232 protein-coding genes, 3 tRNA genes and 5 pseudogenes (1 of these 240 running past the window's edge) are annotated in these 222,089 nt (G+C 61.6%); 94 read left to right on the forward strand and 146 right to left on the reverse strand.

Going from position 1 to position 222,089, the window contains the following annotated elements; genetic code table 11:
* The coding region (locus LVS58_RS06065; RefSeq protein ID WP_325175973.1) for a T6SS effector BTH_I2691 family protein at positions 1-1,844 on the forward strand (1,844 nt) is incomplete at its 5' end.
* A gap of 4 nt (positions 1,845-1,848) precedes the next feature.
* The gene (locus LVS58_RS06070; protein ID WP_233690290.1) at positions 1,849-2,727 is read left to right on the forward strand and encodes a DUF6708 domain-containing protein; all 879 of its coding nucleotides are present in this window, start codon (positions 1,849-1,851) and stop codon (positions 2,725-2,727) included.
* A gap of 209 nt (positions 2,728-2,936) precedes the next feature.
* Here LVS58_RS06070 and LVS58_RS06075 read toward each other — a convergent pair whose 3' ends face one another.
* Positions 2,937-5,123 carry an OsmC domain/YcaO domain-containing protein gene (locus LVS58_RS06075; RefSeq protein WP_233690291.1) on the reverse strand — a complete coding sequence of 729 codons (2,187 nt, stop codon included), beginning with the start codon at positions 5,121-5,123 and terminating at the stop codon, positions 2,937-2,939.
* A 271-nt stretch (positions 5,124-5,394) separates the two neighbouring features.
* Between LVS58_RS06075 and LVS58_RS06080 the strand changes: the two genes are divergently transcribed.
* From LVS58_RS06080 to LVS58_RS06090, 3 genes are read left to right on the forward strand one after another with little or no spacing between them, the layout of a single operon-like run.
* Complete coding sequence (locus LVS58_RS06080) at positions 5,395-5,850, forward strand: (2Fe-2S)-binding protein (RefSeq protein ID WP_233690292.1); 456 nt, start codon at positions 5,395-5,397, stop codon at positions 5,848-5,850.
* Positions 5,850-8,105, forward strand: coding sequence for a xanthine dehydrogenase family protein molybdopterin-binding subunit (locus tag LVS58_RS06085; RefSeq protein WP_233690293.1), 2,256 nt, complete (start codon positions 5,850-5,852; stop codon positions 8,103-8,105). Before LVS58_RS06080 ends, LVS58_RS06085 begins: the two co-directional genes overlap by 1 nt.
* An 18-nt stretch (positions 8,106-8,123) precedes the next feature.
* Positions 8,124-9,467 carry a c-type cytochrome gene (locus LVS58_RS06090; RefSeq protein ID WP_233690294.1) on the forward strand — a complete coding sequence of 448 codons (1,344 nt, stop codon included), beginning with the start codon at positions 8,124-8,126 and terminating at the stop codon, positions 9,465-9,467.
* Between the two features lie 66 nt (positions 9,468-9,533).
* On the opposite strand, the gene LVS58_RS06095 is transcribed toward LVS58_RS06090, so the two are convergent.
* The 4 genes from LVS58_RS06095 to LVS58_RS06110 form a co-directional block, all read right to left on the reverse strand.
* Positions 9,534-10,322, reverse strand: coding sequence for a substrate-binding periplasmic protein (locus LVS58_RS06095; RefSeq protein ID WP_233690295.1), 789 nt, complete (start codon positions 10,320-10,322; stop codon positions 9,534-9,536).
* A 203-nt stretch (positions 10,323-10,525) separates the two neighbouring features.
* Positions 10,526-11,167 (reverse strand): LysE family translocator, encoded by a 642-nt coding sequence (locus LVS58_RS06100; RefSeq protein WP_233690296.1) that lies wholly within the window; start codon positions 11,165-11,167, stop codon positions 10,526-10,528.
* A 49-nt stretch (positions 11,168-11,216) separates the two neighbouring features.
* Complete coding sequence (locus LVS58_RS06105; protein WP_010954468.1) at positions 11,217-11,417, reverse strand: DUF1289 domain-containing protein; 201 nt, start codon at positions 11,415-11,417, stop codon at positions 11,217-11,219.
* An 8-nt stretch (positions 11,418-11,425) separates the two neighbouring features.
* Positions 11,426-11,743 carry a hypothetical protein gene (locus tag LVS58_RS06110; protein ID WP_233690297.1) on the reverse strand — a complete coding sequence of 106 codons (318 nt, stop codon included), beginning with the start codon at positions 11,741-11,743 and terminating at the stop codon, positions 11,426-11,428.
* Between the two features lie 314 nt (positions 11,744-12,057).
* Here LVS58_RS06110 and LVS58_RS06115 point away from each other — a divergent pair, with 314 nt between their 5' ends.
* On the forward strand, positions 12,058-13,803 hold the full coding sequence (locus tag LVS58_RS06115) for a BCCT family transporter (RefSeq protein WP_233690298.1): 1,746 nt from the start codon (positions 12,058-12,060) through the stop codon (positions 13,801-13,803).
* 80 nt (positions 13,804-13,883) lie between these two features.
* Here the strand turns inward: LVS58_RS06115 and LVS58_RS06120 are convergent, their stop codons facing one another.
* On the reverse strand, positions 13,884-14,363 hold the full coding sequence (locus LVS58_RS06120; RefSeq protein WP_233690299.1) for a VOC family protein: 480 nt from the start codon (positions 14,361-14,363) through the stop codon (positions 13,884-13,886).
* A 183-nt stretch (positions 14,364-14,546) separates the two neighbouring features.
* On the reverse strand, positions 14,547-15,854 hold the full coding sequence (locus tag LVS58_RS06125) for an OprD family porin (protein ID WP_442796446.1): 1,308 nt from the start codon (positions 15,852-15,854) through the stop codon (positions 14,547-14,549).
* Between the two features lie 316 nt (positions 15,855-16,170).
* Here LVS58_RS06125 and LVS58_RS06130 point away from each other — a divergent pair, with 316 nt between their 5' ends.
* Positions 16,171-16,821 (forward strand): TIGR04211 family SH3 domain-containing protein, encoded by a 651-nt coding sequence (locus LVS58_RS06130; protein WP_233690301.1) that lies wholly within the window; start codon positions 16,171-16,173, stop codon positions 16,819-16,821.
* A gap of 66 nt (positions 16,822-16,887) precedes the next feature.
* Here the strand turns inward: LVS58_RS06130 and LVS58_RS06135 are convergent, their stop codons facing one another.
* Positions 16,888-17,766: a LysR family transcriptional regulator gene (locus LVS58_RS06135; RefSeq protein WP_233690302.1), complete on the reverse strand. Its 879-nt coding sequence runs from the start codon at positions 17,764-17,766 to the stop codon at positions 16,888-16,890.
* A 156-nt stretch (positions 17,767-17,922) separates the two neighbouring features.
* Here LVS58_RS06135 and argC point away from each other — a divergent pair, with 156 nt between their 5' ends.
* Positions 17,923-18,864, forward strand: coding sequence for an N-acetyl-gamma-glutamyl-phosphate reductase (argC, locus tag LVS58_RS06140; protein WP_233690303.1), 942 nt, complete (start codon positions 17,923-17,925; stop codon positions 18,862-18,864).
* A 76-nt stretch (positions 18,865-18,940) separates the two neighbouring features.
* The gene (locus tag LVS58_RS06145) at positions 18,941-19,627 is read left to right on the forward strand and encodes a GNAT family N-acetyltransferase (RefSeq protein ID WP_233690304.1); all 687 of its coding nucleotides are present in this window, start codon (positions 18,941-18,943) and stop codon (positions 19,625-19,627) included.
* 49 nt (positions 19,628-19,676) lie between these two features.
* Here the strand turns inward: LVS58_RS06145 and LVS58_RS06150 are convergent, their stop codons facing one another.
* The 5 genes from LVS58_RS06150 to LVS58_RS06170 form a co-directional block, all read right to left on the reverse strand.
* The gene (locus LVS58_RS06150) at positions 19,677-20,432 is read right to left on the reverse strand and encodes an ABC transporter permease (RefSeq protein WP_233690305.1); all 756 of its coding nucleotides are present in this window, start codon (positions 20,430-20,432) and stop codon (positions 19,677-19,679) included.
* Entirely contained in the window at positions 20,432-21,637 is a 1,206-nt protein-coding gene (locus LVS58_RS06155; protein ID WP_233690306.1) for an ABC transporter substrate-binding protein, read from the reverse strand. Before LVS58_RS06155 ends, LVS58_RS06150 begins: the two co-directional genes overlap by 1 nt.
* Positions 21,624-22,445, reverse strand: a complete 822-nt coding sequence (locus LVS58_RS06160) for an ABC transporter ATP-binding protein (protein WP_233690307.1) — start codon at positions 22,443-22,445, stop codon at positions 21,624-21,626. Before LVS58_RS06160 ends, LVS58_RS06155 begins: the two co-directional genes overlap by 14 nt.
* A complete protein-coding gene (locus LVS58_RS06165; protein ID WP_233690308.1) occupies positions 22,442-23,506 on the reverse strand; it encodes an acyl-CoA dehydrogenase family protein in 1,065 nt (354 codons plus the stop codon). The genes LVS58_RS06160 and LVS58_RS06165 overlap by 4 nt, the downstream gene beginning before the upstream one ends.
* Positions 23,507-23,605: 99 nt before the next feature.
* Positions 23,606-24,166: a carboxymuconolactone decarboxylase family protein gene (locus LVS58_RS06170; protein ID WP_003256052.1), complete on the reverse strand. Its 561-nt coding sequence runs from the start codon at positions 24,164-24,166 to the stop codon at positions 23,606-23,608.
* 102 nt (positions 24,167-24,268) lie between these two features.
* Between LVS58_RS06170 and LVS58_RS06175 the strand changes: the two genes are divergently transcribed.
* Positions 24,269-25,201 (forward strand): AraC family transcriptional regulator, encoded by a 933-nt coding sequence (locus tag LVS58_RS06175; protein ID WP_233690309.1) that lies wholly within the window; start codon positions 24,269-24,271, stop codon positions 25,199-25,201.
* 277 nt (positions 25,202-25,478) lie between these two features.
* Positions 25,479-27,104: a methyl-accepting chemotaxis protein gene (locus LVS58_RS06180; protein WP_233690310.1), complete on the forward strand. Its 1,626-nt coding sequence runs from the start codon at positions 25,479-25,481 to the stop codon at positions 27,102-27,104.
* A gap of 52 nt (positions 27,105-27,156) precedes the next feature.
* Here the strand turns inward: LVS58_RS06180 and LVS58_RS06185 are convergent, their stop codons facing one another.
* Positions 27,157-28,563 (reverse strand): purine-cytosine permease family protein, encoded by a 1,407-nt coding sequence (locus LVS58_RS06185; protein WP_233690311.1) that lies wholly within the window; start codon positions 28,561-28,563, stop codon positions 27,157-27,159.
* A 316-nt stretch (positions 28,564-28,879) separates the two neighbouring features.
* On the opposite strand from LVS58_RS06185, the gene LVS58_RS06190 reads away from it, so the two are divergent.
* The 10 genes from LVS58_RS06190 to LVS58_RS06235 all read left to right on the forward strand — a co-directional run bounded on the left by LVS58_RS06190 (position 28,880) and on the right by LVS58_RS06235 (position 38,432).
* Positions 28,880-29,365 (forward strand): flavin reductase family protein, encoded by a 486-nt coding sequence (locus tag LVS58_RS06190; protein ID WP_233690312.1) that lies wholly within the window; start codon positions 28,880-28,882, stop codon positions 29,363-29,365.
* Between the two features lie 75 nt (positions 29,366-29,440).
* A complete protein-coding gene (locus tag LVS58_RS06195; RefSeq protein WP_233690313.1) occupies positions 29,441-30,481 on the forward strand; it encodes an LLM class flavin-dependent oxidoreductase in 1,041 nt (346 codons plus the stop codon).
* Between the two features lie 264 nt (positions 30,482-30,745).
* Positions 30,746-31,342: an amino acid synthesis family protein gene (locus LVS58_RS06200; RefSeq protein ID WP_016715710.1), complete on the forward strand. Its 597-nt coding sequence runs from the start codon at positions 30,746-30,748 to the stop codon at positions 31,340-31,342.
* A gap of 68 nt (positions 31,343-31,410) precedes the next feature.
* Positions 31,411-32,244: an alpha/beta fold hydrolase gene (locus LVS58_RS06205; protein WP_233690314.1), complete on the forward strand. Its 834-nt coding sequence runs from the start codon at positions 31,411-31,413 to the stop codon at positions 32,242-32,244.
* The gene (locus LVS58_RS06210) at positions 32,241-33,722 is read left to right on the forward strand and encodes an aldehyde dehydrogenase (protein ID WP_233690315.1); all 1,482 of its coding nucleotides are present in this window, start codon (positions 32,241-32,243) and stop codon (positions 33,720-33,722) included. Before LVS58_RS06205 ends, LVS58_RS06210 begins: the two co-directional genes overlap by 4 nt.
* A 12-nt stretch (positions 33,723-33,734) precedes the next feature.
* On the forward strand, positions 33,735-34,220 hold the full coding sequence (locus LVS58_RS06215) for a flavin reductase family protein (protein ID WP_233690316.1): 486 nt from the start codon (positions 33,735-33,737) through the stop codon (positions 34,218-34,220).
* Positions 34,221-34,355: 135 nt separating this feature from the next.
* Complete coding sequence (locus LVS58_RS06220) at positions 34,356-34,745, forward strand: carboxymuconolactone decarboxylase family protein (protein WP_233690317.1); 390 nt, start codon at positions 34,356-34,358, stop codon at positions 34,743-34,745.
* Between the two features lie 90 nt (positions 34,746-34,835).
* Entirely contained in the window at positions 34,836-35,588 is a 753-nt protein-coding gene (locus tag LVS58_RS06225; RefSeq protein ID WP_233690318.1) for a GntR family transcriptional regulator, read from the forward strand.
* A 2-nt stretch (positions 35,589-35,590) separates the two neighbouring features.
* Positions 35,591-36,154: an NUDIX hydrolase gene (locus LVS58_RS06230; protein WP_003256075.1), complete on the forward strand. Its 564-nt coding sequence runs from the start codon at positions 35,591-35,593 to the stop codon at positions 36,152-36,154.
* Positions 36,155-36,248: 94 nt separating this feature from the next.
* Entirely contained in the window at positions 36,249-38,432 is a 2,184-nt protein-coding gene (locus tag LVS58_RS06235) for a GAF domain-containing hybrid sensor histidine kinase/response regulator (protein ID WP_233690319.1), read from the forward strand.
* 22 nt (positions 38,433-38,454) lie between these two features.
* Here the strand turns inward: LVS58_RS06235 and LVS58_RS06240 are convergent, their stop codons facing one another.
* Together LVS58_RS06240 and LVS58_RS06245 are read right to left on the reverse strand one after the other, a co-directional pair.
* Positions 38,455-39,087, reverse strand: coding sequence for a LysE family translocator (locus tag LVS58_RS06240; RefSeq protein ID WP_233690320.1), 633 nt, complete (start codon positions 39,085-39,087; stop codon positions 38,455-38,457).
* Positions 39,088-39,153: 66 nt separating this feature from the next.
* Positions 39,154-39,768 (reverse strand): LysE family translocator, encoded by a 615-nt coding sequence (locus LVS58_RS06245; protein ID WP_233690321.1) that lies wholly within the window; start codon positions 39,766-39,768, stop codon positions 39,154-39,156.
* Positions 39,769-39,879: 111 nt separating this feature from the next.
* Here LVS58_RS06245 and LVS58_RS06250 point away from each other — a divergent pair, with 111 nt between their 5' ends.
* Together LVS58_RS06250 and LVS58_RS06255 are read left to right on the forward strand one after the other, a co-directional pair.
* The gene (locus LVS58_RS06250; protein ID WP_015270735.1) at positions 39,880-40,332 is read left to right on the forward strand and encodes an Lrp/AsnC family transcriptional regulator; all 453 of its coding nucleotides are present in this window, start codon (positions 39,880-39,882) and stop codon (positions 40,330-40,332) included.
* A 358-nt stretch (positions 40,333-40,690) separates the two neighbouring features.
* On the forward strand, positions 40,691-42,103 hold the full coding sequence (locus tag LVS58_RS06255; RefSeq protein ID WP_233690322.1) for a purine-cytosine permease family protein: 1,413 nt from the start codon (positions 40,691-40,693) through the stop codon (positions 42,101-42,103).
* A 102-nt stretch (positions 42,104-42,205) separates the two neighbouring features.
* Here LVS58_RS06255 and LVS58_RS06260 read toward each other — a convergent pair whose 3' ends face one another.
* Both LVS58_RS06260 and LVS58_RS06265 read right to left on the reverse strand, forming a co-directional pair.
* Positions 42,206-43,060 carry an RHS repeat-associated core domain-containing protein gene (locus tag LVS58_RS06260; RefSeq protein WP_233690323.1) on the reverse strand — a complete coding sequence of 285 codons (855 nt, stop codon included), beginning with the start codon at positions 43,058-43,060 and terminating at the stop codon, positions 42,206-42,208.
* 110 nt (positions 43,061-43,170) lie between these two features.
* A complete protein-coding gene (locus LVS58_RS06265; RefSeq protein ID WP_233690324.1) occupies positions 43,171-43,875 on the reverse strand; it encodes an NUDIX hydrolase in 705 nt (234 codons plus the stop codon).
* Between the two features lie 137 nt (positions 43,876-44,012).
* Between LVS58_RS06265 and LVS58_RS06270 the strand changes: the two genes are divergently transcribed.
* Together LVS58_RS06270 and pncB are read left to right on the forward strand one after the other, a co-directional pair.
* Entirely contained in the window at positions 44,013-44,663 is a 651-nt protein-coding gene (locus tag LVS58_RS06270; RefSeq protein ID WP_233690325.1) for a nicotinamidase, read from the forward strand.
* Complete coding sequence (pncB, locus tag LVS58_RS06275) at positions 44,660-45,859, forward strand: nicotinate phosphoribosyltransferase (RefSeq protein ID WP_233690326.1); 1,200 nt, start codon at positions 44,660-44,662, stop codon at positions 45,857-45,859. The genes LVS58_RS06270 and pncB overlap by 4 nt, the downstream gene beginning before the upstream one ends.
* Positions 45,860-45,949: 90 nt before the next feature.
* Here the strand turns inward: pncB and LVS58_RS06280 are convergent, their stop codons facing one another.
* Positions 45,950-46,834 (reverse strand): LysR family transcriptional regulator, encoded by an 885-nt coding sequence (locus tag LVS58_RS06280; RefSeq protein ID WP_233690327.1) that lies wholly within the window; start codon positions 46,832-46,834, stop codon positions 45,950-45,952.
* Positions 46,835-46,946: 112 nt separating this feature from the next.
* Here LVS58_RS06280 and LVS58_RS06285 point away from each other — a divergent pair, with 112 nt between their 5' ends.
* Both LVS58_RS06285 and ppnN read left to right on the forward strand, forming a co-directional pair.
* The gene (locus tag LVS58_RS06285; RefSeq protein WP_233690328.1) at positions 46,947-48,008 is read left to right on the forward strand and encodes a YeiH family protein; all 1,062 of its coding nucleotides are present in this window, start codon (positions 46,947-46,949) and stop codon (positions 48,006-48,008) included.
* Between the two features lie 205 nt (positions 48,009-48,213).
* On the forward strand, positions 48,214-49,587 hold the full coding sequence (gene ppnN / locus LVS58_RS06290) for a nucleotide 5'-monophosphate nucleosidase PpnN (RefSeq protein ID WP_233690329.1): 1,374 nt from the start codon (positions 48,214-48,216) through the stop codon (positions 49,585-49,587).
* Between the two features lie 119 nt (positions 49,588-49,706).
* Here ppnN and LVS58_RS06295 read toward each other — a convergent pair whose 3' ends face one another.
* Together LVS58_RS06295 and pssA are read right to left on the reverse strand one after the other, a co-directional pair.
* Positions 49,707-50,852, reverse strand: a complete 1,146-nt coding sequence (locus LVS58_RS06295; protein WP_233690330.1) for a GGDEF domain-containing protein — start codon at positions 50,850-50,852, stop codon at positions 49,707-49,709.
* A 231-nt stretch (positions 50,853-51,083) separates the two neighbouring features.
* Positions 51,084-52,412, reverse strand: coding sequence for a CDP-diacylglycerol--serine O-phosphatidyltransferase (gene pssA, locus LVS58_RS06300; RefSeq protein WP_233690331.1), 1,329 nt, complete (start codon positions 52,410-52,412; stop codon positions 51,084-51,086).
* Positions 52,413-52,593: 181 nt separating this feature from the next.
* Between pssA and LVS58_RS06305 the strand changes: the two genes are divergently transcribed.
* A complete protein-coding gene (locus tag LVS58_RS06305) occupies positions 52,594-53,601 on the forward strand; it encodes a GlxA family transcriptional regulator (protein ID WP_233690332.1) in 1,008 nt (335 codons plus the stop codon).
* Between the two features lie 129 nt (positions 53,602-53,730).
* On the opposite strand, the gene LVS58_RS06310 is transcribed toward LVS58_RS06305, so the two are convergent.
* From LVS58_RS06310 to katG, 3 genes are all read right to left on the reverse strand, one after another.
* Positions 53,731-55,065 (reverse strand): MFS transporter, encoded by a 1,335-nt coding sequence (locus LVS58_RS06310; RefSeq protein WP_233690333.1) that lies wholly within the window; start codon positions 55,063-55,065, stop codon positions 53,731-53,733.
* 162 nt (positions 55,066-55,227) lie between these two features.
* Positions 55,228-56,439: a M24 family metallopeptidase gene (locus LVS58_RS06315; RefSeq protein WP_233690334.1), complete on the reverse strand. Its 1,212-nt coding sequence runs from the start codon at positions 56,437-56,439 to the stop codon at positions 55,228-55,230.
* A 156-nt stretch (positions 56,440-56,595) separates the two neighbouring features.
* Positions 56,596-58,851, reverse strand: a complete 2,256-nt coding sequence (katG, locus tag LVS58_RS06320) for a catalase/peroxidase HPI (protein ID WP_233690335.1) — start codon at positions 58,849-58,851, stop codon at positions 56,596-56,598.
* A gap of 367 nt (positions 58,852-59,218) precedes the next feature.
* Here katG and LVS58_RS06325 point away from each other — a divergent pair, with 367 nt between their 5' ends.
* Positions 59,219-60,124 carry a LysR family transcriptional regulator gene (locus LVS58_RS06325; RefSeq protein ID WP_020192324.1) on the forward strand — a complete coding sequence of 302 codons (906 nt, stop codon included), beginning with the start codon at positions 59,219-59,221 and terminating at the stop codon, positions 60,122-60,124.
* A gap of 59 nt (positions 60,125-60,183) precedes the next feature.
* Here LVS58_RS06325 and LVS58_RS06330 read toward each other — a convergent pair whose 3' ends face one another.
* A complete protein-coding gene (locus LVS58_RS06330; protein WP_233690336.1) occupies positions 60,184-61,062 on the reverse strand; it encodes a DMT family transporter in 879 nt (292 codons plus the stop codon).
* A gap of 244 nt (positions 61,063-61,306) precedes the next feature.
* On the opposite strand from LVS58_RS06330, the gene LVS58_RS06335 reads away from it, so the two are divergent.
* Positions 61,307-62,131 carry an aldo/keto reductase gene (locus tag LVS58_RS06335; protein WP_233690337.1) on the forward strand — a complete coding sequence of 275 codons (825 nt, stop codon included), beginning with the start codon at positions 61,307-61,309 and terminating at the stop codon, positions 62,129-62,131.
* Positions 62,132-62,176: 45 nt separating this feature from the next.
* Here LVS58_RS06335 and LVS58_RS06340 read toward each other — a convergent pair whose 3' ends face one another.
* From LVS58_RS06340 to LVS58_RS06355, 4 genes are all read right to left on the reverse strand, one after another.
* Positions 62,177-62,671 carry a GNAT family N-acetyltransferase gene (locus LVS58_RS06340; RefSeq protein WP_233690338.1) on the reverse strand — a complete coding sequence of 165 codons (495 nt, stop codon included), beginning with the start codon at positions 62,669-62,671 and terminating at the stop codon, positions 62,177-62,179.
* A 117-nt stretch (positions 62,672-62,788) separates the two neighbouring features.
* Positions 62,789-63,724, reverse strand: a complete 936-nt coding sequence (gene catA / locus LVS58_RS06345) for a catechol 1,2-dioxygenase (protein WP_233690339.1) — start codon at positions 63,722-63,724, stop codon at positions 62,789-62,791.
* Positions 63,725-63,767: 43 nt separating this feature from the next.
* On the reverse strand, positions 63,768-64,058 hold the full coding sequence (gene catC / locus LVS58_RS06350; protein WP_010954550.1) for a muconolactone Delta-isomerase: 291 nt from the start codon (positions 64,056-64,058) through the stop codon (positions 63,768-63,770).
* A 17-nt stretch (positions 64,059-64,075) separates the two neighbouring features.
* A complete protein-coding gene (locus tag LVS58_RS06355) occupies positions 64,076-65,197 on the reverse strand; it encodes a muconate cycloisomerase family protein (RefSeq protein ID WP_233690340.1) in 1,122 nt (373 codons plus the stop codon).
* 135 nt (positions 65,198-65,332) lie between these two features.
* Between LVS58_RS06355 and catR the strand changes: the two genes are divergently transcribed.
* Complete coding sequence (catR, locus tag LVS58_RS06360) at positions 65,333-66,205, forward strand: HTH-type transcriptional regulator CatR (RefSeq protein ID WP_233690341.1); 873 nt, start codon at positions 65,333-65,335, stop codon at positions 66,203-66,205.
* Between the two features lie 47 nt (positions 66,206-66,252).
* Here catR and LVS58_RS06365 read toward each other — a convergent pair.
* A pseudogene (locus LVS58_RS06365) lies at positions 66,253-66,863 on the reverse strand (amino acid transporter); the annotation flags it as partial.
* Between LVS58_RS06365 and LVS58_RS06370 the strand changes: the two are divergent.
* A pseudogene (locus tag LVS58_RS06370) lies at positions 66,837-67,169 on the forward strand (Lrp/AsnC family transcriptional regulator); the annotation flags it as partial. The pseudogenes LVS58_RS06365 and LVS58_RS06370 sit on opposite strands and share 27 nt — an antisense overlap.
* Before the next feature lie 142 nt (positions 67,170-67,311).
* Here the strand turns inward: LVS58_RS06370 and LVS58_RS06375 are convergent.
* The 16 genes from LVS58_RS06375 to LVS58_RS06450 all read right to left on the reverse strand — a co-directional run bounded on the left by LVS58_RS06375 (position 67,312) and on the right by LVS58_RS06450 (position 87,714).
* Positions 67,312-68,154 (reverse strand): helix-turn-helix transcriptional regulator, encoded by an 843-nt coding sequence (locus tag LVS58_RS06375; RefSeq protein ID WP_233690342.1) that lies wholly within the window; start codon positions 68,152-68,154, stop codon positions 67,312-67,314.
* Between the two features lie 53 nt (positions 68,155-68,207).
* Positions 68,208-69,620, reverse strand: a complete 1,413-nt coding sequence (locus LVS58_RS06380) for an aminotransferase (RefSeq protein WP_233690343.1) — start codon at positions 69,618-69,620, stop codon at positions 68,208-68,210.
* 34 nt (positions 69,621-69,654) lie between these two features.
* Positions 69,655-70,758 carry a polyamine ABC transporter substrate-binding protein gene (locus LVS58_RS06385; RefSeq protein WP_233690344.1) on the reverse strand — a complete coding sequence of 368 codons (1,104 nt, stop codon included), beginning with the start codon at positions 70,756-70,758 and terminating at the stop codon, positions 69,655-69,657.
* Between the two features lie 194 nt (positions 70,759-70,952).
* Entirely contained in the window at positions 70,953-71,654 is a 702-nt protein-coding gene (locus LVS58_RS06390) for an NAD(P)H-dependent oxidoreductase (protein WP_233690345.1), read from the reverse strand.
* 43 nt (positions 71,655-71,697) lie between these two features.
* Positions 71,698-73,110, reverse strand: a complete 1,413-nt coding sequence (locus tag LVS58_RS06395) for an aldehyde dehydrogenase family protein (RefSeq protein WP_233690346.1) — start codon at positions 73,108-73,110, stop codon at positions 71,698-71,700.
* Complete coding sequence (locus tag LVS58_RS06400; protein WP_233690347.1) at positions 73,103-74,293, reverse strand: pyridoxal phosphate-dependent aminotransferase; 1,191 nt, start codon at positions 74,291-74,293, stop codon at positions 73,103-73,105. The genes LVS58_RS06395 and LVS58_RS06400 overlap by 8 nt, the downstream gene beginning before the upstream one ends.
* A 24-nt stretch (positions 74,294-74,317) precedes the next feature.
* Complete coding sequence (gene alr, locus LVS58_RS06405; RefSeq protein WP_233690348.1) at positions 74,318-75,547, reverse strand: alanine racemase; 1,230 nt, start codon at positions 75,545-75,547, stop codon at positions 74,318-74,320.
* A 34-nt stretch (positions 75,548-75,581) separates the two neighbouring features.
* Complete coding sequence (locus LVS58_RS06410; protein WP_233690349.1) at positions 75,582-77,189, reverse strand: 5-guanidino-2-oxopentanoate decarboxylase; 1,608 nt, start codon at positions 77,187-77,189, stop codon at positions 75,582-75,584.
* Positions 77,182-79,299: an acetate--CoA ligase family protein gene (locus tag LVS58_RS06415; RefSeq protein WP_233690350.1), complete on the reverse strand. Its 2,118-nt coding sequence runs from the start codon at positions 79,297-79,299 to the stop codon at positions 77,182-77,184. Before LVS58_RS06415 ends, LVS58_RS06410 begins: the two co-directional genes overlap by 8 nt.
* A 17-nt stretch (positions 79,300-79,316) precedes the next feature.
* Positions 79,317-80,477 carry an acyl-CoA dehydrogenase family protein gene (locus LVS58_RS06420; RefSeq protein WP_039613897.1) on the reverse strand — a complete coding sequence of 387 codons (1,161 nt, stop codon included), beginning with the start codon at positions 80,475-80,477 and terminating at the stop codon, positions 79,317-79,319.
* Positions 80,478-80,510: 33 nt separating this feature from the next.
* On the reverse strand, positions 80,511-81,305 hold the full coding sequence (locus tag LVS58_RS06425; RefSeq protein WP_233690351.1) for an enoyl-CoA hydratase/isomerase family protein: 795 nt from the start codon (positions 81,303-81,305) through the stop codon (positions 80,511-80,513).
* A gap of 342 nt (positions 81,306-81,647) precedes the next feature.
* Entirely contained in the window at positions 81,648-83,054 is a 1,407-nt protein-coding gene (locus LVS58_RS06430; protein WP_233690352.1) for an amino acid permease, read from the reverse strand.
* 196 nt (positions 83,055-83,250) lie between these two features.
* Positions 83,251-85,503 carry an ATP-binding protein gene (locus LVS58_RS06435; protein WP_233690353.1) on the reverse strand — a complete coding sequence of 751 codons (2,253 nt, stop codon included), beginning with the start codon at positions 85,501-85,503 and terminating at the stop codon, positions 83,251-83,253.
* Positions 85,500-86,282, reverse strand: a complete 783-nt coding sequence (locus tag LVS58_RS06440; protein WP_233690354.1) for a substrate-binding periplasmic protein — start codon at positions 86,280-86,282, stop codon at positions 85,500-85,502. Before LVS58_RS06440 ends, LVS58_RS06435 begins: the two co-directional genes overlap by 4 nt.
* A complete protein-coding gene (locus tag LVS58_RS06445) occupies positions 86,279-86,995 on the reverse strand; it encodes a response regulator (protein WP_003256139.1) in 717 nt (238 codons plus the stop codon). Before LVS58_RS06445 ends, LVS58_RS06440 begins: the two co-directional genes overlap by 4 nt.
* 74 nt (positions 86,996-87,069) lie before the next feature.
* The gene (locus LVS58_RS06450; protein ID WP_233690355.1) at positions 87,070-87,714 is read right to left on the reverse strand and encodes a TetR family transcriptional regulator C-terminal domain-containing protein; all 645 of its coding nucleotides are present in this window, start codon (positions 87,712-87,714) and stop codon (positions 87,070-87,072) included.
* Between the two features lie 116 nt (positions 87,715-87,830).
* Here LVS58_RS06450 and LVS58_RS06455 point away from each other — a divergent pair, with 116 nt between their 5' ends.
* Positions 87,831-88,577: an enoyl-CoA hydratase-related protein gene (locus LVS58_RS06455; protein ID WP_233690356.1), complete on the forward strand. Its 747-nt coding sequence runs from the start codon at positions 87,831-87,833 to the stop codon at positions 88,575-88,577.
* Positions 88,578-88,628: 51 nt separating this feature from the next.
* On the opposite strand, the gene LVS58_RS06460 is transcribed toward LVS58_RS06455, so the two are convergent.
* The 3 genes from LVS58_RS06460 to LVS58_RS06470 are packed head-to-tail and all read right to left on the reverse strand — an operon-like array spanning position 88,629 to position 92,798.
* Positions 88,629-89,684 (reverse strand): lipocalin-like domain-containing protein, encoded by a 1,056-nt coding sequence (locus LVS58_RS06460; RefSeq protein WP_233690357.1) that lies wholly within the window; start codon positions 89,682-89,684, stop codon positions 88,629-88,631.
* Positions 89,674-92,133 (reverse strand): ABC transporter permease, encoded by a 2,460-nt coding sequence (locus LVS58_RS06465; RefSeq protein WP_233690358.1) that lies wholly within the window; start codon positions 92,131-92,133, stop codon positions 89,674-89,676. Before LVS58_RS06465 ends, LVS58_RS06460 begins: the two co-directional genes overlap by 11 nt.
* Positions 92,133-92,798 (reverse strand): ABC transporter ATP-binding protein, encoded by a 666-nt coding sequence (locus LVS58_RS06470; RefSeq protein WP_233690359.1) that lies wholly within the window; start codon positions 92,796-92,798, stop codon positions 92,133-92,135. The genes LVS58_RS06465 and LVS58_RS06470 overlap by 1 nt, the downstream gene beginning before the upstream one ends.
* A gap of 275 nt (positions 92,799-93,073) precedes the next feature.
* Between LVS58_RS06470 and LVS58_RS06475 the strand changes: the two genes are divergently transcribed.
* Both LVS58_RS06475 and LVS58_RS06480 read left to right on the forward strand, forming a co-directional pair.
* Positions 93,074-94,141 carry an aromatic ring-hydroxylating oxygenase subunit alpha gene (locus LVS58_RS06475; protein ID WP_233690360.1) on the forward strand — a complete coding sequence of 356 codons (1,068 nt, stop codon included), beginning with the start codon at positions 93,074-93,076 and terminating at the stop codon, positions 94,139-94,141.
* Positions 94,142-94,153: 12 nt separating this feature from the next.
* Positions 94,154-95,104, forward strand: a complete 951-nt coding sequence (locus LVS58_RS06480) for a PDR/VanB family oxidoreductase (protein ID WP_233690361.1) — start codon at positions 94,154-94,156, stop codon at positions 95,102-95,104.
* Positions 95,105-95,110: 6 nt separating this feature from the next.
* Here LVS58_RS06480 and LVS58_RS06485 read toward each other — a convergent pair whose 3' ends face one another.
* Both LVS58_RS06485 and LVS58_RS06490 read right to left on the reverse strand, forming a co-directional pair.
* Positions 95,111-95,824 (reverse strand): GntR family transcriptional regulator, encoded by a 714-nt coding sequence (locus LVS58_RS06485; RefSeq protein ID WP_003256147.1) that lies wholly within the window; start codon positions 95,822-95,824, stop codon positions 95,111-95,113.
* 264 nt (positions 95,825-96,088) lie between these two features.
* The gene (locus LVS58_RS06490) at positions 96,089-97,432 is read right to left on the reverse strand and encodes an MFS transporter (protein WP_233690362.1); all 1,344 of its coding nucleotides are present in this window, start codon (positions 97,430-97,432) and stop codon (positions 96,089-96,091) included.
* A 560-nt stretch (positions 97,433-97,992) separates the two neighbouring features.
* On the opposite strand from LVS58_RS06490, the gene mrdA reads away from it, so the two are divergent.
* On the forward strand, positions 97,993-99,888 hold the full coding sequence (mrdA, locus tag LVS58_RS06495) for a penicillin-binding protein 2 (protein ID WP_233690363.1): 1,896 nt from the start codon (positions 97,993-97,995) through the stop codon (positions 99,886-99,888).
* A 42-nt stretch (positions 99,889-99,930) separates the two neighbouring features.
* Here mrdA and LVS58_RS06500 read toward each other — a convergent pair whose 3' ends face one another.
* On the reverse strand, positions 99,931-100,557 hold the full coding sequence (locus tag LVS58_RS06500) for a glutathione S-transferase family protein (RefSeq protein ID WP_233690364.1): 627 nt from the start codon (positions 100,555-100,557) through the stop codon (positions 99,931-99,933).
* Positions 100,558-100,776: 219 nt separating this feature from the next.
* On the opposite strand from LVS58_RS06500, the gene LVS58_RS06505 reads away from it, so the two are divergent.
* Positions 100,777-101,094, forward strand: a complete 318-nt coding sequence (locus tag LVS58_RS06505) for a DUF2388 domain-containing protein (protein WP_233690365.1) — start codon at positions 100,777-100,779, stop codon at positions 101,092-101,094.
* Between the two features lie 60 nt (positions 101,095-101,154).
* Here the strand turns inward: LVS58_RS06505 and glcC are convergent, their stop codons facing one another.
* Positions 101,155-101,919 (reverse strand): transcriptional regulator GlcC, encoded by a 765-nt coding sequence (gene glcC / locus LVS58_RS06510; RefSeq protein ID WP_233690366.1) that lies wholly within the window; start codon positions 101,917-101,919, stop codon positions 101,155-101,157.
* 193 nt (positions 101,920-102,112) lie between these two features.
* Between glcC and glcD the strand changes: the two genes are divergently transcribed.
* The 6 genes from glcD (at position 102,113) to pdxR (LVS58_RS06540) (ending at position 108,303) form a co-directional block, all read left to right on the forward strand.
* A complete protein-coding gene (gene glcD, locus LVS58_RS06515; protein WP_233690367.1) occupies positions 102,113-103,612 on the forward strand; it encodes a glycolate oxidase subunit GlcD in 1,500 nt (499 codons plus the stop codon).
* Entirely contained in the window at positions 103,612-104,664 is a 1,053-nt protein-coding gene (gene glcE / locus LVS58_RS06520) for a glycolate oxidase subunit GlcE (RefSeq protein ID WP_233690368.1), read from the forward strand. Before glcD ends, glcE begins: the two co-directional genes overlap by 1 nt.
* A 9-nt stretch (positions 104,665-104,673) precedes the next feature.
* Complete coding sequence (gene glcF, locus LVS58_RS06525) at positions 104,674-105,909, forward strand: glycolate oxidase subunit GlcF (protein ID WP_233690369.1); 1,236 nt, start codon at positions 104,674-104,676, stop codon at positions 105,907-105,909.
* Positions 105,902-106,300 carry a heme-binding protein gene (locus LVS58_RS06530; RefSeq protein ID WP_233690370.1) on the forward strand — a complete coding sequence of 133 codons (399 nt, stop codon included), beginning with the start codon at positions 105,902-105,904 and terminating at the stop codon, positions 106,298-106,300. Before glcF ends, LVS58_RS06530 begins: the two co-directional genes overlap by 8 nt.
* A gap of 140 nt (positions 106,301-106,440) precedes the next feature.
* Entirely contained in the window at positions 106,441-106,779 is a 339-nt protein-coding gene (locus LVS58_RS06535) for a hypothetical protein (RefSeq protein WP_012051955.1), read from the forward strand.
* Positions 106,780-106,869: 90 nt separating this feature from the next.
* Entirely contained in the window at positions 106,870-108,303 is a 1,434-nt protein-coding gene (gene pdxR / locus LVS58_RS06540; protein ID WP_233690371.1) for a MocR-like pyridoxine biosynthesis transcription factor PdxR, read from the forward strand.
* Here the strand turns inward: pdxR (LVS58_RS06540) and LVS58_RS06545 are convergent.
* Positions 108,296-109,492 carry a CynX/NimT family MFS transporter gene (locus tag LVS58_RS06545; protein ID WP_233690372.1) on the reverse strand — a complete coding sequence of 399 codons (1,197 nt, stop codon included), beginning with the start codon at positions 109,490-109,492 and terminating at the stop codon, positions 108,296-108,298. The two genes, pdxR (LVS58_RS06540) and LVS58_RS06545, sit on opposite strands and share 8 nt — an antisense overlap.
* A 200-nt stretch (positions 109,493-109,692) precedes the next feature.
* Between LVS58_RS06545 and LVS58_RS06550 the strand changes: the two genes are divergently transcribed.
* The gene (locus LVS58_RS06550; RefSeq protein WP_233690373.1) at positions 109,693-110,130 is read left to right on the forward strand and encodes a carboxymuconolactone decarboxylase family protein; all 438 of its coding nucleotides are present in this window, start codon (positions 109,693-109,695) and stop codon (positions 110,128-110,130) included.
* 107 nt (positions 110,131-110,237) lie between these two features.
* On the opposite strand, the gene LVS58_RS06555 is transcribed toward LVS58_RS06550, so the two are convergent.
* A complete protein-coding gene (locus LVS58_RS06555; protein ID WP_233690374.1) occupies positions 110,238-111,248 on the reverse strand; it encodes an AraC family transcriptional regulator in 1,011 nt (336 codons plus the stop codon).
* Between the two features lie 168 nt (positions 111,249-111,416).
* Between LVS58_RS06555 and LVS58_RS06560 the strand changes: the two genes are divergently transcribed.
* From LVS58_RS06560 to LVS58_RS06570, 3 genes are read left to right on the forward strand one after another with little or no spacing between them, the layout of a single operon-like run.
* Positions 111,417-112,601 carry an acetyl-CoA C-acyltransferase family protein gene (locus tag LVS58_RS06560; protein WP_233690375.1) on the forward strand — a complete coding sequence of 395 codons (1,185 nt, stop codon included), beginning with the start codon at positions 111,417-111,419 and terminating at the stop codon, positions 112,599-112,601.
* A gap of 13 nt (positions 112,602-112,614) precedes the next feature.
* Positions 112,615-113,463, forward strand: a complete 849-nt coding sequence (locus LVS58_RS06565) for a 3-hydroxybutyryl-CoA dehydrogenase (RefSeq protein WP_233690376.1) — start codon at positions 112,615-112,617, stop codon at positions 113,461-113,463.
* Positions 113,464-113,475: 12 nt separating this feature from the next.
* Positions 113,476-114,057: a TetR/AcrR family transcriptional regulator gene (locus LVS58_RS06570; protein ID WP_233690377.1), complete on the forward strand. Its 582-nt coding sequence runs from the start codon at positions 113,476-113,478 to the stop codon at positions 114,055-114,057.
* A 48-nt stretch (positions 114,058-114,105) separates the two neighbouring features.
* Here LVS58_RS06570 and LVS58_RS06575 read toward each other — a convergent pair whose 3' ends face one another.
* From LVS58_RS06575 to LVS58_RS06595, 5 genes are read right to left on the reverse strand one after another with little or no spacing between them, the layout of a single operon-like run.
* Positions 114,106-114,483, reverse strand: a complete 378-nt coding sequence (locus LVS58_RS06575; protein WP_003256176.1) for a response regulator — start codon at positions 114,481-114,483, stop codon at positions 114,106-114,108.
* A 44-nt stretch (positions 114,484-114,527) separates the two neighbouring features.
* On the reverse strand, positions 114,528-115,754 hold the full coding sequence (locus LVS58_RS06580; RefSeq protein WP_233690378.1) for a hybrid sensor histidine kinase/response regulator: 1,227 nt from the start codon (positions 115,752-115,754) through the stop codon (positions 114,528-114,530).
* Positions 115,748-116,323, reverse strand: a complete 576-nt coding sequence (locus LVS58_RS06585) for a chemotaxis protein CheB (RefSeq protein ID WP_233690379.1) — start codon at positions 116,321-116,323, stop codon at positions 115,748-115,750. The genes LVS58_RS06580 and LVS58_RS06585 overlap by 7 nt, the downstream gene beginning before the upstream one ends.
* A complete protein-coding gene (locus LVS58_RS06590) occupies positions 116,320-117,141 on the reverse strand; it encodes a CheR family methyltransferase (protein ID WP_233690380.1) in 822 nt (273 codons plus the stop codon). The genes LVS58_RS06585 and LVS58_RS06590 overlap by 4 nt, the downstream gene beginning before the upstream one ends.
* Entirely contained in the window at positions 117,138-120,605 is a 3,468-nt protein-coding gene (locus tag LVS58_RS06595) for a response regulator (protein ID WP_233690381.1), read from the reverse strand. Before LVS58_RS06595 ends, LVS58_RS06590 begins: the two co-directional genes overlap by 4 nt.
* A 249-nt stretch (positions 120,606-120,854) precedes the next feature.
* Here LVS58_RS06595 and LVS58_RS06600 point away from each other — a divergent pair, with 249 nt between their 5' ends.
* Positions 120,855-121,205 carry a response regulator gene (locus LVS58_RS06600; protein WP_233690382.1) on the forward strand — a complete coding sequence of 117 codons (351 nt, stop codon included), beginning with the start codon at positions 120,855-120,857 and terminating at the stop codon, positions 121,203-121,205.
* A 69-nt stretch (positions 121,206-121,274) separates the two neighbouring features.
* On the opposite strand, the gene cobF is transcribed toward LVS58_RS06600, so the two are convergent.
* Positions 121,275-122,024 carry a precorrin-6A synthase (deacetylating) gene (gene cobF / locus LVS58_RS06605; protein ID WP_233690383.1) on the reverse strand — a complete coding sequence of 250 codons (750 nt, stop codon included), beginning with the start codon at positions 122,022-122,024 and terminating at the stop codon, positions 121,275-121,277.
* A 67-nt stretch (positions 122,025-122,091) separates the two neighbouring features.
* On the reverse strand, positions 122,092-123,381 hold the full coding sequence (locus LVS58_RS06610) for an OprD family porin (protein ID WP_233690384.1): 1,290 nt from the start codon (positions 123,379-123,381) through the stop codon (positions 122,092-122,094).
* Positions 123,382-123,742: 361 nt separating this feature from the next.
* Here LVS58_RS06610 and LVS58_RS06615 point away from each other — a divergent pair, with 361 nt between their 5' ends.
* The 3 genes from LVS58_RS06615 to LVS58_RS06625 all read left to right on the forward strand — a co-directional run bounded on the left by LVS58_RS06615 (position 123,743) and on the right by LVS58_RS06625 (position 125,194).
* Positions 123,743-124,102 carry a histone-like nucleoid-structuring protein, MvaT/MvaU family gene (locus LVS58_RS06615; protein WP_233690385.1) on the forward strand — a complete coding sequence of 120 codons (360 nt, stop codon included), beginning with the start codon at positions 123,743-123,745 and terminating at the stop codon, positions 124,100-124,102.
* A 224-nt stretch (positions 124,103-124,326) separates the two neighbouring features.
* Positions 124,327-124,854: a lactoylglutathione lyase gene (gene gloA / locus LVS58_RS06620; RefSeq protein WP_233690386.1), complete on the forward strand. Its 528-nt coding sequence runs from the start codon at positions 124,327-124,329 to the stop codon at positions 124,852-124,854.
* A 97-nt stretch (positions 124,855-124,951) separates the two neighbouring features.
* Positions 124,952-125,194, forward strand: coding sequence for a hypothetical protein (locus tag LVS58_RS06625; protein ID WP_233690387.1), 243 nt, complete (start codon positions 124,952-124,954; stop codon positions 125,192-125,194).
* Positions 125,195-125,248: 54 nt separating this feature from the next.
* Here LVS58_RS06625 and LVS58_RS06630 read toward each other — a convergent pair whose 3' ends face one another.
* Positions 125,249-126,070 (reverse strand): shikimate 5-dehydrogenase, encoded by an 822-nt coding sequence (locus LVS58_RS06630; RefSeq protein WP_233690388.1) that lies wholly within the window; start codon positions 126,068-126,070, stop codon positions 125,249-125,251.
* Positions 126,071-126,231: 161 nt separating this feature from the next.
* Here LVS58_RS06630 and LVS58_RS06635 point away from each other — a divergent pair, with 161 nt between their 5' ends.
* On the forward strand, positions 126,232-126,585 hold the full coding sequence (locus tag LVS58_RS06635; RefSeq protein WP_233690389.1) for a hypothetical protein: 354 nt from the start codon (positions 126,232-126,234) through the stop codon (positions 126,583-126,585).
* A 94-nt stretch (positions 126,586-126,679) separates the two neighbouring features.
* Positions 126,680-126,862, forward strand: coding sequence for a hypothetical protein (locus LVS58_RS06640; RefSeq protein ID WP_233690390.1), 183 nt, complete (start codon positions 126,680-126,682; stop codon positions 126,860-126,862).
* 65 nt (positions 126,863-126,927) lie between these two features.
* Here the strand turns inward: LVS58_RS06640 and LVS58_RS06645 are convergent, their stop codons facing one another.
* Entirely contained in the window at positions 126,928-127,263 is a 336-nt protein-coding gene (locus LVS58_RS06645; RefSeq protein ID WP_233690391.1) for a chemotaxis protein, read from the reverse strand.
* A 163-nt stretch (positions 127,264-127,426) separates the two neighbouring features.
* Here LVS58_RS06645 and LVS58_RS06650 point away from each other — a divergent pair, with 163 nt between their 5' ends.
* Positions 127,427-128,251, forward strand: coding sequence for a S24 family peptidase (locus LVS58_RS06650; protein ID WP_233690392.1), 825 nt, complete (start codon positions 127,427-127,429; stop codon positions 128,249-128,251).
* A 38-nt stretch (positions 128,252-128,289) separates the two neighbouring features.
* Here the strand turns inward: LVS58_RS06650 and LVS58_RS06655 are convergent, their stop codons facing one another.
* A complete protein-coding gene (locus tag LVS58_RS06655) occupies positions 128,290-128,613 on the reverse strand; it encodes a DUF1654 domain-containing protein (protein ID WP_233690393.1) in 324 nt (107 codons plus the stop codon).
* A 233-nt stretch (positions 128,614-128,846) separates the two neighbouring features.
* On the opposite strand from LVS58_RS06655, the gene LVS58_RS06660 reads away from it, so the two are divergent.
* From LVS58_RS06660 to LVS58_RS25090, 5 genes are all read left to right on the forward strand, one after another.
* A complete protein-coding gene (locus LVS58_RS06660) occupies positions 128,847-129,521 on the forward strand; it encodes a polysaccharide lyase family 7 protein (protein ID WP_233690394.1) in 675 nt (224 codons plus the stop codon).
* Between the two features lie 276 nt (positions 129,522-129,797).
* Positions 129,798-130,724 (forward strand): D-alanyl-D-alanine endopeptidase, encoded by a 927-nt coding sequence (gene pbpG, locus LVS58_RS06665; RefSeq protein ID WP_233690395.1) that lies wholly within the window; start codon positions 129,798-129,800, stop codon positions 130,722-130,724.
* Between the two features lie 499 nt (positions 130,725-131,223).
* The gene (locus tag LVS58_RS06670) at positions 131,224-131,610 is read left to right on the forward strand and encodes a response regulator (protein ID WP_233690396.1); all 387 of its coding nucleotides are present in this window, start codon (positions 131,224-131,226) and stop codon (positions 131,608-131,610) included.
* Between the two features lie 154 nt (positions 131,611-131,764).
* Positions 131,765-132,199 (forward strand): low affinity iron permease family protein, encoded by a 435-nt coding sequence (locus tag LVS58_RS06675; RefSeq protein WP_233690397.1) that lies wholly within the window; start codon positions 131,765-131,767, stop codon positions 132,197-132,199.
* Positions 132,200-132,294: 95 nt separating this feature from the next.
* A complete protein-coding gene (locus LVS58_RS25090; RefSeq protein ID WP_442796441.1) occupies positions 132,295-132,402 on the forward strand; it encodes a hypothetical protein in 108 nt (35 codons plus the stop codon).
* A gap of 429 nt (positions 132,403-132,831) precedes the next feature.
* On the opposite strand, the gene LVS58_RS06685 is transcribed toward LVS58_RS25090, so the two are convergent.
* The 6 genes and pseudogenes from LVS58_RS06685 to LVS58_RS06710 form a co-directional block, all read right to left on the reverse strand.
* On the reverse strand, positions 132,832-133,056 hold the full coding sequence (locus tag LVS58_RS06685; protein ID WP_233690399.1) for a DUF2188 domain-containing protein: 225 nt from the start codon (positions 133,054-133,056) through the stop codon (positions 132,832-132,834).
* 17 nt (positions 133,057-133,073) lie between these two features.
* Positions 133,074-133,232 carry a hypothetical protein gene (locus LVS58_RS06690; protein WP_233690400.1) on the reverse strand — a complete coding sequence of 53 codons (159 nt, stop codon included), beginning with the start codon at positions 133,230-133,232 and terminating at the stop codon, positions 133,074-133,076.
* Between the two features lie 92 nt (positions 133,233-133,324).
* Positions 133,325-133,597, reverse strand: a complete 273-nt coding sequence (locus LVS58_RS06695; protein WP_233690401.1) for a hypothetical protein — start codon at positions 133,595-133,597, stop codon at positions 133,325-133,327.
* Between the two features lie 150 nt (positions 133,598-133,747).
* A pseudogene (locus LVS58_RS06700) lies at positions 133,748-133,990 on the reverse strand (YciE/YciF ferroxidase family protein); the annotation flags it as partial.
* The gene (locus LVS58_RS06705; protein WP_233690402.1) at positions 133,991-134,221 is read right to left on the reverse strand and encodes a hypothetical protein; all 231 of its coding nucleotides are present in this window, start codon (positions 134,219-134,221) and stop codon (positions 133,991-133,993) included.
* Between the two features lie 10 nt (positions 134,222-134,231).
* A complete protein-coding gene (locus tag LVS58_RS06710; protein WP_233690403.1) occupies positions 134,232-135,116 on the reverse strand; it encodes a manganese catalase family protein in 885 nt (294 codons plus the stop codon).
* A 244-nt stretch (positions 135,117-135,360) separates the two neighbouring features.
* On the opposite strand from LVS58_RS06710, the gene LVS58_RS06715 reads away from it, so the two are divergent.
* Complete coding sequence (locus LVS58_RS06715) at positions 135,361-135,870, forward strand: ferritin-like domain-containing protein (protein ID WP_233690404.1); 510 nt, start codon at positions 135,361-135,363, stop codon at positions 135,868-135,870.
* A 200-nt stretch (positions 135,871-136,070) separates the two neighbouring features.
* A pseudogene (locus LVS58_RS25225) lies at positions 136,071-136,221 on the forward strand (DUF421 domain-containing protein); the annotation flags it as partial.
* A 174-nt stretch (positions 136,222-136,395) separates the two neighbouring features.
* Here LVS58_RS25225 and ligD read toward each other — a convergent pair.
* Positions 136,396-136,491: pseudogene (gene ligD / locus LVS58_RS25095) on the reverse strand (non-homologous end-joining DNA ligase LigD); the annotation flags it as partial.
* 1,096 nt (positions 136,492-137,587) lie between these two features.
* On the reverse strand, positions 137,588-140,023 hold the full coding sequence (locus tag LVS58_RS06725; protein WP_233690406.1) for a TonB-dependent siderophore receptor: 2,436 nt from the start codon (positions 140,021-140,023) through the stop codon (positions 137,588-137,590).
* A gap of 186 nt (positions 140,024-140,209) precedes the next feature.
* Here LVS58_RS06725 and LVS58_RS06730 point away from each other — a divergent pair, with 186 nt between their 5' ends.
* Together LVS58_RS06730 and LVS58_RS06735 are read left to right on the forward strand one after the other, a co-directional pair.
* Complete coding sequence (locus LVS58_RS06730; protein WP_186703469.1) at positions 140,210-140,725, forward strand: sigma-70 family RNA polymerase sigma factor; 516 nt, start codon at positions 140,210-140,212, stop codon at positions 140,723-140,725.
* A complete protein-coding gene (locus LVS58_RS06735; RefSeq protein WP_189662446.1) occupies positions 140,719-141,669 on the forward strand; it encodes a FecR domain-containing protein in 951 nt (316 codons plus the stop codon). Before LVS58_RS06730 ends, LVS58_RS06735 begins: the two co-directional genes overlap by 7 nt.
* A gap of 240 nt (positions 141,670-141,909) precedes the next feature.
* Here LVS58_RS06735 and LVS58_RS06740 read toward each other — a convergent pair whose 3' ends face one another.
* From LVS58_RS06740 to LVS58_RS06750, 3 genes are all read right to left on the reverse strand, one after another.
* On the reverse strand, positions 141,910-142,359 hold the full coding sequence (locus LVS58_RS06740) for a carboxymuconolactone decarboxylase family protein (protein ID WP_179053005.1): 450 nt from the start codon (positions 142,357-142,359) through the stop codon (positions 141,910-141,912).
* Positions 142,360-142,468: 109 nt separating this feature from the next.
* Complete coding sequence (locus LVS58_RS06745; RefSeq protein WP_179053006.1) at positions 142,469-143,134, reverse strand: FMN-dependent NADH-azoreductase; 666 nt, start codon at positions 143,132-143,134, stop codon at positions 142,469-142,471.
* A 28-nt stretch (positions 143,135-143,162) separates the two neighbouring features.
* Entirely contained in the window at positions 143,163-143,645 is a 483-nt protein-coding gene (locus LVS58_RS06750) for a GNAT family N-acetyltransferase (RefSeq protein WP_179053007.1), read from the reverse strand.
* Between the two features lie 89 nt (positions 143,646-143,734).
* Here LVS58_RS06750 and pdxR (LVS58_RS06755) point away from each other — a divergent pair, with 89 nt between their 5' ends.
* Entirely contained in the window at positions 143,735-145,171 is a 1,437-nt protein-coding gene (pdxR, locus tag LVS58_RS06755) for a MocR-like pyridoxine biosynthesis transcription factor PdxR (RefSeq protein ID WP_233690407.1), read from the forward strand.
* Here pdxR (LVS58_RS06755) and LVS58_RS06760 read toward each other — a convergent pair.
* From LVS58_RS06760 to LVS58_RS06775, 4 genes are all read right to left on the reverse strand, one after another.
* Entirely contained in the window at positions 145,164-145,643 is a 480-nt protein-coding gene (locus LVS58_RS06760; protein WP_233690408.1) for a carboxymuconolactone decarboxylase family protein, read from the reverse strand. The genes pdxR (LVS58_RS06755) and LVS58_RS06760 overlap by 8 nt on opposite strands.
* A gap of 258 nt (positions 145,644-145,901) precedes the next feature.
* Positions 145,902-146,111: a hypothetical protein gene (locus LVS58_RS06765; RefSeq protein ID WP_110160054.1), complete on the reverse strand. Its 210-nt coding sequence runs from the start codon at positions 146,109-146,111 to the stop codon at positions 145,902-145,904.
* Positions 146,105-147,379: a Y-family DNA polymerase gene (locus tag LVS58_RS06770; protein ID WP_233690409.1), complete on the reverse strand. Its 1,275-nt coding sequence runs from the start codon at positions 147,377-147,379 to the stop codon at positions 146,105-146,107. Before LVS58_RS06770 ends, LVS58_RS06765 begins: the two co-directional genes overlap by 7 nt.
* Positions 147,369-147,797, reverse strand: coding sequence for a LexA family protein (locus LVS58_RS06775; RefSeq protein WP_041166989.1), 429 nt, complete (start codon positions 147,795-147,797; stop codon positions 147,369-147,371). The genes LVS58_RS06770 and LVS58_RS06775 overlap by 11 nt, the downstream gene beginning before the upstream one ends.
* Positions 147,798-147,899: 102 nt before the next feature.
* Here LVS58_RS06775 and LVS58_RS06780 point away from each other — a divergent pair, with 102 nt between their 5' ends.
* Complete coding sequence (locus LVS58_RS06780; protein ID WP_233690611.1) at positions 147,900-148,589, forward strand: SOS response-associated peptidase family protein; 690 nt, start codon at positions 147,900-147,902, stop codon at positions 148,587-148,589.
* On the opposite strand, the gene LVS58_RS06785 is transcribed toward LVS58_RS06780, so the two are convergent.
* A complete protein-coding gene (locus tag LVS58_RS06785; protein WP_233690410.1) occupies positions 148,583-148,807 on the reverse strand; it encodes a hypothetical protein in 225 nt (74 codons plus the stop codon). The genes LVS58_RS06780 and LVS58_RS06785 overlap by 7 nt on opposite strands.
* Positions 148,808-148,960: 153 nt before the next feature.
* Between LVS58_RS06785 and LVS58_RS06790 the strand changes: the two genes are divergently transcribed.
* Positions 148,961-150,670: a glycosyltransferase gene (locus LVS58_RS06790; protein ID WP_233690411.1), complete on the forward strand. Its 1,710-nt coding sequence runs from the start codon at positions 148,961-148,963 to the stop codon at positions 150,668-150,670.
* Positions 150,671-150,735: 65 nt separating this feature from the next.
* Here LVS58_RS06790 and LVS58_RS06795 read toward each other — a convergent pair whose 3' ends face one another.
* From LVS58_RS06795 to LVS58_RS06955, 32 genes are all read right to left on the reverse strand, one after another.
* Positions 150,736-151,248: a DUF2514 family protein gene (locus LVS58_RS06795; RefSeq protein WP_233690412.1), complete on the reverse strand. Its 513-nt coding sequence runs from the start codon at positions 151,246-151,248 to the stop codon at positions 150,736-150,738.
* On the reverse strand, positions 151,245-151,733 hold the full coding sequence (locus LVS58_RS06800; protein WP_233690413.1) for a glycoside hydrolase family 24 protein: 489 nt from the start codon (positions 151,731-151,733) through the stop codon (positions 151,245-151,247). Before LVS58_RS06800 ends, LVS58_RS06795 begins: the two co-directional genes overlap by 4 nt.
* Positions 151,734-151,828: 95 nt before the next feature.
* A complete protein-coding gene (locus tag LVS58_RS06805) occupies positions 151,829-152,632 on the reverse strand; it encodes a hypothetical protein (protein WP_233690414.1) in 804 nt (267 codons plus the stop codon).
* Between the two features lie 13 nt (positions 152,633-152,645).
* Complete coding sequence (locus LVS58_RS06810; RefSeq protein WP_233690415.1) at positions 152,646-154,595, reverse strand: sialate O-acetylesterase; 1,950 nt, start codon at positions 154,593-154,595, stop codon at positions 152,646-152,648.
* Between the two features lie 42 nt (positions 154,596-154,637).
* Positions 154,638-155,120, reverse strand: coding sequence for a hypothetical protein (locus LVS58_RS06815; protein ID WP_233690416.1), 483 nt, complete (start codon positions 155,118-155,120; stop codon positions 154,638-154,640).
* Positions 155,121-155,122: 2 nt separating this feature from the next.
* A complete protein-coding gene (locus LVS58_RS06820) occupies positions 155,123-158,227 on the reverse strand; it encodes a host specificity factor TipJ family phage tail protein (RefSeq protein WP_233690417.1) in 3,105 nt (1,034 codons plus the stop codon).
* Complete coding sequence (locus LVS58_RS06825) at positions 158,199-158,600, reverse strand: hypothetical protein (protein ID WP_233690418.1); 402 nt, start codon at positions 158,598-158,600, stop codon at positions 158,199-158,201. Before LVS58_RS06825 ends, LVS58_RS06820 begins: the two co-directional genes overlap by 29 nt.
* On the reverse strand, positions 158,600-159,085 hold the full coding sequence (locus tag LVS58_RS06830) for a DUF1833 family protein (RefSeq protein WP_233690419.1): 486 nt from the start codon (positions 159,083-159,085) through the stop codon (positions 158,600-158,602). The genes LVS58_RS06825 and LVS58_RS06830 overlap by 1 nt, the downstream gene beginning before the upstream one ends.
* Positions 159,082-162,474, reverse strand: coding sequence for a phage tail tape measure protein (locus LVS58_RS06835; RefSeq protein ID WP_233690420.1), 3,393 nt, complete (start codon positions 162,472-162,474; stop codon positions 159,082-159,084). Before LVS58_RS06835 ends, LVS58_RS06830 begins: the two co-directional genes overlap by 4 nt.
* 291 nt (positions 162,475-162,765) lie before the next feature.
* Positions 162,766-163,095, reverse strand: a complete 330-nt coding sequence (locus LVS58_RS06845; RefSeq protein WP_233690421.1) for a hypothetical protein — start codon at positions 163,093-163,095, stop codon at positions 162,766-162,768.
* Positions 163,096-163,135: 40 nt separating this feature from the next.
* Positions 163,136-163,639, reverse strand: a complete 504-nt coding sequence (locus LVS58_RS06850) for a phage tail protein (RefSeq protein WP_233690422.1) — start codon at positions 163,637-163,639, stop codon at positions 163,136-163,138.
* 55 nt (positions 163,640-163,694) lie between these two features.
* Positions 163,695-164,081 (reverse strand): DUF3168 domain-containing protein, encoded by a 387-nt coding sequence (locus tag LVS58_RS06855; protein WP_014591175.1) that lies wholly within the window; start codon positions 164,079-164,081, stop codon positions 163,695-163,697.
* Entirely contained in the window at positions 164,074-164,649 is a 576-nt protein-coding gene (locus LVS58_RS06860) for an HK97-gp10 family putative phage morphogenesis protein (protein ID WP_233690423.1), read from the reverse strand. Before LVS58_RS06860 ends, LVS58_RS06855 begins: the two co-directional genes overlap by 8 nt.
* A gap of 3 nt (positions 164,650-164,652) precedes the next feature.
* Complete coding sequence (locus tag LVS58_RS06865) at positions 164,653-164,823, reverse strand: hypothetical protein (protein ID WP_233690424.1); 171 nt, start codon at positions 164,821-164,823, stop codon at positions 164,653-164,655.
* Between the two features lie 8 nt (positions 164,824-164,831).
* Positions 164,832-165,158: a phage head closure protein gene (locus tag LVS58_RS06870; protein WP_233690425.1), complete on the reverse strand. Its 327-nt coding sequence runs from the start codon at positions 165,156-165,158 to the stop codon at positions 164,832-164,834.
* Entirely contained in the window at positions 165,155-165,496 is a 342-nt protein-coding gene (locus LVS58_RS06875) for a head-tail connector protein (RefSeq protein WP_233690426.1), read from the reverse strand. Before LVS58_RS06875 ends, LVS58_RS06870 begins: the two co-directional genes overlap by 4 nt.
* A gap of 4 nt (positions 165,497-165,500) precedes the next feature.
* Positions 165,501-166,025 (reverse strand): hypothetical protein, encoded by a 525-nt coding sequence (locus LVS58_RS06880; RefSeq protein ID WP_233690427.1) that lies wholly within the window; start codon positions 166,023-166,025, stop codon positions 165,501-165,503.
* Positions 166,026-166,073: 48 nt separating this feature from the next.
* Entirely contained in the window at positions 166,074-167,258 is a 1,185-nt protein-coding gene (locus LVS58_RS06885) for a phage major capsid protein (RefSeq protein WP_233690428.1), read from the reverse strand.
* A 2-nt stretch (positions 167,259-167,260) separates the two neighbouring features.
* The gene (locus tag LVS58_RS06890) at positions 167,261-168,118 is read right to left on the reverse strand and encodes a head maturation protease, ClpP-related (protein ID WP_233690429.1); all 858 of its coding nucleotides are present in this window, start codon (positions 168,116-168,118) and stop codon (positions 167,261-167,263) included.
* Between the two features lie 16 nt (positions 168,119-168,134).
* Complete coding sequence (locus tag LVS58_RS06895; RefSeq protein WP_233690430.1) at positions 168,135-169,433, reverse strand: phage portal protein; 1,299 nt, start codon at positions 169,431-169,433, stop codon at positions 168,135-168,137.
* Between the two features lie 150 nt (positions 169,434-169,583).
* Positions 169,584-171,263 (reverse strand): terminase large subunit, encoded by a 1,680-nt coding sequence (locus LVS58_RS06900; RefSeq protein WP_233690431.1) that lies wholly within the window; start codon positions 171,261-171,263, stop codon positions 169,584-169,586.
* 3 nt (positions 171,264-171,266) lie between these two features.
* Positions 171,267-171,743 (reverse strand): terminase small subunit, encoded by a 477-nt coding sequence (locus LVS58_RS06905; protein ID WP_233690432.1) that lies wholly within the window; start codon positions 171,741-171,743, stop codon positions 171,267-171,269.
* Positions 171,744-171,900: 157 nt separating this feature from the next.
* Positions 171,901-172,239, reverse strand: coding sequence for an HNH endonuclease (locus LVS58_RS06910; protein ID WP_088512195.1), 339 nt, complete (start codon positions 172,237-172,239; stop codon positions 171,901-171,903).
* The gene (locus LVS58_RS06915; protein WP_088512196.1) at positions 172,239-172,559 is read right to left on the reverse strand and encodes a phage holin family protein; all 321 of its coding nucleotides are present in this window, start codon (positions 172,557-172,559) and stop codon (positions 172,239-172,241) included. The genes LVS58_RS06910 and LVS58_RS06915 overlap by 1 nt, the downstream gene beginning before the upstream one ends.
* Before the next feature lie 79 nt (positions 172,560-172,638).
* Positions 172,639-173,547 carry a hypothetical protein gene (locus LVS58_RS06920; RefSeq protein ID WP_088512197.1) on the reverse strand — a complete coding sequence of 303 codons (909 nt, stop codon included), beginning with the start codon at positions 173,545-173,547 and terminating at the stop codon, positions 172,639-172,641.
* 177 nt (positions 173,548-173,724) lie between these two features.
* Positions 173,725-174,411: a hypothetical protein gene (locus tag LVS58_RS06925; RefSeq protein WP_088512198.1), complete on the reverse strand. Its 687-nt coding sequence runs from the start codon at positions 174,409-174,411 to the stop codon at positions 173,725-173,727.
* A 12-nt stretch (positions 174,412-174,423) separates the two neighbouring features.
* Positions 174,424-174,744 carry a hypothetical protein gene (locus tag LVS58_RS06930; protein WP_223843542.1) on the reverse strand — a complete coding sequence of 107 codons (321 nt, stop codon included), beginning with the start codon at positions 174,742-174,744 and terminating at the stop codon, positions 174,424-174,426.
* Positions 174,741-176,039, reverse strand: coding sequence for a tyrosine-type recombinase/integrase (locus LVS58_RS06935; RefSeq protein WP_233690433.1), 1,299 nt, complete (start codon positions 176,037-176,039; stop codon positions 174,741-174,743). Before LVS58_RS06935 ends, LVS58_RS06930 begins: the two co-directional genes overlap by 4 nt.
* Entirely contained in the window at positions 176,036-176,464 is a 429-nt protein-coding gene (locus LVS58_RS06940) for a VRR-NUC domain-containing protein (RefSeq protein WP_233690434.1), read from the reverse strand. Before LVS58_RS06940 ends, LVS58_RS06935 begins: the two co-directional genes overlap by 4 nt.
* Positions 176,461-176,757, reverse strand: coding sequence for a DUF1364 domain-containing protein (locus LVS58_RS06945; protein WP_233690435.1), 297 nt, complete (start codon positions 176,755-176,757; stop codon positions 176,461-176,463). The genes LVS58_RS06940 and LVS58_RS06945 overlap by 4 nt, the downstream gene beginning before the upstream one ends.
* Positions 176,758-176,759: 2 nt before the next feature.
* The gene (locus tag LVS58_RS06950; protein ID WP_233690436.1) at positions 176,760-177,572 is read right to left on the reverse strand and encodes an ATP-binding protein; all 813 of its coding nucleotides are present in this window, start codon (positions 177,570-177,572) and stop codon (positions 176,760-176,762) included.
* Positions 177,562-178,419 carry a replication protein gene (locus tag LVS58_RS06955; RefSeq protein ID WP_267954314.1) on the reverse strand — a complete coding sequence of 286 codons (858 nt, stop codon included), beginning with the start codon at positions 178,417-178,419 and terminating at the stop codon, positions 177,562-177,564. Before LVS58_RS06955 ends, LVS58_RS06950 begins: the two co-directional genes overlap by 11 nt.
* A gap of 438 nt (positions 178,420-178,857) precedes the next feature.
* Here LVS58_RS06955 and LVS58_RS06960 point away from each other — a divergent pair, with 438 nt between their 5' ends.
* Complete coding sequence (locus LVS58_RS06960; protein ID WP_233690438.1) at positions 178,858-179,679, forward strand: S24 family peptidase; 822 nt, start codon at positions 178,858-178,860, stop codon at positions 179,677-179,679.
* Between the two features lie 44 nt (positions 179,680-179,723).
* On the opposite strand, the gene LVS58_RS06965 is transcribed toward LVS58_RS06960, so the two are convergent.
* Positions 179,724-180,038 (reverse strand): DUF1654 domain-containing protein, encoded by a 315-nt coding sequence (locus LVS58_RS06965; RefSeq protein WP_233690439.1) that lies wholly within the window; start codon positions 180,036-180,038, stop codon positions 179,724-179,726.
* 428 nt (positions 180,039-180,466) lie between these two features.
* Here LVS58_RS06965 and LVS58_RS06970 point away from each other — a divergent pair, with 428 nt between their 5' ends.
* The 6 genes from LVS58_RS06970 to LVS58_RS06995 all read left to right on the forward strand — a co-directional run bounded on the left by LVS58_RS06970 (position 180,467) and on the right by LVS58_RS06995 (position 183,400).
* Positions 180,467-180,772, forward strand: coding sequence for a hypothetical protein (locus tag LVS58_RS06970; RefSeq protein WP_233690440.1), 306 nt, complete (start codon positions 180,467-180,469; stop codon positions 180,770-180,772).
* Positions 180,773-180,912: 140 nt separating this feature from the next.
* Positions 180,913-181,296 (forward strand): response regulator transcription factor, encoded by a 384-nt coding sequence (locus LVS58_RS06975; protein WP_132841336.1) that lies wholly within the window; start codon positions 180,913-180,915, stop codon positions 181,294-181,296.
* 17 nt (positions 181,297-181,313) lie between these two features.
* Positions 181,314-181,583, forward strand: coding sequence for a hypothetical protein (locus LVS58_RS06980; RefSeq protein WP_132841338.1), 270 nt, complete (start codon positions 181,314-181,316; stop codon positions 181,581-181,583).
* Positions 181,580-182,122, forward strand: coding sequence for a hypothetical protein (locus LVS58_RS06985; protein WP_132841340.1), 543 nt, complete (start codon positions 181,580-181,582; stop codon positions 182,120-182,122). The genes LVS58_RS06980 and LVS58_RS06985 overlap by 4 nt, the downstream gene beginning before the upstream one ends.
* Positions 182,123-182,210: 88 nt before the next feature.
* On the forward strand, positions 182,211-182,558 hold the full coding sequence (locus LVS58_RS06990; protein WP_014756073.1) for a hypothetical protein: 348 nt from the start codon (positions 182,211-182,213) through the stop codon (positions 182,556-182,558).
* Between the two features lie 26 nt (positions 182,559-182,584).
* The gene (locus tag LVS58_RS06995; protein WP_233690441.1) at positions 182,585-183,400 is read left to right on the forward strand and encodes a DUF2303 family protein; all 816 of its coding nucleotides are present in this window, start codon (positions 182,585-182,587) and stop codon (positions 183,398-183,400) included.
* 105 nt (positions 183,401-183,505) lie between these two features.
* Here the strand turns inward: LVS58_RS06995 and LVS58_RS25230 are convergent, their stop codons facing one another.
* Positions 183,506-183,730: an ECs_2282 family putative zinc-binding protein gene (locus LVS58_RS25230; RefSeq protein WP_442796443.1), complete on the reverse strand. Its 225-nt coding sequence runs from the start codon at positions 183,728-183,730 to the stop codon at positions 183,506-183,508.
* Between the two features lie 320 nt (positions 183,731-184,050).
* Between LVS58_RS25230 and LVS58_RS07000 the strand changes: the two genes are divergently transcribed.
* Positions 184,051-184,596, forward strand: a complete 546-nt coding sequence (locus tag LVS58_RS07000; protein ID WP_100413978.1) for a hypothetical protein — start codon at positions 184,051-184,053, stop codon at positions 184,594-184,596.
* A gap of 23 nt (positions 184,597-184,619) precedes the next feature.
* Here LVS58_RS07000 and LVS58_RS07005 read toward each other — a convergent pair whose 3' ends face one another.
* From LVS58_RS07005 to LVS58_RS07015, 3 genes are all read right to left on the reverse strand, one after another.
* Positions 184,620-184,841, reverse strand: coding sequence for a sigma-70 domain-containing protein (locus LVS58_RS07005; protein WP_028697923.1), 222 nt, complete (start codon positions 184,839-184,841; stop codon positions 184,620-184,622).
* 398 nt (positions 184,842-185,239) lie between these two features.
* Complete coding sequence (locus LVS58_RS07010) at positions 185,240-185,503, reverse strand: hypothetical protein (protein WP_233690442.1); 264 nt, start codon at positions 185,501-185,503, stop codon at positions 185,240-185,242.
* Positions 185,504-185,511: 8 nt separating this feature from the next.
* Positions 185,512-186,150: a hypothetical protein gene (locus tag LVS58_RS07015; RefSeq protein ID WP_233690443.1), complete on the reverse strand. Its 639-nt coding sequence runs from the start codon at positions 186,148-186,150 to the stop codon at positions 185,512-185,514.
* Between the two features lie 142 nt (positions 186,151-186,292).
* Here LVS58_RS07015 and LVS58_RS07020 point away from each other — a divergent pair, with 142 nt between their 5' ends.
* From LVS58_RS07020 to LVS58_RS07055, 8 genes are all read left to right on the forward strand, one after another.
* On the forward strand, positions 186,293-186,916 hold the full coding sequence (locus tag LVS58_RS07020) for a hypothetical protein (RefSeq protein ID WP_325175975.1): 624 nt from the start codon (positions 186,293-186,295) through the stop codon (positions 186,914-186,916).
* Between the two features lie 79 nt (positions 186,917-186,995).
* Positions 186,996-187,325 carry a hypothetical protein gene (locus LVS58_RS07025; protein ID WP_233690445.1) on the forward strand — a complete coding sequence of 110 codons (330 nt, stop codon included), beginning with the start codon at positions 186,996-186,998 and terminating at the stop codon, positions 187,323-187,325.
* Positions 187,322-187,531, forward strand: coding sequence for a hypothetical protein (locus LVS58_RS07030; RefSeq protein ID WP_233690446.1), 210 nt, complete (start codon positions 187,322-187,324; stop codon positions 187,529-187,531). Before LVS58_RS07025 ends, LVS58_RS07030 begins: the two co-directional genes overlap by 4 nt.
* Positions 187,528-187,953, forward strand: a complete 426-nt coding sequence (locus LVS58_RS07035; RefSeq protein ID WP_233690447.1) for a DUF2591 domain-containing protein — start codon at positions 187,528-187,530, stop codon at positions 187,951-187,953. The genes LVS58_RS07030 and LVS58_RS07035 overlap by 4 nt, the downstream gene beginning before the upstream one ends.
* Positions 187,954-187,996: 43 nt before the next feature.
* On the forward strand, positions 187,997-188,254 hold the full coding sequence (locus LVS58_RS07040) for a hypothetical protein (RefSeq protein WP_233690448.1): 258 nt from the start codon (positions 187,997-187,999) through the stop codon (positions 188,252-188,254).
* Positions 188,255-188,363: 109 nt separating this feature from the next.
* A complete protein-coding gene (locus LVS58_RS07045; RefSeq protein WP_191472320.1) occupies positions 188,364-188,915 on the forward strand; it encodes a hypothetical protein in 552 nt (183 codons plus the stop codon).
* Positions 188,916-188,952: 37 nt separating this feature from the next.
* Positions 188,953-189,165 carry a hypothetical protein gene (locus tag LVS58_RS07050; protein WP_021782767.1) on the forward strand — a complete coding sequence of 71 codons (213 nt, stop codon included), beginning with the start codon at positions 188,953-188,955 and terminating at the stop codon, positions 189,163-189,165.
* Entirely contained in the window at positions 189,165-190,271 is a 1,107-nt protein-coding gene (locus LVS58_RS07055; protein ID WP_233690449.1) for a phage integrase Arm DNA-binding domain-containing protein, read from the forward strand. The genes LVS58_RS07050 and LVS58_RS07055 overlap by 1 nt, the downstream gene beginning before the upstream one ends.
* Positions 190,272-190,360: 89 nt before the next feature.
* Here LVS58_RS07055 and LVS58_RS07060 read toward each other — a convergent pair.
* From LVS58_RS07060 to thrS, 9 genes are all read right to left on the reverse strand, one after another.
* Positions 190,361-190,437: transfer RNA gene (locus LVS58_RS07060), tRNA-Pro, on the reverse strand.
* Between the two features lie 114 nt (positions 190,438-190,551).
* Positions 190,552-190,908 (reverse strand): MerR family transcriptional regulator, encoded by a 357-nt coding sequence (locus tag LVS58_RS07065; RefSeq protein WP_003250681.1) that lies wholly within the window; start codon positions 190,906-190,908, stop codon positions 190,552-190,554.
* Complete coding sequence (ihfA, locus tag LVS58_RS07070) at positions 190,889-191,191, reverse strand: integration host factor subunit alpha (RefSeq protein WP_003250679.1); 303 nt, start codon at positions 191,189-191,191, stop codon at positions 190,889-190,891. Before ihfA ends, LVS58_RS07065 begins: the two co-directional genes overlap by 20 nt.
* Before the next feature lie 4 nt (positions 191,192-191,195).
* A complete protein-coding gene (gene pheT / locus LVS58_RS07075; protein ID WP_233690450.1) occupies positions 191,196-193,577 on the reverse strand; it encodes a phenylalanine--tRNA ligase subunit beta in 2,382 nt (793 codons plus the stop codon).
* 31 nt (positions 193,578-193,608) lie between these two features.
* Positions 193,609-194,625 (reverse strand): phenylalanine--tRNA ligase subunit alpha, encoded by a 1,017-nt coding sequence (pheS, locus tag LVS58_RS07080; protein ID WP_003250674.1) that lies wholly within the window; start codon positions 194,623-194,625, stop codon positions 193,609-193,611.
* Between the two features lie 109 nt (positions 194,626-194,734).
* Positions 194,735-195,091 carry a 50S ribosomal protein L20 gene (gene rplT, locus LVS58_RS07085; RefSeq protein ID WP_003250671.1) on the reverse strand — a complete coding sequence of 119 codons (357 nt, stop codon included), beginning with the start codon at positions 195,089-195,091 and terminating at the stop codon, positions 194,735-194,737.
* Positions 195,092-195,118: 27 nt separating this feature from the next.
* Complete coding sequence (gene rpmI / locus LVS58_RS07090; protein WP_003250667.1) at positions 195,119-195,313, reverse strand: 50S ribosomal protein L35; 195 nt, start codon at positions 195,311-195,313, stop codon at positions 195,119-195,121.
* A gap of 60 nt (positions 195,314-195,373) precedes the next feature.
* The gene (gene infC, locus LVS58_RS07095) at positions 195,374-195,925 is read right to left on the reverse strand and encodes a translation initiation factor IF-3 (RefSeq protein WP_012052879.1); all 552 of its coding nucleotides are present in this window, start codon (positions 195,923-195,925) and stop codon (positions 195,374-195,376) included.
* On the reverse strand, positions 195,925-197,847 hold the full coding sequence (thrS, locus tag LVS58_RS07100; RefSeq protein ID WP_233690451.1) for a threonine--tRNA ligase: 1,923 nt from the start codon (positions 197,845-197,847) through the stop codon (positions 195,925-195,927). The genes infC and thrS overlap by 1 nt, the downstream gene beginning before the upstream one ends.
* Before the next feature lie 338 nt (positions 197,848-198,185).
* Between thrS and LVS58_RS07105 the strand changes: the two genes are divergently transcribed.
* Together LVS58_RS07105 and LVS58_RS07110 are read left to right on the forward strand one after the other, a co-directional pair.
* Positions 198,186-198,491 (forward strand): hypothetical protein, encoded by a 306-nt coding sequence (locus tag LVS58_RS07105; protein WP_233690452.1) that lies wholly within the window; start codon positions 198,186-198,188, stop codon positions 198,489-198,491.
* Between the two features lie 162 nt (positions 198,492-198,653).
* Positions 198,654-198,866, forward strand: a complete 213-nt coding sequence (locus tag LVS58_RS07110) for a cold-shock protein (protein ID WP_012313861.1) — start codon at positions 198,654-198,656, stop codon at positions 198,864-198,866.
* 200 nt (positions 198,867-199,066) lie between these two features.
* Here LVS58_RS07110 and LVS58_RS07115 read toward each other — a convergent pair whose 3' ends face one another.
* On the reverse strand, positions 199,067-199,387 hold the full coding sequence (locus LVS58_RS07115; protein WP_233690453.1) for an I78 family peptidase inhibitor: 321 nt from the start codon (positions 199,385-199,387) through the stop codon (positions 199,067-199,069).
* 275 nt (positions 199,388-199,662) lie between these two features.
* On the opposite strand from LVS58_RS07115, the gene LVS58_RS07120 reads away from it, so the two are divergent.
* The gene (locus LVS58_RS07120) at positions 199,663-199,875 is read left to right on the forward strand and encodes a hypothetical protein (protein WP_003250649.1); all 213 of its coding nucleotides are present in this window, start codon (positions 199,663-199,665) and stop codon (positions 199,873-199,875) included.
* Here LVS58_RS07120 and LVS58_RS07125 read toward each other — a convergent pair.
* From LVS58_RS07125 to LVS58_RS07155, 7 genes are all read right to left on the reverse strand, one after another.
* Positions 199,847-200,848 (reverse strand): nucleoside hydrolase, encoded by a 1,002-nt coding sequence (locus LVS58_RS07125; RefSeq protein ID WP_233690454.1) that lies wholly within the window; start codon positions 200,846-200,848, stop codon positions 199,847-199,849. The genes LVS58_RS07120 and LVS58_RS07125 overlap by 29 nt on opposite strands.
* A 65-nt stretch (positions 200,849-200,913) precedes the next feature.
* Positions 200,914-201,312 carry a D-ribose pyranase gene (rbsD, locus tag LVS58_RS07130; RefSeq protein ID WP_233690455.1) on the reverse strand — a complete coding sequence of 133 codons (399 nt, stop codon included), beginning with the start codon at positions 201,310-201,312 and terminating at the stop codon, positions 200,914-200,916.
* Positions 201,309-202,217, reverse strand: coding sequence for a ribokinase (gene rbsK / locus LVS58_RS07135; RefSeq protein ID WP_233690456.1), 909 nt, complete (start codon positions 202,215-202,217; stop codon positions 201,309-201,311). The genes rbsD and rbsK overlap by 4 nt, the downstream gene beginning before the upstream one ends.
* A gap of 15 nt (positions 202,218-202,232) precedes the next feature.
* Positions 202,233-203,255, reverse strand: coding sequence for a LacI family DNA-binding transcriptional regulator (locus LVS58_RS07140; protein WP_233690457.1), 1,023 nt, complete (start codon positions 203,253-203,255; stop codon positions 202,233-202,235).
* Positions 203,256-203,259: 4 nt separating this feature from the next.
* Entirely contained in the window at positions 203,260-204,255 is a 996-nt protein-coding gene (locus LVS58_RS07145) for an ABC transporter permease (RefSeq protein WP_233690458.1), read from the reverse strand.
* On the reverse strand, positions 204,252-205,805 hold the full coding sequence (locus LVS58_RS07150) for a sugar ABC transporter ATP-binding protein (protein WP_233690612.1): 1,554 nt from the start codon (positions 205,803-205,805) through the stop codon (positions 204,252-204,254). The genes LVS58_RS07145 and LVS58_RS07150 overlap by 4 nt, the downstream gene beginning before the upstream one ends.
* A gap of 20 nt (positions 205,806-205,825) precedes the next feature.
* Positions 205,826-206,785 carry a sugar ABC transporter substrate-binding protein gene (locus LVS58_RS07155; protein ID WP_233690459.1) on the reverse strand — a complete coding sequence of 320 codons (960 nt, stop codon included), beginning with the start codon at positions 206,783-206,785 and terminating at the stop codon, positions 205,826-205,828.
* A 368-nt stretch (positions 206,786-207,153) separates the two neighbouring features.
* Between LVS58_RS07155 and LVS58_RS07160 the strand changes: the two genes are divergently transcribed.
* The 3 genes from LVS58_RS07160 (at position 207,154) to LVS58_RS07170 (ending at position 209,395) form a co-directional block, all read left to right on the forward strand.
* Complete coding sequence (locus LVS58_RS07160) at positions 207,154-208,242, forward strand: asparaginase (RefSeq protein ID WP_003250634.1); 1,089 nt, start codon at positions 207,154-207,156, stop codon at positions 208,240-208,242.
* A gap of 211 nt (positions 208,243-208,453) precedes the next feature.
* Positions 208,454-208,696 (forward strand): DUF1654 domain-containing protein, encoded by a 243-nt coding sequence (locus LVS58_RS07165; RefSeq protein WP_004574330.1) that lies wholly within the window; start codon positions 208,454-208,456, stop codon positions 208,694-208,696.
* Positions 208,697-208,702: 6 nt separating this feature from the next.
* A complete protein-coding gene (locus LVS58_RS07170) occupies positions 208,703-209,395 on the forward strand; it encodes an endonuclease (RefSeq protein ID WP_233690460.1) in 693 nt (230 codons plus the stop codon).
* 3 nt (positions 209,396-209,398) lie between these two features.
* Here LVS58_RS07170 and LVS58_RS07175 read toward each other — a convergent pair whose 3' ends face one another.
* From LVS58_RS07175 to LVS58_RS07190, 4 genes are all read right to left on the reverse strand, one after another.
* Positions 209,399-209,824 carry a GTP pyrophosphokinase gene (locus LVS58_RS07175; protein WP_233690461.1) on the reverse strand — a complete coding sequence of 142 codons (426 nt, stop codon included), beginning with the start codon at positions 209,822-209,824 and terminating at the stop codon, positions 209,399-209,401.
* Positions 209,825-209,918: 94 nt separating this feature from the next.
* Positions 209,919-210,488 carry an SPOR domain-containing protein gene (locus tag LVS58_RS07180; protein WP_233690462.1) on the reverse strand — a complete coding sequence of 190 codons (570 nt, stop codon included), beginning with the start codon at positions 210,486-210,488 and terminating at the stop codon, positions 209,919-209,921.
* A 131-nt stretch (positions 210,489-210,619) separates the two neighbouring features.
* Positions 210,620-210,696, reverse strand: a tRNA-Val gene (locus tag LVS58_RS07185).
* A 172-nt stretch (positions 210,697-210,868) separates the two neighbouring features.
* Positions 210,869-210,945, reverse strand: a tRNA-Val gene (locus LVS58_RS07190).
* A gap of 203 nt (positions 210,946-211,148) precedes the next feature.
* On the opposite strand from LVS58_RS07190, the gene LVS58_RS07195 reads away from it, so the two are divergent.
* On the forward strand, positions 211,149-212,432 hold the full coding sequence (locus tag LVS58_RS07195) for an NAD(P)/FAD-dependent oxidoreductase (protein WP_003250557.1): 1,284 nt from the start codon (positions 211,149-211,151) through the stop codon (positions 212,430-212,432).
* Positions 212,433-212,543: 111 nt separating this feature from the next.
* Here LVS58_RS07195 and LVS58_RS07200 read toward each other — a convergent pair whose 3' ends face one another.
* Entirely contained in the window at positions 212,544-213,278 is a 735-nt protein-coding gene (locus LVS58_RS07200; RefSeq protein WP_233690463.1) for a peptidase C39 family protein, read from the reverse strand.
* 166 nt (positions 213,279-213,444) lie between these two features.
* On the opposite strand from LVS58_RS07200, the gene LVS58_RS07205 reads away from it, so the two are divergent.
* Complete coding sequence (locus tag LVS58_RS07205) at positions 213,445-213,618, forward strand: hypothetical protein (RefSeq protein ID WP_012052896.1); 174 nt, start codon at positions 213,445-213,447, stop codon at positions 213,616-213,618.
* A 116-nt stretch (positions 213,619-213,734) separates the two neighbouring features.
* On the opposite strand, the gene LVS58_RS07210 is transcribed toward LVS58_RS07205, so the two are convergent.
* Together LVS58_RS07210 and LVS58_RS07215 are read right to left on the reverse strand one after the other, a co-directional pair.
* Positions 213,735-214,487, reverse strand: coding sequence for a TerC family protein (locus LVS58_RS07210; protein WP_003250551.1), 753 nt, complete (start codon positions 214,485-214,487; stop codon positions 213,735-213,737).
* A gap of 28 nt (positions 214,488-214,515) precedes the next feature.
* Entirely contained in the window at positions 214,516-214,755 is a 240-nt protein-coding gene (locus tag LVS58_RS07215; RefSeq protein ID WP_233690464.1) for a hypothetical protein, read from the reverse strand.
* A 132-nt stretch (positions 214,756-214,887) separates the two neighbouring features.
* Between LVS58_RS07215 and nhaR the strand changes: the two genes are divergently transcribed.
* The 3 genes from nhaR (at position 214,888) to LVS58_RS07230 (ending at position 217,826) form a co-directional block, all read left to right on the forward strand.
* Positions 214,888-215,781, forward strand: coding sequence for a transcriptional activator NhaR (gene nhaR / locus LVS58_RS07220; protein WP_233690465.1), 894 nt, complete (start codon positions 214,888-214,890; stop codon positions 215,779-215,781).
* Positions 215,782-215,878: 97 nt separating this feature from the next.
* On the forward strand, positions 215,879-217,090 hold the full coding sequence (gene sstT, locus LVS58_RS07225; RefSeq protein WP_233690466.1) for a serine/threonine transporter SstT: 1,212 nt from the start codon (positions 215,879-215,881) through the stop codon (positions 217,088-217,090).
* 88 nt (positions 217,091-217,178) lie between these two features.
* The gene (locus LVS58_RS07230) at positions 217,179-217,826 is read left to right on the forward strand and encodes a YceH family protein (protein ID WP_233690467.1); all 648 of its coding nucleotides are present in this window, start codon (positions 217,179-217,181) and stop codon (positions 217,824-217,826) included.
* 4 nt (positions 217,827-217,830) lie between these two features.
* Here the strand turns inward: LVS58_RS07230 and LVS58_RS07235 are convergent, their stop codons facing one another.
* The 3 genes from LVS58_RS07235 to ahpC form a co-directional block, all read right to left on the reverse strand.
* Entirely contained in the window at positions 217,831-218,019 is a 189-nt protein-coding gene (locus LVS58_RS07235) for a hypothetical protein (RefSeq protein WP_170030426.1), read from the reverse strand.
* A gap of 314 nt (positions 218,020-218,333) precedes the next feature.
* The gene (gene ahpF / locus LVS58_RS07240; protein WP_233690468.1) at positions 218,334-219,896 is read right to left on the reverse strand and encodes an alkyl hydroperoxide reductase subunit F; all 1,563 of its coding nucleotides are present in this window, start codon (positions 219,894-219,896) and stop codon (positions 218,334-218,336) included.
* 125 nt (positions 219,897-220,021) lie between these two features.
* Positions 220,022-220,585 (reverse strand): alkyl hydroperoxide reductase subunit C, encoded by a 564-nt coding sequence (ahpC, locus tag LVS58_RS07245; protein ID WP_004375926.1) that lies wholly within the window; start codon positions 220,583-220,585, stop codon positions 220,022-220,024.
* Positions 220,586-220,906: 321 nt separating this feature from the next.
* Here ahpC and LVS58_RS07250 point away from each other — a divergent pair, with 321 nt between their 5' ends.
* Positions 220,907-221,971, forward strand: a complete 1,065-nt coding sequence (locus tag LVS58_RS07250; protein WP_233690469.1) for a TerC family protein — start codon at positions 220,907-220,909, stop codon at positions 221,969-221,971.
* Between the two features lie 95 nt (positions 221,972-222,066).
* Here LVS58_RS07250 and LVS58_RS07255 read toward each other — a convergent pair whose 3' ends face one another.
* Positions 222,067-222,089 carry the final stretch of an acyl-CoA dehydrogenase gene (locus LVS58_RS07255; RefSeq protein WP_233690470.1) on the reverse strand. 1,207 nt of this gene lie beyond the right edge of the window, so 23 of the gene's 1,230 nt are visible here — the last part of the coding sequence; the start codon falls outside the window, past its right edge; it ends in the stop codon at positions 222,067-222,069.

The raw sequence follows: 222,089 nt of genomic DNA on the forward strand, positions 1-222,089 counted from the left end.
GGAGGATTGCCGCCCTGCGCAACCTGGCCTTGCAAGCCAGCAACGATCATGACGCCTGGCTGGCGACGGCCGAATCCCAACACATTGATAACCCCTACAGCCTGGCTGCGGCACTGGCCTGTTACGACCGCGACGAACGCACCCCCGCCCGCGGTCTGGAAATCTCACTGGCCTTGCTGATTCACCCGATGGGCCAGCCGACACCCGGCACCGAAGATCATGACCGGCGTTTCAAACGCCTGGAGCAATGGCTGGACCAGCACGACAGCCCGCTTTACACCGCCTTGGCGCCGTTCAACCCGTTCAAGGACAAAGCCGATTCGATCGGCTCCATGTTCGGCGCCAGCGACAACGTGATCGAAGGGCTGGCCGGTCGCTTCCCGGCCATGGCGGACATCACCGACCTCACCGCCCAGTCGGTCAATGCCGTGGTGCTCAAGCGCCTGCGTGGCCAGACCCGCTGGGATGCCAGCCATGGCCTGCGCCAGCAAGTGTTGCTGGCAGCGCGTGAGGCCAATGCCGAGAAAGCACTGGGGTTGTTGGCGGCGCGCTATCGCATAACCGAGCAGGCCGTCCGGGAAAACCCGTTCAGCCAGGAAGTGGAGAAGTACCTGAAGAGCGGCATGGCGCAGGTTGAAGAGATGAAAGCGTTGCGCATCTCGGGTAGCCGCACGGTGTCTATCGAGCTGACCACCACTGCGCGCGTGAAACCCAACTTCCTTGGGTTGCTCACCTCGGGCGGTGGTGGTGGTTTAAACGCGGGGATGCTGTGGTTCAACATCTTATCGCTCAAGACGGCCTACAACAGCCTGCAGAAGAGCGATGCACCGGAATACACCCTGGGGTTCGCTTCATCTGTTTTCGGGGTGATTGGTGCAGCGGCGGCGACATTGGTCAGCGTGCGGGCAACGCAAAAGGCCATGATGTTGAAGTGGATCTCAACGGCGCCAGGCATGGCCTTTGGTAACGGCATCATCAACTTTCTGACGAGTAATCTTTTCGCGCGGGCATCAGGCTACCCGGCGATAATAATGGGGTTTTCCTCAGATATTTTTAAGGCAATACGTCAATGGCAGAACGGCAATCTTATTTCAGGCTTATATACAGCGGCTGCCAGCGCGACTACTGCTTTAGGTTCGATTCTTGTTCTAGAAGGAAGCCTTGCCATCGCAGGCACGACAGTCCTCATTCCCTTTGCAGGCTGGACAGCAGCTGGAATCGCCTTGATCGGAGCAACTTTGATCGGTGGAGGTCTATTCCTCTACTCAAAAGCTCACTCCCGCCTTCACAGCCCTTTAGAATTATGGGCCAGCAGAAGCATCTTCGGGACAAGGGAAAACGATGGAGAAATACGGGATAATATAAAGTTAGACTTTGATAAAAAATTGCCACCCTTTCGCCACATCCACGAAGAAATCAAGTCATGGCAGATTGAATTTTTCTCACCGAAAGCATTGTTGGCACCGTACTCTGAGCAGCTCGGCTTAGGCGCCCTAACGACACATTTGGATATAAATAACAAATGGCCAACACCTGACTGGGCAACAATTATCCATACTCAGGTCACTGAACAAAACGCAACACTCGAGCTAACTATACTTTTACCAGAATTCGTAGTAGGTCAAAGCGAATGGTCAGGGAGTTTAGTGAGCCAGAATCTCGACAGGCAGACAACCCCACTCCAAATAAACCCTGACTGCCATATCACCCAAGCAGGTTTATTACTTCATTACAAAACTGATGCTAGACAAATCAGGTCTGCCACGCTAACGATTAATTACTATGCCAACCAAGGACTGGATGACGACACTCCTTCTACTACCACTATTCATCTGGAACGCTAAACCTATGGCGACTATCTGGCTTTTTAATCAAGCCCACACTTCAGGATTCAAGCCAAAAATTTCCGGACAACTTATTCAAACAACCAGTTCACACTTATGCCTGCGCAACCCTTGGGTGTCCGACTCTGTATTCATGGGAAAAATCTACACTGCCATGTTTCTATTTACCTGGATATTATCATGTTACAATCTCATTAATGAAAATATAGACTACTCAATCAACGGCGGCGACATTTTCGTTGCCATCCTGATCTCACTTCCCTTTATTTTTACCCCATTCTTAGCCTACAGAATACTTTTCATAAAAAACTTATCGAACATATATTTAAATCGACACACAAAGAAAATCTACTATAAGCGATTCAAAAAGCTCATAATATTTGACTGGAGCCAAGTCGCAGGCGGTCTTTTCAGTCGCACAGAGTTCAGTGGTTCCTCCTTCACTACCAGCTATGCCCTCGCCTTCGCCCCCCGCCGCGAAGACGGCAGCCTGCATCAAAAAGACTGTCTCTGGGTCGACAGCAACGAACCCACCGAACCCGGCGTCAAGCATGTCGCCGAAGTGTGGGAATACCTCCGCCACTTCATGGACCACGGCCCGGAAAAACTCCCCCCGCCCGGTGACCCCAACTGGTGGCACAAGCCACTGCACGCCATCTGCCTCACCCCGGCAGAAGCCTGGCGCCACTACGCCCCCTGGCGAACCGGCGAGCCCGGTGAAATGCAGGGCAAAAAGAACTGGCAATTGCCGTTCTGGGCCGTGCTGTTTCCCTACAACCTGACCGTCGCTCTCTGTTGGTACTGTGTCTGCAAGCTTTTCAATGTCCGTGTAGCGCCACCACCGGCGGAGGCTTTCGAAGGTGGGCCCGCTAAGCCCGAATAGTCACCACCTGAAGTGGATAGGAAGAGAACGCTATGCGCCTGGATGGCAACGCGGCAAGACAGAATGGGGATGGCGCCCAGATCAAAGGGCTGTAGGACGGCTCCTGACTTATCGCAGGCAAGCCAGCGTCCACAGGTTCGGCACAAATCTCAAGAGCGGTGCAATACCTGTGGCGCTGGCTTGCCGACGATGATTGGGCGCAGCGCCTGTCAGGCGAACTTGGCCCGGGCCGCGTGCAGCTTCTTGTAGCTGTCGATCAGGCGCAGGTGGCGATCAAGGCCTTCGAGCTTCATGCTGGTCGGGGTCAGGCCATGGAAGCGGACACTGCCGTCCACCGAGCCCAATACCGCGTCCATGCGTGCATTGCCGAACATACGGCGGAAGTTGGCTTCGTAGTCATCCATCTCCAGTTCGTCATCCAACTGCACTTCCAGCACCACGTTCAGCGCCTGGTAGAACAGGCCGCGGTCTACGGTGTTGTCGTTGTACTGCAAGAATGCCTCGACCAGTTCCTTGGCATCCTCGAAACGCTGCACCGCGAGACAGATCAGCAGCTTCAGTTCGAGAATGGTCAGTTGGCCCCACACTGTGTTTTCGTCGAACTCCACACCGATCAGCGTGGTGATGGTGGTGTAGTCATCCACATCGCAGTTGTCTAGGCGCTTGAGCAGCAGCTTCAGCGAGCGGCTGTCGAGGCTGTGCAGGTTGAGGATGTCGGCACGGAACGACAAGGCGCGGTTGGTGTTGTCCCAGATCAGGTCCTCCACCGGGTAGATTTCCGAATAGCCCGGTACAAGGATGCGGCACGCGGTGGCGCCAAGGTTGTCGTACACCGCCATGTACACTTCCTTGCCCAGGTCTTCGAGGATGCCGAACAGGGTCGCGGCTTCCTGCTGGTTGGAGTCCTCGCCGTGCCCGGAGAAGTCCCACTCGACGAATTCGAAGTCAGCCTTGGCACTGAAGAAGCGCCACGACACCACGCCGCTAGAGTCGATGAAATGCTCGACGAAGTTGTTCGGCTCGGTCAGCGCGTGGCTTTCGAAGGTGGGTTGCGGCAGGTCGTTCAGGCCTTCGAAGCTGCGGCCCTGCAGCAGTTCGGTGAGGCTGCGCTCCAGCGCCACTTCCAGGCTCGGATGGGCACCGAACGAGGCGAACACGCCACCCGTGCGCGGGTTCATCAAGGTCACGCACATGACCGGGAACTCGCCCCCCAGCGACGCATCCTTGACCAGCACCGGGAAGCCCTGCTCTTCCAGGCCCTGGATGCCGGCGACGATCGCCGGGTATTTGGCCAGCACCTCTTGCGGTACGTCCGGCAGGCACAACTCGCCTTCGAGGATTTCGCGCTTCACCGCGCGCTCGAAGATTTCCGACAGGCACTGCACCTGCGCCTCGGCCAAGGTATTGCCTGCGCTCATGCCATTGCTGAGGAACAGGTTTTCGATCAGGTTGGACGGGAAGTACACCACCTGCTGGTCGGACTGACGCACGAACGGCAGCGAACAGATGCCCCGCGCAGTGTTACCCGAGTTGGTGTCATACAGGTGCGAACCACGCAGCTCCCCGTCAGGGTTGTAGATGGCCAGGCAGTGCTCATCGAGAATCTCGGCCGGCAACGCGTCGCGCGGGCCCGGCTTGAACCACTGCTCGTTCGGGTAGTGCACGAACGGCGCATTGGCCAGGTCTTCGCCCCAGAACTGGTCGTTGTAGAAGAAGTTGCAGTTGAGTCGCTCGATGAACTCGCCCAGCGCCGAGGCCAGCGCAGCCTCCTTGGTGGCCCCTTTACCGTTGGTAAAGCACATCGGCGACTGCGCATCGCGTACGTGCAGCGACCAGACATTGGGCACAATGTTGCGCCACGAGGCGATCTCGATCTTCATCCCCAACCCGGCGAGGATGCCCGACATGTTGGCAATGGTCTGCTCCAGCGGCAGGTCCTTGCCGGGGATGTAGGTGCTCGTGTCCGACACCGGCATCAGCAGCCCTTGGGCATCGGCATCGAGGTTGTCGACCACTTCGATCACAAACTCAGGGCCGGTTTGCACCACCTTTTTAACCGTGCAGCGGTCGATGGAGCGCAGAATGCCCTGGCGGTCCTTGTCGGAGATGTCCTCGGGCAGTTCGACCTGGATCTTGAAGATCTGGTTGTAGCGGTTTTCCGGGTCGACGATGTTGTTCTGCGACAGGCGGATGTTTTCGGTGGGAATAGCGCGGGTCTGGCAGTACAGCTTGACGAAGTAAGCCGCGCACAAGGCCGAAGACGCCAGGAAATAGTCGAACGGGCCGGGGGCCGAACCATCGCCTTTGTAGCGGATAGGTTGGTCGGCGATCACCGTGAAGTCATCGAATTTGGCTTCGAGACGGAGATTGTCGAGAAAATTGACCTTGATTTCCATGCGGGATTACCGTGATTTAAGCGTGCAAAACGAAATTGGCCGGCATTATCCGGGTTTTCGTTGCGCACGTCCTGTTCAACGCCGACTGCAGCCTTGATTTTTCGCAGCTGGCTTGCGTATTCCACCGGATTACTTGCCTGATCCTCTGAAGCTACCCCCGCCACCAGACCAGCGGTCATCCTCCTGTGCTAGCGTTTCTGCACCGGGGGACAACGTATTCCCCATGCAAAAAAAACACAGCGACAACAACCGGTGACGGGCAGGTGAAACCATGGAACTACGCATCAACCAGAAGACCTATCAGGTCGAGGCGGACGCCGACACACCCCTGCTGTGGGTAATCCGCGATGACCTGGGGCTGACCGGCACCAAGTATGGCTGCGGCTTGGCCCAATGCGGCGCGTGTTCGGTGCTGGTGGACGGCAACGTGGTGCGCGCCTGCGTCACCCCGGTGGCTGGTGTGGTGGGGCGTGAGGTCACCACTATCGAGGCGATCGAGGCCGACCCCATCGGCAAACGGGTGGTCGCCGCCTGGGTCGAGCATCAGGTGGCTCAATGCGGCTATTGCCAGTCTGGCCAGGTAATGGCAGCCACGGCGCTGCTCAAGCACACACCTAAACCCAGCGATGCGCAGATCGATGCAGCCATGGTCAACCTTTGCCGCTGCGGCACCTACAACGCCATCCATGCCGCTGTGCATGACCTGGCCCAAGGGGAGCAGGCCTGATGAACACGCCAGTCGATACACCCGCCGAATTGCTCAGGCTGCAACAGGGCGAAACGGTCAACCTGTCGCGTCGGCGCTTTCTTGCCGGCACCGCAGTCGGTGCCCTGGTGCTAGGTTTTGGCCTGCCCATGGGCTCGGCCCGCGTGCAGGCAGCAACGGCCGCTGCGGCAACGGCGCAACGCGGCACCCAGGTGCCTGCATTTCTGGAGATTCGCCCGGACGGCACGGTGCGCCTGCTGAGCCCCTTCATGGAGGGCGGGCAAGGCCCTTTCACTGCCATGGCGCAGATCGTGGGTGAAGAGTTGGATGTCGACCCGGCCCATTTCGTGGTCGATAGCGCACCACCGGGCGAAGCCTACGTGGTGATGGAGAACGGCATGCGCATCACCGGTGGCAGCATGTCGGTGCGCATGAGCTACCCCACCATGCGCCGCCTGGGCGCGCTCGCCCGGGGCATGCTGCTGCAGGCGGGCGGCGAACACCTGGGTGTACCGGTCGATGAGCTTTCCACCACGCCGGGTAACGTAGTACATACCACGAGCGGACGTTCCGTCCCCTACGGTGAGCTGGCCGGTCGCGCCATGGACCTGCCGGTGCCCGACCCGGCCAGCGTCAAGCTGCGCGACCCCAGCCAGTTTCGCTGGATTGGAAAGCCCGTACGCCGCCTGGACGCCTACGACAAGTCCACCGGCAAGGCCCAGTACTGCATCGACATCAAAGTCGACGGCATGCTTCACGCTGCCGTGCAGCATGCACCGCGCTTGGGCATGACGGTTGGCAGCCTGCGCAACGAAGACCAGGTCAAGGCCATGAAAGGCGTACATTCGGTGCATCAGCTGCCAGGCGCCGTGGCCGTGGTCGCCGAGCGCTGGTGGCACGCCAAGCGTGCAGTGGAGGCGATACAGGTGGACTGGAAAGAACCGGCCGCCGACAGCAACGTGCGCCCGATGCCGGCCGATTTTTCCAGCGACGCCTGGCGCGAACACCTTGCGACGGTGCAAGGGCCGTCCCGTGATGAAGAGAGCGAAGGGGATATTGCCGGTGCCTTGGCCAATGCCAGAACCAAGGTCGAGGCCAGCTACCACAACCAGTACCTGAATCATGCCCAGCTCGAACCACCGTCCGCCCTCGCCCGCTTCAACCCGGACGGCAGCCTCGACGTCTGGCTACCCAACCAGGCCCCGGACATGTTCCGTGACGACATTGCCAAACGCACCGGCCTGGACCCTGCACAAATCAACCTGCACTCGCCACTGCTGGGCGGCTTCTTTGGCCGCCATTTCCTGTACGACTCTGCCAACCCCTACCCGCAGGCCATTGCCCTGGCCAAAGCCGTTGGCCGGCCGGTGAAGCTTATCTGGAGCCGCGAGGAGGAGTTTTTGCGCGATGTACTGCGCCCCGTCGCAGTGGTGAAGTTCCGCGCCGGGCTGGACGCAGACGGTCTGCCAGTGGCGCTCGAAGCGGTAAGCGCTACCGAGGGCCCAACCGAGGCCCTTGCTGGAAAACAAGGGGAGAAGATCGACCCGACCGCGCTTGAGGGGCTGTCAGGCAAGTCCTACGCCATCGCCAACAAGCGCATCGCCCAGATCTATGTCAAAGGCCCGGCCATGCTCGGTTACTGGCGCTCGGTAGGTAACTCGCTCAACGATTTCTTCTACGAATCATTCCTGGACGAGCTGGCTGACAAAGGTGGCAAGGACCCGTTTGAACTGCGCCTGCACCTGCTGCGCGACAACCCGAGACTGACCAACCTGCTGAACGCGGTGGCCGACTTGTCCGGCGGCTGGAAGCGCGGACCGTTCACCGCCGAGGACGGCAGCAAGCGCGCACGCGGCGTGGCCATGGCGTCACCGTTCGGCTCGGAGGCAGCGGTCATTGCCGAGGTTTCGATCGACAACGGCCAGGTCAGGGTGCACGACATCTGGCAAGCCATCGACCCAGGCAGCATCGTCAACCCGGCGATCATCGAGCATCAGGTCAACGGCGCCGTCGCCCTGGGCCTGTCGCAGACGCTGGTGGAAGAAGCGGTGTACGTGGACGGCAAGCCGCGCGCACGCAATTATGACCTTTACCCGATCCTGCCGCCTTCGCGCATGGCCCGGGTGCATGTGCGCATCATCGAAAGCGGGGCGAAGATGGGCGGCATCGGCGAACCACCGCTGCCTGCGGTGGCCCCGGCGGTGGCCAATGCGGTCGCGCAGCTCACTGGCCAGCGCGTGCGCAGTTTGCCCTTGAGCCGCCACACCTTCAGCTGATCGCACAAGGGACGCCTCATGACCCATCGTTTCGCAAGAACCGCTGGCTGGCTTGCGCTGCCGTGCCTGGTCGCGGCGGGCCTGCTGGCCTGGTATGTCACTCGTGAACCCGCGCCGCCGTTTGCCGACGCGCAGGCCACCGCTGCCGACCCGACGCTGGTCAGCCGCGGCGAATACGTGGCACGGCTCAGTGACTGCGTGGCCTGCCATAGCCTACCGGATGGCAAACCGTTCGCTGGCGGGCTGGAAATGGCCACCCCGCTGGGGGCAATCCACGCCACCAACATCACCCCCGACCGCGACACAGGCATCGGTAACTACACCCTGGCCGACTTCGACCGCGCCGTGCGCCAGGGTGTCGCGCCTGATGGCCGGCGGCTGTACCCGGCTATGCCTTACCCGTCCTACGCCAAGCTCAGCGATGATGATGTCAAGGCGCTGTATGCGTTCTTCATGCACGGCGTACAACCGGCGCGGCAGGCCAACCTGGCCAGCGACATCCCCTGGCCGCTGAACCTGCGCTGGCCGATCGCCTTGTGGAACGGCCTGTTCGCCGCCACCACGCCTTACACCGACAAAACCGGGCAGGATGCTCAGTGGAACCGTGGCGCCTATCTCGTCCAGGGCCCCGGACACTGCGGCAGTTGTCATACGCCACGCGGCCTGGCCTTCAATGAAAAGGCGCTGGATGACAGCGGCAAGCCGTTTCTGTCCGGCGCACTGCTCGACGGCTGGTATGCACCTAGCCTGCGCGCCGACCACAACACCGGGCTGGGGCGCTGGAGCGAGGCAGAGATCGCGCAGTTCCTGAAGACCGGGCGCAACCGGCATGCGGTGGTATACGGATCGATGACCGAGGCATTCAACAACTCCACGCAGTTCATGCATGACGACGACCTGGCTGCCATCGCCCACTACCTGAAGTCGCTGCCCGGTGACCCTCAACGTGACGGCGCACCCTGGCAGTACCAGGCCGAATCGCTAGCTACACGGCTGGACAGCCCCGGCGCGCGCACCTACGTGACACGCTGTGCGTCATGCCACGGCCTGGACGGCAAGGGCCAGGCCGAATGGATGCCGCCCTTGGCCGGGGCAACCTCGGCACTGGCCAAGGAGAGCGCCTCGGCAATCAACATCACACTCAATGGTTCGCAGCGGGTGGTGGCTGCAGGTGTGCCGGACGCCTATCGCATGCCGGCTTTCCGTCAACAGTTGGGTGATCAGGATATTGCCGACGTGCTCAGCTTTGTGCGTACGGCCTGGGGCAATCAGGGGGGTACGGTGGATGCGCAGGCGGTAGGCAAGCTGCGTGGGCATACCGACCCGGCCAGCAGCAGCCCCATCATCTTGCATATGCGTTGAATTGGCGTGGCAGATAGATGTACCGACGCCAGGCTGCCCCTACCAAGACCGCGCAGCACCACTCGGTCACTGCCACCGCTCCAGACTCTGTTTCAACCACTGCTCGGGCAAGGCCCCGCCAACGATCTTCGCCATCTCCCGCGCCAGCGCCTCACGCAGCGGTGGCCGGTTGCAGGGCGACGCATGTGAAATTGCCAGGAACAACCCTTCGCTGGAAACCGGTGGTTGCAACACCTGCACAGTGGCTGCGATGCCCAATGTGCGCGCCAGCGCCATGCCAGGATACTGCTCGTACACCACGTAATCGCTGCGCTTGTGCATCAGCTTCTCGAACGCCTGCCTGGCACTGGGCACCGCTTCGAGGGTGAGATTGGCCTGGGCGTACTCGTCGAACTGTTGGCCGTGGCTGTTGTTGACCAGTGTGCCACCCTTGCGGCCTTTGAGGTCGGCCCATTGCTGGTAGGCAAAAGCATTGTCCTGGCGCACCCAGATGACGCTGGGGGTGCGCAAAAATGGCGGGGCGATGAAGTCAACATGCTGCCGGCGCGCTTCGGTCAGGAAATACCCGGCCATCAAGTCGATCCGCCCAGTGCGCACGGCTTCCTGAGCGCGCGACCACGGCCCGGCGTAAACCACCTCTATGTCCAGCCCCAACTGCTTGCCCACGTATTTGAGCAGGTCGGCATTGGCACCGATCAATCGTTGAGGGTTTAGCGGGTCGCGCCACAGGTAGGGGGGGTATTCCGGGTTACCTGTGGCGGTCAGCCGTAAGCATGCATCATCCGCTACCGCAGCCAGGGGCAGCAGTGACAGCCACACCAGAAGCAAGGCGTGGCGAAAGCAACGCTCGATCATCTACGACCCTCGGCACATGAAACACCCGGCGACCCGGCGTAGTGGCCTAAGGCTGCCACTCACGGTGGTCGCCTGCAGCAATCATCTGCGCGCTGAAGACAGTCTGGACCATCAGCAACCCGCAGACGAGCCTTTCATCGTCCAGTAAAATTGCCGAAGAACAGACAATGAGAGCCTGCACAGCCGGCGACAACGTGGGCTCTTCAGGCACCCTGCCGGCGCATCGCCAGGATCGCAGCGCCAAAACCGATAAAGGTGGTGCCCACTACACGGTTCACCCAGCGCGACAGCGACGGCCGGGTCAGCACCCCCTTGGCCCGCGCAGCCAGGGCGGCATATGCGCTCAGTGAAGTAAGCGACAAGGCCACGAAAATACCGGTCAAGGTCAGGAACTGCGGCAACAGCGCAGCCCCCTGGTCGATGAACTGCGGGAACAGCGCAGTAAAGAACATCGTCGCCTTGGGGTTGGTTACTGCAGTGAGGAAGGCCGATTTGAACAGTTTCAGCGGCGTGGGTCGCACCTTGGTCGCACGCTCTGCGGCACCCTGCTCCAGCATCGGGCTCTTCTTCAGCAGTTGCCGCGCGCCCAGGTAGAACAGGTAGCCAGCGCCCAGGATCTTCACGGCATTGAACAGTACTTCAGAACTGGCCAGCAGTGCGCCTAGCCCAAGCATTGCCGCAGACGACAAACAGAACAGGCCCGTGCCATTGCCCAGCGACGACCAGATCGCACTGCGCTGGCCATGGGCAAGGCTGTTGTTGATAGCCATCAAGGTGGCAGGGCCGGGGCTGGCGATCGCAATGGCGGCGACCAGGGTGAACGCGAACAGCGAGTGAGAATCCATTTCAGGCTCGTCAGACAGTCAGGAAAGGCTGCGTCAATTGCACGCAGGTTCAGCCGGCATTCTGCCGCTTGGCCGCCTTTTTGGCGATAGCCTTCATTCGCGTCGCCGCCCGCTGCACAGTGGCCATTTTCTCGGGCCGCTTCATGCCCCGCCACTTGCGGATTTCGTCACGGGTACGGCCGCAGCTCACGCACAGTTCGCTGTTGAGCTGGCATAACGAGACGCAGGGGTTGTCGATGTCTTTGGCCATGCCACTGCTCAGCCAGGCAGCTCTGCCCGCGCACGATCGCCAGCGCTGTGGAACACCTGGCGCACTTCCTCGGCCTTGACCTTGGTTACCGACCTGGCTACCAGCAACTCTTCGACCACGCGCAAGCCCTGTTCCAGGGCTGTGGCCAGTTGCTCGGCGTCGGAAGCGTCAGCGATATCACCCAGATAGGGAGCGATGAGATACACATAACGGTCCTGCAGCTTGAGCGCTTCCAGTGCGTCGAGGGCTTTCTGGAACCGATCGGCAGCGGCAGGGCTCATGCTCAATTTATCGAAATGAATCAGGCTCACACGGTCAGTGGCCATTATGACGAATCTCCGTTTCCTGGTGCGGCCAGGCCCGCAAGCAGCAGCGCTTCTACGATGCTCGTATGTGCGGGCCCGGGTTATGCCCATCAGGGTACCAGAAGCCGAGGCAGAAAGGGCCACTGCCCCCAGAACTAAAAGTATTTGCCAAGTCGCGTAATGGACGCCCCAGGACGTTATGGGGACATGAGCCGCCATTTGCTGCGCAGGATAATCCCGCCAGCAATCCACCCCGCCGAGGCCGTCATCGCGCTCGGTAGCCCACACAACAAGCCTGCGCGTTCAGGCAATACACAAATGGGGCCTCATCATACATGGCAAAGGAACACATCCCCGAAACACTCGATCTTGGCGTCACGGACCCCTCGAAAACCGCAGAAGCCCGCCAGGACCGGCATTTCGAGGGCAAGCTTGACTGGATCGTCTTTGGTTTCACCAGCCTCCTGGCCATCGCTTTCGTGCTCTGGGGCTTCCTCAACCAGGCCAGCCTGGCCAGCAGCGCCTCCAGTGCGCAATCCTGGGTCATTCTCAATTTTGGCTGGTTCTTCGTGCTCACCTCCTCCCTGTTCGTGGTGTTCGTGCTGTGGCTGGCCGCCAGCCGTTACGGGCGAGTACCACTGGGCCGCGATGGCGAACAGCCAGAATTTCGCACGGTGTCCTGGGTAGCAATGATGTTCAGCGCCGGTATGGGCATCGGCCTGATGTTCTTCGGCGTGGCCGAGCCGCTGTCGCACTACATATCGCCGCCGCCCGGCTCGGCCAGCGGGCAGACCAGCGAAGCGATGCAGGTGGCAATGGCCACCACCTTGTTCCACTGGACCCTGCACCCTTGGGCCATGTACGCCATCGTCGGCCTGGTGATCGCCTACGGCACCTTCCGCCGAGGCCGCTCGCAGCTGATTTCCGCCGCCTTCCGGCCACTGATCGGCAAGCACGCAAACGGCCCTCTCGGCCGCCTGATCGACATGATGGCGATCTTCGCCACGCTGTTTGGCTCGGCCGCCTCGCTGGGCCTTGGGGCGCTGCAGATTGCCGGCGGCCTGGAATACAACGGCTGGATCGAAAGCCCCGGTAAACTGTTCTACATCTCGATCATCACCCTGCTGACCATTGCCTTCGTGACCTCGGCGGTGTCGGGCATCGGCAAGGGTATCCAGTGGCTGTCCAACACCAACATGGTGCTGGCACTGGTGCTGGCGGTGTTCGTGTTCATGGTCGGGCCGACGCTGCTGATGCTCAATCTGCTGCCGACCTCGCTCGGCATCTACATCAAGATGCTGCCGGAAATGATGGCCCGCACCAACGCCAGCGGCGGCGAGCAGATGAACAGCTGGCTGGCCGGCTGGACCGTGTTCTACTGGGCCTGGTGGATCTCCTGGACGCCTTTCGTGGGCATGTTCATCGCCCGTATCAGCCGCGGTCGCACCATTCGTCAGTTCGTTACCGGGGTGCTGCTGGTGCCAAGCCTGGTCAGCCTGGTGTGGTTCACCATCTTCGGCGGGGCCGCCATCGAGGCCGTACGCGAGGGCGCCTTCCAGCTGGCCAACGGGGCGGTCAACAGCAACCACGCGCTGTACCAGTTGCTGGACAGCTACCCGCTGGCCTCGGCAACCTCGATATTGGTGATGATTCTGGTGGGGATCTTTTTCGTTTCGGGTGCCGACGCCGCCTCGCTGGTGATGGGCACGCTGTCGGAACACGGCACCACTGCACCCTCGCGGCGCACAGTGATTTTCTGGGGCACGCTGACCGGTACGGTGGCGGCGATCATGCTGGCGATCGGCGACCCACGCAACCCCGGCGAGGCGCTGACCGGGCTGCAGAACCTGACCATCGTCGTGGCCTTGCCATTCGTGGTGGTGATGGTACTGCTATGCCTGGCCCTGTACCGCGACCTGCGCAAGGACCCAATGATGCTGCGCCACCTGCGTGGCAACGAGCTGATCGAGAAGGCCGTACTGTATGGGGCGGTAAAGCATGGGGAGGAGTTCTACATCGTGGTGCAGGAGAAGAAGGCATCGGCCAAGACAGCGGCAGAGGCCGAAGTAACCAGCAACTGACGGCGTCAACCCGAAAACCACGGGCTGCTACGCAGCCCGATCGCAACACGCGGCGGCGCCTGCTGACACACAGGCCCGCTTCAACCTTTCAACGCCGCCTCTATCGTGGCCACATCGATCTTGCCCATCTGCATCATGGCCTCGAACGCACGCTTGGCCGCCGCACGGTCGGGGTGGCCGATGGCGTCGATGAGGATGCCTGGGGTGATCTGCCACGAAATCCCCCATTTGTCCTTGCACCAGCCGCAAACGCTGGCCTCGCCGTCGTTGCCGACAATGGCATCCCACAAGCGGTCGGTCTCTGCCTGGTCCACGGTACTGACCTGGAACGAAAAGGCCTCACAATGCTTGAAGGCCGAACCACCGTTGAGCCCCACGCAAGGGATGCCCATTACCGTGAATTCCACGGTGATTACATCGCCCTGCTTGCCTGAAGGGTAATCGGCGGGCGCCTGGTGCACAGCGAGCACCCGGCTATCGGGGAACGTTCGGGCATAGAAGTTCGCCGCCTCTTCGGCATCGTGGTCATACCACAGGCAGATGGTGTTCTTGGCAGTCATGGTCTTGCTCCAAGATCGAAGGTGAGCCTTGAGTCTAGCCCCAGAACCCCGGCGCACCGGGAGCACCTGATCACCTGATGCAAATGCAGCTTTGATAGGCGATCAGGCCGAAAAAAAGCGCCCCAAGCGGAGCGCCAGAAAATCCACCCAAACCAAAGGAGCAACAAGGTTGCCAAGGTGGAATCACAGAATCGACAAGGGGTACTCCACGATCAGTCGCACTTCGTCCAGGTCCGACTCGAACGCCGTGGCCCGGGTGGTGGCCTGGCGAACCCGCAACGACAGGTCCTTGGCTGCGCCAGTCTGCACCACATACCTGACCTCGATGTCACGCTCCCAGCGTTTCTGGTCGGTCAGCGGGTTGCCCGCAACGTCGCGGCGCATGTAGATGGCGTTGGCATTGGAGTAGTCGGCATCGGTACCCTTGCCGTAGCGTGTCATGAACGACAACCCGGGTATGCCGTAAGCGACCATGTTCAGGTCATAACGCAGCATCCACGAACGCTCCTTGGGCGCGTTGAAGTCGCTGTACTGAATGGAGTTGTCGAGGAAGATCGAGTCGGACTGGCGCAGGTAGTCGAAGTCGTCGTCGCCGTTGTTGCGCTGGTGGGTCAGGGCCAGGGTGTGGGCACCAAAGCGCACACCCAGCTTGGCGCTCCAGATGTCGTTGTCAAAGGCGCCCAGGCGTTGCTGCCCTTCATCCACCACCTTGTAATAGTTGAAACCGCCAATCAGGGCCAGCGTCTCGCTCAGCGGCCAGCTCAGGCTGGTGCCGGCGTAGTACTGGTTCCACACGTCCTTGAGCCGGCTACTGAACAGGCTGACACTGACATGCTCACTGAGCGTGTAATCCCCTCCGCCATAGGCGATCCACGGCGAATCGACCGGGCCGCCATAAAAGGTCACGAAGTTCTCCCGCAGGTCGCTGGACATCGGCTGGCTCATGGCATGCAGGCGCCCGGCCTGCAGGGTAAGGTCCTTGATACTGGTGTTCTCCAGGGTCACGCCACGGAAGCTTTCCGGCAGCAGCCGCGAGTCGCCAGCCGCCACCACCGGGTTGGCCGGGAACACATCCCCCACCTTCAGTACCGAGTCGAACAGTCGTACCTTGGCCGCGCCCCCCACCTTGGTGTATTCGTCACGTGCCTGGCCGTCGCGGTCAACCGGCAAAACGTCGAAAGAACTGCGCCCGCCGTTGCGGCCGCCGCCAGTGTCGAGCTTAAGGCCAAGCATGGCAAACGCATCCAGGCCAACACCTACGGTGCCGTGGGTGAAGCCCGACTCGAATCGGGTAATCACGGCGTGCCCCCAGGCTTCGGAATAGCCGTTGTCAGGTTGTTTGCTCGGGTTGTGTGTGGGGGCCGCAGAATCGCGATTATCGCGGTTGAAGTAAACGTTGCGGTTAAGCACGCTGAGGGTGCTGCCCTCCATGAAGCCGTCCGCAGTTTCTTCTGCGGCCACCACCTGGCTGCCAACGCCGGCCAGCGCCATGCAAGCAGCCAGTGTCAGGGGTGATCTGCAAGTCATCCGATGCTCCTTGAACGTCGCATTTGTTGTTATGTCAGCGGGCCGAGATTGACGGCCGGCAGATAACGCCAAGGTGATCGACACATTACAATTGCGTCATCGGCAACGCAGCGCTGTGGGGCGGTACTGCAACATTCTGCAGACATTTCCGACACCAGGCAGTGAACCTGCTTACAAAAAAACGGTCTTTCGGCTGACGGTCAACTCACCGACCGGTTCATCGGCCCAGTCACCGGGCCTACTTTTTGTCCTGTTTCAGCGAATTCAGCGAAGACCCAACATGCCCGATTCCCGCCCAAATGCTTCCGCCCTCCCCGCCCTGCGCATCGGCCTGATTGCCGCCCTGGTGGGCCTTGCCGCCCCCGTGCACGCCGAAGAGCCTGCCAGCGACGCACGCTGGGTCAGTGACAGCCTGAGCACCTACGTGCGCAGCGGCCCGACCGACGGGCACCGCATTGTCGGCACGCTCAAGTCCGGGCAGAAGCTGACCCTGCTCGGCAGCCAGGGCAATTACAGCCAGGTGCGTGGGCAGAACGGCGATGTGGTGTGGATCCTTAGCAACGACCTGCAGACAGTGCCTGGGCAGAACGAGCGCCTGCCATTGCTCGATGCCCAGGTCGCCGAACTGACCGGGCAGTTGAAGACCATCGACGACAGCTGGAAGAACCGCGTACAGGGCATGCAGGAAACGCTTGATTCGCGCAAGCAGCTGATTGACGAGCTGCAGGCGCGCAACAAAGCCCTGAACGAGCAGCTCGATGAGAGCCAGTCGGACCTGCGCGATACCCAGGCCCGCCTGGGGGATGAGAACAAGCAGGTGATGATGCGCTACATGGTGTATGGCGGCAGCATTGCCGGTGCAGGCTTGCTGGCGGGGCTGATCCTGCCGGCACTGACCCGTGGGCGCAAGAAGAACGATCGCTGGTTCTGAGCCTGGCAAGGCGTCGGGGCTGGAGCGTGCGTGCTTGCCACAAAGCTTGCAGCAGCGCAATCGCCCCTACAACAACCGCTCCAGCGCCTCCAGCACATACCCCGTGGCCCGCTCCACCTGCCCTTCCCGACAAGCAATACCCAACTGCCGCCACAACCCCGGCCGCAGCGGTCGGCGGGCAATGCGCCGGTCCAGTTCAGTCGCTTCCCCTTCCTGCGGCAACAAGGTCGCCCCATACCCGGCGCCGACCAGGCTCTTGATCGCATCGTTGTAGTTCAGCTCGATCCGCGGCTCGGGGTACAACCCCGCCGCTGCAAACCACTCGCCGGTAACCCGCGACAGCTGGGTGGTGCTGTCGTTGAGAATCAACGCCCGTTGCGCCAGCCAGGCCGGGGTGACCCTGGCCGGTGGCTGCCAGTCGGCTGGCACATAGGCCAGGATCGGGTCGCGCCGCCAGGGGGTGACCGTCAGCCCCTTGCCGGCCACTTGCGGCAAGGCCACCAGGCCGATATCCAGTGTGCCCTCACGCAAGCGCGTGAGCGACGCCTGGGAGGTCAGCACCTGGACCTGCACATCGATCCCCGGGTGCTCCACACGCAGGCGCGCCAGCGCCTGCGGCAGCAAATGGGCGATGGCACCGGTGGAAGCGCCCAGCCGCACACGCCCGGTCAACCCTTCGACCTGCCGGCGCACTTCGTCCAGCGCCAGGTCAGCGTCCGCCAGCAGGCGGCGGGCACGCCCCAGCAGTGTTTCACCGATGACGGTAGGCCGCACCTGGCCGCGGGTGCGGGTGAGCAACGGGGCGCCGATACGCGCCTCCAGCTCGGCCACGTGCAAGCTGATGGTGGGCGGTGCCAGGTTAAGCTGGCGGGCGGCCTCGGCAAAGGAGCCCAGGTCGGTAATGACCACCAATGTGCGGAGGCGGTCGAGGCTGATTTCGCGCATTGTCAGAGCCGGCCCTTTTGCGGGCAAAACCCACAGGTTCACCACGCGTTTCAAAACTCATTCAGAAAACCTGAATATATCGATCATCATATTCAAATTTTCATTACCAACGCTACGGGCGAGCATAGGCCATCTTTCCCCAACCGGACCCCGAGCATGCACACCCCTGTTGTTTTCATCGACGGCGACCAAGGCACCACAGGCCTGCAGATCCATGCCCGCCTGCAGGGCCGCGGCGATCTTTGCCTGTTGACCCTGCCCGAGGCCGAGCGCAAGGACCCGCGACGCCGCTGCGAAGCGATCAACAGCGCCGACATCGCCCTGCTGTGCCTGCCCGACGACGCCGCCCGCGAGGCTGTGGCCGCAATCCATAACCCACAGGTGCGGGTGATCGACGCCAGCTCAGCGCACCGCACCACCCCAGGCTGGGTGTATGGCCTGCCGGAGCTTGACGAACAGCAAGCCGAGCGCATCGCGCAAAGCAAGCGTGTCAGCAATCCCGGCTGCTATCCCACCGGCGCCATCGCGCTACTGCACCCCCTGGTCAAGGCCGGCTTGCTGCCTGCGGACTACCCACTGAACATCCACGCCGTCTCTGGCTACTCCGGCGGCGGCCGCGCGGCGGTCGAACGGCATGAACAGCCCGGCGCCGCCAAAGCCCCGGCGCTACAGCTGTATGGCCTGGAGCTGGCGCACAAGCACGTACCGGAGATCCAGCAGCACGCGGGGTTGTCGACGCGGCCGATGTTCATACCCGGCTATGGCGCCTACCGCCAAGGCATCGTGCTGAGCATTGCGCTGCAGCTTCGCCTGTTGCCGGGGCACGTCAGCGCCGAGCGGCTGCAAGCCTGCCTGGAACAGCATTACCAGGGTGCCCGCCACGTTCAGGTGATGCCCCTGCATCAGTACGGTCCTGCGGCAAACCTCGACCCCGAGGCATTGAACGACAGCAATGACCTGCGCCTGGCGCTGTACGCCAACCCCGAGCATGGCCAGGTACTGCTCACCGCGGTGTTCGACAACCTGGGCAAAGGTGCCTCTGGTGCTGCCGTGCAAAACCTCGACCTGATGCTCGGCGCCTTACAGGCACACGGCTGATACGGCAAAACCGGTTAGACTGTACAACCCGCGCCAACCTAGCGCGGGTCGTATTCTTATCCGCCGGAGCCCCCAGATGTTCATCCTGAGCCGCCTCGACAGCGTGCCGCCCGAATCTTTCCAGAACCAGATCCGCGAGCTGGTCATTCACAATGTCGGCGAATTGAGCAGTGTCGCCATCGCCGTCGACAACCCGCTATACCCGCTGTACCAGTACGGCGTCGGCATGGAAGTCCACCAGTATCTGCAAGCGCTGGACGGCGCCCGCGGGCTGGCCGTGGCGCTCACCGTGGCGCTGGATGCCGAAGCACCGGACCAGTTGCTGGGCTTTGCGCTGTCGCTGCCCGCCCAGGACGATGGGCAGGCCTGTGCATTGGCCTTCCTGGCCGTGTGTGCCAGCCATCGCCGCCAGGGCATCGCCCGTGCTCTGCTGGGCGACCTGCGCTCGCGCCATGCCTGTGTGGAACTGAACGCCTTTGCCAACCAGGTGCCGTGGTTCGAGGCGATGGGCATGCAAGTGGTGGCCGCCAATGGACCGCAGGTGCTAATGACCAGCACCGGCCAGCCCAGTGGTGCGCTGATCGGGCGCCTGGACATCGCGCCGATTTATCAGACGCCAGAAGTGCTGCAGATTCACACCTATCTGCTTAACCAGCAGGGTGAGGATGCAATGATCGAAGCGGAGCAGATGCGCGATGAGCGGCTGGATGAGCTGACCGCTCAGGCCCGGGAATGTGTGCGCCAGCGCAAGACCGTGCATTGATCCAAGGGCCTGTTCGCGGGGATACTCACGAACGGGCCTCACTGGCCTTTCAGCCATGCACCCAACGCCGATGCAGCCCACGCGCCAGGGCATCCAGCACAAACCCCAGCACGCCAATCAGCAGCACCATCGCCATCAGTTCGGAATACGCCAGCCGGTCGCGGGTATCAAGAATGAAATACCCAAGCCCCGCACTCACCCCAAGCATTTCGCATGGCACCAGCACGATCCATAGAATACCGATGGCCAGGCGCACACCCGTCAGCACGTGACCGATCACCCCCGGCACAATCACCTTGCACAAGGTTTCCCAGCGCGTTGCACTCAAGCTGCGGCTAAGTTGCAGCCAGCGTGGGTCCAGTTGACGCACCCCTGCCGCCGTATTCAGCAAGATCGGCCACAATGCGGCAAACGCCAGCAGGAAGTAGATCGGCTGGTCACCCACCCCCATCAGCATCACCACCACAGGCATCCACGACAATGGCGATATCATGCGCAGAAACTGGAATGCCGGCGTGGTCGCCGCCTCCAGGTGCCGGTAGCTGCCCACCAGCAAGCCCAGCGGCACGCCAATCAGCAGCGCCAGCAACAGCCCGATCAGGATGCGCTTGAGGCTGACCCAGATATGCCCATAGACCTCGCCCTGCCCCAGCAACTCGACCAGGCTGGCCAGGGTTGCCGCTGGCGAAAAACGCGCCGACAGGCCGTCGGCCTGGCCGAACACTGCAACACCGGCCCACCATAACAGCAACAAGGCCAGCAACCCGACCAGCCCAAGGCCGGCATGTACGACATGCGTGCGCATCAGACCGCAAACTCCTCGCTACGCTCGAAGTTGTCGGCAATGCCGAACACCGACGGCCCCCCCACTGTCGCGATGGCATTGCGCACGAAGCGATCGTCGACCAGGTCGCGGGCGGCATACGCCGGATCCAGCCCGGCAAGGAAAGCATTGTCGCCTTCGATCAGGGTGGTTTTCAGGCGCTTGACCAGCGCTTCGGTGTAACTCGGGAACGGGTATGGCTGGAAGTCGATGCGCTTCTCGTCCCATTGCTGATGGCGAATGGCACCACTGGCAATGTAGCCAGCACGGTCTTCGGCGGCTGGCGCCAGGACCTTGGTAAGCACCGCAGGCTCGTGCGGGGTGTACTTGTTGGGGCCCGCCCTGGACAGCAGTGCGGCGGCTTCGGCGCGATGGTCACGGGTCCATTGCTGGGCCTTGACGATGGCGTTGACCACTTTCTGCGACCACTCTGGGCGGTTATTCAGATCATGCTCATGCATGAACACCACGCAGCACGCATGGTTGCGCCATACATCGCCGGTAAAGCGCTGCACGCGGCCTACCTTGAGGTTCTCGGCCAGTGCGTTGAACGGCTCGGCAACGATGTAGCCGGCAATGCGCTTGCTGGCCAGGGCGGGTGGCATGTCGGACGGTGGCAGCACCAACAGGTTGACTTCGTTGACGGCCAGTTGCGCATTGGCCGGTTTCGACACTGGCGTCAGGCCGTTGTCGTTGAGCATCTGTTGCAGTACCACATTGTGGATCGAGTACCAAAACGGAATGGCCACAGTTTTGCCACCGAGCTGTTTCAGGTCGGATATATCCGGCGCTACCGTCAGCCCCGAACCGCCCACGTGGTTCCAGGCCACCACCTTGGCTGGCACCTTGCTTCCATAGCGCGCCCATACCGTCATCGGCGAAAGCAGGTGGATGACGTTGACCTGGCCGGAGATGAATGCCTCGATCACCTGCGCCCAGCTGCGCAGTAGCACCGGGCGCTCAGCCTTGATGCCTTCGGCCTCGAACAGGCCATTGTTATGTGCCACCAGCAGCGGCGTGGCATCGGTGATCGGCAGGTAGCCGATGCGCACCGGCGCATCCGGCTCGGCAGCGGCACGCGCCTGCAAGCTCGACAGCAACGGCAATGCACCAGCAGCAGTGAGCATGGCGCCTAGCTTGAGAAAGTCACGACGCGAAGAAGAAGAACAGCAGTCATCCATGCACATGGACAGCCTCCGAGGGCAATGAGGTTGGGGTAGGTTCGACTGTGCGGCTTGCCCGCCGAAGGGTTTTGAGGATGTCTATGCGCAAGGCCCCCAGCTCTTCGACCCTCTGCGTGCGCGGTTGCGGCAGGTCGATGTGCCACTGGCCAAGGATGTGCGCTGGGTGGTTGCCCAGTAGCAGAACCCGGTCTGACAGCAGCAGGGCTTCGTCGATATCGTGGGTGATCAGCACGGCCGCGGTCTTGTGCGTGGCGATCAGTTGCAGCAGCAGCTGCTGCATGTCGGCACGGGTTACCTCATCCAGCGCACCGAAGGGTTCATCCAGCAGCAAGACTTCGGGCTGGCGGGCCAGGCAGCGGGCCAGCGCGGTGCGCTGGGCCATACCGCCAGACAACTGCGCCGGGTACTGGCCACGGGCGTGGGCCAGGCCCACAGCGGCTATTGCATGGTCGATGCGTGCCCGTCGTTCGGCATCAGCCAGCTTGGGCTGACGGGCGAAATCCAGGCCGAAGGCGACGTTTTTCTCCAGGCTCAGCCATGGCAGCAGGCTTGGGTCCTGAAAGGCCACCGCCAGACGCGGGTGCGGCCCCAGCAGCGGCTGGCCGTGCAAGCTCACGCTACCGCCGCCAGGCTGCTGCAGGCCTGCCAGCACCCGCAGCAGGCTTGACTTGCCCACACCGCTGGGGCCAAGGATGCTCACGACTTCACCTGGCGCCAGTTGCAGGTCGAACTGCGCCAGTACCTGCTGCCACCCCCCCTCGCGCGGGTAGCCCAGGCGGATGTCACGGGCCTCCAGCAACACTGCGCTCATGCAACGCCCGCCTGGCGTTGCAGTTCGGCGCGCAATTGCACCAGGCTGGGCGTGACGATGGGCACGAAGGCCGACTCCCGCCAGCGGCGGGCAAACCCTTCGCCGTATTCGCTGAGGTAAGCCTTGCCGCCACTGGCCTGCAATTCCAGTTGTACCGCATCGGCGGCACTTTCAGCCAGGATGATGCGCAGCTTGAACAAGGCTGCCGGCTGCTGCTGGAAGCGACCTTCGTACAAGCCCTGCTTGAGTTCGCTGACGGTGTTTTCCAGGCGTTCGCCAAGCACCTGACGGGCTTCGTCGAGGAACGAGTCTCGGCCACCCAGGTGCGCGTTAACCTCTTCCAGTGCCCGTCGCGCCAGGCCGATGGCCATGCCACACTGCAGCGCCAGGAATGCCGGGCGTACCCGTGGCAGGAATTCGCGTGCATTTTCATGCAGCAGCCAGTCGCGTGCCAGCGATACCTGGTGAAAAGCCAGTGCTGCCGTGTTGCTCGACTGCAGGCCCATCAGTTGTAGATCATCAGAGCGCTCAAGGCCTTGAGCGTCGGAAGGAATGGCCAGCACAAACGGCGCGCCCCCGGCTTCATCCTCGATGGCCGCCGCCACCACGAAGCCGCTTTTACGCAAGTTGGTCACCCAGTGCAGTCGCCCTTCCAGGTGCCAGCCATCGGCTGCCGGGCGGCCACGCACCTGCAGCGCTTCGATACCGGACAGGAACTTCATGGCGTTGGACAGCCCGGTGGCACCGGCCAATTCACCGGTCAAAAGGCGCGGCAGCAGGCGCTCACGCAGGGGCTGGTTGGGACTGTGCAGCAGGTATTCGATGAAGGCACGCTGGCCCCAGCAGACGAAAGCCGCAGCCAATGAGCGGCTGGCAATGGCGGCGATGGCCTCGACCGCGTCGGTCACCTGCCCGCCCGTACCGCCCAGCGCTGGGTCGACCCCCGTGCGCAGCAGCTGCGATTCCGCGATCTGCGCCAGCACCTGCTGCGGTTCGCACAGGCCCCGGTCGATGGCCTCGGCATTGGCATCCAGCCAGTGTCGAAATGCACAATCTTGCATGGTCTTGCTCCTTTGATAACGCCGGGGCCGCTGTGCGGCCCGTTCGCGGCACAAGGCCGCTCCTTCAACGGCCTGGTTAGGGCCATTATCACCGGTGGGCTATGCAGAAGGCTGCCAGCGGTATTTGCCAAGCTCTTCGTTGAGTGGCGTCTGGGCGAAAACATTAGCAAAGTTGCACAAGGTTGCGAGACTTACGCCCAGAATCACCTCCAAGGCGTTGCCTTCACTGAAGCCGGCCTCACGGAAGGCCTGGTAGGTGGCTTCACTGACATTGCCACGGGTGGCGATCACTTCGCGGGCAAAGGCGGCCAGGGTTTCGTAGCGGGCGTTCGGGAGTTCGCCACGGGCACGCAGAGCATCGACCACCTCCTGCGGCAGCTTGGCCTTGTTCAGCGCGACGGCCGTATGGCCGGCCACGCAAAAGTCGCAGCCATGCTGGGTGGCAGCGATCAGTTGCACCACTTCACGCTCGGCCAGGCCAAGCTCAGACTTGCCATTGAGGGCCGAAACGGTCACGTAGGTTTCCAGCGCCGCCGGGGCGTTGGCCAGCACGCCGAGCAGGTTGGGGATGAAGCCGGAATTTTTTTGGGCGTTCTCAAGGAACGGCCGTGCCGCTTCCGGGGCGCTCTGCAGCGTGTGTAAAGTAATGCGCGAGGACATGCAGTGATCTCCGTTGATGAGTGTCACTACAGTCTGTTGGTTATAAGAATTACCCTCCATATTCGTCAGTCGCCTTTCCTTGCTCCTGAGTCTTTGCATTAGATGATTTCGTCCAGCCCGCTTGTCGATTGGTTATTAGAAGGCCTGGAGCTCGATGCCAGCCTGTTTCATGTAGGCCGTTATTGCGGCGGCTGGCATGCCAGTACCCAGGGCATGGGCCGGGCCAGCTTCCACCTGGTGGTGCAAGGCCATTGCTGGCTGCACATTGACGGCCAGCCCCAGGCCGTGCGCCTGGAGAAAGGTGATGGCGTGTTCCTGCTGCGCGACCTGGCCTATCGCCTGTCCAGCGATCAGGACCCGGTCGACGCGTGCGCGCAACCGCGTCAGGCCATGCAGGCACTGGACAATACGGCTGGCGACGGGGTCGGACTGGTCTGTGGGTTCTTTCATTTCCACTCGGGCCTGTCGACGCTGATCGTCGAGGGCCTGGCCGAATGGATCCTGCTGCGTGCCGAAGACCCTACCGGCAGCGCAGCGCGGGCGCTGTTCGGGTTGATCCTGGAGGAGTGCCGGCGTGCCCCTGGGCCGTCGCAGGCGCTGCTCGAGCGGCTGACGCATTTGCTGTTTCTGTATGTGCTGCGCCAGCAGCACGCCGGCCAATCGCTGGGTGGCATGGTCGCCCTCGCACGCCAGCCGGCGTTTGCCGGGCTGCTGGAACAACTGATCGAACATCCGGGGCAGGCATGGACACTGGAGAGCATGGCAGCGTGCGCCGGGTTGTCACGGTCAGCTTTTTTCAAGCGTTTCAGCGAACTGGCCGGGCAATCGCCGGGGCAAGTTCTGCTGGCGCTGCGCATGCGCCAGGCCTGCCAGTTGCTGCAGGCCGGGCAAACCGTGGAGCACGTGGGGGCGCAGGTGGGGTATCAGTCGGTGGCGGCATTTACCCGGGCGTTTGCCAAGGCAGTGGGGGTTCAACCGGGGGCGTATCGCCGGCAGCATGGCGGGCGCGGTAATCAAGTCGTCGAACGTTGCTGACCCGGGTCCGAGCCTTGGCCGCCGCCGACCCGAAGATTGCAATTGTTCGGCACAAACCTCTGGCAAAACCCCAGACAGCGGCAGCTTCGTCAATTGCATTGTTACATTGAATGACTGTTCAATAATGATGGCCATATGGCATCATTCAAACAAAAAACATGCACGAGGGTGAGGCAAATCTACTAATCCGCAGCGCATCAAGAGCCTGGCGCCACCTCGGCGGCCCGGCTTTCCAGCCAGCTCCTGACGCCTGCACGCCACCGGCAAGGAGCTTTCCATGCAATTACGGAATTTGAAAATCGGCATTCGCGCTGCCAGCGTATTCGCCCTGTTGGGCATCCTGGTCCTGGTCATGGGCCTTATCGCACTTTACGAAACCCGCCAGATGGACAAGGCCACTGACGAGATCCGGCTCACCTGGATGCCCTCCGTGGTAGCGCTGGGCGAGATCAGCAGCAACCTCGGGCGCGCCCGTGCCATCACCCTGCGCGTGGCGCTGGACGATAACCCCACCGAACGCACACGCAACCTGAAGATGCTCGAGGGCATCAACGCCGAACTCCAGGGTGGCCTGAAAGACTACGCTGACACCCTCATCGCTGCCGACGACCGTGCTCTGTTCAACACATTCAATGACGCGCACCAGCAGTACCTCGAACTACAGGTGAAAGTGCTGCAGAACATTGCCGCAGGCCGTATGGACGAAGTCAAGCAGCAGATCAGCGGCCCGCTCACCCAGCGTGCCGACAGCATGATGAAGGCGTTGGTGGCGCTGATCGACTACAACAGCAAAAGTGCTGAAAATGCCTCACAACGCAGCAGCGACGTAGCGGATGAAGCGTTCACCGCCATCACCTCTTCATTGCTTGTGATCATGTTTGCTCTGGCCGCTATTGCCATCGTGCTTACACGCAGCATCGTGGTGCCTCTGGCCGATGCCGTGGCCGTCGCGGAACGGGTTGCGCTCGGCGACCTCACCGAGGAGATCCGGATTGTCGGCCGCGACGAGCCAGCCCAGTTGCTACGCGCTCTGAGCCGCATGCAAAGCAGCCTGCGCGACACCATTCGCAAGATCGCTGCTTCGTCCGACCAGCTGGCCTCAGCCTCGGAAGAACTGCACTCCGTCACCGAAGACACCAGCCGCGGCTTACACCAGCAAAGCGCGGAAATCGACCAGGCGGCCACGGCCGTCAACCAGATGACCGCAGCGGTCGAGGAAGTGGCAAACAATGCGGTCAGCACCGCCGACGCCTCCAAAGGCGCCGACCAGACCACTCGCGATGGCCGCGACCGGGTCAACCAGGCACTGGCATCCATCCAGCACCTGGTGGCTGACGTGAGCGACACCTCGGGCGAAATAGAACAACTGGCCAGCAGTGCCAACGAGATCAGCCGGGTTCTGGACGTGATTGGCGCGATTGCCGGGCAAACCAACCTGCTGGCACTGAACGCCGCTATCGAGGCTGCCCGCGCTGGAGAAGCGGGCCGTGGATTTGCCGTGGTGGCCGACGAGGTCCGCGCCCTCGCCCACCGTACACAGCAATCGACGGCGGAGATCGAGCAAATGATTGTCGGTATTCAGAACGGTACCGAGCGTGCGGTGACGGCAATGCACAGCAGCCAGGGGCGTGCCAGCGGTACGCTGGAAGTGGCACAAGGTGCGGGGCTGGCGTTGGAGGTGATTGCCGAGGCGATCGCCTCGATCAACCAGCGTAACCTGGTAATTGCCAGTGCTTCTGAAGAGCAGGCACAGGTGGCACGAGAGGTGGACCGTAATCTGGTCAACATTCGTGATCTGGCTATGCAGACTTCGGCGGGTGCCAATCAGACCAGTGCGGCTGCGCAAGACTTGTCGCGGCTGGCAGTGGACTTGAACGGGATGGTGGCGAAGTTCAAGGTCTGATCGGAAATGACAGGGGCTGCAAAGCAGCCCCGGTTACAGCAACGACTATCTATCAGTCGTTGACATTCACAACCCGCCCCGCCGTCTCGACAGCCTTGCCGCGCGTCGCCAGGCAGTAGTAAAGCGGCACGGTCACCAGCAAGCCGAACAGCCACGACAGGTCAGCCCCTTCGACAATGTTCGAGTACGGCCCCACATACAGCGAAGTATTGGCAAACGGCAGTTGCACCAGGATGCCGCAGGCATAGGCAATGATTGCGTGGTGGTTGAAACGGCCATAGATGCCGCCGTCTGCACTGAAGATCGAGGCGATGTCGTATTGGCCCTTCTTGATCAGGTAGAAATCGATCAGGTTGATCGAAGCCCACGGCACCAGCACCAGCAGCAGCGCCAGGATCAGGCCGATGAACTGGCCGATGAAGTCCGCGGAGGCATTCAGTGCAACCATCCCGCAGCCCACCAGAATGACCGAGGCCAGAATCACCCGCACCCTGACGCTCGGCGTCCATTCGGCCATGAAGGTCTGGATTGCGGTCACGATCGACAGCACCGCGCCATACAGGTTGAGGGCGTTGTGGCTGATGATGTTAAGCAGGAACAGCACCATCAGGATCGGGCCCAACCAGCCGGTAGCCTGCTTCACTGCGTCCATTGCGTCAGTGCCTTGCGGGACGCACAACACCGCCACTGCACCAAAACTGAAGCACAGGATGGTGCCCAGGGTGGCGCCCAGGTAGGTCGCCCAGAATGGTTTGGCAATGCCCACTTCACGCGGCAGATAGCGCGAATAGTCTGACGTGTACGGCGAGAAGCTGATCTGCCAGATGGTGCCCAGCGACACGGTGGCGATAAAGCCCGACAGGTTGAACGCGCCGCGGCTGAAGAAGTCTGCCGGCAGGTCCTGGATGAACATCATGATGAAACCGGCCAGCAGAGCCGAACCCATCACCCAGGTACCGATGCGGTTGAGAATGTGGATGAAACGGTAGCCGATCACGCCGATGGCAGTAGCGCTCAGGGCGCCGATCACGATCGCGCCGGGCATCGGCACGCTCGGGGCGATGCCGTGGATGGTCTTGCCTGCCAGGACAATGTTGGAAATAAAGAAGCCGACATAGATCAGCGCGGTGAAGAACACGATCAGCAAGGCACCGTAGCGGCCAAACTGGCCACGGCTTTGCACCATTTGTGGAATGCCCAGCTGCGGCCCCTGCGCAGAGGCCAGGGCGATGACCACACCCCCGACCAGATGGCCCAGGACGATGGCTATCAACCCCCACAACAGGTTCAGGTGGAAAACCTGGACCACCATGGCACCGGTGACGATGGGCAGTGGCGCAATGTTGGTACTGAACCAGAGGGTGAACAGGTCGCGCGCCTTCCCGTGGCGCTCGGCAGGTGGAACGTAATCGACCGTGTGATTCTCGACAAACTGGTGTTGCGACGACGGTTGGGACATGGTTTTCAGCTCGAAAGGTCGTTTTTATCTTTGTAAGGAAACCGCATCTAGGCGGCCTCTCAGCTGCGGACCATATTATGGTATTCCAAACATTTGACAACACTGATCCGCATGAAAAACCGGCCACTGATCTGCTTGCCAAACCCCTGCGACAAACCGCCATGCCGCTCAAGGCCTCGGTTTACGTGGCCTGTAGCCGTTCATCGTGAAAAACTGGGCTTGAAAATTCCGCTTGCAAAATAGGTATTACGGTATACCATCAGACACATCAACGATAAAAACCGCGGACCACCGCAGCCTTTTAGAGGTACACGAGATGATCGACGCAACCGTCTACAAGAACGTCCTGGGCTCCTTCCCGTCCGGCGTTACCGTCATCACCACGCTGGACGACGACGGCTCGGTCGTCGGCCTGACCGCCAGCGCTTTCTCCTCCCTGTCGATGGACCCGCCGCTGGTGCTGTTCTGCCCCAACTACACCTCCGACTCCTACCCGGTACTGATCAAGCAGAAGCGCTTTGCCATTCATCTGCTCTCCGGTGAACAGCAGGTCGAGGCCTATGCGTTCGCCAAGAAGGGCAAGGACAAGGCCAGCGGTATCGAGTGGAGCCTGAGCGAACTGGGCAACCCGATCCTGGCCGGTGCCACCGCCGTCATCGAATGCGAACTGTGGCGCGAATATGAAGGTGGCGACCACGCCATCATGGTCGGCAAGGTACATAACCTGATCGTCCCTGCAGAAGCGCCACGGCCGATGGTGTACTGCCGCGGGAAGATGGCCAGCCTGCCAGCCTTTGCCTGAAGCCTATTCTGAATCGAGACAACTGGCGCCCCCCCTGCCCGGCGCCAGCCACTTTCAAGCGTTGAGGAAAGCCCCATGAAATTTTCGTTGTTCGTGCACATGGAACGTTGGGATGAACAGGTCAGCCACCGCCAGCTGTTCGAAGACCTGACCGAACTGACCCTGATGGCCGAGAACGGCGGTTTCAGCACCGTGTGGATCGGCGAACACCACGCCATGGAATACACCATTTCGCCAAGCCCGATGCCGCTGCTGGCCTACCTGGCCGCACGCACCGAGAAGATCCGCCTGGGCGCCGGCACCATCATCGCGCCGTTCTGGAACCCGATCCGCGTAGCTGGCGAATGCGCCCTGCTCGACGTGATCAGCAACGGCCGCATGGAGGTGGGCCTGGCCCGTGGCGCCTACCAGTTCGAGTTCGACCGCATGGCAGGTGGCATGCCGGCCACCGACGGCGGCAAGGCGTTGCGCGAGATGGTGCCGGTGGTGCGCAAGCTATGGGAAGGCGACTACGCCCACGACGGTGAAGTCTACAAATTCCCGACCTCCACCAGCGTTCCGAAGCCGTTCAACGCCACGCCGCCCATGTGGATCGCCGCCCGCGACCCGGACTCGCACAACTTCGCCGTGGCCAATGGTTGCAATGTCATGGTCACCCCGCTGATGAAGGGGGACGAAGAAGTGCTGGACCTGAAGAACAAGTTCCAGGCTGCCCTGGACAACAACCCAGGCGTGCCGCGCCCGCAACTGATGGTACTGCGCCACACCCATGTGCACAGCCCGGCTGAACCGGAAGGCTGGAAGGTCGGCGCCCAGGCCATATCGCGCTTCTACCGCACGTTCGATGCCTGGTTCGGCAACAAGACCACCCCGGTGAATGGCTTCCTGGAGCCGAGCCCGGAATCGAAGTTTGCCGAAGTGCCGGCATTCCAGCTGGAGAACATCCGCAAGAACACCATGATCGGCACCCCGGAAGAAATTATCGCGCGCATCAAGTACTACCAGGAGCTCGGCGTCGACGAGTTCAGCTTCTGGTGCGACAACAGCCTGCCCCACGCCGAAAAGAAGAAGTCGCTGGAGCTGTTCATCAAGGAAGTGGTGCCGGCGTTCGCCTGAATTCCCATTGCCTGAATCATTGCGGGACGCGCCCGCTCCCGTGGGCCTCTTCGGCCTGCGTGAGCGGGCTTTTTTTTGAAACCTGTGCAGTCCCTGTGGGAGCGGGCAAGCCCGCGAAGAGGCCAGTACAGACAACAGAGAAATCAAGGCATCAGGCCACCTTTCGTCCCCCGACAAGAGAAATTTCCTGACACCTCTTGCACAACAAATATTATGGTATACCATCAGACAACAAGAGCTGATAACCCTCACCAGGAGCCACCCATGAGTTTCGAAATCCGCAAGATCGTCACCTACTCCGAAGAGACCCGCATCGAAGGCGGCAAGGCCACCGACAAGCCGGTGACAATGGTCGGCCTGGCCGTCGTGATCAAGAATCCATGGGCCGGTCGCGGTTTCGTTGAAGATCTGAAGCCGGAAATTCGCGCCAACTGCTCGGACCTGGGTGCCCTGATGGTCGAGCGCCTGACTGCTGCCATTGGCGGTGCCGACAAGATCGAGGCCTACGGCAAGGCCGCCGTCGTCGGCGCCGATGGCGAAATCGAGCACGCCTCGGCCGTCATCCATACCCTGCGCTTCGGCAATCACTACCGCGAGGCGGTACAGGCCAAGAGCTACCTGAGCTTCACCAACAAGCGCGGCGGCCCAGGCACTTCGATCCAGATCCCGATGATGCAGAAGGACGATGAAGGCCTGCGTTCGCACTACATCACCCTGGAAATGCAGATCGAAGACGCCCCGCGTGCCGATGAAATCGTCGTGGTCCTGGGCGCAGCCGATGGCGGCCGCCTGCACCCGCGCATCGGCAACCGCTACATCGACCTGGAAGAACTGGCTGCCGAAAAAGCCAACGCTCAATAACAACAACCAAGACGGGCCGGGGCGTGGCGTGTTTACCCGCCGCGCCCGACCTTCAAGGAGCGCCCTCCATGATTCAGCCTGTCGCTGAACGCACACCTGCCGGCACCAGCTATCTGGATGTCGGCCAGGGCCAACCCGTGGTACTGATCCACGGCGTGGGCCTGAACAAGGAAATGTGGGGCGGTCAGTTCGTTGGCCTGGCCAACGACTACCGCGTCATCGCCTACGACATGCTCGGCCACGGTCAAAGCCGCGTACCGGCCGCCGACACACCGCTGGAAGGCTATGCCGACCAGCTCGCCGAACTGCTTGACCACCTGCAAATTGCACAAGCCACCGTGATCGGCTTCTCCATGGGTGGCCTGGTTGCCCGCGCGTTCGCCCTCAATTACCCGCAACGCCTGGCTGCACTGGTCGTGCTCAACAGCGTGTTCAACCGCACCCCCGAGCAGAGTGCCGGGGTGATCGCCCGCGCTGCCCAGGCAGCGGAGCTGGGCCCGGACGCCAACGTCGATGCTGCCCTCGACCGCTGGTTCAGCCGTGAATACAAGGCTGCCAACCCGGCGCAGGTCGCCGCCATTCGCCAGGTGCTGGCGAGCAACGACCCTCAGGGCTACCACACCACTTATTCGCTGTTCGCCACCCAGGACATGTACCGTGCCGACGACCTGGGCAGTATCCAGGTGCCGACGCTGATCGCCACCGGCGAACTCGACTCGGGCTCTACCCCGGCCATGACCCGCCAGCTCGCCGCCAGCATTCCTGGTGCACACAGTGTGGTCCTCGCCGAGCAACGGCATATGATGCCGGTGGAAGCACCGCGTGAAGTCAACAAGATGCTGCTGGACTTCCTTTCCCAAGCCCGCACCCTCACCGAATCCGCCAAGGGGATTGTTGCATGACCCTCGTTCGTTTCCAGATGTGCATCGACGGCCAATGGCGCGATGCCCAGAGCGGCAAGACCTTCGACAGCCTCAACCCGGCCACCGCCCAGGCCTGGGCGCAACTGCCCGACGCCGATGAAGCCGATGTGGAGCTGGCCGTTCAGGCCGCCCAGCGTGCCTTCGACAGCAAGGCGTGGCGCAGCATCACCGCCACCGCGCGGGGCAAGCTGTTGCGTCGTCTGGGTGACCTGATTGCCGAGAACAAGGAGCACCTGGCCCAGCTGGAAAGCCGTGACAACGGCAAGCTGATCCGCGAAACCCGCGGCCAGGTCGGCTATCTGCCAGAATTCTTCCACTACACTGCGGGCCTGGCCGACAAGCTCGAAGGCGGCACCCTGCCGCTGGACAAACCCGACCTGTTCGCCTACACCGTGCACGAGCCAATCGGCGTGGTTGCCGGGATCATCCCGTGGAACAGCCCGCTGTACCTCACCGCGATCAAGCTGGCCCCTGCCCTGGCTGCCGGCAACACCATCGTGCTCAAACCGTCCGAGCACGCCTCGGCGACCATCCTCGAGCTGGCCCGACTGGCCCTTGAGGCCGGCTTCCCGGCCGGCGTGGTCAACGTGGTCACCGGTTACGGCCCCAGCACCGGCGCGGCGCTGACCCGTCACCCACTGGTGCGCAAGATCGCCTTCACCGGCGGCGCTGCCACCGCCCGCCACGTGGTGCGCAGCAGTGCCGAAAACTTCGCCAAGCTGTCGCTGGAACTGGGCGGCAAGTCGCCGAACATCATTTTCGCCGACGCCGACCTGGACAGCGCCATCAATGGCGCCGTGGCCGGCATCTATGCCGCGTCCGGGCAAAGCTGCGTGGCCGGTTCGCGCCTGCTGGTGCAGGATGAAATCTTCGACGTGTTCGTCGAGCGCCTGATTGCCCGCGCCAAGCGCATCCGCATCGGCAACCCGCAGGACGACGCCAGCGAAATGGGCCCGATGGCCACCGCGCAACAGCTGGCCGTCGTCGAAAGTCTGGTAGCAGCAGCCAAGGCCGAAGGCGCAAAACTGCACATGGGCGGAAAGCGTGCCGACGTTGAAGGTGACGGCTGGTTCTACGAGCCGACCCTGTTCGAGTGCGACAGCAACGCGATGACCATCATGCAGGAAGAAGTGTTTGGCCCAGTCGCCGCAGTGATCCGCTTCAAGACCGAAGAAGAAGCCCTGGCCATCGCCAACGACTCGCAATTCGGCCTGGCTGCCGGCATCTGGACGCGCGATCTGGGCCGTGCCCACCGCCTGGCCCGTGACGTGCGTTCGGGGATCATCTGGGTCAACACCTACCGCGCCGTGTCGGCCATGGCACCGATAGGTGGTTTCAAGAACAGCGGCTACGGCCGTGAGAGCGGCATCGATTCGGTGCTGGCCTATACCGAGCTGAAGACCGTGTGGATCAACTTGTCCACCGCGCCGATGCCCGACCCGTTCGTGATGCGCTAGGAGGAACACGAGATGATCGAACCCGGCATCTACAAAGACGTGATGGGCTCCTTTCCATCCGGCGTCACGGTAGTGACCACCCTGGACGCCGACGGCGGCATCGTCGGCATCACCGCCAGTGCGTTCAGCGCGCTGTCGATCGACCCGGCGCTGGTGCTGTTCTGCCCCAACTACGCCTCCGACACTTACCCGGTCCTGCGTGACAGCAAGCAGTTCGCCATCCACCTGCTGTCCGCCGACCAAACCGCCGAGGCCTATGCCTTCGCAGGCAAGGGCAAGGACAAGGCCAAGGCCATCGAGTGGCACCTGAGCGAGCTGGGCAACCCCCTGCTGGCCAAGGCCACGGCGATCATCGAGTGCGAACTGTGGCGCGAGTACGACGGCGGTGACCACGCGATCATCGTTGGCGCGGTGAAAAACCTGGTGCTGCCGGCCGAACCGGTGACCCCGATGGTCTACCACAAGGGCAAGCTGGGCGCCCTGCCGCCCCTCGGCTGATATACCTTGAAGTCGGTATCGGCCTCTTCGCGGGCTCGCCCGCGAAGAGGCCAACACCGATGCCCCTGTTTTCAGGGGTCGCGCTAATCGTCTCACCCTCGGTTGCGGCCCCTGTTTTATGCCGGAGTACTGCACATGAGCAATGAAAAGTACGAAAAGGGTCTGAAAATCCGCACCCAGGTGCTGGGCGAGGACTACGTCAACCGTTCGATCCAGAACGCGGATGCGTTCACCAAACCGTTGCAGGAGCTGGTCACCGAGTATTGCTGGGGTCACGTCTGGGGCCGTGAAGGCTTGTCGCTGAAAGAGCGCAGCATGATAAACTTGGCCATGATTTCCGCGCTCAACAGGCCCCACGAGCTCAAATTGCACATTCGCGGTGCCCTGCGCAATGGCCTGAGCCGTGAACAGATTCGCGAAATCCTGCTCCAGGTTGGCATTTATTGCGGCGTACCAGCGGCGGTGGACAGTTTCCGCCTGGCCCGCGAAGCGTTCGCTGAAGCCGATGCGGAGTCAACCCGTTAACACCGGGCTGTTCGAACCCACGCAAGGAGCACCCAAGGTTCGTGGTGCTGTTGCGGTTGCGGCCGGGCAGCCTCTTTAAGAGCGCACTTGATGAAACGCCAGCCACTCGACGACAGTTTCAAGGTCAACCGCAACCCCGTTACCCTGCGCGAAATCGTGCTCGACAAGCTGCGCACCGCGATCATGAACTTTCACTTGCTGCCCGGCGACCGCCTGGTCGAACGCGACCTGTGCGACCGCCTCGGTGTCAGCCGCACTTCGGTACGTGAAGCGCTGCGTCATCTGGAGTCCGAAGGCCTGGTGGAATTCGCCGACGCCAAGGGGCCGCGCGTGGCCATCATCACCCTGGAAGACGCCCGCGACATCTACGAGCTGCGCTGCGTGCTCGAAGGCCTGATCGTGCAGCTGTTCACCCTCAACGCCAAGGCCAAGGACATTCGTGCTCTGGAACGCGCGCTGGAGGTGAACCGCGAGGCACTGGAAGAAGGCGAGCTGCAACAGGTGCTGGACTCGGTACAAGGTTTCTACGATGTGCTGCTCGAAGGCTCTGGCAACCAGGTGGCAGCCCAGCAATTGCGCCAGTTGCAGGCACGCATCAGTTATCTGCGCGCCACTTCGGTCTCGCAGGAAAACCGCCGCGGCGCCAGTAACCGCGAAATGGAAAAGATCGTCGAGGCAATCAAGAGCGGTGACCCACTGGTGGCCCACCAGGCCTCGGTCGACCACGTCCGCGCCGCCGCCAAGGTGGCCTTGGACTACCTGCGCCAAAAGCAGGATGACAACGCCAAGGTGCGCGACATTGTCGAACCCCTGGCCCTGAAGGAACCCCGCATAGGTCGCTGATCATGCCCAATGCCCCGCGCTACTGCCCGCACTGCACCACGGAACTGGCCCGGGGCGTTCCCACAGGCGATACCCACGAACGCCTGCATTGCGCCGGCTGCGGCTACATTCATTACATCAACCCCAAGATCATCGCCGGCTGCATCATCGAGCGCGATGGAAAGTACCTGCTGTGCCAGCGCGCCATCCCGCCACGCCCGGGCACCTGGACCCTGCCCGCAGGGTTCATGGAGGCTGGCGAAACCACCGAGCAGGCGGCGCTGCGCGAGGTATGGGAAGAAAGCGGCGTACGTGCAGATATTGTCTCGCCGTATTCGATCTTCAGCGTGCCCAAGATCAGCGAGGTGTACATCATCTTCCGTGCCATCGTCACCGAAGAAACCGGGCAGTACGGGCCTGAGACGCTGGCGTACAAGTTCTTCGAACCGGATGAAATTCCCTGGGATGAGATCTACTACCCGGCCATCCGGCAAATCCTTGAGCGCTACATCCTCGAGCGGCAGGCCGGGGTGTATGGCATTTATATGGGCAATGATGACACCGGCAAGGTGCACTTCATGCGCTAGGCTCGTGCAGTGGCACAGTCCCTCACAAAACCCTCGCCAACGGTCTATTCTCGGTGCACCCTAAGGGCCTTGAGAACGAGGACCGGCAAAGCACATGGCTAGATGGCTAGACGGCGGCGGGCTAATGGCCGAACGCATCCGCCACCACGACTGGGCCACCACCCCGCTGGGGCCGCTGGAACATTGGCCCGACGCCCTGAAAACCACAATGGCGCTGTGCCTGGCCTCGCGCTTTCCGCAGGCCGTGCTCTGGGGCCCGGACTTGATCACCCTGTACAACGATGCCTTCACCCCGATTCTCGGTCGCAAGCCCCTGACCTTAGGCATCCCCTTCCGCGACGTGTGGCACGAAGCCTGGGATGAAATCAGCAGCATGGCGGACCGTGCGTTGGCCGGTGAAGCGGTGTACATCGAAGACTTCCCGCTGATGATCGACCGCAACGGCGGCCTGGAGCGGGCCTATTTTACCTTCTGCTACAGCCCGATTCGCGGCCATGATGGCAAGATACTGGGCATGCTCGACACGGTCACCGAAACCACCGCCAGCGTGGTTACCAACCAGCGTCTGCACTTTCTCGATACCCTCGGGCGAGCGGTGACCGAGGCGACCGACCCGGACCAGATCATGGCCATCACCACCCGCATGCTGGTCGAGCATCTTGGCCTGTCCAGCTGCGCCTATGCGGTGATGGACCCCGACGAGGACGGTTTCACCATCTGCGGCGATGCGGTGGCACCCGGCTCGCCGCGTCTGGTGGGCCAGTATCACCTGCATGACTTCGGCCGCCTCGCAGTCAGCCGCCTGCGCAGTGGCCTGGCCCTGGTGATCAACGACAACCTCCGCGAACTGGCCCCCGACGAGGCGGCGACTTTTCAGGCCATCGGCATTACGGCCACCATCTGCATCCCACTGATCAAGGGTGGCAGGCTGACCGCGCTGATGGCTATTCACGACCGCCTACCCCGGGCATGGACCGACTACGAGCAAACACTGATCAGCGAAGTGACCGAGCGATGCTGGGCGCACATACAGCGGGCCCAGGCCCATGCAGAGGTGCGCGAAGCGATGGCGGCCCTGGAAGCGCTTAACACGACCTTGGAACATCGCGTAGAGGAACGTACGACTCAGTTGCTGCACACCGAGGCCGTGCTGCGCCAGGCCCAGAAGCTGGAAGCCATTGGCCAGCTGACCGGCGGGGTAGCCCACGACTTCAATAACCTGCTGACCATAATCCGCTCGTCGCTGCACTTCCTGCAGCGCCCCAACCTGGCCGAGGAGCGCCGCGAACGCTACCTCAAGACCATGTCCGACACCGTCGACCGTGGTGCCAGACTGACCAGCCAGCTACTGGCCTTCGCCCGCCGCCAAGCCCTCAGCCCACAGGTGTTCGAAGCCGGGCCACGGCTGGAAGCCATGGCCGACATGCTCGACACCGTCACTGGCGCGCGCATCCGGGTCGAGCTGCAGTTACCGCAAGCGCCCTGCCACATCCGCGCCGACCTCAGCCAGTTGGAAACCGCGGTGATCAACCTGATGCTCAACGGCCGCGATGCCATGGCTGGCGAAGGTGCCTTGCAGCTACGTCTGCAGGCCAACCAGTGCCTGCCGGCCTTGCGCGGTCAGCCTTCACTGCCAGGCCCGTTCGCGGCGATATCGGTGAGCGACAACGGCGTCGGTATTGCCGCCGAGTTGCTTGAACGCATCTTCGATCCGTTCTTCACCACCAAGGCCCCAGGCGAAGGTACCGGGCTCGGGTTGTCGCAGGTGTTCGGTTTCGCCAAACAATCCGGGGGCGATGTACAGGTGAACAGCATCCCCGGCCAGGGCACCACCTTTACCTTGTACCTACCGCAGGAGGCTGCACCTGCGGCCTCGCCCGAAGTCGCCTCGGCAGGCAGCCAGCCGCCGTTTCAGGGCGCGCGACGACGAATACTGGTGGTAGAAGACAACCCCGACCTGGGCAGCTTCACAGCTCAGCTCCTCGAGGACCACGGCTACCAAATCAGCTATGCGCGTTCGGCAGAAGAAGCGCTGGCGCAGTTGAATGGCCCGGCCGGTGATTTTGATGCGGTGTTTTCCGATGTGGTCATGCCCGGCATGGGTGGCTTGGCACTGGCCCGCGAGCTTCGCCGCCAGCGCCCACAATTGCCGGTGATCCTCACTTCGGGCTACAGCGAGGCGATTGCCGAAGGCGGGCACCAAGGGTTCACCTTCCTGGCCAAACCCTACTCGGCGGAACAGGTGTGCCAGATGCTCGGAAAAGTACTCGGCCACTGATACCTTGCATCGCGATGGGCAATCAGCGGCGCCCTTCTGACAGCATGCGCACCGCCAGCCCCGCCAGCACCGTGCCCATCAGCCAACGCTGAACCTGTTGCCACAGCGGCCTACCCGCCAGGAACACGGCGATGGAACCGGCCATGATCACAATCAGCGCGTTGACCGTAACGCTGATGGCGATCTGCGTCGAACCCAGTACCAGCGACTGCACCAGCACGCTGCCGTGGCCCGGTTCGATGAACTGCGGCATAAGCGACAGGTACATGACGGCAATCTTCGGGTTGAGCAAGCTGGTGGCGAACCCCATGGAGAACAACCGCCGCGGGCTGTCGGCCGGCAGTTCACGGAGCTGGAACGGCGAACGACCACCCGGCCGCAGCGCCTGCCAGGCCAGGTACAACAGGTACAGCGCACCACCGATACGCAGCGCATCGTAGGCAAAGGGTACAGCCATCACCAGCGCCGTGATGCCCATCGCCGCGCAGAACATGTAGATGACAAAGCCCAGAGCCACCCCGCCAAGAGAAATCAACCCGGCTTTGCGGCCCTGGCAGATCGAGCGGGAAATCAGGTAGATCATGTTCGGCCCTGGGGTCAGGACCATGCCAAGGCAAATCAAGGCGAACGTGAGCAGTTGGCCGGTTTCGGGCATGGGGCACATCCTGGTTGTGCATGAGGTTGCAGCGAGTTTATCTGAAGTCATTCTGAACCGGTGAATTCAGGTCATTTGCCCGGCTATCAAGCCCAAGGCCACTGTAATCATCGCCATCCCCGACACCCGCCCGACCAGCTTTGCCGCACCCGGCCGAGTGCTCAGCACAGCTTTGGCGCCATAGCCGACCAGCGTGTAGATCACCAGCGAACTGCACAGGTGGACCAGCCCCAGCAACAAGATCTGCAACGGCACGGGCCAGCTCGACTGCGGGTCGGTGAACTGCGGCAACAGGGCCAGGAACAGCAGGAACACCTTGGGGTTCAGGCCGCTGACGCAAAACCCCTTCAACGCCCAGCGTGAGCCCGACTCCCCCACTCCGCCCTGCCCGGCCGCCGGCAATGCCGGGCTAAGCAACAGATTGCCGCCCAGCCACAGCAAGTAGCTGCACCCCGCCAGGGTCAGCAAGGTCAGCGCCAATGGGTGACCTGCCAGCAAACTGCCGACCCCGGCCGCCACCACCAGCGTGGCCAGGAAGTGCCCCGACAACATCCCCGCCACCGCTGGCATCACCCAGCGCCCGCGCATGCCGGCCGAGATCGCATAGGCCCAGTCTGCACCGGGGGTAATCACGAACAGCATCGACACAGCCCAGAACGCCGTCAGCATACTGATAGCCACTTGAATCTTCCTTATCTACTGCTTTGGGATGAGGAAAGATTACGGATTCCGCTTGGGGATTTTCTTTCGTATATTTCCCGCCAGCATTCATTTACTGGAAGATTCTTGCCAATGGACAGAACTGACCGAAAAATCCTTGCCGAGCTGCAAAAAGACGGTCGGCTGTCGGTGACCGAGCTGGCAGACCGCGTGGGGCTCAGCCTGTCCCCCTGCCATCGGCGCCTGAAGGCACTGGAGGAGTCCGGGGCGATTCTGGGCTACCACGCTCGCCTGGCACCAAGCGCCCTGGGGCTGAACTTTGCCGCGCTGGTGTTCGTCACCCTGCGCGAAGTGACCCGTCAGCCAGTGGCCGACTTTGAAGCGGCGTTGGCTGAGATCCCGCAGATTGTCGAGGCGCAGCGGTTGTTCGGTGACCCGGACTACCTGCTGCATGTGGTGGCCAAGGACCTGCCGGCGTTTCAGAAGCTGTACGACGAGCAACTGACCAGCATTCCCAATGTGAAACGCTTGAGCTCGACCTTGGTGATGAAGGAAGTGATTCAGGATCGGTTGCTACCCATGTAGCTGTTTCCCCTTGTGCCGTTGTGCCGGCCCTTTCGCGGGTAAACCCGCGAAGAGGCCGGCACAGGCAACCTTTTATCTGCCCTGAAAACGCGCACATCGCACCAACTCAGCCCACCGTGATCCGGTTGCCAACCCGCCGCCCCTCTACCCCAAGGCCTTCAGCCAGCTGGCACTCTCCTTGCTACCGTCACCCGCTTAAGCTTTTGTCAGCCTTAGTTTTTTTAACGCTTATGGGTACATATTTACTAATTTCTCGTTCCCCCCGCGCCCCTCATCATCGCTCCAACAAGAACGCGTCGCCCACCGCCGGCACGCCCCCGGGCAGTTCCCAATGCCCAACCTTGCCTTGGAGTCAGTCATGACCAGTGCAGCCAATTCGGCACCCCTGATAGAAAAACACACGATCGGCTACGTGCCCCCGCAAGACCGCCATGGAAAGGTAAGGGATCTGTTCACACTCTGGTTCGGCGGCAACATCGCGCCGTTGCCCATTGTCACCGGCGCGCTGGGTGTGCAGCTGTTCCACCTGAACCTGGTATGGGGCATCGTCGCGATCCTCGTCGGCCACCTGGTCGGCGGGGTGCTGATGGCCCTTCACTCAGCCCAGGGCCCGCAAATGGGCATCCCGCAAATGATCCAGAGCCGCGCCCAGTTCGGCACCCTGGGTGCGCTGCTGGTGGTGGTGATCGCCGGGGTCATGTACATCGGCTTCTTCGCCTCCAACATCGTCCTTGCCGGCAAGTCGCTGCATGGCGTGGTCGACAGCGTACCCGTCCCGGTCGGCATCGTCATCGGTGCGCTGGGTTCGGGCATCATCGGCATCATCGGCTACCGCTTCATCCACGTACTCAACCGCATCGGCACCTGGGTGCTGGGCATCGGTATCGTGGTCGGTTTCGGCTATATCTTTACCCATGTGCAAAGCGACGACTTCCTCACCCGCGGCGGCTTCAACCTGGCCGGCTGGCTGGCCACCGTATCGCTGGCGGCGCTTTGGCAGATCGCCTTTGCACCCTATGTGTCGGACTACTCGCGCTACCTGCCGGCAGATGTAAAAGTCAGCTCGACCTTCTGGACCACCTACCTGGGCTCGGCCCTGGGTTCAAGCCTGTCGTTCATCTTCGGCGCCGTGGCAGTGCTGGCAATCCCGGCCGGCATGGACACCATGGACGCGGTCAAGCTGGCCACCGGCACCCTCGGCCCGATCATGCTGGTGCTGTTCCTGCTCAGTGTGATCAGCCATAACGCACTCAACCTGTATGGCGCGGTGCTGTCGATCATCACCTTGGTGCAAACGTTCGCCTACCGCTGGATCCCCACCGCCAAAAGCCGTGCCGTGCTGTCGCTGATCGTGCTGTCGGCCTGCTGCGTGGTGGCGGTGTTCGCTTCGGCAGACTTCATCGGCCACTTCGTTGACATGGTGCTGGTACTGCTGGTGGTGCTGGTGCCGTGGACGGCGATCAACCTGATCGATTTCTACGCCATTCACAAAGGTGATTACGACATCCAGTCGATCTTCCAGGTCGATGGTGGTATCTACGGGCGTTACAACCCGCAGGCCCTGATCGCCTACGCTGTGGGTATCGTGGTGCAGATACCGTTCATGAACACCCCGCTGTACGTCGGGCCGATTTCCGAGCACATCAACGGGGCTGACCTGTCGTGGCTGGTAGGGTTGGCGATCACCTCGCCGCTGTACTGGTGGCTGGCGAGCCGAGACAGTGCCTACCGTCGTCGGCAGACCAATGCCAAGCAGGCAGCGGTGGCTTAATCGATACTGGCCTTTCGCAGCAAAGATGAAACGGCTGGGCAGGAGTCCGAACGCCTGGCCGAGATCTTTGCAGCTCGAATACGAGAAGGCTCACGTTTAGAGTTAACGTCGCCTAGGGGGTGGAGAAGGGGGAGTTGCTGGTGAAGCGCCTTTGAGCATCTTATCAAACCGGTCAATCTCCCTTTGGAAACGCACATTCCACATTGCTTCAGTAACTTCAGGCCACGCTGACTGTGCAAGTTGCGCTCTATCGTGCTGAACAGCGGGTAGATCAATGTGCGCTATATCTGCAATACCTACTTCATAAGATCGATAACCCTTGCCTCCCCACGCAGGCTGATAATTCTGAGCACCCAATATATAGACATTCCCACTTACCGCGTACTTACCCGCCGGCAAAGAAAAAATAGGATTCCCAAACACATAATCCGCAGTAAAGCCATCATTAGCAAACGAGTATTTTAGATCCCATCGATTGTACGAATAGTGCGGGTCATAACGCTTATACAAATGCGCAACCACCACGCTTGAGGCGTTTCCTTCGTGCATTTTCCTGGCTGCCTGCCTGAAGTGCTCAAGCTGAGGGCGTATGCGCTTCGATAATTTTGCGGCGCTCAAAGCGAGGCCATCCATGTCGTGTCGATTTTTACGTGCTTGCGCCAAAGGGCCGTACCGATTCTGCCCAGACGGATCAGCATAATTCACGGGATCGCCAGAGCAATACGCGTACGCATTAATCCCTCCGCGACCAAACGGGCTTAAACCATCAGGACTGATAAAGCGGCTAATTGATGGACTGTACATACGCCGACCATTTCCTAACGGATACAAACCACTCACAGCCTCAAGCCACTGTCCGGCGAATCCGACAATGGATGCATGTTGTGAGATGCTGGCGAAACCGTAGGCCGTATAGGCCAGGTCGCGGTTAGGACGACGCTGCAGGCGACAACCCATCGTAGAACCACTCCACGTATCAGATACCTCCACCCTAGATAAATACTCGCGGTCCCAAAACTGGCATTTTTATCAGGTCACTGCTTGAATCAGCAATCGTGCTGGCGCTATCAGCTCCCCTCCGGCAACAGACTGCGATCAAACATGAATGCCCGTTCGCCCTGCGGCGTGTACTGATACAACTGCTGCGGCCGGCCCAGTTTGGGCTGGTTTTTCTCCCCGGTGTCACTCACCCACCCCAGCTCGCGCAAGCGCTCCAGGCGTTTGCGCAGCGAGGTGCCGTTCACTGCCTGCCCCAGGCACGCCTGCACCGCCCCCAACGCATCGAGCACGGTGAATTTCTCCGCCAGCAGGTACAGCGGCAGGCTGCTATACACGGTTTTCGCCGCCAGCCGCTCGCGAGCACGCTCTACCAGCAGGTTGTGATCGAACGGCAACAGCACCTTGCGCGCCAACACGCGTTCCAAGTCAAAAAATGCCAATTGCTCGCCTTCGACCACCTGCCCGGGGTCTAGCAAGGCCAGGTAATAAGTACTGAGCGACCAACCCCGCGGATCGCGAAAAGCGTTGCCCTCGGTGCCCACCTGTTCCATGTAGCAAGGCGCAACCTGGGTTTTCTCATGTAGCGCTCGCTCGGCAGCCGCTTCCAGGCTGATATCGGGGGTGCGGCCATTGACGATCACCCCGGGCAAAGCCCACTGGCCGGCGTGAGGCTCACGTTCACGGCGGTGCAACAACACTTGCAGATGCTGCGCATTCGGCGCCAGGCGCAGGGCGACGATATCGACACTGGCCAGAACTTCGACTGTACTCACCGGAAACTCCTTCTTCAGTCACGCAATAATCCACCAGAGCAACTAAGTAAAGCAACCATAAAATCAGAAATAAAAGTGACTTGACACAGATATTTCACCAGGTGAATTATATAAACATTCCAGCAAGGAGACCCGCCATGAAGATCGCCAGTTTCGATGTCGACGCGCAGAACGGTTTCACCCGCAACGCGGTGCAGGAGCTGCCCGTGCCCGAAGGCGATGAAATTGCCCCTGACCTGAACGCCATGGCCCTGCGTGCCGACCTGCGCTTGGGCAGCAAGGACGCCCACCCGGCCAACGCTGCCTGGGTGGTCGCCGACCCCGCACATATGCTGCAGCCCTTGCAACTGGCCAACGCCGACCTCACCTGGGTCAGCCACTGCGTCCCAGGCACCCCGGGCTTCGAGCTGCTACCCGGCCTGCCCGCCCCGATCGATTACGACTATTTCGTGTGGAAGGGTGTCGAACCCGACCTGCACCCCTACGGCGCCTGCTACCACGACCTGGCCGAGCGCCGGTCTACCGGTGTGATCGAGTACCTCAAGATGCAGCAGGTAGGCGCGGTGATCGTCGGTGGCCTGGCCCTGGACTACTGCGTCAAGACCACCGCCCGCCAGCTGCGCCAGGCGGGCTTCCAGGTGCTGCTGTACCTGCCGGCCTGCCGCGCACTCACCCAGGCAGGTGCAATCGAGGCGTGTGGCGCCTTGGCCGCCGAGGGTGTGATCCTTTGCGGTGATGAAGCGGCGCTCGACCACCAGCTTGCCCTGATCAAGGAAGTACGCCCATGAGCGAGAGTGTTTTCGGACCACGCATCATCCAGAACCTGCTGGACACCGACTTCTACAAGATCACCATGATGCAGGCGGTGCTGCACAACTACCCCAATGCCGAAGTGGAATGGGAGTTCCGTTGCCGCGACGGTGAGGACCTGTCTCCTTACCTGGCAGAGATCCGCTACCAGATAGAGCAACTGGCCGAGGTCACGGTCACGCACGATCAATTGGCCTATCTGGAGAAGATCCCCTTTCTGAAACCCGACTTCATCCGCTTTCTCAGCCTGTTCCGTTTCAACCTGCGCTATGTCCAGGTTGGCCTGGACGGCGCCGGGCAACTGGCTATCCGGGTGCGTGGGCCGTGGCTGCACGTGATCCTTTATGAAATCCCGCTGCTGGCGATCATCAGCGAGGTGCGCAACCGCTACCGATATCGCGAGGTGGTGATCGAACAGGTCGGCGAGCGCCTTTATCAGAAACTCGACTGGCTGAAGGCCGAGGCCAGTGCCGATGAGCTGGCCGGCTTCCAACTGGCAGACTTCGGTACCCGGCGGCGCTTCTCCTACCGTGTGCAGGAAGAGGTGGTGCACATCCTCAAGCATGATTTTCCCGGCCGCTTCGTCGGTACCAGCAATGTGCACCTGGCCCGCGAATTCGAGCTCAAACCGCTTGGGACCATGGCCCACGAATGGTTCATGGCGCACCAGCAGCTCGGCCCACGCCTGGTCGACAGCCAGGCCGCCGCGCTGGAATGCTGGGTGCGGGAGTATCGGGGGTTGCTGGGTATCGCCCTGACAGACTGCATCACCATGGACGCCTTCCTGGCTGATTTCGACTTGTACTTCGCCAAGCTGTTCGATGGCCTGCGGCATGATTCGGGCGACCCGCTGGCCTGGGCGGAAAAAGCTATTGCCCACTACCAGCGGCTTGGGATCGACCCGAAAAGCAAGACACTGATTTTTTCCGATGGGCTGGACTTTGCCAAGGCGCTGGGGCTTTATCGCGCGTTGCATGAGCGAGTCAATGTGAGCTTTGGTATCGGTACCCGGCTGACCTGCGATATCCCGGGGGTGGAGCCGATGAACATCGTGATCAAGATGACCGACTGCAATGGGGCGCCGGTGGCGAAAATTTCCGACAGCCCGGGCAAGACCCAGTGCCGGGATGAGAATTTTGTGGCTTATATGAAGCATGTGTTCAGGCTGGTTTGAGGGCGCCTGTGCTGGCTATTCGCGGGTGAACCCGCGCCTACGGGGCCCGATCCGCCCTTGGAGGGTGTCCCTGGGAATAGGCCGGCACAGTCACCCCACCTCTTGCATACCCACACACAACTCAAGAAACCGAGCCGCCGCCCGCGACGGCGTGGCCGCATGCGGCATCAATATGGAAAACCGCCGCACCAACCTCGGCCCTAACTGCAGCCGGTGCAGCGCCCCGTCTTCATGACGAATGGACATCGCCGACACAAAGCCAACCCCCATCCCGGCCCGGACCGCCTCTTTTACCCCTTCAACGCCAGCGATCTCCAGCGCCACACGCATCGCCACACCATCACGGGCAAACGCCCGCTCGACGATCTGCCGCACACCCGAGCCGCTCTCCCGCAGTACCAAGGGGTAGGCGCCAAGCGCCGCCAGTGTCTGCTGGTCACTGCCTGCCAGGGGATGCCCACGGGGCACGATCGCCACGATCTCGTCCTCGCGCCACGGCGTCACTTGCGTACCCAACGGCAACTCCTGCCCGGGCGGCCCTTCGATCAGGGCGATATCAACACTGTCCAGGTCGGCAACGATCTCCGCCGTGTTGCCATGCGAGGTGCTGACCAGCACATCCGGATAACGCCCGTGAAAATCGGCGATCAGGTAAGGCAGCAGGTAACTGGCGGGGGTGGTACTGGCGCCGATACGCAAGGTGCCGCGCTCCAGCCCGCGCATGGCCTCGCGCAGTGCCTGTGCCTGGCGGAAGGTTTCGCGCAGGCGCTCGGCATGCGCCAGCAACTGCTCACCGGCCGCTGTCAGCCGCACGCCGCGGCCGGCACGTTGGTAAAGGGGTTCGCCAAACGCCTCTTGCAAAAGCTTGAGCTGGCCGGACACCGCCGGCTGCGACAGGTGCAGAGCTTGTGCCGCATGGCTGATGTTGCCGTGTTCGGCAACCGTGGCGAACGTTATCAGCTGTTCTGGGGTCATTTCTAAAAAATATCAGCTTTGCGGATATTTGCCATCCTAAATTACGATTTTTTATAAGTTTATAACCAGATTAACGTAGGCCTTGTCGAAACACCTTTTCCGGAGGACTCACATGGCCACGGTTCCGTCCAACCCTGCCTTTGCCCCTACCCTCTCCACCCGAGGGCGACTCAATGGCATCCTTTTCGTCGCGCTGTTCGCGGTCGCAGTCACTCAACTGGCGGCCATGCCCGCTATCGCCAACCTGGGCATCAGCCCGCTGATCGTGGGTATCGTGGCAGGTGCCTTGTATGGCAACGCGCTGCGGGACGGCGTACCGGCAAGCTGGGCAGCGGGCATCAATTTTTCCGCTCGCGGCCTGTTACGCATTGCCGTGGCATTTTTTGGCCTGCGGGTAAGCCTGCAGGAAATTGCCGAAGTCGGCTGGTCGGGGCTTATCGTCTCGGTGCTGGTGGTCACCAGTACCCTGCTGATCGGCCTGTGGTGTGGCATGAAAGTGTTCAAGCTCGACCGCGATACCGCCTTGCTGACCGCCGCCGGCAGCGCCATCTGCGGCGCCGCTGCCGTGCTGGCATTCGAATCGGCGCTGCGCAGCGCCCCCCATAAAAGCGCCATGGCCGTCGGAAGCGTGGTGCTGTTCGGTACCTTGTCGATGTTCCTTTACCCACTGGCGATCAATGCCGGCTGGCTGCATCTGGATACCATGGGCGCCGGGCTGTTGCTGGGCGGCACTGTCCACGAAGTGGCGCAGGTGGTAGGCGCGGCCAGTAATGTCAGCCCCGAGGCCACGCATGTCGCCACCATCGTCAAGATGACCCGGGTCATGCTGCTGGTGCCGGTGCTGCTGGTGGTGGGCCTGTGGATCAGCCGTTCGCGCCAGGCTGGGCAGGCACAAGGCAACGGGCGGATTACCATGCCCTGGTTCGCTTTCGGCTTCCTGGCACTGGTACTGGTGAATTCGCTGCACGTGCTGCCTGGCAGCGTGACCCAGGCAGTGAACAGCCTGGACACCTTTGCCTTGACCATGGCCATGACTGCGTTGGGCATGGAGACCCGCTTCAGCCAGATTCGCCAGGCCGGGCCACGGGCGCTGGCTACCGGGGCGATTCTGAACCTGTGGCTGGTTGGCGGGGGGTTGGCGATTACCCTGGGGGTGCAGAAGCTGCTGGGCTGATTGGAGACCGATTCGGCTGCTTCGCGGGTAAACCCGCTCCTACACACCGCACCGCCATCAAGCCCTGTACCTGTACAGGAGCGGGTTTACCCGCGAAGCAGGCCGCTCGGTCTCAAGGTTTTTCACAGCCCCCCTCGTTGCCGTCCACATTTCTCGGTATGGTGGTGTCAAAGAAGGATGTTTTACCCGCACAGGAAAGACTTAGATGCCTCAACGCCATGTCATCAATGCATCCGTCAGCCCCAAAGGCAGCCTGGAGACGCTGTCACAACGTGAAGTGCAGCAACTGAGTGAAGTCGGTACCGGTAGTCTTTACACACTGTTCCGCCAGTGCGCCCTGGCAATCCTCAACACTGGCGCCCATGTCGACAATGCCAAGACCATCCTTGAGGCCTACAAAGACTTCGAGGTGCGTATCCACCAACAGGACCGCGGCGTACGCCTGGAGCTGCTGAACGCCCCGGCCGACGCCTTCGTCGATGGCGAAATGATCGCCAGCACCCGTGAAATGCTGTTCAGCGCCTTGCGCGACATCGTCTACACCGAAAGCGAGCTGGCCAGCCAGCGCATCGACCTGGAAAGCTCCCAGGGCATCACCGATTACGTTTTCCACCTGCTGCGCAACGCGCGTACCTTGCGCCCGGGCGTGGAGCCGAAGATGGTGGTGTGTTGGGGCGGCCACTCGATCAGCACCGAGGAATACCAGTACACCAAGAAGGTCGGCCACGAACTGGGCCTGCGCAAGCTGGATGTCTGCACCGGCTGCGGCCCGGGGGTGATGAAAGGCCCGATGAAAGGCGCCACCATCGCCCACGCCAAGCAACGCATGCATGGCAGCCGCTACCTGGGCCTGACCGAGCCCGGCATCATCGCCGCCGAGGCGCCCAACCCGATCGTCAACGAGCTGGTGATCCTGCCAGACATCGAGAAGCGCCTGGAGGCCTTCGTGCGTGTCGGCCACGGCATCATCATTTTCCCGGGCGGTGCCGGCACGGCAGAGGAGTTCCTGTACCTGCTGGGCATCCTCATGCACCCGGACAACCACGACTTGCCGTTCCCGGTGGTGCTCACCGGCCCGCGCAGCGCCGAGCCATATCTGCAACAGTTGCACGCTTTCGTCGGCGCCACGCTGGGTGAAGCGGCCCATCGCCTGTACCAAATCATCATTGATGACCCGGCGGAAGTCGCCCGGCACATGGTCGAAGGCCTCAAAGCGGTCAAGCAGTTCCGCCGCGAGCGCAACGATGCCTTCCACTTCAACTGGCTGCTGAAGATCGAGGAGAGCTTCCAGCGACCGTTCGACCCGACCCACCAGGCCATGGCCGACCTGGACTTGCGTCGCGAGCTGCCGCCCCACGAACTGGCGGCCAACCTGCGCCGTGCGTTTTCCGGGATTGTCGCAGGCAACGTCAAGGACAAAGGCATCCGCCTGATCGAGGAACATGGGCCGTATCAGATCCACGGTGACAGCGCCGTACTGGACCCGCTGGGCCGGCTGCTGCAGGCATTCGTCGACCAGCACCGGATGAAGCTGCCCGGCGGCGCGGAGTACGTGCCGTGCTATCAGGTGGCAACCTGACCACGCTGTTTCGCTGATGACGGGCATGGATGCCCGTCAAACGCGGGGCCGGGTGACGGGGTGTCTGTACGGATCACCCACATGGGTTACATGAAAGCGCACCCACCTGGCTGACTCGCTCACTGCCGGAGTTCAACCATCGCCCGCTCGAAAAACCGAATGCTGTCGCGCCCCCCACGTTTGGACTGGTACAACGCCACGTCCCCCTGCTCGATCAACGCCGCCAGGCTCGCCGGCGGCTGATCGAACACGTTGGCACCAATGCTCAGGGTAACCGCCTGGGGCGTCGGCACGGTCTTGACGGCGTACTGCTGGAACTGCTCACGCAGCCCACTACCCAGTTCCATGACCCGTTCACTGCTCGCGCCACTGAGCAGGATGACGAATTCATCCCCGCCCAATCGCGCCGCCAGCGAGCGCTCGGGCAGCGCCGTACGAATCATCTCGCTCAAGGCAATCAGCAAGCGGTCGCCGGCGATATGCCCGTGCAGGTCATTGACCAGCTTGAAGTTGTCGATGTCGATCAGTAGCAATGCCCCAGGTTGCGCCGGGCTCACGTCCTTGAAGAATTGCCCCGCCCGCACCTCCAGTGCACGCCGGTTGTACAGCGCAGTCAGCGGGTCACGGGCTGCCAGCCGGGCAATCCGCTCTTCACGCCGGTAACGTACGGTGCCGGTCATCGACAACGCAATCAACATGATCGCCATCGCACCTTCCACCAGCGAAACCTGAATGATCAGCCCGCCAAAGGTCGCCAGGTCAATTAGCGTGCCTGGCGTGATCGCGATGGCCGCCTTGGCCACATAGAACAGCCCATGGATCAGCAACACATAGCGCAGCTGCACGGCCCCGACACTCAGCGATTTGCCATGTGGCCGCAGCAGGAAGCTGGCCTTGAGCGTCAGCGAGGCCACCAACAACGAGTTGACCATCAGCATCACCTTCGACCACTGCGGGCCCACGGGGAGCAGCAGCAAGGCGAACCAGACCACCACCATCATCAGCCAGGCACGTGACAAGCGCTCCTGGGTGAAGCGCAGCACGCCGATCAGGAAAAATACGTGGGCCACCACCAGCAAGCCATTGGCGAACCAGATACCGATGAACAGCAAGCCGATCCCGCGCAACAATGCCAGGATGCAACCAACCGTAATAGTGGCGAAACCCGCACTCCAGTAAAGCAACGAGGGTTCGCGCACACTGCGCCATTCAATCGCCAGGTACAAGGCGGCCGCAGCGGCCAACGCGACTGAAATAGTCAGCATCGTGGGTGGATCTAACGCCATAGACACATTGGCCTGTCTGGTTAACGGGAAAAGGCCCGACTGTATGCGATCGTGATCACGTTTCAGAAGGGCCTTGCACGGTTGCTGCACATTGTAATCCAGCCCCTGACAGAGGGCAGCCGGCGGCAATATCATAATGCCATCAATATGCAGAGTGCACCACTCTGCCCAGTCGCTGGCTTGCCGGCGACAGGACCATTACAGGCGATGTCAGAGCACCCGTTTGATCAACGGTTCCAACCGGCTATAGCGCAACCGACGGAGAAACTTGCGCACTTGCTTGGGATGTTCGGCCTTCGCCCCCAGCGCCTCTGCCGAGGCGATTCTCGGCGCAAGCCGCCGCAGTTCGCTCAACTCCGCTTCCCGTGGCACCAGCCATTGACCCTGCGGGTCGTCGATCAGCAGGCCGTTCTCCAGGTCCAGGTTGAACCCGCGCGGGTTCAGGTTGTTGCCGGTCAGCAGCGAATAACGCTGGTCGATCCACACGCCCTTGGCATGGAAGGTATGCCCGGGATCGTTCCAGATGCGTACTTGCAGCTGACCACTGGCAATCGCGGCGTGGCGGCGGCGGGCGAAGGCGCGCAGGTTGTCCTCATACAGATAGGGCAATGCACCACTGGCACTGAACGGTTCGCCAGGGGCGATGTAGAAGTCGTTGGCGGTGCGGTCGCCGACAATCAGTTCCACCCCAACCCCCCGCGCAAGGGCATGGTCAAGTTCGCGCATCACGACCTGCGGCGGGTTGAAATACGGCGTACTGATGATGATCTGCGTGCGCGCCACTGCCAGCAAGGCGCACAGCGCTCGGTTCAGTGGATTGCCACGGCCCACACCTAGCAGCGGGATCACCTGCAAGCCCTGCCCTGTCACGCCGGCCGGTACCTCGTAGGCCATGCGCCGCAACCGTGCGCGCAAACGCCGAATGTCGCCGCGCAAGCTGCGGGTGGAAGGTGGCGCCGGCAGGTCGAGGCGCGGTGTGGCGGTGTGGTGCAGCAGACGCTGCACAAGGCCGACCATGGCATCAGCCAGTGCCGGTGACTGGAACAGGTGGTAGCGATCCAGCCGATAGCGGTCGAAACGATGCAGGTAGACGTTGTTCAGACTGGCGCCGGTGTAGAGCACGCAGTCGTCGATGATGCTGCCTTTGAGGTGCAACACCCCGAACAGTTCGCGAGTCTGCACTGGCACACCATGGATGACGATATCCAGCCCGCGCAATTGGCGCTGGGCCTGGTACCAGGCAGCATTGCCCGGCTGACGCCCGGCCCCCAGCAGCCCGCGCCTGGCGCGGAACCAGTCGACCACGATGGTGATCTCCAGGCCAGGCCGCGCGGCCTTGGCCTGGTACAAGGCATCCAGGACTTCCTGGCCAGCCTCGTCCTCCTGCAGGTACAGCGCAACGATAACAATGCGCCGCGTCGCCGTACGGATGCGCTCGAACAGGCAGGCGCGGTACGCCTTGGCATCGGGCAGCACCTGGATCGCGTCGGGGGCCATGGCGTAGCCTGGCAAGCTCGCCAGCAGGGATTCGGGGTTCACTGACTCTCACCTTCTCTGTGCAATCACTGTCGGCCCTGCCAGCCGGCGGGGCCATTCCTGGCCGCTGCATCCGGGGTGTATGATCGACCCGGCAACGACCCATAACAACAAGAACCACGCGAGGCTCTGCTTTCTCACTGCCCCTGCCCAACCAGGCCTCAGCTTGCACAGGAACAGCGCAATGGTCCACCCTGCTTCTGCAAACCTATCGCCGTCTAGTGTAAAGAATTGTTCGGCAAAGACCTTTGGCTTCCTGATTTTGCCCAATTTCACCACCATCGGCCTTGCGTCGGCGGTGGAGACCCTGCGCATGGCCAACCTGGCCGCGCGCAAGCCGCTGTATCGCAGTGTGCTGATCGCCGCAGATGACGCGCCGGTGGTGGCCAGCAACGGCATGCGCGTACTGCCCGACTACACCATCACCAACGCCCCCACGCTGGATACCTTGCTGGTGGTCGGCGCCAACCCGATCGACCGAAGCCGCAGCAACCGCCCATTGATCGACTGGTTGCGCCAACTGGCCCGCCAGCGCTTGCCGCTAGGCGGTATCTGCACCGGTAGCTACCTGCTGGCCAAGGCCGAATTGCTCAAGGGTTACCGCTGCACCATCCACTGGGAAGACCTGCCGACGTTGCAGGCGCACTTCCCCGGTATCGTGATCTCCAGCCAGCTATTCGAACTGGACCGCGACCGTTACACCTGCTCAGGCGGCGTGGCAGCCATGGACATGATGTTGCAACTGGTGGCCAGGGACACGGGCGGCCAGGACATCGCGGCCAAGGCCGCCGAGCTGTTGCTGTGCGACCGCGTACGCGGTGAGCGTGAGCGCCAGCGTGTGCCGCTGCGCACCCTGCTCGGCAGCGCCCAGCCCAAACTGAGCCAGGTGGTGGCGATCATGGAGGCCAATCTGGAGGAACCGCTGGGGCTGGAGGAACTGGCCAGCCTCAACCAAGTGACTGTGCGCCAATTGGAGCGGCTGTTCCACAAGTACCTGCAGCGCACGCCCAGCCAGTATTACCTGGAGCTGCGGTTGTCGCGGGCGCGGGAGTTACTGCTGCGCAGCGACGTGCAAGTGCGTGAGGTAGCGCTGGCCTGTGGCTTCAGCTCGCCTGCGCACTTTTCCAAGAGTTACAGCCGGTTTTTCGGGCTGTCGCCTTTAGGGGAGCGGCGGCAGGCCTCTCTTCATTGAATGGGGTCATGTATTGGCTTGACTGGCCTCTTCGCGGGCAAGCCCGCTCCTACAATAGACGCACATCGGTGGTCCGGCACAGGCCGTTGTAGGCGCGGGCTTGCCCGCGAAGAGGCCAGTGCAGGTCAACTAATCTTCAAGGGCCGCGTGCGCCGTCTCCCGACACATCAGCATGGCCACCAGCGCCACCAGTGCTGCCGCCAGCAGGTATCCTGCCGGGGCCAGCTTGCTGCCCGTCACCTGAATCAGCCAGGTGGCAATGAACGGCGCAGTTCCGCCAAACAGCGCATTGGCCACATTGAAGCTCAGGGCAAACCCGCTGAAGCGCACCCGGGTCGGAAAGATTTCGGCCAGCAGGCACGGCAAGGTCCCGTCGTTCATCGCCAGCATCGCACCGAAAAGGATCTGGATGGCCAGAACCACCAGCAGCGGCTGACCGTCCAGCAGGCGAAACAACGGCACGGTCAACCCCAGGAACAACAGGGAGGCCACCACCAGCATGGTCTTGCGACCAAACTGGTCGGACAGCCGCCCCATCAGGAAGATCAAGCCGATATAGGTGGCCAGCGACACCGTCGAGGCGATGAACGAGTCCCGCTCGCTCATGCCCATTTCACTGGACAGGTAGGTCGGCATGTAACTGAGCAACAGGTAGAACGCAACCGCATTCAGGCAGGTGACCCCCATGCCGATCGCCAGACTGCGCCGGTGCTGGCCCAGCAGTTCACGCAGCGGCGTCGTGGCCATGCCGGCCTTGGTTTCCAGGCGCTGCTCCATTTCCAGGAACTTGGGCGTGTCCTGCAGGCTCATGCGGATATAGCGCCCTACCAGGCCGAACGGCGCCGCCAGCAGGAACGGCAGGCGCCAGCCCCATTCATGCAGGGCTTCACTGCTGAGCAGCTCATGCAGCACCGCGACGAACGCCGCACCGAACAACAACCCCGCCGCCGTGCTGGCCGGCACAATGCTGGTGTACAAGCCACGCCGCCCAGGCGGCGCGTACTCGGCCAGGAACGCAGCGGCGCCGGCATACTCACCCGAGGCGGAGAACCCCTGTACCAGGCGGATCAGCAACAACAAGGCCGGTGCCCACAGCCCGATCTGCGCATAGCCTGGCAACAAGCCGATGCAGAAGGTGGATATCGACATGATCAGGATCGACCACGACAGCGCGTTGCGCCGACCGTGTCGGTCGCCGAAATGGCCCCAGACAATGCCACCCAGCGGGCGCACCAGGAACGACAGCGCGAATACCGCGAAGGTGGCCAGCAGGCCGGTGGTCTTGTCAGTTTGCGGGAAGAAAGTGGCCGCGATGATGGTGGCCAGATAGCCATAGGCGGCGTAGTCGAACCACTCGACAAAGTTGCCCATGAAGCTGGCCCGGGCGGCCTTGCGCAGCGCCTGGCGTTCGGCGTTGTGCGCGGGGCCGGCGATGGCGGATGGGTCTAGGGTGGTGCTGGACATGACGGGTACCCTCTGGTTCTTTTAATTGGAGGCAGGGTCTGGTGGTCATACGGGGATCTTGTTGTTGTCCGGGCTGGCCTTTTCGCGGGTGAACCCGCGCCTACGGCAACGGTGAAATCTTCGTAGGAGCGGGTTCACCCGCGAAGCAGCCGACGCCGATGCTTATTTACGAATGATGTTGTGCTCCGGCCCATACGGGAACCGGGTGATGTTCTCGGCGCCATTGTCGTTGACGATCAGGATGTCATGCTCGCGATAACCGCCCGCCCCCGGTCGCCCTTCAGGCAGCATGATCATCGGCTCGATCGACACCACCATGCCCGGCTCCAGCACGGTATCGATGTCCTCGCGCAGCTCCAGCCCCGCCTCGCGGCCGTAGTAATGGCTGAGCGTGCCGAACGAATGGCCATACCCGAAGGTGCGGTACTGCAGCAGGTCGTGGCGCATGAAGATCTCGTTCAGTTCGCGGGCGATATCGCTGCAGCGCATGCCCGGGCGCACCAGTTGCAGCCCGGCTTCGTGCACTTCGACGTTGGCCTGCCACAGGCGCAGGTACTCGTCCGGGCAATGGTCAAGGAACAGGGTGCGCTCCAACGCGGTGTAATAGCCTGCGATCATGGGGAAACAGTTGAGGCTGAGAATCTCGCCCTTGCCCACGCGGCGGCTGGTGACCGGGTTGTGTGCGCCATCGGTGTTGAGCCCGGACTGGAACCAGGTCCAGGTGTCCATCAGCTCGGCGTCCGGGAAGCGTTTGGCAATTTCGCGCACCATCGCCTGGGTAGCATGCAGTGCCACCTCGTACTCGGGCACCTGCTCACGCAGGGCCTCGACCACAGCCGCCCCGCCGATGTCGGCCACCTGCGCACCGTGTCGGATAAGCGCCTGCTCCTCGGCCGACTTGATCATGCGCATACGCATGCACGGCGCAGCGATGTCCACCAGCTCGGCCTTGGGGTAGCAGGCGGCGAATTTGCCGTGGTTCTGCAGGTTCAGGTGGTCGTACTCCACGCCGATGCGCGAGGCCAGCGGCAACGCCTGCTGGATGGCGACAAAATAGTTGTCGCGCTGCCAGTCGGTATAGACGATGTTGTCAGTGCCGACCGTGCGCCGCCAGGGTTGCCCGCCGTCGATGTTGGCACTGATCGAGACCACCTTGTCCTGGGTGATCACCAGCGCATAGGGGCGGCCGAATGAGCAGTAGAGGAAATCGCTGTAATAGTTGACGTTGTGGTACGAGGTGAAAATTGCCGCCTCGATGTCCTTCTCGGCCATATAGGCCCGCAGCCGGGCGTGGCGAGCAGCGTATTCCTGAGCGGAGAAGGTTGGCTGCACCTTGTCGCCATTGCGGATTTTCAGGGTCTTGGGCATTTGCATGGTCGGGGTTCCTTGTCGTTGTGAGCACGCTGTTCAGGCCGGCCGCCTGAGAAGCATTGCAACAGAACCGACGAGGAGACTTTTGTATCTATCCGACCTGGAATTGGCGGGATGCCCCATGGCCAAGGGGGCGCTGAGCCCCCCTGCCAGGCAACGCTATTTCAAATCAAAGCGGTCCAGCTCCATGACCTTCTGCCAGGCGGCCACAAAGTCGCGAACAAACTTGTCACCCCCATCACTGCTGGCATACACCTCGCTCAGCGCCCGCAACTGGGCATGCGAACCAAACACCAGATCGACCCGGCTACCGCTCCACTTCACCTGCCCGGTCTTGCGGTCGCGGCCTTCGAAGGTTTCGTTGTCCGCCGAAGTCGGTTTCCACTCCACGCTCATATCCAGCAAGTTGCGGAAGAAGTCGTTGCTCAGCGTTCCCGGCTTGTCGGTGAACACGCCAAGTTTGCTGCCTCCATGGTTGGCACCGAGCACCCGCAGGCCACCGATCAGCACAGTCAGCTCCGGCGCGGTCAGGGTCAGCAACTGCGCCTTGTCCAGCAACAGTTTCTCGGCCTTGACGCTGTAGCGGGCCTTGGTGAAGTTGCGGAAGCCATCGGCCAGCGGCTCCAGCACGGCGAACGACTCAACGTCGGTCTGCTCCTGGGACGCATCGACTCGGCCCGGGCGGAACCCTACGCTGGCGCTGTAACCGGCATCCTTGGCAGCCTTTTCAACTGCAGCGGTACCGGCCAGCACGATCAGGTCAGCCAGGGAAACCTTCTTGCCGCTGTTGTTGAACTCGCCCTGGATCTTCTCCAATGCCGCCAGCACCTTGTCCACGCCCTGGTTTGCAGCCCAGTCCTTCTGTGGTGCCAAGCGCAAACGGGCGCCGTTGGCACCACCGCGCTTGTCGGAGCCGCGGAAGGTCGACGCGGATGCCCAGGCGGTGGAGACCAGTTCGCCCACGCTCAAGCCCGAGGCCAGAACCTTGGATTTGAGGGCCTCGATGTCTTGCTCGCTGATCGTGGATGGCTCGGCTTTGGGTAACGGGTCTTGCCACAGCAGCTCTTCATTGGGCATTTCCGGGCCCAGATAGCGCGCCAGCGGGCCCATGTCGCGGTGAATCAGCTTGTACCATGCACGGGCGAAAGCATCCGCCAACTGCTCAGGGTTGTCTTTGAAACGGCGGGCGATCGGCTCGTAGATGGGGTCGAAGCGCAATGCCAGGTCGGAGGTCAACATCGACGGTGCATGCTTTTTACCGGGATCGTGTGCATCTGGCACCGTTCCTGCGCCTTTGCCCTCTTTTGGCCGCCACTGGTGCGCGCCGGCCGGGCTTTTGGTCAGCTCCCACTCAAAGTTGAACAGGTTGTTCAGGTACTCGTTGCTCCACTGGGTCGGGGTGGAGGTCCAGGTCACTTCCAGGCCGCTGGTGATGGTATCCCCGCCTTTGCCGGAGCCAAACGTGTTGGCCCAGCCCAGGCCCTGCATCTCAAGGCCTGCCGCTTCCGGCTCGGGGCCGACGTTGTCGGCGGGGCCGGCACCATGGGTCTTGCCGAACGCGTGACCACCGGCGATCAACGCCACGGTTTCTTCATCGTTCATGGCCATGCGGCCAAAGGTTTCACGGATGTCCTTGCCCGAGGCCACCGGGTCGGGGCTGCCTTCCGGGCCTTCCGGGTTCACGTAGATCAGGCCCATCTGCACGGCGGCCAGCGGGTTTTCCAGGTTACGCTCGGCCGACAGGTCGCGATTCTGCTCTTCACCATGTTTGGCCGGCTCGGCCACCAGGTCACCCTGCCCCGGCGGTTGCGCCTTGACCTGATCCTTGCCGTAACGGGTATCGCCGCCCAGCCAGACCTTTTCCGACCCCCAGTAAACGTCTTCGTCCGGCTCCCACACATCGGCGCGCCCGCCGGAGAAGCCGAAGGTCTTGAAGCCCATGGATTCGAGGGCAACATTACCGGTGAGTACGATCAGGTCGGCCCAGGAAATCTTGTTGCCGTACTTCTGCTTGATCGGCCACAGCAGGCGCCGGGCCTTGTCCAGGCTGACGTTGTCCGGCCAGCTGTTGAGCGGGGCGAAACGTTGCTGGCCAGAGCCCGCGCCGCCGCGGCCATCGCCAATGCGGTAGGTGCCCGCGCTATGCCAGGCCATGCGGATGAACAGCGGGCCGTAGTGGCCAAAGTCGGCCGGCCACCAATCCTGCGAGTCGGTCATCAGGGCAGTCAGGTCTTTCTTCAGGGCCTGGAAGTCGAGGCTCCTGAACGCCTTGGCATAGTCGAAGTCCGGGTCGGGGCTGGACTTGGAGGAATGCTGGTGAAGAATTCTCAGGTTGAGCTGGTCAGGCCACCAGTCACGGTTGGTGGTGCCGCCACCTGCGGTTTGATGGAACGGGCATTTCGATTCGTTCGACATCTGCGGGTACCTTTGGGTCGGTTATCCAGATTTCCGGTCTATGCCAGTGTTCTTTCAGCCGAGCGGGTGGGCTCGTACTACCCCTGATCAGGTGTACACGGGGGCTTGCGAAGCTGTCACGGCGGTGGGGGGCACGGTCTTGCACGCAGGTGCTGACGCGCTGCCTTGTCGCGGAATTCGCGGGGCCACGGAAAAGACTAGCCGAGCTTGGGCAGAGTTCTAATAGAGTGGCTGTTGCAGGCTGATAGGCTGGCTCTGTCAGGTTCTAACCTGCCCGCGAAGAGGGCGGCACATCCATACAAGGCACAAGGCCCTGCGCCATGCTTCAATACACAGCCATACACTTTGCCCAGGACGCCGAGCCCTCATGAACCGCAACGACTTGCGCCGCGTCGACATGAACCTGCTGGTGCTGTTCGAAGCCCTGATGATCGAACGCAACCTGACCCGCGTGGGTGAAAAGCTGTTCATCACCCAATCCACCGTCAGCGCCGCCCTGGCCCGCCTGCGCGAGCTGTTCGACGACCCGCTGCTGATCCGCAGCGGCCGGGCCATGGAACCCACGCCCCGGGCCATGCAGATCTTTGCTGAACTTGGCCCTGCCATGGACGTGATTTCCGCCGCCATCAGCCGCGCCCGCGAGTTCGACCCGGCCAACAGCTGCAACGTGTTCCGCCTGGGCCTTTCTGACGACGCCGAGTTCGGCCTGTTTCCGGCCCTGCTGCAAGCCCTGCGTGAAGAAGCCCCCGCCATCAGCGTGGTCGTGCGCCGGGCCAATTTCCTGCTGATGCCTGGCCTGCTGGCCAGCGGCGAGATCTCGGTAGGTGTGAGCTATACCACCGACCTGCCGGCCACCGCCAAACGCCGCAAGCTGCGCGACATCGGTGTACGGGTGCTGCGCGCCGACGACCGCCCGGGGCCACTGACCCTCGACGAATACTGCGCCCGCCCGCATGTGATGGTGTCGTTCTCCGGTGACATGAGCGGCAACATCGACCTCGACCTGGCACGCATCGGTCGTTGCCGCAAGGTGGTGCTGGCGGTGCCGCAGTTCGGTAGCCTGCGCGCACTGCTGCGCAACACCGAGCTGATCGCTACGGTGCCGGACTATGCCGCTTGTGCCCTCGCCGACGACGGCAGCCTGCGCGCCGACCCGGCGCCGTTCGACATCACCGAGGCCGAGCTGTCGATGGTCTGGAGCGGCGCCCAGGACAACGACCCCGCCGAGCGCTGGCTGCGCGACCGCATCCTGCAGTTCATGGCCACACAGTGATGCCCATTTGGCTGCACAACGCTGTTCCTGCCGGCCGTAAGGCCTGAAGCACGCAGCTGCTATTTGCTGCGCTGCATCCACGCGGCGCCAAGGCCACTGAGGCAGATCACCAAAATCCCCACCAGGCTCAGGGTATCCGGCACCTGGCTGTACACCACGAAGCCAAGCAACCCGGCAAACACGATCTGGCAATAGCTGAACGGCGCCAGCAGCGCCGGCGCTGCATGGCGGAAGGCCTGGGTCAACAGCAGGTGCGCAGTCATGCCAAAGCCCCCGAGTGCCAGCATCAACAGGGCATGGTCCCAGCGCGGCACTTCCCAGAAGAACGGCACCAGCGCACTCATTGCCAAGGTGTTGCACAGCCCCGCATAGAAGTTGCTGGTGGTCGGGCTGTCATGCGCCGCAAGAATGCGCGTCAGCAACTGATAGAAGCAGAAGCCCAAGGCCGAGCCGAACGGATACAAAATGGCCGGGGTAAACATCGCCCCACCCGGGTGCACCACCACCAGCACACCGATAAAGCCCATGACCACCGCCACCCACTGCCCCACTGTCACGCGTTCTTTCAGCAGTGGCGCCGACAGCGCGGTGACCAGCACTGGGGCAAGGAAGTTGACGGCCGTGGCCTCGGCCAGTGGCAGGTGTTGCAAGCCGGTGGTGAACAGCAGGCTGGTGCTCAGCAGGCTCAGGGCCCGCAAGGTCTGCAATACCGGCCGGCGTGTGCGCAATACGTTGAGCCCGGACTTGGGCAGGAAGATACCGGCCATCAGCAAGGTGTGCACCACATAACGCGCCCACACCACCATGACTATCGGGTACAGGCCACCCAGGAATTTGGACAAGGCATCGTGGCTGGCGAACAGGAACGTCGCCACCACCACCAAAGCGATGCCGCGCAGGGGTTGGTTGACGCCGGACAGCGGTGTGCTGGAACTCATGGCTCTCTCGATGACGGCGCGGCAGCATGCCCCGCCCAAGGAAGGCCGCGCAGGCATTGCCTGGCGGATGTAACAGCTGGGATTCTAGAAGAGATGCCGCAGAATAAGGAAGTTCAATTGCCGCTTGCCCCGGTCAAGTGCAATTTCTGTTCGCTGATCGACCACTTTCCACCTTGTCTGCATGGCCCGTGTACGGCCGATCGCCGACCATCGACCGACCCTGCACACCTTATAAGGAATTGACATGCAAAGGCTCAGCACCCGCACCGGCCTAGACCTGCCCGCCATCGGCCTGGGCACCTGGCCAATGACCGGCAGTGAATGCACCCAGGCCGTGCGCCAGGCACTGGACGTGGGTTACCGGCACATCGACACCGCCACCGCCTACGAAAACGAAGCGGCCGTTGGCCAGGCGCTGCGCGACAGCGACGTGCCACGCGAGCAGATCCACCTGACCACCAAGGTCTGGTGGGACCGCCTGGAGCCCAACGCGATGCGTCAGTCGCTGGAAAACAGCCTGCGCGCACTGGGTACCGAACAGGTCGACTTGTTTCACATTCACTGGCCAGGCAAAGACTGGGACCTGGCCCGCAGCATCGACGCCCTGGTAGCTCTGCGTGACGAAGGCAAGGCGCGCCATATTGGGGTGGCCAACTTCCCATTGGGGCTACTGCGCCAGGTGGTGGAAACCCTGGGCGCGCCGTTGTCGGCGATCCAGGTGGAGTACCATGTTCTGCTCAGCCAGCAACCGCTACTCGACTTCGCTCGCAGCCATGACCTGTTGCTCACCGCCTACACCCCGCTGGCACGTGGCCAGGCGGCGGCGCAGCCGGTGATCCAGGCGATTGCCCGCAAGCATGGCGTGCTGCCCAGCCAGGTGGCGCTGAAATGGCTGGTGGACCAGGACGGCGTGGCGGCCATCCCCAAAGCCAGCAGCCGCGAAAACCAACTGGCCAACCTGGCCGCGTTGACCGTGCAGCTGGATGACGAAGACCGCACAGCCATTGCCGGGCTGCCGAAAGACCAGCGCGTGGTCAGCCCGCCGTTTGCGCCGGACTGGAATAGCTGAGGCCGCGCCTGTCAGGGACCGCCCAGGGGGCGGGGGCTGGCAACCTCAATGGCGGGTGCCGGTCACCAGGAAATTGAGCAAGTCCGGCTCATCCCCCAGGGCGATGGCCTGCGCCGGCCGCGGCAAGCTCGCCAGCACAGCGTTGCAGAAAGCCACGGCGGGCAGATCCTGTGCGTAGCAACGCAGCAGCCAGTCACCCTCGCCCCCCAGCAACTGCAACGCCACCGCCTGGCCGATGCCCTGGCGACGATACTTCTTGAGGATGAAGAGGTCGGCAAGCTCCAGCGCATCGATGCCAGGCAGTTCGCTGCGCTCGACCAGCGCGAAGCCGGCGATGAAACCGTCCACCAACACCAGATACGCGCCCCAGCCGTCGTCCTGCCAATAACGTTGCAGGTGCTCCTCGTGGATGTAGAAACGGCCGTCCGCCTCGACGTCTTCCTGCTCCCAGTCGGAGGACTCGTAGCAATAGAACTGGTAGAGATTGCGGATCAGCGAAGCCTGGTCGAGGGTGGTTGGCAGCAGCGCGATGGGGAGCATGGTGTGGGGGGCCTGAACAAAAAGACGATTCTAGATCACCCGCCCCTGGCAACAAAAAGCCCGGGACCTCCCCGCACGGAAAGCCCCAGGCAAAATCACAGCGACAAACCCTCGGAATTAGCCCTCCTGCAACGCCCGCGGCCGATGGCTTCGCGCCTCGGCGTCAGGCGACTTGGCACCCTGCAAGCGGAAATCGAATGACAGCTCGGCAAAGCGCTCGCCTTGCACGCCGCGGTCACGCGCCGCCGCCGCATCCTCGACAAAACGCAGTTCGCCGATCAGCCCGTCGCGGGTGGCATAGGCAAAGTCGTCCCACAGGTACTTGTCGCCCGCAAAGTTGATCTGCGTGGTGAGGTGGCGGTGCCCCGGCGCCGAGATGAAGAAGTGCACGTGCGCCGGGCGCTGGCCATGGCGACCGAGCAGGTCCAGGCATTCCTGGGTTGGCCCCTGAGGGTCGCAGCCATACCCCGACGGCACGATCGAGCGCGCGCGGTAACGGCCTTCGGCATCGGTAACGATACGCCGGCGCAAGTTGAACTCGGACTGGCTCGAATCGAAGTACGAGTAGGTGCCCTGGGTGTTGGCGTGCCACAGGTCGACGGTGGCACCCGCCAACGGCTTGCCGTCGGCATCGAACACCTGGCCCTGAAGGAACATCACCACGCCTGGGTCAGTGCCGTCGTCCATGCGCACTTCGCCCTGTGCCAGCGGCGCCCCGGCAACGTACAACGGGCCTTCGATGGTGCGCGGGGTGCCGCCGCCGAGGCCGGCTTCGGCATCCTTGGCATCCTGCAGCAGGTCGAGGAAGTGCTCGATGCCCAGGCCAGCAGCCAGCAGGCCTGCCTCGTTACGGCTGCCCAGGCGGTTGAGGTAGTCGACAGCGTGCCAGAACTCGTCCTCGGTGATTTCCAGGTCTTCGACCAGGCGAGCGGTGTCTTGCAGCACACGCAGAATGATCTGCTTGAAGCGCGGGTTTCCTTCGGCATGGTCCAGGCCAGCTACCCGGTTGAAGAAGGCTTGAATGTCGGCAGTGTGGGAAATTTTCACGGTCATCGTGCTTACCTCGTATTGTTCTTGTCAGGCATACAAATGCGAATCAGCGATCGTCGCTGTGAATAGACGAGGGATGCCGACACAGGCCGTCGACCTCGATGTCCATGTACGGGAACAGCGGCAGCTGCATCAGCGTGTCATGCAACGCCTCGACGCTGGGCACATCGAACACGCTGTAGTTGGCGTAATGCCCGGCAATGCGCCACAGGTGGCGCCAGATGCCTTCGCGCTGCAGGCGCTGGGCCAGTTCCTTTTCATCGGCCTTGAGCTGGGCGGCCTTGGCCGGGTCCATGTCGACCGGCAGCTTCACGGTCATCTTCACGTGGAACAACATGGTTATCTCCTTGCTTGTCAGCGGCGGGCGAAGCGCGCCAGGCGCTGTTCGTCCAACGTCAGGCCCAGGCCTGGGGTATGGGGGATGTGCAGGTGGAAGTCGCGGTATTGCGGCGGCTCGTTGACGATCTCCTCGGTCAGCAGCAGCGGCCCGAACAGCTCTGTACCCCAGGTGAGCTGGCGCAGGGTGAGAAATGCATGGGCCGAAGCCAGGGTGCCGATCGAACCTTCGAGCATGGTGCCGCCATACAAGGCGATGCCAGCGGCCTCGGCGATCTGTGCAGTGCGCAGCACCGCACGCGGGCCACCATTCTTGGCGATTTTCAGGGCGAAGACGCTGGCGGCGCCGTCGGCGGCCAGGCTGAAGGCGTCCTCGACGCTTTCGATCGACTCATCGGCCATGATCGGTGCCGGGCTGCGCTGGTTCAGGCGCACCTGGCCACCGCGGTTGATGCGCGAAATCGGCTGCTCGATCAGGTCGATGCCATTGTCGCCCAATACCTGGCAGGCGCGGAGGGCCTGGGACTCGTCCCAATACTGGTTGACGTCGACCCGCACGCTGGCGCTGTCACCCAGCTCGCGCTTGATCGCGACCACGTGCTTGAGGTCCTGCGCCACCGGGTTGGCGCCGATTTTCAGCTTGAACACCCGGTGCCGGCGAATGTTCAGCATGTGCTGAGCTTCGGCGATGTCGCGGGCGGTGTCGCCGCTGGCCAGGGTCCAGGCCACCTCCAGGCTGTCACGTACGCGGCCACCCAGCAGTTCGCTGACCGGCAGGCCCAGGCGTTTGCCCTGGGCGTCGAGCAAGGCGCTTTCGATGCCGGACTTGGCGAAGGTGTTGCCCTTGGCCAGCTTGTCCAGCTTGAGCATGGCGGCATTGATGTTGTCTGCCGGCAGGCCGATCAGCGCCGGGGCGAGGTGCGCGTCGATATTGGCCTTGATGCCTTCAGGGCTTTCGTAGCCATAAGCCAGGCCACCGATGGTGGTGGCTTCCCCGATGCCTTCCACGCCATCGCTGCAGCGCAGTCGCAATACCACCAGGGTCTGCTGCTGCATGGTGTGCATCGCCAGCTTGTGCGGGCGAATGGTCGGCAGGTCGACGATAATTGCATCGATGTGTTCAATCAGCGCGCTTGTCATTGTTGCCAGGTCCCGTCAGGTCGGGCTTTCAGTTGCAGGCCCGAGCGGTGCATTTACTTGATTGTTTAAGGATTGCGCGAGACCCTGACGACCGTCCAATATCAAATGAATCTCCCACCATACCCTGGAGGTCTGATGGAGCTGCGCCACCTGCGTTACTTCAAGGTCTTGGCCGAGACCCTGAACTTCACCCGCGCCGCCGAGCTGCTGCACATCGCCCAGCCACCCCTGAGCCGGCAGATCAGCCAGCTGGAGGACCAGCTCGGCACCCTGCTGGTGGTGCGCGAACGTCCGCTGCGGCTGACCGAAGCCGGGCGTTTCTTCTACGAGCAGACGTGCACCGTGCTGCAGCAGTTGCAGAACATCAGCGACAACACCCGCCGCATCGGCCAAGGCCAACGCCAGTGGCTGGGCATCGGCTTTGCGCCCTCGACCCTGTACACCGTGCTGCCAGAGCTGATCCGCGAACTGCGCCAGGACAGCGAGCTGGAACTGGGCCTGAACGAGATGACCACACTGCAACAGGTGGAGGCGCTGAAAAGCGGGCGTATCGACATTGGCTTCGGCCGCATTCGCATCGACGACCCGGTGATTCACCAGCAGGTGCTGTGCGAGGACCCTCTGGTCGCCGTGCTGCCCAAGGGCCACCCCCTGGCGGGCAGCCCGCTCAGCCTGGCCCAACTGGCTGGTGAAGCGTTCATCCTCTACCCGGCCAATCCCCGGCCCAGCTACGCCGACCACGTGTTGGCGCTGTTCGCCCACCACGGCCTGAGCATTCGTGTCAGCCAGTGGGCCAACGAACTGCAGACCGCCATCGGCCTGGTAGCGGTTGGCGTCGGGGTGACCCTGGTGCCAGCATCGGTACAGCAGCAGCACCGTACCGATATCGAGTATGTCGGCCTGCTTGATAGCGGCGCCGTCAGCCCGATCATCCTCAGCCGGCGCCAGGGTGATGTCAGCCCGATCGTGCAGCGGTGCCTGGGGATAATCGCCCAGCAGACCGCGTGAGCAAAACCAGAAGTCACGTGGGACCTGTGGGAGCTTTAGTCATCCGCTCAGGGGTGTGCTGCGCGGCGGCGGTAGGCCAACAGCAGGAACACGAACCACAACGGCATCACGCACAGCGCTAACCGGGTATCCGGCTGAAGCGCCAGCAGCACCAGCACAAAGCCGAGAAAACCCAGGGTGGTTAAGGCCATCGGCACCCCGCCCGGCAACTTGAACGCCGAGGCATCGTGGGCAGACGGGTTGCGTTTGCGATAGGCAAGGTACGCCGCGAGAACCATCGACCAGGTAAAGATCACCAGGATTGCGTGAACATCGTCATCACCTCCGGGATGATGAACAGCAGGCTCAACCCGATCAGCATGCACACGCCGGAAAACACCAGGCTGTACACCGGCACGCTCAACGCCGAAAGCCTGGCGAACAGGGCCGGCGCGTTACGCCGCTCGGCCAGCCCGAACAGCATCCGGCAGCCCGAGTAGACACCGCTGTTGGCCGAAGAGGCTGCCGAGGTCAGCACCACGAAGTTGATCATGCCGGCCGCCGCGGGGAAGCCGGCCAGCAGGAACAGCTCGACGAAGGGGCTGCGGTTGGCCGGCACCTCGGCCCACGACACCACGCTGATGATGCAAAGGAGGAGCTGGGCATCATCAAGGATTACCAGGCCAACCTCGACCGCAGGAAGCTGGGTTACGACGTGATGGCGTTTGCCCAGGTGCGCTTTGGCAACCATTCGGCCAACGCACCGGATGAGTTCGAGCAGGTGATCCTGAAGCTGCCGCAGGTGCTGTCCTGCCACAAAGTGACCGGCGAGGCTGACTATGTGCTCACGGTGTTGGCAAATGACCTGGAGAGTTATGGGCGATTCGTGGAAGAGGTGTTGCGCCGTCAGCCAGGCATTGCCTCGATCCAATCGAGCCTGGCGCTGCGTGAAGTGAAGGCGGTGTCGCGGATACCCGTGCCCTGAAAACCCTGCACGGTCTGCTTTGTGTAGGAGCGGCCTTGTGTCGCGATGGGCCGCGTAGCGGCCCCACATTTTTCAGCTGCGCCGCCAAGTTCGCTGGGGCTGCTTTGCCGCCCTTTCGCGACACAAGGCCGCACCTACAGGTTTACTGCACATCTGGAACAAAGTGATCGCCGCGCAGCCAGTCGATAAACCGTGCAAACAACTCGGATTGCGAGTTGATCTCCAGTTTCAGGTACAGGTTCTTGCGGTGCATGCGCACTGTCTCCGGTGAGATGCCCAGCTCCAGCGCGGTCGACTTCACCGAGTGCCCGCGCAGGATCATGTGTGCCACCTCCCGCTCTCGGTCGGTCAGCACCTTGCAACCAAAGCTGTCGAACGCCGCCTGCAGGCTACCGTGTTCGGCCGAGGCTGCGCCGGGCTCCAGGTTATGCCGGGCGTAACGCCCCAACAGTTCCCGCACCATGGGCTCCAGCGCCCGCAGCAGGTCGACCTGCCCGGCACTCAGAGGCGTTCCGCTGTAACCCTGGAACAGGCTCAGCGACAACTTGCGGCCTGCGCTGAGGTCGACGATGTAATAGCTGTCTTCACTGCAACCTGTACCCAGGTAATAGGCCTTGTAGTAGTCGCTGTCGAAGAAGTTGTCGGGGGCGATTTCCTGCAGGTGGTAGAAGCCTTCGGCGAGGCCGCTTTGCACGGCAAGGCAGAAAGGGTCCAGCAGGTAGCCGGCGCTGAAATAGCGCTCCAGCACGGCGGCCCGGTGCAGTTCAGGAATGCCTTGCTGGTACAGCAACTGCGGTGCCCGCCCCTGGCACTCAAGGCTGATCATCATCGACTCCACCTGCACCAACTGGCCGATGGCAGCAGCCACATACTCCAACGCCTCGGGAGTTTCGCCATGGGCCAGGGCGCGCTGCAACGCCACGTGCCACTGCTGCAGCGCGCCCATCGTGAGGGTAAGCGGGGTATCGGGGGAGGCCTGGGTCATGCCCGGCAGTCTAGCCTGCCAGGCACGCCCGCGCACAGCCCTTTGCGCCAGGCTCATCGGCCTTGGTACAGGCCAAGCGCGGTGAGTTCACGCGCGGTTTCGAGGATGCACTGGCGCAGGGTTTCGACGATTTCATCCACCTGCGCATGGGTGATGATCAACGGTGGCGACATCACGTTCAGGTGCATGATCGGGCGCACCAGCAACCCTTTTTCCTGCGCCTTGCTGTGGATGCGCTCGCCGATGTTCACCTCATCGGCGAACAGTGCCTTGCTGGCCTTGTTGGCGACGAACTCGACACAGGCCATCAGCCTCATGCAGCGCACATCCCCCACCAGCGGCAGATCGCGCAGGCTCTGCAAGCGTTGCTCAAGGTAACCCCCTACGTCCTTGACATGATCGAGCAATTGCTCGCGCTCGATGATCTCGATGTTCTTCAGCGCCGCCGTGCAGCACACCGGGTGGCCGCTGTAGGTAAAACCGTGGGTGAAGCAACGCCCCTTGCCTGGCTCGGCAATCACTTGCCAGATGCGCTCGGAAAAAATACACGCGCCCAGCGGCAGGTATGCCGAAGTCAGGCCTTTGGCGGTGGTGATGATGTCCGGGATGACGCCAAACAGTTCCTCGCTGGCGAAGAAGGTGCCCAGGCGCCCGAACGAGGTCACCACTTCGTCGGCGACGAACAGGATGTCGTAGGTCTGGCACAGCTGCCACATGCACTGGAAGTATCCCTTGGGCGGAATGATCACCCCGCCCGAGCCCATGATTGGCTCGGCAAAGAACGCCGCCACGTTGTCGGCGCCCAGCGAGAGGATCTTGTCCTCGAACTCGGCCACCAGGAATTCGAGGAACTGCGCCTCGTCCATGTCGTCCGGCGCGCGGTAGGGGTTGGGGTTGGACACGTGGTGGATCAGGTCGTGGTGGTAATCGAACTCCGGCACCCGGTCGGCGGCCTTGTTGCCAATCGACATGGTCAGGGTGGTGGAGCCGTGGTAGGCGTTGTAGCGGGCGATGATGTGCTTCTTGTGCGGCTTGCCTCGGCAGTTCTGGTAGTACTGGATCAGCCGGTAAGCCGTATCGACCGCGGTCGAACCGCCCGTGGTGAGGAACACATGGTTCAGGTCACCCGGCGCCAGCTGCGCGAGCTTCTGGCACAGTTCGATGGCGACGTCGTTGGCCATGTCGGAGAACGGGTTGGAATAGGCCAGCTGGCGCACCTGGTCAGCGATGGCCACGGCCATTTCCTCACGGCCCAGGCCAATGTTGGTGCACCACATGCCGCCGACGGCATCGAGGAAACGGTTGCCATGGGCGTCGCGAATGTAGGCGCCCTCACCTGCGACGATGTTCAACGCACCTTGCTCGCGGTGCTCGTCGAACACATGGTAGCCGTGCATGTAGTGGGCTTTGTCGGCTTCCACCAACGGGTCGTGGGCAATGGCGAATGCTTTGCTTGGGGTGGCCATGGGCAGCTCCTGGGCGGGAATCGTTGGGCAATGTTCAAAAACCGGTCTTGACCGTGCTCCAGACCCGAGTGATGGCGCGCATGTCCTTCGGGCTCTGGGTTTTCTGCGCGAACAGGCGTTCGCGGGTGGCTGCATCGGGGTAGATGGCCGGGTCCTGGCGAATGTCATCACGCACCAGCGCGGTAGCAGCAGCGTTGCTGTTGGCGTAGTGGATGTAGTCAGTGACCTTGGCCATGGTCTGCGGCTGCAACAAGAACTCGATGAAGCGGTGCGCGTTGGCCACGTGCGGCGCATCCTTGGGGATGTACAGGTTGTCGAACCAGATCAGCGAACCTTCCTGGGGGATGAAGAACGACAGCTTGATGTCTTTCTTCGCTTCCACCGCACGTGCCTGGGCGGTGGCATAGTCACCAGACCAGGTCAGTGCCAGGCACACATCGCCGTTGGGCAGGCTGGTGAGGTAGTTGACCGAGTCGAACTTGCGAATGTAGGGGCGGATGCCCAGCAGCAGTTGTTCGGCTGCCTTTAGGTCGGCGGGCGATGCGCTGCGCGGGTCCTTGCCCAGGTACTGCAGGGCCAGCGGGATGACCTCGGTGGGCGCGTCCATCAGGGTGACGCCACAGTCGGCAAAGCGCGAGACGATCTTGGGGTCGAACAGCATGGCCAGCGAACCGATGGGGGCGTCGGGCATGCGTGCGGTGATCTTGTCGACGTTGTAGGTTACCCCCGAGCTGCCCCAGGTGTAGGGCGCCGAGTACTTCAGGTTAGGGTCGTAGCCCTGCAGGTCGTTTACCACCTGCTGGTCGAGGTTGTGCCAACTGGGCAGTTGCTGCTTGTCCAGTGCCTGGAACACACCGGCGCTGATCAGCGGAGGTACCAGCGAGGCGTTGAGCATGACCAGATCGTAGCCGGAACGGCCGGTGAGCAGTTTGGTCTGCACGGTTTCGTAGCCATCGAAGGTGTCGTAGATGACCTTGATGCCGGTGGCCTTCTCGAAGTCGGCCAGGGTGGTTTCACCGATGTAGTCGGTCCAGTTGTACAACCGTAACGTGTTACCGCTGTCCACCTCTGCCGCCTGGGCAAGGCTTGCGCCAGACGCCAGCAGCAGACCACCAATCACCTTCAGTACCTTGCGCATGGCAACTCCATCGTGTGAGTGCTCCGAGATCGAGCCGATGGGTTCACTATCGAGGGATTTGCCGAGGGGCGACATACCCCGAATGTGTGGGTGGTCGTTTTTTGGCAGGTGGCGCTGGAAGGTTTGCAGAATATCGTATGCCGACAAAATGTTGGGGCCGCGTTGCGGCCCCAGTGTTCAGGACAGGAGAAAGGTCACTTCAGCGGGTACAGCGCTTCATCGAACTGCGCCAGGCGCGGGAACACCAGTGGCTGGTCGTCCGAGAGCTGCTCCAGACGCTGCCGGTATTGCTGCAGAAAGTCCTGCCGCGCATCGGCACTGATGTAAGGCACGTGCCACGCCACGAACGGCGGCAGCACCTCGAACCCGACATAGGCCAGCGTGCCTCGCAGTATCGGCCGCAGCATGTCCTCCAGCGGCCCGTGAATCGCCCCTTCACCGAACATGTGCTCGCGCCCGCCCAGGGTCACGGTCACCAGCGCCTTCTTGCCGGCCAACCCACCCTGGTCGTAGAAACGCTTGCCGCCATAGCACACCCCCGACACCAGCACCCGGTCGATCCAGCCCTTGAGCATGGCCGGGGCCGAGAACCAGAAGATCGGGAAGTTCAGCACCAGCAAGTCGGCCCACAACAGCTTGTCCAGCTCCTGTTGGATATCTGCGGCAATGGCGCCGCGCTTGACGCCTTGACGCTGCTCCAGCGCATACACGAGGTAGTCGGGGTTCTCACGCTGGGTGAAATCATCGGCACTGGCCACCGGGTTCCAGCCCATGGCGTACAGGTCGCTGACCTGCACCTGGTGGCCCTGGGCGCGGAAGGTTTCCACGGCCTGGTCCCGCAGGGCAGCGGTGAACGATTGCGGCTCGGGGTGAGCGTGGACGATCAGTACATTCACAAACATTCTCCTCACACAAAACAGGTTGTCTTCCAGCGGTGGCTCAGCACTGTACGGCTTTCACCTCGACGAACTCCGCCAGGCCCTCTTCGCCCCACTCGCGACCGTTGCCCGACTGCTTGTAGCCACCGAACGGCGCCCGGTAGTTGAACCCGCCCCCGTTGATGAAGCACTGCCCGGCCCGTATCTGCCGCGCCAGCGCCAGGCCATGCTCGCGGCTGCCCGCCCACACCGCGCTGGACAGGCCGAACGGCGAGTCATTGGCCAGCGCCAGCGCCTGGGCCTCATCGGCGTAGGGGATCAAACACAGCACCGGGCCGAAGATTTCTTCCCGGGCGATGCGCATGCGGTTGTCGACGTCGGCGAACAACGTGGGTGCCACGTAGAACCCGCGCTCGAAGCCGCCGCTGTCACCACCACACAACAAGCGCGCGCCCTCGTCCTGCCCCAGGCGAATGTAGTCGAGCACCGTACGCCGCTGGCCTGCCGAACACATCGGCCCGAGGAAGCTGGCCGGGTCACGCGGATCGCCCATGACCAGTGCACGGGTTTCGGCCTCGGCGATTTCCAGCGCCTCGGCGTAGCGGCTGGCCGGCAGCAGCATGCGGGTCAGTGCCGTGCAGGTCTGCCCCGAGTTGATCATCACGTCCTGCACGCCATGGCGCACCGCAGCGTGCAGGTCGGCGTCTGCGGTAATCAGCAACGGCGATTTGCCACCCAGTTCCAGGCACACCCGCTTCACCGTCGGCGCGGCCGCTTGTGCCACCCGCACCCCGGCACCGGTTGAACCGGTGAACGACACCATGTCCACCTGCGGGTGGCGGGCCAGGGCTTCACCCACCTTGGCACCCGGGCCGCTAACCAGGTTGAACACCCCCGCCGGCAGGCCGATGGCGTCGATCATTTCGGCCAGCACAAAGGCGTGCAGCGGCGTTTCCTGGCTGGGCTTGACCACCACCGTGCACCCGGCAGCCAAGGCGGGCGCCAGCTTGCCGATCATCTGGTGCAGCGGGTAGTTCCACGGGTTGATGAATGCACACACACCAACAGCCTCGCGGTACACCAGCGAGTTGCCGACTTCGCGCACCTCGTCCATCAGCCCGGCCAGTTCGGCGTATTGCTCCAACCCGGTCATCGGGCCTTCGACCTGCACCGCCTGGCACCACTGCACCGGCATGCCCAGCTCGTCGGTGATGACCGCAGCCATTTGGGCCGCACGGTTTTTCAGCTGCGCGGCCAATGCCCGGATATACCCTGCGCGTACGCTGGACGGTGCGCGCGACCAGCCATGGAAGGCCCGCCGCGCCGCCGTCACCGCGCGTTCGACATCGGCCTCGTCACCCAGCGGCACACGGCCGATGGCCTGCTCGCTGGCGGGGTCGATCACCTCGGCCATGCCCTGCCCGTTCGGCACCTGCCAGGCCCCGTCGATGTACAGCCGTGCATACTCACGCATCGGTCTGCCCCTGCATCAGCTCGCCGGCGCAGCGGGCAATGCGCTGGCAGGCATCGGCCAGCGCCTCATTGCCCAGCACCAGGCCCAGACGGATATGCCCGGCAGCACTAGGGCCGAACGCCTCGCCGGCGAGCACCGACACGCCCTGGCTGTCCAACAGGTAGTCGGCGAAGGCCTGGGCGCTAACGCCGGTTTCGCGGATGTCGACCATCACGAACATGCCACCATCAGGCTTCAACGCCTTGAGGCCCGGGCAGCCAGCCAGTTGCTCGCACACCAGGTCGCGCCGCTGGCGGTAGGCTTCGCGCATGGCGTCCAGCTCGGGCAACGGGTGCTCAAGCGCCACCACGGCGGCATCCTGGATGAAGTCCGGCAAACCGTAGAGCAGGCACAGGGCGAGGTTTTCCAGATGCGTGGCCAGTATTGTCGAGCCGACCACCCACCCCATGCGCCAGCCGGTCATGGCATGCGATTTGGACAGGCTGTTCAGCGTTGCGGTGCGTTCGGCCATGCCCGGCAGGCTGCCGGGGCTGACGTGCTCGCCTTCATACAGCAGCTCGCTGTAGACCTCGTCAGAGATCAGCCACAGATCATGGGCAATGCACAGCTCGGCCAGCGCCTCCCAGGTGGCGCGCGGCAGGCTTGCCCCTGAAGGGTTGTGCGGGCTGTTCAGGGCCAGGGCGCGGGTGCGCGGGGTTATACGCTCTGCGACGTCACGCGGGCACACGCGAAAGCCATTCTCCGGCTTGACCGGCACCGGCACTACCTTGGCACCACAGGCACCGAACACGGCCTCGTAGGTGACATACATCGGTTCGGCAACGATCACCTCATCGCCCGGGTCGAGTATGCATTGGGCCACGCAGAACAGCGCGCACTGGGCACCTGCCAGCACGGTCACCTGGTCGGCGCTCACCGCCTGGCCGCTGCGCTGCCGGTGACGGTTGGCGATGGCCTGGCGCAGCGCCAGCTTGCCGCGGACATCGGCGTAATGGGTATGGCCAGCCCGCAGGCTGTCGATGGCCGCCTCGACGATAGGCGCGGGGGTGACGAAGTCCGGGTCGCCCACCGACAGCAACAGAATGTCCTTACCCTCGGCCTGCAACGCAAGGGCGCGGTAGTGGATGTCCCAGGCCGCGGCCCCGTCGCCGGCGATGCGTTGGGTGAGCTTGGCATAGCGCATGGCAATCTCCTTTCAATGGCGGTTTCAGTCGACGAGGATCTTCGGGTTGGAACTGCCCCACACGGTGTACAGGTCGGCCAGCAACGCGCCGTTGATTTCTTCCATCTCGGCCTGGGTGATTTCGCCCCCGGCCTGCTTGCCGAACAGCACCACTTCGTTGCCACCCTTCACGTCCGGGAAGTCTGTGACATCGACCATCAGCGTGTTCATCGACACCTTGCCCACCACCGGCACGCGGTGGCCGTTGATCAGCACATGGCCCTTGTTGGTGAACACCCGGCGATAGCCATCGGAATAGCCGACGGTGATGTTGGCCAGGCGCGAATCACGGGCCAGGGTGAAGGTGCGGTCGTAGCCGACGGTGTTGCCAGCCGGGTAGCTGTGCACCGCCGCCACGTGCGACTTGAACTGCATCGCACGTTTGTACTCGGTGCGCCCCGGCACGGTGTCGCCGAACAGCGCGCCCCCCGTTCGCACCATGTCCAGGCGCGCCTCCGGCACCTCCAGCGTAGCGAACGAGTTGGCGGCGTGCAGGGTGAGCTTGCTGCGGTCGAGCTTGGCGTGCTTGATCAACCAGTCGGTCTGCTCGTTGAAGGCCGCCAGGCCCTTGCGGACATCGTCCTTGTCTTCCACGGCGAAGTGGGTCATCAGCGCGACCAGCTTAAGGTGCTTCTGGTCGGTGATCTGCAGCGCTTCGCCACGGCCGGACCAGGTGGCCATCTCCACCCCGTTGCGGCTCATGCCGCTGGAGTTGAGCGCCATGTGAATGCGCAAAGTCTTGCCGTGGCGCGCGGCGATGGCATCGACCTGGCGGGCGAATTCCGCGCTGCCCACCAGCTCTTCCATGTCGTACTGCAACGCATCTTCCAGTTCGCTGAGGCTGGCCAGGCGTACCCGCACCAGTTGCCCGGTGAAGCCACTGGCGCGGACCACGCGGGCCTCCTCGTTGCTGGCCACCGCCACGCAGGGCACGCCCTGAGCGATGATCGATGGCATTACCAGGCCGATACCGTGGCCATAGGCATCGGCCTTGAGTACAGCGCACAGCTTGGATTTGCCCGCCAGTTCGGCCTGCAGGGTGCGGATGTTGTGTTGCAGGGCGCTGGCACTGATTTCGACCCAGGCGTTGCTGTTTTGCACGGTCAGTGTGTTGGTGCCGTTGTCCATCGACAACGGGGGTGCCGCATACAGGGGAGCCTGTCCGGTGATCAGCAGTGCCAGGGATGCAGCCAGAAGGGTACGGCGAAAGGGCATGGTGGTTTCTCGTGTTCTTGTCGTTGTGTGCGCCTTAACAGACGCAGGTGTGTTTGAGTTCAATAAAGGTCACGCCGGGGGTGGCGAAGCCGCTGGCCAGGTCGGCCTGCAGCGCGTCCAGGTCGCGCGGCTGGTGCACGGTGCAACCAAAGGCGCGGGCCAGGCCGATGAAATCCGGGTTGCGCGGCAGCACGCCGACCGGCTCGATATCCAGGCCCAGCATATCGTCGCGGATCTGGCCGAGGGCGTCATTGTTCCAAAGCAACACCACCAGCGGCCGGTGCAGTTCCTCGACGGCAGTGGCCAGTTCCTGCGCGGTGTACAGGAAGCCGCCGTCACCCACCAGCACCAGGCCGGGGCGGTGGTCGGTGGCGAACATGCCACCAATGCCGGCCGGCAGGCCGTAGCCGAGGGTGCCGTAACCGGTGGGGTGCAGCCAGCTACGTGGCGCTCGGCTGGCGAAGGCGTAGTTGCCGGTATACGCCAGCTGGGTCATGTCGCTGCTGATGAAGGCATCGTCGGGCAACACTGCGGCGATACGGTCCAGAATGGCCTGGTGCGTGGCCTGCAACGGGGCATGCCCATTGCGGATGGCCTGGCGCAGGGCGGCCACCGCTTCGCTGGCCTGGGCCGGGTCACGCTGAAGTGCTGGCAGGTGCTCGAGCAAACCGTCCACGGTTTGCCGGGCATCGCCCTGCAGGGCAATGGCACAGGGGTAGAAATCGTTGAACTTGCGCGGGTCGATGTCGACGCGCAGCAGCTCGCCACGGATCGGCAGGCGCTCGCGCCAGAAGTCGGTGTCGGCCATTTCGGTGCCCACGGCAAGCACCACATCCGCCTGGCTGATCAGTTGCCAGCCGGGTTCGACGCACAGGCTGGCGCCGGCATTGAGTGGCGCATCTGGCGGCAGCAAGCCCTTGCCGGCCACGCTGGTGAACAGAGGCGCGGCCAGCCGTGTACTGAGTTGCTGCAACTGCTCAGCCGCGTGCAACGCGCCTCCCCCGGCAATGATCATCGGCCGCTGGGCGGCGGCGAGCTTCAGGGCAGCCTGCTCGAGGGTTTCGCGGCACGGCTGGCCACGCCCGGGACGGCGTACCACCTCATCGCTCCAGTCCCGGCTGACGGGTGCGGCCAGCACATCCAGCGGCACCGAAATGTGCACCGGGCGCGGTCGTTCGCTGTCGAATACTGCCCAGGCCCGAGCGATCAGCTCGGGCAAGTCGTCGCCCTGCAGGGCCACCGCAGAAAACGCCGTGATGGGCGCGGTCATGGCGCGCTGGTCCTGGGTTTCATGCAGGCAGCCCCAGCCCTTGCCCAGGCTGGCGGTGTGGTTGACGCTGGAAATCACCAGCATCGGCACCGAGTCGGCATAGGCCTGGCCGATGGGGGTGGCGACGTTGGTTACGCCCGGGCCGGTAATGACGAAGCACACCCCAGGCTTGCCACTGACCCGCGCATAGCCGTCGGCCATGAAGCCGGCGCCCTGCTCGTGGCGGGTCAGTACATGGCGAATGCCACTGCCGGGCAGGCCACGGTAAAGCTCCAGGGTGTGTACCCCGGGGATGCCGAACACGGTTTCCACGCCGTAGTTGGCCAACAACCGCACCAGCGCCTGGCCGGCAGTCAGGGTAAGGTCATTCATGTCGTTCTCCTTGCGCCTGGCCGAGGCGGATCAGCGCGTCGACCGCGGTGGTGCCGTCGGCCCCCACCATCAATGGGTTCACATCCAGCTCCAGCAATTGCCCGGCGTTTTCGCAGGCGTAATCGGCGACTGCGCGGATGGCCGAGACCAAGGCATCGAGGTTGGCGGCCGGACGGCCACGGAAGCCTTGCAGCAGGCTGGCACTGCGCAGGCTCAGCAGCGCCGCCCGGATGGCGCTGTCGGTCGTGGGCAGCAACAGGCTGACACTGTCCTTGAGCAGTTCGACCAGCACGCCGCCGGCACCGATGACCAGGGCCAGGGCAAAGTCGTGTTCACGTTTGATGCCCACTATCAGCTCGGCCAGCGGCGGCTCGGCCATGGGTTCGAGCAGTACCTGGTCGAACGCGACGTGCGGGGCGTAGGCAGCGATGCGCTGGCGCATCTGCACCAGTGCGGCTTCCAGGGCAGCAGCATCGCGCAGGTTCAGCGCCACCGCACCGGCTTCGGTCTTGTGCGGCAACTGCGCGCTGACCGCCTTCAGTACCAAGGGGTAACCCACGTGGGCGGCGTCTGCCACGGCGCGTTCGGGTGTACTCAGCACGCCCGCAGGCACGGGCAGACCGAAGGCGCGCAGGGCCTGCTTGGATTGCCATTCGTCCAACAATCGGCTTTCGCCTGTGAGGGCCTGCGGGCACAGCGGTACCCGCGCAGCTTCGCCCTGGTCCAGCAACCGCTGGCGACTCCTTTGGTAAGCGACGATGCGCCCCCAGGCCGCCAGGCCGTCTTCCACGCCCTGCAGGGCAGCGATGCCCCGCGCATGCAGGCGCTCACGCGCACTGGCAGGCAACAGTTCCGGGAACGCCGAGGTGACGAAGCCGATCTTGCCGTGGCGTTCAATGGCATCACAGTACAGCTCCAGCAGCAGGTCGCATTCCTTGCGCTCGCCGGTGAACGCCGCCGGGTAGTCCAACACTAGCATTGCCGCACCAGCAGCACCGCTCAGGGTACTGTCGAGCATGCGTTGCAGGGCGGCCTCATCGCCCCAGATGGCCGTGGTGAAGTCCAGTGGGTTGACCAGGTTGGCATAGGCCGGCAACACCTCGGCCAGTGCCTTCACCTGCCCTTGCTCAAGCTTCGGCAACTGCAGATGGTTGCGTTCGGCATAGTCGGCAATTAGGCCGGCATCGCCGCCTGAGCAGGCCAGCGCAATCAGTTCGCCATCTGCAGGCAAGCGTCCGCAGGCTGCGGCCTTGAGCGTTTCGACAAAGCTCACCGGGCCGCTGACGCGGATCACGCCCAGGCGCTGGAACAGGCTGTCGTACAACGCATCGGAGCCGGACAACGAACTGGTGTGGCTCAGCGCCAGCTCAGCGCCGATCTGCGAAACGCCCGTCTTCAATGCAATGATCGGCGTGCCCTGCTGCAGCGCCTTGCAAGCGGCGCGGGCAAAGCCCGGCACGTTCTTCAAGCCTTCCAGGTGCAGGCCGATGGCGGTGACCCGTGGGTCGTCAAGCAGCACGTCCATCAGCTCGGCCACACCCAGTTGCGCCTGGTTGCCGACCGAGGCCATGTAGGCCACCGGCAGGGAGCGGTCGCTCATGGACAGGTTGTAGGCGAAGTTGCCACTTTGCGTAAGGATCGCCACCCCCTTGTCCACTGGCTGGCCACCATGTGCCACTGGCCACAGGGCGGCACCGTGCAGGTAGTCGAGCAAGCCATAGCAGTTGGGGCCGAGCAAGGCCATGTTGCCGGCGACGTCGAGCAGGCGTTGCTGCAACCGGCAGCCCTCCTCACCGCTTTCGGCAAAGCCCGAGGCGTAGCAGATGGCGCCACCGGCGCCACGCGCTGCCAGCTCGGCAACACACTGCAAGGTCAGCTCCCGGTTGGTGGCAATGAACACCGCGTCCGGGGCGTAGGGCAAGTCGGCCACCCGTGCCACACAGGGGATGCCTTCGAGGCTTTCATGTTGCGGGTTGACCAGCCACAGCTCACCGGCAAAGCCACCTTCGGCGCATCGCCTGAGCGCCCGCGCCATGCTGCGCCCGCCGACGAAGGCCAAGTGTCGGGGCGCCAGCAGGCGCTTGAGGTTGTCACGAATCGATTGCGACATGGGGGTTCTCCTTGCGCTCAGCGCAGCAGCGGGCGCAGCAGTTCGCGGGCGATGATATGCCGCTGGATTTCCGAAGTGCCTTCCCAGATGCGCTCGATACGCGCGTTGCGCCAAATGCGCTCAACCGGCCCTTCATCCATCAGGCCCATGCCACCAAATATCTGCACGGCTTCGTCGGCGACCTTGCCCAGCACTTCGCTGGCAAACAGCTTGGCCATACCGGCCTCACCGTCGGTCATGCTGCCCTGGTCCATCTTCCAGGCGGTGTGCAGGGTGAGCATCTCTGCGGCGCGGATCTGCGTGGCCATGTCGGCCAGCTTGAACGACACCCCCTGGTAGCTGCCGATGGCCTGGCCGAACTGCTTGCGGTCGGCGGCCCATTGCAGTGACAGGTCGAGGGCGCGCTGGGCCTGGCCCACGCAGTTGGCGGCGACCATCACCCGGCCGGCGGTAAGCCAGGCGTTGGCCACTTCCCAGCCCTTGCCGACTTCGCCCAGCACCTTGCTGGCCGGCACCCGGCAATCGTCGAAGAACAGCTCGTAGGTGTGATAACCACGGTTGCTCACGCACTTGGGACCACGGCGGATGGTCATGCCCGGCGTACCCCGGTCGACCAGCAAGGCGGTGACCGCATTGCGCTTGCGCCCGTTGTGCTCGTAGGTGTCGGTGACCGCGAAGACGATGGCGAAATCGGCGTGGCCCGCGTGGCTGATGAAGTGCTTGCTACCGTTGATGACAAAGTCATCGCCCTGGCGCACGGCGCGGGTCTTGATGGCATTGGCATCAGAGCCGGCGCCTGGTTCGGTGAGGGCGAAGCAGTCAATTTTCTCGCCCTGCACGCACGGCAACAGGTAGTCGTTGATTTGCTCGTCCTTGCAGGCCATGAGGATTTTCGACGGCCGTGCAACGAAGACATGCAGCGCCCAGGACACCTTGGACAGCTCACGTTCGATCAGCGCCTGGGACAGGTAGTCCAGACCGCCCCCTCCCACTTCCTCGGGCATGTTGAAGGCATAGAACCCGGCAGCGATGGCCTTGCCACGGATCTGCGCGGCCAGCTCGGGTGACACCGCGTCGGCGCGGTCCACCGCTTCCTCATGGGGCAGCAGCTCTTTGGCAACAAAGCTGCGTACCGCTTCCACCAACATTTCTTGTTCTTGGGTCAGTTGGAAATTCATCTGCGAAGGTCCTGATGAGGTTCGGGTATCGGATTACTGGCCGGTAAAGCGGGGGGCGCGACGTTCCACCGAGGCTTGCAGGGCCTCGGCGCCGTCCTGGCTGCGGCCACACAACAGGCCGGCGTGGCGCTCGGCTTCCAGCTGGTCAGCCAGCGTGCGCCGGGCACCGTCGCGCATCAGCCGCTTGGTCTGCGCATAGGCGAAGGTCGGGCCGTTGGCCAGGCGCGCGGCCAGTTCGGCGGCAACGGCAGGCAACTGCTCGTCGGCGCAGACTTCGCTGACCAACCCAGCGGCCAGGGCGCGATCAGCGCCCCACAGCTCGTCGAGGAACAGCAAGCGCTTGGCCTGCTCGCTGCCGATCAGCCGTGGCAGGTGCCAGCTGGCGCCGGCATCGGGGCTGTAGCCCATGCTGGTGTAGCCGGCCTTGAAGCGCGCCGAGGCGGCGGCGATGCGCAGGTCGCAGCACAGGCTGAGGTCCATGCCACCGCCCACGGCGGTGCCGTTGATGGCGGCGATGGTGGGTTTGTCGAAGCTGTGCAGGCGCAACATCAGGGCATGGGCAGTTTCGGTCCAGCCGTAGCTTTCCAGGGTGCCCGCAGCTTCGGCGGCAGCCCATTCGACCAGGTCGGCGCCAGCGCAGAAGCTGCGGCCGCTGCCGGTCAGCACCACCACGCGCACGGCGGGGTCGTCGGCATGGCTGTCGAGCAAGGCGTGCAGTTGCTTGAGGGTGGGAATATCCAGCGCGTTGCGCTGCTCGGGGCGGTTGAGAGTGATCCAGGCAACGCCAGCTTCGACCTTGCTCAACAGTGACGACGACGGGATGGTCATGGGGGCCTCGGTGTTGTTGTGATGGTGTTGGAGGGCTTGATGAGGGAGATACTAAACGAGTGTTCAACAAGGCGGCAATTGTCGGAAAAATGGCCTGTAACATCACTCAAAAACAACCTAACCTATTGTTTTAATAGTGATTTTTTTAAACTTTAGAGGGTTAAATCCGAGGTGGTTGTTACAACTTTGTACAACTGTGGGATTGCCGGGGGGCGCTTTGCGCCCCTTTCGCGACACAAGGCCGCTCCCACAGGGTCTGTCACAGCGTTCAAGTCTGCGTAGTACCTGTGGGAGCGGCCTTGTGTCGCGAAAGGGCCGCAAAGCGGCCCCGGCAATCGTGAATCAAACGCCAGGTGCGCTGGGTGCAAAGGTGCCCTGTCGGCGGCGGTTGACGAAGAAGTAAGCCGCATAGCACAGGGCAATGAAGCCAAAGCCCCAGTACAGCGACGGCCGTTGGGTTTCATCCAGCGCCAGGAACACGAACAGCGAGCTGCACAGGGTGATGCACAGCAGCGGCACCAGTGGGTACAGCGGCGCCTTGTACTTCAGGTCCTGCAATTGCCCGCCGTCACGCAACCAGGCCTTGCGGAAGCGGTACTGCGCCAGGGCGATGACGATCCAGGTTACGGTGCCGGACATGCCACTCACCGCCATCAGCACCATGAACAGCGTGTCAGCCGCGATGAAGCTGGTCATCAGCGAAACCAGCGCAAAGCACAGGGTGATGCTCAGCGCCCGCAGCGGCACGCCACGCTTGCTCAGCGGCGACAGGCTTTTCGGTGCCATGCCCGTCTTGGACATGGCCCAGAGGATGCGCGTGGAGGCATACAACCCGGAGTTACCCACCGAGAGGATGGCCGTGAGGATGACGAAATTCATCAAGTCGGCGGCGTAAGGGATGCCGACCATGTCGAACACCTGTACGAACGGGCTCTCCATCAGCCCGGCCTGCTCGTACGGCACAATGGCCGACAGCACGGCAATCGCCAGCACATAGAAGATCAGCACGCGGAACACCACGTTGCGCACCGCCCGCGGGATGCTCTTTTCCGGGTGTTCGGTCTCGCCCGCCGCCACCCCCATGATTTCGCAGCCCTGGAAGGCATAGACCACGGTCATCATCACCGCGAACACTGCCGACAGTCCGTGGGGGAACAGCGACTCGCCCACCAGGTTGTTCAGCATCGGTGCGGGTGCCCCGCTGCTCAGGGGGATGGCACCGAAGATCACCAGCAGGCCGATGACGATGAAGCCGAGGATGGTGGCCACCTTGATGCCTGAGAACCAATACTCGGCCTCGCCAAAGGCACGCGTGGCCAGGGCGTTGAGACCGAACAGCACCACCACGAACAGCGCCGACCAGTACCAGATCGGCACCTCCGGGAACCAGCGGGTCATCAACATGCCGGCAGCGGTGAACTCCAGGCCTACGGTGGTGGCCCAGCTCATCCAGTACACCCAGCCGATCATGAAGCCGGTGGCCGGGCCGATGTACTTGGTGGCGTGGGCCTGGAACGAACCGGACACCGGCATCTGCACCGACAGCTCGCCCAGGCAGACCATCACCAGGTACATCAGCAAGCCCGCGACCAGGTAAGCCAGAATCGCGCCCACCGGCCCGCCCTGATTGATGGTTACGCCCGAGCCCATGAACAGGCCGGTTCCAATGACCCCACCCAGCGACAGCATGAAGATGTGCCGGCTTTTCAGCGCGCGGGTGAGCTGGATCTTTTCAACGTTGTCAGTCATGGCACACCTCGCCTTTGCGGCCGGTGCGTGGGAGGGTTCGAATGAGGGGCTGAGCGCTACGGCATGTCATTATTCTTGTCTCCAATAAGCCTCATGGACCGTGTGCAACACGGTTGCCATGGATTATTGGAAACGGATGTAAGGCGCCGTTGTACGAACGGATCGAAGATGTAAAAAGTCGTAAGCTTTTTGTACGTCAGCGCTGAATCAGCTGTTCCAGCGTGGTACTGGCCTGATCTAGCTGGGTGGTCAGCGGCTCGCCGAGGGCTTGCATGGCCTGTACGTCATGCTGCCGGGCCGCCTCCTCCAGACCACGCAACACCGTAGCCAACCCGGTAAACCCCAGGGAATCGCAACTGCCAGCCAGGCGGTGGGCCAGGTGCAGCACTTCGGTGAAGTCCTGGGCGGGCAGCGCCTCGGCCAGCGCCGTGGCGTGCTGCTGCAGTGACTGGCGCAGGACCTCCAGCAGGCCTTGCAACTTCTGCTCCCCCAGCAGTGAACGGTGGGTGTCGAGCAATGACCAGTCCATGTCTGCGCCCGCGCTGGCCACTTCACCGGGCGCTACGTCGGCCAACGCCTTGCGCAGATTGTCCAGCCGCAAAGGCTTGGCCAGTACGCCCTGCATGCCAGCGTCCAGGTAACCCGCTACCTGGCCCGGTTGCACGCCGGCCGTCAGCGCCAGGATTCGACTGTGGCGGTTCGGCCCAGGCGAGTTACGCAGCTGTCGGCACAACTCCACCCCGCTCATGCCCGGCAAGTGCACGTCCAGCAGAACCAGGTCGAAGCGCCGCTGCGCGCATGCCTGCAGCGCTTGGCCGGCGTCTTCGGCAAAGCTCACCCGATGACCATCGCGCATCAGCAGGCCGCCGGCAACCTCGCGGTTCAGCGCAACGTCTTCGACCACCAGGATGTCCAGGCTGGGTAAGGGCGAAGCGGCTGGTGAACCCGCTGAGACAGGCTGCCCGCGAGCCATGTCGAGCTCGAACCAAAAGCAGCTGCCCTGCCCTTGAACGCTCTCAAGACCGATACTACCGCCCAGCTTTTCCACCAGGTGCTTGCAGATCGCCAGGCCCAGGCCAGTGCCGCCATAGCGCCGGGTCACAGCTTCGCTGGCCTGGACGAAACGGTCGAAAATCTTCGCCTGAACAGCGGGCTCGATACCGATACCGTTGTCACTGACCGACAGCCGCAAGCGCTGCGAGCACTCGTTACTGGCAAGCACCTGCACCGTAAGCCGTACCTGGCCGTGCTCAGTGAACTTGATGGCATTGGCCAGCAGATTGCTCAGCACCTGTCGCAGGTACTGCTCTGCGCCGTACTGGTACGCGGCCAGTTGCTCATCGACCTGCAGTTGCAGGGTGTCGGCATTGTCCATGGCCATGGGTTCGAGCAGCGCCAGCACTTCCTGGCACAACTGACGCAAGGAAAACCCCACCCGTTCGGCGCGGCTCTCGCCTTCTTCGAGCCGGGCGAAATACAGCACTTCATTGAGAATCGCCAACAGCCCTTCGCCTGCCTTGTACAAGGCCTCGACACGCTGGCGGTCGGCCACCTCCAGGCGCCCGCCGCGCAGCAGTTCGGCCATGCCCAGAATACCGTTGAGCGGCGTGCGCAATTCATGGCTCATGGTCGCCAAAAAGCGCGACTTGGCCAGGTTGGCTGCCTCGGCCTCGTCCTTGGCACGCGCCAGGCTGGCTGTACGCCGCTCGACCATGGCCTGCAATTCGTCGCGTTTGCCCTGCAGTTCCAGGCGGTCGCGCTCCCGGCGCTCGATATCGCTGAGGATGGCGCGACGCATATCGTCCAGGGCATTGGCCACCGTGTCGATTTCGTCAGGGCGCGATGAACGGCGGCGGTCCAGGCGCAACGGCTGGTGCCACTGGCCGGCGCCAATGCGGCGGGCGAATTCGGCCATCACTTGCAGGTGGCGGGTGACCAGGCGGTAGAACAGCCCGGACAGCGCCACTGCCAGGCCGCACAGAAATACGCCCATCCACAGCAGGCTGGCAAGGCCCGTGGCGTAAAGCCGGCGGTGTACCGCGCCAAGGTCGATGCTGACTTCCAGCTCGCCCAGATGCCTCACCGGCCCCGAGGGCGGCTGATAGTCGAGGGGGAAGCGCTCGATGCGCAGCGGCCCTTGGGGGTCGGCCTGACCGCGTAACAACGGGAAATCATCACTGACCAGACGCACCCGCGCCACATCGGAAAAGTCCACCAGGCCGCGCAACTGAACGTCCAGCTGCGCCTCGTCGAGGTCCCACAGGCTGCGCTCCAGGCTGGCCAGGTAGCCGGCGCGGATCAGCGCCATGCGTGCATCAATATCGCGCATTTCGCGACGGTACTCGAAGTACAGCTGCACGCCGCTGGCCAACACAGTGAAGCACAAACTGAACAGCAGGATGAACAGCAGCAGGCGGCGCAGCAGGCCATCGGTGCGCAGGCGGATCATCGTGCATCCGCCGGCAGGTTGATCATGTCGCGGTAAGTGACTTCACTTTGCTCCAGCCACCGCGCAATCTCGCCCGCCTGGTTCATCTGCTGCAACTGCGCGTCGATTTCACCCATGTGCTGGCTCAAGGGTGACTGTCGCGAAACCGCCACTCGCAGGTAGTCCACGCTCAGTGCCGTGGGCAAGGCGCGAATATCCTGCGCTCCGGGCAGGTGTTCGATGAACAGCAGCCCGGTGCGCCGCTCCTGAATCACATAGTCGATGCGCCCGCGGATCAGCTTGCCGAAGTTCTGCTGGCTGGACGATACCCGCTCAATGTTCTGGTGGCGGGCGACGAAACGGTCGAATTCGGCGCCATAGCTTTCACCGTACAGAAGGCCGCCGCGGTAGCCCGCCAGGTCCTCCAGCTGCTGGAACTGCACCGGTCGCTTGCGGTTGTAGAACACGGCCACTTCCTCGCGCACCACCGGCACCGTGGAAAAACGCATGCGCTGGTCACGCTGGTCGCTGTTGTAGGCCAGGACCACGTCCACGCGCCCGGCGGCGGCGTCCATCAGGCAGCGCTTCCAGTTGCCCAGCACCACGGTTTGCACCTCGTAGCCCATGCGCGCGAACAGTTCGCGCACCACGGTTGGGGCCAGGCCACGCACCTGGTGGCCGTCGCTCCAGGAAATGGGCGGGTACACCGGGTAGTCACAGTAACGCACCGGCTCACTGGCACTGGCGTGCAGGGTGGGCAACGTCAAGGCCAGCGCCAACCGCCAGGCGCGATGAATCATGCTGCCACGCTGGCGGTGAACAGGTAGCCGGTGCCGTGAATGGTGATGATCAACTGCGGTTCGGCCGGGTCGTCATGCAGCTTGCGCCGCAGGCGGCCGACCAGCACGTCGATGGAGCGGTCGTTCGGCACCCACTCGCGGTTGCGAATCTGATCCATCAACTGGTCGCGGCTGAGGGTGTGGCCGCTGTTGCGCAGGAACACGCTGAGCAACTGGAACTCGCCGTGGGTCAGCAGGGTTTGCCCGCCACGGGCGTCGATCAGGCGCCGGCGGTCGGTGTCCAGTGCCCAGTCAGCGAACTGCTTCAGCGATTGCGCGCAGGCCGGGGCGGGGTGCGCTTCGCGGGCATGGCGCACGCGGCGGATCAGGTTTTTCGCCCGGGACACCAGCTCGCGGGGGTTGAGCGGTTTGATCACGTAGTCATCTGCGCCGCATTCCAGGCCAACGATGCGGTCTATATCGTCATTGCGCCCAGTGACGAGGATGATGCCCACCTCCGAGCGCACCCGCAGTTCGCGGGTCAGGGTGAGGCCGTCCTTGCCGGGCAGGCGAATGTCCAGCAGCACCAGGTCGACATCCTGGCTGGCAAGTAGGGCTTCAGCCCTTTCCGCTGTGTCGGCGCAGTGTACGTCATAGCCTTCCTGGGACAGGTAGGCCTGCAGCAAGTCACGAATAAGCGGATCGTCATCGACGATCAATACCCGAGGCGTCATTGCGTGTTGTCTCTTTATTATTGGTGTTGTTCTACACACTCGCGACAGCAGCGTACTCGTTACTGAACAGGTGATCAACAGCCCTCGGGCAGGCTGAAGCGCTTCCGGCCACCGGCCTGCAAGCCGTCGACCCAGGCCTCGCAGATAATCACACCCTGCTCGGGGCTGAAGGTGCCGGGGTTCAGGCCCGACTCCAGCCACAGGCCGTCGAGCAAGGCGCTGAGGCTGATGGCCGCCAGGTCGGCATCGAAGCCCTGCCAGCCCTCCTCTTCGGCCAGGCTTGCCAGTAGTTGGCCAAGTTCGTTGCGGTACTCGCCGTAGGAGTGGTCGTGCACCTGGTTGATCGCATCGGCAGTCTTTACCGCGCCCCAGAAGGCCAGCCAGGCATCGAGCAATTGCGGGTCGAGCAGCTCGGCGCAGAACGAGGCACGGAAGAATGCCGACAACCGCTCGCGGGCATTGGGCGCAGCTTGGGCCATGGCCTCGCGCAACAGGCCCATCACCCGACCGGTGACGGCCATGTAAGCCTCCGCCACCAGTTCATCCTTGCCGGCGTAATGATGGCTGATCAGCCCGACCGAGACCCCGGCCTCGGCCGAAATCTTGCGGATCGAAGCACCCTGGAAACCATGGCGTTTGAGGCACACAAGGGTCGCCTCGACCAGGTTGGCTTTGCGCAGTTCCGGCAGCATGCGGTGGTAGCGGGCGTCCTGAGTCATCAGTGGGTCTCTGGTTAGGGGCTGGACTGAACGACTGTACAACAAGCCAGACTGCGTGATAAACCCTAAACGCCAATGCCCGGCCGGGCCCCCTCACAACAATAAAAGCGGCTGCCATGAACGACCTGATCACACGCGAACTGGACCAAGGCCTGCTGACCCTGGCCTTCAACCGCCCCGACAAGCTCAATGCCCTGAACACTGCCATGTACCAGCTGCTGGGCGACCTCTTGCTGGCGGCAGGTGAAGACCCCGCTGTCGATGCCATCATCATCACCGGTGGGCCGCACTGCTTCAGCGCCGGCAACGACCTTCGCGACTTCCTCGACAACCCGCCCAGCGACCTGGACAGCCCGGTGTTCCGCCTGATGCGGGTGGTCATGGGCCTGGACAAGCCGCTGATCGCAGCGGTCAGTGGTGCGGCGATCGGCATCGGAGCCACCCTGTTGCTGCATTGCGACCAGGTGCTGGTCAGCCGCTCGACCAAGCTGCGCATGCCTTTCGCGCCATTGGGTGTGTGCCCGGAGTTTGGTTCCAGCCTGCTGCTGCCGCGTGTGCTTGGCCAGGCCCGGGCGGCGCGCTTGCTGCTGACCAATGCATTGCTCGATGGCGAACAAATGGTGGCCTGGGGGCTGGCCAATGAGCTGCATGAAAACGGCGAACAGTGCCTGGACGCTGCCCGCACGCTGGCGCGGCAGCTGCAAGGCTACCCCCAGGCGGCGCTGCGGATCAGCAAGCGGCTGCTCAAGGACAGCCAGCGGGCGGAGCTGGAGGCCACGGTGGCGCGGGAAAGCCAGTTGTTCATCGAGTGCTTGCGTACTGAAGAAGCGCGGGCAGTGCTGCGAGGGCTTATCAAGGATTAAATGGTCGGGCGCGGTCTTTATGGGCGCAACTGTCTTGCTCAAGCGTTGTTGCTAGTACCCGGTCATCTCCAGATACCCGCGCCCGCCCGCACTCCCGTTCAAGCGTACCGGCCCTTCCCAATAGGGGAACCGTGTCTGCATCCATGCCTGCGACTCCACGGCATCGACCTGCACATCCACCCCATGCTCCGGCACTTGCACCCGCCAGCGCGTGGGCACCTGCTTGCCGTTTTTCTGCGCAGACCAGGCCAGCGCCTGCAGCTGGATCTGTGCGGCGTCCAGCGCCACCACCTCCCCTTGTGGTCCGACCCAGGTCCCGGCGCGGTATGGTTCCCCGTGGGCCTCCCGCACCTGGAACAGCATCAGCTTGGCGCCACTGTCCAGGTGCAGGGAAAACCAGTCCCAGCCGGTCTGCCCGGGCGCCAGCGGCTGGCTGCTCCATTCCCGGTCCAGCCAGGCCTGCCCGGTCACCGCGATGCACAGGCTGCCACGCTGGACGTGCCCCTGGACGTGGTAGAACGGCTGGCTGTAATAGTACGAAGCCTGGCCCTTGCCTGATTTTTCGCTGTAGCCCTGCTCACCATGCAGCACCAAGGGGAGATCGCTGTGCAACCGCAAGTCATAGCGAAACCCGTCGCCACTGGCGACCATCTGCAGGTGTTCAGTACCGCCCGGGCCCTGTAACACCCAATCATTGATCCATGCGCGAAACGGCTGGGCCTGCACGCCGGCCTGGCCGATCCCACCCCGCGCCAGGGTTTCAGCAGCCTGATGGCCACCTGGCCCGGTCAGTGCTGCATGGCCCATCCACAGGTTCGGGCTGTTCCAGCCGGTGGTCTCCGGGCCGGGGCGCAGGGCCGAGCGGAACAGTGTCCACTGGGCGCCCCAGTCACGGCCCTGGGTGTCCTTGAGGTTGGCGGTGACATACCACCACTCGATACGAAAGCCGTCGTGAGGGCCGTGATCCTGCGGGAATACCAGACGATGATCGCGGGTCACCTGGCTGAAGTCGCCAGCCTGCTGCCCGAGCCCGGCATAGCTTTGCGGTGCTGGCTGATCACAGCCGCACAACAACCCGCTCAGCAACAGCCACGCATTAAGCTTCATCGGCCAACGGCCTCAACAGTTCGCGCGGCTGGCGGCGCGCCAGCTGCCACAGCGGCCAGGCACAGGCCATCAGGCTGGTGAGCATGCCCAACACGGTCAACTGCAGCAGTTGCACGGGGAACACATAGAGCGGCAAACGCCAGCCGAATGCCTGCACGTTCACCACCGCGACCAGGCACCAGGCCAGCAGCAACCCAAGCGGGATTGCCAGCAGCACGGTGAGGCTGCTTAGCATGAGTGTCTGCCCCAGGCTCAGCCAGACCAGTTGCATGCGTCGCACCCCCAGCGCCCATAGCGGTGCCAACTGGCCCAGCCGGGCCTGGCCCAGGGTCAGCAGGTTGATGAACAACGCCACACCGGCCACGCCAAGGGTAAGGCTGTTGAGGGCTGCGGTAGCGGCAAACGTGCGGTTGAACACGTCGGTCGACCAGCGTTTCAGGCGCGCCTGCTCGACCACCCGGCTGTCATCCAGGGCAAAGTGCTGTTGCAGCGCGGCCTTGAGCACCGGCACCCGTTCAGCGCTCAGGTCGACACTCAAGCCGGCCAGGGTTGCCTGTGGCCAGTGGGCGCGCAACCAGCCGGCATTGACCAGTACATGCCCCTTGGGGTTGCCGTAATCGGCATAGATCCCCACCACGGGCAAGGCTGGCGTGTCTGCAAGCAACTGCAGGCTGTCGCCCAGTTGCAGGTTCAGTCGCCTGGCCAACTGTTCACTGAGCATCACGGCTTGTCCGCTGCCCAGTTGCTGCCAGGCGCGCGATTGCTGCTCCAGCAATGGCCAGCGCGTTCGATAGGCGGGGTGATCGACAATGCCCTGCACTTGCACCGGCCAACCTTGCAGCTGCATGTCTGCGCGCCAACCGGGCAGAACCACGCTGGCCACAGGCTGCTGCTTGAGCCACTCGACTATCTGCAAGCCTTGGGCCGTATCCCGTGGGGTGACATACAGGTCGGCGGAAAGGCGCAGGTCAAGCCAGCCGACAAACGTCTTGCGAAAACCCTCGGTCATGCTGCCCACGCCAACACTGGCAGCCAGCGCCAGTAAAAGCGCGACCAACGCCAGGCTCAGGGCTGGCAGCTGCTGGCGGCTGTCGGCAACGAACCATTGCGCCAACGGCCGCTGGCACCGACGCGCCAGCCAGGCCAGTACCCGATCGAGCAAGGCCGGCAACAGCAGCGCCGCCGCCAGTAGCAACCCTGCCAGCAGGCCGAACGCGCTGAGCAGGCCAGCCCCGAATACACCACAGCCCAAGGCCAGCAACAGCAGCAGGCTCGCCAGCAAAGCCTGCCGTTGCAACCACGGCCCCTGCGCCAGTCGCCAGGCCTGGGGTTGCGCCAATGCCAGCAAAGGCAATCGGGCAGCACGCATTACACTCTCCAGGCCTGCCAGCAATGCCCCGAGCACACTCACCAGCACACCCAGCAGCCACCACCCCGCCGGCAGGCTCAACGTGCCGGCGACCTGGGCGCCATACAGGCCACGCAGGCTGGCAGCCACGTCGGGCAGCAGCCACGCGGCCAATGCGTAACCACTGGCCACCCCGGCCAGCCCTCCCAGTACCGCGAACAGGCCCAGTTCCAGCACCAGGGCACCCAGCAGGGTCTTCAGGCTGACGCCGCACGCGCGCAGGTTGCGGATCAGCCCACGGCGCTGTTCCAGCGCCAGCCCGATCGCGGCGTGGGCGATGAACAAGCCGACGACGAACGCCAGCAGGCCGAGCGCGGTCAGGTTGAGGTGGAAGCTGTCCGTGAGGCGCTGCAAACCGCCATCGTCCTGCCGCGGTTGCAGTTCAAGATAGGCGGCGATATCCGCAGGCAACGGCCCAGGCGTACCAGCCAGCAGCAGACGCGACAACTGCCCGGGTGCGTTCAGCAACGTCTGCGCGTGGCCGATGTCCACCACGATGACCCCAGGTGCCAACGCAGGCTGCAAAACCAATGGCGGCAGCAACTGCCCATCACTGTCGCGGGTCGGCTGCCCGGGGCTTGTGTTCAGTTGACGCAAGGTATCTGGCCCAACCCAGGCTTGCCCGGGCGTGCCGATGAACGCTTGCAGGTCGAATGCCTGCACCTGCACCCCGGCAATGCTGCTGGCAGGCGGCAGGCTCAACGGCTCGATGCCGAGCAGTCGCACACTGCGTGCGGGCTCGCCCGGCAAGCGCAAGCGCCCTTCCAGCAGCGGCGAAACAGCCCAGCCCAGCCTGCGCAGTTGCACGTACAACGCCTGATCGAAGCGCTCGCCATTGCGCGCTATCAGTTGCGCCTGCAGCGGCCCGGTCAATACCGCGCTGGCCCGGGCATAGTCGCTGCGTGCCTGGCTGTTCAATGCCTGCACACCGGTCCACAACGCCGTGGCCAGCCACAGGCCCGTGAAGATGCTGAAGCATTGCACACGGTGGCGCCGCCAATGGCTGAGCAGCGCCAACAGGGCCAGCGACAAAAGCTTCATCAGCCCTGCTCGGGCCGCACACGGCCAGCCCGCAGGTAGCAACGGTGCTGCAAACGCGCCGCCAGCCGCGGGCTGTGGGTCACCATCAGTACCCCGCTGCCGGCTTCGGCGACCAACTGCAGTAACAAACTCAGCACCTCGTCGCTGCTGGCCTCATCAAGGCTGCCGGTCGGTTCGTCAGCCAACAGCCAGGCTGGGCGCCCGGCAAGCGCACGGCCGATGGCGACCCGCTGCTGTTGGCCGCCAGACAGTTGTTCCGGGTAACGCTCAAGCAGGTCCGCCAGGCCCAGGCGCTGCGCCAGGTAAGCCGCCCAATGCGGATCATGCCGGCCGGCGAGGCGGGCCTGGAAAGTAAGGTTCAGGCCCACGTCCAGGCTGCTGATCAGGTTGTACTGCTGAAACACCAGGCCAATTCCCTCCCGCCGCCACTGCGCCAGCGAAGCTTCCGAGCGGCCGTCAAGCGGAACATCGTCGATCAGAATACGGCCGCTGTCCGCGCGGTCCAGGCCAGCCACCAGGTGCAGCAAAGTGCTCTTGCCGCTGCCCGACTCGCCCATCAGCGCCAGACTGCTGCCACGCGACAGGCGCACGTCGACCCCCTGCAAGATGGGGAGCGGGCCTTGGGGGGTGGGGAATGATTTGTAGAGATTTTCGATGGCTAGCATCGAGTGGCCTTGATGGGTGGGATGTCCCTTTAGGCATAGCAGGTTCGGCCAGGCCTGCCCTGCACCGGCCGCATTGATCGATTTCGCCGCTGCCTTCCTGTTCAGACGACGTGCTGCTGCAGCCGGTCCTCTCATCGCAGGAAGGCTTAACAATGGATCCACTAAAAACCGATAATCGCACAGAATCCACCTTTCACGAGCAAAATACATTGACCACGCAAGGCGGTCGCAGCCTTAATGGATCCATTAAATAAAAACAAAACCCCGGAGAGCCCATGTACCCCAAAAACACCTGGTACGTCGCCTGCACCCCTGACGAGATCGCCACCAAACCCCTGGGCCGGCAGATCTGCGGGGAAAAAATCGTGTTCTACCGCGCCCGAGAGAACCAAGTGGCCGCCGTCGAGGACTTCTGCCCGCACCGCGGCGCACCGTTGTCGTTGGGCTATGTCGAGGACGGCAACCTGGTGTGCGGCTACCACGGTCTGGTCATGGGTTGCGACGGCAAGACCGTGTCGATGCCGGGCCAACGGGTGCGTGGCTTCCCCTGCAACAAGACCTTTGCGGCCGTCGAGCGCTATGGCTTCATCTGGGTCTGGCCCGGCGACCAGGCGCAGGCCGACCCGGCGCTGATTCCGCATCTGGAATGGGCGGTGAATGATGAGTGGGCCTACGGCGGCGGGCTGTTCCACATCGGTTGCGACTACCGCCTGATGATCGACAACCTCATGGACCTCACCCATGAAACCTATGTGCACGCGTCCAGCATCGGCCAGAAGGAGATCGACGAGGCACCGCCGGTCACCACCGTCACAGGCGACGAAGTGGTCACCGCCCGGCACATGGAGAACATCATGGCCCCGCCCTTCTGGCGCATGGCCTTGCGTGGCAACGGCCTGGCCGACGATGTACCGGTGGACCGCTGGCAGATCTGCCGTTTCACCCCACCCAGCCATGTGCTGATCGAAGTGGGTGTAGCGCATGCCGGCAAGGGCGGCTACCACGCCGAGGCGCAGCACAAGGCGTCGAGCATCGTGGTCGACTTCATCACCCCGGAAAGCGATACCTCGATCTGGTACTTCTGGGGCATGGCGCGCAACTTCGCTGCGCACGACCAGACCCTGACCGACAACATTCGGGAAGGCCAGGGCAAGATTTTCAGCGAAGACCTGGAAATGCTCGAACGCCAGCAACAGAACCTGCTGGCCTACCCCGAGCGCAACTTGCTGAAGCTGAACATCGATGCCGGCGGCGTGCAGTCACGCAAGGTACTGGAGCGGATCATCGCCAAAGAGCGGGCGCCGCAGCCGCAACTGATCGCCACCAGCGTCACCCCTGCCTGAGGAACAGCCGACATGATCGATGCCGTAGTGGTCTCCCGTAACGATGAAGCGCAGGGTATCTGCAGCTTCGAGCTGGCAGCGGCAGATGGCAGCCTGCTGCCGGCGTTCAGCGCCGGCGCCCATATCGACGTGCACCTGCCCGACGGGCTGGTGCGCCAGTATTCGCTGTGCAACCACCCCGAAGAACGCCATCGCTACCTGATTGGCGTGCTCAACGACCCGGCGTCACGGGGCGGCTCACGTAGCCTGCACGAGCAGGTGCAGGCCGGTGCCCGGCTGCGTATCAGCGCGCCGCGCAACCTGTTCCCGCTGGCTGAGGGTGCGCAGCGCAGCTTGCTGTTTGCTGGCGGCATCGGCATTACCCCGATCCTGTGCATGGCCGAGCAGCTGTCCCACAGCGGCCAGGCCTTCGAGCTGCACTACTGTGCCCGCTCCAGCGAGCGGGCGGCGTTTGTTGAGCGGATCCGCAGCGCGCCGTTCGCTGATCGGCTGTTCGTGCATTTTGACGAGCAGCCGGAAACGGCGCTGGACATCGCCCAGGTGCTGGGCAACCCGCAAGACGATGTGCACCTGTATGTATGCGGGCCGGGCGGGTTCATGCAGCATGTACTGGACAGCGCGAAGGGGCTGGGCTGGCAGGAGGCCAACCTGCATCGCGAGTACTTCACCGCCGCGCCGGTAGATGCCAGCAACGACGGCAGTTTCTCGGTGCAGGTGGGCAGCACGGGGCAGGTGTTCGAGGTGCCGGCCGACCGGACCGTGGCGCAGGTGCTGGAAGAAAACGGAATCGAGATCGCCCTGTCGTGCGAGCAAGGTATTTGCGGCACCTGCCTGACACGCGTGCTGCAGGGTACACCGGACCATCGCGACCTGTTTCTCACCGAAGACGAACAGGCCTTGAACGATCAGTTCACGCCCTGCTGCTCGCGCTCGAAGACGCCGCTGCTGGTGCTGGACATCTAACCCGGCTTACGACGAGGGCAGGATGACTTTCATGCCCGCGTCCGCCGCTGCCCCGCCAAAGGTTTCGGCATAGCGCAAGGTGGCATTGGCGTGCTCGCGCATGATCGCTTCGGCGCGGGCACCCTGGCGGTTGACCAGGGCGTCGAACACGGCGTGATGTTGCATATGGGCGAAGTTGAAGCGCCGGTACTCGCGAGCCAGATCATGGCGGTCCACCGCCAGTGCGGTGACCGAGGCGAATGGCAGGTGATCGTTGCGCGCCAGGGCAACGGCAATGGCCGGGTTGTGGCTGGCGTCGATGATCACCTGATGAAAGCGCATGTTCAGGTCGTGATAGACCTGCAAGTCGTCTTCGCTCACAAAGCCCTTGTCGAACAGCTGATCGCCGTCGACCAGGCATTGTTGCAGCGCAGCGCGTGCTTGCACCGACAAGCCACGTTCTGCAGCCTGACGCGCAGCCAACCCCTCCAGCACACCGCGCACCTCGACCGCACCCGCGATGTCATCGGCGCTGACCGAACGCACCTGAAACCCCCGGCCGCCAAAGCGCACCAGCAGGCCTTCCTGTTCGAGGGTGCGAAATGCCATGCGCACCGGCATGCGTGAAACGCCGAACAGTTCGGCGGTTGGGACTTCCATCAAGCGCTCGCCGGCCGCCAGCTCGCCCGAAGCGATCATCTTGCGCAACGCAACCAGCACCATTTGACCGGGTTTGCTCATCCAGGCAACTTCCAGAGACATGAGCGGGCATCTTAGCGCAAGCCGTGGGGTAGTTGCTGGCTGTGTAGGAGCGGGTTTACCCGCGAAGCAAGCAACGCGGAACATGGCACCGGCTGCGCCGGTGTTCGCGGGTAAACCCGCTCCTACGGGGGCCGCGCCAAGAAACCAACCCGGCGCAAGACATACGCCGTAGACGTAGGAGCGGGTTTACCCGCGAAGCAGGCAACGCGGAACATGGCACCGGCTACGCCGGTGTTTCGCCCACTACTGCCATACACCGGCATCAGCAGGCAAGGCGGACGCAGGCTTGGTCACCGGGCGCAACAGCAGCAGGCAACCCGCGGCAAGCACGAACACGCTGGCAAACACGCCATACAGATGCAGGGGTTGCCAGCCACCATCGAGCAGCACGCCAGCCACGGTCGGCGACAGGATTGCGCCCATGCGGCCGATGCCGATACCCCAACCCACGCCGGTGGCGCGTACCGACGCGTCATAGACCACCGGCGACAAGGCATACAGCCCAGCCACGCAGCCGTTGGAAAACAGCCCGATCAGCAGCCCCAATGCCAGCGCCGCAGTGACCGAGGCACCATTGGCCACGAACAGCACCAGCAGCGCGGCGGTAATGAGCATGAACAACGCCAGCACGCGCGTCAGTGGCCAGCGCGAAGCCAGGCCGCCGATCAGCGCCGCACCAAGGATGCCGCCCACGCTCAACAGCACCCCGCCGGTGATGCCTTGCTGGGCTGACAAGCCGGCGGCCACCAACAGTTTCGGCGTCCAGCTCATGACGAAGTAGAAGCCGAACATGACCAGGAAGAACAGCAACCAGATCACTAGCGTGGTGCGGCGCATGGCCGGCGCCAGCAGCTGCTTGAAACCGCTGCTGGCACCTTCTGCCCTCGCGGCAACAGCCGGCAGTTGCGCCAATGCCGGCTGACCGAGGCGCACGGCCAGACGGTTGATCCGGGCCAGAGCATTGGCTGGCCGGCGTGCCAGCAGAAAGTCCAGCGACTCTGGCAACCACAGCAGTACCAGCGGGATCACCAGTACGGTGACGATGCCGCCAAACAGAAATACTGAACGCCAGCCCCAATGCCCCAGCAGCCATACCGCCAGCAAACCGCCCAGGGTCGCACCCAGCGCATAGCCAGTGGACTGCAGGCTCACCGCCAAGCCGCGCCAGCGTTTGCTGGCATATTCACTGGCAATCACATTGCTGCTGGCCAGGATGCCACCGATGCCCAGCCCGGTCAGGCCACGCAGCAGTGCCAGTTGCAGTGGGCTCTGGCTCAGTGCCGAGAGCAGCATGCCGATACCGGACAGCGCCAGGCACAGCAGGATCAGCGGGCGTCGGCCAAAGCGGTCAGCCCACGGCGCAATGAACAATGACCCGGCCGCCATACCAAACAAGCCAGCACTCAGCAGAAGCCCTACCTGCGCCCCATTCAGGCCCCACTCGGCAGACACCGAGGCGGCGGTGAAGGCCATGACCAGCACGTCGAAGCCATCGATCATGTTGAGGACGATGCAAATACCAATGGCCAGGCACTGAAAGCGACCCATCGGGTCGTTGTCCAGACGTTGCTTGAGATCGGTATTCATGGCGACACCTGCCGGCCAGGCTTGGCCACAGGCGAGAGGAACAATGCGCACGCGCAGGCGCTACGGGAGGAACCCTGACAGTTCAGTGCCGCTGGATAGCCATTCATGACTGGACCCTTTTTGTAATTGTTATCGCATACGGCAGGAGGGCTCCGGCCGTTGTCAGGCGCTAATCAATCAGATAATGGATCCATAAACAACGTGAAGAAAGCACGCCTATTAGACTTACGGGGACCAACTTCACATCACCCCTAGCAAAAATAGAAATTTATCTAATCAATTCATCATCTTATAGATTTTTAACCCTGAAGACGAAATGTTCGGTAATCGCACAACATCTAGCTATGGATCCATGAAGTCATCTAAAACCATCCGCGACTCACTCACATGAGTACGCAATGAACAAATCTTCATGTTCCCCCTCAGCGCCCTGATCATGGGGCCCACAGCCGATGCCAGCCAGCCCGCAGCCGGGGCTCGCCTTGAGGGTGCAGTAAGGGTTGCGTAGCATCCGCGGCCCGATCGCGCGCGTATTGCCACCCCTCAGGATCGATTCATAGATGCCGCAACCCATCCCGCTAAAGGACCACGAAAAGGAAAAACACCTCGTCAACCGTCGGCTTCTGGCCTGCGCTGCCATGGTGTTCAGCCTGTGTACCGTCCTGGTGGGCCGGCTCTATGTGCTGCAAGTGCTGCAGCACGACCAACAAACGGCCGTGTCGGAAAACAACCGCGTGCACGTGCTGCCCATCGCCCCCGAACGCGGGCTGATCTACGACCGCAACGGCGTGGTACTGGCTGACAACAAGCCCAGCTTCGACCTGACCATGACCCGCGAGCGGGCAGGCGGCGACTCGGCCAAGGTGCTCGACACCCTGACGCAGGTGCTGGGCCTGACCGAAGACGACCGTAAACAGTTCGACAAGGACCTGCGCCGTGGCCGCAAACCGTTCGAGCCCGTGACCCTTATGGTGGGCCTGAGCGAGGAGCAGATCGCCCGGGTAGCTGTGAACCAGTTCCGCCTGCCGGGCCTGGAGGTGGAGCCGCAGTTCATCCGCGAGTACCCACTGGCCGGGCATTTCGCGCATTCAGTGGGTTATGTAGGGCGCATCAACGAGAAAGAAGCCAAGGCGCTCGACAGCACCGAGTACCGCGGCACCCAGTCAATTGGCAAGACCGGCATCGAGCGCTTCTACGAAAGCCAGCTGCATGGCCACGTGGGCTATGAAGAGGTCGAGACCAACGCTCAGGGGCGGGTGATGCGCGTACTCAATCACAAGGACCCGACTCCAGGGCAGGATATCGTCCTCACCCTGGACGCCCATTTGCAGATAGCCGCCGAAAAAGCGCTGGGTGACCGCCGTGGCTCGGTGGTGGTATTGGACCCGGCCAATGGTGACGTACTGGCGATGGTCAGCAACCCGAGCTTCGACCCCAACCTGTTCGTCAAGGGCATCAGCTTCAAACAGTATGCGGCGCTGCGCGACTCCATCGACCGCCCATTGTTCAACCGCGTGCTGCGCGGCCTGTATGCGCCCGGCTCGACCGTGAAGCCTGAAGTGGCCATCGCGGGTCTTGACAGCGGGGTGATCACCCCTGGCAGCCGGGTGTTCGACCCGGGCTACTACGAACTGCCCAACTATGACCACAAGTACCGCAACTGGAACCGCAGCGGCGACGGCTGGGTGGACATGTACACCGCCATCATGCGCTCCAACGACACCTACTTCTACGACCTGGCGCACAAGCTGGGCATCGACCGCCTGCACGACTACATGGCCGAGTTCGGCCTGGGCCAGAAGGTGTCGTTGGACATGTTCGAGGAGGCCTCCGGGCTGATGCCCTCAGCCGAGTGGAAGCGCGCCACGCGGCGCCAGGCCTGGTTCCCGGGCGAGACGCTGATCCTTGGCATTGGCCAGGGTTACATGCAGGTCACCCCCCTGCAACTCGCCCAGGCCACCAGCCTGCTGGCAAGCAAAGGCGTGTGGCACCGCCCGCACCTGGCCATGACCGTAGGCGGCGACAGGCCGATCGACCCCAACCCCATGCCCGACATCGTTCTGCACGACAAGCATGCCTGGGACCAGGTCAGCCAGGGCATGCAGATGGTCATGCACGACCCGCGCGGCATTGCCCGGGCCGCAGCAGCAGGCGCGCAGTATCGGATCGCCGGCAAGAGTGGTACCGCGCAGGTGGTGGCGATCAAGCAAGGTGAGCGCTACAACCGCAACAAGACCCTGGAGCGCCACCGCGACAACGCCCTGTTTGTCGGCTTTGCTCCGGCTGAGCATCCCAGTGTGGTGGTGGCGGTAATGATCGAGAACGGTGAGGCTGGAGGCCGGGTCGCAGGGCCCGTAGTGCGGGAGGTGATGGATGCTTATCTGCTGGATGAGCAAGGGCACCTGAAGCCGGAGTATGCGGGCGGCGCACCCACGCGGGGTGTGCCACACACATGATTTTGCGTGGCCGCTGTGCAGGCGGCTTTAGCCGCGAATGAGTCAGGATGCCGTGCGCGGCATCAGCTCATACGGGTGTTTCCACCCCGGCAGCGCCTGGATCCGGGCTTTCCACGCCTCGATGTGCGTGAACGCTGCCAACGGGATACCGGTGTCTTCTGGCATGAACACGTACCCCGCCAACGACAGGTCGGCGATGGTCAACCGGCCACCGACCATGAATGGCGTCTTCGCCAGGTGCGCATCGACAATACCGTAAGCCGCCGTGGCACGCTCGCGCAGGAACCTCGTGACATCGGTTTCGCCGGTGTTCTTCAGGCAGAACAGAAAGCGCAGTGCAGCGTAATAGCTGGTGAACTTGTGGTTGTCGAACAGCATCCAGCGCCAGATCTCACGCTTTTCATCTTCATCGCGGGGCCCGAACTGGCCGGTCTGTTCGGCAAGGTATTCCAGGATCAGCGCAGATTGGGTGAAGCGCTTGCCAGCATGTTCCATCACCGGCACCTCGCCCTGCTCGTTCACCTCATCGCGCCAGGTTTGCTCACGCGTCTGGCCATGGAAGAAGTCGACGAACACCGGCTGCCAGTCCTGGCCGGTGAGTTCAAGCATGAGCGCAGCCTTGTAGGCGTTGCCGGATTCGGCGAAGCAATGCAGCTTGTAGTCGGACATGGGCGAACCTTCAGTTTCCTTTGAATGATCGGCAGGGCCCTCTGCGGGGTTGCTCGCGAAGCCCATCCACCCAAGCAAATCACGCGCGCCACGACGCGGTCAATCCATGTTCAGGCCCGACACTCTCCAGCCAGAGAAAGGGAACTACCCGCACTCCCCACCCGTCTTACTCACTGAGTGGTTTATTTCCCTGTGCTTCACGCTTCTGGAGAACACGACATGCGCCACCTACTGCTCGCCCCTGCGCTGCTGCTTCTGTTGCCTGCCGGAGCTGCCCTCGCCCGCGTCGATGCGGGCGACGTCGCTACCTCGGCCGGTGTTTCCGCTTCGCTGTATTCGACCTTCAAGGATGACAAACGCATCATCCCGGCCCGTGACGAACTTTCAGCGTTCGTCGCCAGCGGCGGTGCCATCCGCGGCGCCTATGTGGAGTCGGCGCTTGAACAGGCCCGCAAGGACCATCCAGGGCTACAGGCCAATGATGAAGAACTGGCCCGGGCTATCCTGTCGCAAGATGACCCTGTGGCTGACCATTGAGTAAACCTGTACCGGCCCTTGCGCGGCGGTTCGACACGAGAGGGCCGGTACAGGGCCGCTTCACCCCCAGCCATCCATACGCATGGTCGCCCTGACCAGGCGCTGCTCCTCCTGCTCGATCTCCCGCAAACTGTCGCGTATGCCGTTGATGTGCTCACGCGCCGCGCGCTGCGCCCGCTCGGGCAGTTGCTCCATGACCGCGTGATACAACCGCGCATGCTGCCGATCAATCTGGCGCTTTTGCGCTGGCCGACAATACAAGTTGTTGACCGATGCAAACACGGTGCTCAACGTCAGGTCACTGAGCGATTGCAGGGTATGCACCAGCACCGGGTTATGCGAGGCCTCACTGATCGCCCGGTGAAAGGCATGGTCACGGCGGGCGTGCTCACGGGCATCGAGCGCCTGCGCAGCCTCGTGCGCAGCCAGCATTTCTTCGTAGCGTCGGCGGATCAGCAGGCGGTCGACGTCAGTCGCGCGCAACGCCGCCAACCGCGCCGACTCAGCCTCCAGCAACGCCCTGACCTCCAGCAGGTCAAACAGTGTGCGCGGTTGCGAACTGAACAGATGCATCAAAGGCGTAGCACCCGCCTGCCCGGTAAGATCGGCGACGAACGATCCCCGCCCCTGTTCGGTGTCGATGATGCCGCGTCCCCGTAAAACGCGCAGGCCCTCGCGCAAGGCCGAACGTGAACAGCCAAGCTTTTCCACCAGCCGTCGCTCCGACGGCAGCGCCTGGCCCACCTTGAGCACGCCTTCGACGATAAGCCGCTCGACCCGCTCGGCCACCTGGTCGGCGACCTTGGTCTTGCCTTCCGTACCCACTCGCACACTCCTGCTGGTAGGACCACTTTGACTTATAGCGCCAATCTAGCCAGACAGAACCGCGAATAAAAAGTACTGCCCGAAGAAACTGGTAGGACCAGTCAAGATCTCACTCGACCCCGACCGCTGGCACGCGCACGCTGCCTCGGTGACCGCTTCGCCAACAACAACAAAAACCGTTGCGAGTGAGCCAATGAATATCCTGTACGACGAACGCGTCGATGGCGCGCTGCCCGACGTGGACCTGGCCGCCCTGTTGCAGGCGCTGCGCGATGCCCTGCCGGACCTCGAAATCCTGCACCGCGATGAAGACCTCAAACCCTATGAATGCGACGGCCTGTCGGCCTACCGCACCGTGCCACTGCTGGTGGCGCTGCCCGAGCGCCTGGAGCAGGTGCAGACGCTGCTGAAGCTTTGCCACCAGCGCGGCGTACCGGTGGTTGCGCGTGGCGCCGGTACCGGCCTGTCCGGTGGTGCCCTGCCGCTGGCCAAGGGCATCCTGCTGGTGATGGCGCGCTTCAATCGCATCCTCGAGGTCAACCCGCAGGGGCGCTACGCCCGCGTGCAACCGGGCGTACGCAACCTGGCCATCTCCCAGGCCGCCGCACCTCATGGCATGTACTACGCACCAGACCCTTCCTCGCAAATTGCCTGCTCAATCGGTGGCAACGTCGCCGAAAACGCCGGTGGCGTGCACTGCCTCAAGTACGGCCTGACCGTACACAATGTGCTCAAGGTGGAAATCCTTACGGTCGAGGGCGAACGCCTGAGCCTCGGCAGCGATGCCTTGGACAGCCCCGGCTTCGACCTGCTGGCATTGTTTACCGGCTCCGAAGGCATGCTTGGTATCGTCACCGAAGTCACCGTCAAGCTGCTGCCCAAGCCCCAGGTGGCGCGGGTGCTACTGGCCAGTTTCGAAAGCGTCGAGGACGCTGGCCGGGCAGTCGCCGACATTATCGCTGCGGGCATCATTCCTGGCGGCCTGGAAATGATGGACAACCTGGCGATCCGCGCCGCTGAAGACTTCATCCATGCCGGCTACCCGGTGGACGCGGCGGCGATCCTGCTGTGCGAACTGGATGGCGTGGAAGCCGATGTTCACGACGACTGCGAGCGCGTCGCCGCCGTGCTGACGCAAGCCGGGGCCCGCGAGGTGCGCCTGGCCTGCGACGAAGCCGAACGCGTTCGCTTCTGGGCAGGGCGCAAGAACGCCTTCCCGGCCGTGGGGCGCATCTCCCCGGACTACTACTGCATGGACGGCACCATCCCGCGCCGCGAGTTACCACGAGTGCTCAAGGGCATCAGCGACCTCTCAGCGGAGTACGGCCTGCGGGTGGCCAATGTGTTCCATGCCGGCGACGGCAACATGCACCCTTTGATCCTGTTCGATGCCAACCTGCCCGGCGAGCTTGAGCGTGCCGAAGCGATCGGCGGCAAGATTCTGGAGCTGTGTGTGAAGGTGGGCGGCAGCATCACCGGTGAACACGGCGTGGGACGCGAGAAGATCAACCAGATGTGCGCGCAGTTCAACAGCGACGAAATTACCCTCTTCCACGCGGTGAAGGCCGCCTTCGACCCCCAGGGCCTGCTTAACCCCGGCAAGAACATCCCCACCCTGCACCGCTGCGCCGAATTCGGCGCCTTGCACGTGCACCAGGGGCAACTGCCCTTCCCCGAGCTGGAGCGCTTCTGATGAGCATGGACCGCGACATGAGCCAGACGCTGTTGGAGCAGGTCAACCAGGCGCTGAACGAAGGTACGCCGCTGCGCATCCAGGGCAGCAACAGCAAAGCGATGCTCGGCAACCCGGTGGCTGGTGAAGTACTCGACACCCGCAACCACCGCGGCATCGTCAGCTACGACCCCACCGAGCTGGTACTCACGGCCCGCGCCGGTACCCCCCTGCGCGAGATCGAGGCCGCCCTGCGCGAGGCCGGCCAGATGCTGCCCTGCGAACCACCCCACCTGGGCGCCGAGGCCACCTTGGGCGGCATGGTCGCGGCCGGGTTGTCTGGCCCGCGGCGGCCGTGGGCCGGGTCGGTGCGCGACTATGTACTGGGTACGCGGGTGATTACCGGCCACGGCAAGCTGCTGCGCTTTGGTGGCGAGGTGATGAAGAACGTCGCCGGCTACGATGTGTCACGCCTGATGGCGGGCAGCTTCGGATGCCTGGGGCTGCTGACCGAGGTTTCGCTGAAAGTGCTGCCACGACCGCGCCTGTGCCTGAGCCTGCGCCTGCCGATGGGCCGCAATGAAGCGCTGGCCGAGCTGGCCGAATGGGGCCAGCAACCGCTGCCGATCAGCGCCGCCTGCCATGACGGCGAAACGCTGTACCTGCGCCTGGAAGGCGGCGAAGGGTCGGTGCAATCGGCACGCCAGCGGCTGGGGGGCGAAACGCTCGATAACCGCTTCTGGACCGACCTGCGCGAACAGCGCCTGGCGTTCTTTGCCGACGTCGCCCCCCTGTGGCGCCTGTCCGTACCCATCGTTACCGGCGAACTGGACCTGCCTGGCCAGCAACTGCTCGACTGGGGGGGTGCCCAGCGCTGGCTCAAGACCTGCGCGCCGGCGCAGGCCATTCGTGACCAGGTGGCCAGGGTGGGCGGTCACGCCACCTGCTACGCCCCCGGCGCAGCCGGCAGCCCGCCACTGCCGGTTGCACTGATGCGCTACCACCGCGCCCTCAAGCAGCAACTCGATCCCCAGGGGGTGTTCAACCCTGGTCGCCTGTACCCGGACCTGTGAGGCCAGACCATGCAAACCAACCTTAGCGAAACATCGCGGCGCCTGGCCCGCGCCGACGAAGCCGAGCGCATCCTGCGTACCTGCGTACATTGCGGCTTCTGCACTGCCACCTGCCCCACTTACCAGTTGCTGGGCGACGAACTGGACGGCCCGCGCGGGCGCATCTACCTGATCAAGCAAATGCTCGAAGGCGCGCCGGTCACCGCCAGCACCCAGTTGCACCTGGACCGCTGCCTGACCTGCCGCAACTGCGAAACCACCTGCCCATCGGGGGTGAAGTACCACGATCTGCTGGACATCGGCCGCGCAGTGGTCGAGCAGCAGGTGCCACGCCCGCTCGGCCAGCGTATGTTGCGCCTGGGCCTGCGTGCGGTGGTGCCGCGCCCGGCATTGTTCAAGGCCCTGACCCGCAGCGGCCAAGCCCTGCGACCGCTGCTACCGGCCTCACTCAAACGCAAGTTGCCGGCACAGGTAACCGCCCCCGGCCAGCGTCCGGCAGTGCGCCATGCGCGCCGGGTACTGATGCTGGAAGGCTGCGTACAGCCGGCCCTGTCACCCAACACCAATGCCGCTGCTGCACGGCTGCTCGACCGCCTGGGCATCAGTGTGCAACCGATCCTGCAGGCCGGATGCTGTGGCGCGGTGGACTATCACCTGAATGCTCAGGAGCAAGGCCTGCAGCGGGCACGGCGCAATATCGACGCCTGGTGGCCCGCCATCGAAGCGGGTGTCGAGGCTATCGTGCAGACCGCCAGCGGCTGCGGCGCGTTTGTCCGCGAATATGGCCACCTGCTGGAAAAAGACCCGCATTACGCTGCCAAGGCGGCACGGGTCAGTGCACTTTCCCGCGATCTGGTGGAAGTCCTGCGCGATGAGCCGATCGAACAACTGGCCCTGTGCGCCGAACAGCGCCTGGCCTTCCACTGCCCATGCACCCTGCAGCACGCACTGAAGCTGGGCGGTGCGGTAGAGGCGTTGCTGACACGGCTTGGCTTTACCCTGACCGCGGTGCCCGATGGCCACCTGTGCTGCGGCTCGGCAGGCACCTATTCGCTGACCCAACCTGAACTGTCACTGCAACTTCGCGACAATCGTCTGAATGCGCTGGAAAGCGGCAAACCGCACGTCATTGCCACGGCCAACATAGGCTGCCAGGCCCACCTCGATGGGGCTGGACGCACCCCCGTGCGACACTGGATCGAAATCGTCGAAGCAGCCTTGAACCCGGAGCCCGCCCATGCTTAGCAAGTTCGTTATCGGCCAGACCGAAATCGCCCGCGTACTGACCGCCGCCCGCCAGGAAGCCCAGGCCCGACAATGGAACGTAACCATCGCTGTGGTCGACGACGGCGGCCACCCGCTGGCCCTGGAGCGCCTGGACGGCTGCGCACCGGCCAGTGCCTACATCGCGCTGGAAAAGGCCCGCACCGCCGCACTGGGGCGCAAAGAGACGCGGGATTATGAAGAGATGGTCAATGGCGGCCGCACTGCATTCGTGACCGCTCCCCTGCTGACCAGTCTTGAAGGTGGCGTGCCGCTGCGGGTGCAAGGCCAGGTGGTGGGCGCCATTGGTGTATCCGGCGTCAAATCCGAACAGGATGCCCAAGTGGCCAAGGCGGGGGCTGCGGCCTTGTAGATCCGGCGATTCGACCACGGCTTCAGCATCTAGAGACATTTCCTACGCTGCCCTCAGAAGCGACCTACTTGCTGCCCTTGCCCACAGAAAACATGATCGGCACTGGAGGACGCAAGGTCGCGATCCAGAGGAGGCTCCGCATGCACCCGTACGCCCGCCCCATCGCCGAACTGCGCAGCAGCCTGCGCGAAATGCTGGCCCATGACATGACCAACCCCGACAACGACCCGCACTTGTCGGGGGTCATGTTCTTCTGCGCCACCGATGAGCATTCCCGTCAATTGATCGAACGCATCGAGTTGCTGGCCAGCGAGGTGTTTTTCGACGCGAACGGGCGGGCCATTTCAGAGCATATGAAGGCGTCGACGGTTGAAGGCGTGCGCATCAAGCGCAACCGCAACGCGCCGGAAGACGAAACCGTGATACGCATTGCCCTGGCAGAAAAAGGCTATATCACTGTCAGTACCGCCCGGCTCTGAGCGTTGGCTCGTCAACTTCATAGCCTGTGACAAACACCGCAGCCGAAACCAATCCGCTATCCTGAGCCATCCTCCGCTCCGGACCCGCCCATGGAACTGCACATTCGCCTGGAGGGCCGCAAAGGCCTGGCCGATCAGCTTTACCAGCAACTGCGCGACGGTATCGACAGCGGCCACCTGGCCGCCGGCACCCAGTTACCGCCTACCCGTCTGCTGGCTGAACAACTGGGCGTATCGCGTAAGACAGTGGCCGAGGCCTATTCGCGGCTGACCTACGATAACCTGCTCAGCGGGGTTGTCGGTCGGGGCACATTCGTCACCCCGCGCCATCCGCTACGCAGAAACGAATCAGCCACCATCCCCCTGGCCGGCGCCGCATCCCTCGAGCGCTGGCAGCAACGCGCCACCGTGCTCAGCCAACGCCAGTTGCAGGCGCCATCGCGCTATGACTTCGTCGGTGGTGCTTCGAGCAAGGCACAGTTCCCGTTCGACCAGTGGCGCAGTTGCCTGAACTACGCCCTGCGCCGTAGCCAGCGCCACCCCGAACGCCAATTCCCGGCCCAGGGCTTGCCGGAACTGCGCGAAGCCATTGCCCACCACATTGCCTACTCGCGCGGGGTGCACTGCAGCGCAGCCGACCTGCTGGTGTGCAACGGCGCCCAGCAGGCGCTGGACCTGATCGCCCGGGTGCTGGTCGAACCGGGCTGCCAGGTGGCCATGGAAGACCCTGGCTACCCGCCGGCGCGGCAATTGTTCCTGGCCCTGGGGGCACGCCTGCAATCGGTGCCGGTGGATGATGAGGGCCTGTGCGTGGAGCAGATCGCCGACGGCACCCGGCTGATCTACGTCACACCCTCGCACCAGTTCCCGCTGGGCATGCCGATGAGCGAGCCACGCCGGCATGCCCTGCTTGCGCGGGCCGCCGAGCTGGGTGCACTGATCATCGAAGACGACTACGACTGTGAGTTCCGCTACCACGGGCCAGCCTCGGACGCGTTGCAGCGTCTGGACCGGCAAGGGCTGGTAGCCTATGTCGGGACCTTCTCCAAGACGTTGCTGCCCGAGCTGCGCCTGGGCTATGCCATATTGCCGCCTGCCGTACTGCAGGCCGCTTGCGTGGCCAAGCACCTCAGCGATTGGCACAGCCCAACCCTGCTGCAGTGGGCGCTGGCGCGCTTCCTTGGCGAAGGCCACCTGAACAAGCACATCCGCCGCTGCCACGAGGTCTACAGTGCACGCCGCGAGCGCATCCTGGCGCGCCTGGGCGGCGATCTGGCACCGTGGTTGCGCGCCATCCCCGCCAGCGCAGGCTTCCACCTCAGTGCCTTGGCGTCTCCCGAAGTGGACGTGGAACTGTTGGCCAACCTCGCGCGCAAGGTAGAGGTCGGCCTGTATTCACTGGCACCCTTCTTCAGCGAGGCACCGGTACGCCCGGGGCTATTGATGGGCTTCGGCGCCATCGAACTGCTGGATATCGACCCGGCGCTGGACCGGGTACGCGATACCCTGCAGCGCCTCAGTTGACCGGTGCAGCCTTGCCTGTAGCGGTCGGCCGGGCGATAGCCGCCGCATAGCCGCGCGGGTTGAAGCACGCGGTCACCAACAGCATTGCCAGCACGGTCACGGTCAACAGCGTCCACGAAGCCTGGAAGTCGCCACTGACATCCCGCAGCCAGCCCGTGATATACGGCACGATGCCGGTAATGATAAAGCCGATACCCTGTACGAACGCCGCCAGGCTGCCGGCCTCGGCAGGCGTTTTCAGGTGCTCCAGGGTCAACGTCAGGCACTGGCTGAAGCAGGCACCCAAGCCAAAGCCGATCATGGCGACCCAAAGCCCGGAAGCCGCCGCAGGTACCAGCAAAAGTCCCAGGAAGCCCGCCAGCTGGATCGCCAACGCCAGCCACAAACCCGGGCGTCTGTCTGCCCAGCGTCGCAGCAGCAGCGGCAGGCCGAGCGCACCGAGCACCTGGAAAACGGTCATCAGGCCCACCAGGTCGGCACCGCCCTGAGCGCTGCCGCCGTGCTCGATGTGGTAAGCCGGCAACCAGGCCACCATGCTGGTGTAGCCGCCATTGATCAGGCCGAAGTACAGGGCCAGCAACCACGCCCGGCGGCTGCCGAACCAGTGCCCGCCTGCCACACCAGTCAGCTTTGGCGCCTCCTGCCTTGGCCGCAGCACGGCCCAGGCCAGCAGCGCCAGTACGGCCGGGATCGCCCATACGCCCAGGCCCGCCTGCCAGTAACCGAAATGGCCGCTGATGTGTGGGCCGAGTACTGCAGCCAAGCCGCCGCCGCTCATCAGCGCCGCCGAGTACAGCCCCATCGCCCCGGCCAGACGCCCGGGGAACCAGCGGTTGACCAGGCCCGGCATCATGCCCTGCACCATTGCCACGCCCAGGCCGGCGACCAGCGCACTGGCGATCAGCGCCCAGGCACTGTCCAGTTGCAACCGCCACAGGCAAGCCAAGGCTATCGCGGCCAGGCCCCCAAGCATGCCGCCGTGCTCGCTGACCCAGCGTCGCAGCCATGGTTGCAACAGGGGCACCAGGCCCATGCACAGCACCGGTAGCGCCGTCAGCAAGGCGGCCTGCTGGTAACCCAGGCCGGTGCTGGCGCGCATGGGTTCGAGTAACGGGCCGATACTGGTCAGGATCGGCCGCAGGTTCAACGCCAGCAGGATCACCAGCAACAGGTTCAGTACAGCGCTCATTGTGAGTCGGTTCTCTTGAAGCAGGAACTGGCCATTATCCCGGCTCGGCTGGCTTGGCAGAAATGAAGAGATTGGATGCAGGTCAGTGGCCACCTGAATGGACGATTGGCCTCCCGCTTATGCGCAAAATTGGCTATCGGGGTGGCCAATGAGCGGCGCTACAGTAGCGCCATACCCGCCCCACCCTCTTGGAGATTGCCATGCACAACCGTATCGAATGGGCCAAACACGCGCCGCACGCCTACAAAGCCATGGTCGGCCTGGAGCAGGCGCTGGCGAACAGCGGCCTTGAAAACTCGCTGCTGGAGCTGATACGCCTGCGCGCTTCGCAGATCAACGGCTGCGCCTACTGCGTCAACCTGCACGCCAACGATGCGCGCAAGGCCGGTGAGACCGAAGCACGCCTGCAGACCTTGTGCGTGTGGCAGGAAACCCGCTACTTCACGCCGCGTGAACGTGCTGCGCTGGCGTGGGTCGAGAGCCTGACCCGCTTGCCTGAACAGGGTGCGCCGCAGGGGCAATATGAAGCCCTGCAGGAACACTTCGAGCCGGCCGAGGTGGCCAACCTGACCTTGGCAATTGCCACCATCAATGCCTGGAACCGGTTCGGCGTCGGCTTTGCCATGGTACCGGCCTGATCTTTTCGGGTGGCCTGTGCTGGCCTATTCACGGGCAAGCCCGCTCGTACAATTCTCTGCCCTGTAGGAGCGGGTGTACCCGCGAAAGGGCCGGCACAGACAACACATCAACGCCCGGCCAGCCGTGCCCGGTAGCTGCCTGGGCTCTGCCCGGTCCACTTCTTGAACGCCCGGTGGAAGGCACTCGGTTCCTGAAACCCCGCCTGCTCGGCAATTTCGGCAATGCTCAACGCGCCTTCGCGCAGCCGCTCGAAGGCCATGGCCCGGCGCACTTCATCCTTGATCTGCTGGTACGATCGCCCCTCCCGCTCCAACTGCCGGCGAAAGGTACTGGCACTGACCCCCTGCTGCTGCGCCAGCGCGGCCAATGTCGGCCACTGTCCATAGTGCAATGCCCTCAAGTGCCGATACACCTCAGCCACCAGCCCGTTCTGATTGCGAAAGCGGATCACCAGGCCCTGTGGCGCACTGCGCAGGAAGGTCTTCAAAGCCGCCCGGTCCTGCACCACCGGCAGGCGCAGGTAAGCGCTGTCGAACTCTACTTCGGTGCGTCCGCTGCCCAGGCGCAGGTCCGGCCCCCACAGCAACAAGTCGTCCTCCTGGGCCGGGCGCGACACCGCAAGCTCCGTACGGTCGATGGCAATCCGCCGCCCGGCCAGCCAGCACAGCATGCCGATCATCAGCACCAGGTAGGTTTCCTCGGCATAGACCCGGGTCAACGGGTCGGCAATGTTCGACTGCACGCTGATCAGCGCCCGCCCGCCACGTACCGTCAGGCTGCCACGCAGGTCACGCAGGAACAGGCCGAAGCCCCCCATGCACTGGCGCAAGGCCTTTTCCAGGTTCGGCTCGAGGATCAAACCCCGGCAGATCAGGGCAAAGCTGCCCGGCGGCATGCCGTGGCTGTCGAGGCCAAAGAACTCATCGTCCAGGCGCTGGATCAACGCCAGCCACAGCTGGGCGAACGCCTTGGCCGGCACCCGCGCCTGAGGCTGATCGAGCAGCTGCGGAGCGATGCCCACCGCAAGCAGCTGGGCGTCACGCTCGGCGGGGGTGTCGCGCAGGGCGTGGAGCATGGCGTTGAGGAAGTACACGGCGACTGAATCGCTTTCGCGCATGGCGGTTTTCGCTGTCTATGCTGAGTGGCAAAAAGTGCCAGGTTGTTTGAACAGATCCGGCATAGGCTGCAACAGAGCCTTTGCCTAGACTCGATCCCACTTCGGGGCCGCCAACCATTCTCGCAGAGCCTGGCCCGGTCCCGCCACGCCTTCGCAATCGGAGCCCTTATGAGCAGCGCAGAAATCTACGTCGTCAGTGCCGTCCGTTCAGCCATTGGTGGCTTCGGCGGTTCCCTCAAGGACCTGCCACTGGCCGACCTGGCCAGCGCCGTGACCCGCGCCGCCATCGAGCGTTCGGGCCTGGCCGCCGAGCAAGTCGGCCACCTGGTAATGGGCACGGTAATCCCCACCGAACCGCGTGACGCCTACCTGGCACGGGTAGCGGCAATGAACGCTGGCATCCCCAAGGAAACGCCGGCATTCAACGTCAACCGGCTGTGCGGGTCTGGCCTGCAGGCTATTGTCTCTGCGGCCCAGGGCCTGTTGCTGGGCGATACCGATGTGGCCGTCGCAGCCGGCGCCGAATCCATGAGCCGTGGACCTTACCTGCTGCCACAGGCGCGCTGGGGAGCACGCATGGGTGACCTGCAAGGCATCGACTATACCGTTGGCGTGCTGCAGGACCCGTTCCAGCACTTCCACATGGGCATCACCGCCGAGAACGTTTCGGCCAAGCACGGCATTACCCGCGAAATGCAGGACGAACTGGCCCTGACCAGCCAGCGTCGTGCCGCTCGTGCCATTGCCGAGGGCCGCTTCGCCAGCCAGATCGTTGCGCTGGAGCTGAAAACCCGCAAGGGCAGCGTGCAGTTCAGTGTCGACGAGCATGTACGTGCTGACGTGACCGCCGAACAACTGGCCGGTATGAAGCCGGTATTCAAGAAAGACGGCACCGTCACCGCCGGCAACGCCAGCGGTATCAACGATGGCGCTGCCGGCCTGGTGTTGGCCACAGGTGACGCGGTGCGCCGCCTGGGCCTGAAGCCACTGGCCCGCCTGGTGGGCTACGCCCACGCCGGGGTGGAGCCCGAACTGATGGGCCTGGGGCCGATCCCGGCCACCCGCAAAGTGCTGGAAAAAACCGGCCTGAACATACAAGACCTGGATGTGATCGAGTCCAACGAAGCCTTCGCCGCCCAGGCCTGCGCCGTGGCCCGCGAGCTGGGCTTCGACCCGGAAAAGGTCAACCCCAACGGTTCGGGTATTTCCCTGGGCCACCCGGTGGGTGCCACCGGTGCGATCATCGCCACCAAGGCCATCCATGAGCTGCAGCGCATCCAGGGCCGCTACGCCCTGGCCACGATGTGTATCGGCGGTGGCCAAGGCATCGCCGTCGTGTTCGAACGCGTCTGAGGAAGACTGACACATGAGCATTGAACAGATCGCCGTGATCGGCGCTGGCACCATGGGCAACGGCATCGCCCAGGTGTGCGCAAGTGCCGGCTACCAGGTGCTACTGGTGGATGTTTCCGACGCTGCGCTTGAGCGCGGCGTGGCCACCTTGAGCAAGAACCTCGAGCGCCAGGTCAGCAAAGGCACCCTCGACGCCGACAAAGCCGCAGCCGCCAAAGCACGCATTCGCACCAGCACCGACTACACCCAGCTCAGCGCTGCACAGCTGGTGATCGAAGCGGCTACCGAGAACCTGCAGCTCAAGCAGCGCATCCTGCAGCAGGTGGCAGCCAACGTCGCCGCCGACTGCCTGATCGCCACCAATACCTCGTCGCTGTCGGTGACTCAACTGGCCGCCAGCATCGAGCACCCCGAGCGCTTCATTGGTGTGCACTTCTTCAACCCGGTGCCGATGATGGCGCTGGTAGAAATCATTCGTGGCCTGCAGACCAGCGACACCACCTACGCCCAGGCGCTGGTGGTGACCGAAAAAGTCGGCAAGACCCCGATCACCGCCGGCAACCGCCCGGGCTTCGTGGTCAACCGCATCCTGGTACCAATGATCAACGAGGCGATCTTCGTGCGCCAGGAAGGCCTGGCCAGTGCCGAGGACATCGACACCGGCATGCGCCTGGGCTGCAACCAGCCGATCGGCCCGCTGGCCTTGGCCGACCTGATCGGCCTGGACACCCTGCTGGCGATCATGGAGGCCTTCCATGAAGGCTTCAACGACAGCAAATACCGCCCTGCTCCACTGCTCAAGGAAATGGTCGCGGCCGGCTGGCTGGGGCGCAAGAGCGGTCGCGGTTTCTTCACCTACTGAGGAGCAAGTGCCATGCCCCCGGTCAATGCCGCAATGCGCTGTGCCAACTTTGAGGAGCGACGTGACCAGGCCATGGCATTGTTTGCCGAAAAGGGCTTTGGCCAGGTCAGCATGCGCGAACTGGCGGCCCATGTGGGGCTGACCGCCGGCTCGCTGTACCATCACTTTCCCAGCAAGCAGGACCTGCTGTACGACTTGATCGAAGAGTTGTACGAAGAGCTGCAGGCCACACTGGACCAGGCCCGACGGGCGATGGCCCGTGGGGCATCGGCGTTGAGCTGCCTGATTGCTGCGCACTGGCAGTTGCATGCCGAGCGGCCGCTGCAGTTTCGGCTGGCCGAGCGGGATTTGTGTTGCTTGAGTGAGGCGCAACAGGCGCACCTGGCATCGTTGCGCAAGCGCTATGAGGCGGGTTTGCTGCGCTTGATCGCACCGCAAGCGAAATTGCCGGGTCAAGCGTTGGACGCGACAGCGCACGTTCTGGCGACGTTTCTCAACCAGCTGCCGGGGTTGCTCAAGGCATTGCCTGAAGCGCAAGGGTTGGAGCTGATGGAAAACTTGCTGGTCGGCGGTATTGAGCGGACGCTGCGATAGCCTGAGAGGGCCTCTTCGCGGGCTTGCCCCGCGCAGAGGCCGGATGCCTCAGCGCAACAGCGACTGGATCTGCTCGTGCAAGGTATCCAGGTCAAACGGCTTGGCCAGGATAGGTGCCTTGCGCGTGATCGGGCTGCCAGATTCGAGAATCTCTGCCGGGTAGCCGCTGATGAAAATCACCTTCAGGTCGGGCCGCAACTTCACTGCGGGCTCGGCAATGTCCACACCCGAGATCCCCCCCGGCAAACGGAAGTCTGTCACCATCAGGTCCAGGTGTGGTTTGCTCGCCAGGATGGCAAACGCCTGCTCGCCATCTTCGGCCACCAGGACGTGGTACCCCTCGCCCGCCAGGTAGTCGCGCAAAATCATGCGAATCGCGGGTTCATCCTCGACGACCAGAACCACATCTTGTGCATCTTCACTCATGTTAACGCCTTGAAATACTTAAAGTTGGCCATCAGACCCCAGGCTTACACAGAGGTTGCCCGTGCCTGGTCCTTTTGTTCTTTGGGTATTGCCAACGGCAATTGCAGGGTGAATGTGGCACCCTTGCCCTCCTCGCTTTCAACCTGTATCCGGCCACCGTGCGCCTGGACAATCTGCTCGGAGATGTACAACCCCAGGCCCAACCCTCCGCTGGCCTGCTGGGCAGAGACCCGCTCGAACTGCTGGAAGATCCGCTGCTGGTTGGCGACGCTGATACCGATGCCGTGGTCCTGCACCTGCACCCAGGCCATGCCGCCCTGCTCGAACACCCGTACCTGCACCGGATTGCCCTCGCCGTAACGCAATGCATTGGACAACAGGTTGGCCACTACTTGTTCAATCCGGAATTCGTCCCACTCACCCTTCAGCGCGTCGCAACGCTGCAATTCGATGTGTATTTCCAGGGCCAGGGCCTGCGCCGTGAAGTTTTCCACCAGCCCACGCACCAGTTGGCCCAGGTCAAACAGTTTAGGCCGCAGCGACAGTTTACCGGTACGAATGCGCGAAACATCGAGCATGTCCTCGACCAACCGGATCAGGCTGTTGATCTGCCGTTCGTCGCGCTCGACCATGGCCTGCAGCTTGTCGACACTGAAGGCGTCCAGATTGCCCCGTGCGAGGTGCATCTTGCGCAACTGGGTTTCCAGGATCAGGCCATTGAGCGGCGTACGCACCTCGTGGGAGACGATCGACATGAAGTCGTCACGCATGCGCACGGCGCGCTCCAGCTCACAGCGTGCCACCTGCAGCTGGCTGAGCAGCAGCTCCTGTTCCTGGCGGCTCTGCTCCAGGGCTTCCAGCTGCCGGCCAAGCACCTTGCGCTGGCGGAACAGGTCGACGAATACCGAGACCTTGCTTTTCACCGCCAGGGTGTCGAGCGGCTTGTGGAGAAAGTCCACCGCCCCGCTCTCGTAGCCTTTGAAGGCATAATTCATCTCGCGGCCCGCCGCGCTGACAAAGACGATCGGGATGTGCTTGGTCTTGTCCGTACCGCGCATCAGCTCGGCCAGTTCGAAACCGTTCATGCCCGGCATCTGCACATCGAGAATGGCCAGTGCGAACTCGTGCTCGAGCAGCAACGACAACGCAGCCTCGGCAGACTGTGCCTTGTGCACCTCGCGGTCCTCGCCCTGGATCAGGGCATCGAGCGCCAGCAGGTTTTCCGGCAAGTCGTCGACAATCAGCAGTTTGGCGATGGTGTGGCTTAGCATGCGCTGTATTCCAGGGTGGCGAGCAACTGCCCGATACCGCTCAGAGTAAGAATATGGTCGGGCTGGTGCAGGGCCAGGGCGGCCTCCGGCATCAGGGCGACCTGTGCGTCACGAGGGTCCTGGACAATCGTGCGCCCCCCATTGTTCTTGATGTAGGCAAGGCCCCTGGCGCCGTCTTCGTTGGCGCCGGTAAGCAGCACGCCCAGCAGGCTGTCGCCATAGGTATCGGCCGCCGAGATGAACAGGAAATCGATCGCTGGGCGCGAGAAATGCACCGGTTCTTCCTGGCTCAGCGACAGCGTCAGGTCGCGCTCCACCGACAAGTGGTAACCCGGCCCCGCCACATAGATCTGGCCGCTGCTGATCCTCTCCTTGTCACGTGCCTCGCACACCGGCCGATGCAGCCGCCGCTGCAGCACGCCGGCCAGCTGGCTGTGGCGATCGTCCGGCAGGTGCAGCACGCAGAGCACCGGTATGGCAAACGCCGATGGCAGCGCGCCGAGCACCTGGAACAATGCCGCCACGCCACCTGCCGAGGCGCCGATCACCACTGCACGTACGCCACTCATGATTTACGGAAGATCCGTTGGGGCTTGACCAGCGGCTCGAAACGTTCGCTGTAGGCCGAAAAGTCCACCGACTCCTTGCTACCCAGCACCAGGAAACCGCGGTGGCAGAGTGACTCATGGAACAGACCAAGCGCCCGATCCTGCAGGTCCTTGTTGAAGTAGATCAGCACATTGCGGCATGACACCAGTTGGGTCTCGGAGAACACGCTGTCGGTGGCCAGGCTGTGGTCGGCGAAGGTGACGTTGTCGCGCAGGCTGCTGTCCATGATGGCGTTGCCATAGGCGGCGGTGTAGTACTCGGCGAAGTCTCGCCGGCCACCGGCCAGGCGGTAGTTCTCCTCGTACTCGCGCATGCTCTGCATCGAGTAGATACCCTGCTTGGCCCTGTCCAGCGAATGCGGGTTGATGTCGGTGGCGTAGATGATGGTGCGCTCAAGCAGCCCTTCCTCACGTAACAGGATGGCCATGGAATACACCTCTTCCCCCGTGCTGCAGCCGGCGATCCAGACCTTGATCGAGGGCCAGGTACGCAGCAGCGGCACCACTTCGTTGCGCACGGCAAGGAAGTGGTCAGGGTCACGGAACATCTCGCTGACCGGGATCGTCAGGTACTGCAGCAACTGCATGAACATGCCCGGGTCGTACAGCACACGCTCCTGCAGGGCAGACACCGTCATGCAATCGAACTGACGCAGCGCATGGAGGATCCGGCGCTTGATCGAAGCGCCGGAATAGTTGCGGAAATCGTAGCTGTACTTGAGGTAGATCGCCTCGATCAGCAGCCGGATCTCGATGTCGGTGTTGCGTTCGCTAGTCAAATTCGCTCCAGTTGCGGCAGCCAGACACGGATCAACGAGAACAGGCGGTCCAGGTCGATCGGCTTGGCCAGGTAATCATTGGCACCGGCTTGCAGGCAACGCTGCTGGTCATCCTTCATGGCCTTGGCGGTCACGGCGATGATCGGCAGTTTGCGCCAGCGCGGTTGCTGGCGGATCAGCCGGGTGGCCTCGAAGCCGTCCATCTCCGGCATCATCACGTCCATCAGCACCAGGTCGATGTCGTCGTGCTGCTCCAGGCGCTCGATCGCTTCGCGCCCGTTGCGGCCGATTTCGACAATGGCGCCCTTGTGCTCCAGGGCACTGGTCAGGGCGAAAATATTACGCACATCGTCGTCCACCAGCAGCACCTTGCGGCCCTCGAACACCTTGTCGCGGCTACGCGCGGTCTTGAGCATGCGCTGACGCTCGTTGGACAGCTGCGATTCGACCTTGTGCAGGAACAGCGTCACTTCGTCGAGCAGGCGCTCCGGCGAACGTGCACCCTTGATGATGATCGAACGTGAGTACTTGAGCAGGTCTGCTTCTTCCTCGCGGGTGAGATTGCGGCCGGTATACACGATCACCGGCGGGAAGGCGCGGATATCCTCGGCGGTCATGCGCTTGAGCAGCTCGTTGCCGAGCATGTCTGGCAGCTTGAGGTCGATGATCATGCAGTCGTAGATGTTCTGGCGCAACAGTTCAAGGGCATCCTGGGCCATGGCCACGGCCGTGATCTCGACATCGTCGTCGCCGATCAGCCGGGCGATGCTCTCACGCTGCAGGTCGTCGTCTTCCACCAACAGGATATGCTTGAGCTTTTGCGTAAGCTTGGCTTCCAGGCGAGCGAATACTTCCTTGAGCTCTTCGCGGCTGGTGGGTTTGACCGCATACCCCACCGCCCCCATGTGCATGGCCGCCTCGACACGGTCTTCCACCGAAATGATGTGCACCGGGATATGGCGGGTGCTGGCCTGCTCCTTGAGGCGCTGCAGAACAGTCAGGCCCGAGTGGTCGGGCAGGCGCATGTCCAGCAGGATCGCATCCGGAATGTACTGGGCCGCCAGCTCGAAGCCTTCGTCGGCGCCATGGGCCACCAGGCAGCTATAACCCAGTTCATGGGCCAGGTCGAAGAGGATGCGGGCAAAGTTGGGCTCGTCTTCGATCACCAGAATGCAACGGTTATCGAAAGGGGCCCGCTCGCGGTCGTCGGCAAAGGCCGGCGTCGGGCGCATGACAGCGGCGGCCACCGGCGCCTGCGGTGCTGGCGGCAACGCGTCGACGGCCGGGCGCAGGCTTTGCGGGTCGACGTCTTCGGCCTCGGCGGCATAGCGCTCCGGCAGAATCAGGCTGAACACGCTGCCTTGCCCAAGGCTGCTGTCGACATTGATCTGGCCACCGAGCAAATGCGCCAGGTCACGGGAGATCGACAGCCCCAGGCCAGTGCCACCATAACGGCGATTGCTGGTGCCATCGACCTGGTGGAAGGCGCCGAAGATCGCCTGCTGCTGATCGGCCGCAATGCCGATGCCGGTGTCACGGACTGCGAACACGATACCGCTGTCAGCCTGGAAGCTGACGTTCATACTGACCTGGCCACGCTCGGTGAACTTGATGGCGTTGGACAGCAGGTTCTTGAGGATCTGCTCCAGGCGCTGACGGTCGGTGAACAGCGTGGCCGGCACCTGCGGCTCGACCTTGACCTCGAAGACCAGCCCCTTGTGACCGGCAAGCGGCTGGAACATGCCGCGCAAGCCTTCGACCAGGCGCTCGACCTGGGTGGTTTCGGGCCGTACTTCGAGCTTGCCGGCCTCGACCTTGGCGATATCGAGAATGTCGTTGATCAGGTTGAGCAGATCGTTGCCGGCCGAATAGATGGATTCGGCGAACTTGACCTGCTCCTCACTGAGGTTGCCTTCACCGTTCTCAGCCAACAACTTGGCCAGGATCAGCGAGCTGTTGAGCGGCGTGCGCAGCTCATGAGACATGTTGGCGAGGAATTCGGACTTGTACTTGCTCGATCGCTGCAGGTCGTCGGCACGGGCCTGCAGTTCCAGCTGCGCCTGGCTCAGTTCATCGTTCTTGCGGTCCAGCGCTTCGGTGCGTTCCGACAACTGTTCGTTGGTCTGCTCGAGTTCGGCCTGTTGGGTTTCCAGATGGGCCTGAGACTCCTTGAGTACCCGTGACTGCTCTTCGAGCTCTTCGTTAGCAGTCTTGAGTTCCTCCTGCTGCACCTGCAACTCTTCATTGAGTTGCTGGGTTTCGGCCAGCACCTCCTGCAGGCGCTGACGATAACGGGCACTCTCGATCGACATGCCCAGGTTACCGCCGACCCGCTCCAGCAGCTCTTCATCCCGTTCTTGCAAGGGGCGCAGGAAACCCAGCTCGATCACCCCGTTGATCTGCCCGTCTTCGGTCGCCGGCATCAGCATTGCACTGCGCGGCAAGCCGCTGCCCAGGCCGGAACTGAGGCGATAGAAGTCTTCGGGCAGATCGTCCAGGCGCAGCAGGCGGCCTTCGCGGACCGCCTGGGCCAACAGGCCATGATGGTCCGACTCGACCTGCTCGCGAGCCTGCTCTTCGGCACTCAGGCCGTAACAGGCAACGCGCACCAGCCGGCCATGCTCGTCGCGCACGTACACGGCGCCGACCACGCTGCCCAGATAAGAGGCAAAAAAGCGCAGAATATTCTCCCCAAGCATGGGCAAGGACAGTTGCCCAAGCACCTGCTGCGCCAGCTGGGTCTGGCCGTTGCGTAGCCAGGCTTGGTGCTCCAGGCGCTGCGCCGAGCGCTGCTGGGCCTGCAGGTTTTCAGCGTAGCTCGCCGAAAGTGCCAGCAGGTCACGACGGCCCAGGTAGGCCAGCAATGCACTGAGGCCGACAATGAACAGCACGAAAGCAGAAATCACCGTCACGGTGACCGCACTGACTTTTTCGTTACGGGCCATGCGCAGTTGTTGTTCGGTAATGATCAGGTCATCGAATTGCTTGCGGATTTCATCGGTGATGCGCTTGCCCCGGCCATTGCCGATCGCGGCCTGGTAATCGCCCTGGCTGCGGCGCAGGCTGATCATCTCGTTGCCGAAGTCGTTCCAGGCCTGCTGCAAGGCCATCAGCCGGTCAATACGGTCAACCTGCTGCGGGTTGTCCTCGACCATGCTGCGCAGGCTTTGCAGGCTGCCGATAATGCGTGGCTTGGCCACCTCGTAAGGGTCAAGGAAGCGCTCGTCGCCCGTGATCAGGAAGCCGCGCATGCCCGTTTCCATGTCGATCGACAGCTTGACCGTTTCGCTGGCATTGCCGATCACACGGTCGGTGTGCTCGACCCACTGCATGGCCGAAAGCAGGTAGTTGATCACCGCGACGAAGGCCACGGCCCCCAGCAGGCCAACCCCCAGGGGGAGGCCGATGTTACGGCTCAACAGCTTGCGAAAGCTTCGCGGGTCCATCGAGGCTGCTTGAATCATGAGAAAACGCCCGAGCTAGAAAAAGTCCATTGAAAAGAGTGGCCGATCAGTCGTTATTGTTATCTGCCACTGCACTGTCCTGATAAGCGAGTCTAACCAGCTTTGACAGGTCTGGCAGGGCGTTTAGCCAGTATTTGAAGGTTGCGTTCGGCGATCGTTCCATCTATTTGCATGCAGCGGTATCCTCGGGAACTTCTGATGCCGCGCGGTGCACAGATTAAAGACACTCATTTGTACAGGATTTGAACCATGCACCTTCTGGTAGTCGAAGACGACGACATCGTACGCATGCTGATGGTCGAAGTGCTCGACGAGCTGGGCTATACGGTCATCGAGGCAGAAGACGCCGCAGCCGCCCTGCGTGTACTTGAAGACCCAAGCCAGGCGCTGGCGCTGATGATGACCGATGTGGGGCTGCCCGACATGCGAGGTGAGGTATTGGCGGGTAAAGCGCGCGAACTGCGGCCGCTATTACCGGTGCTGTTCGCCAGCGGCTACGCCGACAGCCTCAATGTACCGGCGGGCATGCACCTGATCGGCAAGCCGTTCAGCATCGACCAGTTGCGGGACACGGTGGTAGGTATTCTGGGGAACCCTTGAGCACGGCGTTGCCTGTGTCGCTCGCCGAAACGGGCCTACCCGCGAAGCGGCCTGCGCAGGCAACCCACCTCACAACTCTCTGCGCAGCAGATAGGTATCCATGATCCACCCTTTGCGCGCCCGCTCCCGCTCGCGCACTTCCAGTATGCGTGCCTTCACCGCCTGCAACGGCCCGGCAATCAGCACTTCATCCTCGGTCCCCAGATACGCGCCCCAGTAGATGGTCAGCGCCGGGTCATCGAGCCTGGCAAAGACGCACTGCCCGTCGAGCATCACCACCACATTGTCGATAGTCCCCTGCCCGGCCAGGCGTCGCCCCGGTAGCACGGTCAGGGGCTCGCCGATGCGGTTGAGCGGCACCTGGTGCCGCGCCGCCAGCGCCTGCACACTGCTGATGCCAGGGATGACCTGCAAGCGCAACGTCACGCCGTGTTCGCGGACCAGGTCGAGTATACGCAGGGTGCTGTCGTACAGGGTCGGCTCGCCCCACAGCAGGAAGGCTCCCGCTTCCCCGTCGCCAATTTCCTGCTCGATCAGTCGCGCATACAGCGCAGCACGCTGCCGGTGCCAACTCTGCACTGCGCCGAGGTAGTCATCCGCGTGCACATCGCGCAAAGGGTCGACCACCGGCACCAGGCGGTAGCCACCTTCGGGGCGGTAGCGCTGCAGAATGGCCTTGCGCAGGCGTACCAGTTCATCTTTGTCGTCGCCCTTGTCGAGCACGAAGAACACGCTGGCGCTACGCAACGCATCGACTGCTTCATAGGTGACCTGGCGCGGGTCACCCGCGCCAATGCCGATCAAAAACAGGTCTTTCATTGCCCTGCCCTTTGCGGGAGCCCGCCACCATTGTCAGGCGGCTGCCGGTATTTGGCAAAGCAGCCGCTTAGAAGATCGAGAAGTTGTAGCTGACAATGACCCGCGTCTCATCCATGTCACGCGCCCACCGTTCATAGTTGCTGCGGTAAGTGGAATTACGCAGGCGTACGCTGACATCCTTGAAAGAGCCACTTTGTACCTGGTACTTGAACTCGGTGTCGCGTTCCCACTCCTTGCCTTCGGCACCGCTGCCCGGCACCTTGATATTGTCGCCGTTGATGTAACGGGTGAAGAAGGTCAGGCCGGGTACACCCAGTGCCTTGAAGTCGTAGTCATAGCGCACTTGCCAGGAGCGCTCCTGTGCAGCGGCGAAATCGTTGACCTGGGCATAGTTGACCAGGTACGGGTTGCTACCATCCAGGTAGGGCATGGCGCTGTTGCCATACATGCGCTGCCAGCCGGCGCTGAGCTTGTGGCCACCGAGGCTGTAGCCAAGCATGCCGCTGAAGGCGCGGTGGTCGATTTCACCCGCACGGGCATTGCCGATGTCATCACTCTTGATCAGACGCACATCAGCCGACAGGCTACCCACCGGCAGCGGCTGACTGGCCACCAGGCCGAGGAAGTGCTGACGGTAGATATTCTCCAGTTTGGCCACTTGATACTGGGCGCTGAAACGCTCGTTGAAACGGTAGTCGACACCGGCCAGGTCGAAGTGGTCGGCTTCGGTATCGCACGCATAACGCTTGTTCTTGCAGTGCACGCGGATGTCCTGGCGATCGGTGGAATCCCGAGCGGTGTAGTTGTCCAGGCGAGCCAGGGTGAACTTCAGGTCGTGCAGTTCTTCAGAGGTGAGCATGGCACCCTGGAACAGGGTAGGCAGCAAACGACCATCGTTGTACTTGAGCAACGGCACATCCGGCATCATTGAACCGTACTTGAACACGGTATTGGAGACCTTGACCTTGGCCGCCAGGCCCATCTTCGCATACTGGTCGGCCGAGTGCCGGGGGGCGTGGCCAGACGAGGGCAGCAATCCACTGTTACTGTCGGCCGGGCTGGAATCCAGTTTGAAGCCGAACATGCCCAGCGCATCCACACCAACGCCTACCGGGCCTTGCGTATAACCCGATTGCACATTGAGGATGAAACCTTGTGCCCACTCTTCGCGCTTGGATGCGCCCTGGCTGGAACTGCTGTAACCGTCCCGGAAGTCCCGGTTGAAATAGACATTGCGTGCTTCGATCTTGGCACTGCCGTCTTCAAGAAACCCAGCAGCCTGGGCGTTGACACCGGCACACAATAGAAACAGGCCGGTAACACGGCGCCCGGGGGCGAGGGGGAAAGGGGAAAACATGCGAGGTAACATCCAGAATGAAGACGAGTTAACAACCTGTGGCACGGGTTGGCCACGGCACTGCGGCAGGCCAGAATATGAGTCGACCATCATCTGAAATGATCGCGCAAAGGCTCTGGCGCGGGCCATTGGACCATGGTCTAGGCCCCCTGCCGTGCAACCGCAAAAAAAACGCAAAATACTGCACGCAAAACTAGGAAAGTTCCCGACTTACTTGCAAAAAGTTAGCAGTTTACCCGGTAGCCATGAATGACTACACTCGATATCAGCGAACAGTGGAACCCACCTGCGTGGCCGGCGTTTTTACTCTTCTTCAATGTTCGTCACGCCCTGCCACGACCGACGTACAGGAGTGATTACAGTGTCCAGACTTGCAGAGTTTCGTGCTGCCGAAAAAGCGCTCCAGGAACAGATGGCGCAACTGGAAGCGTTGAAAAAGGATGCCGGCCTCAAACGCGAAATCGAATTCGAGCAGAAACTAGTCGGCCTGATGAAAAGCTATGACAAGAGCCTGCGCGATATCATCGCCATCCTCGACCCGAAGGCTGTGGCCCGTGCGTCCAGCACACCCCCCAAGCAACAACGCCGCCCACGGGTGGTCAAGGTCTATCACAACCCGCACACCGGCGAGCGAATCGAGACCAAAGGCGGCAACCACCGCGGCCTCAAGGCCTGGAAAGAACAATATGGGGCCGCCACGGTAGAAAGCTGGGTACGCTGATGAAATGCCCACAAAGGCTTCACGCTTTTTTCACAAGCAGTGGCTCAGTATCGAAACAGCTAAAGGATTAGCGACCCCATCACGCGCCCGCACATGCGGGCCTCTAATTTCAGCGCCCTGCCTTTGCAGGGCGCTTTCATTTGCGCAATCGGCGCACTGCCGTATCATGGCCAGCCTGTCTGTTTTGCCGGCGCCCTGCGCCCGGCCCCGTCTCAGGAGTTCCCATGAGCCTGCACGATCTGCAAACCCTGCCTGGCGTCACCGCACAACCTGACGCCGCCACCGCCCAGTTCGTCTTCAACCACACCATGTTGCGGGTCAAGGACATCAAGAAGTCGCTGGACTTCTACACCCGTGTGCTGGGCTTCCGCCTGGTGGACAAGCGTGACTTCCCTGAAGCCGCTTTCAGCCTGTACTTCCTGGCCCTTGTCGACCCGGCACAGATCCCCGCTGATGACACCGCCCGCCACCAGTGGATGAAGTCGATCCCTGGTGTGCTGGAGCTGACCCACAACCATGGCACCGAAAACGATGCCGAGTTCGCTTACCACAATGGCAACACCGAACCGCGCGGCTTTGGTCATATCTGCATTTCGGTACCCGACGTACGCGCCGCTTGCGCGCGCTTCGAGGCACTGGAAGTGCCGTTCCAGAAACGCCTGCAGGACGGGCGCATGAACCACCTGGCCTTCGTCAAGGACCCGGACGGTTATTGGGTCGAAGTGATCCAGCCAACCGAGCTCGAAGGCTGAGCGTTGATCGTGGCGCGCTCGTCGGGCCGGGAACTCCCGGCCTCTTGCTGTGGTATATGAAGGTAACTGCTTCACATGCCACAGCGAGGTAAGGACGATGCAATCTCTTCACTGTGAATACCGCGAGCACACCATCACTGCCAGCGTGATGCCACATCCCGACTCCCCCCTGCCCTATGCCGCCGGCTGCCTGATCACGGCACCTGATGGGCACACCAGCAAGCGCATGTCGATGCCCATGCAGTTCTTCTCTGACCTTGAGAATGCACAACATGTATCGCTGGCCCATGGCCGGGCACTGGTCGACAAACAGCTGGATAACGGGCACGAAGTGTTCTGATCCGGTTCTGCCTGCCCCCCTTCGCGGCTGATACCGCGAAGGGGGTAGGTGTAACTAGGTAGCCCGCGCGTATGCCACCGCCGCATCCACCTGCTCCTGCGACGGCCTTACCCCGGTGTACAGCACGAACTGCTCCAGCGCTTGCAGCGCAATGACCTCCAGCCCAGTGATCACCGGCTTGCCCAACGCCTGAGCCCGGCGAATCAGCGGCGTCTGCGCCGGCATCGCCACCACATCGAACACCCGCTCCGCCGCCGCGATGGCGTGCTCGGGAAACGCCAGCTCTTCTGCCTCTTGCCCGCCTGCCATACCGACCGGCGTCACGTTCACCAGCATCGGCGGGCAGAGGTCGCCGAGCTCAGGCTCCCAGCGATAACCACAGACATCCGCCAACTGACGCCCGGCCTGCTCGTTGCGTGCAACGATGATGCCTTCGGCAAACCCGGCATCGCGCAAGGCGCTGGCCACGGCCTTGGCCATGCCACCGCTGCCTCGCAGGGCAAAGGCAGTGCCCGGATCGACCTGATGCTGCACCAGCAATTGGCGCACGGCCAGGTAATCGGTGTTGTAAGCCTTCAGGTGACCATTGCAATTGACAAGGGTATTGACCGACTCGATGGCCGCCGCCGAGGGGTCGATTTCGTCGACCAAGGCCATGCAGGCTTCCTTGTACGGCATCGACACCCCGCAGCCGCGAATACCCAAGGCGCGGATCCCTGCCACCGCCGCTGGCAGGTCATCGGTGCGCATGGCCTTATAGTAGAAATCCAGGCCCAACTGCTGGTAGAGGTGGTTGTGAAAGCGCACGCCGAAGGTGCCGGGGCGACCGGCCAGCGAGATGCAAAGCACGGTGTCCCGGCTTGGAGTTGTCGGCATAACAGGCTCCTTGGTCATGACTGAAACGTTTATTCAGCTTACCAGGGTGAACCACTGGTCGCCCCTTACACAACCTTTACCGTTCCCCTGTGCGCAGCTGACAGAGACCGGAGTCATAGTAACAGGGCCCCGGACGTGGGGTTTTCCTGCGAGGTTGTTTTATGAACCGTCTCATTCCCGGAATCGTCCTGCTGGTCGGTGCCTTGGCCGTCAGCGGGCCTGCAGCAGCTCACGGCGGCTATGGCGGCCATGGGCACGGTGGTTGGTATGGGCCGGGCCCACTGCTGGGTGCGGCAGTGGTCGGCGCCGTGGTAGGGGCGACGGTTTATGGCGGCCATGACCGTACAGTGTATGTCGAACGCCAGCCGGTCTATTACGCGCCGCCGCCGGTGTACGTACAACCGCCACCCCAGCCGGTGTACTACCAGCCCTACTACGCACCACCCCCTCCGCCGCCGGGCTACCGCACCTACTATGGGCCGCCACCGGTGTACTACGGGCCACCGCGCTGGTAACGGTTGATAGGAGCAATGATCACTATCGAGGAAGTTGATTTCAAACAACCCCGGCTGCTGCGTATGGTAGGGCCATGTTTCACAGGAGGTCCCCATGGCCACTATTCAGATCATGTCCGTTGTCGGCAGCGCCGTTCCCACCCCACTGCGTGAGCAGGGCCTTCTGGCGTGCTGGTACCTGGTTCGCAACGGCGAAGCCGTGAGCGGCCCGATGCCGACGCTCGCCTCAGCCCGGGCACTGGCCGAACAGTTGCAACCAGGTACGCTGGTTGCCTGAACCGAATTTGTTGTGCGTTGCTCCCTACGCCCTTGTTGCCCGCCATTATGGCGGGCTTTTTTTCTTCACGGATTGCCCGGGCTGCCATTTCCTGTTTGGCCGCTACTGCCCAACTTGGTCAGCACCATGACCTTGCCTTGCAGCCGCCCTACTGTCATCACCAGCTCGTTTCGTTCCTTGGCGAGCAGTTCAGCTTTTGCCTGCGCCTCCCTTCGGGCATCCCGTTCGATGTCCAGCAGCGTTGTAAGGTGGTGGATGACGGCTATTTCTGCATTGTCCATCGCGCGGTCGACTGCATCCCTCGACAACCATTTACGTAGCCATAGAAACGCACCCAGCAGTAAAGTCCCCGTACCGCCCAGCCAAGTGACGGTGCCCGGGCCGAGGTCGGTCGGATCCATGTGAACCTCATTACAAATGATGATGTGATCAGCCCTGGAGAAAATGTCTCGTCAGCTTTCCTTGTTCGTGCGCTTAATTTAGCCTACAGCTAACTACACCACAAGAGCAGATTTAGCCATGCGCACATTTAGCAGCGAGCTAAACACTGGCATGCTTCTCCCCATGGACATCTACCAAATTCGCAAACACAACCTGGTGAAACTGATCGGCAGCCAGAGAAAGGGGACCTGCGCAGAGCGCTGGGGGATGGCGCCTGCGCACCTGAGCCAGATCCTTTCCGACAAGACCGTGAAAAACCTGGGCGATGACGTGGCCCGCCGCATCGAGGGTATCGAAGGCTTGCCACGGGGTTGGTTCGACGCTCTATCGCCAGGCGAACACGCGCAAGCGGCTGTCGAGCCAGGTGACAACAAGCTCTCCGCAGCTGACCTGGTCCAACAGATGCTTGCCCGAAGCGGCAAAGGTATCTCTGAAGAAACCCGGCAAAGGCTGCTGGCCGCTGCGCAAGAGCCTGCAGATGCCACGCTGCTGAAAGCCGAGCCGCTTCGCCCCGGCTTGGTCGGTGACGAAGTGTGGATTGCACACTATGACGTGCGGGCAGCCATGGGCGGCGGCCAGATCCCCCATGACTACCCCGAGATGTTCAAGGACGTTCGCGTCAGCCCCAGCCATCTGCGTGAGCTGGGCGTGGAGTTCAGCGAGCACCATCACCTGAAGATGGTGACCGGCTGGGGCCAGTCGATGGAGCCGACCATCAGGCACCGCGACCCGCTGATCGTCGACGTCAGCATCCGCGAATTCGTCGGCGATGGCATCTACTTCTTTTCCTGGGGCGACCACATCTACATCAAGCGGCTACAGATCGCGGACGAGGACCACTTCGAGATGATCTCCGACAACTCGCGGCACAAAGACCGCATGATTCGTCGCGAAGAGACCTACATACAGGCCAGGGTCCTGCTGGTGTGGAATGCCCACCTGGTATAAACCGAAGCCCGCCCTGACCGGCGGGCTTTTGCTGACACTCAAAAAGGTGCCGCCTCCTCGATCTGCTGTTCGCAGTCGCGCTCGACGATAAAATCATCACGCTCTTCCACGCTACTGCGCGCCCATCGCACCGTTACGCTAGCGTCATCATTGAACGTCAGCTGCAACTCGGGCGTTTCCAGCAGTTGGCCCATCACCTCCTCCCATTCCGCTTCACCGTCGGTATCCAGACGATGCACCACCACCCAGCGCTGCGTCTGTGCGAGCGGGTGGTTGATCATTGACGATACCCGCAGGCTAAGCCGCTCTATTCCGGTCATTTCCTGGCGCAGTTGGAGTTCCGACTTTATGTGGCTAGCCATATTTTCATCCTGATAGCTGTATGCTTGTACAGTACTCAGCAAAAGCTTATCCCACTGCCAAATCCTGCGTAAAGCCCTCAATAGGGAAAATTTCGCCAGCAGGTAATTTCCCGTAAAGCGAAATCAATTTAGCCGTAAGCTATTGACGTTGATTTAGCTAGTGGCTAATTTTGTATTCAGCCGACACTTGCACGGCTGCTCTGTCACTCAAACCTTTTTGTCGGGAGTTCCCCATGGCCGTAGATATCAGCCACCTCACCATTGCCACGCCGGTACCCGTCTCCTCAACCAACCCCGTTGCTCTGGAGCTAATCGGTGCTGAGGCGATTGCACGCTTTCCCAGCATCGTGACGGTGCTTGGCGATGGCTCGATCCAGTTCTCAGCCCCAACCAAAGGTGCTTCGAGCAAAAGCACCCACAGGACACGCTGCGAATGGACTGAAACGCAAGACTGGACGCTGGCCAGCGCCCAGGATCACTGGAATCACCAGACAATGACGCTGACCAAGGTCAACGCGGCGCAGAAGGTGGTCATCGCCCAGATGCACGTACGCGGGGATGACGGCCCGCCGGTAAAGGTGTTCTGGAACAAGGGCAACATCACCCTTGGGTTTCGGCGCACCTTCAACCAGACCGACCCGGTGAATTCCACAGTCCTGAAGGGGGTGCCACTGGGTGCGACATTCCACATCAGCATTCACACCACGTCTGAAGGCGTGGTAACCGTGTCGGTCGAATGCAATGGGGTATCCGCCTCGTCGGGCGATTTGCAGCTCGACAGCACCTGGGCTTCGCACCTGTTCGAGTTCCACGGCGGGGTTTACAACCAGGTCGACTACACCGACGCCACGCCTGCCGAGGATGGCTCGGTCTGCATCATCAGCGAGCTCTCGCTCATCCATCGCTGAACGACGATGCCCAGCCCTGCTATCACAAGCCTTGATTCTGTCGCATGAAAGCAAAAAACACAGCGCGGGGCTGGGCTTCTATCAGGTGGGGCTGAACAGCGCCTTTTTGCCAGCCGTGAGGGATGAAGAACGGGCAAAGGATTAAATTTCGTTCACCTTGCGCCCTTTAGGCATAAGGCATTCGACAGCAATTCAGCCATACTCCAGAATGCATCGGTTTTTAGGGGGAAAACCCTTGCACAGCCAACGACATACCAACTTTTAGTGAGCCTCAACGTGAAAACATCCCTGTCCATCCTCAGCCTGCTGCTGTTGCTCACAGGTACTGCGACCCTTCCGTCGACCGCTGCTGCACAACCCCCGGCTCAGGTTCAACGTGACCCATCCAAACTGCACCTGGCTTCGGGCAGTGCTCTGCTGATCGACCTGAACAGCAACCAGGAGCTGTATTCAAGCCATGCCGACCGCGTAGTGCCAATCGCTTCGGTGACCAAACTGATGACGGCGATGGTGGTGCTGGATGCCAAGCTGCCCATGGATGAAATGCTCACCATGACCATTGCCAACAACCCGGAAATGAAAGGCGTGTACTCGCGCGTGCGTCTGGGCAGCCAGCTGGACCGCCGCGAAACCCTGCTGATTACCCTGATGTCCTCGGAAAACCGTGCGGCCAATAGCCTGGCCAACGCCTACCCCGGCGGCTATCCGGCGTTCATCAAGGCCATGAATGCCAAAGCCCGCAGCCTGGGAATGGCCCACACCCGCTATGTTGAGCCGACCGGCCTGTCGACGCAGAACGTATCCACTGCCCGCGACCTGGCCAAGCTGCTGATAGCCTCGCGCAAGTACCCCATGCTGAGCGAACTGTCGACTACCCGCGAAAAGACCGTCGCCTTCCGCAAGCCCAACTACACCCTGGGCTTCCGTAACACCGACCACCTGGTGAACAAAAGCAACTGGGATATCAAGCTGACCAAGACCGGCTTCACCAACGAGGCCGGGCACTGCCTGGTACTGCTGACCCGCATGGATAACCGCCCGGTGGCCATGGTCATTCTCGATGCCTTCGGCAAGTACACCCACTTCGCCGATGCCAGCCGCATGCGTCAATGGCTGGAAACCGGTGCCGCCAAGCCGGCACCGGCAGTGGCCATGCAGTACAAGGCCGACCGGCAGAACAAGGGGCGATTGGCGGCCGAATGACCGCCATTTCCTGGAACGTGCGGGCTTATCCGCGAAACAGACAACGCGGTGGATACCTCGGGCTTCGCCCGGTCACCCATGTGTGCCTCCCGATCAGGTAGGAATGGGTTTACCCGCGAATACGATAGCGGCGGCAACGGTGAACGGCGGGTGGATATTGGCCAGCTGGGCCGGCCCTTTCGCGGGTGAACCCGCTCCTGCGACGGGCTGTGTCCAACCCGCGATGTGTGTCCACACAGGGGTAGGTTAAACACGTCCGCTCGCCAGCCCTCCCGCTAAGCGTAACTCGCCATTCCGAACCAGTGCCCTCCATCCCTAGCAGCCGATCCTCGCTCCTTTGCAACCATTGTGGCTACGAATGACCTAAAGCGAAGACAGCGGCGTCGGAATATCGGCTCAATCTAGTTTGAGTGTCTGCGGGTGGTTACCTTCTGTCAGACGCAAGCAACGCTGTGCTCGAAGGATCCACTAACAAGTACTACGACGAGGATTGGGTTCGATGTTACAGAGGGTTCTGCTGGTTGAAGACGATGAAATCCTGCGCTGGCTGATGGCCGAAGCTGTGGCGCACTTCGGCTATCAGGTCGTCGAGTGCAGCAATGCCGACGATGCCCTTCGTGAGTTCAACGCCGAGTCGTTTGTTCTGGTCATCACTGACGTGAGCATGCCGGGCTCGATTGATGGGCTCGGGCTAGCCAAAACGATCTGGTCAACCAATCGCCGCTTGCCGGTAATAATCGTCTCTGGGCACACCGTTTTACCACCTGGCTCTCTTCCTGGGAATGCCAGGTTCATCACCAAGCCGTGCACCCTGGATGTGCTCAGTCATACCATCAGTGAATTGCTTGCGCATGATCAGCCTGGTGACCGCCCGGGGCATCCGTAGCGCTTGAAAAAGTCGCTGCACGCTTGGAGACAGAGGAGAGACTCGTGATCCCCCCCTCAGCGGCCGAGTGTCAAATTAAGCAGATGTAAAAAAAGATTTCTGAGCAGCTCCGGGGTCAACTGGTTAGTACAACGCATCCCAGAGGAAAAGCATCATGAAATTCGCGCGTTTCTGCCAGTGGCTGTCCAACCATGCCGGCAGGCCGAGTACCTTTCTCATCGCCATCGTACTCATCGCGATGTGGGGGGCCTCGGGGCCCTGGTTTCACTACAACGATACGTGGCAGCTCATCATCAACACTTCTACAACCATCATTACCTTCCTGATGGTTTTCTTGATTCAGAACACTCAGAACCGGGACAACGACATCATCCACGTCAAGCTGGACGAGCTCATCCGCGCAACGAAATCCGCCGAGCGATCCGTCCTCGACCTTGAGGCGCTGGACAGCGAGCAGTTGCATACGCTGCGTAAGGAATATCGAGCGATGGGCGAACAGTGTGATGAGAAAGCGCCCTTCCCGAGCGGCAATGTCGATGCCGATGTCCCCACTTGCAGCGCGAGCGAAGATGCCAATAAGGTGAAGTGAAACCTCTTTCAGCCACAGAGCTGAATTTTCAAAGCAAAGCGATAGTCCCAGGGCTTGGCGCCCGAGGGTGAGCATGAAACGGTACAGGATTGGGTTTGGGGCTGTTTATCGCGGCACAAATTGTCGCAAGCGATGGTGGGCAACTTAATGTCAGGTCCTCGGAGGATGCTGGGACACGCTTCTGGGTGGCGATTCCCGTGTAGTGGGCATGTCGAGCGACGCGGCCGCTTCGCGCATAAAGATCTCAACTGTTTTCGGGCCAATCCCCTCGAAGCTCAAAAGCCATCTCTGGAGCGCCGGATAATCCATCTGTCCCGCCCTCAAGGTATTCAGTTGAGCATTCAGCTCCCGAGACAGACGTGCGCCCAGTGTATGCAGTCGTCTCGCTGTCGACTCGTCGTACCGTGCGTAGCCTGCCTGACCCAGGAAGCTGACGAGATCCCGATGGCAACACCCGGCCAACCTTTCCGGTGTATCCAGCCCGTGGCGTTCTACCAGATTGCGGTAGGCCTCGACGGCGACCGTTGAGCGAATTCTCTTCCCGATGAGAAAGCTCGCAAGCAGCCACTTGAACCAGCCGTGGCTGCTCGAGTCGGTGACTTCAATGCCAAGGTCAGCCGCAGTAATCGGAATCACCCCTTCGAACGCCTCGGATCAGCAGTGCGCGGATAGGTGCGCTCTTCCTCGATGGAGCCATCTGCCTTGTGGATTTTCACCGATCCGGTTTTACCGTTAAAGAAATCAGCCAGTGAGCTGACCAGCTCCTGCTTCGTGGCGGCACGCTTAGAAGCGCGTTCGGCACCGACCTTTTTCAGTTCCCACCCCTCATCCGTTGGGCTCAGATGGTAGTTGTCCATTGCGTTGCTCCTCGGGTCTAGATGGAATCTGCGTCATCCTGGGTGTCTTTCTCGGCCTCGGCAGCATCTGTTGCGTCGGCATCATTCAGAGGTGGTGAGGTGGGCTTTTCCGGATCGTTGATGAACGGGACACCGCTGGGGCCTTGCTCTTCCAAGCCTTCAGTTGTCGGTTGCATGGTGGATCCTCCAGGTGATGGTCATTGGATAGCCGGCCTCGCCAAGTGGGTATAGACGGCGTCTTCTCGCGAGACCACGAACCCCTAATGCCCTATGTCGATCTCCTCAGAAAATCGGAGGCATAATCGTCCCCTGTCACCGCTCTGAGGTAAGCAGCGTCTGCCTCCAGACGTAGATCACGCCACTCCTGCCAAGAAATGATCCCTTGACGATCCATCTCATCGGCCTGGCGAAGCAGCTCCTCGTGATAGTCGTCCGGCGACGCCATCCGCAATGCTCTGTCCTCCAGCGTCCGAAACCACCCGGCCAGGCAATCAAGCTTGAGCAGTTGAGCTGTAGAGAGGTCTTTCTCAAAGGTTCGCATCAGGATGCCTCACACATCGATGCTCGGTTGAGTCGCCAATGCCTCAGAGGTTCAGCAGAATAGCGCCAATGGCATGGGTCTGGGACGTAGGTCGTGGTGAAATGACAAATTCGTAGAAGGCCCAGCACGTCCTTGGCTGGGCACTACTCGTTACTTCTCGAGGGCGGCGGCCTGGTTGCCGCCCTCTTCGGCAACCGCTGACAGCTTTTCGTCAGCGGCTTTTTCTTCGGCGAGCATGTCTGCCAATAGCGAGGCCGCCTCTTCCATGCCGAAGCGCTTGGCCATCGCAATCAGGGTGCCGTAGCTGGCAATCTCGTAACGCTCGACTTTCTGGCATGCCCCGATGAGCGCCGCATCAAGCACTGCACCCTTCTCGATTTCATCCAGCAGCTCTCACTGCAGGGTGTGGCTGACCACACTCTCCTCGAAGGGCTCAATGGGAAGCTTCGGGGGCAGATCGTTGGGCAGCAGGGAGCCAACGCCGAACATGCCTATAGCCATCTTTACTCGCATCGCTCGGCAAGCCAGGCGCGAGTCGGCCTCAAACTCTGCCACCGCCGCGCTCATCAAATGCTCAAAGCCGATGTCCACCTGAACCCTATCCCTTTTTCTCAAAGTGCTCATAGAGCCTCCTTCAGTCGTCACCTTTACCGTTGACCAAGCCCGAGCCGAGATCCGCGCCGGTGACCGGGTTGCTGGCTGGATCGGACATCGTCCGCAGTTTCATGGTTTCCAATAACGCCAGATCAGGGCCGGCCAGTTCCACTGAAGCGGTACCATCTCCGCCATCAACAGCTGCCGAGGGATTCTCGACGTATTCCCACTCCTCGCCTTCATTCCAAGGGCCACGCACATTCGGCTCACCCGACATGTTGAAATACTTGTTGGTAAACTCCGGCATGCCTGGAAGCTTGCCTTGAGGGAAGTTGGGCTGAATGGCGTGTAGCGCTTTTTCAAAAGAAAGCTGGTGCGCAATCTCCCGAGTCATCAGGAAGCCGAGGGCCTCTTTCACGCCTGGATCGTCCGTCACGTTCATCAGGCGCTCGTACACGATCTTCGCCCGCGCTTCGGCTGCGATGTTGGAGCGGAAATCAGCCGTAGGTTCGCCGATGGTGTCCACATAGGCCGCGCTCCAAGGCACCCCTGCGGAGTTGGTAAGGGGAGCGCCGGCACCGTAGAGGATGCTGGTGATGTGGGAGTCGTTACCGGCCCCGTTGATGGCTCGGTACAGCTCTCCCTCCTCTTCGACCCCCTCAGCAAGGCGGCCCTTGGCTCCCTTGTTAAGCATCACGATGATCGAGCCGACAACCTCCAAGTGGCTCAGCTCCTCAGTGGCGATGTCCATGAGCAGGTCTTTGCGGCCTGGATCATCCTCGGCGAGGGCCTGGGTGAAATATCGACTGGCCGCCGCCAGCTCACCCTGAGCGCCGCCGAACTGCTCCAAAAGCAAGTTGGCAAGGCCTGGATTGGGCTGAGCGACGTGCACGGTATATTGAAGACGCTTGTTATGGATAAACATATTAAGTCTCCCAACGGTTGAACCAGCACGCAAATACGTCCTGGGTCCTTTGTGGGAGTTGAGAAGAGCTCAATGGTGCAAACCGCCAAAGAACCAACAAGACGAGTGGACGCGACCTGAAAGTTCAATAAAGTTTGCCAAATAACTGCAGGCAAATAGTTTGCGCATCCTACCGTCCATCAACCCGACCGAACGACGTGAATTGAATTCAGCTCTGAATAACTTCACTACATGGAGAGCACATATGACTAAGCCTGCGGAAAATTTATTGGATTGGCTGCGCGATGCTCACGCGATGGAGCAGCAAGCCGAGAAAATGCTTAAAGCGCAAGCGGAACGGTTAGAGCATTATCCCGATCTTCGTGAGCGAATCACTCAGCACATCACAGAGACGGAAGGGCAACAACGCAAATTGGTTGAATGCATAGAGCGCTTAGGAGGGAGCACTTCGACATTGAAAGACTTAGCGGGCAAGCTCATGGCGTTCGGCCAAGCAGTGGGGGGTATGGCTATGAGCGATGAAGTGGTTAAAGGAGCGATGTCTGGATATGTGTTCGAAAATCTTGAGATCGCTTCCTACATGGTAATTATTGAAGCAGCGACTTTCGCAGGGGATGAACTCACTGCCGAGGCCTGCCGGTCGATTTTGAAAGAAGAGGTCGCCATGGCCGATTGGCTAAAAGATCACCTTCCCGAAATAACTCGGGCGTTCTTGAGCCGGTCGGCTACCCCCGGTGAAGAAGCAAAACGGTGATCAGTTATGTGAGCCGTATGTCACAACGTGCGGCTCGCAACTATCCGAGTTAAGGCACAACAATGAAAAGCACATCTGACATACGCGGCTGTCCAGGAAACCCTGGTCAGCCAGTGATGGTTGAACTTGAAGGCTCGCTACTGCGTGAATCCAGTATCGAGAATACAGCCCGCCCCCCAGGTGTCGATGTCTCATAGCCCGGCGCTGCCGCGCATCAGCGAATGCGCCAACCCCGGTTAACCGAGGATGACATTCTCGAAACAGCACGAGATAGCCAGGGGAATCAGTGGAGCAAATCAAATTGCGATTGTGGAGCGAAACGGAAAAATCCCGCTAAATTCAAAGGATTGAGTAAGCCGGCGGTTGCTACAATAGGGTTGGTGAGGCCCAACGGCGCGAACCTAAGGGATGACGAAATGTGCCAAGCTCGTTCCTCTTCTCCCATCGCAACAGCGGGCTACTTCATTCCGATCCGCGCTTTCATCTCCTGGGTGATCAATTGCTGGATGGTCGGCATACCGTCCCAATCGGCACCGATACCGGCAGTCCTTCCCTGACCCGCGCCGAAAAGACGTTGCCGGTGGTCGCACCTTTGCCGTTGCGCAGGTAGTCGATGAAGAGCGTGAGCAGCTACGCGCTTCGAGCGCATTGGGAATTTCTCCGCTCCCGATGGTTCTGGTGAGGCATTGAAGTCGCGCATCCGATTGTATTTTTCCAACCCTGGGACGCTCGGATCACCCTCCCCCGGGTCGTCCCCGCCGATCAGCTTCTGAACAAGCTCAGGGAGCGAGACGCCTTGCATGTCGGCTTCAACCGTGAGGGTCTGGACAACCATGGTGTCACGCAGCGCCGACAGCGGCTCGCCGGCCTCCAGCGCTTCCGCTTCGCTCAAGATTTTGACTTGGGCAAGCACGTCCGGGTGATTTGCCGCGAAGATCATGAAGGCCAGGGTCGTGTCGTCCATTCCAAAACCTCTCTGAGACCGTGTCTAAATTCGAGGAGGCGAAAAGGACTTCAGTTCAGCGCGAGAGCCGAATGGGCAAGGCCTGGAGCTGTTCTACTGGGATAATTCGGTGGGGTAAAAAGTGAGGTAAAAACGCGCCCGTGGAAAAATCGTCGACCAAAAAAATCCAGCCACCGCTAAGTGACTGGATTTTTTGGAGTTATTTGGTCGGGACGGAGTGATTCGAACACTCGACCCCTTGCACCCCATGCAGCGGACGAGACTAACATAACTGTATGATTTTGTTATATTTATACCATAATAACGCAGACCAAAATCCTTACTTTTCGAGCGTTTTGCAAACGAAAACACGCGGCCTCCAGCCTGGGTTTTGCGCAGCCTGAGGGTGTTACCTCTGTGGCATAAAGCGCTGAATGCATGAATGGGCGACCAGTCAGCCTTCAACCGAATGCGAGGCGCATTGGGGCCAGGCTAGGGCTGGCATCAAGAACGCTTGATCTCTAGCGCCAACATCACCATGCAGTATTTTAGGGGTGCTTGGTCGTGACAAGGGGTTAATTTCTTTGGGTCAAACGCCCCTCCGCCCCCCCTCAATTCCTCATCAGTGGTATCAAAATTGGTATCACTAGGTGGCTGTCGCTGACTGTCCGGTTTCGACCCATAGCAGCCACTCGCATAGGGTGGTAGGTCCATGTTCAGTGCATATTTGTAATCTCGCCGCAAACCACATTGCTGCGGCGAGACCAGATCTTTTCAGTTTTCGTACCGCAGCGTCACGGCGAAGTTGCGTGGTTCGCCGTAGTAATTGCCCAGGTTCGAGTTATAGATGGCGGAGTAATAATGCTTGTCGAACACGTTGTTCAGGTTCAGCTGCGCGCTCAGGTTTTTGTTGATCTGGTAATTAGCGTTCAGATCAACGAGGTTGTACGCTCCCTGCTCCACATTACCTAGATAGACCTTGCTCTGATGATAGAGGCTACCACCTACACGCCAATCGCCCAGCTCGCCGGGCAAACGATAATTGGTCGCAAGTTTAACCAACCGGCGCGGGGAGGTTTCGGTGGCGTAGTCGGTACCTTTACGGGTTCCGCCAATATATTCAGGGTGGCTGTAGGTGTATCCGAGCACGGCGTTCCAACCGGGGAGAACTTCTCCAGAAGCCTCTACCTCAAATCCTCGGTTGCGGACCTTGCCGCCCTCCTCGTAACACGTTGAGCTACGTCCTGGCCCGCAGATACGTGGTGCGCCAACAACCGCTTGGGGTAAGTGGCTTTGGTCAACCTGGAATACCGCCACAGACGTATTGAGCAGCCCGTCGTAGAACTCGTTCTTGAGGCCGATTTCGTAGTTGCTGCCGGTGATGGGGTTGAGCAGTTTGTTGTTGATGTCGTAGTTGCTTTGAACCTGATAAATCTCGGTGTAGCTGGCGTAAACCGAGGCATCGTCAGTGAGGTCATAGACGACGCCAGCATAGGGTATGACTTTTCCATTTTCCTTGAAACGGTCTTCATAGTCAGAAGACGTGTAGTCAACCCAGCTGAAACGGCTGCCCAAGATCACATGCAGATCATCGCTGGGGTTCAGTCGGGTGGCGGCATAAAGCCCTTTGTCCTTGCGTACGTTGCGGTACTGGATACGCTCGTAGCTGTAGGTGGGCGAAGCCACTTGTGAAGGGGAAAAATCAAGAATATCGACCACGCTTGGGTTGTTGTTGTAGCGCGACTCGTTGATGAACCGGTCTTTGCGCGCGTTAGCGCCGAACACCAGTTCGTGGCGCTGACCGAGCAGGTAGAATGCACCGTTCAGCGCGGCATCAAGGCTGATTTGTTCGTCGTCGTATTTTGTATCGTTGGTGGCCAGCCGGAACTGGTCGTTACCAATGTTGTTGCCGTAGAGCCCGAGAAAATCGGCATTCGACCACATGAAGTTAGTATTGACGGTCAGTTTCCAGTCATCATTGAACGCATGCTTGATGTCAGCAAATACCGTGCGATTGATTTTGTTCAGATGTGCCCAGCTTGGCGCAAAAGAAGCCGAACGCGACAGTGGATAGAAGCGGCCATTGAGTTGAGTAGGCAAGCCGCCCCAGTCATAACCGCCGTGATAATCCTTCTGCAACACGGTCCCAAGGCTTACCGTCGTATCTTCGCTCAAGTCGGCTTCGCCAATGGCGTAGAACAACTGGTTTTCTTTGTCGGCACGGTCTACAAAACTATTGCCGGCATCGTATAGCAGTACGGTCCTGCCCCGCAGCGTGCCCTGTTCGTTCAAAGGCCCACTCACGTCGATCTGGCTGTGGTAATGATCCCAGGAGCCGCCGCCGATTTCTGCTTTGAGCTTATAGGTATCCGTTGGCCGCTTACGCACCAAGTTGATGGCCGCCGAAGGGTTTCCCGCACCCTGCATCAGGCCGTTGGCGCCGCGCACAAACTCTACCCGGTCGTAGATGGCCATGTTGTTAACAGAGGTCACGTCCATCGAGTAGCTTTCGGAAATGCTAGTCGGTACGCCGTCGTATTGCAGGTCGTTGACCTGGAAACCCCGGGAGAAATAGCGTGATCGTTCGGTACCGAAATCCTTGGTTGTATTGATACCCGTGGCAGCCCTGGCAACGTCTTCGAGGGACTGCATGTTTTGATCATCCATTTGCTGACGCGTGACGACACTGACTGACTGCGGTGTTTCTCGCAGCGAGAGGCTCATCTTCGTTGCTGTGTTGGTGCTACCGGTCGTATAGGATCTCGACCCTTCGGTGATGGCGCCCAGCCCCGAGCTTGTTACGTTGGTCACGCCCAATTGCATTGAGCCCGACGGAGTGGCCGGCAATACCACGTAGCTGTTACCCCCACCAGCGACCGCCTGCAATCCAGAACCGCTCAGCAAGACTGAAAAGCCCTGATCGATGCTGTAACGGCCGTTGATGCCCCGGCTTTGCTTACCTTCGGTAAGCCCGTTGTCAAACGACAAGACAACGCCTGCTTCGGTCGCAAAGCGGTTCAATACGGTAGCCAGCGATCCGGCCTCGATAGCAAACTCCTGCTGATGCTGCGCACGAGCTGTTTCTTGGCTTTCGGCAGCACGGGTAAGCGCTGGAGTGGCCATCAACACCGATACACCAAACATGACAAGGTACAGCGCGCTTTGGGTGTTCAATTTGGCGGTGAACATGCCAGGAAGGGGATGCTGCATGCTTTCTCCTAATGCGGTTGTCGGCGTTTTATGAGGTATCTGCAAAAGGAGTCGCGCTGCCGGGGGCAAAGTGACAACGCGTTTTGAAAATTTTTTGGCTCCGTTGTTTTGGCCCGAAAGTCGATTGCCCTAAGGCCACCATTTTACTATATTGCGATTAATTCTTATTCTCTGCTTGGCACCGACATGTCGTCTGGCAACCCTATCGCGACGCTCTACAACGACCATCAACCCTGGCTGATAAGCTGGCTGCGCAAGCGCACCGGGTGTTCGCAAGCGGCGGCCGACTTTGCCCAAGACACCTTTGTACGCGTGTTACTCGCCGAGCGCCGTGAACCCCTGGCGGCCACGCTCAATGAGCCACGTCATTTCCTGGTAACCATCGCCAAGCGGGTAATGATCGACAGTTTTCGCCGCCAGTCAGTAGAGCGTGCCTATCTCGAAGTGCTCGCAGCACAACCTGAGTCGTTCGAAGTCTCGGCCGAGGAACGACTTGCCCTGCTTCAGACACTTCTGGAGCTGGATCGCATGCTTGACGGACTGGGCGTGAAGGCGAAAACGGCGTTTCTGATGTCGCAGGTGCAAGGGCTTACTTACCCTCAAATTGCGGAACAACTACAGGTGTCCGCCAGCTCAGTCACCAAATACATGGCCCGAGCCACCGAACGTTGCCTCTTGTATTTCGTGCACAATCCATGGTGACCAACGACGCCCAGCGCCAAGCGCTTCGCCATGCTGCGCAGTGGTTCGCGCAACTGTCCGCGAGCCCTGATGACCCGGCACTGCGCGCACAGTGGCAACGTTGGCACTGCCGAAGTGCGGAGCATGAGTGGGCATGGCAGCAGTTGACCGAATTGCAGGCACGCCTTGGCCGCATGCCGCAGCAATTGACTTGGGACGTCATGGAAAAGTCCACCCTGCGCGAAAGCGGCCCAAATCGCCGCACCCTTCTCAAAGGGCTGCTGCTGGGTGCCGGGGCGAGTTCATTGGCATGGCAGGGATATGGCATTGTGCCAAAATGGATGGCCGACGTTAAAACCCGCATCGGTGAACAGCGCCAAGAGGTACTTGCTGACGGAACCTTGCTGGTGCTCGATACCGATACTGCGCTGGATGTTGTCTTCGACGCCAGCACCCGCCTGCTGATTCTTCGGGCCGGGGAAATTCATGTCACTACAGGCAAAGACTCCCGCCCGTTCCTGGTACGCAGTGCCCAAGGTGAGCTGCGCGCTTTGGGCACTCGTTTCGCCGTGCGCCAGCTCGACGGGCTGACGCGTCTTAGCGTCTACGAGCATGCCGTGGCGGTACGTCCTGAGCAGGCTGACGATGTGGTCGTGATCGAGCAAGGACAATCAGTGACTTTTGATCGTCAGAGACTGAGGGGCTCGCAGGCGTTGAAAAGAGGCGAAGAGGCCTGGGCCCAGGGGCGGCTGGAAGTGGAAGGCTGGAGGCTGGACATACTGATCGATGAGTTGCAGCGCTATTGCCCCGGCTATCTTGGCTGCGCGCCCGAGGTCAGCCATTTGCGGGTGTCGGGTTCGTATTCGCTTGGTAATATTGAGCTGACATTGAACACTATCGCCCGTTCGTTGCCAATCCGAATCCAGCAACTTACCCGTTACTGGACGCGCATCCTGCCGGCTTGATGATTCGCGACTTTGAAAGGTCGTGCCTCATACGATCATCGGTTCTCATGGTTCGCTCTTGGCCCCAACTCTTTTCCATGAATGACTGCAATGGGTCGAGAGCTGCCGGTCGCAAGTGACCGCTATCGTCCCATAGCGGTCGTTCGGAAAGGGCCGCAATTGGCCTGAAGCAGACGGTACGCGATACAAGCGATGTGCCGTCTCCGAAGTACTACCTCTCCAGGCCTAATCACTAGGTCATCAAGCCCTAGCCGCAGGTTTGAGTCGGAAGCTGACGCCCATACGGTTGAACGCATTCATTGCGGCAATGGCCGCTGTCAGGTCAACAAGTTCCTTTTCTGCAAACACCGCCGATGCGGCTGCATAAGCTTCGTCGGATACCTGAGTCTCGCTTACCCTGGTGACTTCTTCCGCCCAAGCCAGTGCTGAGCGCTCCTGATCCGAGAACAAATATTGCGCTTCATGCCATACCGGCACTAACAGCACCTTGTCCACTGACATACCTGCTTTGATCAGATCGCGTGAGTGAAGATCAATGCAATGAGCGCAGCCGTTGATTTGAGACACCCTGAGAAACACGAGGTGGATCAACGAGGCTGGCAAATTTGTCGCGGTGGTCACGAAATGATGCAGGCCGCCGAGGGCCTTAGCTGCACCAGGCGAAGCTTCAAACCAATTGAGACGATTCATGATTTTTTCCTTTGTATGAGCGATGAAGAGCGTGGCCGCTTGTTGGCATACGGCCCAGTTGAGATACAAACCTATGCGCTTGGAGTAGATGTCGGCCTTGAAGCGGACTTTAGACTTGACCTACTCGACGGCTATGCCTACCAAAAAACGCCTGCACATCACCGTACCCTGTTGCCCTTCCAGTACTCAGTGACTCCCCCCCCTTGGCGGTACCCTCAACGGTGAAATAATGCACCTGAGTGAGACCAATGGTGGCGAGGACGGCCGACAGGTAGGGGCGCAGAAAGTCTGGTTGACGGGGCTGTGGACCGCTGATGTGGCCCCCGCTAGCGATTGCGACGTAGACCGGACGATCCGTCAGCTTTCCGACTTTACCTTTGGCGGTGCCAACAAAGGTTTTACCCACGCGTACCACCTGGTCGATCCACATCTTGAGTGGGGCGGGCACGCTGTAGTTGTGCATCGGCGTGGCAATCAGCAATACGTCGCATGCTTGCAATTGGTCGATCAATTCGTTGGAACGGCTCAACGTACTGTCCCGCCCGCTTACCGTGACTATGCGCTGATTGGCTAATGCCTGGGCGTAAGGCGCATCGACGGGTGCCAAGGCGTTGAGATCTAGATCGGTCAACTGGATACCCCTTCTGCCGGCCTCGGTGGCCAAGGCAAACAGGATCTGCTGGGACAGCTTCAGACTTTCCGAATGGTTTGCGTTGGGGCTGGCGACCAGGCGAAGAACGCGCAAAGGAGCAAGTGGCGGTCGGGACGATGTCATGATGTTTGCCTCCTTGGATGTGTGCGGGTTATGGCGTATCGAACTGTTTTTGAAAGCGCATTGCACCCGTCAGCAGGCCTTCACGGAAGTAGAAACGTTGCGCTCCGGCGTTGGCCAAACCTGTGTCGAGCACCAGGCGCGCACAGCCGCTGGCGCGGGCCAGTCGCTCCAAGGCTTGCAACAGGCGCGCCCCCCACTGGCCACCCCGATGAGCCTCGGCGGTGACAAGGTCATCGACATACAGGAATGCGCCGTAGACCAGGTTTTCCTGTAGACGGTAGCCAGCCAATGCCACAAGGACGCCTGAGTCATACGCGCCAATGAGGTGATAGCCTTCAACACGCATACGCTCGATGCGGCTGGTGAAGTCGGCTTCGCTGGTCAGATGAGGGCGCAATTGCTGCATTACCGGGAATGCGCTGCACAGGTCATGGATGTTGTCCAGGGGACGCAGGGCCGTGTCGGCCAGGTCGAGCACGCTGGGTATGAAGTTGGTCAACGTAGATGTCATGGGATTGGCCTCATGCGTAAGTGATGGCGCTATATTGGACTACCATTGACCTACTTGATTGAGCCAAGAAATGGGATACGAACTAGTCCATGATGACTTCGCTAAAACCGCCTTTCGCCCCCTTGGAAGAGCAGTCCGCTCTGCCTCTGTATCGCCAACTCTACGACCGCGTGCTGGCCGCCATTGCCGCCGGCACGTTGTCCGCCGGTGACCGCTTGCCGTCGGCGCGCGCCATGGCCAAGGAGCTGGGTGTGGCCCGTGGTACCGTCGAACTGGCCTATTCACTGCTAGCCAGCGAGGGCTACCTCCTTGCGCTCGGGCAGAAAGGCACCGTGATCAATCCTGAACTGCAGAAGCCCGGGTTGGCGGCCAGCACATCACCCGTCAGCAGCCGGGTGATCGAAGATTCCCCTGATTCGCTCTGGCGTCCACCGCAGCTGTTGCCATTCCAGATGGGGGTGCCGGCGCTGGATGCTTTTCCGCGCAAGATATGGGCGCGTCTGGGTGCCCGGTATCTACGCGGGATGCGTCTGGGAGATCTGGACTATCCGGCACCCCACGGCCTGCCAGCGTTGCGCAGCGCCATCGCCTCGTATCTTCAGGTATCCCGAGGCATCGATTGCGGTGCCCACCAGGTGTTTATCACCAGCGGTTGGCGCAATAGCCTGACGTTGATCGCGCATACCTTGTTGCAGCCAGGGGCGCGAGCCTGGGTGGAAGACCCGGGCTATCCCCCCACGCGCCAAGTGCTTCGCCAATTCGGCCTGGAGCTGGAAGCGGTGCCGGTTGATGCCGATGGCATGAACGTAGAGCATGCCATCGCGGGTGGCGGGGCTACGCAGGTCGCTATGGTGACACCGGGGCATCAGAGCCCGCTGTCGATGGCACTGTCGTTGCCACGCCGACAACTGCTATTGGATTGGGCTGCCCGCACCGGGGGGTGGATTGTCGAGGACGACTACGACGGCGAGTATCGCTACGTCAGCCGTCCACTCCCAGCACTGGCCAGCTTGGATCGCCATGGGCGCGTGCTGTATGCCGGGACCTTCAGTAAGGTGCTGTTTCCCAGCCTTCGCCTGGCTTATCTGGTGGTGCCGCAGGCGCAGGTGGCAGCGTTCGAGCGCGTCGGCCGGGCCTTGTTCGCTGCCGGGTCACCGTCAATTACCCAGGCCATGGTGGCGGAGTTCGTTGCCGAAGGACACTTTGCCCGGCATATCCAACGCATGCGCCGCATCTACAACGAGCGACGGGCATTGACCATCGAAGCACTGGAGCGAAGTTTGCCGCAGGGTATGCAGGTGGAGCGCTCGCCGGGCGGTATGCACCTGGTACTACGTTTGCCGAAGGACGTAAACGACACCGCCCTGGCCGAGCAGTTGCTGGGCAGGGGCATGTCGGTACAGGCGTTGTCGCGCTGGGCTGCCTCGTCGCAGCGTCAGTCGGGTCTGCTCCTGAGCTTTACCAACTGCGCCACGGCTGCTCCTGGCGAGCAGCTTGGCGCAGTGATCAGTACGTTACTCAGTTGAGGTTGGCCCTGCTCAGGCCGAACAGTTCATCGGATGAGCCCGGAATGGCCTGGAAAGCTACGTTGAGGCGGTTCCAGCCGTTGATGGCGACGATCAGGAACGACAGATCCGACAGCTCCTGCTCGGAAAACTGCTCGCGCACACGCGCATAGAGGCTGTCGGAGATACCATGAGGCGATAACTGGGTCAGGGCTTCGGTCCACTCCAGCGCCGCTCGCTCTGCGGGCGTAAACAGCTGCGACTCACGCCAGACGGCGACGTGGTGAAGACGCAGCTCGCGCTCGCCATGGATCTTCGCCTCTTTCACATGCATATCCACGCAGAATGCACAGCCGTTGAGCTGCGAAGCCCGCAACATGATCAGGTGGGCAAGATCGACCATCAACGGCTTCTTGCTCAGTTGCAGGGTCAACTCCACCAGTTTGTTGGACGCTTGGGGAGACAGCTTGAAGTAATCGAGGCGGTTGTTCATGGGCAGGTACTCGCAGGGGGTTAGTGTCCGTTGGAGCCCACTCTAGCCACGCTTGGACTAGCCACACAGAGCCAAGATGGTGATTTCGAACTAGACCATGCCTGTAGCGAAGTGCGCCATGATGATCCCGTCGAGCAGTAGAGTCGGAGAGGCGCTACAGGCCTCTTGCTGCTCTTTCGCGGACGGTAGCTTTGGGTCGATAGCTGTCACTGGCTACCCTGTGCTTTCCTCTCATAGCCGTCGTTCACACAAGCCGGCTCAAGCGACCTCCTCATGCTCGATCAGTGCCCACAGCCTCGCCGCCTCGGTGAACTCCAACATGTCAGCCAACTGGTCTTCGTCAACGTCGCTGCGTCGGTGCGCGGAAATCGCGAGCTCGGCAAGCACCGCGGCCCTGCCATCAGGATCGGTCAACAAGGCAGGCTGGTCATTCAGCTCGGCCAGCCAGGCGGACGGCAGGCTTAACATTTGACCGTCCACAGTTGATCTATCCGTGTCGTATAGGATTGACTCATCATCTCCCTCCTCATCCCCCAGTCCGGTGTCGCCGGCACGCTGGCGGCCCGCACTGTCCCCCTCCCCCAGCGCTCGTTGATGCCATCCATAACCTGCATCAGCCTGTCACATGCCACCGACTGTTTGAGCGCGAACAAATCCTCTGAAAATTCGCCCGGCTGCCGCAGATCCATCAACAGCACCTCTGCCTTGCTGTATCGAAACCCTGGCCTGAAGATCCGGCCAACCGCGTCGGTCGCCAGCCTGGTCATCAGCAGCGTGTCGCAGGTGGGGTATGGCAGTTCTACCAATGCCCCTTGGGCGTGGTGCGCCTCATCCGGGTTGAACATCCCGGTGCGGATGCTGACGCGCATGCGCTTGCACACTGAACCTTGGGCCCGAAGTTTTTCCGCTGCTCGGCCAACGTACATGGCCACTGCCTGCTTGATCGGCGCTAGCTCAGTCAGCCGCTTGCCGAACATCCGGCTGCAGCAGATCTCCTGCTTCGGCGGCTCGGCCTCATCCATCTCTAGGCACGGCGTACCCGCCAGTTCCCGAGCGGTCTTCTCCACCACGACACTAAATTTCTGACGCAACGTCCAGGCATCCGCCTTGGCCAGATCCATCGCCGTGTGAATGCCCATCGCTTCAAGGTGGGCAGCCATCCGCCGGCCAACTCCCCACACCTCTTTCACCTCGGTATTGCGCAGCACCCAATCTCGCTTGAAAGGATCGGTGATGTCGACCACGCCGCCGGTCTGGGCCTGCAGGCGCTTGGCCGTGTGATTGGCCAGCTTGGCCAGGGTCTTTGTGCCGGCGATCCCAACCCCCACTGGTATGCCGGTGCACTGGAAGATCCTGGACCTCAGCTTTCGCCCGAACTGGGTCAAGTTTTCCTGAATACCGGACAGATCAGCAAAGCACTCGTCGATGCTGTAGATCTCGGTGGCAGGCACCATCGACTCAATCAGCGACATGACGCGCTCGCTCATGTCGCCGTAAAGCGCGTAATTACTGCTGAAGGCCATGATGCCGTGCCGACGTAGCTTGTCCTTCGCCTGGAAGTACGGCTCGCCCATCTTCACGAATGGCTTGGCGTCGTATGACCTGGCAATCACGCACCCATCGTTGTTGCTCAGCACAACGATAGGCGTCTTGGCCAGGTCGGGCCGGAATACGCGCTCGCAGCTCGCGTAAAACGAGTTGCAATCGATGAGCGCGAACACCTGATCACTGCGCATGGTCGCGAACGCTGTAACGCACAACGCCCCATACGACGAGATCATCGCCCTCCATGATGTACCGCGGCGGATACGCCGGATTCTCCGACTTGAGGATCACCACACCATCGCGTCGGTGCAAACGCTTGCACACAGGTTCGCTGTTAACGGCAGCAATCACGATGTCGCCGTGCTCAGCCTCGCGGCCTCGGTCTACGATAACGAGGTCACCCGAGTAGATGCCTGCGCCTTGCATGCTGTCGCCTTCAACTTTCACTAGATACACATGGGGCGCGCGGAGGTCGAATAGCTCATCCAGGGAAATATGGCCCTCCAAGTGGTCCGCTGCAGGCGAAGGGAACCCGGCCGGGACGTGGAATGAGTACAGCGGCAGCGGTTCGGTACCACCGGTAGGCGTACCCAAGAATGTGATGGTCATGACGGAAGGTCCAATGCAAACTGTATGCATATACAGTAAATCTGGCATCGGGTGCCAGGTCAATCCTGGGCGGTGAAATTTCTGACGGGCGAGAGGTGGAAGATGTGCGGACGGTACTCGATCTACGAGTCGATGGATCACTATCTGCGCCAGCTATCGTTGGACCTAGTGGTCATCAACGGCTACGACCATGAGTCGATCAACCGATACAACGTAGCGCCGTCCACTCGGGTGGAAATCATTCGCCAGGCTGGGGATGGGTTGAGTGTGGATCGGGTCAAATGGGGATGGTCGCCTTTCTGGGCGAAGGGGAAGCGTCCGGATCCGATCAATGCTCGGGCCGAGACGGTAGTGACGGGGAAGTTCTTCAAGGGTCTATGGCCAAACGGCAGAGCCTTGGCGCCTGCAAATGGCTGGTTTGAATGGCTCCCTGATCCAGCGGACCCAAAGCGAAAGCAGCCCTACTACATCACCAGCGTCGACGGCGGCCCTCTGTACTTCGCGGCACTTGCTGAAGTGCACCGCAACCTCGAGCCGGATGAGCGCGATGGATTCGTGATCATAACCGCGGCGGCCGACCAAGGGCTGGTCGATATCCACGACAGAAAGCCTCTGGTGCTACCCCCTGATACTGCCAGGGAATGGATGGACCCTGCCACAACTCCTGAGCGGGCGGCGCAGATCGTCGAAAATGGATGCCGGCCTGCGCAAGATTTTCGCTGGTTCCCAGTAGGCAAGGCCGTCGGAAACGTGCGCAACCAAGGACCAGATTTGGTTGAGCCAATTCAGTGAAGCGGCGGAAGATCCTTCCCGCGCGCCTTGGCAATGACACGAAGCTGGTAGTCGGACACGACCTGGAACAGCGACTCGGCCAGAAGGCGTAGGCGCTCAACTTCATCCGGCGGTGCGCCTAGCTCCTGAGCCTGGTGATACTCGCGCATAGCGTCGATAGCCTGCTGAATCAGCGGCTCTCCTGCCTCTACCATTCCGATAAATGTGCGCTTCTGCATTGTCACTTCATGCCAAGGCCGACCATTCATTACCGAAGCATGGTACCTGGACGGCAAATTTCCAAGCTGTTCGATTCATAGTTTTGAAATGCTGCAGATGGCCCGGGTTGCTGGCATAATGCCGGGTTTGTAACGGATCAGGAAAGCGTACGGATGCTGGGCGAATTTTTTGGAAGAAAGCGGACTGCACCACCGACTGTCACTCAGGTGGTTTCTGTCCTAAACCGATTGTCTGCATCTGCCGGCGGGGTGACGCGGGTGTCGCTCAACCGATCTGCCATTCTGGCGAATAACGGCTTCAGGTCGTGCATCGTGTCAATCGACTGGGACCTTGGACTGCAAAGCTCTGTCCAGTCCCTACGCATCAGTGGTCAGTTGGCAAAGTCAGTCCTGGCACTGAACTTCTTCTTCTATTACTGCCAATCCTCCGTTATGCGCCGCTCAGGAACCAAGGTCACGGACCTTGAGCAGCTGTCTGTCAAGGTGTCATCCAACCTTCCAAAGCGGAGGTCCCGATTCATCGGCCTGACCGAATTCCAGAGCCGCGAATACATGAACAGCTTCGGCGATGTATTTGCCCGCGAGATCCTGGATGCTGAAGGAAACTCAGTATCTTTCGAACTGGTAATTGATAGCGAAAGATCTAAACAATACAAAACCCGTGACGAAGCATGCTCGGCGTGGCTTGAAGAGCTTGCCGGCTACGGCGCACATACGGTCATTATCTCCGACGCATCTTCAACAAGCGACGTTGTGACCAATGTCCTCGGCGGCAAGATCTCCAAGGTTCTGACACTCCATGGGAACCACTTCATGGAGCCGTTCACCTTCGGCAGCCAGATCAAGCCTCGCAGCCAGCTGATCATTGATAACTCCAATAGCTGCGATGCGCTTGTACTGCTCACTGAAAGCCAGAAAAGAGATATCGAGCAGCAGTTCGGGGACGCGTCTAACGCTGTCGTCATTCCAAACTCGGTTACTGAGTTTGCTATAAAGCAAGACGTTGTTAGAGATCCGAACGTATTCGCAATTGTGTCGCGACTCGAGGGTGGCAAGCGCCTCGATCGCGCCATTCGGGCCTTCAAGATCGTAGTAGAGCGCAATCCCAAGCTACAGCTGGAGATTTGGGGTCGCGGTGCCTTGGCTGATGAGCTTTCTGAGCTAATTTCTGAGCTAGACCTTGAGGACAATGTTTCTCTTAATGGCTACACCAGAGCTCCACACGCCGCCTACTCACGGGCTCGCTGCACCTTATCTACCTCGCTGTCTGAAGGTTTCGGCCTGAGCATCATCGAGTCGATGTCGATGGGAACGCCAGTGATTTCGTTCAACACCAATTACGGCCCGATCGAAATCATTGATGACTACACCAACGGCTACTTGGTGGAGTCCGAGAAAGAGCTAGCCGAGCGCATTCTTGAGATTGCGGAAGACGATGTGGCATTCGAAGCCCTGTCGAAAGGCGCCCTGGCAACTGCAGCCAGGTATTCCTCCGAGCGAATCGGTAAACAGTGGATTGATCTGGTAAACGGACTGGTGCATGCCGGCGCCACTCCGAAGCATGGCTCGAAGAGCAGGTCCATCGAAAATTCCCACTCCAGCAGCTCTGGCACCCTGTTCATCTCGGCTGATGACATCACCGAAGAGATCTCCCAGTCTGCCCGGCATGTCGAGATCATCAAGATCGACAGATCGAAGCAGTTCAACGACAAGATTTCAAAGCTGGAACCAGGTGTCTATCGGATCAAGAGCCTGAAACTTGATGAAGAGTCGTCCCGTTACGCCATCAAATTTGCCCAGGGCCCAAAGACCCATAAGGGCACCATTCCACACAAGTCGTTCACGCTCCGGTTGATCGGTTAAGTCCACCCGGCTATGGCCCCGGCATTTGCAGGGGCCATTTCTGCATCAGTCCCGTAGCCACCCTTTCATTTCTTTCGAATTTCGTCGCTTATGGCCTCGCAAGCCTGCCCGGCTATTCGGCTTCGCTCAAGCGCTGCTGCGCAGCTGCCCGCCATTCGGTCAGACTCTTCAAGCAATCCCCCGAGCACCACGACGGCAGAGGTTCTTGCCTGGCGCTGCTGGGTAGCGATGGTATTGCAGGTGGCTCGGTGGCCGGCGCGCAGTCGGTCGATTTCGCCGCGCAGGCCGTCAGCCCGAGACTCAGCAGCAACAGCCCTGCCTTCAAGATCGGTGTATTTCTCATCTGCTTTCCTTCCGGCTTCGTCCGCCACTGCCTGGCGGCGCTGTTCTTCAGTTCTGGCCTGGGCGGCAGCTCGGCGGTCGCGCTCGGCAACCTCCAGTCGGTAGCTGGATAGCTCAGACCTCGCGGCCAATGTCTCCGACTTCCCCGCTCCTACGCGAATTTCCTGGCCTCCAGCAACCAGCATTAGGGTGATCAGCCACCAGCACCAGGCCGGTACCGCGCTCAGCCAGTTCACGCGAGTACCCCGCCAAGCTCGACCCAGCGCCCTAGCAGCTTGTCCAGTCGGTGCGGGTTCTGCCCATAGTCATTGCCAGGGAAGCTGGCCCAGATGTTCGAGCACTTGGCGATGGACTGCTGGATTCGTCCGGCCTTTATGTCGTCCAGCGCCCGACGCTCGCGGATCTGCTGCAGAGCTATGCGATCCTGGTTCTCCGGAGTGAACCCGCCAGCCAGTCGTAGGCTAACCCGGTAGGCATTCCAGTACCGCTCGAGCAGCTGGTACCGGCCGGCGGCGGTGCTGGTAACCGGCTTGCCGTTGATGCGGAATGTCAGCTTGCGCCGGGGGTGATCTGCATAGCCCTGGAATAGGCCGCCGCCGTACAGCACGTTGTATCCGTCATCGCTGCCTTTGACGGTCGAGGTCCCCTCTGAGAAGGCGATGAGATCCAGAAACCGGAGCACGTTCGCGCCTCCGGCTTGGGCTTCTGTGAGTCTAGCCATGGTTTCTCCAGGCGAAGATAAGCCCGCACATGGCGGGCTGCACGAACTTCAGGCACAAAAAACCGCTCAAGGCGGTCAGATGCATATTGTGCAGATCAGGCGATGCCGTACTCGGTCTTTAGGGCAGCGACCAACTGCGCCAATTGAGCTAGGTTGGTTGGGCTGGTGCGGAGCGATCGGTTAAATACAAAAGTGTCCCCGACTTTCGCCAGGCGCAGGCTGTTGCCGCTGCCGTGATAACCGATCTCCAGATAGCTGTCTGCCGCAGCAGCGCTTGCTGTCGATTTGGTGTTCTCGACGAAAGTGTCCACCTGATTCACCGCGATAGACACTTTCTTCGTCGCGTCGTCGTAGTCCACTACAACGATTGCCCATGTCCCGGCCGGTCGTGGTGTCTCGGCATATGGGGCGCTGTTGGTGCTTCCGTAGGCAATCAGTCGTTTGACTTCAGGGGAGGCTGTGGTGGTGTCATACCGCAGGACTGTCGCAATCGCGGTCTCCCCGGTATATCCCATCATGAAGTTCAGTCGGTTCGTTGGCTCGGTAATCGATACCAGCATGACTACCGTATACGACGTCGGCATGCTGCCAGGCTGGAAAGCCAGCGACCCAAGGCTGTCATCGGCGGAGAACCCAAGCGCAGGCTTTCCGCCAACAATGCTCAGGCGCAGCACCGATGGCGACGAGCCCTTCTGAAGCAGCTTCTCACCGGTAACCCGGCAATACCCGGAGACACCGCCCTCCGGAAGTGCGACGAGGCTTTTGGGTGCCATGGCCCGGTGAATGTAGGGCATAGAGGATGCAATGCGGTCGGCAGCCGAAACATTGAGCTTCACTGCGCCAGGTGCTGCAGGTGCCTGGATGCCAGGCAGGACAATCAGTTGACCTCGCAAAGCCATGAGGTGCACTCCATCAGTTGGTGACTTGAATTCTTTGGTGGCAGGCCCAGTTGTAGACCGGGGTGCCGGTTGCATCGAGGTCAGGAGCGCTATCGCGGATGCAGGTGCGAGCGCCCGTGGTAGGCCCTGCCCGACTGCCAGCAACACCGATGTCGGCAATCCCCACCATTTGCCCGGCACCGGTTGGTTCGGCGTCCAGGGTCAGGCGAAGGGTGTCGTAGCCGAACCGCTCAACCTTAACGACCGACGCACTGGAGGCGCTATCGATCCAGCGCAAACCATACATGCCAGGATCAGTGACGTTGACAGTGTCGATAACCAGCGGGCCGGTGGGCACGTGGAATCGAAGATCAACCTGTAGCCCATTGCGCGTTGCGGACACACAATGCAGCGGCAACCACTTCTGTTTGGCGATGATCGCCCGAGCCGCACGGGCCACCATGACGCCGTCGCGAGCGTACGAGGCGGCAGGCAGGTGGATTCCATCATTGTTGCTCGGCAGCCAGTACTGCGGCCCGGCCATCACAAACTTTTCGGGGTTTTCCAGCGCTGCTTGCAGTTGCTCGTGCGGGATATTGCTGAAGGATCGGTTGTAGGCCGACGCATGCCAGTTGCTCATCTGGGTCAGCAGCATCGGGATGGTGTTCAGCTGCCCGGACACTCCCCGCAGGTCGGCGTCATAGTCAGTTTGCAGCTGCAGCAGGTGGCCGATGTACACCCCGGCAGCCATACCACCGTCATGCTGCCCCTGGTTCCAGCCAACAAAGGGAATCTCGTAGCCATAGCCAAGCCGATCGGCCTCGGCCTTCGCCGCTGTCGCGGCGGTGATGCTGTTGTTGTAAGGGATGGTTCCCTTGTTCAGAGAGGTGATGCCCTGGGCGCCGCGGGAGTGGTCGCTGGTGATCAAGCCCACATCAGCAGGCAGGCCACGCAGCCGATTGATGTTTGCTGCCGCCTGCAGCGCTGGTGACTCCAGGGACTTGGCGGTTAGCGGCTTGAAGGGGGCAACCATTGCTGCAGTTAGGGTTCCGGTTTCATCGCTCAATTGCACGCCGTCATTGAGAGTGAAAAGCCGATTTGCAGCCGGGGGCTGTACCGTAATGGGGCTTCCCGAGCCGATACCACGCATCAGCGACTGGCCGTTGAAAAGGATGTGCAAGAACTTCTTCACGTACGGAGCCACCGCCCCAGAAGCGGGAAGATCGAGCGATTGAGCGCTCACGGTGTTGAAGCGCCGCAGGAAGCTGACAGTACCAGACAGCAGCTCGGGGTCGGTGTTGTCCCCATTGGAAGTGAGCTGGTAGGGAATCCCGCTCACCAGCACCCAAACATCGCGCTGCCCTGGCGGCCCTTCCACCCACGCCATAGACGTAGCGGCGCTGGCCGGCGGCTGATAGAACACCACCTCCCCGTTCCACTTGATACCCAAAATAACGGTGTCGTTCTGGTCACAAAGCGCCCAGGCGAAGTCACCAACAAGCGAAAGGCCTGGCAGCCGGTCGAGGATCGCATCGACGACGCCGTCTGTCCTTACCCCTAGGATTACCCGAAGCAGCTCATCGGTAAGGGCCCATGGGTGAGTTTCCGACATGTTGCGGGGTGGTGCAGTCTCTACGGCGAACTGGGCGCTGTCCTGCACCTGCTTCACCTTCTTGGCATTCGGGTAAGTATCAACGAACACCGCAGCGCCTGCTGTGTTGCGGTACACGTTCACATACTCGTCGTCAGCGCTCGAAAGAACGCTGAAGTTCGTGCCGTCCGAGGTGCCTGCCAGCCCCAGCGCCACAGATGCATAGGGCATGGCTCCCCCGAGCAAGGTCGCCAGGTTGATCATCACCAGCGCGTTCGTCGGGCGCATTTCTCCGCCACCAACATCCATCATCTTGGGAACTGGCGACAAAAGCAGTTCGTTGGTCTTGTCGATCGTTTGGGTCAAGCGCGCGAGATCTTCGGCTCCGCTCATGTTTACTCCAGGCGAAAAAAAGCCCACCGAAGTGGGCAGGAATTAGGTAGCCGTGGCGCCTGGCCAAGACTTCGTGTACCAGCGCTGCAGCAGGGCGCGCAGCTGGGCGGTCATCACCGTGATCGGCATACCCGCAAGCAGTGAGGTGAACTCGGCCTCGTCAACGATTGGCAGTTCGAAAAGTTCGAGCGTGGCCGTATAGCGCCACAGGTCATTGCTTACAAACTCGGGACCGGTGTAGATGTCGGTGAACCTGGCTCGATGCGGCTTCAGCCCCAGAGGCGTTCGAAGCGGGCAAAGAAACCAGTCGGCCCACCCTATCCCCCACTTGCACCACCCTTCGAACAGCTTTGCCTCAGCCGTCGAGAGCAACCAGCTGACAGGCAGCAGCGTGGGAACGCTGCCGAACCGCCGCCGTTGCATGGCCCGACCGCTGGACATCGTTGTCCTGATGATCGGGCTCACGGGCCTGAAGCCGTATCCATCCCCCACTGGCAGCGGGAGATCATCCGGAAAGGTCAGCATCCTCAAGCATCCTCGGGTGCAAAGTTGTCGTCATCCGCGTAGACACGCGCGTCGTAGTTCACTGCCTCCATATCCGCCGAATAGTCGCCAGGCTCGATGGACGTGACCAAGACCGGGTAGCACCACCTGGTCGAAACACCGAACAGCAAATGCGGCGGCTCGATCTCCAAGGAAAGATCCGGCACAAAGTCAATCGTCGGGATGACTACTCGGTAGTCGTCCAAGCGCGCAGCTGCCCATGGCCCGCTGACAGACCCGTCAGGCCTGCGAACTGCAAGCACATGGGCCTTTCCGGGCTCCCAGGTGAACGGCTCGCTGCTTTCCACAACAACCGGCCCTTCCCCGGCGGAACAATCAACCATCACCGCCGACTGGGCGTAGCCTGGAATGTCATCAGCTACGGCGTCGTAACTGAGGTACCCGCTGTTGAGCGCGGAAAGCTCGGTGCTCCAGCTGTAGCTCTTGGTCTGGTAAACCTGAGCCCGACGCTGCCGCATGCCATACCGCCAGGCGCGATCACGGTCAGTGACGCCATCGAGCGTGATTTCCTCGACCCTCAGGAATGCGTCGCCGTCCAGCTTGCACTTCACCGTTTCTTCCGCCCAGGTCTTACCGTCTCGGTACTTGATGAGCACCCCGTCGTAGTCATCCGGCGGCGGCAGCGTGAACGCGCGCTTCAAGGAACTGGTCATGTTCTGCGGCGTGTACATAAAGCCGATCTGGGCGCGCAACTCATCGCGCACAGGGGTGATCCGCCCTCGCTCGAGCGTGAACTTAGCAAACCCGGCCTTCAGCGCATCATTCAGGGCATCCTTGACCGTGCCGGCTTCCTCGACCGAGAAGTCGAAATAGTCCCCGCGACTCTGCCAAGTGGCGCCGTAGCGCACGAACTCTTCAATATCCAGGTCGTCATCGGTCGCGCCTGCATCCTCCGCAACGTAATGAATCCAAGGCTCGATGTTCCGGGTGGCCGTAGGCGCAGACCAAGACCCATCGACCAGCACCGGAAGCTTGCGCGTGCCGATCACCGACACCTGATTTTCGGACTGCGCCGACAGCTTGGTACCACCCCGGGCATATACGGCGAGCACCGTCACACCCTGATAGCGCAGCGGCGCCTTGTCGATGCGGGCGCGCATGCCGTACCACTGCACCCTGTCCTGCTTAGTGTTGGCAGTAGACTCTTCGCCGATTCGGCGAACCCGAATTTCGCCGCGCATGTAGGCCGGGAAAGTGACTGATCGGGTGAACGCGATTTGGTCTCGCCGGGTAGCAGTGAAGGTCCAGAAGACGGAGGTCCAGTCCCCTGCCGTGCTGACATCGCGATACTGCGCCTCAACCTTCACACTGACCTGCCGCTGGCTGCCGTTCTTCTCGGTGTAGCGGATCAGGCCGCTCGGGAAGAAGAAGTCCAGCTCCACCCGGCGTACGGTCTCGCCTTCCGGGCAGACCACGAATGCCCCCGCCCAGTCGCCTTCAGTGGTTGAGCCGTCCAGCACGGCACTTACGCCATTGCTCTGGATCGCATCGAAGCCATCCCATTCATCGTCAACTGCACCGGTGTCGGTCAGACGAACAACTGTGATGGCTGAGGGGCCGTGGCTCTCGTCCTCTGGGGTCTCATCGTCATCTTCTGCGGAGTCATCCGAAACTTCCGTGATCCGGTAGCGCATGTCGCGATACCCGATTGAGGAAAACAACTCACCGGTTTGCAGGCCAACGGCCGGAGCGCCACCGTCATATGACATGGTCATCCAGGCATACTGCCCATCCGTTGCCGCCTCAGACTTAACGCCCGTCGCAAACACAGGGCTTGACCCCAGAATGTCGACGGCCGCGCCCGTGATGGTCAGCCCGGTACCGGTGAACGGTGCGGCCTGCTCAGCAATCCTCAGGTAACCGCCCGACGCGCTGGCGACCAGCGGAGTGCCGGCCAGAGCAGCGTTTACCGCAGACACCAGGCCGGCCAAGTTGCTGGTGGCAGTAGTAAGGGCTATCGGGAAATCGCTTGCCCCACGGGAAACCGTGAAGCTCAGCGGCGTCACATCGAAGTTGAAGCGTGTCGGTGCGGCGCTGCCGGTAACCATCGAGGCGCTACCAGGCACAGCCGGCGTGCCAGGAACCTCTGGTGTATAGCTGGCCACCACGTACTCGCCGGCATTGGCGCCCGATATCTCAATACGCATGCCAACAAATGGCTGCAGCATAGGCAGATGCGGGCCGCTAACCACCGTGGCGCTGCCGTCAACCGGTGCGGTGAACGTGAACGGGTACGGCACGTCGATCCGAGCGATCATCCCGCTGTCCCAGCCGAGGGGGAACCAGCCAGCCCCCTCCGGAACGGTCAGCACATGGTCGGCAACCAGCACCGATTCGCCCGTAAACTGCTGGGCAACAGTGGTGGTGGTGGTGAGCGTGAGCCCCGCCCCGCCGGTGCTGGTTGAACCAACCTCGGTGGAGTTGTGCCACCAGAGCCTCGCCGGCTCATCTGCCAGCGACTCGCCTGGGCCATAGATTCGGTATCGGGCGGTGCTACCAAGCGAAGCGATCGGGGTGTCGCCGATCTTCACGTCGGTGGGGTTGATCTCAAACTCACCAACGCCAACGCACAGCAGCATCTCCACCCACTGCTCCGTCTCGTTGACGAAGTAGTGCCGAGGCGGCACCAGGTAGTCTGGGAAGATCCGCGTGCGGCCGGCGACCTCTCGGATTATGTCCCCCACCTTCACCTGGTTGCCGGTGGTCTTCGCCAGATTAAGGCTCTGCCCCTTTTGCGACTTGTTCGTCGGGGTGGCCAGCGGCTTCTGCGTGAGCATGATGACGCCGACCGCCACCACGGCGGCCACTACGGCCCACACAGCCACCTCAAGACCTGTGCCCTTGGGCTCTGGGTAAATGCGGACGGTGTCCATGGGAGCGAATTCGACCTTGCCCCAATGGGCAGGTGCTATGAAAACCCCATTCACCTCAATGCTGATGGGCGGCGACGAGCGCGGCCCATACCCTGGCACATTGCGCTGCAGCCACCCCTCGATCGTCATCACCTTGTCGGTTCTGTGGCGCTCCAGGGGAGAGCCCTCAAGCTTGCTCGGGTAGAATTCGATCACGGTGATAACTCACTTTCAGATACTGATCTTGAAATCGCCGAAGCGGCTTGATGGTCGCCCCGCTGGGCTTCATCTCCAGGCCATGCAGCCGGCCTTCGGCCTCAACGATCAGCGCAACGTGGATGCAGATATCGCCCCGCCAAACGCAGGCGATAGCGCCCAACTCCGGCTCACAGCGTTCCATGCCGGCGGCTTCGTGGTTGACTGCCCGGGTGAACTCCATCGGCATGGTGTTTCGGACATAACCCCAGCTCGGCAGTAGCCGCAGGCCATACACCTCATGGCGTACAGCCCTGGCCATCCCCCAGCAATCGAAGCGCGCAGGGCCGCGCCCGCCGTCCTCGTAGGTGGCGGCCAAGTAGCTGTCGAACATCACACGTACCTAAGGCAGGGGGCGAAGCTCAAGTTGTACTTGCGCCTTGGCCAAGCCAAATTAATGTAGTCGGTGTAACCAGCCTGCAACTGCACGCTGGCCCCTTCCATGAACCCGCTGAGCACAGTCATTCGGTACGGTTTCTCCGCAGGCGCGGACAAGTCGGACGATAGGAAAATCCGGAAAACCAGAGTGATCTTCTGCCGGGCCTCCAGCGCTTGGTCGATCAGCTGCTGCGCTACACCAGTGACGTTGTCGATGGCAAAGGTCAGCGTCTGGCTACCACTGTCGTCGCGCTTGGGCAGCGCCGCGTCGAAGGCAGACGCGGTGAACTTCACCTTGGCGCCTGTTTCTAGCGCGGCCACAACATCATCGAAGCCAGCGCAGAGGTAAATCGGCGCCGGCCAGGCTGGGCAGCGAAGCTCAAGGGTCGGAATGATCCACGCCTTGCCGCCAGAGGCGTACAGCGTTGCAATCGCGGTCATCGCCCCACCCTTTTTGCCCCGTAGATTTGTTCATAGGCCTTGGCCAGCACACCGCCTTGGCGGATGTTTGCCACGCAGATATCAAGGATCTGACGTCCATCAGGGCCCGTTGACATCTGAACTTGCCCTGCGCGACTGGCATCCTCATACAGGTTGACCTGGGGAGCGGGCTGAGCCGGTGCCGGCCCGCCCGAGGCCACTGAATCAGCAGTGGGCGCCGAAGAACTGCCGGGACCGCCAACGAAGGCAGCACGGCCGTCGCTGATGGCCTCCAGCGTTCCGACCCCGATACGCGCAGTTGCCTCGGCATCGAACACGTACTCTCCGCGGTGCACCGGGCCGGCGACCTCATCCTTGCGGCCGTGGCCCGTATAGCCGCCATCCATGAAGCCCACGCCTGACATCGCGGTCATGCCCACGGCCGAGGCCAGCGGGTTGGCGATGGTGAGCGCGGTGGCCATTGCACCTGGTGCCAGGGCCGGGCCTACGATCGGAATGGCCGCAGTGGAAGCGAAAGCAGCCAAGCCAGCCTGCAACGCGGTCGCCTGGGCGTTCGCCGCCATCATTCCTGCGGCGCTTGCCTGGGTTGTCTTGCCGACAAGGAGCTGGACGCCTTGATAGATGAGCCACTGCGCGGCCATATCTACCAACGCGCTGAGCACCGACTCGGCAAAGCCGCCAATCATGTTGGCCAGCGCATCACCAGCACTTTCAGTATCGGTGGCGACATCGGTCATGAAGGTGTTCAGCTCGCTACGAGCGCTGCCCAAGATGCTTGTGGTTGCATCAGCTGCCTGGGCCGAGTAGTTCCTTGCCTCATCGGCATAGTTCGCCCAGGCCTCACGCACCCCGTTCATCCAGTTGGACTGCTGCTCGTCCACGGCTGCGTAGTAGTTCTGCTGGTTCTCGAGCTGCTTGTCTAACTCCTGCTTCAGGATCTCGGTTTCGCCGGCGTACAACTCTGGACTGATCTGCCCAGTGTTACGCTGCTCGTTCAGCGCTTTGAGATCCGCGACATACTTCTGCCGCAGAGCAAGCTCAGAGCGCATGCGGTCACGTGCCTTGTCCCCCATGCCTATGCCAGCAAGCTCTTGTTCGAAGCCGTCCGCTTGGGTCTGGGTGCCACTCTGCTGCGCGGACCTGAAGGCGCGGAGCTTCAGGTCATCTTCATTGGCCTTCTTGATCTTGTTCAGCACGTCCAGCTCAGCAGCAAGCTCAAGCAGGCGTTTCTGCTGCGCTTTGGACAGGTTGCCGAGCTTCCCCTCCTGGAGCTCAAAGGAAAGCTTGGCGACCTCGGTCGCATCCTTGTGCTTGTCGCCAGTGGTGTTGATCAGCTCGATCTGGCGTTTGTAGCCTTCCTCGGCCGCGTCGAAGTCTTTCAGCTGCTTTTTAGCAGCCTGTTCTGACTTGGACTCCCCCTCGCGCTTGGCCTTATTGGCCTTGTCGTTGGCTTTCTTCTGCGCCTCGATGGCGTTGGCTGCCGACAGAATCGCCTGCCGATCGGTCTCGGTGAGGTCTGCATTCTCGGCGATGTAGCGGTTTGCGATCTTGATCGCGTCGTTGTTGTCTTGCAGGCCGCCGAGCTGCTTCTGCAGGGTTTCCAGGTAGGTCTGGCCAGCGCTGCTCATGCCGGTCTTCGCAGCATTGTTCGCTTCGGTCGCGACCGTGTTTTCCTTGGTGACCCCGGTCAAGACGCGCAAGGTTTCGGCAATCAGGCCTGAACGCTGGTCAGCATCACTGACGGCGCCCGCCTGGGTGATCCACCCCTGCAACGTAGCCGCTGGCAGCTGCAAGCGTGCCCCCACCTCCTTGAGGATAGGGGCCAGGTCTGTACCCGATGCCCGAGCTTCATTCAGCCGGTCGATGATTCCTTGGTAATCGGCCAACTGCTTGTTGTACTGACCACCCGAATCCCGAACAGGTGCAGTTACAGTCGCAGAGCGTATGGACTGGGCAAGGTCGCCATAGGCATCCTTGACCTTGTCCGTGGCGTTGATCTGCTCCTGCTGCCATTTCACCAGAGCAGCTTCGCGCTGGTCCCGGTTGAGCTTCTGGAACTCCTCCCGTAGCTGGGACACGGGCTTTCGCATGTCCTCCAGGCTGACCCCAGCCTTATCCGCATTGTCGCGAAGCAGGAGGAAACTTGCCGCCGCGGTGCCGGCGAGAATCGCCAATCCCATGGGTCCGCCCAAGCCGGCAAGGAGGCCGGCCGAAGCGGCCTTCAATCCAGACTGAGCTGTTGCTACTGCGGCAGTTGCAGCGGCCTCCTTTGTCCGCGCCGTTGCGAGCTGAAGGGACATTTGGGTCTGAACTGCGGTACCGCGCGCCGCAATCGCCTCCCGCTCAGCAAGGATGGTGGCAGTCTGAGCCTTTCGCTGATCCGCTATCGCCGCCTGCAGTGTTGCCTCAGCCTGGGCAATGCGCGCAGCACGGTCAGCCCGCGCCGCTTGCACGGCCAGTCCAGTTTTCGCAACGTAGTTGGTCAGCGCAGCAGCGCCAACGCCGCCCATGGCCACGGCCACCAGGTCCACGTTGTCAGCCAGCGCAATCAGCACGCTCGCAAAGCCAGCGACTATTCCGGTTTGCTCTTCCATGCCACCCAGGAATGCCTGAATGGCGTTGCTGATGTTCACCATCGCGTCCTGCACGCTTGTGGACATGCCGGCCGCCGCCTTGCGGTTGACCTCCACGGTGTTCAGCAGGCCGGTGTTGATGTCATCGAGCGATAGCTTGCCCTGAACACCGAGCTTCCTGATCTCCTCGGCGCTCTTACCAGTAGCGGTGGCAATCGCAGTGACTATGGTCGGCATGGCGTCCTGAATGGAAACCCAACCATCCGCCTCTACCTTGCCGGTCTGCAGCGCTTTCGAGTACGCATCCAGCGCTGAGCCGGCTTTGTCAGCAGCTGCAGCGTTGGTCACCAGCAGAAAGCTGAAGCTGTCGGTGATGTCCAAAGTCTGCTGGGTGTTGAAGCCCAGGCTGCGCATAACGTCTGCAGTGCGGATGTACAGCTCTTGGGCTTCTGCCAGAGGCCGGTAAGTTTCCTGAGCAGTTTGCAGCAGGTGATCTTGGACCAGCTGGTACTCGCTTGCGCTACCGGCTGCGGCCTTCATCCTGTCAGCCATCTGCCCGTAGGCGTCGACTTGCTGAATGATCCCGCCGATCAAGCCGGCCCCAGCCACCGCCGCGAAAGCACCACGAACGAGAGTGCCGGCTTGTTGCGCTGCGGCGCCTGCCCGATCAAAAGCGGAGTCGACCTTCGCCAAACTCTGATCAATCGCCTGGGATGACCGAGCGACCAGCTGATCAGCATTGGCCAACTCTCGACGCAGCTGAGCCGTGGTCGCCTCAATCTGGACCAGCATCCCCTGGACCTGTTGGTCGGCCATGTAATTCTCCAGAACGAAAAAACCCGCCGGAGCGGGTGTTGAGCTATGCGTTTCGGCCCGTCAGCGCCTGGCGCAGTTTGTCGGCCACAGCCGAGGCGCTGGGTTTCGGCTTGGCCCCTTGTGCCTTTCCTTTACCGAAGGGGTTGGTCATCTGCGACCACTCGAGCCTGGCATCCAGTGCCATGAACAACTCGGGTAGTGGCGTTCGCCAAGCTACATCGGGTTGCCAGCCAAGCCAGCCAGTTGCGATCGAGTAAAGCCGGTCGACGTAACTACCGTCTTCGATGACGCTTACGCCGTCCCGGCTTGTTCGTTTCCCGAATCTTTGCCGCGCGGGTTGTACAGCGCGACTAGGTAGGCGTTCAGCTGTGTCGACGCATCGAGAACGCCGTGCTGCCAGACTTGCTCTGGCACTGCCTTGGCGGCCTTCTCGTCGAGGCCGGCACCGGCCACCAAAATGGCGGCGCAACCGTCGATGCTGAGTGCGTTGATCGCCTGGGAAGCACCGCGCAGGCCGCCAAAACGGCTCTCGATCGCCCGCACAGCCTTCAGGGTTGGGGTAAGGGTGAACTCTTCATCACCCAACTTGACGGTAACGGTACCGTGCAGCGTGTTGTTCATGGTTCGGGTCCTGTGAGACCGGGGCCGAAGCCCCGGCCGCTTATGGGGTGACTGGGGCCGGAAGCAGCTCGAGGATTTCCGAGTTGATGCCAAAGGTGACATTGCGGCGTACCACGTTGTCAGCCGCGCCTGGGGCAACTGTGTTGTTCATCACCTTCGCGCGATAATAGAACGTGGTCGGACTGATCGCCGGTGAGGCATCAGGGTCGCCGTCGTTCAGGGTGACCTTGATATTGTAATCACCCTTGCTGCGATCCTTGTGGGCGGTCTTGACGGCGTTCTGGCCAGCGTCACCGTTGTCCAGGCCCACAGTAAAGGTCATGTCACCGGCGTCAGCCGTGCCCTTGTACTTGCGCACGCGGCCATCCTCCAGCGAGACAAAGGTCACGCTGCTGAAGGTGTCGCCGAATTCGCCGAGGTCTTCGATTTCACCAACACGCACGTAGGTGTCGGACTCGTACTCGGCTTTGGTGGTTGCGCCGGTTTTGCCGCCAATGAAGAGGCGGCAGCCAGCGGCTGTATTGAGGTTGTCTTCTGCGGGCATGGGTGATCCTCCAAAGCCACGTTGGATAGAAGCCGCAGCGCGGCCAGTGGGTGATTCAGTGGGTGGTGATCACGCGGACGGTGATCGAGCCCTGGTAAGTGATGCCATCCGCATCGCGCTGAGCATCGGCCTGCTCGACCCGGACGGATACCGCGCGGCCCACTTCCAGCGGGAGGCGGCGCTCGTCCAAAGCGGCGATGACTTCGCCGTTGATCCGCTTGACCTCGGCCTGGCCAACGGCATCGGACCAGACTGACAGGTACAGCAACCGCGTTTCGCGCTTACGGCCCGAGATCGGGCTGCTGTTGACCGAGACCTCGCGGTCGATTGATACGTACGGCATGTCAGCGTTCAGCGGTGCGCCGTCGTAGATCGGGCAGCTGACCTCAGCCTGGAGTCTGGCGAAGATGGCCTCCTGCAGGGCCAGTGATGGATCAGCCATTGCCTACCCCCTGGCTTGCCTTACGCAGCGTGCGCCGGACGGCTTCCTCAAGATCCGCCATGACGAACTCGCGGTTGACGTCCAGAGACGGGCGCAGCCACGGGTGTGCGGGCCTGGCGGGTATGTCAGGATATTTGCCGAAGAAGTGCTGCCCGTCGGACTTGTTCTTCGTGTCGCGCTGGCGGAACGAGTTGCGTCGCCCTTTCAATTGCGACTTGTCGCGGTTGTTAGTGTGAACGCCCCCGACCGCGTCTCGGTCTGCTCTCCGGTACATGCTGCCGGAATAGCCCTTGGTGCCGTACTCGAGGAACCGCAGGTAGAAGAATCGTCGGTTGTCCCGCTTTCCCCTGATACCAACCTGGGCATCCAGCCCGCTGGGTGAGACGTAGACCTTCAAGGCCGCCGAGGCAGCACCGGTGTCTTTCGGGATCAGTTGCTGCTGGGTGGCCAGCACCCGAGCGGCGGACTTGGCCATGGCCGGTTGCAGCTCGTTGTCCATGGTCTTGTGGATGTTGCGCAGCGTCCGGCGCAGCCGGATGTCGCCACGAATGCTGGACCGACGCGCCATGGCCTACTCCTTGGCCTGGACAGCCTTCGCTGGCTTCTCGGCCTTTTCGACGACCTCTTCGGCATAGCCTCGGGCGATGAGGCCATCACCATAGGGCTTTTCAACCTCGAATACCTCGCCCTTTTCACGCTCACCACATGCGCCCGTAAGCGGGCCCAGTGCTCGAATCTTCATAGTTCACCTTATGGGTTGGGTACCGATGAGCAAAGCAGCCTCATCAACGTGTTCTCGTTGTCCGGTAAAACAGCCTCGACCTGGTAGGTGACCCCGCGCCTCGTGAGTCGTGACCCCGCCACAATGTCGGCTCGCGGCCTACCGATGATTTCAGCGGTGACTACAGCACTAAGCTTTTCAGCAACTGCCGTTACGCGCCCAGTAGGGGTGCGGACTTCGCCCCACATTTCAGGGCGAACTGCAGGCAGCCACGTCACTGTGGCCCCTCCGGACTTATTGCGCTCCTCATGTCGGTGGGTCACCTCGAACCTGTGACGTAGCGGCCCGGCCCTCATACGCCCCACCCGACACGGTGCGGGGTCAGAAGCGCCTTCGAACCTTGCGGCAGTTCGGTGGCGATGGTCCCGATCACTACGTCCTCACGGTTTGCGTAAAGGTGTCCGAGGATAAGCAGGCAGGCAGCCTTGATCTGCTTGTTGCAGACAATGGGGGAGTCACCGGCATCCCCGGCGGCGACTGCGTCATCCAGCGCCTGCTGGTCGACGTAAAAGCGACGGTTCAGGTAGTCCATCGCCTGCCCTTCAGCAGCCTCGATCAGGAGCTCCAGGTACTCGTCATCATCGTCAGGGTCTCTCAGGTGATGACGGGCTGTGGTCAAACTGATCACCGGCATGTCTTCACTCCTTCAGCGGTTCGAGCGATGCCAACTTACGCTGCACAAGCTCCTCTGCGTGCCGGCGTGGCACCACATAGGCTGGACCGCCCCGGCGGCGCAGCTCGCCCTCATCCATGTAGGACCGCATCGGGTAGATCTGAAGAGTCACTGGATTTGGGTTAGCAGCAACCAGACCTGCAGCTGGCTGGTCGGTATCGTCGCCAGCCTCGATCACCGTCGGCCCGCTCTGGCCTTCACCTACCGATGCCCCCGCTTCCGTAGCGGGAGCTCCGGCACTGGCGCCCAGGTCGCCTACGGCGCCGCCCGATCCGCCCCCCGATTCTACTGGTGCTTCCGGCGGTGTCTGCTCTGCGCCCGATCCTGAATCAGTTGCGGGAGCGCCCGCCTCTCCAGGATTTGGCGAGGCGGCTTCACCAAGCGAAAGGGACAACGCTCCATCTTGAGGCTGGCTGCCGCTCGATTCAGTGGTCGAGGAAGGATCCTTCGGCTCAAACGCAGACTCTGGTTTTTCCTGTTTACGTGCCATGGGAATACTCCTGTAGGGCGCCATTGCTGACGCCACATTACGGAAGAGTTAAGGCGTGCCGGTCAGCTGGCCGGTCACGAAGGCCTCTTCGCGGTAAATGGCGAAGGCCAGACGCTCTTCAGCACGGATTGTCGCCATGTTCTTCTCGAAGTCGTCGCTGTTCTCGGTCGAGATCAATACTTCGATTTCCATCCGGTCGAAGATCTGCGCGCCGAGCTTGAATGCGCCGACGAGGAAGTCGTCTTGGGTCATGGCCTGGGTAGAAACCACAGGACGATTCCAGAGTTTCGGGTTGGTGCCTTCCTGAGGCTGGCCGATGATGTAGCGGCCTTCCCCGTCCTTGGTCAGCTCAATAGCGGCCCAATCGATCGGGTTGAGCACGATGCCGTCAGATGGGAATTCGGCCAGTTCGGCCTGCAGCAGCGCCAGGCGCAAGCGGTCAATGCGCTGCTCGCCCACTACGGCTACGCCAGCCGGGGCTGCGTACAGTTGAGCAACGGTCATAAGGCCTTGCAGGTTCACGCCGGTGCCATTGCCATAAAGCAGTTGAGCTTCTTCCGCCATGTTGAGGCCATAGCGTGCACGACCGTCGATATAGCTCTGGAGTGCCTTGGCATCATCCAGCATCTGGCGGCTGGCTTTGAACAAGTGGGCGATGGTCCGCACGTTCGCAGTGGCCAGACCGAACGTCAGGTCGGAATACGGCTTGGCCGTGGTCTCCGCCACAGTACGGGCGTTGTTGGTGAAGCCGGTTTCACGCACGTACTCGATGGAGTTCGATTCGGTGGTGCCCGGTGCAACCAGGTCGCGTACAGTCAGTCGGCGTTGAGGCGGGGCAATGATCCCTGGCAGCCGCTGAGTCTGCACCAGGTCACCACCGGTTGCTGTGGTGATGGCCGCGCGCGGCACGGAAACACGACGAGAGCCGCGGAAGGACGAGTTCATGTCCTTCATTTCTTCGCTTTCGATCACGAGGGCGCCTACCGATTTCTGCGGCTCCTCCTGATGATTGCGATCCCGACTTGCGTTCACGAGCTTTTGCTCGGCCTCGCCGAGTCGCGCCTGAAGCTCGCCCTGCTTGGTCAGCAGTTCATCGACCTTGGCGCGGGTTTCGGCATTCATTTCACCGGAAGCCTTAATTTGCTTCTCGGTCGCCTCGGCCTGGCTTTTGATCTGATCGCCAATGCCCTTGAGGCTGGCATTCAGTTCCTTGACTTGGGCTTCAAAGTCCATGGTCACTTTCCTTTCAGAGAATTGAGGAGATTGGTTGCCGCGCTCAGAGAGGCGGAGAGGTCTGGCGCGACAGCGCGGGGCTTATCGGGTGGGGCAGCGTTATGCGTACCCCCGCCGACAGCGCGAGGCATGCCGGACTTGAAATTGGCGAACAGTTCGCGGCGCTCCGATCGAGTCATCCCCCCCTTGGCCAGGGCGACATCCATGGCCTTGAGCGCATTGTTCTGGGCGGCGTCTTCGGTTTCGCGTTCGGTGACTTCGCTGGAAGACAACAACCCAGTGGCCAGGCCAAGTTCCACGGCGCGCTTGCCACGGATATAGGTTTCGTCGTCCATCAGCTCGGCCATGTCCTCCGCCGACTGCCCACTCGTCTCGGCATAGAGGTCGGCCATCGCCGCATCGAACTCCTCCATGTCATTGGCTATGTCGCGGAGGTAGTTGCGATTGCCTGCGAGCCAAGTCCAGCAGTTGTGGATCATGAGGAAGGCGCTGGTGGCCACCTCTCGCTTCTTCCCAGCGAGGAAAACGATCGAAGCAGCGCTGGCGGCCATGCCGAGCACCTTGGTGGTGACCTGATGGCTGTGCTCTTGCAGGCGGTTGTAAATGGCAATGCCTTCGAACATGTCGCCGCCTGGCGAGTTGATATAGACGGTCACATCTCGCTCACCGATGGCGCGCAGCGCGGCATCGATCCGCTTCAGCGTCACGCCCTCCCCGTACCAGTCTTCGCCAATCACGCCGTACACGGTGATGGTGTCAGAGGTATTCTCAACGGCCGCCTGGATCGCGGGATTCCATTTATCGAGCGCACGCGGGCTCATCTCGCTGCGCAGGCCGCGAGACTGGATCTTGTGTTTCATGGATTACTCCCGAGATTTACTTTTCCGGCTGTTGTAGCCAGTTCATCAGTGCGGCCCTTGCGGCCTGCCCATCGTCTTGCTTGCCCAGTTGGTCCAGCGGGACCAGGTTCGATTGCACGGTCAGTACATCGCCACCTGGCATGCTTGGAAGGTTCTCTTTCCGCCGCCCCTCGTTTCGAGTCAGGTAGCCGTTCTGCCCCATCGTGCTGAGGTAGGCCGCACGGCCCGCGCTATCCGCACGCAGGAATGCTTCAAGCGAGTACTCGGCATAGAACTTGATCCGGTCAACGGCCGTCATGCACCACTTGTTCACGCATTGCTCGATTGGCGCCGTGAAGGACATGATGCAGTACGTGAGAAACGCAATCTGCTGCTGCTCCAGGCCGGTGCCCCAGTTGCTGCCCTTGTCGGTCTTCATCACCATCCAAGGTGGGACGCCGAACCAGCGGCAGATTTCCTCGATGCTGTGCCCTCTCGACTCCAGCAGCTGCGCATCAGCAGGGTTGATGCCGATCATTTCAGGCTTCACACCTTGCTCAAGCACAGGGCTCTTGCCGGCATTCAACGCCCCGGAGATCGTCTTCACGTACTCGCGAAACTCGACGCGCTGAGCCGGGTTGAGCGTCTTGTCTACCGAGAACGCGACCGTCGGCATCATGCCGTTGCGGAAGGTGCTGTTCGCAGCATCGTCTGCAGACATCGCTGAACCGAACACATCCGCGCCGTACCGAATAGCAGAAAGGCCGACTCGGCCATCTAGGGTGAAGGCTGGGATGTGCAGCATGTCCTGCCGCTGGATCTCTCGGCGGGCTCCCTTTCGGGGCCTGAAGAAATACCTGAGCCGTCCATCGTCGTCGAACTCAGGGTCAACTCTCGACGGCATCAGGAAGTCCAGGGCGATGACGCGCCCAGCAGAGCGATGGATCTCGCAGTAGGCGTTGCCCCACAGCAGCATCGAGGCGACGACTGCCTGCCAGAAATGGAAGGCAGCCATGTCTTCGTTGGGGCTGTTGTGCACAACGTCATACAGCGGGAAGTCGCGGGCACTCTCTCGGCTACCATCGGGCATCCGCCGGTAAATACTCAACGGCAAGCCGGCTACCGAAGTCGAGATGATGCGGACGCATGCCCACACGGTGGACAGGCGCATGGCCTTGTCGACGCTGACTGACTTACCACTACTGGACTGGGCTCCGTTAAAGGCACTCCAGAAACCTCCATCCGACAGCTTGATAGTCTTGCCCAGCCACTCACTCATACTGGCTGAAGGCTTGGCAGCAGCAGCGCCCAATGCCTGGGATAGGGTTTTAATCACTGATAAGCCCTCTGCGGATGAAGCCAGCGATGCAGAAGAAGCTCAGCGATCCGGCCAGCAAAGCCCAGCCGGTACCAGCTAGCATCCAGACCCCGCTGCATGCCAAGCAGAAAGCGACCACTGCGCAGGCGATGAAAATATGAAATGCGTTCATGCGATCAGTGGGTCCCGAATGCCAGCCATGAAATTGTCCATTCCGCCCTTGCCCTCTGGATTCAGGCTCAGCAGCGAAACGGCGTTGAATGTAGCCATCAGCGGGTCAATCTTTGCGGTGCCCGATGCTTGCTTGGTGATCAAGAAGGCGTTGGCTGAAGGCACGCCCTTGGCATTTCCGCAGGACCAGGCCATGAGCGGCTGACCACAATGGAGCAGCGTGCCCTCGGCAAGCTTGCGTTCCGTCGTTTTGATTGCGCCGGTGAGTTTCCAGCCTTGAGAGATACCCACTATTTTGTCTTCCTCAACGCCAGCATCCGCAAGCGCGTCGAGTACTGCGCCGATGCCGGCGGGATCGAGGCCAACCTTATCGAGTAGCCCGGTGCCATTAACACGGGCCACGATGGCCGCAAATTGCTCAACGTCATCACCGATGCGCTCCACAATGGTGATATCGCCAGCCTTCTCCAGGTCTCTCAAGCGTGGTGCTTCTGACTTGCGGCGTTCCAGAACCGAAGGATGCGCCCAGGCGTGAGCCCAGTGGAACCACCTGCGGCTTCCCGTCTCCCGCCCCATAACAGCAAGACCGAGCAGGTCATCAAGACCGCCGCCATCCCCGCCGACATCAATGACCTCGCATCGAGTGAGGATTTCGTCGAGGCTCAGCCACGCTGAAGCCTGCGCCTCCCAAAACTCAGCCCCGACCCAAGCGTCGGACATCAGCGCAAGGCCAATCTCGATGTTGAGGTGCTTGGCTAGAAAGCCGCGCAACTCAGCCTCGCCGTCCAGCTCGGCCTGCATAAACAGGCGCTCAAGCGTAGGTCGGTCGACTGAGTAGTCGATGTTCGGATTGACCAGGTGGAAGTTCTCAGGCTTCCTCGCCTCGCCGCTCTTGATCATCTCTTGAGAGAACTCATAGATGATCGGCAGGAACCGGTTGTCATCGATCCGGCCATCACGCACGCCGCGCGCATAGTTGAGCTTGGAACGGAACACGCCAGCCGGCGGCTCGTTCGACTGGGTCGTCAACCAGATAATGAAGCCTTCGGGTCGCGACAGCAGACCGCCAGTGGCCTCGCGGATCATGTCAGCGGCTTTGGGGTTCTTGCCGAACAGCCAGGCCTCATCGATGAGGACGCCGACCGCCTTCTTGCCGCCAACCACGTCGCTATCCGCAGCCACCACCTTCAAGGTGGCGCCGGTCTCGCGATGAGTGATCAGCCGCAGGTGCGGCTGGACATGCAGCAGCGCTTTCAGCTCATCGTCATTGTTGACCATGTCCTTGGCCGGGATGAACGAGTTATCGGCAATCTCCTTGGTCGGCGCCAAGATGATGAATTCAGCCGAAAGACGCCAGTTGCGGATCAGCGCCGTCAGCATGATCCCTGCAGCGATCGTAGATTTACTGTTTTTCTTGGGAATGCACAGCATCACTTCCCGGATGAGGCGCTCGCCGGTCTCGCTGTTGTAGCTGCCGAAGATGGCCCCGGCGAACGCCAAGACCCAAGGTGCGCAGGCGGCCTCAATGGTGGGGCTGCCCGGGGCATCGACGATCTTCAGCCCCTTGAACACATCGAGGCCGGCTTCAGCTTCGTCTGGAAACAGCGGCTCAGGGATGATTGATTCGCCCGCAGCCAGGCACCTCCACCAATCCGGGCAGGCCGTTGTCCATTGCATAAGTCAATTCTTCACTACGGAGAGGGGTGGCTTGCCTTGGGAGTACTTGCCTTTACCGACCTGTTTGGCGGCCTCGGCCTTCTGCTCTTTCTTGCCCTGGTCGGCGACCTTGCCGTGTACATAAGGCATTAGCGTCTTGGCCGCTTCCAGTCGCATACGCATGTCGGCGCCTTCGGCGTTCATCAGCTCAGTAAGGAAGGCTCGCGGGTCGTCGGTCTCTGTGAGAGATACCTCGCCGGGCTGCTCGAATTCCGGCTGTTCAGCTTTAACTTTTCGCGCAGGTTTAACTTCGGTGCTGTTTGCCTGCTTTTGCTTCAGGCGTCGCCCGACCTCTGCGAGCACGTCGGGATCCTTGGCTAGCTTGGAGCCCGCTTGCGACGCGGTCTTCTCGGAATATCTGGCAGCAATCGCCGCCTCACGATTTGTGGCCCCCGACAGCAAAGCGTCAACAAACCGCCGCTTCTTGTCGGTTAAAGCCATGGTTAACTTTTCCTGAAACGGGAAAAAATGTGTACGTGGGGTCGGTGGCGGTCTAGCTAAATGAGAATCCCAAGCTTTTGCCCCCCTACCCCTTTCGCGGCACGTCACTGGCGTGCCTCTTGATCACCGCATTGAGTTTCGGCGATCCACTGACGTGTCAGCCACCCAGGCCAGCCGCCTCCTCGGCCTGCTTGACGGAGTCGTGGCAAGGCTTGCAGAGGCTCTGCCAGTTGGTCTGATCCCAGAAGAGAACCATGTCTCCACGGTGAGCAACGATGTGGTCGACAACCCTGGCCGCAGTTGTGCGGCCGTTCCGCTCGCAGTAGACGCATAGCGGGTTGTCATTGAGGTACTGCTCCCGCGCCTTCTGCCACTTGTAGTCGTAACCACGCTGGGAGCTGGTCATTCCGCTACGCCAGCTGCCGGGCGTCACCGCCTTGATCCTTGAGCCTGTGCTCTCCTTGATGCGAGAACCGAGTGTCTTGAGCCTGGCCATCAGCCGTCGACCTTCCGTTCCGCCCAGCGCCTGCCAAGCTGGCGAGCCTGCTCAACGCCAAGCACGCCGACAAAGCCAGCGGTGGCGAACGACCAAGCGATGCTGAGGCCGAATTCCTTCACGGTCAGACCGACCACCATCACGATCAACGCGCCAAGAGTGGCCTCAATCAGCTGCCGGACTGGGCGAGTTTCTTGGCCATCGTATTGAATACGCAACCAGGTCAGGGCGAATGTCAGGCCCATCGCCAGGCCGTTCTCTCTTAGGGCTGTTAGTACAAGCACCCAGAAGGATGGGTCTTTCTCTGGCATATGGGCCATCTCGGTTCCTCCCGTTGCGGGGAGCACAAATGAAAAAGCCCTGACAATTGCCAGGGCTTGTTGGTGAAACTAGGTACCGCTAGTAAATTTTCTGAATCTCGACGCCCTTCGGCACTAAAGTCCCTTGGCTGAAGTCTTGGCTGTAGGTGACCAGCACGTCAGCTACGATCTCGGACTCAGTTTTAGCTTTAGCGGTATCGGCATCATCAGCAAAAGTCATCCGGAGCCTTTTCTCAGCAGATATGGTCGGTAGCACGACCCACCAGCCGGTGTCTTCCTTATCGCGATCAAGCGCCCTGATTGAGACGGGAACCCGCTCGTAAGCCAGCACCTGGTCCTTAACTTTGAAATCCGGAGCCTGCGGAGTGTCACGCGCCATTTCGACGGAAACGTTCAACTCCGCGCCCTTGTCACCCGCGTATAGGGTTCCGCCGTTCTCAGTACCGGCTGGGGCAATGAAGTTCATGGCAGCAGCAACTGCTTTTTTCTTGTCTTTGGACAAAGCCGCGTCGATCGCTTTCTTCAGCTGGTCTTCCGAGACAGAAAGGGCGTCGGCGCCGATGTTAATGATCGTATTGTTGTTGGCTTGGATCGATGGAGTATTACCACCAGTGAAGCTGTCGTAGGCCGCAACCGCTCCTACAGCCACCATGGTCAAGGCGGCCGCTACCACACCAGCACAAGCCACATACCGCAGCCCCGTCCCCATCTTCGTCCCCTGAAGCCATACCTTGAATTTTTCCTTCTCTGCCTCTGTCAGGAACATCAAGAGGCATTCGAAGTTTTCTTTGAGGCTACCTGTCTCAATCCGCTCGACCTTAAGCTCGACACCGTCGATTTTCGCGCCGCTGAGCTCAGTGAAGAATCTTGGTAACGATTTCGCCAGCTTATCTAGGCCATCAAGGGACTTGATGATTTCAGGGATAGGTACAGGCGTCTTGGTATCAAAGTAGAACGCGAGCGGTAAAGAGACAACGATATCGTTCACAGCAGACTCCTTTCTCAGTGCGAAAGGACTCTACATTTCCAGACATCATTTTGCTATCAGCTTGACCACGAAAAAGCCCAGCACTATGGCTGGGCTTCTTGGGTCAGTCCTCAACGTGCGCAGGAATGACAGGATGGAGATAATTTCGCTCAGTCGCTCACTGATGTCAACAGGCAATCATGCAGCCTCTTTATTCAGCAGACCTTCGGCCTCCAATATCACCCGCACCTCTGCCAGCGCGTCGTCGATCATCCCGTCGAGCTTCTCGTTAATCTCAAGCCTCCAGCGACGGCGCGTCGACTCCGGCGTGGCATCGAGATCCCAGGTATTCATGTCATAGAAGCTGTCCGGCAGGATGATCACATCCTCTTCGAGCGCTTCGACACGCTTCTTGGCTGCCTTGCCGGCAGCCACGGCAGCAACCACAGTGACTGCAACACGCCAAGCCGATGCGTCCAGCGGGATCTCGACCGAGACAGGCTGCGGCGCTTTCCGGCGTGTGCCCTTGAGCTTTGGGATGGCCCAGGCTGTCACTGCCTTGTAGATGAACAGTGCCGGTGCCGGGCTCGCGATCAGTGGTCGGATCAGCGTGATCGCCTGCACCTTTTTCGCCTTATTGGTGCTGTATTTTGCTACCAGGGCATCCCAGTGCCGCCCCTTGAGCATGTGATGCAAGCGCGCCGACAGCCAGTAATCGACCTGGGTGCGATCGATGCCGTCCGACCGCCCACCCAGTGAGGCCAAGCACCCACCCTCCTCTTCAGCCGATTTGTACAGCTTCTGCCAAGCCTGGGCCTTCGCCGAACCCTTCTCGCCCGCCGCCAGAGCGGCAACGACTGCACCCGAAACGCTGCTGTAAACCATGGTCTTTCCCCCTCAATCCCCGGTGTAGTTGGTGCCGCCGGCGCCGCGCCGGTTGCTTCCCTGATATGTAGCCTCAGGCCCGGATGCCTGAGGGTTCTTCAACTGCTCGATCTGCCGAAGCGCTGCCCGTAGCCTCATGCTGAGCTGGGTCACCAGTTCATCTAGGGGCAGGGCTTCTCCGGTTGCTGCCGCTACAAAGCCCGAGGCGTTGCAGTGGTCGCATGGCAGTTCGTGAAACACACCCTGAGTTACCGCTCTCCCACGGCACAAAGGGCACTGAGCCAACCTGATCACAGCCTTCTTGAAGGCAGGGCCATGGCTCTTCCCTGTCACTTTGAATCCTCGCTAATTACAAATGCGGTAAGGTCGCTGGACGCCTTGTGTTCCGCTGGCTGGGCCGAATTCTGTGAAATTTCGGATAAGGCCTTGGTAAGGCCGTGAATGGCACCAAAGCCAATGCCGTCTAACCAGGCGTGCCACTTCTCCAGGGCTGCCCGGCGTTGCTGCATAGCCTGGGTATGGATGTAGGTGCTGGCGATCTTGCCCAGCGTGTGGTTCAGCAGCATCTCGCCGATGTGGCCGTCGATACCGAGGTCGGTCCAGGTGGTGCGGGACACCTTGCGCAGGTCGTGGCTGGTCCACTCGCCCTGCCCCAGGCGGGTGAACACCATGCTCGCCTGGGTTTCGCTCAGCGGCAGCCCGCGGCGGTTCGGGAACAGGTACACGCCCTCATAGCCCCGGGCCTGCTGGATTGTCCGGTACCGGGTCAGCAGCGACGCCACCTGGGCGGTCAGTGGCAGTCGGTGCTCGGTGCGGGTCTTGGTGTTCGCCGCCGGGATGAACCATTCGGCAGCGGCCAGGGAGATCTCGCTCCAGCGCGCCATGCGGGTCTCGCCGATCCGGGTGCCATGGGCCAGCATCATCAGGGCCAGCATGGCGTCGCCGGGCTCCTGCTCGAAGGCCTGGGCCAACTGCCGCATCAGCTCGGGCAACTGCACGCCACGCAGTCGTGCTGCCTTGGGCAGGATGCGGGCCTTGGTGAAGTCGTTGAAGCGCATGCCAGCCATGGGGTTGCGGTCGATCAGCCCAAGCTGCAGGGCCTGGCGGAAGGCGGTCAGCAGCAGCGCGAACATCTGCCGCAGATACGACAGCGACACTTCGGCCTGGCACGGCCACATCAGGAGCTTGTCGAGCGTGTCGGCGTTCACATCGACGATGGCCAGGTCATCCAGGCGCGGCTTCAGGTGCTGGGCAATGGCAGACCGAGCGCCGGCCTTGCGCTTTGCCGACAGCGAGCGGTCGCGGGCCATGCGGTCGCCGTACCAGTCCAGCAGTTGGCCCACGGTGACCATGCCCGACACCACCGGCGCGGTAGCCGGGTCGCGCAGCATGCGCTGACGCAGCGCTGGCAGTTCGGCAATCACCGCCGCCACGCTCAGCTCGGGCCACCGGGCGACCGGCACCCACTTCTTGCCGCGCACCAGGTGCCAGGTTCCCCTCTCGCGGTTGCTCCAGAAGCGCAGGTACAGGCCAGGGTGCCGTGGGTCGCGCAGGTCGCGCACCGACTTGTCGGCGGCCTGCCGGCGCACCTCCGCTTCGCTCAGTTTCACTTCCCGGGTCGCGCTCATGCAGCCACCGTGGCAGGCTGCAGCAGGTAGGATCGGATGGCTTCGACCGCGTCGATGTTGCCCCGGCACACGATGGCCAGGTAGCCCTGGGCGGCGAGCGCTTGCAGGTAGGCATCCTGGCTGGGCGACACCGGCGCATCGAACGGCGGCATGGCCTTGAACTCGATGTACAGGCCGAAGTAGCCGCCCCGCGCCATCGGCAGCACCAGGTCAGGCACGCCAGCCTTCACCCCCTGCCCCTTCAGCTTGGCGGCCACGGCCTTGACCCGGTGCCCGCCGTTTGGCACGTGGTAGATCAGTTTGTACGCCTGCGGGTAGCGCAGTTGCAGCTCCTGCATCAGCGCAGCCTGCTCCTGCCCTTCCCGGTCGATGGGCTTGGCGCGGGCCGGCTTGGCCTTGAACGGGCGAAGGGCAGGAGCATTCATGCGATCAGCACCCCCTCGTTCAGCAGCAGCGCCTGGGTGCGCATGACGCCCTCGGCGTGGTACTGGCGGGCGGTATCGCGGTCGACGGCCTTGCTGCGCCCGTCGCAAGCGTCATGGCAGGCGCTGCAGCACCACGCGCCCTGCAGGTCGTGCGGCTTCTTGCCGACTCCGCAGGTGCCGGCCAGCCGGTAGTGTGCCAGGACGGTGGTCTCGGGGTTGCCGTTGCACACGCCCGGAATGCGCACCTGGCAATCCCTGCCGCGCGCGGCCTTGGTCAGCTTGGTTTGCCGCATGGTCAGAACTCCTCCTTGCCACGGTGAGATTCCCACTCGAAAGGCACCACCACCCCGCCACCCTCACGCAGGCGGTCATAGCAACGCTCGCCCATGGCATGGCGAAGCTGGGCTGGCTCCAGGTTGGAAATCACCACCGTGGGGCGCATCTGCTCGTAGCGCCCGTTGATGATCGAAAACAGGGTGGTCAGCTCGAATTCGCTCGGCTGCTCCTTGCTGACCCCGACCTCGTCCAGCACCAGCAGCGAAGGTTCGATCAGGCTGGACAGGATGTCGGCTTCGGACTGTTCGCTGTGGCGGTCGTACGTGGCTCGTATGGATTGCAGGACGGCGCCCACCGTCCGGTACACGGCCGTTGCCGAGGTGTTGCGCATCAGCTCGTTGGCCATCCCGGCGCCCAGGTGCGTCTTGCCGGTACCGACCTTGCCAAGCAGCATCAGGCAGCGGCCGGTGCGCTCGATTTCCTCGAACGCCGCCACGTAGCGAGTGCAGTAGGCCAAGGCCTTGCGCTGCCCTTCGTGCTCAACGCGGTAGTTCGCCAGGGTGCGGTCGGCAAAGCGTTTGGGGATCAGCGCCGAACCCAGCTTGCGGGTCATGGCCTCACGCTTCAGGCGGGTGTCCTCCGCCAGCTGCTTGGCTTCGCGCTCGGCAACGGCCACTTTCTCGCACACAGGGCATCGCCCGACGATTTCTCGGCCCATCAGCATGGTTACACGCTGCTCGAAGTCGCCGTGATGCTCGCAGTGCGCGGGCTGGACGCGGAAGCCCGCGGCGTTTCGGACCTCGGACATGGTGATCACCGATTCAGATCGCATAGGTGCCGTCCTCTCGCGCGGCCAGGCCGGCGGTGTAGTCGCGGTCGTCGAAGCCGTGGTGACGGCTGTGAGGTTTTGCCTGTGGCGGCAGCTGGGCGCTGATGCGCTTGGTGACCCACTCCACCTCGAAGCCGCGCCATCCATTCTCGACGGCGACTTCCAGGGCTTGGGCTGGCTGGATGCCGAAGGCCTTGCACTGCTCCAGTTTGACGTTCAGCCCCGCCCAAATCCGGGCGGTCACTGGGGCCTTGGCAGCCTTGCGGACAGTCAGGTAGTCAGCGATCAGCGATTCATCCAGGCCGTGAGGGTTGTCAGCCAGCATGGCGGCCTTCCCGAACGGTGCTTTGCGATCAGCTTTGGCCGGAGCCGGCTGCTCATCGCTGGGGGGGCATGTATTTTCTTCCGAAGGAAGAAATACATAGGGGGTTAGATTCTTAAAATAAAGAAGGCAGTCGGCGGTTTTGGTCTGTTTCGACTCGTCGCCGATTCGGACCACTTCAGCCGAGTCGGCTGTTTTGGTCTGTTTCGGCTCAGCCACATAGACCCAGTCTTTCGGGTCATTCACGCCGATGTCACCCCGTGCACCGCCCTCGCGGAACAGAACCCGACGACGCAGCAGACTAGAAACCGCCTTGGATACGGTGTCAGGGTGGGCATTGATGGCTTTCGCGATGTCGGTCGCCGGGATGCGCTGAGCGCCCGCGCCGTAGTTGATGGTGGCCTTGGCCACATACAGCACAATCTTCATCTCCCGGGCCGGGAGATCGATAGCCAGCAGGCCATCCATGAGCTGGTTGTCCATCCGGGTAAACCCCCTGGACTTGTCAAGTGGGACGATGTTTGTCATGCTTTAACCCGTTCTAATGCTGTAGAGAAAGCCGCCCCGCCAGGCGGTTTTTTTTCGTCTGCGATCCCGGTACTGGATGGATTCGCAGGTGTTTCAGTCATCTACTGGCGCAATGCCAGGTTTCGCATAATTCCTACCGTCAAACGGCGCTTTTCAGAGAGTCGACGCGTGGAACGTCTTGTCGTCTAGCGACCAGCTTCCCGCCTGACTCCTTCTCCAAAACGCATTGCATTGGGTAGGAGAAACCACCAGCCGCCCGGCACTGGGACACACGGCTACTGGAAACGCCGAGAGCTTCACCAATGGCGCGGCCGGTTCGGAAATGGTTCAGGGCTTCGTCAAAGGTCATTGATGTCTCTCCGATGTCTTCGACGAGTTTAGAGTTCTTAACACAACAAGACAAGTTATCTAAACTTCTAAAGGTTTAGAATCCTAAATATGGAATTCAAAGACCGCGTTATCGCGCGCATGAAGGAGCTGAACCTCAGTTCCACCGACCTCAGCAAACTGTCTGGCGTGTCCAAGGCAACCGTGAGTTTCTGGATCAACGGAACGAACGGCGCCAAGGGCAAAAACCTGCTCGCCTTGGCAAAAGCGCTAGAGTGCTCAGCACAATGGCTGTCGGACGGTACTGGCCAGGCTACTGACCAGTCATCATTTGCCAGCTCTTCATTGACTACTGCAGAACTGGTTGCGCAGATGCTGGCCTCCAAGGCCGGGAAGAACCTTTCCGAAAAGGCACGCGAGGTGATGATGGCAGCCGCGGCTGAGGCTGATAGCCCGGATCAGGGCCAGGAGTACCTGCCTGCTGCCTACTCGAGCCTCAAACCCACCCAGGAAGAGATCCTCATCCCTCAGTACGACGTTCGGGCAGCCATGGGCCACGGCCAGGTGCCGGCCGACTACAACGAGGCCGTTCGTAACCTGGTAGTGCGCGAGGAGGTACTGCGCGAGAAAGGCGTCACCTACACCGCTCCCTCGGCACTGGCGATGATTACCGGCTGGGGCCAGAGCATGGAAGGCACGATCAACGACAAGGACCTGGTCATTGTCGATCGCGGGATCAACGAGTTCATCGGTGAAGGTATCTACGTGATCACCTGGCACCAAGAGCTGTATATCAAGCGCCTGATGCGCCTCGATGAGGACCACTTCCGCCTGATATCGGACAACAAGCACTACGAGAACCAGACCGCGCGGATCGATGACGTTACGGTGCACGCGAAGGTTTTGCTGATATGGAACGCCAAGAAGGCGTGACCTATCCCAGGAAGCCCGCATAGCGCGGGCTTTTTGTTGCGCGCTTAGAACGGCGCCGGCTCCTCGATCGCGACGAACTCATCCTGGTTCTGCGCTCGAGGGTCATCATCCGAGAATGCCTCCCAACGCAGCGTAACCGAGGCATCCTCCTCGTTGAATTCCATTTCTATCCCGTCAGTTTCCTTGAGAACCCCCATCACCTCTTCCCACTCCCGGTCACCGTCGGTGTCCAGGCGGTGAATCACGACCCATCGCTGCTGCTGCGCGATCGGGTGATTGATCATCGATGACACCCGAAGACCCAGGCGCTCCACATCCGACATAACCGCTCTTTCCTGCTGCTTCTGGGGCCTTGCCATCTGACACTCCACTAACTGTATATTCATACAGGGACCACGCAAGATTAGCCGATCTCCTACAGAGTCGGAAGTCTTGACATTGCGCGGTCTGCAGAGGCGTCCACTCGCCTTGCCTGTTTAGTTTTCTAAATTAAATCTTGACGCGATCCGTTTAGTTTTCTAAATTCACCTCAAGCAGTCACTCACGAGGGACTGCAGAGGCCCGCACCGGCCGCCGCTCTTTACACAACTCGACTCCCGTCACCCTCAGCGGCACATGAGGGCAGCAGCTGCCTCATGCAGTGAGCTGGGTTCAGGTAACCAAGTGGCGCGCATGCCAATGCGGGGAAGCGCGCAGCCCAGAGAGCGATGGGCGCCTGGATCACTTCGATTTCACTGGCTGGCCTTGGCGACAGGGCCAGACGGGAAATCAACCCGAGGGCATCACCGTGAACAAAGAAGAAATCTACGACGAGCAAATCAGCCCGCTGATGCAGAAGATCATTGGCATTTGCCGTGAGCACGGCATTGCAATGATCGCCAGCTTCAACATCGCCCACGACGGCGAAGGCCCGAACGGCGAAGACTGCTCCCGCCTGACCTGCACCTCTCATTTGCCTGATGGTGGAGGCGCTTTCGACGAGCGCTTCACCAAGGCCGCCGTAGCGATTCAGCGAAGCGCCCCGCATCACATCAGCATGCACATCGCTACACAGCACGCCGATGGCACCCGCACTCTGGCGGCAGTCATTTGATTCTCTGAAAGCCCGAAAGACGGCCCGATCACCTGGTTCCCCATCACCAGGCTGCATCGGTCGTGGCGTTCGCCCTCCCCTGGTCCGGGAGGTAGACGGCAGCGAGCGTCACGACCAATGCAGCCCACCGAGGACTCTTCATGGAAACGATCACTTGCGGCTCATGGATTGGCCAGCTCGGCAAGGCGCTGGCTCCCCGTGAGCTCGAAGCACTGTTGTGGGTGGCCCAAGGCCTCACCACCAAAGAAATCGCCCGCCAGATGGCGGTCAGCCCGGGCACGGTGGCCAACCGCATCGAGGCCGCGCTGTTCAAGCTGGAAGCCGGCCGCCGCATCGAGGCGGTCACCAAGGCCATGCGCCAGCAGATCATCAGCCCGCTTTGCATCGCCCTCGCCGGCCTCATCGCCATGCATGCGGTGATCGACGACAGCGACCCCATGCGCCGCGATCGACGCGCCCCGGAGCGCCGCACCGCCCAAGTTCGAATCGTTCGCAAGGCCGAAGCCTTGGAACTCCACGCCTGACCACCCGAGGATCAACCATGCAGACAGCAATGCACCCTGCTTTCGAGCAGAAGCTTGCCGTGCTCGCGGCCCTGCTCGAGCGCAGCAAGTCAGTCAGGGCCGAGGCCCATGCCAAGGTCAGCCAAACAGCGCCGCGCTATCAGGCATGCGGCAAGGGCTCAACGTGGGATGTGGTGGAGATCGCCACCGGCGCCGTCCAAGGCTTCGCCTTCAGCTACCGAACGGCCATGCGTTTTGTGGATGTGATGGAGGCAGGCGCAGCGAGCAAAAGAGATGGCCTGCAATGATCGGACAATCGAACAGCCGCGACCAGATTCTGGCTCAGCTCAATGCCAGCATCGACAACTTCTTCGGCAGCGGTGGCTCCGTTGAAACCCTGCCCGGGTTCGAGTACGTGCCACACCGGCCTCATCGCGACCTTGAGCCAAAGCGTGCATCGGTAGCCGCCCCACCCAACAAACGGGTGACTGCGCGCCTGAAAAAGCTCGATGAACTCCGCGAGCTGGCAAAGACCATGACTTACAAGGAGGCCATGGCTCACACCGGCCTCGTCCAGGCGACTCTCGTTCGCGCCGCTTCACAAGGCAACTTCAAATTCCAGCGCGACCCCAACTACGGGAAAAGCAACCTGGGCAAAAAGCTCAGCGACCCCGTTGAAGACAGGTCGAAGGCAGAAAAGATCGTCGCCTACCGCAATGTCGGAATGTCCAGGGCAGACGTTGTGCGTGAGCTGAACATTTCCTTCAAGCAGCTCGGCCGACTGATCCGAGAGTTTGAAATCGACTTCCCGACTACTGCCGAGAAGCGAGCGAAGAGAAACGCATGAACCGCATCACCGCGCGCGTCCGGCACGGCCGGCGCCAGCAACACATCAATCTGCCGCCAAGCGGCATCGTTCACCAGGAGACGCAGCAATGTCCAAGCCCACTGACACCACCGAGTTCCTGCAGGAGCTCAATGGCGGCGCCTTTGCCAGCCAGATTGGCCACGCCCTCTCCGAGGTAGCCGCGGGCGTTGTCGATCACGGCAAAGCCGGAAAGATCACCATCACCTTGGACTTCAGCCAGATCGGCGACTCCCACCAGGTGAAGATCAAGCACAAGCTCGACTACAAGGTGCCTACCAAGCGCGGCACGCGCAGCGAGAACACCAGCCTCGACACGCCGATGTACGTCGGTACCGGCGGCAACATCTCTCTGTTCCCCGAAAAACACGACCAGCTCTTCACCCGTGACGAAGCACCTGTACACCCACGCTCGTAACTCACTGCACATACAAGGAAAAGCGCATGTCCCTCAGCAAAGAAGCTCTCGAACTGATCCAAGAAAACGCCGTCGCTGCAGCTGGCATCAAGCTGCCGGCTCTCGGCGAGGTTGCCGTTGTCCCGCAGAACTTCAACGTGGTTGACCTGGAACGTTACCAGGCCGGCCGCAACCGCTTCCGTGGTACCTACTCCACCCACTCGCTGGCCGATTACAGCGCCTATGTTGTCGAGCGCGCCGCGCCAGCCGCCCGCGGCTTCATCGACCAGGACAACATGAGCTGCATAGTGCTATTCAACATCGGTACCGCAGACGATCCGGGCCACGCTGATGATCGCGCCGTGCTGCGTCTAAAGGCTTCCGCTGCGTTCGCCGCCGTTCAGGCAGTGTGCGGCCAGAGCTTGGTGCAGAAGGCCATGAGCGACTGGATCGAAGACTGGAACCAGCACCTGTCGGCCACCGATGAGAATGGTCAGACCATGAGCATCGCCAAAGCGATCGCCGCAGTTCGCACCATCACCGTGAAGGCATCGTCCGAGAGCGACCACGCCGTAGGTGAAACCCGCGCCAGCCGCAGCACCATGGACCAGATCGAGGCCAGCAGTAAAGAAACCCTACCGGCCTGGCTGGACTTCAAGGTCATTCCGTTCGAGGGCCTGGGCGAGCAAGTGATCCGCCTGCGCGTGTCGGTCATCACCGGCGGCGCGCAACCGGTGCTGAAACTGCGCTGGATCGGTGAAGAAGCACAGCGCGAGGCCATTGCGCAGGAATTCAAGGCAGTACTCGACGCCAAGGTCGGCACAGCCGCGAAACTGTCCTTAGGCACCTTCGACGCTAAGTGACTATATTCAGCGCCACAGCATGCAAATTTTCACCTGTGGCGCTGATTTTCAACCGGAAGAGCATGCTGATGATTCAGCAAGATCCAGGGGATGAGCTGATCGCCCCTATGGGCGCTCGTGATTGCCAAGTCGGTCTTCCCGAAGAGTGTCCGCGGCAGACTTCAAGGCAGTCCGAATATCATCTCCTGTGAATTCGTGATCACACCCTCGACATCTACACCCCACAAGGTCTCCAAAGGTCGTAGCGCTCGAATCGGAGAGGTCAAATGGCGATTTTCCGCATCGCGGGCAACTAATCGAAAAACTGTCAAGCCGGTCGGTCCTGCTCATGGTCTGCCGCCCTGTTTAACTTCGATGCTTGAAGAATGCTAGCAGCTCACAAGAATCCGGCCCCTCACCCTTCCGCATCTAGCCCGGTTCTGGGTGTGCAATGGCCCAAAGGCGGGCTCAGCTAATAGATTCAAGAAACACCCATGCCCCCACAATCGTAAGCACCACCACAGCTACTACCACGAAGACCATGTAGCGAAAGTCGCCCTGGGTCATTACGGCATTCCCCCAAATTCTTAGTGTTTGAGGGGTAGAGCAACTCTCATACCAACACCATGCCGCATCCGGCCACGGAGGGCGGCGCATGCATGGACAGAGCCATGAACATCGAGACATCGACCGTCACCAAGCTGCTGATCACCGGGGCCGAAGGCCTGGACCCAATCAGCGTCTACCTCGAAGACTTCGAGCCTTGCAAGGGCAAGATCACCGTCAGCTGCTACGACAAGACCTGGCACGCCTACTGGGGCGGTATGTGGGATGGCCTGACCATCGGCCAGTTCTTCTGCAAGCTGCACGACGCCTACATCATCGGCTACTTCGACCGGTCGCTGAGTTCTCGCCGGTTCAGCGCTGAAGCGCTGGCCGACAAAGCGCGGAAGGTGATCGTGCAAATGCGGCGTGACCGGGATCTGGACGCAGAAGATGCCCGAAGCCTGCTCGACGAGGCTGAGGATGTTCGACACACCAGCTCGCTCGATGAGTGCGGCGGCGCCCACCGCGAGTTCCTGCACCGCGTATTCGGTGACGACTGGTGGAACCTGCCGGCCGACGCCATGGAGCGCAACCCTGACTGGGACTACCTCTGCCGCATCATCGCAGCAGTTCAGCAGGCCCTTGCCAAACAGTTCCCGATAGCCTCCTGACTGTCCTTCGCTGCCAGCCAGCCTCAGTCGACTGCGCGCCCGTCAACACAAGATTCAACGCACGCAACAATCGCCGTAAAGCTACCGGTGAAGCTGTGCCGAAGCTCTCTCGGCATGTCGTAGGAAAAGTGGACAAGCCAAGATCCGTCGCCCAGCAGCACAGCCTCCTGGCGGTACTTATCAACCTGATCCTCATCAATGCCGAGAGCTGCTGCGATTTCCTGGTTTGTTGGCTCGCGGTCCATCGGGTATTCATCTCGTTGACTGGTATTACAATGAATAACCCAAATGCCATTAAATTGCCACTATCAGGTACAACACCGGCCAAGCCGGTGCATGCATGGAGAAAACCATGAGCGATAACCAGACCCCAATGGGCTGCATGGACCACGGAAAGACAGAGTGCGGACGCATCGTTATGAGCAGATGGGATCAGCCTGAGCGCTCGGACAACCAGGCTGATCGCCAGAGATTCATCAGGGATGTGCATCGAAGCGGATTCATCCACTCCACGCAGGTGCGATATAAAGGCGACCGAATGCCTGACTGGGTTGGCCAAAGCCACTGCTCGAACCTCAACTGCAGGTGCCAGGAATTCCTGAATCGAGCCTGACCCTCCTGCGCTGCCCGCCAGCGCCCTCCCCTATTCAATGACAGGGTTGGCGCCCAGGCCTTTCCGGTAGCGCGCAATCGCAATGATCTGCCGCAGGCAGATGACCATGTCCTTCTTGAGGTGGTCATCCGGCAACCCGATCTTTTTCAGCATCGCTTCTGCCTCTTCCTCTATCGAGGCAAGGGCCTCGGTATCGCTTTTCAGTGTCATGGCGACCTCCATCAGGTCGAGTCGACCATGAATTGATAGCTCAGCAGAACAATGCGCGCCAACTGCGGCGCCTTCACCTTTCAAAAAGGTGATTACCTTAATTTGAACGAGGCAGCACTTTTTCTTAATTCCAGAATTGCTTCATTAATATCTGCTAGCGCCCCCTGGAGCTTTACGCTCATCTCGCCAAGTCGCAGCCCGACCTCGGCAGACCCTGGGGGATTGCTATCAACAACATTCAGAAAGCCAACATTCTCTATCAAATAAATCCTCATTATATCCTCAAGAGAGTCGAGCCGCTCGGCCTCTTGGCGACCGGACAAGTATATACGAACAGTTTTCAACGCCTGGGAATAGCGAGCATAGGCTTCATGCCATTGACTACCTGACTCAAGGAATTTGCCCTCATGCTCTGCAAGCAACCCCCTATCATCTTTACCAAACTTTGACCTGTAATAATTATACATATCAGACAGATGACTTTTGATAACCTTAAGCTCATCTGCAGCAACTGCAAGCTCATCCAAGGCGGCCGAGACCTTTGCTTGCCGAAATTGCGGCTTCCACGCTCTCAATGCAGCAAATGCAACTATTGCCGTTGCAACATTAGCGATAGAGCCGATTGCGTTAAAGAAAGCACTGGAGTCACCTTTAATCAGAACAGGCGAGATCAGCACACCGACAGCAAATAACAGGGTGCAACCCACACCATATACAAAGTCCAATTTCACTCTAGTTTGCCTCAGATTAACGAGTTTCAACTATAGCCGCGAGACGTACTCAATGCCCACAGAAACTACAATCGATTGTCCCGCACTCCACAAGCGCAGCAGCAGCTACCCTTTCGGCGATCGAGTGCCGCGCACGGTCCGGATGTTGAAGACCGTCAACGCCGACCCAATGCCTGGCATCGGGCTCTCCTACATCAAGGGCGATGCGCCAGTGGCTAAGTCAGGTCAAACCTATCCCGTGTGGACGAATAGCCACGGCGCCGTCACAGCGGTAATGGAGGACGGCACCCGCCTTGGCCTGCGACCAGCAGAGTTCGAGATCGAGAGCTGGCACCACCTTGCAGCTGCGCCAGCCCCGCAGCCCCACCCCGAGCCAATAGCCTGGATGGTTGGTACTGCCTTCTGGTGGACCAAAGAAGAGGCAGAGAGGGATGCGGCGGCTAGCGGCAAGACCATCACGCCGTTCGGGCCGATGTTCGATACCGTCGAGGTTGAGCGGCTGCGCGCTGAGGTCAAACGTGCAAATCAGGATAAAACGGCGGCGGTGATGATGCAGAGAATGGCTGAGCAAAAGCTGGCCGAGCGGAATGCGCTGCTGCGTAAAATCGCCAGCATTCCTGGAGACAGCATCAACTACCACGCAACGCACATGAGCCGCATAGCCCGTGCGGCCCTATCCGCCAGCGTAGAGCCGAGCCCGCCAGCCCACGACCCGAAGTTAATCGGCGTCGTGCACACGCCCCCGGCTGAGTACGACGAACCCTGAAGGAGTACTTCCGTACTCTTTTCGCTGTAACCCCTCTCCCCTCTATTCACTGCCGCGATATGGCGGCCAAGGAATCTTCATGCCTGAAGAAATCAAGCTGATCCAGCCGCAGCCGGTTGAGCGCGATGAGTACGGAATGTTCCAGCATCCCGACCTGCCCGACTTCGACGAGGGCGACGGCGAGAAGTGCAAGGCCTGGGTCGCTCAGCAGGGCCTGCAGCTCGTCATGTTCCACCTGGAGACCGACGCACCGGAGGAGATCGCTGATCGGTACTTCGCATCCGATGAGCCGCATTGCGGCTACTGGGAACCCAGCAAGCCAGATGGCGATGGCTGGTTCTGCCTGGCCATTCACGACACCGACGACGGCCCTGTGTGCTGGTGGGCTCGCCGCGAGTCGAAGCCATGAAGCGCCATCTGGTCGTCATGGGCGCCATCGTCGGCGCCTTCACCTTGGTGCAGGTTTTCTGCGTGGGCATGTTCGTCGGTCGCGAGACCAAGGTCTGCCAGGTCCAGGCCGGCAACGAGCGCCAGCTCTCCCCGCACGAAACACAACCCGAACCTACACCCGCTCTGGCGCCTGGGCGCTGGATTGATGAGAGGTATCACCTTTGAGCCAACTAGTGAACGCTTTTTATCACCATCTTGAAGAAGTGAAGACGGCAGACCTCTCCAGCGAGGCGCTGGGGTGGGCTGTCGGCAAGGCGGAGGGTCTGGACGTGTTCCTGGCCCCACCAGAGTACGGCAACCCATGGCGGGTGTTCGCTCGCTACAGCTACACGGTGACCGAGCACACCAAGCGCTACAACCCCTGGGAAGACTGGGCGCTGGGTGGGCCGATTATTGACCGGCTCCGCGTAGACCTGTCGCCGCCGCCGGTCATAGACACAAACAACGAGATTGGATGGCAGGCTCGACCTGATGACGGAAGGCCGTTCTGGCATTCAGGCGGCACAGCCCTAATTGCCGCCTGCCGGGCCGTCGTCGCCGCAAACCTCGGCGATACCGTCCAGGTGCCGAAGGAGCTGATGCCATGATCGCCCTCGCCTACATGGCCCACCTGATCTACAGGGGGCCGCGATGAGCGCAGAAGTCTTCAGGTTTCCGCTGAAGCGCCGGGCCCAAAACAACCAGGTGATGGCCAACCAAGCCGAGCGCAAACGGCTGGCCGACTGGTTCCGCGAAATCGCCCAGCACATCGAGGGCAACGAGGTAGAGCGCGAGCCGCTGGCAGCCATGATCGTACTCAGCAGTGCAGCAGGTGACGAAGTCCTGCATGCCGGCTACTCAACCGACGCCACCTCACTCGTCCAGGCAGGGAACGCAGCCCGCCAATGAGCTCACCTGACCTTCCAGCGCAAGGCCGGCAACTTCTTCGACCGCCAACGCTAACCCTTCCCCAACTACTCAAGCCCGCCGACATGCGCGGGCATGGAGAGCTATTGCCATGATCATTGACGATGTGATGACAGACAAGATCACGCTCCACGGCCTGGGATTCGTCCAGGTGCAGCTGCAGGGCGAGCAGCGCCTGCACGTTTGGCACCCAGAGCTGCCCCGCCGTAGCTGCTTCGAGCACTCGGCAATCCACGATCACCGCTTCAGTTTCGTCTCGCGGGTGCTTACCGGCGAACAGATCAACCACCGCTATGAGCCTCTGCGTCATGCCGAAGGCGAGTTCGTGATGTACCTGCATGAGGGCAAGCGCCAGCAGGGCGGCGGCCGACCTTGGACGCCAGATGGCCGGGCCGACATGGTTCACCAAGGCACCGACCTGATTTACGCGGGCGGCGAGTACCGGACAGGCGCATATGACTATCACCGCACCGAGCCAGGCGGCGACGGCCGAGTCGCCACCATCATGCAGAAGCGCGACGAATACCCGCGCGGAGCCCACTCCACCTGCCGCTACGGCGTCCAGCCGGACACCGACTTCGACCGTTACCAATGGCCCGCAGCCCGACTCTGGGAAGTCGTGCGCGACGTTCTGCTGGCCTAACCACCAACCTGCCGCCACCGGCGGCGTGGAGACCACAATGAAGAAAGAACTGATCAAGATCAGCGAATTTCAGCGTCGGAAATGGGGTGAGAACGGCACGCCGCTATGCTCACAGGCAATTCGCAATCACATCCGGAACCGCAAGATCCCAGGCGAGCGGATAGGCAACATTTGGTACGTTGACTGGGCCGCCTACCAACGAACCACCGGCAACAACCTGGTTGATATGGTGCTTAAAGGAGTCGCGTGATGGTTCCTCGACCAAGGAACAAGGCCAATAAAGGCCTGCCCATGAACCTCTACTTCGACGCTCGGCGGGGCACCTATCGATATCGGCGCCCCACCGATGGGAAGTGGTTTCAGTTCGGCTCAGACCGCGGTCGAGCCATAGATGCAGCCGCGCAGCTCAACACCGCATTCCTACGCGGGGGAGACTTGGTGGCAGAAGTTCTTGGCGAGAGCACCGTGACCTTGGGCGAATTCCTAATCACTTATGAGCGCGATGTGCTCCCCCCTCGGGAGCTCGCAAAGGCAACGCTAGATCTGTATGCGGTCAGGTTTAAGCAGATTAGGGTCACGTTCAGCGAACGGCCTATAGACCAGATCACCATCAGAATGATTGCCGAGTTTCTTGAGCCGCTAACCCCGAGGGCAAGCAACCAAGCTCGCGCAATCCTGATCGATCTGTTCAACCATGCCGCCGCAAAAGGCCTGTGCCCGGATAACCCTGCGGCCAACACGATTCCAAAAATTGAGAAGAAGCAGCGCAAGCGGCACACTGTAGAAGGCCTTAAAGCAATTCGCGATAAGTCCCCGCGCTGGCTGCAAAACGCCATCGATCTTGCGTTAATTACCGCGCAACGGCGCGGCGACATCCTCGACATGAAGTTCGAAGATGTGCGCGATGGCTATCTGTATGTCGTGCAGAACAAGACGGAGAAAGCTTCGGATGCTGGCTGGCTGAAGATAAAAGTCACCGACCAACTGAGCGAGGTGCTCACTCGCTGTCGGGACGACATCCTGTCTCCTTACCTGGTCCACCGCCGCCCGGAGCGGAAGAAGAAACGCGAAGGGAAGGATCATTGGACGAAGGTTGACGAGAGATTTCTCACTCGGGCCTTCAAGGATGCGAGGGATACCGCCGGCTGCTATAGCGATCTCAAAGAAGAGGAGATGCCGGGGTTTCATGAAGTGCGCGCCCTTTCCCTTTATCTCTACAAGCGAGCTGGCAAGGACAGTCAGAAGATCGCAGGTCATACCACGGAAGGGATGACCAGAAACTATCAGAAAGGCCACGAAGATGTGGTTTGGTCCGAGGTCGAAGCAGACCTGGATATTGGCGAATTCGCCAGGTAGTTTTGCGCCTATTTTGCGCATGTTTTGCGCGCGCACAAAAAAGCCGGTTGAGCTAACCGGCTTAAGTGTCTGATTTTACTCAGGAATAATGGTCGGGACGGAGTGATTCGAACACTCGACCCCTTGCACCCCATGCAAGTGCGCTACCGGGCTGCGCTACGCCCCGACTGGGCTTTGAAGCATGTTCTCAATATTGCCGAGAACGTTGAAGAATGTACCCTAACCCTCTGATAAATGGAAGCTTTTTCTCAAAAAATTTTCCACTCAACAGAAACCCGGTTTACTTCTTCAAAACCACCAGCACATCCTCCAACTCAACAATCATCTGCCGAATCAACTGCTTGTACTGGCTGGATTCATCTTTAGCCTCATCACTGGAGAGCCTCAACCGCGCCCCGCCAATGGTGAACCCCTGATCATACAGCAACGCACGAATCTGGCGGATCATCAGCACATCCTGGCGCTGGTAATACCGCCGGTTCCCCCGTCGCTTCACAGGGTTCAGCTGGTCGAACTCCTGCTCCCAATACCGCAGCACATGTGGCTTTACGGCACACAACTCGCTCACTTCACCAATGGTGAAGTAGCGTTTGCCCGGTATGGGGGGCAGTTCGTCGTTATGGCTTGGTTCCAGCATAGGCCTCAACCCGGGCCTTCAACTTCTGCCCTGGACGAAAGGTGACGACGCGCCGTGCGGTGATCGGGATCTCTTCCCCAGTCTTGGGGTTGCGGCCCGGCCGCTGGCGTTTGTCGCGAAGGTCGAAGTTGCCGAAACCGGACAGCTTGACCTGCTCGTTCTCTTCAAGTGCGTGCCGAATTTCTTCGAAAAACAGCTCGACCAGCTCCTTGGCCTCACGCTTGTTAAGCCCCAGCTCCTCGTACAGCCTTTCGGCCATCTCAGCTTTCGTCAGAGCACCCATGCCGTTATTTCCTTAACGTGGTGTTCAACCTTTGTTCGAGCGAGGTGAGGATGTTTTGCAGGGTAGTGTTCACCTCATCGTCGTTAAGAGTGCGCGATGGATGCTGCCAGGTCAAGCCAACGGCAAGGCTTTTTCTATCAGGATCAATGCCTTTACCTTGGTACACATCAAACAGCCTGAGGTCTGTGAGCCATTCGCCTGCATTGTCACGAATTAATTCAAGCACCGCGCTAGAAGCAACATCACGTCCTGCGATCAAAGCCAGGTCACGACGGGTTTCCGGGAACTTGGAGAGCTCGCTGAATTTTGGCAGGCGGCCTTCGACCACGTCGCCCAGCACCAGCTCGAACAGGAACACCGGGCGGTCCAGGCCCAGGGCTTTGCCAAGCTCCGGATGGATAGCGCCGAGGTAGCCGACCAGCTTGCTGTCGCGCTCGATGACGGCGGTCTGGCCCGGGTGCAAGGCTGGATGTTTGCCGGCGCTGAAGGTGAAGTCGCTCAGGGCGCCGGAGTAGCCCAGCAGGGCTTCGACGTCGGCCTTGACGTCGAAGAAGTCGACGCCGTCGCGGCCGTTGGCCCATCCTTCTGGCAGGCGGCTGCCGGTGATGACGCCGGCAATCATTGGCTGTTGCTGCAGGTCACCCAATTGGCCGACGAAGCGCAGGCCGCTTTCGAACAGGCGCACGCGGTCTTGCTGGCGGTTCAGGTTGTGCTGCAGTGCCTTGACCAGGCCTGGCCACAGGGACGCGCGCATGGCGGCCATGTCGCTGGAGATGGGGTTGGCCAGCAGCAGCGGCTCTACGCCCGGGCTGAACAGTTCGAATAGTTTCGGGTCGATGAAGCTGTAGGTGATGGCTTCCTGGTAGCCGCGGGCAACCAGCAGGCGGCGCAGGGTCGGCAGGTCACCGCGGGTTTCCGGCTTGCCTTGCGGGGCCAGGCGGGCTTGCGGGTAACGAACCGGCAGGTTGTTGTAGCCGTACAGGCGGGCCAGCTCTTCGATCAGGTCCACTTCCAGGCTGATGTCGAAACGGTGGCTTGGCACGCTGACGGTCCACTGCCCTTCCCCGCTCTTGGTCGTGGTCAGCTCCAGGGCGTTGAGCAGCTGCTCGACCTGAGCCGGGTCCATTTCCATACCAAGCATCTGGGTGATGCGTTCGGCGCGCAGGGTGACCGGGGCGACTTGTGGCAGGTGCTGTTCGCTAACCGCTTCGACCACAGGGCCGGCTTCGCCGCCGACGATGTCTAGCAGCAGCTGGGTGGCGCGCTCCATGGCTTCGCGGGCCAGTTGCGAGTCGACGCCACGCTCGTAGCGGTGCGAGGCATCGGTGTGCAGGCCGTAGGAACGGGCTTTACCGGCGACGGAAATCGGCTCGAAGAAGGCGCTTTCCAGGAACAGGTCACGAGTTTTTTCGGTGTTAACACCGCTGTGCTCGCCACCCATGACGCCGGCGATGGCCAAGGCGCGGGTGTGGTCGGCGATGACCAGGGTGTCGGCACGCAGGGCAACTTCCTGGCCGTCGAGCAGGACGAGCTTTTCGCCTTCTTCGGCCATGCGCACGCGGATGCCGCCGTTGATTTCTGCCAGGTCGAAGGCGTGCATCGGCTGGCCGAGTTCGAGCATCACGTAGTTGGTGATGTCGACGGCGGCGTCGATGCTGCGTACGTCGCTGCGGCGCAGGCGTTCGACCATCCACAGTGGGGTTGGCTTGCTCAGGTCGACGTTACGGATAACGCGGCCCAGGTAGCGAGGGCAGGCAGCCGGGGCGCTGACTTCAACCGGGCGCACTTCGTCATGGGCGGCCGCTACGGCTGGCACCACCGGGCGGGTGACCGGGGTGTCGTACAGGGCGCTGACGTCGCGGGCCAGGCCGGCGATGGACAGGCAGTCGCCGCGGTTCGGGGTCAGGCCGATTTCGATGCTGGCATCATCCAGGCTCAGGTACTTGCGAATGTCTTCGCCAACCGGGGCGTCGGCAGCCAGTTCCAGCAGGCCGTCGTTTTCTTCGCTGATCTGCAGTTCGGCAGCCGAGCACAACATGCCGAAGGACTCGACACCGCGCAGCTTGGCCTTCTTGATCTTGAAGTCGCCTGGCAGTTCGGCACCGATCATGGCGAACGGGATCTTGATGCCTGGGCGGGCGTTAGGGGCGCCGCACACCACCTGGAAGGTTTCCTGGCCGCTGCTTACCTGGCACACGCGCAGCTTGTCGGCGTCCGGGTGTTGCTCGGTGGCGAGTATTTCGCCCACGACGATGCCGCTGAACTGGCCGGCAGCAGGGGTAACGCTGTCAACTTCGAGGCCGGCCATGGACAGGCGGGCGACCAGTTCGTCACGGGAGACTTGCGGGTTGACCCAACCGCGCAGCCACTGTTCACTGAATTTCATGCTGTTCTCCTGAAAGTTGCGTCGATTGGGCCTAGCGGAACTGGGCTAGGAACCGCAGGTCGTTGTCGAAGAACAGACGCAAATCGTTCACGCCATAGCGCAGCATGGCCAGGCGCTCGGCCCCCATGCCGAAGGCAAAGCCCTGGAACTCTTCTGGGTCGATGCCGGACATGCGCAACACGTTCGGGTGCACCATGCCGCAGCCCATCACTTCCAGCCAGCCGGTTTGCTTGCACACGCGGCAGCCGTTGCCGGAACACATCACGCACTGGATGTCGACTTCTGCAGACGGCTCGGTGAAGGGGAAGAACGATGGGCGGAAACGGACCGCCAGTTCTTTCTCGAAGAATACGCGCAGGAATTCTTCGATGGTGCCCTTGAGGTCGGCGAAGTTGATATCGCGATCGATCAGCAGGCCTTCGACCTGGTGGAACATCGGCGAATGGGTGATATCCGAGTCGCAGCGGTATACGCGGCCCGGGCACACAATGCGGATGGGCGGCTGGGTGGACTCCATGGTCCGCACCTGTACCGGCGAGGTGTGGGTACGCAGCAGCATGTTGGCATTGAAATAGAAGGTGTCGTGCATCGCCCGCGCCGGGTGGTGGCCAGGGATGTTGAGCGCTTCGAAGTTGTGGTAGTCGTCTTCCACCTCTGGGCCTTCGGCAATGCCGTAGCCAATGTGGGTGAAGAACTGCTCGATGCGCTCGAGTGTACGGGTGATCGGGTGCAGGCCACCGGTGGCCTGGCCGCGGCCTGGCAGGGTGACGTCAATGCATTCGGCAGCCAGGCGAGCGCTGAGCTCGGCTTCTTCAAAGGCAGCCTTGCGGGCATTGAGCACAACGGTGACGCGCTCTTTGGCGTCGTTGATCAGCGCGCCGACTTTTGGCCGCTCTTCGGCTGGCAGGTTGCCCAGGGTCTTCATCACCTGGGTCAGCTCGCCCTTCTTGCCGAGATAATTAACCCGGATCTGTTCCAGGGCGTTGATGTCTTCAGCGCGTTCCACGGCCTCTAGGGCTTGGGAGACCAGCGCATCCAGGTTTTCCATGTACAGACTCCAGATACGAAAATAGGGGAAGAGCTTTGAAGGCTCTTCCCCTATCGATGACGTTCAATGCCCGGCAGCGCTAGCACCGCCGGGTGATTGTCGCGGGTACTTAAGCCAGAACGGCTTTAGCTTTCTCGACAATCGCAGCAAACGCCGCTTTTTCGTTCACTGCCAGATCAGCCAGAACCTTACGGTCGATTTCGATCGAAGCCTTTTTCAGGCCAGCAATCAGACGGCTGTAGGACAGACCGTTGGTGCGGGCACCGGCGTTGATACGAGCGATCCACAGTGCGCGGAACTGACGCTTCTTCTGGCGACGGTCGCGGTAGGCGTATTGGCCTGCCTTGATGACCGCTTGCTTGGCTACACGGAATACGCGCGAACGTGCACCGTAGTAACCTTTAGCCAGTTTCAGAATTTTTTTGTGACGCTTACGAGCGATAACGCCGCGCTTAACACGAGCCATGAGTAACTTCCTCTATCTTAACCAGAATTAACGAACGCGCAGCATGCGCTCGACTTTTGCGACGTCGGACGGGTGCAGCAAGCTGGCACCGCGCAGTTGACGCTTACGCTTGGTCGACATTTTGGTCAGGATGTGGCTCTTGAAAGCGTGCTTGTGCTTGAAGCCCGAAGCTGTCTTCAGGAAGCGCTTCGCAGCACCGCTCTTGGTTTTCATTTTTGGCATGTTGGAACTCCGCATTCGATAAAATTACACATAATCATCAGGCCTGCCGTGCCCGGGAGATTACTTCTTTTTCTTGGGGGCGATGACCATCATAAGCTGGCGTCCTTCCATCTTAGGATGCTGCTCAACGGTGCCGTATTCGGCGAGGTCGGCTTCGACCCGCTTCAACAGCTCCATGCCCAGCTCCTGGTGGGCCATCTCACGACCACGGAATCTCAGAGAGATCTTGGCCTTGTCCCCATCGGTAAGGAAACGTACCAGGTTGCGTAGTTTTACCTGGTAATCCCCATCCTCCGTCCCTGGACGAAACTTGATTTCTTTGATCTGGATCTGCTTCTGGTTTTTCTTGGCTTCGTTAGCCTGCTTCTTCTTCTCGAAGAGGTGCTTGCCGTAGTCCATGACCTTGCAGACGGGCGGTACCGCGTCTGCAGAGATTTCTACCAGGTCCAGCTTCGCTTCATCAGCGATACGCAGCGCTTCATCAATCGAGACGATGCCAACCTGCTCGCCGTCTGCGCCAATTAACCGAACCTCGCGGGCCGAGATATTCTCGTTGATCGGGGCCTTCGGTACAGCACGCTTATCGTTTCTCATTTCACGCTTAATAGTCATTACTCCGATTCTTGGCGACCACGCCGGGAAACCGCTTGTGTCAGCAGCTCAACGAATTGGGCGACGGGCATGGAGCCCAGGTCTGCGCCTTCGCGAGTACGCACAGCGACGGTTTGCGTTTCGACTTCGCGGTCCCCTATAACCAAAAGGAACGGGACCTTGAGCAAAGTATGCTCGCGGATTTTAAAGCCGATCTTCTCATTTCTCAAGTCCGACTTGGCACGGAAACCGCTTCCGTTCAGAGATTTCTCAACCTCGAGGGCGAAATCGGCCTGCTTGTCGGTGATATTCATGATCACCGCCTGTGTCGGGGCCAGCCACGCCGGGAACACGCCAGCGTAGTGCTCGATCAGCATGCCGATGAAGCGCTCGAACGAACCGAGGATGGCGCGGTGCAGCATGACCGGACGAACTCGGCTGTTATCTTCGGCGATATAGCTGGCATCCAGACGCTCTGGCAGGTTCGGGTCGTACTGCAGGGTACCGCACTGCCAGTTACGGCCGAGGCAGTCGCGCAGGGTAAACTCGATTTTCGGGCCGTAGAAGGCGCCCTCGCCCGGCTGGTATTCCCACTCAAGGCCGGACTCGTTCAGGGCGTCGGCCAGCGCTGTTTCGGCACGGTCCCACAACTCTTCGGAACCGACACGCTTGGCCGGACGGGTGGACAGTTTCATGGCGATGTCGCTGAAACCGAAGTCCTTGTACACGTCCAGGGTCAGCTTGATGAAGTCGGCGGCTTCTTTCTTCACCTGATCTTCAGTGCAGAAAATGTGCGCATCGTCCTGTACGAAGCCACGCACGCGCATGATGCCATGCAGTGCGCCGGACGGCTCGTTACGGTGGCAGGCACCGAACTCGGCCAGACGCAGCGGCAGGTCGCGGTAGCTTTTAAGGCCCTGGTTGAACACCTGCACGTGGCACGGGCAGTTCATCGGCTTTACCGCGTAGTCACGGCTTTCCGACGAAGTGGTGAACATGTTTTCGGCATAGTTGGACCAGTGGCCGGAACGCTCCCACAGGATGCGGTCGACAACTTGCGGGGTCTTGATTTCCTGGTAGCCGTTTTCGCGCTGCACGCCACGCATGTACTGCTCGAGTACCTGGTAGACGGTCCAGCCGTTGGCGTGCCAGAACACCATGCCCGGGGCTTCTTCCTGCAGGTGGAACAGGTCGAGCTGCTTGCCGATCTTGCGGTGGTCGCGTTTTTCGGCTTCTTCGATGCGCTGGATGTACGCAGCCAGCTGCTTCTTGTCAGCCCAGGCCGTGCCGTACACGCGCTGCAGCTGCTCGTTCTTGGCATCGCCGCGCCAGTAGGCGCCGGACAGCTTGGTCAGCTTGAATGCCTTGAGGAAGCGGGTGTTCGGCACGTGCGGGCCACGGCACATGTCGACGTATTCTTCGTGGTAGTACAGGCCCATGGCCTGTTCATCCGGCATATCTTCGACCAGACGCAGCTTGTAGTCTTCGCCACGGGCCTTGAACACCTCGATGACTTCGGCGCGCGGGGTCATTTTCTTGACCACGTCGTAGTCTTTTTCGATCAGCTCCATCATGCGCTTTTCGATGGCGGCCATGTCTTCTGGGGTGAAGGGGCGCTCGTAGGCGATGTCGTAATAGAAGCCTTCGTCAATGACCGGGCCGATCACCATCTTGGCGGTCGGGTACAACTGCTTCACGGCGTGGCCAACCAAGTGGGCGCACGAGTGACGGATGATCTCCAGTCCCTCTTCATCTTTAGGGGTGATGATCTGCAGGGTGGCGTCGTTGCTGATCAGGTCGCACGCATCGACCAGCTTGCCGTCGACCTTGCCGGCTACGGTGGCCTTGGCCAGGCCAGCGCCGATGGAAGCGGCCACTTCGGCTACGGATACGGCGTGATCGAACGAACGTTGACTGCCATCGGGAAGAGTAATAACGGGCATGGCGCCTCCTCTCCTAGTGGTGACCCCTACCAAAGGTCACGTGGGTTGGGATGAGCCAGTACAAGATCCGACCTGCCTTCCGGGAAAAGGAAGCCTGCCCCACAGTGGCAGAAGCCTTTCGGCTTGTCAGGGACGAACCAGAGTGACTGGAAAGAAAAAAGATAGCTGCAGCCGGCAACAGCGCGACCGCAAGCCGAGCATGCTAGCACGCGGGTTGCACCCCAGGCAGAAATATTTGGAAATTGCACCACAGCGGTGAACTAACGCGGAAAAATACCGCTCAGATTTTGGGAAGCAACCTACTCTTGATGAGACCTTAACCCAAGGAGTAACTGGTGATGCGAGTTCCGTCTCTTCTGGCCCTGGCAGCCGCTGGCGCCCTGCTGCTGCCCGTGGCTGCGAATGCCGGCAACTTTCCCCCTGGGAAGGAGGCCGGCTACATGACCCAGTGCACGCAAGTGGCCAGCGGCCAGGGCGTTAACGCTGCCGCCGCGAAAAAACACTGCGACTGCGGCGCGCAAGCCATCAAAAAGAATTTCACCGACGCCGAGATTGCCGACCTCGACAGCAAGGACGGCGTTGACGCCAAGCTGATGCAGAAGGCGCAGTCGGTGGTGAAACAAGCCTGTGCACCGAAGAGCTGAAACCTTAAAGCCGGTGATGACCAGCCATTCTTTGAGCTGGATCAATATCCTGCGAAGGTAAAAGGCGCTAGATGCGCAGAATTAGACTATGATGTATCCCGTGCTCCGTAGCCTCGGCCGCATTGCACCACTGAAAAAACTAAATGTTCTGGAGATTCACCCATGTCCAATCGCCAACAAGGCACCGTCAAATGGTTCAATGATGAGAAAGGCTACGGCTTCATCACCCCAGCAGGCGGCGGCGACGACCTGTTCGTACACTTCAAGGCCATCGAATCCGACGGCTTCAAGAGCCTGAAAGAAGGCCAGACTGTTTCCTTCGTAGCCGAAAAAGGCCAGAAGGGCATGCAGGCTGCACAGGTTCGTCCGGAGTAATTCGGATAGCTGTAAAAAAACCCGCCCTTGTGGCGGGTTTTTTTATGGGCGACTGCATGATCTGAGTGGGGCGCAATTGCCTGCGAAACAGACTTTAGGGTGAATGGCACGGGCTTCGCCTGTGTTCGCGGTGGACCCGCTCCTACAAGGCGACTGCGCAGGCTTTTCACATTTTGCGCAAGGCAGTTGCCCCGCGTGCATCAACCGCAGTTGACGCGGGTTACCTTGCCCTGCTCGTCCACATTCAGGTTCAGGCGCTCGGAGCGGTACTCCAGGGTGACCACATCGTGCGGCTTGAGAATGCGCGCCATCTGCGAGCCGCTGGCCTTGCGTGCCTGCTCCAGCAATTCGGCGCTGGCCTGCTTGCCCATGGCAAAGTCGGCCCCACTGGCTTCGCAGCGACCATCGTTGCCCGCTGGCGCGGCCGGGGCAGCACCACCATCAGCATTGCCACCAGTGCTGCAACCCGCCAGGACAGCAGCCACAGCCAGAGTTGCCAGGTAAGCACGGGTACGGAACATGAAGCCTCCTAAATCGGTCCGGGAACTGCCTGATCCGACAGCTCCGCTCATCATTTGTTGCAAAACCGGTCAAGTCTGCCTGAACTGCAGCGGCGAGGCGAAAAGCAATTCGTGACCGGATTTTGCATAACACGCTGCGTTTGCCATATGCTTAGCTCGCACGGTCACCGGCGCAAAGCCATGATTTGCTGCAAGAAGTGGAGCGCATCCCGCCTCCATCGAACACCAGGGTCAGGTGTTCCCCCTTCGTTCCGGGCCCCCAGCGAGAGCTTTTCATGAGCACCCACAGCATCGATGCCGATATCAAGGTCAAATGGGCCGAGGGCCAGAGCGCGTACAGCCCTGGCACACCGGAAGAATTGCTGTTGATCGCCATCGACCTGTTGGTGCGCGACAACGGTGCCGAGGCAGCACGCAGCTTCATCGATCAGGTATTCGAGCGCTACGCGCCGCACGCGGCTATTCCAATCGCGCCAGACGGGCACTGAGCAGGTCGAACAGCCCCTGGGCATCACCCTGCTCTAGCCACAGCACATTCGCCGGCTGTTTGAGCACACCGTACCAGTCCGCTATTGTCTGGCCGAAAGTGGGCCCTTCGCGGCTGTCGATGCTCATGTGGATGCGCCGGCCACTGAACAGCTCGGGCTTTAACAGGTAGGCGATGACACTGGCGTCGTGCACAGGGCCGCCAGGCATGCCATACACGTCCATATCGTGGGTGATGTAGGCATTGAGGATATCCACCACACGCTTGCTGGCCTGGTTGTTCACGGCTGCCAGCTGTTTCAGGCGGGCGTCACTGGTCAACAGTTTGTGCGTGACGTCCAGCGGCAGGTAGGTCAGCTGCACGCCGCTGGCCAGCACCACTTCGGCGGCGTGCGGGTCGGCGTAGAGGTTGAACTCCGCCGCCGGGGTGATATTACCGCCGTTGAAATGGGCACCGCCCATGACCACGACCTCCTTGATGCCTTTGGCAATATCCGGGCGCTGGATCAGCGCCAGGGCCAGGTTGGTCTGCGGGCCGAGCATGGCGACGGTGATGCTGTGCGGTTTGGCTGTGCCGAGGGTATCGACCAGGTATTGCACGGCATTGCCCTGGGCCAAGGGCGCTTTCGGCTCGTGTACCTGTACGCCGGTAAGACCTTCTTCGCCATGAACGTCGGCGGCGTAGATCGGCGTGCGCACCAACGGGCGGCCGGCACCGGCATAAACCGGAATGTCTTCGCGCCCCGCCCATTCGCGGGCCAGGCGGGCATTGCGCGAGGTTTTATCCAGGCGCACGTTGCCGGCCACGGTGGTGATGGCGCGAATATTGAGTTCGTCGGGCGAAGCCATGGCCAGGAACAGCGCAACCACGTCGTCGGCGCCGGGGTCGGTGTCGATGATCAGGTCGATGGGTGCGGCCTGGAGGGTGGAGGCTGTGGCCATGAAGGCGATTCCTTGTAGCAGGGACTTGAGCATGGGTGGCACTCCTGTTGCCTATGAATCAACCGCGCGTACGCCGCGGCGTGCATGTGCGCGAGCAGCTAGAAGGTAACGCCGGAGATGAGGGCGATGTTGCTGTAAGGCTGGCACTCGCCTGTACGCACCACCGCACGGGCAGTGCGCGACAGCACCTTGAAATCCTCATGGGTCAGCCATTCGCGCTTGCCCAGCTTGCCCTTCAGCCGCTCGATTTCGACCAGCGCGGGTGGCACCACTTTCTGCATCTCCTCGGCCAGCACGTGCCGCTCAACCTGCAATTCGCTCAGCACTACCCGCAGCACGCTGGCGAAATCCGGCAGGCCAGGCGTAATGGCCAGGTCGATAAGTTCCACACCCGGCGGAACCGGCAGCCCGGCATCGCCGATCACCAGGATATCGCCATGCCCCATGCCGGCAATGACCCGCGACAGGGCAACGTTCAACAACGGGGTTTTCTTCATGGCGTCAGCTCCGCCAGATAGGGAATCGACGGCTGGGCACCGGCACGGGTAACCGACAATGCTGCCGCACGCTGGCCAAAGGCAATCGCCTCCCCCTCCTCCAGCCCACGCACCAGGCCGGCAGCAAAGCCACCAATGAAGGTATCGCCGGCAGCGGTGGTGTCCAGCGGTTGCACGCGCGGCGCCGGATAGTGCTGGTGCCCTTGGGCAGTAACCAGCAAGGCACCTTGCGCACCCAAGGTGATGATCACTTTGCCTGCCCCCAGTTGCAGCAAGCGCTCGCCTGCGCGCCGGGCACTGTCCTGGTCGGTCACCGCCACACCGGTCAAGGCTTCGGCCTCGCTTTCGTTAGGGGTAAGGTAATCGATATGCGCAAACCAGTCCGCAGGCAAGGGGCCGGTAGCAGGCGCCGGGTTCAGGATGACCTGCTTGCCCAGTTCACGCGCCCTGGCCAGTGTGCAACCCACAGTGTCAGTGGGCACTTCCAGCTGGCAGATGACCACCTCGGCAGCCTGCAGCAGCGCGTCAAAGCGCAACACCGACTGCGGCGTCAGCAGGCCGTTGGCGCCGGGAATGATGACAATACAGTTCTGGCTGGCAGCATCCACCGTGATCAGCGCCACACCGCTTGACGTGCCCGGGCAGGTGCTGACCCCCTGGCAGTCGATGCCCTCGACATACAAGGCCCGGTGCAGTTGCCGACCGTAATCATCATCCCCGACATTGCCAATCATCGCCACGCTGCCCCCCAGCCGCGCCACCGCCACCGCCTGGTTGGCACCCTTGCCGCCCGGAACCGTGAAAAAGCTATCGCCGGGGAGTGTTTCGCCGGCCCGTGGCAGGCGCTGGGCGCGGACCACCAGGTCCATGTTGAGGCTGCCGACCACCACAACCTTGGCATTCATGACGTTTCCTTAGCGTTAGCGGTAATCATTGAACAGGTCCGGGCGCGGCCCGGTGGACTCACGCAAGACGATACGCGGAGCGACAATGCGCTGCTCCGCCGCGCCTTGCCGGGGCGTAGCGATACGCGTCAGCAGCATCGAAGCAGCGCTTTCGCCCAGCTCGCGGATCGACTGGCCCACCGTGGTCAGTGGTGGGTACACGTAGCGGCTCAGTTCGATGTCGTCGAAGCCGATCACCGACAGCTCGCCGGGTATGCTGATATTGCGTTCGGCTGCAGCGCGCAGCACACCAAAACCGATCATGTCGTTGCCGGCAAAAATCGCCGAGGGCCGCTTGCCTTCCAGCACCTGCGCCGCCGCTGCATGGCCACCCAGGCTGGTGAAGTCGCAGTGCAGAACGCGGCTGCCCAGCACAGGTGCACCGGCTTCGGCCATGGCACGGCGGAAGCCGCTCAAGCGTAGCTGGGTAACCCCGGTTTCGGCGGGGCCGCCGATATAGGCGACGTCGCGATGGCCAAGCTCCAACAGATGCCGGGTGGCCAGGTACGCCCCCTGCTCGTGATCAATGCGCACCAGGTCGGCATCGACGCCTTCCAGTTCACGGTCGACGATGACCATGGGCGTGCGCACACTGGCCAGGCTTTGCAGCAGGTCGTCGTCCTGGCCCACCGAGGCCACAACCAGGCCGTCAATACGTTTTTCCAGCAGCACGCGCAGGTAGCTGCGCTGCTTCTGCGGGTTGTCATCGGAGTTGCACAGGATCACGCAATAGCCGTTGCGCTCGCAGGCGTCTTCGATACCCCGCGCCAGCTCGGCGAAGTACGGGTTGACGCTGTTGGGCACCAACAGACCGATGGTGGCCGTACTGCGCGCCTTCAGCGAGCGCGCCACCGCACTGGGCACGTAATCCAACTCGATAATGGCGGCTTCCACCTTCAGCCGCACCTGTTCGCTGACCGGACGGGTCTTGTTGAGTACATGGGACACGGTGGTGTAGGAAATACCCGCCAGTGCCGCGACGTCTTTGATGGTTGCCATAGTGTCAGTTCCGCCGGCCTGCGCGCCGGCTACGGTAAGTGTCGAGCACAACGGCGATGACGATCACCGCCCCGGTGATGATGCGTTTGGTCGGCTCGCTGGCGCCGATCTGCGCCAGCCCGGCGGCCAATACGGAAATGATCAGTACGCCAAAGAAGGTGCTGATGACCGAGCCACGCCCGCCCATCAGGCTGGTGCCGCCGATCACGACAGCGGCAATGACCTGCAGCTCCAGGCCAGACCCGGCGTTGGGGTCGGCGGCTTCCAGCCGCGAGATCTGGAACAGCGCGGCCAGGCCGGCGAGCAGCCCCATCAGGGCGAAGACCAGCACTTTGTAGGGGCGCGGATCGATTCCGGCCAGGCGCACGGCCTCTTCGTTGGTACCGATACCGATCAGGTAACGACCGAACACCGTACGCGTCAGCACCAACTGGGCGAGCACGATCACCAGCAAGGCGATGATGAACGCTGGTGAAACACCAAAGGCGACCGGGTTGGAGAACCAGGCATAGGCGTCGCCGATATAGGCGGTGCGCGAATCGGTGAACTGGTAGGCCAGGCCACGGGCCATCTCCAGCACACCAAGCGAAACGATGAACGACGGGATGCGCCAGGCCACGGTAACGCCACCGGTGATGCTGCCGGCCAGGGCGGCCACAGCCATGCCCAGCAGCGCCGCGGGCAGCACGCCCCAGCCCCAGCCAAGTATCGCCACGCTAACCGTCGAGGCGGCCAGCGCCAGCACCGAGCCCACCGACAGGTCGATGCCGCCGATGATCAGCACAAAGGTCATGCCCACCGCCAGCACCATCAGGTCTGGGATCTGGTTGGCCAGCGTGCTGAAGGTGCCGTACGACCAGAAGTGACTGCTGAGGAACGAGAACAGCACAATCATCGCCAGCAAGGCGCCAGCCAGGCCCAGGTAGGTGCCCAGGCCAAAGTACGTACCGCTGCGGCGCACGGGGGCGGCTTCCTGGTTGTTGAGGGGGGTGGTTTTCATGCATCCATCCTGGGGGCTGCATCATGCAGCAGCGCGTCACGTTTCTGATAACCGGCGAAGGCGGCGGCAAGCAACTGGTCCTGGCTCCAATGATCACGCGCGAAGGTGTCGATCAGACGGCCGGCGGACAGCACGGCGATGCGGTCGCAAATCAGCATCAGTTCGCGCAGGTCACTGGACACCACCACCAAGGCCTTGCCCCGGCGCGCCAGCTCGGCCAGCAGGCCATAAATGTCGAACTTGGCGCCAACATCGATGCCACGCGTGGGTTCGTCGAACAGCAGCACCTGGCAATCGCGCTCCAGCCAGCGGCCGATCACCACCTTCTGCTGGTTACCGCCAGACAGCTCGCCCACCACCTGCTGCGCGCCAGCACTGCGAATGCGCATGGCCTGGATCTGGCGTTCGGCCAAGGCCTTTTCCGCTTCGGCATCGAGCACGCCGGCGCGTGATACCGCGCCCAGATTGCCCAACGCAATGTTGGCGCTGATCGACTGCGTCAACAGCAGGCCCTCGCCTTTTCGGTCTTCGGTTATCAGCGCGATACCGGCACGCACTGCAGCCTTGGGCGAGTCGATGCTGACCGCCTGCGGCGGTTGACCGAGCGCGATACCGCCGCTGTCGGCGCGATCGGCACCGTAGATAAGGCGCAGCAGCTCGGTACGGCCGGCGCCGATCAGACCGGAGATGCCAAAGATCTCCCCTGCCCTGACCTCGAATGACACCTCGCGCACCTTGTCGCCGCGGCACAGTTTGTCGACCTTGAGCAGCGGTGCGCCAATCTGCCGCCGGCCCAGGTCGATATGCTCGCCCAGCTCGCGACCGACCATCAGGTTGACCAGTTCGGCGCTGCTGTAGCGCTGGATCGGTTCGTCGCACACCAGCCTGCCATCGCGCAGTACAACGATGCGCTGGGCGACGCGCTGCAACTCTTCCAGGCGATGCGAGATATAAACGATAGCCACGCCACGCGCGCGCAGGCGCTCGATCTGGGTGAACAGCAACTCCACCTCGCGCGCAGTGAGCATGGCAGTGGGCTCGTCCAGGATCAGCACATGGCAGTCACCGATCAGGTTGCGGGCAATCTCGACCATCTGCTGATGGCCAATGCCCAGTTCGCCGACCGGTGTGTCCGGGTCGATGGCGTCGAGCCCGACCCGAGCCATGGCGGCCGTGGCCAACTGGCGCAAGCGCTTGTGGCTGATCCAGCCGAAGCGGCTGGGCAGGCTGTCCAGAAACAGGTTTTCCGCCACGGTCAGTGTCGGCAGCAGGTTAAGCTCCTGCATGACCATGCGCACACCAAGGCGTTCGGCCTCGCTGCGGCTGCCGGGCGCGTAGGCTTGGCCGCGGTAGGTCATGTGCCCGGTGGTGGGCACCTCAAGACCGCTGATGAGCTTGGACAACGTACTCTTGCCCGCGCCGTTCTCGCCGGTCAGGGCCAGCACTTCGCCGGCGCGCAGGTTCAGGCCGACCTCGCCGAGTACGGGCTGGGCGTAGGTCTTGCCCAGGCCGCTGGCGGCGAGCACCACTTCACTGGCCGGTGCAGGCATGGCCGATTCTCCTGGCAGCATCAGGGCTTCTTGGTAATGAGTTCGACCGGCGTCTGGATGACGTTGTCGGCATCCACATCAGGCTTTTCACCCTTGACCATTTTCAGCGCCGCCTGAATGCCGTACACCGCCTGCTGGCTGGCCGCCTGGTCGAGCGTGGCAAGCACGCGACCGTCTTCAAGCATTGGCTTGATGGCATTGATGTTGTCGTAGCCCACCACCTGCACCTGGCCGGCCTTGCCAGCGGCACGCACGGCGGACACAGCGCCCAGGGCCATGCTGTCGTTGCCAGCCAGCAAGGCCTTCAGGTCGGGGTATTCGTTGAGCATGGAGGCGGCGACGGCGTTGCCTTTGTCGATCTCCCAATTGCCGCTTTGTACCGAGACGATTTTCATCTGCGCGGCGTCCATGGCGTCCTTGAAGCCGGCGGTGCGCTGCTGGGCATTGGTGGTGGTCGGCACGCCTTCGATAATGCCTACCTGGTCGCCGGCCTTGAGCTTCTGGCTGGCCAGGTAATCGCCAACAAGGCGCGCGCCCTTGCGGTTGTCGGGGCCAACGAAGGGAACGCTGATGCCTTTGCTCTTGAGCAGGTCAGGGTCCAGACGGTTGTCGATGTTGATCACCACCACGCCCTGGTCCATGGCCTTCTTCACCGCCGACACAAGTGCTTTCGAGTCAGCCGGTGCAATCACCAGTGCCTTTGCGCCGGCATTGACCATCTGCTCGACAATGCGGATCTGTTCGCCCGTGTCGGTTTCGTTCTTGATGCCGTTGGCGATCAGCTCGAACTCGTCGGCGTGGGTTTTCTGGTAGTCCTTGGCGCCGTCTTCCATGGTGCGGAAGAACTCGTTGGCCAACGACTTCATGACAAGGGCGACCTTGGGTTTGTCTTCAGCGTGGGCGGCAGACAATGGCAAGGCGAGGCTAAACGAGGAAATGACAGCGAGGGCCAGCAGACGACCGGGAAACGGCAGCTTCATAAACGATGACTCCGAATCTTGTGTTTTTTATCGGATCGCAAACGTTTGCGTTGACCAACTATGGTAACAGGGCCGTTGTTTGTCAAATCCGTTTGGCTGTCGGAGGCCAATGCGCTGCAGGGGCCGATTATGCAGCCTTTTCCGAAAAACCGAACACCTTTTCCTTTTTTTGTTCGGAATTACGAATGCAATGCCGCCTTTTGCAGGCACGGTTCGCTGAACCAACCACACATTGCCTGGGCTGCTACGCGGCCCCTTGCAACGCAAGGCCGCTCCAACCCAGGCAGCGCGTGGTGCGTTGGTACGAAAAATGCCTATAGCCCTGCGCGACTCAATAACTATCTCACTAGGAAGCGAGAACAATAACGATGAATGCCGCACTCAAAACCTTCGCCCCCAGCGCACTCGCCCTGCTGCTGATCCTGCCCTCCAGCGCCTCTGCCAAAGAAGCCGAAACCCAACAGAAGTTGGCCAACGTGGTCATTCTCGCCACCGGCGGCACCATTGCCGGCGCCGGTGCCAGCGCAGCCAACAGCGCCACTTACCAGGCTGCCAAGCTGGGCGTCGACAAGCTCATCGCCGGCGTGCCGGAACTGGCCGACATCGCCAACGTACGCGGCGAGCAAGTGATGCAGATCGCCTCCGAGAGCATCAGCAATGACGACCTGCTGAAGCTGGGCAAGCGCGTCGCCGAGCTGGCCGAAAGCAAGGACGTCGACGGTATCGTCATCACCCACGGCACCGATACCCTCGAAGAAACCGCCTACTTCCTCAACCTGGTAGAGAAGACCGACAAGCCGATCGTGGTGGTCGGCTCGATGCGCCCGGGCACCGCCATGTCCGCCGACGGCATGCTCAACCTGTACAACGCCGTGGCGGTAGCCAGCGACAAGCAGTCGCGTGGCAAGGGCGTGCTGGTGACCATGAACGACGAGATCCAGTCCGGCCGCGATGTGAGCAAGGCAGTCAACATCAAGACCGAAGCCTTCAAGAGCGCCTGGGGCCCGATGGGTATGGTGGTGGAAGGCAAATCGTACTGGTTCCGCCTGCCGGCCAAGCGCCATACGGTCAATTCCGAGTTCGATATCAAGCAGATCAGCAGCCTGCCGCAGGTGGACATTGCCTATGGCTATGGCAACGTCACCGACACCGCCTACAAGGCGCTGGCACAGAACGGCGCCAAGGCGCTGATCCATGCCGGTACCGGCAACGGTTCGGTATCGTCGCGGGTAGTCCCGGCGCTGCAAGAACTGCGCAAGAACGGCGTGCAGATCATCCGCTCGTCGCATGTGAACCAGGGTGGTTTCGTACTGCGCAACGCCGAACAGCCGGATGACAAGAACGACTGGGTCGTGGCTCATGACCTGAACCCGCAGAAAGCGCGGATCCTGGCGATGGTAGCAATGACCAAGACCCAAGACAGCAAAGAGCTGCAGCGGATCTTCTGGGAGTACTGAGTGCTCCCCCTCAGGGCCGGCGTGCCGGCTCTGAGGGCTTCACTGCCCTCTCCCCAACTACACAGACACTGAGGGTGCAAACCGGCAACATCTTGACCTTTCTGACCGACCTCATGGCTCACAGGCCTACGCTGGATTTACCTGACAAGCTGTTGCGCATTCACTTACAGTGAAATACTGTACGCACATACAGCAAAACAAGGAAACGCCTGTGTCCAGCACCGCCTCCGCCACCCCGAGCAGCTATGAACAGCTGGGTGTCCGCATCCAGAAGATCATCAACAGCCCCACCGCCCAGCGCAGCCGTGCGGCGCTGATCTTCCGTCTGGAACAGGAAAGCCCGGATGACTGGGAGACCTTGCTTCAGGAAATCGCAGAAAACGACAACGTCACCCTTGCCCATCGTGACGATGGCGGTGTGCAGATTTTCTGGACCGTACCGAAGGAAGATTGACTGCGCATGAGAGTTTCGCTTTTCGCAGCAGCTTGCCTGTTACTGACCACTCCGCTTGTACAAGCCGACGCCCCGCGCACCTTCCAGGAGGCCAAGAAGGTCGCCTGGAAACTCTATGCGCCGCAATCGACCGAGTTCTATTGCGGCTGTAAGTACAAGGGCAACAAGGTCGACCTGGCGTCCTGCGGCTATGCCCCACGCAAGAATGCCCAGCGCGCGTCGCGCATCGAGTGGGAGCACATCGTACCCGCCTGGCAGATTGGCCATCAGCGTCAGTGCTGGCAGAGCGGCGGGCGCAAGCAGTGCTCGCAGCATGACGAAGTGTACAAACGCGCCGAAGCCGACCTGCATAACCTGGTGCCAAGCATCGGCGAGGTCAACGGCGACCGCAGCAACTTCAGTTTCGGCTGGCTACCAGAACAACGCGGCCAGTATGGCCGCTGCCTGACCCAAATCGACTTCAAGGCCAAGAAGGTGATGCCGCGTCCCTCGATCCGCGGCATGATCGCCCGCACCTATTTCTATATGAGCAAGCAGTACAACCTGCGCCTGTCCAAACAGGACCGCCAGCTGTTCGAAGCCTGGAACAAGACCTACCCACCGCAGGCCTGGGATCAGCAACGCAACCAGCAGGTCGCCTGCGTGATGGGGCGGGGAAACGCGTTCGTGGGGCCGGTCAACCTCAAGGCGTGCGGTTGATCCTCAGGCCAGCGCTTGTAGATAGGCGCTGGCTTGCCGGTAACGGGCCAACCGCGCCAGGTCGGCTGGGCCCGGGCAAGGGATGCGCGAGAGGTCGCTGTTGTCGGCCAGATCGGCCAGCTTGACGGTGCGCGCCAACGGGTCGTCGCCCAGCCGCACCACAAAATCCTGGTAAGGCTCGCCCTCGCGGCGGCTAAGCGCCAGCAACGCCGCCAGGATTTTCAGCGCGAAGCCCTCACGCGCCAGGTCGGACAGGGTCAGCGGGGTGTCTTCGATCACATCGTGAAGCACCGCCACAATCCGCTGCTCAGGTGTGGAAACCCGCATCATCACGCGTAAGGGGTGGAGGATATAAGCCGCCCCACCCTTATCGAATTGCCCTTCATGCGCCCTGGCGGCCACGGCAATGGCCCGCTCCAGTGTAGACATTAGGCCCTCCCCGTTTGGCATCCCCAACCCAAGCATAGCCAAACTTGTGTGAACAGCGCCCGACACATGCCTGAGCTGCGGCGCCTGCACAGGCTTAGCGTGCTACACCGTGCTGAATGACCACCGAATCGGTACCCAGCTTGGCCATCACTTCATCCCTGCGCGCTTGCGCTTCTTCGCGGGTGGGGAACGGCCCCAGCAGTACCACCGGCTTGCCGTCACGGTACTCCACCGAAGACGGGATGCCTTTTTCGATCAGGCGCGCCGTCATGTCGCTGAGCGCGCCCATGTTGGCGCCCTGCACCACTTCCACGTCCCAACCCTGAGGCGCCGGTTGGTCTGCCAGCGCCTCGGCACGCCGCTGCAGGTCGGCTCCGCCGCAGAGCTCACGGATACGCAGATTGTTGCCGGTATCGTCAACGATGATGTCGTACTGGCCATCGCGCTTGATCGCCACATAGCTGCGGTAGGCTTCGTACTGCCCGGCATCGTCCTTGCCGCGGACCTGACCGCAGATGGTGCCCTGGGTGTCGATCCGCACGTTGCCGAACTTGGCGGTCTTGGGGTTATGCAGGTGTTCGGCCACCTGCTTGTGCACGCCTTCGACCTCGTTCTCACAGCCCGCCAGGGCGAGCACTGCCATTACCACAGCCAGTTTGCGCACGCGTGTACCTCCAGATTCGAAGGGGCGAATTCTAGCACGCCGGGGTAGGCCCGAACCGCGACCAAACGTTACACGCTGCTTCGGGCACAAATGCAAAAAGGGCGATCATTTCTGATCGCCCTTTTTCGATTTGGTAGGCACAATTGGACTCGAACCAACGACCCCCACCATGTCAAGGTGGTGCTCTAACCAACTGAGCTATGTGCCTGTCGTGTGGTGCGCATATTAGTGACCCGATGCGTACCTGTAAAGCTTTTTTTTGAGAAAAATCAAAACCTTTCGAATGAAAGCGCATTGCGTCCATACCGCGGTTTTCCCGCACGCACGGCAATCCACAATGAAAAAAGGGGTGACCCTTTCGGATCACCCCTTTTTCGATTTGGTAGGCACAATTGGACTCGAACCAACGACCCCCACCATGTCAAGGTGGTGCTCTAACCAACTGAGCTATGTGCCTGTCGTGTGATGCGCATTTTACGCATTACAAAAACCCTGTCAACACTTTTTTTCGCGCTAACCTACTGAATCTTAAACTCTTTATAGAGAGGCTGACTGAGGGGGCGCCCGTAAAGGATTTTCACCAGACGACTAGCGGGTGTTTATTATTATTGATAGCATCGGTACATTCGTTAAAAATATAAAACACGAGGTTCCTGCAGCATGGCTAACACCCCCTACCCCCAGTCCTACTACGCCGCCTCGGCCAACCCGGTGCCGCCACGTCCGGCGCTGCAGGGTGAGGTGGAAACCGATGTGTGCATCATCGGTGCCGGCTACACCGGCCTGTCCAGCGCCCTGTTCCTGCTGGAGAACGGCTTCAAGGTGAGCATCGTCGAAGCGGCCAAGGTCGGCTTCGGCGCATCGGGCCGCAACGGCGGCCAGATCGTCAACAGCTACAGCCGCGACATTGATGTCATCGAACGCACCGTCGGCCCCAAGCAGGCACAACTGCTGGGCCACATGGCCTTCGAGGGCGGGCGCATCATTCGTGAGCGCGTGGCCAAGTACAACATTCAGTGCGACCTGAAAGATGGTGGCGTATTCGCCGCCCTTACCAGCAAGCAGATGGGCCACCTGGAATCGCAAAAGCGCCTGTGGGAACGCTTTGGCCATAATCAGCTGGAGCTGATGGATCAGAAGCGCATCCGCGAAGTGGTTGCCTGCGACAGCTACATCGGCGGCATGCTCGACATGAGCGGCGGCCACATCCACCCGCTGAACCTGGCCCTGGGTGAAGCTGCCGCAGTCGAGTCGCTGGGTGGCATCATCTATGAACAAACCCCGGCCGTGCGCATCGAACGTGGTGCCAACCCGGTCGTGCATACCCCGCAGGGCAAGGTCCGCGCCAAGTTCATCATCGTTGCCGGCAACGCCTACCTGGGCAACCTGGTACCCGAGCTGGCCGCCAAGTCCATGCCATGCGGCACGCAGGTGATCACCACCGAGCCACTGGGCGAAGAACTGGCACGCACCCTGCTGCCGCAGGACTACTGCGTCGAGGACTGCAACTACCTGCTCGACTACTACCGCCTGACCAGCGACAAGCGCCTGATTTTCGGCGGCGGCGTGGTGTACGGCGCGCGTGACCCGGCCAACATCGAGGCGATCATCCGCCCGAAAATGCTCAAGGCTTTCCCGCAGCTGAAGAACGTGAAGATCGACTACGCCTGGACCGGTAACTTCCTGCTCACCTTGTCGCGCCTGCCACAGGTCGGCCGGATCGGCGACAACATCTACTACTCGCAGGGTTGCTCGGGCCACGGCGTGACCTATACCCACCTGGCGGGCAAGGTCCTGGCCGAGGCCCTGCGTGGCCAGGCAGAGCGTTTCGACGCCTTTGCCGGCCTGCCGCACTACCCGTTCCCGGGTGGCCAGATGCTGCGCGTTCCCTTCAGCGCCATCGGTGCCTGGTATTACAGCCTGCGCGACCGCCTGGGCTTCTGATTCAGGCAGGCCTGGCCTCTTCGCCGGCAAACCTGCGCCCACACGAACTGTGCAATGCGCACAAACCCTGTGGACGCGGGCTTGCCGGCGAAGAGGCCGGCACAGGCAACGCTATTCGTTCAGGCTATTGACCGCCTGCTTCGCCGCAATCTCTTGCCCCGCCTTGGCCAATTCATCCGCAGCGTGCAACCAGCGCTGGCGATCAACCTGGGCCGGCAGCTGCCGAGGTGGCTGCACCAGCACAGCCCAACTCCCCTGCTTCTCCCACGCCGATGCAAATTCATCGAATGCCATCACCTGCCGCCGGTGCATGCCCGAGCGCAGCAGCACCCGCTGCTTGTAACGGTCATAACCCATCAACACCGCATAGCGCGGCTCGCTCCACCAGGCCGAACCTTCCTCGTAACGCAGCAGCACCGGGTTGCCCGCCGCCACCTGGGTCAGCAGCGCGTCCAGTTGCTTGTCCAGCGGGTACACCACCCTACCGTAGTCCCGCGCCACACGGGGTATAGCGGTATCCAGCGTTTCGGCGCCCTGAGGCAGGTTGAGCGGCTTATCCAGCAAGCCTGGCGTAATAGGCGCCCCCTGCTGCGACAGCACTGCCGCCAGCGCCATGGCACCGCTGTGGTTGGCGTTGCCACGGTAGAACGGCACGCTGCTGATCTCGACTCGCTGCGGCAGGCCCTTGAGGTTGCCGGGCGGTGCGCTGGCGCAGCCAGCGAGGGTGGCAGCCAGCAGACAGGCAGCCAGTAGCCGCCGGGGGGCAGCCTTGAAGGAATGTTGCTCCATGGACACTCGCTTGTTCCAACGCCAGGCAGGCAGCGCCCGGCTCTGGCGACCGATCATAGGTCCGACAGCGGCGCGGGTATAGTCCGACAGCGCCTTGGAGCGAATCGGCCCCAGAGATAGACCATTGTTCGATGGAACGTCACAGACGAAGGGCTAGACTAAAGCAGTGTCTGGAAGGTAAACGCGGGGCAATCAAGCGCTTGCCGCAGAGAGGGAGGCACAGATGAGCCTGACCATGGCAATTCTCATGCTGGTAGGCATGTGGCTGAGCGTCGCAGCCGCCATGCTGTGGGGTGTACTGCGTATAGTGCGGCGTCATGCACACCACCTGCCACCGCAGGCACCCGCCAAGCCACAGCCAGTAAGACGGGCGCGGCGGCATGCCGGGGTGAGCTGACCTCTGGATTTCCCGAAGCCGACTCATTGACAAGCCCGCTGCACAGACATTCGCAATGCGAGGTACCTGTGAGCGGGCCTGTTTTGGAGAGGGGCGCGAAACGCCCCTTTTTTACATCAACCTTCAGCCGCCTCACGCTTCAAACGTGCTCGGCGGGCCAGGATGTTGAGAACCTCGATAGCCGTCGAGAACGCCATGGCCGCATACACATACCCCTTGGGTACATGGGCGCCAAAGCCTTCGGCGATCAGCGTCATGCCGATCATGATGAGGAAGCCCAGCGCCAGCATGACCACGGTCGGGTTGTCGTTGATAAAATTGGCCAGCGGGTCGGCGGCCACCATCATCACGATCACAGCAGTGATAACGGCGATAATCATGATGGGCAGGTGCTCGGTCATGCCCACGGCGGTGATGATGCTGTCAACCGAGAAGACGATGTCCAGCAGCAGGATCTGGAAGATCGCCGCAGCAAAACCCAGGGTGACCGTGGAGGAGACTTTGGCTTCCTCCTTGGCGCCGTGCGGGTCGACGTTTTCGTGAATTTCCTTGGTCGCCTTCCACAGCAGGAACAGACCACCGGCAATCAGGATCACATCCTTCCACGAGAAGGCGTTGCCGAACACCTCGAACACCGGGTCGGTCAATTGGACGATCCAGGCCACGGTGCTGAGCAGGGCCAGCCGCATGACCAAAGCCATGCTGATACCGATACGCCGCGCCTTGGAGCGGTACTCCACCGGCAGTTTGTTGGTCAGGATCGAGATGAAGATCAAGTTGTCGATGCCCAGTACAACTTCCATGGCCACCAGCGTAGCCAGGGCAACCCAGGCGGTAGGGCTAGCGGCGAGTTCCAGCAAATATTCCATCGTTCAAATCCTGCAGCAGCGGTTGGGGTCAGATTTCCTGGGTTTCTTCTTTCTTCTCGGCACCCTTGGGCTTCTGCCCTTCGCTGCCGATGGCATCGCTCAGCGCCTGCTGGGCAGCCTTGTTGGTGTCGTCGATGGCCTGCTTGGCCGACTGCGCGGCCTGATCGAGCATCTGCTGGGCGGATTTCTCGGCCTGGTCGCAGCCTGCAAGGGTGAACAGGGCCAAAGCCAGCACCAACGGGGTGCCGATGGATTTGAGTTGCAGCATGGTGTCCTCGCTTGAAATAACCCGGCGGCGCAAGGCGCCTGATAGCCGTGCATTCTAGAGACGGCAATAGTTCAGGAAAATTCGTATTTTCATGGCTTATACTTCGGTTTTTACGAATCGGAACGACCGACGGTGCTTAACTATCGCCAGCTGCATTACTTCTGGGCCGTGGCCAAGACGGGCAGCATCGCCCGCGCCAGCCAACAGCTGAACCTCACACCGCAAACCATCAGCGGGCAGATCACCCTGTTCGAGCAAACCTACGGCCTGGAACTGTTCCAGCGCGCCGGCCGGCAGCTGGAACTGACAGAAACCGGCCGTCAGGCCCTGGTGTATGCAGAACAGATGTTTCAGATCGGCAGCGAGCTTGAGGCCATGCTGCGTGCCGGCCCTCAGGAGCAGATCCTGTTCCGTGTGGGGGTGGCTGACGTAGTGCCCAAATCCATTGTCTACCGCCTGCTGGCACCGACCATGGACCTGGAGGAGGTGCTGCGCATCAACTGCCGCGAAGACAAACTTGAGCGGTTACTGGCAGACCTGGCTATCCAGCGTCTGGACCTGGTGATTTCCGACAGCCCCATGCCTCACCACCTGGACATCAAGTGCTACAGCCAAAAGCTGGGCGAGTGCGGGCTGAGCTTCTTCGCCACCCCGGCGCTGGTACAACGGCTGGACGGTCCTTTTCCAGCTTGCCTGCAGGATGCTCCGCTGCTTGTTCCCGGCCAGGAAACCGTGGTACGCAGCCGCCTACTGCGGTGGCTGGGCGAGCAGCGGGTGCAGCCACGGATCGTGGGGGAGTTCGATGACAGTGCCTTGATGCAAGCGTTCGGGCAGTCGGGCAGCGGCATTTTCGTCGCTCCCAGCGTAATCGCCGAGGAGGTGTGCCGTCAGTATGGCGTGCAACTGATCGGGCAGACCGAGGCCGTGCACGAGTCGTTCTATGCCATTTCGGTGGAGCGCAAGGTCAAGCACCCAGGGATCGTGGCGATTACCGAGGGGGCGCGGCGGGAGTTGTTTCACTGGTAGCCATGCTGGCCTGATTGACTACCAGCAAGGCGCGCCGTGCTCACCGGGTGCTCTATGGTAAAGTCCGCCCTTTCCAGATTCCGAGATACCGCTGCACATGACCCCTTTCCTCCGCTTCCTCAACCGCACCAGCCTGGTGACTCAGATTGTCATCGGCCTGCTCGCCGGCATCGCCCTCGCCCTGCTGGCACCTGCCATCGCCCGCGACCTGGCCTTTCTTGGCAAGGTGTTTGTCAGCGCCCTCAAGGCAGTTGCGCCCGTGCTGGTGTTCATCCTGGTCATGGCTTCGGTCGCCAACCATCGTCACGGCCAGGAAACCCACATTCGCCCGATCCTCTGGCTGTACCTGCTAGGCACCTTTGCCGCCGCAGGGGTGGCCGTGGTTGCCAGCATGCTGTTCCCGTCGCACCTGGCACTAAGCACCAGCGAGGCCGCGCTGAGCGCGCCAGGCGGCATCACCGAAGTGCTGCAGAACCTGCTGCTGAGCGCGGTAGACAACCCGGTCAATGCCCTGCTAAACGCCAACTTCATCGGCGTGCTGACGTGGGCCATCGGCTTGGGCGTGGCCCTGCGCCACGCTGGCGAAACCACCCGTACCGTGGTCGAAGACCTGTCCACGGGTGTAACCCTGATCGTACGCGTGGTCATCCGCTTCGCCCCGCTGGGCATCTTTGGCCTGGTCAGTTCCACCCTGGCCCAGTCGGGCCTGGACGCGCTGCTTGGCTACCTGCACCTGCTGGCGGTACTGATCGGCTGCATGCTGTTCGTGGCGCTGGTGATGAACCCGCTGATCGTGTTCTGGAAGATCCGTCGCAACCCCTACCCGCTGACGCTGCTGTGCCTGCGTGAAAGCGGCATTACCGCGTTCTTCACCCGCAGCTCGGCCGCCAACATACCGGTGAACCTGGCGTTGTCGGAACGCCTTGGCCTGCATGAAGACACTTACTCGGTGTCGATCCCGCTGGGCGCGACCATCAACATGGCCGGTGCGGCGATCACCATTACAGTGCTGACGCTGGCCGCAGTGCATACCCTGGGTATCCAGGTGGACCTGCCGACTGCCGTGCTGCTCAGCGTCGTAGCGGCAGTGTGCGCGTGCGGCGCCTCGGGCGTGGCCGGGGGGTCGCTGCTGCTGATTCCGCTGGCGTGCAGCCTGTTTGGCATCCCAAGCGAAATTGCCATGCAGGTGGTTGCGGTGGGCTTCATCATCGGTGTGTTGCAGGATTCGGCCGAAACGGCGCTGAATTCTTCGACCGATGTGCTGTTCACCGCGGCGGCGTGTCAGGCCCAAGAGCAGCGCAACGGCTAAGAGGGCCGGGGCCGCTTTGCGGCCCCAATTGCCTTACGCGATGGCATTACCTACCCTAGTGGCCTTTCCCCAGCCACGAGACAGGGCCATGTCAGAACACGAAACCGCAGGTGAAGGCCGCTTCAACAGCATCGAAGTCCGCGTTCTCGGCTCGCTGATCGAAAAGCAGGCCACCAGCCCGGAGAGCTACCCGCTGACCCTCAATGCCCTGGTCCTGGCCTGCAACCAGAAGACCAGCCGCGAGCCGGTGATGAACCTCACCCAAGGCCAGGTCGGCCAGGCCCTGCGCGCCCTCGAAGGTCAGGGTATGACCCGCTTGCAGATGGGCAGCCGTGCCGACCGCTGGGAACATCGGGTAGACAAGGCACTGGAGCTGGTGCCAGCGCAGTTGGTGCTGATGGGCCTGATGTTCCTGCGGGGCCCGCAAACCCTCAACGAACTGCTGACCCGTAGCAACCGCCTGCACGACTTTGACGACACCGAGCAGATCCAGCATCAGCTGGAGCGTCTGATCTCGCGGGACTTGGCCCTGCACCTGCCACGCCAGGCCGGCCAGCGTGAAGACCGCTACACCCATGCCTTGGGTGACCCGTCCGAGATCGAGGCGATTCTCGCTGCACGGCAGCAGGAAGGCGGCGCGCGTACCAATGGCGGCAGTGTCTCAGAAGAACGCATCGAAGCCCTCGAAGCCCGCATTGCGGCACTGGAAGCACGCCTGGCCGAGCTGGAAGGCTGAGCCGTCACGGCTCGGGGTCGGGGAAATTGCGGCAGCTCTTGCGCTCGGCCAGCTCCCGATCAGTGGGGCGCTGGTCGACGAACACAGTGCGACCGTCGGCGTAGATTTCCAGGTAGCCCCAGTGCAGGTCCTGCTCTTGTTGCCCGGGCTTTGGGGGGACTAGCCACCAGGGTTCGCGGCTGATCAGGGTCATGGGTGTGATTCCTGAGGGGTCTGCAACAAGCATAGACACCTTCAGGTCCTGCTTTGCTTGCACCGGCCCTTTCGCGGGTAAACCCGCTCCTACAGCGGCCTGTGTCCAACCACCGATGCGTCTCCACCACCGATCTGTGTAGGAGCGGGTTTACCCGCGAATACGGTAGCGGCGGCAACGGTGAACGGCGGGTGGAGACTGGCCAGCAGGGCCGGCCTCTTCGCGGGTAAACCCGCTCCTACAGGGATTTTCACAGTTTCTACAGCTGCGCAGTCCTTTGAGAGAGGCTGTAGCCGCGAAGCGGCCGCACAGGCTTAAGCGGGCGCCGAAGTCCGAATCAGGTGGTCAAAGGCCGCCAGCGATGCCTTGGCCCCCTCACCCACCGCAATGACGATCTGCTTGTACGGCACGGTCGTCACGTCACCTGCTGCAAACACACCCGGGATGCTGGTCTGGCCCTTGGCGTCGACAATGATTTCGCCACGCGGCGATAGCTCGACGGTGCCCTTCAGCCAGTCAGTGTTGGGCAGCAGGCCAATCTGCACGAAGATGCCTTCCAGTGCCACTTCGTGCTGTTCATCCATGGTGCGGTCCTTGTAGCGCAGGCCGGTCACCTTCTCGCCATTGCCCAGCACCTCGGTGGTCAGCGCACTGGTGATCACGTTGACGTTCGTCAGGCTGTGCAGCTTGCGTTGCAACACCGCATCGGCACGCAACTGGCTGTCGAACTCGATCAGCGTCACCTGGGCGACGATGCCGGCCAGGTCGATGGCCGCTTCCACACCCGAGTTGCCGCCGCCAATCACCGCCACGCGTTTGCCCTTGAACAGCGGGCCGTCACAGTGCGGGCAGTAGGCCACGCCGCGGCCCCGGTACGCCTGCTCACCCGGCACGTTCATTTCGCGCCAGCGGGCGCCGGTGGCCAGGATCACGGTCTTGGCCTTCAGCGAAGCGCCCCCCGCCAGGCGCACTTCGTGCAGACCGCCCTCGGCGGCCGGAATCAGCGCTTCACCGCGCTGCAGGTTCATGATGTCGACGTCGTACTGTTTGACGTGCTCTTCCAGCGCCGTGGCCAGCTTCGGCCCTTCGGTTTCCTGCACCGAGATGAAGTTCTCGATGGCCAGTGTGTCCAGCACCTGGCCGCCGAAGCGCTCGGCGGCAACAGCGGTGCGGATGCCCTTGCGGGCAGCATAGATGGCAGCAGCGGCGCCAGCGGGGCCACCGCCGACAACCAGCACGTCAAAGGCATCCTTGGCGTTGATCTTCTCGGCCTGGCGGGCGCCAGCGTTGGTGTCGATCTTGCCAAGGATTTCTTCCAGGCCCATACGGCCCTGACCAAACACTTCACCGTTGAGATAGATACTCGGTACCGCCATGATCTTGCGCGATTCCACTTCGTCCTGGAACAGCGCACCGTCGATGGCCACATGGCGCACGTTGGGGTTGAGTACCGCCATCAGGTTCAGTGCCTGGACCACGTCCGGGCAGTTCTGGCACGACAGCGAGAAGTAGGTTTCGAAGTTGAACTCACCTTCCAGGGCCTGGATCTGTTCGATCACTTCGGCACTGGCCTTGGACGGGTGGCCGCCGACTTGCAGCAGTGCCAGCACCAGCGAGGTGAACTCGTGGCCCATGGGGATGCCGGCGAAGCGCAGGCTGATGTCGGCACCCGGGCGGTTCAGCGAGAACGAGGGGCGACGGGCATCGGTACCGTCCGCGCTGAAGGTAATGAGGTTCGACAGGCCGGCAATTTCCACCAGCAGGTCGTGCAATTCGCGGGACTTCGCGCCGTCGTCGAGGGAAGCAACGATCTCGATCGGCTGGGTGACCCGCTCCAGGTAGGTTTTCAGTTGCGATTTAAGCGTGGCGTCCAACATACGGGCGATTCCTTTTTCAAAACTCGGATACAAAAACGCCCAGGCGAGGTCGCCCGGGCGTTTGACGGGGCGGTAGGTATTTTCAGCTTTGGCGGCTGCTTACCGCCCGCGTTATGGGCATGACCTTAGATCTTGCCTACGAGGTCCAGCGACGGCGCCAGCGTGGCTTCGCCTTCTTTCCACTTGGCCGGGCACACTTCGCCTGGGTGAGCGGCAACGTACTGTGCAGCCTTGACCTTACGCAGCAGTTCAGCGGCATCACGGCCTACACCACCGTCGTTCAGCTCGACAATCTTGATCTGGCCTTCCGGATTGATCACGAAGGTACCGCGGTCGGCCAGGCCGGCCTCTTCGATCAGCACGTCGAAGTTGCGCGAAATGACGTGAGTCGGGTCACCGATCAGCGGGTACTGGATCTTGCCGATGGTGTCCGAAGTGTCGTGCCAGGCTTTGTGGGTGAAGTGGGTGTCGGTGGACACACCGTAGATTTCCACGCCCAGTTTCTGGAACTCGGCGTAGTTGTCAGCGAGGTCACCCAGCTCGGTCGGGCAAACGAAGGTGAAGTCGGCCGGGTAGAAGAACACGACAGACCATTTGCCTTTCAGATCGGCTTCGCTGACCTGAACGAACTCGCCTTTGTGGTAGGCAGTGGCGTTGAACGGTTTGACCTGGCTGTTGATGATTGGCATGAGAGACGCTCCTTCATGGGGTTGGAATCAGTTGATGGATAGAATCCTAACTAATCATCCCGCTGAAGGCTCATTGGCAAAGCTCATGCTTTCGATTGGTTTTGGCTATAACCGCGGTTATTTAATAGAAGGGAAAAGGCTGAGCAAGGGATTGCGGTCCAGAGCGCTGCACTGGCAAAGAAATGTAACAGCTCCCCATTCGGCATCACGGACAAACGGGTCTAGGCTCAAGCCCATGTGATACCGGGCCCCTCTGACGGTTGCCAAGCCGCCATGTCGGATCACTGTTGCCTTGCAACGTCGACATTCAAGGAGGGGCTCATGGCAGCTCTGCAAGCATTCCTCACTACGTCGTTCCTCGGTACCAGCGCCTGGTTGTGGCTGGTGTTCATTGCCATCGTCATCGGTTTGCTGGTGCTCGACCTGGGCGTGCTGCACCGCCACGACCGGGAAATTGAAATGCGCGAGAGCCTGCTGCTGTATTCAGGCTATTTCAGCGTCGGTGTGCTGTTCGGCGCCGGTGTCTGGTACCAGTTGGGCGCGCAGTCGGCGCTGGAGTTCTACACCGGCTTTCTGGTCGAGCAATCGCTGTCGATGGACAACGTGTTTGTCATGGCGATGATCTTCAGCTACTTCGCCATCCCCCGCCGCTACCAGCATCGCGTGCTGTTCTGGGGCATCCTTGGCGTGGTGTTCCTGCGAGCCATCATGATCGGCGTGGGCGCGGCGCTGGTACAGAACTTTGCCTGGGTGCTGTACATCTTCGGTGCCTTCCTGCTGTTTACCGGGGTGAAAATGGCGCTGTCGAAGGAAGACAGCCGCCCGGACCTGGCCAACAACCCCATCCTCAAGTTCGTGCGGCGGCACATGCGGGTTACCGACCAGATCCATGGCTCGCACTTCTTCGTCCGCCACACCCCAGCCGGGCACAGCAAGGCGCTGCGCTATGCCACCCCGCTGTTTCTGGCGTTGGTACTGATCGAACTGGCCGACCTGGTGTTTGCCGTCGACAGCGTGCCGGCGATCTTCGCCATCACCCAGGACCCGTTCATCGTCTACACCTCCAACATCTTCGCCATCCTCGGCTTGCGCTCGCTGTATTTCGCACTGGCGGCGCTGATGCACCGGTTCGTTTACCTCAAGTACGCACTGGCGCTGGTGTTGATCTTCATTGGCTGCAAGATCTTCTACCACGGCATGGTGGGCAAGGTGCCGGCGCTGCTTTCACTGGGCGTGACCTTCGGGTTGTTGCTGGGTGGGGTGGTGATTTCGTTGATCAAGACGCGGGGACAAAAAAAAGATGACAGTTTGGATGGGCACCAACCGCACGCCAGTGGACAAGAACCCGCGTCCAAGAGGGAAAAAGACACGCAACTAGGTGCCTGAGTGAATCAACTGCACCGGCCACTTCGCGGGCAAGCTGGGTGCTGCCCGTGCAGGCGCGGGTTCACCCGCAAATGGGCCGGCGCAGGCTGACGCGTTCACCGCCCGCTACGCAACATCT

The organism is Pseudomonas sp. JR33AA (genome assembly GCF_021378985.1).
GTDB classification, from domain to species: Bacteria; Pseudomonadota; Gammaproteobacteria; order Pseudomonadales; family Pseudomonadaceae; genus Aquipseudomonas; species Aquipseudomonas alloputida.

Coding starts and splice junctions, on each gene's coding strand:
- LVS58_RS07110 (WP_012313861.1), top strand. CDS start 198,654: ATGTCCAATCGCCAACAAGGCACCGTCAAATGGTTCAATGATGAGAAA.
- LVS58_RS06670 (WP_233690396.1), top strand. CDS start 131,224: ATGTTACAGAGGGTTCTGCTGGTTGAAGACGATGAAATCCTGCGCTGG.
- LVS58_RS07170 (WP_233690460.1), top strand. CDS start 208,703: ATGAGAGTTTCGCTTTTCGCAGCAGCTTGCCTGTTACTGACCACTCCG.
- LVS58_RS06575 (WP_003256176.1), bottom strand. CDS start 114,483: ATGAGTGAAGATGCACAAGATGTGGTTCTGGTCGTCGAGGATGAACCC.
- LVS58_RS06070 (WP_233690290.1), top strand. CDS start 1,849: ATGGCGACTATCTGGCTTTTTAATCAAGCCCACACTTCAGGATTCAAG.
- LVS58_RS06825 (WP_233690418.1), bottom strand. CDS start 158,600: ATGTTCGACAGCTACTTGGCCGCCACCTACGAGGACGGCGGGCGCGGC.
- LVS58_RS06220 (WP_233690317.1), top strand. CDS start 34,356: ATGAGCAATGAAAAGTACGAAAAGGGTCTGAAAATCCGCACCCAGGTG.
- LVS58_RS06810 (WP_233690415.1), bottom strand. CDS start 154,595: ATGAGCGGAGCCGAAGATCTCGCGCGCTTGACCCAAACGATCGACAAG.
- rbsD (WP_233690455.1), bottom strand. CDS start 201,312: ATGAAGAAAACCCCGTTGTTGAACGTTGCCCTGTCGCGGGTCATTGCC.
- LVS58_RS06395 (WP_233690346.1), bottom strand. CDS start 73,110: ATGCGTGAGTATGCACGGCTGTACATCGACGGGGCCTGGCAGGTGCCG.
- LVS58_RS06415 (WP_233690350.1), bottom strand. CDS start 79,299: ATGTCGCAATCGATTCGTGACAACCTCAAGCGCCTGCTGGCGCCCCGA.
- LVS58_RS06500 (WP_233690364.1), bottom strand. CDS start 100,557: ATGTCCGACTACAAGCTGCATTGCTTCGCCGAATCCGGCAACGCCTAC.
- pheT (WP_233690450.1), bottom strand. CDS start 193,577: ATGAAATTCAGTGAACAGTGGCTGCGCGGTTGGGTCAACCCGCAAGTC.
- LVS58_RS06995 (WP_233690441.1), top strand. CDS start 182,585: ATGTCCCTCAGCAAAGAAGCTCTCGAACTGATCCAAGAAAACGCCGTC.
- LVS58_RS25230 (WP_442796443.1), bottom strand. CDS start 183,730: ATGAGCAGGACCGACCGGCTTGACAGTTTTTCGATTAGTTGCCCGCGA.
- LVS58_RS06485 (WP_003256147.1), bottom strand. CDS start 95,824: ATGAGCAAACCCGGTCAAATGGTGCTGGTTGCGTTGCGCAAGATGATC.
- LVS58_RS07005 (WP_028697923.1), bottom strand. CDS start 184,841: ATGGACCGCGAGCCAACAAACCAGGAAATCGCAGCAGCTCTCGGCATT.
- LVS58_RS06950 (WP_233690436.1), bottom strand. CDS start 177,572: ATGCGATCTGAATCGGTGATCACCATGTCCGAGGTCCGAAACGCCGCG.
- LVS58_RS06835 (WP_233690420.1), bottom strand. CDS start 162,474: ATGGCCGACCAACAGGTCCAGGGGATGCTGGTCCAGATTGAGGCGACC.
- catA (WP_233690339.1), bottom strand. CDS start 63,724: ATGACCGTGAAAATTTCCCACACTGCCGACATTCAAGCCTTCTTCAAC.
- LVS58_RS06880 (WP_233690427.1), bottom strand. CDS start 166,025: ATGGCACGTAAACAGGAAAAACCAGAGTCTGCGTTTGAGCCGAAGGAT.
- LVS58_RS06465 (WP_233690358.1), bottom strand. CDS start 92,133: ATGAAGCTTTTGTCGCTGGCCCTGTTGGCGCTGCTCAGCCATTGGCGG.
- LVS58_RS06560 (WP_233690375.1), top strand. CDS start 111,417: ATGAGCAGCGCAGAAATCTACGTCGTCAGTGCCGTCCGTTCAGCCATT.
- LVS58_RS06910 (WP_088512195.1), bottom strand. CDS start 172,239: ATGGCCAGGCTCAAGACACTCGGTTCTCGCATCAAGGAGAGCACAGGC.
- LVS58_RS06225 (WP_233690318.1), top strand. CDS start 34,836: ATGAAACGCCAGCCACTCGACGACAGTTTCAAGGTCAACCGCAACCCC.
- LVS58_RS07115 (WP_233690453.1), bottom strand. CDS start 199,387: ATGTTCCGTACCCGTGCTTACCTGGCAACTCTGGCTGTGGCTGCTGTC.
- LVS58_RS06905 (WP_233690432.1), bottom strand. CDS start 171,743: ATGGCTTTAACCGACAAGAAGCGGCGGTTTGTTGACGCTTTGCTGTCG.
- pncB (WP_233690326.1), top strand. CDS start 44,660: ATGAGCGAGAGTGTTTTCGGACCACGCATCATCCAGAACCTGCTGGAC.
- LVS58_RS07120 (WP_003250649.1), top strand. CDS start 199,663: ATGAGCACCCACAGCATCGATGCCGATATCAAGGTCAAATGGGCCGAG.
- LVS58_RS06715 (WP_233690404.1), top strand. CDS start 135,361: ATGACTAAGCCTGCGGAAAATTTATTGGATTGGCTGCGCGATGCTCAC.
- LVS58_RS06730 (WP_186703469.1), top strand. CDS start 140,210: ATGTCGTCTGGCAACCCTATCGCGACGCTCTACAACGACCATCAACCC.
- LVS58_RS06100 (WP_233690296.1), bottom strand. CDS start 11,167: ATGGATTCTCACTCGCTGTTCGCGTTCACCCTGGTCGCCGCCATTGCG.
- argC (WP_233690303.1), top strand. CDS start 17,923: ATGCACACCCCTGTTGTTTTCATCGACGGCGACCAAGGCACCACAGGC.
- LVS58_RS06425 (WP_233690351.1), bottom strand. CDS start 81,305: ATGACCATCCCGTCGTCGTCACTGTTGAGCAAGGTCGAAGCTGGCGTT.
- LVS58_RS06695 (WP_233690401.1), bottom strand. CDS start 133,597: ATGCGAACCTTTGAGAAAGACCTCTCTACAGCTCAACTGCTCAAGCTT.
- ihfA (WP_003250679.1), bottom strand. CDS start 191,191: ATGGGTGCTCTGACGAAAGCTGAGATGGCCGAAAGGCTGTACGAGGAG.
- pdxR (WP_233690371.1), top strand. CDS start 106,870: ATGGAACTGCACATTCGCCTGGAGGGCCGCAAAGGCCTGGCCGATCAG.
- ppnN (WP_233690329.1), top strand. CDS start 48,214: ATGCCTCAACGCCATGTCATCAATGCATCCGTCAGCCCCAAAGGCAGC.
- LVS58_RS06460 (WP_233690357.1), bottom strand. CDS start 89,684: ATGAAGCTTAATGCGTGGCTGTTGCTGAGCGGGTTGTTGTGCGGCTGT.
- LVS58_RS06105 (WP_010954468.1), bottom strand. CDS start 11,417: ATGGCCAAAGACATCGACAACCCCTGCGTCTCGTTATGCCAGCTCAAC.
- LVS58_RS06430 (WP_233690352.1), bottom strand. CDS start 83,054: ATGACTGACAACGTTGAAAAGATCCAGCTCACCCGCGCGCTGAAAAGC.
- LVS58_RS06915 (WP_088512196.1), bottom strand. CDS start 172,559: ATGGCCCATATGCCAGAGAAAGACCCATCCTTCTGGGTGCTTGTACTA.
- LVS58_RS06160 (WP_233690307.1), bottom strand. CDS start 22,445: ATGAGCGCAGTGTTGCTGGAGGCCCGTGACATCCGCCTGGGCTACCCG.
- LVS58_RS06280 (WP_233690327.1), bottom strand. CDS start 46,834: ATGACCCCAGAACAGCTGATAACGTTCGCCACGGTTGCCGAACACGGC.
- LVS58_RS06235 (WP_233690319.1), top strand. CDS start 36,249: ATGGCTAGATGGCTAGACGGCGGCGGGCTAATGGCCGAACGCATCCGC.
- LVS58_RS06865 (WP_233690424.1), bottom strand. CDS start 164,823: ATGAAGATTCGAGCACTGGGCCCGCTTACGGGCGCATGTGGTGAGCGT.
- LVS58_RS06120 (WP_233690299.1), bottom strand. CDS start 14,363: ATGACTGCCAAGAACACCATCTGCCTGTGGTATGACCACGATGCCGAA.
- LVS58_RS06295 (WP_233690330.1), bottom strand. CDS start 50,852: ATGCTGACTATTTCAGTCGCGTTGGCCGCTGCGGCCGCCTTGTACCTG.
- LVS58_RS06450 (WP_233690355.1), bottom strand. CDS start 87,714: ATGACTCAGGACGCCCGCTACCACCGCATGCTGCCGGAACTGCGCAAA.
- LVS58_RS06975 (WP_132841336.1), top strand. CDS start 180,913: ATGGAAACGATCACTTGCGGCTCATGGATTGGCCAGCTCGGCAAGGCG.
- LVS58_RS06985 (WP_132841340.1), top strand. CDS start 181,580: ATGATCGGACAATCGAACAGCCGCGACCAGATTCTGGCTCAGCTCAAT.
- LVS58_RS07030 (WP_233690446.1), top strand. CDS start 187,322: ATGAAGCGCCATCTGGTCGTCATGGGCGCCATCGTCGGCGCCTTCACC.
- LVS58_RS06130 (WP_233690301.1), top strand. CDS start 16,171: ATGCCCGATTCCCGCCCAAATGCTTCCGCCCTCCCCGCCCTGCGCATC.
- LVS58_RS06185 (WP_233690311.1), bottom strand. CDS start 28,563: ATGTCCCAACCGTCGTCGCAACACCAGTTTGTCGAGAATCACACGGTC.
- LVS58_RS06125 (WP_442796446.1), bottom strand. CDS start 15,854: ATGGCGCTGGCCGGCGTTGGCAGCCAGGTGGTGGCCGCAGAAGAAACT.
- LVS58_RS06585 (WP_233690379.1), bottom strand. CDS start 116,323: ATGAGTGGCGTACGTGCAGTGGTGATCGGCGCCTCGGCAGGTGGCGTG.
- LVS58_RS07235 (WP_170030426.1), bottom strand. CDS start 218,019: ATGACCCTGATCAGCCGCGAACCCTGGTGGCTAGTCCCCCCAAAGCCC.
- LVS58_RS06805 (WP_233690414.1), bottom strand. CDS start 152,632: ATGGCTTTGCGAGGTCAACTGATTGTCCTGCCTGGCATCCAGGCACCT.
- LVS58_RS06170 (WP_003256052.1), bottom strand. CDS start 24,166: ATGTCCTCGCGCATTACTTTACACACGCTGCAGAGCGCCCCGGAAGCG.
- LVS58_RS06175 (WP_233690309.1), top strand. CDS start 24,269: ATGATTTCGTCCAGCCCGCTTGTCGATTGGTTATTAGAAGGCCTGGAG.
- LVS58_RS06595 (WP_233690381.1), bottom strand. CDS start 120,605: ATGATTCAAGCAGCCTCGATGGACCCGCGAAGCTTTCGCAAGCTGTTG.
- LVS58_RS06315 (WP_233690334.1), bottom strand. CDS start 56,439: ATGCAAATGCCCAAGACCCTGAAAATCCGCAATGGCGACAAGGTGCAG.
- LVS58_RS06435 (WP_233690353.1), bottom strand. CDS start 85,503: ATGATCCGCCTGCGCACCGATGGCCTGCTGCGCCGCCTGCTGCTGTTC.
- rplT (WP_003250671.1), bottom strand. CDS start 195,091: ATGGCTCGTGTTAAGCGCGGCGTTATCGCTCGTAAGCGTCACAAAAAA.
- LVS58_RS06330 (WP_233690336.1), bottom strand. CDS start 61,062: ATGAGTTCCAGCACACCGCTGTCCGGCGTCAACCAACCCCTGCGCGGC.
- LVS58_RS06565 (WP_233690376.1), top strand. CDS start 112,615: ATGAGCATTGAACAGATCGCCGTGATCGGCGCTGGCACCATGGGCAAC.
- LVS58_RS06990 (WP_014756073.1), top strand. CDS start 182,211: ATGTCCAAGCCCACTGACACCACCGAGTTCCTGCAGGAGCTCAATGGC.
- LVS58_RS06955 (WP_267954314.1), bottom strand. CDS start 178,419: ATGACAAACATCGTCCCACTTGACAAGTCCAGGGGGTTTACCCGGATG.
- LVS58_RS06570 (WP_233690377.1), top strand. CDS start 113,476: ATGCCCCCGGTCAATGCCGCAATGCGCTGTGCCAACTTTGAGGAGCGA.
- LVS58_RS07175 (WP_233690461.1), bottom strand. CDS start 209,824: ATGTCTACACTGGAGCGGGCCATTGCCGTGGCCGCCAGGGCGCATGAA.
- LVS58_RS06635 (WP_233690389.1), top strand. CDS start 126,232: ATGAACCGTCTCATTCCCGGAATCGTCCTGCTGGTCGGTGCCTTGGCC.
- LVS58_RS06875 (WP_233690426.1), bottom strand. CDS start 165,496: ATGCCGGTGATCAGTTTGACCACAGCCCGTCATCACCTGAGAGACCCT.
- LVS58_RS06965 (WP_233690439.1), bottom strand. CDS start 180,038: ATGGCAAGGCCCCAGAAGCAGCAGGAAAGAGCGGTTATGTCGGATGTG.
- katG (WP_233690335.1), bottom strand. CDS start 58,851: ATGTCGAACGAATCGAAATGCCCGTTCCATCAAACCGCAGGTGGCGGC.
- LVS58_RS06340 (WP_233690338.1), bottom strand. CDS start 62,671: ATGCTCCCCATCGCGCTGCTGCCAACCACCCTCGACCAGGCTTCGCTG.
- infC (WP_012052879.1), bottom strand. CDS start 195,925: ATGACTATTAAGCGTGAAATGAGAAACGATAAGCGTGCTGTACCGAAG.
- LVS58_RS06815 (WP_233690416.1), bottom strand. CDS start 155,120: ATGCTGACCTTTCCGGATGATCTCCCGCTGCCAGTGGGGGATGGATAC.
- LVS58_RS06785 (WP_233690410.1), bottom strand. CDS start 148,807: ATGCAGAAGCGCACATTTATCGGAATGGTAGAGGCAGGAGAGCCGCTG.
- LVS58_RS06630 (WP_233690388.1), bottom strand. CDS start 126,070: ATGCCGACAACTCCAAGCCGGGACACCGTGCTTTGCATCTCGCTGGCC.
- LVS58_RS07020 (WP_325175975.1), top strand. CDS start 186,293: ATGTTGAAGACCGTCAACGCCGACCCAATGCCTGGCATCGGGCTCTCC.
- LVS58_RS07000 (WP_100413978.1), top strand. CDS start 184,051: ATGAACATCGAGACATCGACCGTCACCAAGCTGCTGATCACCGGGGCC.
- LVS58_RS06440 (WP_233690354.1), bottom strand. CDS start 86,282: ATGATTCATCGCGCCTGGCGGTTGGCGCTGGCCTTGACGTTGCCCACC.
- LVS58_RS06145 (WP_233690304.1), top strand. CDS start 18,941: ATGTTCATCCTGAGCCGCCTCGACAGCGTGCCGCCCGAATCTTTCCAG.
- LVS58_RS06790 (WP_233690411.1), top strand. CDS start 148,961: ATGCTGGGCGAATTTTTTGGAAGAAAGCGGACTGCACCACCGACTGTC.
- LVS58_RS06375 (WP_233690342.1), bottom strand. CDS start 68,154: ATGACCCAGGCCTCCCCCGATACCCCGCTTACCCTCACGATGGGCGCG.
- LVS58_RS06625 (WP_233690387.1), top strand. CDS start 124,952: ATGCAATCTCTTCACTGTGAATACCGCGAGCACACCATCACTGCCAGC.
- LVS58_RS06215 (WP_233690316.1), top strand. CDS start 33,735: ATGATCGAACCCGGCATCTACAAAGACGTGATGGGCTCCTTTCCATCC.
- LVS58_RS06710 (WP_233690403.1), bottom strand. CDS start 135,116: ATGTTTATCCATAACAAGCGTCTTCAATATACCGTGCACGTCGCTCAG.
- LVS58_RS06455 (WP_233690356.1), top strand. CDS start 87,831: ATGAACGACCTGATCACACGCGAACTGGACCAAGGCCTGCTGACCCTG.
- ahpF (WP_233690468.1), bottom strand. CDS start 219,896: ATGTTGGACGCCACGCTTAAATCGCAACTGAAAACCTACCTGGAGCGG.
- LVS58_RS06165 (WP_233690308.1), bottom strand. CDS start 23,506: ATGCAAGATTGTGCATTTCGACACTGGCTGGATGCCAATGCCGAGGCC.
- LVS58_RS06285 (WP_233690328.1), top strand. CDS start 46,947: ATGGCCACGGTTCCGTCCAACCCTGCCTTTGCCCCTACCCTCTCCACC.
- LVS58_RS06470 (WP_233690359.1), bottom strand. CDS start 92,798: ATGCTAGCCATCGAAAATCTCTACAAATCATTCCCCACCCCCCAAGGC.
- LVS58_RS06890 (WP_233690429.1), bottom strand. CDS start 168,118: ATGAAACACAAGATCCAGTCTCGCGGCCTGCGCAGCGAGATGAGCCCG.
- LVS58_RS06980 (WP_132841338.1), top strand. CDS start 181,314: ATGCAGACAGCAATGCACCCTGCTTTCGAGCAGAAGCTTGCCGTGCTC.
- LVS58_RS07200 (WP_233690463.1), bottom strand. CDS start 213,278: ATGATCGGTCGCCAGAGCCGGGCGCTGCCTGCCTGGCGTTGGAACAAG.
- LVS58_RS06110 (WP_233690297.1), bottom strand. CDS start 11,743: ATGGCCACTGACCGTGTGAGCCTGATTCATTTCGATAAATTGAGCATG.
- LVS58_RS07195 (WP_003250557.1), top strand. CDS start 211,149: ATGGCTAACACCCCCTACCCCCAGTCCTACTACGCCGCCTCGGCCAAC.
- LVS58_RS06135 (WP_233690302.1), bottom strand. CDS start 17,766: ATGCGCGAAATCAGCCTCGACCGCCTCCGCACATTGGTGGTCATTACC.
- LVS58_RS06935 (WP_233690433.1), bottom strand. CDS start 176,039: ATGAGCGCGACCCGGGAAGTGAAACTGAGCGAAGCGGAGGTGCGCCGG.
- LVS58_RS07140 (WP_233690457.1), bottom strand. CDS start 203,255: ATGGCAACCATCAAAGACGTCGCGGCACTGGCGGGTATTTCCTACACC.
- LVS58_RS06260 (WP_233690323.1), bottom strand. CDS start 43,060: ATGGGTTGTCGCCTGCAGCGTCGTCCTAACCGCGACCTGGCCTATACG.
- LVS58_RS06705 (WP_233690402.1), bottom strand. CDS start 134,221: ATGAGCACTTTGAGAAAAAGGGATAGGGTTCAGGTGGACATCGGCTTT.
- LVS58_RS06855 (WP_014591175.1), bottom strand. CDS start 164,081: ATGGCTGATCCATCACTGGCCCTGCAGGAGGCCATCTTCGCCAGACTC.
- LVS58_RS06085 (WP_233690293.1), top strand. CDS start 5,850: ATGAACACGCCAGTCGATACACCCGCCGAATTGCTCAGGCTGCAACAG.
- catR (WP_233690341.1), top strand. CDS start 65,333: ATGGAGCTGCGCCACCTGCGTTACTTCAAGGTCTTGGCCGAGACCCTG.
- LVS58_RS06355 (WP_233690340.1), bottom strand. CDS start 65,197: ATGACAAGCGCGCTGATTGAACACATCGATGCAATTATCGTCGACCTG.
- LVS58_RS06850 (WP_233690422.1), bottom strand. CDS start 163,639: ATGCCCGCAGAAGACAACCTCAATACAGCCGCTGGCTGCCGCCTCTTC.
- LVS58_RS06150 (WP_233690305.1), bottom strand. CDS start 20,432: ATGCGCACGCATGTCGTACATGCCGGCCTTGGGCTGGTCGGGTTGCTG.
- LVS58_RS06420 (WP_039613897.1), bottom strand. CDS start 80,477: ATGAATTTCCAACTGACCCAAGAACAAGAAATGTTGGTGGAAGCGGTA.
- LVS58_RS06205 (WP_233690314.1), top strand. CDS start 31,411: ATGATTCAGCCTGTCGCTGAACGCACACCTGCCGGCACCAGCTATCTG.
- LVS58_RS07215 (WP_233690464.1), bottom strand. CDS start 214,755: ATGCTGCAACTCAAATCCATCGGCACCCCGTTGGTGCTGGCTTTGGCC.
- LVS58_RS06075 (WP_233690291.1), bottom strand. CDS start 5,123: ATGGAAATCAAGGTCAATTTTCTCGACAATCTCCGTCTCGAAGCCAAA.
- rpmI (WP_003250667.1), bottom strand. CDS start 195,313: ATGCCAAAAATGAAAACCAAGAGCGGTGCTGCGAAGCGCTTCCTGAAG.
- LVS58_RS06445 (WP_003256139.1), bottom strand. CDS start 86,995: ATGACGCCTCGGGTATTGATCGTCGATGACGATCCGCTTATTCGTGAC.
- LVS58_RS06860 (WP_233690423.1), bottom strand. CDS start 164,649: ATGGCGCGTCGGTCCAGCATTCGTGGCGACATCCGGCTGCGCCGGACG.
- LVS58_RS06940 (WP_233690434.1), bottom strand. CDS start 176,464: ATGAATGCTCCTGCCCTTCGCCCGTTCAAGGCCAAGCCGGCCCGCGCC.
- LVS58_RS06380 (WP_233690343.1), bottom strand. CDS start 69,620: ATGGCCACCCCAAGCAAAGCATTCGCCATTGCCCACGACCCGTTGGTG.
- LVS58_RS07055 (WP_233690449.1), top strand. CDS start 189,165: ATGGTTCCTCGACCAAGGAACAAGGCCAATAAAGGCCTGCCCATGAAC.
- LVS58_RS06385 (WP_233690344.1), bottom strand. CDS start 70,758: ATGCGCAAGGTACTGAAGGTGATTGGTGGTCTGCTGCTGGCGTCTGGC.
- LVS58_RS06310 (WP_233690333.1), bottom strand. CDS start 55,065: ATGTCCAGCACCACCCTAGACCCATCCGCCATCGCCGGCCCCGCGCAC.
- LVS58_RS06600 (WP_233690382.1), top strand. CDS start 120,855: ATGCACCTTCTGGTAGTCGAAGACGACGACATCGTACGCATGCTGATG.
- pheS (WP_003250674.1), bottom strand. CDS start 194,625: ATGGAAAACCTGGATGCGCTGGTCTCCCAAGCCCTAGAGGCCGTGGAA.
- LVS58_RS06545 (WP_233690372.1), bottom strand. CDS start 109,492: ATGAGCGCTGTACTGAACCTGTTGCTGGTGATCCTGCTGGCGTTGAAC.
- LVS58_RS06480 (WP_233690361.1), top strand. CDS start 94,154: ATGATCGATGCCGTAGTGGTCTCCCGTAACGATGAAGCGCAGGGTATC.
- LVS58_RS06745 (WP_179053006.1), bottom strand. CDS start 143,134: ATGACATCGTCCCGACCGCCACTTGCTCCTTTGCGCGTTCTTCGCCTG.
- LVS58_RS06475 (WP_233690360.1), top strand. CDS start 93,074: ATGTACCCCAAAAACACCTGGTACGTCGCCTGCACCCCTGACGAGATC.
- LVS58_RS07125 (WP_233690454.1), bottom strand. CDS start 200,848: ATGCTCAAGTCCCTGCTACAAGGAATCGCCTTCATGGCCACAGCCTCC.
- pdxR (WP_233690407.1), top strand. CDS start 143,735: ATGATGACTTCGCTAAAACCGCCTTTCGCCCCCTTGGAAGAGCAGTCC.
- LVS58_RS06725 (WP_233690406.1), bottom strand. CDS start 140,023: ATGCAGCATCCCCTTCCTGGCATGTTCACCGCCAAATTGAACACCCAA.
- LVS58_RS07155 (WP_233690459.1), bottom strand. CDS start 206,785: ATGAAGCTGCCGTTTCCCGGTCGTCTGCTGGCCCTCGCTGTCATTTCC.
- mrdA (WP_233690363.1), top strand. CDS start 97,993: ATGCCGCAACCCATCCCGCTAAAGGACCACGAAAAGGAAAAACACCTC.
- cobF (WP_233690383.1), bottom strand. CDS start 122,024: ATGAAAGACCTGTTTTTGATCGGCATTGGCGCGGGTGACCCGCGCCAG.
- LVS58_RS07025 (WP_233690445.1), top strand. CDS start 186,996: ATGCCTGAAGAAATCAAGCTGATCCAGCCGCAGCCGGTTGAGCGCGAT.
- LVS58_RS06800 (WP_233690413.1), bottom strand. CDS start 151,733: ATGGCTAGACTCACAGAAGCCCAAGCCGGAGGCGCGAACGTGCTCCGG.
- glcD (WP_233690367.1), top strand. CDS start 102,113: ATGAATATCCTGTACGACGAACGCGTCGATGGCGCGCTGCCCGACGTG.
- LVS58_RS07150 (WP_233690612.1), bottom strand. CDS start 205,805: ATGCCTGCACCGGCCAGTGAAGTGGTGCTCGCCGCCAGCGGCCTGGGC.
- LVS58_RS07105 (WP_233690452.1), top strand. CDS start 198,186: ATGCGAGTTCCGTCTCTTCTGGCCCTGGCAGCCGCTGGCGCCCTGCTG.
- ahpC (WP_004375926.1), bottom strand. CDS start 220,585: ATGCCAATCATCAACAGCCAGGTCAAACCGTTCAACGCCACTGCCTAC.
- LVS58_RS06305 (WP_233690332.1), top strand. CDS start 52,594: ATGGTCCACCCTGCTTCTGCAAACCTATCGCCGTCTAGTGTAAAGAAT.
- LVS58_RS07045 (WP_191472320.1), top strand. CDS start 188,364: ATGATCATTGACGATGTGATGACAGACAAGATCACGCTCCACGGCCTG.
- LVS58_RS06640 (WP_233690390.1), top strand. CDS start 126,680: ATGGCCACTATTCAGATCATGTCCGTTGTCGGCAGCGCCGTTCCCACC.
- LVS58_RS06555 (WP_233690374.1), bottom strand. CDS start 111,248: ATGCGCGAAAGCGATTCAGTCGCCGTGTACTTCCTCAACGCCATGCTC.
- LVS58_RS06610 (WP_233690384.1), bottom strand. CDS start 123,381: ATGTTTTCCCCTTTCCCCCTCGCCCCCGGGCGCCGTGTTACCGGCCTG.
- LVS58_RS06660 (WP_233690394.1), top strand. CDS start 128,847: ATGGCCGTAGATATCAGCCACCTCACCATTGCCACGCCGGTACCCGTC.
- LVS58_RS06780 (WP_233690611.1), top strand. CDS start 147,900: ATGTGCGGACGGTACTCGATCTACGAGTCGATGGATCACTATCTGCGC.
- LVS58_RS06410 (WP_233690349.1), bottom strand. CDS start 77,189: ATGAATGACCTTACCCTGACTGCCGGCCAGGCGCTGGTGCGGTTGTTG.
- LVS58_RS07145 (WP_233690458.1), bottom strand. CDS start 204,255: ATGAAAACCACCCCCCTCAACAACCAGGAAGCCGCCCCCGTGCGCCGC.
- LVS58_RS06210 (WP_233690315.1), top strand. CDS start 32,241: ATGACCCTCGTTCGTTTCCAGATGTGCATCGACGGCCAATGGCGCGAT.
- LVS58_RS06080 (WP_233690292.1), top strand. CDS start 5,395: ATGGAACTACGCATCAACCAGAAGACCTATCAGGTCGAGGCGGACGCC.
- LVS58_RS07065 (WP_003250681.1), bottom strand. CDS start 190,908: ATGCTGGAACCAAGCCATAACGACGAACTGCCCCCCATACCGGGCAAA.
- LVS58_RS06230 (WP_003256075.1), top strand. CDS start 35,591: ATGCCCAATGCCCCGCGCTACTGCCCGCACTGCACCACGGAACTGGCC.
- LVS58_RS06740 (WP_179053005.1), bottom strand. CDS start 142,359: ATGAATCGTCTCAATTGGTTTGAAGCTTCGCCTGGTGCAGCTAAGGCC.
- LVS58_RS06195 (WP_233690313.1), top strand. CDS start 29,441: ATGAAATTTTCGTTGTTCGTGCACATGGAACGTTGGGATGAACAGGTC.
- LVS58_RS06535 (WP_012051955.1), top strand. CDS start 106,441: ATGCACCCGTACGCCCGCCCCATCGCCGAACTGCGCAGCAGCCTGCGC.
- LVS58_RS06325 (WP_020192324.1), top strand. CDS start 59,219: ATGAACCGCAACGACTTGCGCCGCGTCGACATGAACCTGCTGGTGCTG.
- thrS (WP_233690451.1), bottom strand. CDS start 197,847: ATGCCCGTTATTACTCTTCCCGATGGCAGTCAACGTTCGTTCGATCAC.
- LVS58_RS06960 (WP_233690438.1), top strand. CDS start 178,858: ATGGAATTCAAAGACCGCGTTATCGCGCGCATGAAGGAGCTGAACCTC.
- LVS58_RS06675 (WP_233690397.1), top strand. CDS start 131,765: ATGAAATTCGCGCGTTTCTGCCAGTGGCTGTCCAACCATGCCGGCAGG.
- LVS58_RS06550 (WP_233690373.1), top strand. CDS start 109,693: ATGCACAACCGTATCGAATGGGCCAAACACGCGCCGCACGCCTACAAA.
- LVS58_RS06115 (WP_233690298.1), top strand. CDS start 12,058: ATGGCAAAGGAACACATCCCCGAAACACTCGATCTTGGCGTCACGGAC.
- LVS58_RS06250 (WP_015270735.1), top strand. CDS start 39,880: ATGGACAGAACTGACCGAAAAATCCTTGCCGAGCTGCAAAAAGACGGT.
- LVS58_RS06900 (WP_233690431.1), bottom strand. CDS start 171,263: ATGCAATGGACAACGGCCTGCCCGGATTGGTGGAGGTGCCTGGCTGCG.
- LVS58_RS06505 (WP_233690365.1), top strand. CDS start 100,777: ATGCGCCACCTACTGCTCGCCCCTGCGCTGCTGCTTCTGTTGCCTGCC.
- LVS58_RS06095 (WP_233690295.1), bottom strand. CDS start 10,322: ATGATCGAGCGTTGCTTTCGCCACGCCTTGCTTCTGGTGTGGCTGTCA.
- LVS58_RS06690 (WP_233690400.1), bottom strand. CDS start 133,232: ATGCAACCGACAACTGAAGGCTTGGAAGAGCAAGGCCCCAGCGGTGTC.
- LVS58_RS06400 (WP_233690347.1), bottom strand. CDS start 74,293: ATGCGCTATGCCAAGCTCACCCAACGCATCGCCGGCGACGGGGCCGCG.
- LVS58_RS06645 (WP_233690391.1), bottom strand. CDS start 127,263: ATGGATCCGACCGACCTCGGCCCGGGCACCGTCACTTGGCTGGGCGGT.
- LVS58_RS06190 (WP_233690312.1), top strand. CDS start 28,880: ATGATCGACGCAACCGTCTACAAGAACGTCCTGGGCTCCTTCCCGTCC.
- LVS58_RS06490 (WP_233690362.1), bottom strand. CDS start 97,432: ATGAATACCGATCTCAAGCAACGTCTGGACAACGACCCGATGGGTCGC.
- rbsK (WP_233690456.1), bottom strand. CDS start 202,217: ATGAATGCCAAGGTTGTGGTGGTCGGCAGCCTCAACATGGACCTGGTG.
- LVS58_RS06870 (WP_233690425.1), bottom strand. CDS start 165,158: ATGAGGGCCGGGCCGCTACGTCACAGGTTCGAGGTGACCCACCGACAT.
- LVS58_RS07160 (WP_003250634.1), top strand. CDS start 207,154: ATGAATGCCGCACTCAAAACCTTCGCCCCCAGCGCACTCGCCCTGCTG.
- LVS58_RS07230 (WP_233690467.1), top strand. CDS start 217,179: ATGTCAGAACACGAAACCGCAGGTGAAGGCCGCTTCAACAGCATCGAA.
- LVS58_RS06945 (WP_233690435.1), bottom strand. CDS start 176,757: ATGCGGCAAACCAAGCTGACCAAGGCCGCGCGCGGCAGGGATTGCCAG.
- LVS58_RS06885 (WP_233690428.1), bottom strand. CDS start 167,258: ATGGACTTTGAAGCCCAAGTCAAGGAACTGAATGCCAGCCTCAAGGGC.
- LVS58_RS06750 (WP_179053007.1), bottom strand. CDS start 143,645: ATGACATCTACGTTGACCAACTTCATACCCAGCGTGCTCGACCTGGCC.
- LVS58_RS06765 (WP_110160054.1), bottom strand. CDS start 146,111: ATGTTAAGCCTGCCGTCCGCCTGGCTGGCCGAGCTGAATGACCAGCCT.
- gloA (WP_233690386.1), top strand. CDS start 124,327: ATGAGCCTGCACGATCTGCAAACCCTGCCTGGCGTCACCGCACAACCT.
- LVS58_RS06270 (WP_233690325.1), top strand. CDS start 44,013: ATGAAGATCGCCAGTTTCGATGTCGACGCGCAGAACGGTTTCACCCGC.
- LVS58_RS06650 (WP_233690392.1), top strand. CDS start 127,427: ATGGACATCTACCAAATTCGCAAACACAACCTGGTGAAACTGATCGGC.
- sstT (WP_233690466.1), top strand. CDS start 215,879: ATGACCCCTTTCCTCCGCTTCCTCAACCGCACCAGCCTGGTGACTCAG.
- LVS58_RS06580 (WP_233690378.1), bottom strand. CDS start 115,754: ATGCTAAGCCACACCATCGCCAAACTGCTGATTGTCGACGACTTGCCG.
- LVS58_RS06830 (WP_233690419.1), bottom strand. CDS start 159,085: ATGACCGCGATTGCAACGCTGTACGCCTCTGGCGGCAAGGCGTGGATC.
- LVS58_RS06845 (WP_233690421.1), bottom strand. CDS start 163,095: ATGAACAACACGCTGCACGGTACCGTTACCGTCAAGTTGGGTGATGAA.
- LVS58_RS07050 (WP_021782767.1), top strand. CDS start 188,953: ATGAAGAAAGAACTGATCAAGATCAGCGAATTTCAGCGTCGGAAATGG.
- LVS58_RS06530 (WP_233690370.1), top strand. CDS start 105,902: ATGCTTAGCAAGTTCGTTATCGGCCAGACCGAAATCGCCCGCGTACTG.
- LVS58_RS07210 (WP_003250551.1), bottom strand. CDS start 214,487: ATGGAATATTTGCTGGAACTCGCCGCTAGCCCTACCGCCTGGGTTGCC.
- LVS58_RS06180 (WP_233690310.1), top strand. CDS start 25,479: ATGCAATTACGGAATTTGAAAATCGGCATTCGCGCTGCCAGCGTATTC.
- LVS58_RS06685 (WP_233690399.1), bottom strand. CDS start 133,056: ATGGACAACTACCATCTGAGCCCAACGGATGAGGGGTGGGAACTGAAA.
- LVS58_RS06335 (WP_233690337.1), top strand. CDS start 61,307: ATGCAAAGGCTCAGCACCCGCACCGGCCTAGACCTGCCCGCCATCGGC.
- LVS58_RS06735 (WP_189662446.1), top strand. CDS start 140,719: ATGGTGACCAACGACGCCCAGCGCCAAGCGCTTCGCCATGCTGCGCAG.
- glcE (WP_233690368.1), top strand. CDS start 103,612: ATGAGCATGGACCGCGACATGAGCCAGACGCTGTTGGAGCAGGTCAAC.
- LVS58_RS07040 (WP_233690448.1), top strand. CDS start 187,997: ATGAGCGCAGAAGTCTTCAGGTTTCCGCTGAAGCGCCGGGCCCAAAAC.
- LVS58_RS07205 (WP_012052896.1), top strand. CDS start 213,445: ATGAGCCTGACCATGGCAATTCTCATGCTGGTAGGCATGTGGCTGAGC.
- LVS58_RS07250 (WP_233690469.1), top strand. CDS start 220,907: ATGGCAGCTCTGCAAGCATTCCTCACTACGTCGTTCCTCGGTACCAGC.
- LVS58_RS06925 (WP_088512198.1), bottom strand. CDS start 174,411: ATGGTTTACAGCAGCGTTTCGGGTGCAGTCGTTGCCGCTCTGGCGGCG.
- LVS58_RS06655 (WP_233690393.1), bottom strand. CDS start 128,613: ATGGCTAGCCACATAAAGTCGGAACTCCAACTGCGCCAGGAAATGACC.
- LVS58_RS06200 (WP_016715710.1), top strand. CDS start 30,746: ATGAGTTTCGAAATCCGCAAGATCGTCACCTACTCCGAAGAGACCCGC.
- LVS58_RS06760 (WP_233690408.1), bottom strand. CDS start 145,643: ATGAACAACCGCCTCGATTACTTCAAGCTGTCTCCCCAAGCGTCCAAC.
- catC (WP_010954550.1), bottom strand. CDS start 64,058: ATGTTGTTCCACGTGAAGATGACCGTGAAGCTGCCGGTCGACATGGAC.
- LVS58_RS06240 (WP_233690320.1), bottom strand. CDS start 39,087: ATGCCCGAAACCGGCCAACTGCTCACGTTCGCCTTGATTTGCCTTGGC.
- glcF (WP_233690369.1), top strand. CDS start 104,674: ATGCAAACCAACCTTAGCGAAACATCGCGGCGCCTGGCCCGCGCCGAC.
- LVS58_RS06770 (WP_233690409.1), bottom strand. CDS start 147,379: ATGCGCAGTGATCAGGTGTTCGCGCTCATCGATTGCAACTCGTTTTAC.
- LVS58_RS06255 (WP_233690322.1), top strand. CDS start 40,691: ATGACCAGTGCAGCCAATTCGGCACCCCTGATAGAAAAACACACGATC.
- alr (WP_233690348.1), bottom strand. CDS start 75,547: ATGCCCTTTCGCCGTACCCTTCTGGCTGCATCCCTGGCACTGCTGATC.
- LVS58_RS06155 (WP_233690306.1), bottom strand. CDS start 21,637: ATGTGCATGGATGACTGCTGTTCTTCTTCTTCGCGTCGTGACTTTCTC.
- LVS58_RS06775 (WP_041166989.1), bottom strand. CDS start 147,797: ATGACCATCACATTCTTGGGTACGCCTACCGGTGGTACCGAACCGCTG.
- LVS58_RS06090 (WP_233690294.1), top strand. CDS start 8,124: ATGACCCATCGTTTCGCAAGAACCGCTGGCTGGCTTGCGCTGCCGTGC.